215 protein-coding genes, 5 tRNA genes, 1 pseudogene and 1 riboswitch (2 of these 222 running past the window's edge) are annotated in these 224,993 nt (G+C 59.8%); of the genes and pseudogenes, 115 read left to right on the top strand and 106 right to left on the bottom strand.

Annotation, left to right across the window (positions count from 1 at the left end):
• Positions 1–812 carry the 3' portion of a CoA transferase gene (locus ACSBQQ_RS03050; RefSeq protein ID WP_060427866.1) on the top strand. It extends 574 nt beyond the left edge of the window, so the window shows 812 of its 1,386 coding nt (coding positions 575–1,386); the start codon falls outside the window, past its left edge; its stop codon occupies positions 810–812.
• Here the strand turns inward: ACSBQQ_RS03050 and ACSBQQ_RS03045 are convergent.
• Positions 809–1,684 carry a LysR substrate-binding domain-containing protein gene (locus ACSBQQ_RS03045; RefSeq protein ID WP_060425917.1) on the bottom strand — a complete coding sequence of 292 codons (876 nt, stop codon included), beginning with the start codon at positions 1,682–1,684 and terminating at the stop codon, positions 809–811. The two genes, ACSBQQ_RS03050 and ACSBQQ_RS03045, sit on opposite strands and share 4 nt — an antisense overlap.
• Positions 1,685–1,785: 101 nt before the next feature.
• Here ACSBQQ_RS03045 and ACSBQQ_RS03040 point away from each other — a divergent pair, with 101 nt between their 5' ends.
• Positions 1,786–3,201: a pyridoxal phosphate-dependent decarboxylase family protein gene (locus ACSBQQ_RS03040; protein WP_060427864.1), complete on the top strand. Its 1,416-nt coding sequence runs from the start codon at positions 1,786–1,788 to the stop codon at positions 3,199–3,201.
• A gap of 13 nt (positions 3,202–3,214) precedes the next feature.
• Here the strand turns inward: ACSBQQ_RS03040 and ACSBQQ_RS03035 are convergent, their stop codons facing one another.
• The gene (locus tag ACSBQQ_RS03035; protein WP_077791457.1) at positions 3,215–3,856 is read right to left on the bottom strand and encodes a GNAT family N-acetyltransferase; all 642 of its coding nucleotides are present in this window, start codon (positions 3,854–3,856) and stop codon (positions 3,215–3,217) included.
• A gap of 796 nt (positions 3,857–4,652) precedes the next feature.
• Here ACSBQQ_RS03035 and rcsA point away from each other — a divergent pair.
• The gene (gene rcsA / locus ACSBQQ_RS03030) at positions 4,653–5,282 is read left to right on the top strand and encodes a transcriptional regulator RcsA (RefSeq protein WP_033635078.1); all 630 of its coding nucleotides are present in this window, start codon (positions 4,653–4,655) and stop codon (positions 5,280–5,282) included.
• A gap of 218 nt (positions 5,283–5,500) precedes the next feature.
• Here the strand turns inward: rcsA and dsrB are convergent, their stop codons facing one another.
• The 3 genes from dsrB to ACSBQQ_RS03015 all read right to left on the bottom strand — a co-directional run bounded on the left by dsrB (position 5,501) and on the right by ACSBQQ_RS03015 (position 7,455).
• Complete coding sequence (dsrB, locus tag ACSBQQ_RS03025; RefSeq protein WP_033635079.1) at positions 5,501–5,701, bottom strand: protein DsrB; 201 nt, start codon at positions 5,699–5,701, stop codon at positions 5,501–5,503.
• A 364-nt stretch (positions 5,702–6,065) separates the two neighbouring features.
• Positions 6,066–7,079, bottom strand: coding sequence for a phage integrase (locus ACSBQQ_RS03020; protein WP_176589014.1), 1,014 nt, complete (start codon positions 7,077–7,079; stop codon positions 6,066–6,068).
• Between the two features lie 76 nt (positions 7,080–7,155).
• Positions 7,156–7,455: a helix-turn-helix domain-containing protein gene (locus ACSBQQ_RS03015; RefSeq protein WP_176589015.1), complete on the bottom strand. Its 300-nt coding sequence runs from the start codon at positions 7,453–7,455 to the stop codon at positions 7,156–7,158.
• A gap of 97 nt (positions 7,456–7,552) precedes the next feature.
• Between ACSBQQ_RS03015 and ACSBQQ_RS03010 the strand changes: the two genes are divergently transcribed.
• The 13 genes from ACSBQQ_RS03010 (at position 7,553) to ACSBQQ_RS02950 (ending at position 16,191) form a co-directional block, all read left to right on the top strand.
• Complete coding sequence (locus ACSBQQ_RS03010) at positions 7,553–7,903, top strand: hypothetical protein (RefSeq protein ID WP_176589016.1); 351 nt, start codon at positions 7,553–7,555, stop codon at positions 7,901–7,903.
• On the top strand, positions 7,900–8,148 hold the full coding sequence (locus tag ACSBQQ_RS03005; RefSeq protein ID WP_060387945.1) for a hypothetical protein: 249 nt from the start codon (positions 7,900–7,902) through the stop codon (positions 8,146–8,148). The genes ACSBQQ_RS03010 and ACSBQQ_RS03005 overlap by 4 nt, the downstream gene beginning before the upstream one ends.
• A 3-nt stretch (positions 8,149–8,151) precedes the next feature.
• Positions 8,152–8,370 (top strand): phage filamentation protein Fil family protein, encoded by a 219-nt coding sequence (locus ACSBQQ_RS03000; RefSeq protein ID WP_072270979.1) that lies wholly within the window; start codon positions 8,152–8,154, stop codon positions 8,368–8,370.
• 84 nt (positions 8,371–8,454) lie between these two features.
• Positions 8,455–8,913, top strand: coding sequence for a tellurite resistance TerB family protein (locus ACSBQQ_RS02995; protein ID WP_230202718.1), 459 nt, complete (start codon positions 8,455–8,457; stop codon positions 8,911–8,913).
• The gene (locus ACSBQQ_RS02990; protein ID WP_435012550.1) at positions 8,913–9,086 is read left to right on the top strand and encodes a DUF3927 family protein; all 174 of its coding nucleotides are present in this window, start codon (positions 8,913–8,915) and stop codon (positions 9,084–9,086) included. The genes ACSBQQ_RS02995 and ACSBQQ_RS02990 overlap by 1 nt, the downstream gene beginning before the upstream one ends.
• 111 nt (positions 9,087–9,197) lie before the next feature.
• Positions 9,198–9,500: a hypothetical protein gene (locus tag ACSBQQ_RS02985; protein WP_234722210.1), complete on the top strand. Its 303-nt coding sequence runs from the start codon at positions 9,198–9,200 to the stop codon at positions 9,498–9,500.
• Between the two features lie 90 nt (positions 9,501–9,590).
• Positions 9,591–9,827: a hypothetical protein gene (locus ACSBQQ_RS02980; RefSeq protein ID WP_435012548.1), complete on the top strand. Its 237-nt coding sequence runs from the start codon at positions 9,591–9,593 to the stop codon at positions 9,825–9,827.
• Positions 9,828–9,988: 161 nt separating this feature from the next.
• The gene (locus ACSBQQ_RS02975; RefSeq protein ID WP_435012546.1) at positions 9,989–10,831 is read left to right on the top strand and encodes a 3'-5' exonuclease; all 843 of its coding nucleotides are present in this window, start codon (positions 9,989–9,991) and stop codon (positions 10,829–10,831) included.
• Entirely contained in the window at positions 10,828–11,649 is an 822-nt protein-coding gene (locus tag ACSBQQ_RS02970; RefSeq protein ID WP_435012544.1) for a Dam family site-specific DNA-(adenine-N6)-methyltransferase, read from the top strand. The genes ACSBQQ_RS02975 and ACSBQQ_RS02970 overlap by 4 nt, the downstream gene beginning before the upstream one ends.
• On the top strand, positions 11,646–11,975 hold the full coding sequence (locus ACSBQQ_RS02965) for a hypothetical protein (RefSeq protein WP_435012542.1): 330 nt from the start codon (positions 11,646–11,648) through the stop codon (positions 11,973–11,975). The genes ACSBQQ_RS02970 and ACSBQQ_RS02965 overlap by 4 nt, the downstream gene beginning before the upstream one ends.
• Complete coding sequence (locus ACSBQQ_RS02960; protein ID WP_435012540.1) at positions 11,972–14,338, top strand: replication endonuclease; 2,367 nt, start codon at positions 11,972–11,974, stop codon at positions 14,336–14,338. Before ACSBQQ_RS02965 ends, ACSBQQ_RS02960 begins: the two co-directional genes overlap by 4 nt.
• Positions 14,339–14,544: 206 nt before the next feature.
• Entirely contained in the window at positions 14,545–15,543 is a 999-nt protein-coding gene (locus ACSBQQ_RS02955; RefSeq protein ID WP_435012538.1) for an ImmA/IrrE family metallo-endopeptidase, read from the top strand.
• Positions 15,544–15,546: 3 nt separating this feature from the next.
• Positions 15,547–16,191, top strand: coding sequence for a hypothetical protein (locus ACSBQQ_RS02950; protein WP_435012537.1), 645 nt, complete (start codon positions 15,547–15,549; stop codon positions 16,189–16,191).
• 116 nt (positions 16,192–16,307) lie between these two features.
• Here ACSBQQ_RS02950 and ACSBQQ_RS02945 read toward each other — a convergent pair whose 3' ends face one another.
• The 5 genes from ACSBQQ_RS02945 to ACSBQQ_RS02925 are packed head-to-tail and all read right to left on the bottom strand — an operon-like array spanning position 16,308 to position 22,447.
• Positions 16,308–16,577: an ogr/Delta-like zinc finger family protein gene (locus ACSBQQ_RS02945; protein ID WP_060387955.1), complete on the bottom strand. Its 270-nt coding sequence runs from the start codon at positions 16,575–16,577 to the stop codon at positions 16,308–16,310.
• A gap of 59 nt (positions 16,578–16,636) precedes the next feature.
• Positions 16,637–17,524 carry a hypothetical protein gene (locus tag ACSBQQ_RS02940; protein WP_435012536.1) on the bottom strand — a complete coding sequence of 296 codons (888 nt, stop codon included), beginning with the start codon at positions 17,522–17,524 and terminating at the stop codon, positions 16,637–16,639.
• A complete protein-coding gene (locus ACSBQQ_RS02935) occupies positions 17,524–19,599 on the bottom strand; it encodes a hypothetical protein (protein WP_247222580.1) in 2,076 nt (691 codons plus the stop codon). Before ACSBQQ_RS02935 ends, ACSBQQ_RS02940 begins: the two co-directional genes overlap by 1 nt.
• Before the next feature lie 2 nt (positions 19,600–19,601).
• Positions 19,602–20,651 carry a phage portal protein gene (locus tag ACSBQQ_RS02930; RefSeq protein ID WP_072271432.1) on the bottom strand — a complete coding sequence of 350 codons (1,050 nt, stop codon included), beginning with the start codon at positions 20,649–20,651 and terminating at the stop codon, positions 19,602–19,604.
• Positions 20,648–22,447: a terminase large subunit domain-containing protein gene (locus tag ACSBQQ_RS02925; protein WP_140926856.1), complete on the bottom strand. Its 1,800-nt coding sequence runs from the start codon at positions 22,445–22,447 to the stop codon at positions 20,648–20,650. Before ACSBQQ_RS02925 ends, ACSBQQ_RS02930 begins: the two co-directional genes overlap by 4 nt.
• Positions 22,448–22,618: 171 nt before the next feature.
• On the opposite strand from ACSBQQ_RS02925, the gene ACSBQQ_RS02920 reads away from it, so the two are divergent.
• The 21 genes from ACSBQQ_RS02920 (at position 22,619) to ACSBQQ_RS02820 (ending at position 39,064) form a co-directional block, all read left to right on the top strand.
• A complete protein-coding gene (locus ACSBQQ_RS02920; protein ID WP_353434157.1) occupies positions 22,619–23,506 on the top strand; it encodes a GPO family capsid scaffolding protein in 888 nt (295 codons plus the stop codon).
• Positions 23,507–23,564: 58 nt separating this feature from the next.
• Positions 23,565–24,617, top strand: coding sequence for a phage major capsid protein, P2 family (locus tag ACSBQQ_RS02915; protein WP_147881856.1), 1,053 nt, complete (start codon positions 23,565–23,567; stop codon positions 24,615–24,617).
• A 2-nt stretch (positions 24,618–24,619) separates the two neighbouring features.
• Entirely contained in the window at positions 24,620–25,423 is an 804-nt protein-coding gene (gene gpM / locus ACSBQQ_RS02910; RefSeq protein ID WP_147881855.1) for a phage terminase small subunit, read from the top strand.
• On the top strand, positions 25,420–25,911 hold the full coding sequence (locus ACSBQQ_RS02905) for a head completion/stabilization protein (protein ID WP_060422312.1): 492 nt from the start codon (positions 25,420–25,422) through the stop codon (positions 25,909–25,911). The genes gpM and ACSBQQ_RS02905 overlap by 4 nt, the downstream gene beginning before the upstream one ends.
• Positions 25,908–26,405 (top strand): phage tail protein, encoded by a 498-nt coding sequence (locus ACSBQQ_RS02900; protein WP_141998403.1) that lies wholly within the window; start codon positions 25,908–25,910, stop codon positions 26,403–26,405. The genes ACSBQQ_RS02905 and ACSBQQ_RS02900 overlap by 4 nt, the downstream gene beginning before the upstream one ends.
• On the top strand, positions 26,389–27,102 hold the full coding sequence (locus ACSBQQ_RS02895) for a phage virion morphogenesis protein (protein WP_060422317.1): 714 nt from the start codon (positions 26,389–26,391) through the stop codon (positions 27,100–27,102). Before ACSBQQ_RS02900 ends, ACSBQQ_RS02895 begins: the two co-directional genes overlap by 17 nt.
• Complete coding sequence (locus ACSBQQ_RS02890; protein WP_435012534.1) at positions 27,099–28,220, top strand: DUF2586 domain-containing protein; 1,122 nt, start codon at positions 27,099–27,101, stop codon at positions 28,218–28,220. Before ACSBQQ_RS02895 ends, ACSBQQ_RS02890 begins: the two co-directional genes overlap by 4 nt.
• 6 nt (positions 28,221–28,226) lie before the next feature.
• Positions 28,227–28,682 (top strand): phage protein, encoded by a 456-nt coding sequence (locus ACSBQQ_RS02885; RefSeq protein WP_060387965.1) that lies wholly within the window; start codon positions 28,227–28,229, stop codon positions 28,680–28,682.
• A 9-nt stretch (positions 28,683–28,691) separates the two neighbouring features.
• The gene (locus ACSBQQ_RS02880) at positions 28,692–28,991 is read left to right on the top strand and encodes a phage holin family protein (protein ID WP_060387966.1); all 300 of its coding nucleotides are present in this window, start codon (positions 28,692–28,694) and stop codon (positions 28,989–28,991) included.
• A complete protein-coding gene (locus tag ACSBQQ_RS02875) occupies positions 28,978–29,319 on the top strand; it encodes a M15 family metallopeptidase (protein WP_060422324.1) in 342 nt (113 codons plus the stop codon). The genes ACSBQQ_RS02880 and ACSBQQ_RS02875 overlap by 14 nt, the downstream gene beginning before the upstream one ends.
• A complete protein-coding gene (locus tag ACSBQQ_RS02870) occupies positions 29,319–29,708 on the top strand; it encodes a hypothetical protein (protein WP_147881852.1) in 390 nt (129 codons plus the stop codon). Before ACSBQQ_RS02875 ends, ACSBQQ_RS02870 begins: the two co-directional genes overlap by 1 nt.
• A 116-nt stretch (positions 29,709–29,824) precedes the next feature.
• The gene (locus ACSBQQ_RS02865; RefSeq protein ID WP_060422330.1) at positions 29,825–30,091 is read left to right on the top strand and encodes a putative phage tail assembly chaperone; all 267 of its coding nucleotides are present in this window, start codon (positions 29,825–29,827) and stop codon (positions 30,089–30,091) included.
• A 17-nt stretch (positions 30,092–30,108) separates the two neighbouring features.
• A complete protein-coding gene (locus ACSBQQ_RS02860; protein ID WP_372913229.1) occupies positions 30,109–30,279 on the top strand; it encodes a DUF6890 family protein in 171 nt (56 codons plus the stop codon).
• The gene (locus ACSBQQ_RS02855) at positions 30,279–32,192 is read left to right on the top strand and encodes a phage tail tape measure protein (protein ID WP_435012532.1); all 1,914 of its coding nucleotides are present in this window, start codon (positions 30,279–30,281) and stop codon (positions 32,190–32,192) included. The genes ACSBQQ_RS02860 and ACSBQQ_RS02855 overlap by 1 nt, the downstream gene beginning before the upstream one ends.
• Entirely contained in the window at positions 32,185–32,523 is a 339-nt protein-coding gene (locus tag ACSBQQ_RS02850; RefSeq protein WP_060387971.1) for a DUF2590 family protein, read from the top strand. Before ACSBQQ_RS02855 ends, ACSBQQ_RS02850 begins: the two co-directional genes overlap by 8 nt.
• Positions 32,513–33,697, top strand: a complete 1,185-nt coding sequence (locus ACSBQQ_RS02845; RefSeq protein WP_060433220.1) for a baseplate J/gp47 family protein — start codon at positions 32,513–32,515, stop codon at positions 33,695–33,697. The genes ACSBQQ_RS02850 and ACSBQQ_RS02845 overlap by 11 nt, the downstream gene beginning before the upstream one ends.
• Positions 33,690–34,292 carry a hypothetical protein gene (locus ACSBQQ_RS02840; protein WP_060433223.1) on the top strand — a complete coding sequence of 201 codons (603 nt, stop codon included), beginning with the start codon at positions 33,690–33,692 and terminating at the stop codon, positions 34,290–34,292. The genes ACSBQQ_RS02845 and ACSBQQ_RS02840 overlap by 8 nt, the downstream gene beginning before the upstream one ends.
• 90 nt (positions 34,293–34,382) lie before the next feature.
• Positions 34,383–35,930, top strand: a complete 1,548-nt coding sequence (locus ACSBQQ_RS02835; protein ID WP_060433224.1) for a phage tail-collar fiber domain-containing protein — start codon at positions 34,383–34,385, stop codon at positions 35,928–35,930.
• A gap of 217 nt (positions 35,931–36,147) precedes the next feature.
• Positions 36,148–36,849 (top strand): hypothetical protein, encoded by a 702-nt coding sequence (locus ACSBQQ_RS02830; protein ID WP_435012529.1) that lies wholly within the window; start codon positions 36,148–36,150, stop codon positions 36,847–36,849.
• Complete coding sequence (locus ACSBQQ_RS02825; RefSeq protein WP_060433233.1) at positions 36,846–37,400, top strand: hypothetical protein; 555 nt, start codon at positions 36,846–36,848, stop codon at positions 37,398–37,400. Before ACSBQQ_RS02830 ends, ACSBQQ_RS02825 begins: the two co-directional genes overlap by 4 nt.
• Entirely contained in the window at positions 37,397–39,064 is a 1,668-nt protein-coding gene (locus ACSBQQ_RS02820; protein WP_435012527.1) for a hypothetical protein, read from the top strand. The genes ACSBQQ_RS02825 and ACSBQQ_RS02820 overlap by 4 nt, the downstream gene beginning before the upstream one ends.
• 557 nt (positions 39,065–39,621) lie before the next feature.
• Here the strand turns inward: ACSBQQ_RS02820 and ACSBQQ_RS02815 are convergent.
• Together ACSBQQ_RS02815 and cspE are read right to left on the bottom strand one after the other, a co-directional pair.
• A complete protein-coding gene (locus ACSBQQ_RS02815; RefSeq protein WP_176589041.1) occupies positions 39,622–40,137 on the bottom strand; it encodes a hypothetical protein in 516 nt (171 codons plus the stop codon).
• Positions 40,138–40,431: 294 nt separating this feature from the next.
• Positions 40,432–40,644: a transcription antiterminator/RNA stability regulator CspE gene (cspE, locus tag ACSBQQ_RS02810; RefSeq protein WP_004935122.1), complete on the bottom strand. Its 213-nt coding sequence runs from the start codon at positions 40,642–40,644 to the stop codon at positions 40,432–40,434.
• A 376-nt stretch (positions 40,645–41,020) separates the two neighbouring features.
• Between cspE and ACSBQQ_RS02805 the strand changes: the two genes are divergently transcribed.
• The 3 genes from ACSBQQ_RS02805 to ACSBQQ_RS02795 all read left to right on the top strand — a co-directional run bounded on the left by ACSBQQ_RS02805 (position 41,021) and on the right by ACSBQQ_RS02795 (position 43,275).
• On the top strand, positions 41,021–41,395 hold the full coding sequence (locus tag ACSBQQ_RS02805) for a hypothetical protein (RefSeq protein ID WP_039565400.1): 375 nt from the start codon (positions 41,021–41,023) through the stop codon (positions 41,393–41,395).
• A 509-nt stretch (positions 41,396–41,904) separates the two neighbouring features.
• Positions 41,905–42,114 (top strand): hypothetical protein, encoded by a 210-nt coding sequence (locus ACSBQQ_RS02800; protein ID WP_033647847.1) that lies wholly within the window; start codon positions 41,905–41,907, stop codon positions 42,112–42,114.
• A 153-nt stretch (positions 42,115–42,267) separates the two neighbouring features.
• Positions 42,268–43,275 carry an NAD(P)H-quinone oxidoreductase gene (locus ACSBQQ_RS02795; RefSeq protein ID WP_033647848.1) on the top strand — a complete coding sequence of 336 codons (1,008 nt, stop codon included), beginning with the start codon at positions 42,268–42,270 and terminating at the stop codon, positions 43,273–43,275.
• Positions 43,276–43,319: 44 nt separating this feature from the next.
• Here the strand turns inward: ACSBQQ_RS02795 and ACSBQQ_RS02790 are convergent, their stop codons facing one another.
• The gene (locus ACSBQQ_RS02790) at positions 43,320–44,372 is read right to left on the bottom strand and encodes an SDR family oxidoreductase (RefSeq protein ID WP_060427861.1); all 1,053 of its coding nucleotides are present in this window, start codon (positions 44,370–44,372) and stop codon (positions 43,320–43,322) included.
• 110 nt (positions 44,373–44,482) lie between these two features.
• Here ACSBQQ_RS02790 and ACSBQQ_RS02785 point away from each other — a divergent pair, with 110 nt between their 5' ends.
• Positions 44,483–45,415, top strand: a complete 933-nt coding sequence (locus ACSBQQ_RS02785; RefSeq protein ID WP_039565394.1) for a LysR family transcriptional regulator — start codon at positions 44,483–44,485, stop codon at positions 45,413–45,415.
• Positions 45,416–45,418: 3 nt separating this feature from the next.
• Here ACSBQQ_RS02785 and ACSBQQ_RS02780 read toward each other — a convergent pair whose 3' ends face one another.
• From ACSBQQ_RS02780 to ACSBQQ_RS02770, 3 genes are all read right to left on the bottom strand, one after another.
• Entirely contained in the window at positions 45,419–45,808 is a 390-nt protein-coding gene (locus ACSBQQ_RS02780; RefSeq protein WP_033635085.1) for a YidB family protein, read from the bottom strand.
• Positions 45,809–45,903: 95 nt separating this feature from the next.
• Positions 45,904–46,152: a GlsB/YeaQ/YmgE family stress response membrane protein gene (locus tag ACSBQQ_RS02775; protein WP_033635086.1), complete on the bottom strand. Its 249-nt coding sequence runs from the start codon at positions 46,150–46,152 to the stop codon at positions 45,904–45,906.
• Positions 46,153–46,166: 14 nt separating this feature from the next.
• Positions 46,167–46,364, bottom strand: a complete 198-nt coding sequence (locus tag ACSBQQ_RS02770) for a DUF883 family protein (RefSeq protein ID WP_033635087.1) — start codon at positions 46,362–46,364, stop codon at positions 46,167–46,169.
• 626 nt (positions 46,365–46,990) lie between these two features.
• Between ACSBQQ_RS02770 and ACSBQQ_RS02765 the strand changes: the two genes are divergently transcribed.
• Positions 46,991–47,911 carry a Kdo(2)-lipid IV(A) acyltransferase gene (locus ACSBQQ_RS02765; RefSeq protein ID WP_033647852.1) on the top strand — a complete coding sequence of 307 codons (921 nt, stop codon included), beginning with the start codon at positions 46,991–46,993 and terminating at the stop codon, positions 47,909–47,911.
• A gap of 178 nt (positions 47,912–48,089) precedes the next feature.
• A complete protein-coding gene (gene yjdN, locus ACSBQQ_RS02760; protein WP_033635089.1) occupies positions 48,090–48,509 on the top strand; it encodes a VOC family metalloprotein YjdN in 420 nt (139 codons plus the stop codon).
• A 15-nt stretch (positions 48,510–48,524) separates the two neighbouring features.
• On the opposite strand, the gene ACSBQQ_RS02755 is transcribed toward yjdN, so the two are convergent.
• Positions 48,525–48,719 carry a hypothetical protein gene (locus ACSBQQ_RS02755; RefSeq protein ID WP_033635090.1) on the bottom strand — a complete coding sequence of 65 codons (195 nt, stop codon included), beginning with the start codon at positions 48,717–48,719 and terminating at the stop codon, positions 48,525–48,527.
• Positions 48,720–48,879: 160 nt separating this feature from the next.
• Between ACSBQQ_RS02755 and ACSBQQ_RS02750 the strand changes: the two genes are divergently transcribed.
• Together ACSBQQ_RS02750 and ACSBQQ_RS02745 are read left to right on the top strand one after the other, a co-directional pair.
• The gene (locus tag ACSBQQ_RS02750; RefSeq protein WP_060427859.1) at positions 48,880–50,433 is read left to right on the top strand and encodes a sensor domain-containing diguanylate cyclase; all 1,554 of its coding nucleotides are present in this window, start codon (positions 48,880–48,882) and stop codon (positions 50,431–50,433) included.
• A 478-nt stretch (positions 50,434–50,911) separates the two neighbouring features.
• Positions 50,912–51,805, top strand: a complete 894-nt coding sequence (locus tag ACSBQQ_RS02745; protein WP_060427857.1) for a Kdo hydroxylase family protein — start codon at positions 50,912–50,914, stop codon at positions 51,803–51,805.
• 43 nt (positions 51,806–51,848) lie between these two features.
• Here the strand turns inward: ACSBQQ_RS02745 and paaZ are convergent, their stop codons facing one another.
• Positions 51,849–53,915 carry a phenylacetic acid degradation bifunctional protein PaaZ gene (paaZ, locus tag ACSBQQ_RS02740; protein WP_033653579.1) on the bottom strand — a complete coding sequence of 689 codons (2,067 nt, stop codon included), beginning with the start codon at positions 53,913–53,915 and terminating at the stop codon, positions 51,849–51,851.
• A gap of 317 nt (positions 53,916–54,232) precedes the next feature.
• Between paaZ and paaA the strand changes: the two genes are divergently transcribed.
• From paaA to paaY, 13 genes are all read left to right on the top strand, one after another.
• On the top strand, positions 54,233–55,171 hold the full coding sequence (gene paaA, locus ACSBQQ_RS02735; RefSeq protein ID WP_048321752.1) for a 1,2-phenylacetyl-CoA epoxidase subunit PaaA: 939 nt from the start codon (positions 54,233–54,235) through the stop codon (positions 55,169–55,171).
• A gap of 21 nt (positions 55,172–55,192) precedes the next feature.
• Positions 55,193–55,480, top strand: coding sequence for a 1,2-phenylacetyl-CoA epoxidase subunit PaaB (paaB, locus tag ACSBQQ_RS02730; protein ID WP_004935173.1), 288 nt, complete (start codon positions 55,193–55,195; stop codon positions 55,478–55,480).
• 8 nt (positions 55,481–55,488) lie between these two features.
• A complete protein-coding gene (gene paaC, locus ACSBQQ_RS02725) occupies positions 55,489–56,247 on the top strand; it encodes a 1,2-phenylacetyl-CoA epoxidase subunit PaaC (RefSeq protein WP_033647857.1) in 759 nt (252 codons plus the stop codon).
• A 9-nt stretch (positions 56,248–56,256) separates the two neighbouring features.
• Entirely contained in the window at positions 56,257–56,754 is a 498-nt protein-coding gene (paaD, locus tag ACSBQQ_RS02720) for a 1,2-phenylacetyl-CoA epoxidase subunit PaaD (protein ID WP_033653577.1), read from the top strand.
• A gap of 13 nt (positions 56,755–56,767) precedes the next feature.
• Positions 56,768–57,826 (top strand): 1,2-phenylacetyl-CoA epoxidase subunit PaaE, encoded by a 1,059-nt coding sequence (gene paaE / locus ACSBQQ_RS02715; RefSeq protein ID WP_060427855.1) that lies wholly within the window; start codon positions 56,768–56,770, stop codon positions 57,824–57,826.
• 8 nt (positions 57,827–57,834) lie between these two features.
• The gene (gene paaF / locus ACSBQQ_RS02710) at positions 57,835–58,608 is read left to right on the top strand and encodes a 2,3-dehydroadipyl-CoA hydratase PaaF (protein WP_033647860.1); all 774 of its coding nucleotides are present in this window, start codon (positions 57,835–57,837) and stop codon (positions 58,606–58,608) included.
• Positions 58,609–58,611: 3 nt separating this feature from the next.
• Positions 58,612–59,403 (top strand): 2-(1,2-epoxy-1,2-dihydrophenyl)acetyl-CoA isomerase PaaG, encoded by a 792-nt coding sequence (paaG, locus tag ACSBQQ_RS02705; protein ID WP_033635102.1) that lies wholly within the window; start codon positions 58,612–58,614, stop codon positions 59,401–59,403.
• A 2-nt stretch (positions 59,404–59,405) separates the two neighbouring features.
• A complete protein-coding gene (locus ACSBQQ_RS02700) occupies positions 59,406–60,935 on the top strand; it encodes a 3-hydroxyacyl-CoA dehydrogenase (RefSeq protein ID WP_060427853.1) in 1,530 nt (509 codons plus the stop codon).
• Positions 60,932–61,372 (top strand): hydroxyphenylacetyl-CoA thioesterase PaaI, encoded by a 441-nt coding sequence (gene paaI / locus ACSBQQ_RS02695; RefSeq protein ID WP_033635105.1) that lies wholly within the window; start codon positions 60,932–60,934, stop codon positions 61,370–61,372. The genes ACSBQQ_RS02700 and paaI overlap by 4 nt, the downstream gene beginning before the upstream one ends.
• The gene (gene pcaF / locus ACSBQQ_RS02690) at positions 61,369–62,574 is read left to right on the top strand and encodes a 3-oxoadipyl-CoA thiolase (protein ID WP_060427851.1); all 1,206 of its coding nucleotides are present in this window, start codon (positions 61,369–61,371) and stop codon (positions 62,572–62,574) included. Before paaI ends, pcaF (ACSBQQ_RS02690) begins: the two co-directional genes overlap by 4 nt.
• 15 nt (positions 62,575–62,589) lie before the next feature.
• Positions 62,590–63,897 (top strand): phenylacetate--CoA ligase PaaK, encoded by a 1,308-nt coding sequence (gene paaK, locus ACSBQQ_RS02685; protein WP_033635108.1) that lies wholly within the window; start codon positions 62,590–62,592, stop codon positions 63,895–63,897.
• A 78-nt stretch (positions 63,898–63,975) separates the two neighbouring features.
• A complete protein-coding gene (paaX, locus tag ACSBQQ_RS02680; protein ID WP_033647864.1) occupies positions 63,976–64,914 on the top strand; it encodes a phenylacetic acid degradation operon negative regulatory protein PaaX in 939 nt (312 codons plus the stop codon).
• 12 nt (positions 64,915–64,926) lie between these two features.
• Positions 64,927–65,523, top strand: coding sequence for a phenylacetic acid degradation protein PaaY (gene paaY, locus ACSBQQ_RS02675; protein ID WP_033635110.1), 597 nt, complete (start codon positions 64,927–64,929; stop codon positions 65,521–65,523).
• A gap of 38 nt (positions 65,524–65,561) precedes the next feature.
• Here paaY and ACSBQQ_RS02670 read toward each other — a convergent pair whose 3' ends face one another.
• The 5 genes from ACSBQQ_RS02670 to ACSBQQ_RS02650 all read right to left on the bottom strand — a co-directional run bounded on the left by ACSBQQ_RS02670 (position 65,562) and on the right by ACSBQQ_RS02650 (position 70,455).
• Positions 65,562–66,959 (bottom strand): amino acid permease, encoded by a 1,398-nt coding sequence (locus ACSBQQ_RS02670; protein ID WP_060427849.1) that lies wholly within the window; start codon positions 66,957–66,959, stop codon positions 65,562–65,564.
• Between the two features lie 20 nt (positions 66,960–66,979).
• Positions 66,980–68,167 (bottom strand): aromatic amino acid transaminase, encoded by a 1,188-nt coding sequence (locus ACSBQQ_RS02665; protein ID WP_060419011.1) that lies wholly within the window; start codon positions 68,165–68,167, stop codon positions 66,980–66,982.
• A 58-nt stretch (positions 68,168–68,225) separates the two neighbouring features.
• A complete protein-coding gene (locus ACSBQQ_RS02660) occupies positions 68,226–68,597 on the bottom strand; it encodes a RidA family protein (RefSeq protein WP_060419013.1) in 372 nt (123 codons plus the stop codon).
• Between the two features lies 1 nt (position 68,598).
• Positions 68,599–69,396, bottom strand: coding sequence for an alpha/beta hydrolase (locus tag ACSBQQ_RS02655; protein WP_060427847.1), 798 nt, complete (start codon positions 69,394–69,396; stop codon positions 68,599–68,601).
• A gap of 147 nt (positions 69,397–69,543) precedes the next feature.
• Positions 69,544–70,455 carry a LysR family transcriptional regulator gene (locus tag ACSBQQ_RS02650; RefSeq protein ID WP_033647869.1) on the bottom strand — a complete coding sequence of 304 codons (912 nt, stop codon included), beginning with the start codon at positions 70,453–70,455 and terminating at the stop codon, positions 69,544–69,546.
• A gap of 99 nt (positions 70,456–70,554) precedes the next feature.
• On the opposite strand from ACSBQQ_RS02650, the gene ACSBQQ_RS02645 reads away from it, so the two are divergent.
• Together ACSBQQ_RS02645 and ACSBQQ_RS02640 are read left to right on the top strand one after the other, a co-directional pair.
• Positions 70,555–71,172 (top strand): glutathione S-transferase family protein, encoded by a 618-nt coding sequence (locus ACSBQQ_RS02645; RefSeq protein ID WP_033647870.1) that lies wholly within the window; start codon positions 70,555–70,557, stop codon positions 71,170–71,172.
• Between the two features lie 4 nt (positions 71,173–71,176).
• On the top strand, positions 71,177–72,091 hold the full coding sequence (locus ACSBQQ_RS02640) for a pyridoxamine 5'-phosphate oxidase family protein (RefSeq protein WP_060427845.1): 915 nt from the start codon (positions 71,177–71,179) through the stop codon (positions 72,089–72,091).
• Between the two features lie 38 nt (positions 72,092–72,129).
• Here the strand turns inward: ACSBQQ_RS02640 and ACSBQQ_RS02635 are convergent, their stop codons facing one another.
• Positions 72,130–72,345, bottom strand: coding sequence for a glycogen synthase (locus tag ACSBQQ_RS02635; RefSeq protein WP_033647872.1), 216 nt, complete (start codon positions 72,343–72,345; stop codon positions 72,130–72,132).
• A gap of 211 nt (positions 72,346–72,556) precedes the next feature.
• Between ACSBQQ_RS02635 and gabD the strand changes: the two genes are divergently transcribed.
• Together gabD and ACSBQQ_RS02625 are read left to right on the top strand one after the other, a co-directional pair.
• Positions 72,557–74,032, top strand: a complete 1,476-nt coding sequence (gabD, locus tag ACSBQQ_RS02630) for an NADP-dependent succinate-semialdehyde dehydrogenase (RefSeq protein WP_060427843.1) — start codon at positions 72,557–72,559, stop codon at positions 74,030–74,032.
• Positions 74,033–74,149: 117 nt separating this feature from the next.
• Positions 74,150–74,521: a glyoxalase superfamily protein gene (locus tag ACSBQQ_RS02625; RefSeq protein WP_060425962.1), complete on the top strand. Its 372-nt coding sequence runs from the start codon at positions 74,150–74,152 to the stop codon at positions 74,519–74,521.
• 6 nt (positions 74,522–74,527) lie between these two features.
• Here ACSBQQ_RS02625 and ACSBQQ_RS02620 read toward each other — a convergent pair whose 3' ends face one another.
• Positions 74,528–74,923: a (R)-mandelonitrile lyase gene (locus ACSBQQ_RS02620; RefSeq protein ID WP_060427841.1), complete on the bottom strand. Its 396-nt coding sequence runs from the start codon at positions 74,921–74,923 to the stop codon at positions 74,528–74,530.
• 171 nt (positions 74,924–75,094) lie between these two features.
• Here ACSBQQ_RS02620 and ACSBQQ_RS02615 point away from each other — a divergent pair, with 171 nt between their 5' ends.
• Entirely contained in the window at positions 75,095–75,988 is an 894-nt protein-coding gene (locus tag ACSBQQ_RS02615; protein WP_039565350.1) for a LysR family transcriptional regulator, read from the top strand.
• Here ACSBQQ_RS02615 and ACSBQQ_RS02610 read toward each other — a convergent pair.
• A complete protein-coding gene (locus tag ACSBQQ_RS02610) occupies positions 75,985–76,974 on the bottom strand; it encodes an aldo/keto reductase (protein WP_060427839.1) in 990 nt (329 codons plus the stop codon). The two genes, ACSBQQ_RS02615 and ACSBQQ_RS02610, sit on opposite strands and share 4 nt — an antisense overlap.
• A 130-nt stretch (positions 76,975–77,104) precedes the next feature.
• Complete coding sequence (locus ACSBQQ_RS02605; RefSeq protein WP_060427837.1) at positions 77,105–87,121, bottom strand: non-ribosomal peptide synthetase; 10,017 nt, start codon at positions 87,119–87,121, stop codon at positions 77,105–77,107.
• Between the two features lie 528 nt (positions 87,122–87,649).
• Here ACSBQQ_RS02605 and pqqU point away from each other — a divergent pair.
• The 4 genes from pqqU to ACSBQQ_RS02585 all read left to right on the top strand — a co-directional run bounded on the left by pqqU (position 87,650) and on the right by ACSBQQ_RS02585 (position 92,888).
• On the top strand, positions 87,650–89,779 hold the full coding sequence (pqqU, locus tag ACSBQQ_RS02600; RefSeq protein WP_060427835.1) for a TonB-dependent receptor PqqU: 2,130 nt from the start codon (positions 87,650–87,652) through the stop codon (positions 89,777–89,779).
• Positions 89,780–89,926: 147 nt separating this feature from the next.
• Entirely contained in the window at positions 89,927–92,299 is a 2,373-nt protein-coding gene (locus tag ACSBQQ_RS02595; protein WP_060419027.1) for a glucose/quinate/shikimate family membrane-bound PQQ-dependent dehydrogenase, read from the top strand.
• 227 nt (positions 92,300–92,526) lie between these two features.
• Positions 92,527–92,712 carry a hypothetical protein gene (locus ACSBQQ_RS02590; RefSeq protein WP_072265076.1) on the top strand — a complete coding sequence of 62 codons (186 nt, stop codon included), beginning with the start codon at positions 92,527–92,529 and terminating at the stop codon, positions 92,710–92,712.
• Positions 92,709–92,888 (top strand): hypothetical protein, encoded by a 180-nt coding sequence (locus ACSBQQ_RS02585; RefSeq protein WP_033635123.1) that lies wholly within the window; start codon positions 92,709–92,711, stop codon positions 92,886–92,888. The genes ACSBQQ_RS02590 and ACSBQQ_RS02585 overlap by 4 nt, the downstream gene beginning before the upstream one ends.
• On the opposite strand, the gene ACSBQQ_RS02580 is transcribed toward ACSBQQ_RS02585, so the two are convergent.
• From ACSBQQ_RS02580 to ACSBQQ_RS02535, 10 genes are all read right to left on the bottom strand, one after another.
• Positions 92,853–93,554 (bottom strand): helix-turn-helix transcriptional regulator, encoded by a 702-nt coding sequence (locus ACSBQQ_RS02580; RefSeq protein ID WP_080431110.1) that lies wholly within the window; start codon positions 93,552–93,554, stop codon positions 92,853–92,855. The genes ACSBQQ_RS02585 and ACSBQQ_RS02580 overlap by 36 nt on opposite strands.
• Before the next feature lie 109 nt (positions 93,555–93,663).
• Positions 93,664–94,485 carry an MrpH family fimbial adhesin gene (locus ACSBQQ_RS02575; protein ID WP_223181969.1) on the bottom strand — a complete coding sequence of 274 codons (822 nt, stop codon included), beginning with the start codon at positions 94,483–94,485 and terminating at the stop codon, positions 93,664–93,666.
• A gap of 73 nt (positions 94,486–94,558) precedes the next feature.
• On the bottom strand, positions 94,559–95,101 hold the full coding sequence (locus tag ACSBQQ_RS02570; protein WP_369819406.1) for a fimbrial protein: 543 nt from the start codon (positions 95,099–95,101) through the stop codon (positions 94,559–94,561).
• 14 nt (positions 95,102–95,115) lie between these two features.
• Entirely contained in the window at positions 95,116–95,607 is a 492-nt protein-coding gene (locus ACSBQQ_RS02565) for a fimbrial protein (protein WP_050438937.1), read from the bottom strand.
• Positions 95,608–95,622: 15 nt separating this feature from the next.
• Complete coding sequence (locus ACSBQQ_RS02560; RefSeq protein ID WP_223479916.1) at positions 95,623–96,108, bottom strand: fimbrial protein; 486 nt, start codon at positions 96,106–96,108, stop codon at positions 95,623–95,625.
• Between the two features lie 18 nt (positions 96,109–96,126).
• Positions 96,127–96,756 (bottom strand): fimbrial protein, encoded by a 630-nt coding sequence (locus ACSBQQ_RS02555; RefSeq protein ID WP_203582615.1) that lies wholly within the window; start codon positions 96,754–96,756, stop codon positions 96,127–96,129.
• Positions 96,757–96,804: 48 nt separating this feature from the next.
• The gene (locus ACSBQQ_RS02550; protein WP_033635126.1) at positions 96,805–97,563 is read right to left on the bottom strand and encodes a fimbria/pilus periplasmic chaperone; all 759 of its coding nucleotides are present in this window, start codon (positions 97,561–97,563) and stop codon (positions 96,805–96,807) included.
• Between the two features lie 33 nt (positions 97,564–97,596).
• Positions 97,597–100,122, bottom strand: coding sequence for an outer membrane usher protein (locus tag ACSBQQ_RS02545; protein ID WP_033647883.1), 2,526 nt, complete (start codon positions 100,120–100,122; stop codon positions 97,597–97,599).
• A gap of 61 nt (positions 100,123–100,183) precedes the next feature.
• Positions 100,184–100,729, bottom strand: coding sequence for a fimbrial protein (locus ACSBQQ_RS02540; RefSeq protein ID WP_033647884.1), 546 nt, complete (start codon positions 100,727–100,729; stop codon positions 100,184–100,186).
• Positions 100,730–100,820: 91 nt separating this feature from the next.
• Positions 100,821–101,345, bottom strand: a complete 525-nt coding sequence (locus ACSBQQ_RS02535; RefSeq protein WP_033635129.1) for a fimbrial protein — start codon at positions 101,343–101,345, stop codon at positions 100,821–100,823.
• Positions 101,346–102,120: 775 nt separating this feature from the next.
• Here ACSBQQ_RS02535 and ACSBQQ_RS02530 point away from each other — a divergent pair.
• Positions 102,121–102,393 carry a hypothetical protein gene (locus tag ACSBQQ_RS02530; RefSeq protein ID WP_039565339.1) on the top strand — a complete coding sequence of 91 codons (273 nt, stop codon included), beginning with the start codon at positions 102,121–102,123 and terminating at the stop codon, positions 102,391–102,393.
• Between the two features lie 62 nt (positions 102,394–102,455).
• Here ACSBQQ_RS02530 and ACSBQQ_RS02525 read toward each other — a convergent pair whose 3' ends face one another.
• The 3 genes from ACSBQQ_RS02525 to ACSBQQ_RS02515 all read right to left on the bottom strand — a co-directional run bounded on the left by ACSBQQ_RS02525 (position 102,456) and on the right by ACSBQQ_RS02515 (position 104,679).
• Positions 102,456–103,889 carry an EmmdR/YeeO family multidrug/toxin efflux MATE transporter gene (locus ACSBQQ_RS02525; protein WP_033647886.1) on the bottom strand — a complete coding sequence of 478 codons (1,434 nt, stop codon included), beginning with the start codon at positions 103,887–103,889 and terminating at the stop codon, positions 102,456–102,458.
• Positions 103,890–104,003: 114 nt separating this feature from the next.
• Positions 104,004–104,402, bottom strand: a complete 399-nt coding sequence (gspS, locus tag ACSBQQ_RS02520; protein ID WP_060427833.1) for a type II secretion system pilot lipoprotein GspS — start codon at positions 104,400–104,402, stop codon at positions 104,004–104,006.
• Positions 104,403–104,478: 76 nt separating this feature from the next.
• Entirely contained in the window at positions 104,479–104,679 is a 201-nt protein-coding gene (locus ACSBQQ_RS02515) for a hypothetical protein (RefSeq protein WP_015378375.1), read from the bottom strand.
• A gap of 217 nt (positions 104,680–104,896) precedes the next feature.
• Here ACSBQQ_RS02515 and ACSBQQ_RS02510 point away from each other — a divergent pair, with 217 nt between their 5' ends.
• Positions 104,897–105,331, top strand: a complete 435-nt coding sequence (locus tag ACSBQQ_RS02510) for a DoxX family protein (protein WP_033635133.1) — start codon at positions 104,897–104,899, stop codon at positions 105,329–105,331.
• A gap of 47 nt (positions 105,332–105,378) precedes the next feature.
• On the opposite strand, the gene ACSBQQ_RS02505 is transcribed toward ACSBQQ_RS02510, so the two are convergent.
• From ACSBQQ_RS02505 to ACSBQQ_RS02495, 3 genes are all read right to left on the bottom strand, one after another.
• Positions 105,379–106,341: a hypothetical protein gene (locus ACSBQQ_RS02505; RefSeq protein ID WP_060427831.1), complete on the bottom strand. Its 963-nt coding sequence runs from the start codon at positions 106,339–106,341 to the stop codon at positions 105,379–105,381.
• Between the two features lie 264 nt (positions 106,342–106,605).
• A complete protein-coding gene (locus tag ACSBQQ_RS02500; protein WP_060427829.1) occupies positions 106,606–107,238 on the bottom strand; it encodes a helix-turn-helix domain-containing protein in 633 nt (210 codons plus the stop codon).
• A gap of 135 nt (positions 107,239–107,373) precedes the next feature.
• Entirely contained in the window at positions 107,374–108,180 is an 807-nt protein-coding gene (locus ACSBQQ_RS02495) for an IclR family transcriptional regulator domain-containing protein (RefSeq protein ID WP_033635136.1), read from the bottom strand.
• Between the two features lie 190 nt (positions 108,181–108,370).
• Between ACSBQQ_RS02495 and ACSBQQ_RS02490 the strand changes: the two genes are divergently transcribed.
• Genes ACSBQQ_RS02490 through pcaDC form a run of 5 tightly spaced genes read left to right on the top strand, consistent with a single transcriptional unit; the run spans position 108,371 to position 113,435 of the window.
• Entirely contained in the window at positions 108,371–109,060 is a 690-nt protein-coding gene (locus tag ACSBQQ_RS02490) for a 3-oxoacid CoA-transferase subunit A (protein WP_039565323.1), read from the top strand.
• A 10-nt stretch (positions 109,061–109,070) separates the two neighbouring features.
• Positions 109,071–109,724, top strand: a complete 654-nt coding sequence (locus ACSBQQ_RS02485; RefSeq protein ID WP_033647889.1) for a 3-oxoacid CoA-transferase subunit B — start codon at positions 109,071–109,073, stop codon at positions 109,722–109,724.
• Between the two features lie 10 nt (positions 109,725–109,734).
• Positions 109,735–110,937, top strand: coding sequence for a 3-oxoadipyl-CoA thiolase (gene pcaF, locus ACSBQQ_RS02480; protein WP_060387995.1), 1,203 nt, complete (start codon positions 109,735–109,737; stop codon positions 110,935–110,937).
• Between the two features lie 3 nt (positions 110,938–110,940).
• Positions 110,941–112,284 carry a 3-carboxy-cis,cis-muconate cycloisomerase gene (gene pcaB / locus ACSBQQ_RS02475; RefSeq protein WP_060387996.1) on the top strand — a complete coding sequence of 448 codons (1,344 nt, stop codon included), beginning with the start codon at positions 110,941–110,943 and terminating at the stop codon, positions 112,282–112,284.
• A complete protein-coding gene (pcaDC, locus tag ACSBQQ_RS02470; RefSeq protein ID WP_049211390.1) occupies positions 112,281–113,435 on the top strand; it encodes a bifunctional 3-oxoadipate enol-lactonase/4-carboxymuconolactone decarboxylase PcaDC in 1,155 nt (384 codons plus the stop codon). The genes pcaB and pcaDC overlap by 4 nt, the downstream gene beginning before the upstream one ends.
• A gap of 9 nt (positions 113,436–113,444) precedes the next feature.
• Here pcaDC and ACSBQQ_RS02465 read toward each other — a convergent pair whose 3' ends face one another.
• Genes ACSBQQ_RS02465 through pcaH form a run of 3 tightly spaced genes read right to left on the bottom strand, consistent with a single transcriptional unit; the run spans position 113,445 to position 115,793 of the window.
• Positions 113,445–114,377, bottom strand: coding sequence for a LysR substrate-binding domain-containing protein (locus ACSBQQ_RS02465; protein ID WP_060387997.1), 933 nt, complete (start codon positions 114,375–114,377; stop codon positions 113,445–113,447).
• Positions 114,378–114,435: 58 nt separating this feature from the next.
• Positions 114,436–115,056, bottom strand: coding sequence for a protocatechuate 3,4-dioxygenase subunit alpha (gene pcaG / locus ACSBQQ_RS02460; RefSeq protein ID WP_033635143.1), 621 nt, complete (start codon positions 115,054–115,056; stop codon positions 114,436–114,438).
• Positions 115,056–115,793, bottom strand: a complete 738-nt coding sequence (gene pcaH, locus ACSBQQ_RS02455) for a protocatechuate 3,4-dioxygenase subunit beta (protein ID WP_033647894.1) — start codon at positions 115,791–115,793, stop codon at positions 115,056–115,058. Before pcaH ends, pcaG begins: the two co-directional genes overlap by 1 nt.
• Before the next feature lie 229 nt (positions 115,794–116,022).
• On the opposite strand from pcaH, the gene ACSBQQ_RS02450 reads away from it, so the two are divergent.
• The 3 genes from ACSBQQ_RS02450 (at position 116,023) to ACSBQQ_RS02440 (ending at position 122,101) form a co-directional block, all read left to right on the top strand.
• Positions 116,023–117,918: a bifunctional sugar phosphate isomerase/epimerase/4-hydroxyphenylpyruvate dioxygenase family protein gene (locus ACSBQQ_RS02450; protein ID WP_033635145.1), complete on the top strand. Its 1,896-nt coding sequence runs from the start codon at positions 116,023–116,025 to the stop codon at positions 117,916–117,918.
• A gap of 255 nt (positions 117,919–118,173) precedes the next feature.
• Positions 118,174–119,550, top strand: a complete 1,377-nt coding sequence (locus ACSBQQ_RS02445; protein ID WP_060387998.1) for an MFS transporter — start codon at positions 118,174–118,176, stop codon at positions 119,548–119,550.
• A 181-nt stretch (positions 119,551–119,731) separates the two neighbouring features.
• Positions 119,732–122,101 (top strand): glucose/quinate/shikimate family membrane-bound PQQ-dependent dehydrogenase, encoded by a 2,370-nt coding sequence (locus tag ACSBQQ_RS02440; protein ID WP_060387999.1) that lies wholly within the window; start codon positions 119,732–119,734, stop codon positions 122,099–122,101.
• A gap of 235 nt (positions 122,102–122,336) precedes the next feature.
• Here the strand turns inward: ACSBQQ_RS02440 and ACSBQQ_RS02435 are convergent.
• A tRNA-Ser gene (locus ACSBQQ_RS02435) sits at positions 122,337–122,426 on the bottom strand.
• Positions 122,427–122,518: 92 nt separating this feature from the next.
• Between ACSBQQ_RS02435 and mtfA the strand changes: the two genes are divergently transcribed.
• Positions 122,519–123,319 carry a DgsA anti-repressor MtfA gene (gene mtfA / locus ACSBQQ_RS02430; protein WP_033635147.1) on the top strand — a complete coding sequence of 267 codons (801 nt, stop codon included), beginning with the start codon at positions 122,519–122,521 and terminating at the stop codon, positions 123,317–123,319.
• Positions 123,320–123,418: 99 nt separating this feature from the next.
• Positions 123,419–123,494: transfer RNA gene (locus tag ACSBQQ_RS02425), tRNA-Asn, on the top strand.
• Between the two features lie 54 nt (positions 123,495–123,548).
• On the opposite strand, the gene gap is transcribed toward ACSBQQ_RS02425, so the two are convergent.
• From gap to ACSBQQ_RS02405, 4 genes are all read right to left on the bottom strand, one after another.
• The gene (gene gap, locus ACSBQQ_RS02420; protein WP_060427827.1) at positions 123,549–124,559 is read right to left on the bottom strand and encodes a type I glyceraldehyde-3-phosphate dehydrogenase; all 1,011 of its coding nucleotides are present in this window, start codon (positions 124,557–124,559) and stop codon (positions 123,549–123,551) included.
• Between the two features lie 65 nt (positions 124,560–124,624).
• The gene (locus tag ACSBQQ_RS02415; protein WP_060427825.1) at positions 124,625–125,611 is read right to left on the bottom strand and encodes a GlxA family transcriptional regulator; all 987 of its coding nucleotides are present in this window, start codon (positions 125,609–125,611) and stop codon (positions 124,625–124,627) included.
• A 126-nt stretch (positions 125,612–125,737) separates the two neighbouring features.
• Complete coding sequence (locus tag ACSBQQ_RS02410) at positions 125,738–126,472, bottom strand: SDR family NAD(P)-dependent oxidoreductase (RefSeq protein ID WP_033647899.1); 735 nt, start codon at positions 126,470–126,472, stop codon at positions 125,738–125,740.
• Positions 126,473–126,485: 13 nt separating this feature from the next.
• Entirely contained in the window at positions 126,486–127,508 is a 1,023-nt protein-coding gene (locus tag ACSBQQ_RS02405) for an LLM class flavin-dependent oxidoreductase (RefSeq protein ID WP_033635151.1), read from the bottom strand.
• A 149-nt stretch (positions 127,509–127,657) separates the two neighbouring features.
• Positions 127,658–127,760, top strand: a riboswitch (TPP riboswitch).
• A 62-nt stretch (positions 127,761–127,822) separates the two neighbouring features.
• On the opposite strand from ACSBQQ_RS02405, the gene ACSBQQ_RS02400 reads away from it, so the two are divergent.
• Genes ACSBQQ_RS02400 through ACSBQQ_RS02385 form a run of 4 tightly spaced genes read left to right on the top strand, consistent with a single transcriptional unit; the run spans position 127,823 to position 130,978 of the window.
• Positions 127,823–128,506, top strand: a complete 684-nt coding sequence (locus ACSBQQ_RS02400) for a TenA family protein (RefSeq protein WP_033647901.1) — start codon at positions 127,823–127,825, stop codon at positions 128,504–128,506.
• Positions 128,503–129,243 carry an ABC transporter ATP-binding protein gene (locus tag ACSBQQ_RS02395; protein WP_060427823.1) on the top strand — a complete coding sequence of 247 codons (741 nt, stop codon included), beginning with the start codon at positions 128,503–128,505 and terminating at the stop codon, positions 129,241–129,243. The genes ACSBQQ_RS02400 and ACSBQQ_RS02395 overlap by 4 nt, the downstream gene beginning before the upstream one ends.
• Positions 129,240–130,007 (top strand): ABC transporter permease, encoded by a 768-nt coding sequence (locus ACSBQQ_RS02390; protein WP_060427821.1) that lies wholly within the window; start codon positions 129,240–129,242, stop codon positions 130,005–130,007. The genes ACSBQQ_RS02395 and ACSBQQ_RS02390 overlap by 4 nt, the downstream gene beginning before the upstream one ends.
• 35 nt (positions 130,008–130,042) lie before the next feature.
• Positions 130,043–130,978: an ABC transporter substrate-binding protein gene (locus ACSBQQ_RS02385; RefSeq protein WP_060427819.1), complete on the top strand. Its 936-nt coding sequence runs from the start codon at positions 130,043–130,045 to the stop codon at positions 130,976–130,978.
• Here ACSBQQ_RS02385 and ACSBQQ_RS02380 read toward each other — a convergent pair whose 3' ends face one another.
• On the bottom strand, positions 130,979–131,719 hold the full coding sequence (locus ACSBQQ_RS02380) for a transporter substrate-binding domain-containing protein (RefSeq protein WP_060427817.1): 741 nt from the start codon (positions 131,717–131,719) through the stop codon (positions 130,979–130,981).
• 286 nt (positions 131,720–132,005) lie between these two features.
• Here ACSBQQ_RS02380 and opgB point away from each other — a divergent pair, with 286 nt between their 5' ends.
• Complete coding sequence (gene opgB / locus ACSBQQ_RS02375; RefSeq protein WP_060427815.1) at positions 132,006–134,309, top strand: phosphatidylglycerol--membrane-oligosaccharide glycerophosphotransferase; 2,304 nt, start codon at positions 132,006–132,008, stop codon at positions 134,307–134,309.
• A 138-nt stretch (positions 134,310–134,447) separates the two neighbouring features.
• The gene (locus tag ACSBQQ_RS02370; protein WP_060427814.1) at positions 134,448–135,911 is read left to right on the top strand and encodes an AMP nucleosidase; all 1,464 of its coding nucleotides are present in this window, start codon (positions 134,448–134,450) and stop codon (positions 135,909–135,911) included.
• A gap of 36 nt (positions 135,912–135,947) precedes the next feature.
• On the opposite strand, the gene nac is transcribed toward ACSBQQ_RS02370, so the two are convergent.
• Positions 135,948–136,871, bottom strand: coding sequence for a nitrogen assimilation transcriptional regulator NAC (nac, locus tag ACSBQQ_RS02365; RefSeq protein ID WP_033635160.1), 924 nt, complete (start codon positions 136,869–136,871; stop codon positions 135,948–135,950).
• Positions 136,872–137,209: 338 nt separating this feature from the next.
• Here nac and ACSBQQ_RS02360 point away from each other — a divergent pair.
• Positions 137,210–137,285, top strand: a tRNA-Asn gene (locus tag ACSBQQ_RS02360).
• A 56-nt stretch (positions 137,286–137,341) separates the two neighbouring features.
• On the opposite strand, the gene ACSBQQ_RS02355 is transcribed toward ACSBQQ_RS02360, so the two are convergent.
• Together ACSBQQ_RS02355 and ACSBQQ_RS02350 are read right to left on the bottom strand one after the other, a co-directional pair.
• The gene (locus ACSBQQ_RS02355) at positions 137,342–137,782 is read right to left on the bottom strand and encodes a DMT family transporter (protein ID WP_060427811.1); all 441 of its coding nucleotides are present in this window, start codon (positions 137,780–137,782) and stop codon (positions 137,342–137,344) included.
• A 17-nt stretch (positions 137,783–137,799) separates the two neighbouring features.
• A complete protein-coding gene (locus tag ACSBQQ_RS02350) occupies positions 137,800–138,318 on the bottom strand; it encodes a GNAT family N-acetyltransferase (protein WP_060427809.1) in 519 nt (172 codons plus the stop codon).
• Between the two features lie 38 nt (positions 138,319–138,356).
• Between ACSBQQ_RS02350 and ACSBQQ_RS02345 the strand changes: the two genes are divergently transcribed.
• On the top strand, positions 138,357–138,926 hold the full coding sequence (locus ACSBQQ_RS02345; RefSeq protein ID WP_060427807.1) for a helix-turn-helix domain-containing protein: 570 nt from the start codon (positions 138,357–138,359) through the stop codon (positions 138,924–138,926).
• 13 nt (positions 138,927–138,939) lie between these two features.
• Here ACSBQQ_RS02345 and ACSBQQ_RS02340 read toward each other — a convergent pair whose 3' ends face one another.
• The 3 genes from ACSBQQ_RS02340 to ACSBQQ_RS02330 all read right to left on the bottom strand — a co-directional run bounded on the left by ACSBQQ_RS02340 (position 138,940) and on the right by ACSBQQ_RS02330 (position 140,917).
• Positions 138,940–139,233, bottom strand: coding sequence for a DUF2623 family protein (locus ACSBQQ_RS02340; protein ID WP_033654910.1), 294 nt, complete (start codon positions 139,231–139,233; stop codon positions 138,940–138,942).
• Positions 139,234–139,363: 130 nt separating this feature from the next.
• Positions 139,364–139,951, bottom strand: coding sequence for a nitroreductase family protein (locus ACSBQQ_RS02335; RefSeq protein ID WP_033635168.1), 588 nt, complete (start codon positions 139,949–139,951; stop codon positions 139,364–139,366).
• Between the two features lie 69 nt (positions 139,952–140,020).
• Positions 140,021–140,917: a LysR substrate-binding domain-containing protein gene (locus ACSBQQ_RS02330; protein WP_060427806.1), complete on the bottom strand. Its 897-nt coding sequence runs from the start codon at positions 140,915–140,917 to the stop codon at positions 140,021–140,023.
• Between the two features lie 115 nt (positions 140,918–141,032).
• Between ACSBQQ_RS02330 and ACSBQQ_RS02325 the strand changes: the two genes are divergently transcribed.
• Both ACSBQQ_RS02325 and ACSBQQ_RS02320 read left to right on the top strand, forming a co-directional pair.
• A complete protein-coding gene (locus tag ACSBQQ_RS02325) occupies positions 141,033–141,668 on the top strand; it encodes a flavodoxin family protein (RefSeq protein ID WP_060427804.1) in 636 nt (211 codons plus the stop codon).
• A 143-nt stretch (positions 141,669–141,811) separates the two neighbouring features.
• Complete coding sequence (locus ACSBQQ_RS02320; RefSeq protein ID WP_060427802.1) at positions 141,812–142,921, top strand: glycosyltransferase family 9 protein; 1,110 nt, start codon at positions 141,812–141,814, stop codon at positions 142,919–142,921.
• On the opposite strand, the gene ACSBQQ_RS02315 is transcribed toward ACSBQQ_RS02320, so the two are convergent.
• A complete protein-coding gene (locus ACSBQQ_RS02315; RefSeq protein WP_060425952.1) occupies positions 142,851–144,068 on the bottom strand; it encodes an O-antigen ligase family protein in 1,218 nt (405 codons plus the stop codon). The genes ACSBQQ_RS02320 and ACSBQQ_RS02315 overlap by 71 nt on opposite strands.
• On the bottom strand, positions 144,046–144,954 hold the full coding sequence (locus ACSBQQ_RS02310; RefSeq protein WP_033647918.1) for a sugar glycosyltransferase: 909 nt from the start codon (positions 144,952–144,954) through the stop codon (positions 144,046–144,048). The genes ACSBQQ_RS02315 and ACSBQQ_RS02310 overlap by 23 nt, the downstream gene beginning before the upstream one ends.
• Before the next feature lie 304 nt (positions 144,955–145,258).
• Here ACSBQQ_RS02310 and ACSBQQ_RS02305 point away from each other — a divergent pair, with 304 nt between their 5' ends.
• Complete coding sequence (locus ACSBQQ_RS02305) at positions 145,259–145,501, top strand: hypothetical protein (RefSeq protein WP_033635174.1); 243 nt, start codon at positions 145,259–145,261, stop codon at positions 145,499–145,501.
• Positions 145,502–145,511: 10 nt separating this feature from the next.
• On the opposite strand, the gene ACSBQQ_RS02300 is transcribed toward ACSBQQ_RS02305, so the two are convergent.
• The gene (locus ACSBQQ_RS02300; RefSeq protein ID WP_043147651.1) at positions 145,512–146,141 is read right to left on the bottom strand and encodes a serine-tRNA(Ala) deacylase AlaX; all 630 of its coding nucleotides are present in this window, start codon (positions 146,139–146,141) and stop codon (positions 145,512–145,514) included.
• A gap of 85 nt (positions 146,142–146,226) precedes the next feature.
• Here ACSBQQ_RS02300 and ACSBQQ_RS02295 point away from each other — a divergent pair, with 85 nt between their 5' ends.
• Positions 146,227–147,162 carry a LysR family transcriptional regulator gene (locus ACSBQQ_RS02295; protein ID WP_033635176.1) on the top strand — a complete coding sequence of 312 codons (936 nt, stop codon included), beginning with the start codon at positions 146,227–146,229 and terminating at the stop codon, positions 147,160–147,162.
• Here the strand turns inward: ACSBQQ_RS02295 and alkB are convergent.
• The gene (gene alkB, locus ACSBQQ_RS02290; protein WP_033635177.1) at positions 147,145–147,792 is read right to left on the bottom strand and encodes a DNA oxidative demethylase AlkB; all 648 of its coding nucleotides are present in this window, start codon (positions 147,790–147,792) and stop codon (positions 147,145–147,147) included. The genes ACSBQQ_RS02295 and alkB overlap by 18 nt on opposite strands.
• A gap of 139 nt (positions 147,793–147,931) precedes the next feature.
• Between alkB and rarD the strand changes: the two genes are divergently transcribed.
• Positions 147,932–148,810, top strand: a complete 879-nt coding sequence (gene rarD, locus ACSBQQ_RS02285; RefSeq protein ID WP_435012494.1) for an EamA family transporter RarD — start codon at positions 147,932–147,934, stop codon at positions 148,808–148,810.
• Position 148,811: 1 nt separating this feature from the next.
• On the opposite strand, the gene dhbA is transcribed toward rarD, so the two are convergent.
• The 11 genes from dhbA to citC form a co-directional block, all read right to left on the bottom strand.
• The gene (gene dhbA, locus ACSBQQ_RS02280) at positions 148,812–149,570 is read right to left on the bottom strand and encodes a 2,3-dihydro-2,3-dihydroxybenzoate dehydrogenase (protein ID WP_060436545.1); all 759 of its coding nucleotides are present in this window, start codon (positions 149,568–149,570) and stop codon (positions 148,812–148,814) included.
• A gap of 100 nt (positions 149,571–149,670) precedes the next feature.
• Positions 149,671–150,861, bottom strand: a complete 1,191-nt coding sequence (locus ACSBQQ_RS02275) for an isochorismate synthase (RefSeq protein WP_043147656.1) — start codon at positions 150,859–150,861, stop codon at positions 149,671–149,673.
• Between the two features lie 189 nt (positions 150,862–151,050).
• Positions 151,051–151,743 (bottom strand): 4'-phosphopantetheinyl transferase family protein, encoded by a 693-nt coding sequence (locus tag ACSBQQ_RS02270; protein ID WP_080430333.1) that lies wholly within the window; start codon positions 151,741–151,743, stop codon positions 151,051–151,053.
• A 161-nt stretch (positions 151,744–151,904) separates the two neighbouring features.
• Entirely contained in the window at positions 151,905–153,134 is a 1,230-nt protein-coding gene (gene agp, locus ACSBQQ_RS02265; protein ID WP_043147658.1) for a bifunctional glucose-1-phosphatase/inositol phosphatase, read from the bottom strand.
• 146 nt (positions 153,135–153,280) lie between these two features.
• Positions 153,281–154,744, bottom strand: coding sequence for an anion permease (locus ACSBQQ_RS02260; RefSeq protein WP_004940821.1), 1,464 nt, complete (start codon positions 154,742–154,744; stop codon positions 153,281–153,283).
• A 25-nt stretch (positions 154,745–154,769) separates the two neighbouring features.
• Complete coding sequence (gene citG / locus ACSBQQ_RS02255; RefSeq protein ID WP_060427798.1) at positions 154,770–155,654, bottom strand: triphosphoribosyl-dephospho-CoA synthase CitG; 885 nt, start codon at positions 155,652–155,654, stop codon at positions 154,770–154,772.
• The gene (gene citX / locus ACSBQQ_RS02250) at positions 155,635–156,183 is read right to left on the bottom strand and encodes a citrate lyase holo-[acyl-carrier protein] synthase (RefSeq protein ID WP_033654921.1); all 549 of its coding nucleotides are present in this window, start codon (positions 156,181–156,183) and stop codon (positions 155,635–155,637) included. The genes citG and citX overlap by 20 nt, the downstream gene beginning before the upstream one ends.
• 3 nt (positions 156,184–156,186) lie before the next feature.
• A complete protein-coding gene (gene citF / locus ACSBQQ_RS02245; protein ID WP_028130661.1) occupies positions 156,187–157,692 on the bottom strand; it encodes a citrate lyase subunit alpha in 1,506 nt (501 codons plus the stop codon).
• Positions 157,692–158,612, bottom strand: coding sequence for a citrate (pro-3S)-lyase subunit beta (gene citE / locus ACSBQQ_RS02240; protein ID WP_016927085.1), 921 nt, complete (start codon positions 158,610–158,612; stop codon positions 157,692–157,694). The genes citF and citE overlap by 1 nt, the downstream gene beginning before the upstream one ends.
• Entirely contained in the window at positions 158,596–158,904 is a 309-nt protein-coding gene (gene citD / locus ACSBQQ_RS02235; protein WP_019452464.1) for a citrate lyase acyl carrier protein, read from the bottom strand. Before citD ends, citE begins: the two co-directional genes overlap by 17 nt.
• On the bottom strand, positions 158,904–159,974 hold the full coding sequence (gene citC, locus ACSBQQ_RS02230) for a [citrate (pro-3S)-lyase] ligase (protein WP_004940809.1): 1,071 nt from the start codon (positions 159,972–159,974) through the stop codon (positions 158,904–158,906). The genes citD and citC overlap by 1 nt, the downstream gene beginning before the upstream one ends.
• A 313-nt stretch (positions 159,975–160,287) precedes the next feature.
• On the opposite strand from citC, the gene dpiA reads away from it, so the two are divergent.
• The 3 genes from dpiA to ACSBQQ_RS02215 all read left to right on the top strand — a co-directional run bounded on the left by dpiA (position 160,288) and on the right by ACSBQQ_RS02215 (position 164,356).
• Positions 160,288–160,974, top strand: a complete 687-nt coding sequence (gene dpiA / locus ACSBQQ_RS02225) for a two-component response regulator DpiA (protein ID WP_021505854.1) — start codon at positions 160,288–160,290, stop codon at positions 160,972–160,974.
• A 102-nt stretch (positions 160,975–161,076) separates the two neighbouring features.
• The gene (locus ACSBQQ_RS02220) at positions 161,077–164,166 is read left to right on the top strand and encodes a beta-galactosidase (RefSeq protein WP_060427796.1); all 3,090 of its coding nucleotides are present in this window, start codon (positions 161,077–161,079) and stop codon (positions 164,164–164,166) included.
• Positions 164,167–164,280: 114 nt separating this feature from the next.
• Positions 164,281–164,356, top strand: a tRNA-Asn gene (locus tag ACSBQQ_RS02215).
• Positions 164,357–164,452: 96 nt separating this feature from the next.
• Here the strand turns inward: ACSBQQ_RS02215 and ACSBQQ_RS02210 are convergent.
• Entirely contained in the window at positions 164,453–165,286 is an 834-nt protein-coding gene (locus tag ACSBQQ_RS02210) for an oxidoreductase (protein ID WP_060428221.1), read from the bottom strand.
• Positions 165,287–165,391: 105 nt separating this feature from the next.
• On the opposite strand from ACSBQQ_RS02210, the gene ACSBQQ_RS02205 reads away from it, so the two are divergent.
• Positions 165,392–166,312, top strand: coding sequence for an AraC family transcriptional regulator (locus ACSBQQ_RS02205; protein ID WP_060427794.1), 921 nt, complete (start codon positions 165,392–165,394; stop codon positions 166,310–166,312).
• A 247-nt stretch (positions 166,313–166,559) separates the two neighbouring features.
• Here the strand turns inward: ACSBQQ_RS02205 and ACSBQQ_RS02200 are convergent, their stop codons facing one another.
• Positions 166,560–167,078: a hypothetical protein gene (locus ACSBQQ_RS02200; RefSeq protein WP_230201439.1), complete on the bottom strand. Its 519-nt coding sequence runs from the start codon at positions 167,076–167,078 to the stop codon at positions 166,560–166,562.
• A gap of 349 nt (positions 167,079–167,427) precedes the next feature.
• Between ACSBQQ_RS02200 and ACSBQQ_RS02195 the strand changes: the two genes are divergently transcribed.
• The gene (locus ACSBQQ_RS02195; RefSeq protein WP_140367558.1) at positions 167,428–168,522 is read left to right on the top strand and encodes a hypothetical protein; all 1,095 of its coding nucleotides are present in this window, start codon (positions 167,428–167,430) and stop codon (positions 168,520–168,522) included.
• A 99-nt stretch (positions 168,523–168,621) separates the two neighbouring features.
• Here the strand turns inward: ACSBQQ_RS02195 and ACSBQQ_RS02190 are convergent.
• The 5 genes and pseudogenes from ACSBQQ_RS02190 to ACSBQQ_RS02170 form a co-directional block, all read right to left on the bottom strand.
• Positions 168,622–169,222 (bottom strand): annotated as a pseudogene (locus tag ACSBQQ_RS02190) (tyrosine-type recombinase/integrase).
• Between the two features lie 239 nt (positions 169,223–169,461).
• Entirely contained in the window at positions 169,462–172,653 is a 3,192-nt protein-coding gene (locus ACSBQQ_RS02185) for a hypothetical protein (RefSeq protein ID WP_060427788.1), read from the bottom strand.
• A gap of 11 nt (positions 172,654–172,664) precedes the next feature.
• Entirely contained in the window at positions 172,665–174,080 is a 1,416-nt protein-coding gene (locus ACSBQQ_RS02180) for a hypothetical protein (protein ID WP_060427786.1), read from the bottom strand.
• A 9-nt stretch (positions 174,081–174,089) separates the two neighbouring features.
• Positions 174,090–175,031: a helix-turn-helix transcriptional regulator gene (locus tag ACSBQQ_RS02175; protein ID WP_060427785.1), complete on the bottom strand. Its 942-nt coding sequence runs from the start codon at positions 175,029–175,031 to the stop codon at positions 174,090–174,092.
• Positions 175,032–175,583: 552 nt separating this feature from the next.
• Positions 175,584–176,156: a hypothetical protein gene (locus tag ACSBQQ_RS02170; protein ID WP_060427783.1), complete on the bottom strand. Its 573-nt coding sequence runs from the start codon at positions 176,154–176,156 to the stop codon at positions 175,584–175,586.
• 129 nt (positions 176,157–176,285) lie between these two features.
• On the opposite strand from ACSBQQ_RS02170, the gene ACSBQQ_RS02165 reads away from it, so the two are divergent.
• A complete protein-coding gene (locus ACSBQQ_RS02165; protein ID WP_060427781.1) occupies positions 176,286–177,176 on the top strand; it encodes a LysR substrate-binding domain-containing protein in 891 nt (296 codons plus the stop codon).
• Here ACSBQQ_RS02165 and ACSBQQ_RS02160 read toward each other — a convergent pair.
• The 7 genes from ACSBQQ_RS02160 to ACSBQQ_RS02130 form a co-directional block, all read right to left on the bottom strand.
• A complete protein-coding gene (locus ACSBQQ_RS02160) occupies positions 177,173–177,901 on the bottom strand; it encodes a PA1136 family autoinducer-binding transcriptional regulator (RefSeq protein WP_060427779.1) in 729 nt (242 codons plus the stop codon). The genes ACSBQQ_RS02165 and ACSBQQ_RS02160 overlap by 4 nt on opposite strands.
• A complete protein-coding gene (gene hchA, locus ACSBQQ_RS02155; protein WP_049211345.1) occupies positions 177,898–178,773 on the bottom strand; it encodes a glyoxalase III HchA in 876 nt (291 codons plus the stop codon). The genes ACSBQQ_RS02160 and hchA overlap by 4 nt, the downstream gene beginning before the upstream one ends.
• A 101-nt stretch (positions 178,774–178,874) precedes the next feature.
• A complete protein-coding gene (locus ACSBQQ_RS02150) occupies positions 178,875–179,642 on the bottom strand; it encodes an ABC transporter ATP-binding protein (RefSeq protein WP_049211347.1) in 768 nt (255 codons plus the stop codon).
• Complete coding sequence (locus ACSBQQ_RS02145) at positions 179,629–180,618, bottom strand: FecCD family ABC transporter permease (protein WP_230200365.1); 990 nt, start codon at positions 180,616–180,618, stop codon at positions 179,629–179,631. Before ACSBQQ_RS02145 ends, ACSBQQ_RS02150 begins: the two co-directional genes overlap by 14 nt.
• A gap of 63 nt (positions 180,619–180,681) precedes the next feature.
• Positions 180,682–181,758: an ABC transporter substrate-binding protein gene (locus ACSBQQ_RS02140; RefSeq protein WP_209007986.1), complete on the bottom strand. Its 1,077-nt coding sequence runs from the start codon at positions 181,756–181,758 to the stop codon at positions 180,682–180,684.
• A 46-nt stretch (positions 181,759–181,804) separates the two neighbouring features.
• Complete coding sequence (locus ACSBQQ_RS02135) at positions 181,805–182,203, bottom strand: hypothetical protein (protein ID WP_223181972.1); 399 nt, start codon at positions 182,201–182,203, stop codon at positions 181,805–181,807.
• Positions 182,204–182,219: 16 nt separating this feature from the next.
• A complete protein-coding gene (locus ACSBQQ_RS02130; RefSeq protein ID WP_060427775.1) occupies positions 182,220–183,590 on the bottom strand; it encodes an MFS transporter in 1,371 nt (456 codons plus the stop codon).
• Positions 183,591–183,924: 334 nt separating this feature from the next.
• Here ACSBQQ_RS02130 and amiA point away from each other — a divergent pair, with 334 nt between their 5' ends.
• Complete coding sequence (amiA, locus tag ACSBQQ_RS02125) at positions 183,925–184,767, top strand: N-acetylmuramoyl-L-alanine amidase AmiA (RefSeq protein WP_060428219.1); 843 nt, start codon at positions 183,925–183,927, stop codon at positions 184,765–184,767.
• A gap of 54 nt (positions 184,768–184,821) precedes the next feature.
• Complete coding sequence (locus ACSBQQ_RS02120; RefSeq protein ID WP_060427773.1) at positions 184,822–185,874, top strand: porin; 1,053 nt, start codon at positions 184,822–184,824, stop codon at positions 185,872–185,874.
• A gap of 67 nt (positions 185,875–185,941) precedes the next feature.
• Here the strand turns inward: ACSBQQ_RS02120 and ACSBQQ_RS02115 are convergent, their stop codons facing one another.
• Positions 185,942–186,772 carry an alpha/beta fold hydrolase gene (locus ACSBQQ_RS02115; protein WP_060427770.1) on the bottom strand — a complete coding sequence of 277 codons (831 nt, stop codon included), beginning with the start codon at positions 186,770–186,772 and terminating at the stop codon, positions 185,942–185,944.
• 220 nt (positions 186,773–186,992) lie between these two features.
• Between ACSBQQ_RS02115 and ACSBQQ_RS02110 the strand changes: the two genes are divergently transcribed.
• The 8 genes from ACSBQQ_RS02110 (at position 186,993) to ACSBQQ_RS02075 (ending at position 199,676) form a co-directional block, all read left to right on the top strand.
• Positions 186,993–188,396, top strand: coding sequence for a coniferyl aldehyde dehydrogenase (locus tag ACSBQQ_RS02110; protein ID WP_060427769.1), 1,404 nt, complete (start codon positions 186,993–186,995; stop codon positions 188,394–188,396).
• A 259-nt stretch (positions 188,397–188,655) separates the two neighbouring features.
• Complete coding sequence (katG, locus tag ACSBQQ_RS02105; RefSeq protein WP_060427767.1) at positions 188,656–190,851, top strand: catalase/peroxidase HPI; 2,196 nt, start codon at positions 188,656–188,658, stop codon at positions 190,849–190,851.
• Between the two features lie 528 nt (positions 190,852–191,379).
• On the top strand, positions 191,380–192,279 hold the full coding sequence (locus ACSBQQ_RS02100; protein WP_060427765.1) for a hypothetical protein: 900 nt from the start codon (positions 191,380–191,382) through the stop codon (positions 192,277–192,279).
• A gap of 41 nt (positions 192,280–192,320) precedes the next feature.
• Positions 192,321–193,610, top strand: coding sequence for an alginate export family protein (locus ACSBQQ_RS02095; RefSeq protein WP_060427763.1), 1,290 nt, complete (start codon positions 192,321–192,323; stop codon positions 193,608–193,610).
• Between the two features lie 501 nt (positions 193,611–194,111).
• Positions 194,112–195,494: a serralysin family metalloprotease gene (locus ACSBQQ_RS02090; RefSeq protein ID WP_060427761.1), complete on the top strand. Its 1,383-nt coding sequence runs from the start codon at positions 194,112–194,114 to the stop codon at positions 195,492–195,494.
• A gap of 424 nt (positions 195,495–195,918) precedes the next feature.
• A complete protein-coding gene (locus tag ACSBQQ_RS02085; RefSeq protein WP_060420337.1) occupies positions 195,919–197,058 on the top strand; it encodes a tail fiber domain-containing protein in 1,140 nt (379 codons plus the stop codon).
• A 243-nt stretch (positions 197,059–197,301) separates the two neighbouring features.
• Positions 197,302–199,407, top strand: coding sequence for an S-type pyocin domain-containing protein (locus tag ACSBQQ_RS02080; protein ID WP_230200366.1), 2,106 nt, complete (start codon positions 197,302–197,304; stop codon positions 199,405–199,407).
• Complete coding sequence (locus ACSBQQ_RS02075) at positions 199,404–199,676, top strand: hypothetical protein (protein ID WP_047730281.1); 273 nt, start codon at positions 199,404–199,406, stop codon at positions 199,674–199,676. The genes ACSBQQ_RS02080 and ACSBQQ_RS02075 overlap by 4 nt, the downstream gene beginning before the upstream one ends.
• A 167-nt stretch (positions 199,677–199,843) precedes the next feature.
• Here the strand turns inward: ACSBQQ_RS02075 and ACSBQQ_RS02070 are convergent, their stop codons facing one another.
• From ACSBQQ_RS02070 to ACSBQQ_RS02045, 6 genes are all read right to left on the bottom strand, one after another.
• Positions 199,844–200,896, bottom strand: coding sequence for an NAD(P)H-dependent flavin oxidoreductase (locus ACSBQQ_RS02070; RefSeq protein ID WP_049233593.1), 1,053 nt, complete (start codon positions 200,894–200,896; stop codon positions 199,844–199,846).
• Between the two features lie 96 nt (positions 200,897–200,992).
• Positions 200,993–202,603 carry an MFS transporter gene (locus tag ACSBQQ_RS02065; RefSeq protein WP_049211372.1) on the bottom strand — a complete coding sequence of 537 codons (1,611 nt, stop codon included), beginning with the start codon at positions 202,601–202,603 and terminating at the stop codon, positions 200,993–200,995.
• The gene (locus ACSBQQ_RS02060; RefSeq protein ID WP_049211374.1) at positions 202,596–203,021 is read right to left on the bottom strand and encodes a DoxX family protein; all 426 of its coding nucleotides are present in this window, start codon (positions 203,019–203,021) and stop codon (positions 202,596–202,598) included. The genes ACSBQQ_RS02065 and ACSBQQ_RS02060 overlap by 8 nt, the downstream gene beginning before the upstream one ends.
• A 9-nt stretch (positions 203,022–203,030) precedes the next feature.
• Positions 203,031–203,861 (bottom strand): alpha/beta fold hydrolase, encoded by an 831-nt coding sequence (locus ACSBQQ_RS02055; protein WP_033654943.1) that lies wholly within the window; start codon positions 203,859–203,861, stop codon positions 203,031–203,033.
• 142 nt (positions 203,862–204,003) lie between these two features.
• Complete coding sequence (locus ACSBQQ_RS02050) at positions 204,004–205,401, bottom strand: MFS transporter (RefSeq protein WP_080281287.1); 1,398 nt, start codon at positions 205,399–205,401, stop codon at positions 204,004–204,006.
• 171 nt (positions 205,402–205,572) lie between these two features.
• Positions 205,573–206,763, bottom strand: coding sequence for a sugar transporter (locus ACSBQQ_RS02045; protein WP_033635206.1), 1,191 nt, complete (start codon positions 206,761–206,763; stop codon positions 205,573–205,575).
• 268 nt (positions 206,764–207,031) lie between these two features.
• Between ACSBQQ_RS02045 and ACSBQQ_RS02040 the strand changes: the two genes are divergently transcribed.
• A complete protein-coding gene (locus ACSBQQ_RS02040; protein ID WP_049211376.1) occupies positions 207,032–207,718 on the top strand; it encodes an aspartyl/asparaginyl beta-hydroxylase domain-containing protein in 687 nt (228 codons plus the stop codon).
• Between the two features lie 17 nt (positions 207,719–207,735).
• Here ACSBQQ_RS02040 and ACSBQQ_RS02035 read toward each other — a convergent pair whose 3' ends face one another.
• A complete protein-coding gene (locus tag ACSBQQ_RS02035) occupies positions 207,736–208,683 on the bottom strand; it encodes an aromatic alcohol reductase (protein WP_060427759.1) in 948 nt (315 codons plus the stop codon).
• Between the two features lie 86 nt (positions 208,684–208,769).
• On the opposite strand from ACSBQQ_RS02035, the gene ACSBQQ_RS02030 reads away from it, so the two are divergent.
• Positions 208,770–209,192, top strand: a complete 423-nt coding sequence (locus tag ACSBQQ_RS02030; protein ID WP_048321785.1) for a winged helix-turn-helix transcriptional regulator — start codon at positions 208,770–208,772, stop codon at positions 209,190–209,192.
• Between the two features lie 30 nt (positions 209,193–209,222).
• Here the strand turns inward: ACSBQQ_RS02030 and ACSBQQ_RS02025 are convergent, their stop codons facing one another.
• The 5 genes from ACSBQQ_RS02025 to ACSBQQ_RS02005 all read right to left on the bottom strand — a co-directional run bounded on the left by ACSBQQ_RS02025 (position 209,223) and on the right by ACSBQQ_RS02005 (position 214,263).
• Positions 209,223–209,939: an ABC transporter ATP-binding protein gene (locus ACSBQQ_RS02025; RefSeq protein ID WP_033647952.1), complete on the bottom strand. Its 717-nt coding sequence runs from the start codon at positions 209,937–209,939 to the stop codon at positions 209,223–209,225.
• Positions 209,936–210,811, bottom strand: coding sequence for an ABC transporter ATP-binding protein (locus ACSBQQ_RS02020; RefSeq protein WP_033635209.1), 876 nt, complete (start codon positions 210,809–210,811; stop codon positions 209,936–209,938). Before ACSBQQ_RS02020 ends, ACSBQQ_RS02025 begins: the two co-directional genes overlap by 4 nt.
• Complete coding sequence (gene livM, locus ACSBQQ_RS02015; RefSeq protein ID WP_033647953.1) at positions 210,808–212,094, bottom strand: high-affinity branched-chain amino acid ABC transporter permease LivM; 1,287 nt, start codon at positions 212,092–212,094, stop codon at positions 210,808–210,810. Before livM ends, ACSBQQ_RS02020 begins: the two co-directional genes overlap by 4 nt.
• A 10-nt stretch (positions 212,095–212,104) precedes the next feature.
• A complete protein-coding gene (locus ACSBQQ_RS02010) occupies positions 212,105–213,019 on the bottom strand; it encodes an ABC transporter permease subunit (protein WP_004928592.1) in 915 nt (304 codons plus the stop codon).
• Between the two features lie 125 nt (positions 213,020–213,144).
• Positions 213,145–214,263, bottom strand: a complete 1,119-nt coding sequence (locus ACSBQQ_RS02005) for a branched-chain amino acid ABC transporter substrate-binding protein (RefSeq protein WP_033647954.1) — start codon at positions 214,261–214,263, stop codon at positions 213,145–213,147.
• A 454-nt stretch (positions 214,264–214,717) separates the two neighbouring features.
• On the opposite strand from ACSBQQ_RS02005, the gene ACSBQQ_RS02000 reads away from it, so the two are divergent.
• Positions 214,718–214,793: transfer RNA gene (locus ACSBQQ_RS02000), tRNA-Asn, on the top strand.
• 73 nt (positions 214,794–214,866) lie between these two features.
• Here the strand turns inward: ACSBQQ_RS02000 and ACSBQQ_RS01995 are convergent.
• The 3 genes from ACSBQQ_RS01995 to ACSBQQ_RS01985 form a co-directional block, all read right to left on the bottom strand.
• Positions 214,867–216,075: an aldose 1-epimerase family protein gene (locus ACSBQQ_RS01995; protein WP_043147690.1), complete on the bottom strand. Its 1,209-nt coding sequence runs from the start codon at positions 216,073–216,075 to the stop codon at positions 214,867–214,869.
• A gap of 399 nt (positions 216,076–216,474) precedes the next feature.
• The gene (locus ACSBQQ_RS01990) at positions 216,475–216,777 is read right to left on the bottom strand and encodes an XRE family transcriptional regulator (protein WP_033635213.1); all 303 of its coding nucleotides are present in this window, start codon (positions 216,775–216,777) and stop codon (positions 216,475–216,477) included.
• Between the two features lie 4 nt (positions 216,778–216,781).
• Positions 216,782–217,135: a type II toxin-antitoxin system RelE/ParE family toxin gene (locus ACSBQQ_RS01985; protein WP_043147691.1), complete on the bottom strand. Its 354-nt coding sequence runs from the start codon at positions 217,133–217,135 to the stop codon at positions 216,782–216,784.
• Positions 217,136–217,574: 439 nt separating this feature from the next.
• Here ACSBQQ_RS01985 and ACSBQQ_RS01980 point away from each other — a divergent pair, with 439 nt between their 5' ends.
• A complete protein-coding gene (locus tag ACSBQQ_RS01980) occupies positions 217,575–218,870 on the top strand; it encodes an MFS transporter (protein ID WP_043147692.1) in 1,296 nt (431 codons plus the stop codon).
• A 27-nt stretch (positions 218,871–218,897) separates the two neighbouring features.
• A complete protein-coding gene (locus ACSBQQ_RS01975) occupies positions 218,898–219,704 on the top strand; it encodes a substrate-binding domain-containing protein (protein WP_043147694.1) in 807 nt (268 codons plus the stop codon).
• On the opposite strand, the gene ACSBQQ_RS01970 is transcribed toward ACSBQQ_RS01975, so the two are convergent.
• The 3 genes from ACSBQQ_RS01970 to ACSBQQ_RS01960 all read right to left on the bottom strand — a co-directional run bounded on the left by ACSBQQ_RS01970 (position 219,679) and on the right by ACSBQQ_RS01960 (position 222,380).
• A complete protein-coding gene (locus ACSBQQ_RS01970) occupies positions 219,679–220,578 on the bottom strand; it encodes a LysR family transcriptional regulator (RefSeq protein ID WP_033647959.1) in 900 nt (299 codons plus the stop codon). The two genes, ACSBQQ_RS01975 and ACSBQQ_RS01970, sit on opposite strands and share 26 nt — an antisense overlap.
• 92 nt (positions 220,579–220,670) lie before the next feature.
• On the bottom strand, positions 220,671–221,036 hold the full coding sequence (locus ACSBQQ_RS01965; RefSeq protein ID WP_033635218.1) for a diacylglycerol kinase: 366 nt from the start codon (positions 221,034–221,036) through the stop codon (positions 220,671–220,673).
• A 219-nt stretch (positions 221,037–221,255) separates the two neighbouring features.
• A complete protein-coding gene (locus ACSBQQ_RS01960) occupies positions 221,256–222,380 on the bottom strand; it encodes a hypothetical protein (protein WP_033635219.1) in 1,125 nt (374 codons plus the stop codon).
• A gap of 737 nt (positions 222,381–223,117) precedes the next feature.
• On the opposite strand from ACSBQQ_RS01960, the gene ACSBQQ_RS01955 reads away from it, so the two are divergent.
• Together ACSBQQ_RS01955 and ACSBQQ_RS01950 are read left to right on the top strand one after the other, a co-directional pair.
• Positions 223,118–224,857: a fatty acyl-AMP ligase gene (locus ACSBQQ_RS01955; RefSeq protein WP_033655213.1), complete on the top strand. Its 1,740-nt coding sequence runs from the start codon at positions 223,118–223,120 to the stop codon at positions 224,855–224,857.
• On the top strand, positions 224,854–224,993 hold the start of the coding sequence (locus ACSBQQ_RS01950) for an NAD-dependent epimerase/dehydratase family protein (protein WP_033635221.1). It continues 775 nt past the right edge of the window; the window shows 140 of its 915 coding nt (coding positions 1–140); the start codon lies at positions 224,854–224,856; the stop codon falls past the right edge of the window. The genes ACSBQQ_RS01955 and ACSBQQ_RS01950 overlap by 4 nt, the downstream gene beginning before the upstream one ends.

Genomic DNA, 224,993 nt, shown 5'->3' with positions numbered 1-224,993 from the left:
TGCCGGGCTGGACGTTGCCCGTCGCCCGGCCGCTGCACGGCGTGCGAGTGCTGGATCTGACGCGTATTCTCGCCGGGCCGATCGCCACCCGTTTTCTCGCCGGTTTGGGCGCCGACGTGCTGCGCATCGATCCCTACGGTTGGGATGAGCCCGGCGTCGAGCACGAGGTAATGCTGGGCAAACGCAGCGCGCGCCTCAACCTGACCAATGCGCACGATCGCCACACGTTTGAACATCTGCTGAGGAACGCAGACGTGATCGTGCACGGCTACCGTGCCGGTGCGCTGGAGAAGTTGGGCTATGGCGCGGAGGAAAGGCGCGCGCTGGCGCCGGGTCTGATAGACGTCTGCCTGAATGCCTACGGCTGGAGCGGACCGTGGCGCACCCGGCGCGGTTTCGACAGCCTGGTGCAGATGAGCTGCGGGCTGGCGGAGGCGGGCATGGTTTGGCGCAGCGCCAGTTTGCCGGTACCGCTGCCGGTACAGGCGCTGGACCACGCCACCGGCTATTTGATGGCGGCGGCGGTGCTGACCGGTATGGGGCAACGCCTGAGCCGCGGCACCGGCTACCACGCGCGGCTGTCGCTGGCGCGCACGGCGCAACTGCTGCTGGCGCATCCCTGTTCGGCAGATTATCGGCCGGAGCCGCTGACGCCGGCCGGAACCGCCGACGAGAACCCGGAAACGGAACTGACTTACTGGGGCGCCGCGCAACGCCTGCGCGCCCCGTTAAGCCTGCAGGGTACGGCGCTGCAATGGGCGTTGCCGGCGACCACGCTCGGCACCTCACAGCCGGAGTGGCTGCGCCGTTAAACCGCCGCCAACTGTTGCTGCAGCCACTGCAGCAAGCGTGTGACCGCCGGCGTCAGCCCGGCGGTCTGCGGCCACACCAGATAAACGTCGTCCTCGCTCAGGCGACAGGGCGCAGCCAGCGCCACCAGCCGCCCCTCGTCGATCGCATCCTGCACCAGCAGCTTTTTCGCCAGCGCGATGCCGAACCCCTGCTCCGCGGCGCGAATCAACAACCCGGCATCGTTGAACACCGCCTGTTGCCGCCCGCACCGCGAGCGCCCTTGCGCATTGAACCAGTCGCGCCACGGGCTGACGTCGTGCTCCAGCAAGGGGATGTCGCCGCCGTTCTCGAATGCCGTTCCCCACTGCCGCGCCATATCCGGCGAGGCGACCGGCAGCACGTCGCCCGACGCGATGCGCTGCGCCTGCAGCCCCGCCCACTGGCCGCTGCCGATGCGGATCGCCGCATCGAACCCGCGCTGCGACAGATCCTGCAACGCCAGCGAGGCATCGATATCCAGCGCAATATCGGCGCAGGCTGCATGAAATGCCGGCAACCGCGGCAACAGCCAGTAATGGGCAAAAGACGGCAGCACGCTGATGCGCAGCGTCTGGCTCGCCGCCGAGCGCCGGGCGCGGGCGACGCCCTGCTGCAGCGCCTGCAGCGCCGGCTCTACCGCCGCCAGCAACTCTTTCCCGGCGGCATTCAGGCGCACACCGCGCCCGCGCCGTTCAAACAGCGGGTAGCCCACCGCCTGCTCCAGCAGCTGAATTTGCTGACTGACCGCGCCATGCGTCAAATGCACCTGCTGCGCCGTGGCGCGCAAATTCTCCAACCTGGCGGCGATAGCAAAGGTCGGCAAGACATGCAGCGGGAGACGTTCATTCATCATTGGTTAACCAGACTAGCCAAAAAGGCTATTTTTCATCGATTTTGGCCCGCAGGCAAATGTTCTATGTTTACCCCATCATCCCTGACGCTTTCGGAGCCGCCATGCACCCACGTTTACAACAGGATCTTGCACAGTTTCCGCAGATCCTCGACCACACCCGCCAGTTGGCGGAAGATTTTCTGGCCGGGCTGCAGCAACGCTCGGTCTGCCCACCGCTCGCGCAACAGCAGCTGCAACCCGGTGACGATCGGCTAGCGGAAAACGGCGAAGGCGCCCTGGCGGCGCTGGATGACTTTTGGCAACGTTATCAGGCGGGCATTTCCGCCAGCGCCGGCCCGCGTTATTTTGGCTTCGTCACCGGCGGGGGCACGCCGGCGGCGGTCGCGGCAGACTGGCTGGTTAGCGTGACAGACCAAAATAGCCAACTCAGCCATGATACGATCGCCGCGGCGATCGAGCTGGCCGCGGTGACGCAGTTGAAATCCCTGCTGGGCCTGCCGGAAGCGTTCAGCGGCAGCCTGGTCAGCGGCGCCACCATGGCCAATTTCGCCGGGCTGGCCATTGGCCGGCAGTGGCTGGGGCAACAGCACGGCGTGAATATCGCCCAACAGGGCCTGGCGGCGCTCGGCCCCGTCCAGGTGCTGGCGGCCAACCCGCATTCCAGCAGCGTGAAGGCGCTCAGCATGCTCGGCATCGGCCGCGACGCGCTGACGACCGTCGCCAGCCTGCCGGACTCAGAAGCCATGGATATGGCGGCGCTGGAGCGACAGCTCGCCGCCGGCGCAGGCCGTCCCACGCTGGTGCTGGCCAGCGCCGGCACGGTCAACACCGTCGCTTTCGACGATCTGCCGCGTCTGCTGGCGCTGCGGGAGCGCTACCCGTTCTGGCTGCATGTCGATGCGGCATTCGGCGGCGTGGCGGCCTGCTCGCCGCTATACGCCCCAAGGCTCGAGGGCTGGCAGCATGCCGATTCCATCACCGTCGATGCGCACAAATGGCTGAACGTGCCTTATGACAGCGCGATCCAATTTACCCGCCACCTGGATCTGCAGATGCAGGTATTTCAGAACCATTCGGCTTACCTGGAAGCGCCGACGCCGCGGCCGGACAACTATCTGCATCTGACGCCGGAAAATTCGCGCCGCTTCCGCGCCCTGCCGCTTTGGCTGACGCTGAAAGCCTATGGCCGCAGCGGCATACGGGATATCGTCGAGCGCAATGTCCGATTGGCGCAGGCGCTGGGCGCGGCGTTAGCGGCCGACGACGGCTTCCATCTGCTGGCGCCGGTGAATTTGAACGTGGTGTGCTTCGCGCTCAGTCACCCGCAGGGCGACAGCGAAGCGGCGCGCGATCGCTTTCTCGATCGCCTTAACCGGCACGGCGTGGTGCGTTGCACCCCAACGAGCTATCACCATCAGCCGGGGATCCGCGCCGCGCTGGTCAACTGGATGACAGAGGAACAGGACATCAGACTGGCGCTGGACTCGCTGCGCCATTGCCTGGCGGAAGCGGCCTAATGCACGCGGCGCATTACTCGCGTCGGAAGGCCTGCAATTGCCGTGCTTGCCGCCCGTCATCGCCGATGTTATCCGGCGATAGCCAGGCGGCAAACGCCGCGCGCCGCGCCGGCCATTCCCCGTCGACGATCGACAGCCAGTCGGTGTCGCGCGTGCGTCCTTTGACGACGACGGCCTGGCGGAACGTGCCTTCATAGCGGAACCCCAGGCGCTCGGCGGCCTGACGTGAAGGCAGATTGAGGCTATCGCATTTCCATTCGCAACGCCGGTAACCAAGATCGTCGAACAGGTGCCGCAGCATCAGGAAGATCGCCTCGCTGCCCAGCGCACTGCGCTTCATCAGCGGCGACCAGTTGATGGTGCCCAGTTCGGCCACGCCGTTGGCGGGATCGATGCGCAAAAAAGCGCAGGTTCCTACCGCGCGCCCGTTCGCCCGATCGATCACCACCATCGTGTTTCTGTCTGCGCTGGACGCCTGCGCCTGGAGATAACGCTGGAAATCTGCGCGCGACTGCGGGCGTTCCCAAAACAGATAGGTCCAGTCGCGATCGTCCTCGGCGGTTTGATAAGCCTGATAAAGCGCATCCCCCCAGCGCTCGAGGTTAAGCGGTTCCAGGCGGCAAAACCGCCCTTGCAGTGGCGTGTGGCCGGGCATGCCTGCCGGCTGCCAATGAGGGAGGGCTTCACCTATCGGCTGCCCATACTGATTCCGTCTCACCGCGGCATCCTGTTTTTTGAAAGGTGGAGAGGCAAGTTAAAACCAACGCGGGCCAGAGACAACTCCGACCTGCCATTCCTCCCCGGGGATCGGGCAGCAGGATGATAGTTTAGAAAAATCACTCAATCACCGTTAAACATTCACGAAAACTATTTCATGTGAAATAAATATCCAGATAACTCATTGTAAAACGGTGATTTATAGCAACAATTAAGCTACACATTCCAGCCAGAATGTTAACTTCTGTTTGTTGTTATGATAAAAAAAGGCGTGCTTATCATTTGCGCGAAAAGCAAAAAACACCACAAGATAATGATTTTTATATGTAAAAATCCAAAGCACTCAGTGCGAGCGTTTTTTCACCGCTCAAGAAACACGCTAAAAGACCTCAAAAAAACGACACATGAATTTTTTTTAAGACTTTTCCTAGCAAACTAAAATTTTGTTTCGTGACATGATGAACAGATTCACGGCAAGCAATGCAGACAGGCTCGGGCGCCAAGCGCAAATCAGGCTCAACATGCCGAAGCTGGACGAACAGCAGATCGCCCTGACTTAAGCCAAACTTATAGATTCATGCAATTAATAAGTTTAGTATGAAAATATCATTGAGTGACGTCGTGTTTATTGATAGAACACTCGCTACACTGAATTATTGCTCCATTTTGCCTTTCGGCTTTTTAGGCTTTTTCTCATATTACCGCAGTAAAACGGATTTAAGTGGGGGTGCGATATGCCAACGATCATCATGGATTCATGTAGCTATACCAGATTGGGATTAACCGACTATCTGACTTCGCATGGCGTGAAGAAACGCCATATTAATGCCATCGAGGACATTGACAGCCTGCACGAAAAATGCAGCAAGTTGAATCCCAGCCTGGTGTTTATTAACGAGGACTGCTTCATCCACGAAGCGAACGCCACCGAGCGAATAAAACGGGTGATTTCACTGCACCCGGATACGTTATTCTTCATCTTCATGGCCATTACCAACGTACATTTCGACGATTATTTATATGTTCGCAAGAACGTCATCATATCGTCAAAATCCATCAAACCAGAGACTATGAATCAGCTACTTAGTCACTATCTCGAGAGAACGTCCCTACGGGCGGAGAAATCCTCTCTGGATCAAACGCCGGTAACGCTGAGCCAGACCGAATCGAACATGTTACGCATGTGGATGTCCGGTCAAGGCACCATCCAGATATCAGACCAGATGCAAATAAAGGCCAAAACGGTCTCTTCCCACAAAGGAAACATCAAGCGGAAAATAAAGACGCACAACAAGCAGATCATTTACCACGTTGTTCGTTTGACCGATACCTTGACCAGTGGAATATTTGTCAATAGCCGTTAAACCACAGAGAACGCCCCCACTCTGTTTTGCCAGCCGTTAAATACCTGGTGATAATGTCATCTGGATATCAGATGCTGGCGCCCTTAAAAGAATACCTGCTGCGTTATCCCCCGCTAGCGCAACGGGTATTTTTTTGTCATCGATAAAAAGAATCTTACCGCTATGAAATAATCTCAAAACGGACAATTTCATTAGCAAATTAATGAGATTAGCCGACGTTACTGCCCATGCTCGCGACAGGGCTCCACAAACGTGCCGTCACGACTGTCGATTTCATTAAAAAACCATACGCCCGCCGGGTAGTCGTCAAGAGAAACCAGATACATGGTGCCTTCGTTGAACACCTCTACGGCCAAAATGATGCCTTCACGCCGCGGGCCGCCGTCTGTTTTTACCGTCACTCGATCGTTAACCTGCATACCATTCCCCATTATTTGCGATTGCCGTCAGTGTATTACAAAACCGAGGGCGATGGACACCGCCCTAACCCTGCCGGCCTCTGCTATCAGCGTAGCAGCCGCCTGGATTTTCACTTTCTTAACGGTTTGGCCGCAGAATCTTAAGCCGGTCTCGCGTAGCCTGTCTTCAGGCGTTTCCCCCCCAGAGAAGCGCTCGCAAATGAAGAAGTAACAAGGAACTTTTGCCCGCAGACTTGCGGGCTTTTTTTTGATCTCCTTGTGGGCACAAGGCATCGAAAGCAAATATCATCACTTTAAAATCAATCAATTACATCAAAACAACAAATCAGCGAAACGAATCAAAGCGAATCGAGCGCAATCAGGGTCAACCTAATTTTGGCAAAATGTGGACACCACCATCTTGGTGATATTCCAGCGGGTTGAATCGCACGGCATCGAGTAGGTAGTCAGGTGCAAAGTGCGCATAGGTCATAGTTTGTTCAATCGTGGCATGTCCTAAAATCTTCTGTAAGGCCAGAATATTGCCGCCGTTCATCATAAAGTGGGAACCAAATGTGTGCCTAAAAACGTGCGTCGCCTGCCCGTTTGGCAAGTCGGGGATCAACTTTTTCAGTAACTGCCGCACCCGCGTGTAGCTCAACTTAGGAAACACTCGGCGCCCAATGATGGAACCTTTGATGTCTTTGAACAACTCCGGGGAGATAGGGACTGTTCTGTCCTTCCCGTTTTTTGTGTCCACGTATGTAACACGATTTTTTATGATGTGTTCATCAAGCAGGCTTTCGACCTCGCCGAAGCGTGCACCGGTTGCAAGAGCAAGCCGAACAGCGCGGAGATCATTCGGGTGCGTTTCATCCAAAAGTTGAGCGATCTGGGCGTTGGTCAAGAACGCCATTTGAGAGCGTTTTGTTTTCGCGCGCTTCAGCCCTTTCATAGGGTTGTCCCCCTGAAACTTGCCAGCTGCTGCCAACGCAGTAAACACACCACTCACGCGGATTTGCATGTTGTTAATGGTTCGTGGGCTAATCCCTTCCGTGAGCCTGGCCGCCCGATAATCAGAGAAAAGTTCATGCGTAATCTGATCAGCTCGCGGGTGTTTCATATACGCATCGAAAGCAATCAATGCCAGGTAGGTACAGCGGCCAGCCTTCAGGGTTTGTCCGTAGTGCGCCCACCAGAGATCAATCAGCTCTGAAAATGGCCGCCGATCTTTGGGTTTATCCATCCAACCCTTGTTGTGCTGGGTTGCGATAACCCACCGTTCAAACTGCTGCGCTTCGTTTTTGGTCGGGAACTTTTTACGAACGCGAGGGCCGTCACGTCCCTGCGGTCGAACGTCAACCATCCACTCACCGGTATCAGTAGGCTTTATGCTCATAGTTCCCCCTCAAGCCAAAAACACTTTTCGGCGCAAATGCCACCCTTTCCCCAACTTATCCAAATTTTATAGACGGTTAGCCAACCTTCCGGCCGCTTTGGTGGTTGGATGTGCTGTTTTGCCCATCAGGGGAGAGAGCCGGAGAGATCTGCCCCACTTCGGGCATCGTCTTACCAGTCATAAGCCACATAGTGTATTTCTCAAATTGTGGATGCTTGATGATTTTATCTAGCACCCCGAGCCCCACTTCACGCTGACCTGTCTCATAGTTGCGAATCGCGCCCAGGCTAACCCCTGTTAGCTGCGCTAACTCCGGCTGCGTTAATTTCTCCGCATTACGAACGGCTTTAAGTTTTTCGCCATACCCGCTTGACATCATCCTCTCCTGAAGATTATTCTCACCTTCACATCCTCAATTGAGGATGATTAAAGTGAATCGAAATATATTTAGGTTGATCTGCCGAGGATAACGCATGAAAGGCCAAGCTCAAAGAAAGGTAAATGAAGTTAATCAAGCGAGATCACAGCTTTATGGCGGACGTTTGGCTGGACGCTCCACAGCTGAAAATCGTGCCACCGAAATGGCTCTGGAATACATCACCAAAAACGGCATCAAGCCACGCATGACCCTGAAGGAGTTTGCTGAGTTCTTCAAAATGCCACTGGAGCAGGTGCAAAGTGATGCCCGCCGTAATTACCTGCCATTAATGCCGCGCACTACCCCAGGCCGCCGCGAACTGCTGCAGGTGAACATGGTTGCTTACTACGCGCATAGTTTGGCGGCCAGCGGTAATTACATTGCAAATGCAACGGCATTCCAATGAACGCCCCATTCTACGCCGCTGCTAACCGCGTGCTCCGCATGTATGAGCTACGCCAACAGCAGATAACTCGCAGGGCGCCACACTCACAGACTGAAATCGAGTGGGCCGCCGATCTGCTGTTGGGCCTGGCTGGGGCGGCTGCATTTTCTGCCAGCAAGGAAGCCGTTTCGCTACGCGATGCCGCCGAATACTGGAAGCGCTACGGCAAACAACCCGACTTTTTCCCCGAAACAATCGAGGCTTAACCCATGACGATCACAGCACAGTGCCCATCACTGGCCGCCATGCTGACACAAGGCCAGCAAATTACCCACCGCCGCCACACTCGCGGCTGGCTTGAACTGCCAGACGGTCGCCACTTCCAACCTAAGGCCACCGATGTGCAGTTCATACCCGGCATGCGTAAGCCGTTTATGTCGCGCCCCCGTCCGCGCTGGTTCGCCCGCCTGATGGGGATCTTCGCCTGAGGGTGAAAGCCCTCTCTAAACCCATAGTTTATAGAGGGTTTTTAACGGGTGACCGTGTGCGGCAGAGGCAGGCGGTTGCTAATCATGGCAACAACTGAGGGTAACAATATGGGATTTCTGGGATTTGGTAAGAAAGTCGCCGCGGCGAAAGTTGAGCTGAAGAAGGTGGAGAACCGCGATCTGATGGAAGCCATCGTCGGCGGCTGTCTGCTGGTTGCTGCAGCTGACGGCACGATCGAGAAAGAAGAAACCGCCAAGCTGGATCAGCTGCTGCGTTCTAACCCGCGCCTGGGTCACTACGGCAACGAGATCACCGCGCTGATCACCCGCTTTACTGAACAGCTGGAAGCCGGTTTCCGCGTTGGCCGCATGAACATTCTGCGCGAAATCGAAGACATCAAAAACACCCCGACCGAAGCCGAAGAGGTCTTCGTCAACATGCTGACGATTGCCGAGGCCGACGGCGAGATCGAACCGGAAGAACAGAAAGTTCTTGAAGACGTTGGCCGCCGTCTGGGCCTGCGCGTGGAAGATTACCTGTAATGCGCGCGCTGCTCGGCAACCTGCGCCTGATTGGTGTGCTGATCCTGGCATTCACGGTTGTGGCCGTGGACTTCACCAGTTATGTGCTTTCGGTCGTTGGCGATCTGTTCTTTGTCGGCGCGCTGGTTGCACTGGCATGGCCAGCGCTGAACAACAAGGCAGCATCCGAATAAACCGCCTTTGCGCCGGGATAGGCTCCGGCACCCAACACAAAGCGCACGTTTCGGGGCGTCACCATGTGCGCTTTTTGATGGGTCAGAGTATGCGAGGTGACTATGGGCGGCATGACAACAGAGCAAGTGCAATCAGTTGGCAAGTTCCTGACAACCGCTAAGCAGCTTCTTGCCTCAGCAAAATGCGTCAACCCGACAGCCGTTTTTTATGACGGGTTGATGGATAGCCAGAAAAAAGCCGTATGCACCCTGGGCAATATTGATAGCCGGGTGAAGCTTTCCGCCAAACATATATCAATGAGGTTTGAGGAAATGAGCAAAGAAGAACGGCGCGCGGTTTACCGCGGCATTAAAGAATTGCAACGCCTGGGGCGACGAGTGCCGACGCTTTCAAATATCGGTGACTGCGACTAACCACACCTGAACAGTAATTAATCCAACTGAACAAAATGCGGGCGCATTTATATGTGCCGGGGTTTCTTCATCCTGAAAAAAGGTAATGCCATGACAGACAAAACCGTAAATCAACCGACTTTTATCGGCCTCGATCTGGCCGCGGGAATTATCGGCAATGAACGCCGCTCTGAGCGTCTCGCCTTGCTGAAACAGCTGGATCGCCGTCTCGACGAGCTGGAGCTGCACGGCGACCAGCGCGAGCAAATCCTGATCCGCCTGCGCCATTGGGTTGCATCCCGTAAGGCGCCGACAGACACCACAGCACAAGACGTCACGCCATGCTGATCCCTTTAGCTATCGCCGCCACTGCATTCACCGGAATTGTGTGGGTTTGCCTGCTGGCCTGGATTACTTACCGCTGGTGCAAATTCTGCCGCGCCTTTAATCGCGTGGCATCCGTTCCACATGAATTGCGTAATTACGATTAATTGAATCGGAGAAATACCATGACACCACAACAGCAAGCACAGCAATGTTTGAATAGAAATTGTCTGGTTTTGGATACAGAAACCACGGGCCTTGATGATAAAGCAGAGATCATCGAGATAGCCGTAATTGACGCCACCGGCAAAGTGCTGCTGAACACGCTGGTAAAGCCATCAAAACCTATTCCGGCAGAAGCTACCGCAATCCATGGAATCACTGATGAAATGGTAAAGGATGCCCCAACATGGCCGGAGGTCAGCCCTCAGCTGTGCAGCTTAATCAGTGGAAAAACTATTGCGATTTACAATGCTGAATATGATATCCGTCTGCTTGAGCAAACGGATCGCATCTGGAAAGTAACGCCGAAAATTAGCGTAATGCCACAGATCGTATGTGCCATGCATGAGTACGCCGAGTTTTACGGCCAGAAAAGCGAGCGCGGCGGGTACAAATGGCAGAAGTTAACATCCGCCGCAGAACAGCAAGGCGTCATTATTGAAGGAACGCCGCATCGCGCCCTTTCAGACTGCCTGACCACTCTCGGCGTGATTAAGGCAATGGCGGCCGGAAGTGATCGCCTCGCATCGCACGGAATTACGGCACAGAAAGCTGTCGATATCCTTAACAGGTTATTGCAGGTAGACCACGCCGCGATTGCAGCACTGGTCAATAACCGTGTCTTTTGCTCTGATAAATTGGCTAAAGAAACATCGGTTGGCTTTTATGATGGCTACTACCTCATAGGCATGGTGGGCATCATCAATGCTTTGGTTGCGCCCGACACCATCGGGGCAATTTATGCCGACATGGTGCTGATCGGATTCGAGATTGTCGATTCCAGCGTCGAAGGCGGTGACCTATGAACCGCCCAGCCCTGAAATGGCTCGGCAGCAAAGCCCGCATTATCGACACACTGCGCCAGCACCTGCCGGAAGGTAGGCGCTTGGTTGAGCCGTTCGTCGGCTCCGGCGCTGTTTTCCTCAATACCGACTATGAAAGTTATCTGCTGTGCGATATCAACAGCGATCTGATCAACTTCCACAACGTCGCCAAAAACCATCCTGAGGTGCTGATCCGCGAAGCGCGCCATCTGTTCAACGCACACCCGGATCAGGAGGGCTATTACGGCGTGCGCGCTGACTTCAATCTGCGCTGTGACAGCAATTTCATCTACCGTGCGGCGCAGTTCCTTTACCTGAACCGCCACACTTTCAACGGCGTTTGCCGCTACAACCTGAGCGGCGAGTTTAATTCGCCGTTCGGTCATCGAAAAGCGCCCTACTTCCCAGAAGACGAGATCAGAGCCTTCGCAGAAAAGGCGCAGGCCAAGAAAGCCATTTTCCTGTGCTGCAGCTTCCCCGAGGCAATCAGGATGGCCAACGCCGGCGACGTGATTTATTGCGATCCGCCGTACATCCCAGCCAGCGCCACCGCCAGCTTTACCAGCTATCACACTGACGGCTTTACCAACGAGCAGCAGCGCAAGCTGGCGCGCATGCTCCGTATCGCCGCCAAACTGGGCCGCCACGTCGTGGCCTCGAACAGCGAGACGGACGCAGCAAAAGCACTGTACGCCGATTTCGCTATCACCTCGATCACTGCCCGCCGCTCTGTCAGCGCCAAAGCTGCCAGCCGCGCAGACGTTGGCGAGATAATCGCAACTATGAAGGCATCCGCATGAGCACCAAAACCACACAACCGAAGCCAACCCTGGCAATACCGAAAACCGTGCCGAAATCTGTCTTTGACGTGATTTACACAGAGTGCGAAGGATTTGTTGAATGCGGCGCTGATCCTCAAACAATATGGGATGCCTGTCGCGCTGCAATACTCGCTCAAACTGGAGGTGGCGATTACCAGTTTGTGCCAGTAGAGCCAACCGAAGACATGATCGCCGCCGCCATGAACTGCGACGATGTCACGTTCAACGCCGACGAAAGTTTCTGCGTGAACTTCGGCAACATCTATGCCGCGATGCTGGCAGCAGCGCCAGGTAAAAGGGAATGACAAGCAACGCACGCGGACGGCACCAACCTTCCTCGCCGCTACCCTATCCGGGCAGCGGCACGATTGCTTTTGAATACGCGTATTCCTGGAACGCCAAGCGCGACGCCATTGTCACCGAGCGCGCCGACGAACCGGCATCGATACAGTTATTCGGTGCAACCAATCACGCCGGCGAACCGGTGCGCGTTCCCCTGTTCGATATTGCCGGTCAGTCCCGCGTTGCCGACCCCGCGCCGCGTCGCCTACGCCGGCGACTGGCTGCTCTTCCCCAGTATGTCCGACGCTATTACACCCAGCGCCTGAACAGCCTCGAGCAGGGCAAGGGAATGAAGGCCGCTAACGGCTGGCTGGTCAATACATTTGAGCGCCACGTCCTGCCGCGCATCGATGCAGTTAATGAACAGTACCAGATCGGCCAGGTGCCGCCGGCGCTAATACCTTTCCGCGATGACTTTTTCCGTATCCCTTACAGTGGGAAAAAAGACCTTAAGCGCCTGGCGCATAGGCTGGCCGACTGCATGACAGGTGAGTTTGTCCGCCTTTGCGATTACTGGGCCGCCGCCGCTAACGATCTGGCCTTCGCCGTGATCTATGCCTATGGCCGCATCGGCTACTTAACTCAGCATCTGAATATGTTCGCTCCGGGCTGGCAGCAATATTGCAGCGGGCAGTTGAGCGCGGAAGATGCAACGCGCGCCGTCGCGCGCCTCGAATCACCGGCATGGTGGTTGCGCCGTTTGCGCCGCCTCCATGACCAGTGGCGCGAGCACCTCATGATCGCCGCGGGCTACGTCAGCGATAAGGCGACACCCTACTGCAGCGATCCGTGCCTGAAAGAATGGCATGCCCAGAAGAAAGCCAACCGCGAGTTTTTGAAGTCGCGGGAACTCGAAGACGTGGACACCGGCGAGCGTGTTTCGCTCATCGACAAGGTAGACGGCAGCGTCGCCAATCCGGCGGTTAAGCGCGCGGAGTTAATGAACCGTATGCGCGGCTTTGAAGATTTGGCGAAGGCCCGCGATCTGGCTGGCGAGTTTTACACCCTGACAGCACCGTCGAAGTATCACGCGATGCAAAGCAAGACCGGGCGCCGCAATAACAAATACCGCGGCGCCAGCCCGCGCGAAACCCAGCGCTATCTTTGCAAGGTCTGGTCAAAGGTACGGGCATCGTGGAAGCGTGCCGGCATTCGCGTGTTCGGCTTCCGCGTCACCGAGCCGCACCACGATGAAACCCCGCACTGGCATTTGTTGCTGTTCATCAAGCCTGAGCACATCGAGCAGGCACGCGACATCTTCCGGCGCTATGCGCTGCAGGTTGATGGCGATGAGCCAGGCGCCGCCGAATACCGTTTCAGCGTTAAGCCAATCGATGAGCAATTCGGCTCCGCCACGGGCTACATCGCGAAATACATCTCGAAAAATATTGACGGGTACGCCATGGACGGTGAACTGGATCACGACACCGGCGAACCGCTGAAAGATATCGCCAAGCGCGTGAACGCCTGGGCTTCGCGCTGGCGCATCCGTCAGTTTCAGCAGATTGGCGGTGCCCCGGTCACGGTATACCGCGAGTTGCGCCGCATGCCCGGGCGCGATCTGTTCCTTTATCCGCAAATTTCCCCTGCGCACATTGCTGCGGATGGCAATGACTGGGTGGGATATACCGAAGCCCAGGGCGGCCCTTTGGTCGAGCGCCACAATCTTCGCGTGCGCCTTGCTTATGAAACCACCGAGAACGGCAACGATTACGGCGACGACATCAGCAAAATCATCGGTGTTTATTCTCCGCTATCGGGCATTCAGGCGACGGTTTATACACGCCTAATCACTTACAAGATTGTGCCAGCTGGCGCCGATCCGGTTTTGGTCGTTGACCTTCAGGCGGCAGCGCCGCCCCTCGGAGTTCTGTCAATAACTGTACGCGGAACGCAGCAGGAGGAAGACAGACAGGGCAGTAATTCCGGCCTTTTGCCCCCTGATATAGATGCAAATGGCTGTGCCAGCTGGCCGCCTGGGGGCGATTTTGAGGGGATGACGCGCCGGGAACGGCGGGCCTTCAACGAATACCTGATAGCAGAAGCGAAAAAAACGCGAAGCAAGCAGCCCGCGCAGCACCAACGTGTCGAAAAATCGGCGCAGCATCTCGAGCGGCTAACCGATTTCGCGGCTTCGATCGGCCTGGAACTGACCGAGCTGGAAGCGAAAAAGCTGGCCGGCGGTGATGAGTTGTCACTGAACGGCAAGCGCTGGCGGGCTGGCGACGATGGAACCATCCGCAAGGCGCCGGCCAGCTACGCGGAAAAACGCAGCGCCATCATGAGCCGAGTGTTTGAGCTGAAAAAGCATCGAGCACAGTCATAACTAGGATTTGCTAACAACAAGATGAGGCCGCATTTTCACGGAACTAAGCTTATATAACCTGTTCTAACGTGGAGTAGCACACCAAGAAAACGACCGAAAACATTATGAATTCTGCCGTTTTCTGCTTATAGTGTGCGCGATTTTATGTCATAACTATAAAAACAAGGTTTCTGCTACTTACAGCGTGGAATGCTTCGGAGGCTCTCATGACTATTCAAAAGCCAATGAGTCGGATATATGAAAAGATAAGCAATGCGGGTTTTAACCGGGCTTATATAAACTCACTGTTACCAGAATGGTGGGATGACAGTTTGGCTGAAACTCCAGCTGGCAAGCAGTACGCAAGCTTGCATCTTGCTCGTATCTTTAGTCTGGCCCCAGAAAGCCTCAAAGATGATTCAGGATCTGTTAGTTTCTGCTTTGATGGGCACCACCGCTTCAAGCATCGCGTAGATCTAGCTGAAGATGACCTGACGATTGCAACTGCAATCGCCTATTCAGCAGCCAGAATTGCATCAAGCAATTTCGGCATAGATTACGATCCAGATGTTGATTTGGACTGGACCTCTGTAAGAAAAAAATTGCTTAAAACTTCCCCATACGTGACGCTACCGTCCCTGGTTAGGTTTTGTCATATGTCAGGGATTCCCGTCGTTTACATCAAGAATTTTCCGCAGAAGGCCTGCAAAATGGCAGGTATGGCGCTGATGTGCTCAGGGCGACCAGTCATTATCCTAACTCAAGCTAAAAAATACGGATTCATGCTTTTTGACCTCGCTCACGAACTAGGTCACATAGCCAAAGGCCATTTGAAAGCCAGCGCCGATGGCGTGTTTGTTGATAGGAAAATTGATTCTGGAGCTACTGCCGATCAGGAAGGCGAAGCAAATAGCTATGCCTTCGGTCTTCTGGCAGGAAAAGAAGCGTTAAGGATTGTGCCCAAAGGAAGGTATTTAAACGCTGAAGGTCTTGCTAGGGCTGCGAAATCATATGGTGAAGAACATTCCATAGATCCAACGCATGTCGTTTTGAACTATGGATTTGGCTTAAAGCATTGGGGGGTCGCAACCAACGCCCTTAAGCACCTTTGCAAAGGTAATCCTGCGGATCAGGAAATTGTTCAGAGCCTACTTATGGAAGATTTAGATATTGATTCCATTAGCGATGATGACTTGGAGTTACTGACTGCACTCTGCGGGGCTTAAGTAGTGATCGTTTTATCAGACAATGATGTCATATTGAAACTTGCGCAGTGTGATTTACTTAGGTATTTACCAGAAATACTTAGTGAAAATGAACATAATATTTATGTTAGTCCCTCTGCACGATTTAAATTGCTATCACCTAAAAAACCTGAGAAAGCATTACGGTTATGCGGTAATGAAACGGTGTATCAAAAAGTATCAGATTTTCTTGATCGAGTTCAGGAAATACCTGAGGTAACAAATGAACAGTTGTTTCAGGAACTTGGAAAGGTTCCGAACATCGATATCGGTGAGCAGTTACTCTTGGCTTCCTGTATGGAAAATCCGGGTTCTCTATTCATGACTGGAGATAAGAGGTGTTTACAGGCAGTCATGGAAAACCAAAATATCATTGCTGCAGTGCATTCACGCCTGATTAATAGTGTTGTAACTTTCGAAAGCGCCTTGCTTTTATCGGTAAGAATGTTGGGGTTCGATGCAGTTTATAAACAGCTTCAAGATAATCCCAAACCCGATTCAATGTTAAAATTAGCAATGCGCTCAACTCACCATGATGATGTTTGTGGATGCCTTCTTTCATTCACAAGGCATGTTTATGACTATCTAGCCTTTAAAGAAAGGCTCCCAGTTCGAGCGGCATACAGATGAACTTTTCCGAAGGCATTGCTTATATCCCCGCCTTTGCCGCTGTGCGAACCACCATACTGGCCGCGCTGCTGGCTACCCATGAGAAATGAAAAACCCGCCGATTGGCGGGTTTCTTTTTATCCTGGCTGGCCCTGCAGCAAGTCGAGGGCGATCTGTTTATCTTCCGGTCGCAGCAAACTGAGCAGCGATTTGACCAGGCCGCGCCCGCTTCGCGCGCTGGGGCTGAGGGTGTGAGAAAACGTCATATTCATCACGAAAGTGTGACCGCATTCCACATCGGTGCACTGACAGTAAAGATCGGCAAACTGGGCCGTTTTCCGGTTGGTTTTGCTGATGATCGCCGGCGCGTTGCACTCGGTGCAGATGACTTTCAGATTGCGTGACATAGAACCCCCGAAACAGCTGTTTGTTATATTTTAGCCGTTTCAGGGGGTGGCGTCAGTAGTTAAAGCCGCGAGATAAGGCTGGCGTCGGCCTTGGTTGCGGTGTGCAGGAAAACAACCTCGCGCAAGGTGCCATAGCATGCGCCGACCTCACCTCCGGCAAAACCACCGCCGACATAAATCGGGGCCGATTGCGCAGATAAATCGGCCAGTTTACCGGTGGTCGAAACCGCCGAATTCACCAGCTTGCCGCTCTCATAACCATCAACCTTGCCGTGAACGACATCGAACAAGCCGGCGGACGGGATATAGTCATCATAAGGCATGCGCGCTGCCCCCACCGGGCCACCTGTCGGATTGCCGTTTTTCCAATCGCTGTCGCGCGTACCATAGCGCCAGGCCTCGGTAATGGCTTGCTGATTCTGGATCATGGTTCGCGCGTAAGCCAACGGCAGGTTATTCAGGCTTTGTCCAACGGTCAGCCCCAGGACATCGGCGCGATTCTTGTCAGACAATTTAGCTCCGATGAGATAGGCGTCACCTCGCTGGACGGTCACGTTTTCTGAAACCAGATAGCCACCGCCTGAAGAGGTGATTTGCACCACTGCCGCCGGCGCCGCCCCGCTGTCATCATAAAGAACCGCGGCGCCGGACTTCTGCATCTGCGCGGTAAAATCGCTACCGCGCAGCGCAAAGAGTTTTTCAATCTGGTTGCTCGCATTTTTCTTCACGCCAAACGCCGGATTTATCCAGGTTACGATCCGGTCGAGCAATCCGTTATCAACAATAAATCTGAAGCGAGCCAGGCAACCGGCTTCGTCCGGAATGATGCCGCCGCCGGCAGTCACCCTTGCCTTATGTGCCGAGAACAAACTTTCCGGCGTCCAGATAGTGAAAGGAACCGGATCGCGGTAACCATAATAATTTTTACCTGAGTTGATGCCGTGCATTATAAATCCTCCAAGGGGATGCGCTGTAAAATCCCCCAGTTGTAGAGCGGATAGAAATTTACCCCGTCCGGCTTATACCAGCGAGATGTCAGCGTTGAAGAGTCTCGATAAGGCACCATCGGATAAATATGACCGTTTGGCGCCGGAGTGGTGTTGGTGAAACCAATGAGCAAGGCGTCATCTGTGGACGGAACGGCATCCAACTCGATTGAAACCGTGTTGCCCTCCTGCGTGACCTGCAAAATGTTGGCGCTGGCCAGCTGCAGGGAAAAGCTGTCATTCGGGCAATCGCCGAACGTGGCGACATCGCGCACCAACCCGCCCCGCGGCGTGTGCCACTGGGTGATCAATGTCGTGCCTTGCAGTGAGATGGATTTGACGTGTGTCGGCAACCAGGGCGAGGTCTGCGCGGGGTCGTAATGCCAAAATAACGCCTGTTCCATGTATTCGCCCTGGATCACTTTGCCCCAGTTATTTATGTGCGATAACGAGCCGTCAGAAAGCTGCCAGTTAAGCGGCCATTCCGACGCATTCATCAAGGCGGTTTCAGGGTTAGCCTTGACGTAATCCCACTGGTCTGTGGCAGAGATCGAGAAGTTAAATAAAATCTCAGGATCGGTTACGTTGCCTTCTTCGTCGACTTCGCCGCGCTCTGTGCTGATCCTGCTGCCGCATTGGTCGATAACAAACAGCGGCCCGGTGGTTTGATGGGTGATCGCCGTGTAATCAGCGGTCACATTCGCAAAGTGCTGCGTCATGCGGCTGGCATAGGCGCCGGGTGCGGTATTGGTGCCGTTCCCGTTGTCCGTTTGTCCATGCGCGAATAAAACGAAATCGACACTGCAAGGCTTGCCGATACCCGCGGCGATGTCAGCCCCGCGTTGCACCAGGCGCAGGCCGTTGGTGTAAGGGACTGTACCTTTCCAGATTTGAGCGAAGGATTTACCGCCGCTGGCGCTGTTTGCGGAATAGAAAATTGACGGCGCCAGCCCTGCCGCGTCGCAGTCATAAATCAGGCGATTGGTCAGTGGGATCACCTGCCCCTGCCGATAGTTCGGGTTGACCATGTCGGCCAACTTATCCAGATTATCGTCGCTGATAATGGTGTCAGCATCCCCGGAAAATTCCGGCTTGCCGCCGTTAACGGTAATGGCTCGACCACGCAACGCCGGATCGCGATTCACCTTGTTATAGCTGCCAGGATTGGGAATGTTGCCGGCATCGGATGCAATCATCAGCGATTGGCCCATAAACGCAATAATGCGAAATGCGGAGGCCTCGATCGGCATCTCCCGGCCGCCACGATGGAAAACCACACCGGTGCCGCTTGTAGCCTCACCGCCAGGAAGGTAACGCAACAATGCACCGGTATCAGTGATTTTCTCTGTGCCAAGTACGGGGCGATCTTCCCAGATTTTACGATCTCCCCACATCAACACATAGGTGCCGGCATCGGGTTTCACGCTCGGCCCGCTGCCACCACTCAGCGCCAATAACAGATCCTGAATCGGGCCAGTGATGCCCGGAACGTGGAAGCCGCCGTTATCGTCAGCGCCAAACAATCCCTTACGGTTTTTACTGAGCGCCAGCCATTGCCAGCCTGAGATCCCTTTGCTGACACTCGACGATAGCAGGCCGTCAAGCCTATTCTGGATAGCCTCATCAATGCCGCACAGCCATAGGCCGCCATTGTCATCAGTGAGCCGCAATGCCTTTTTGTCTGCAGACAGAAAAACCTCATGATAATCGGGATACTGATTGCCCTCACTGCTCGGCATTGTGGCCGTTAAATATTCTTGTAGCGGGCGCGGCAGTCCGGCAAACCAGGCGCCGAAGTCAGCGTCCAGCACAAAACCGTTTTCCCCATCCATAGAACGCGCAGCAAAATGCCCGTCAGAATAAAATGTTTCTTGTGTCGCGATATGCAGCATGCGCTTTAAATCCAGTACGGATATGCTTTGCGACTCGAAAGCCTCACCGCGCTGGACAGTTAACAGAATCAGGTCGTTATCCTGAAGCGCGCCAGCCATGCCCAAGTCGGAAACGCGCGTTGTTTGCGTCAACTCGTCAGCCATTATTATTCCCCTGCAGGTGTTGAAAAATCGAAGTTGAGGCGAAGATGCGCCGGAACTTCAGGATCGGCGGCGACGCGTTCAGCAAACATTTTCTGAACGGGAATGGATTCATCCTGCCGATAGGTTTCGCGCGCCTTGATCGGGTCACCAAGGCCGGCGGTATTTTGTGGAATAATGCCGGCCAGCCCGGCCGGGAATCGATGCGCGGTAAGCACGTCCTGGGCGCTGATGTTTTTGACGTTTGAGAATTCGTCTTTGGCGCTGATATCGCCCACCGGGATAAACTTCACCCCTTCTTTATCGCCGCCGGGGATGTTGATAAACATATTGCGGAAGTTGCCCAGCCCCTTGGTGCCTTCAATTTTCTTTTTGATCTCGGCTTCCACTTCTTCCGAAAGGTTCGGATCGGTGGTGTAGAGAATGCCGCCCATGTGCGCGCCGTTGTTGTAATAGCGGCGCCTGAAGATGGTTGCCTCACTGTTCAGCAGCGCGCTATTGATGCCGCCGATATAGTCGGGCAGTCCGTAAATTTGCTGTTGCGGATCGTATTGCCGGAAAAAGATGATGTCGTCGGGGGCGTAAACCAGCGGCTCACCCTTTTGCAAGATGACGAATTCACCGCTGCGGCGGATGCGCATATACATCGACGGAAGCGGCTGCAAGCGCACCACCTGGCCCCAGCCGTTGCGCACCTTCAGTAACGGCAGGTCGCCGAACAGCAGATAATCGAACGCCATTGCGCCGATCTGTTCGCGCGTCAGTCCGCCGCCGGTATAGCTCGACGCAATCATATTTTTGCGCGCATAAAGGATGCCGTCGTGCTGCGCGTTAGCGTTCGGCAGGCGCGCCAGCGCCAGGCGGCTGATCGGTGGCGTCCAGTGGTCGTAATCGTTGTCATACCAGACATCCTGGTAATCCGTGCCGCTGGTCAGCACCAGTTCGGGCGGCCCGATGAATATCGTGCTGCGATCGCCGGGAATGGGTAACCCTGCCGAGAAGGCTTTCGCCGGCTGGGCCGGTTTCTGGGCTGGTTTTTTGTTCTTTCTGCTCATGCGGCCGCCTGTGAAAATGCCCAGGTAGATTTACGCCGGGTGTCAAAGTTGAGGGGTTCGTTAATCGCTGCGTGGGATATGGCGAAGAAAACATCGGCGTGGCCGGTTTCGGCACTGCGCTCTGCCACAAACGTGATCGCGTTGCCGCTGCCGGTCACGGTCTTGCGAATAGCCAGGAAACTGCCGGCGATACCACGCTTTTCGGCATCCCATTCGATGCGGTCGCCTTCCACCAGGTCGACCATTTTCAGCACCAGGCGGGTTTTCGTTTCGAGGCTGTAATGAATGTCGCGCACTTCACGCGGGGCGAAGGACTGCACGCGCTCATAGACGCCGCGCCCGATGCCGGTCACATCGATCCCGATGTAGGTCATCCGGTAACGCTGCATGATTTTTTTGATCTGCTCGGCCTGGTACTTGAAGCTGTAACCCTGCCAGTGGTGGGTTTCCAGCACGCGAAAGCGCTCGCCGTCATACAGCGGCGGCGCGATAACCACAAAGGTGGACGTGTCGCCGCTGCGCGCCGGGTCAAAGCCGCCCCACACTTCACGCTCGCCAAAGGGGCGTTTCGCTTTGGGATCGAAGTCCTGCCAGGTTGCCGGGTCAACCTCGCAGCGCGATAGCTGGTCGAACTTGAAGACGCTATCGCCGCTGTCCACAAAAATGCACATGTACAGCAGGTTGAAGGCATCGACGCTGTGCTCGCCGCGCACCCGATCGACGGTGACGTATTTATCCAGACCGCCCGCGCAGGCATCGACCAGCGTCACGACGTAGCGCCATTGACCATCAGGGCACAGGCGCCCGCCGTCGCGCAGTTCGTCGAAGTCGGGGAACTTCAGCGCCTGGCGTTTTTTGTCGCTGCCTTTCCACTCGTCGCCCGTCCAGAACGGGTAACCGTCATGGGTTTTCGCACTCGGCGTTGAGAAGAACGTCCGGCGCCATTTGTCGTGCGTGGCTATCGCGCTGGTGACATCCTTGAACACCTGGAATTTCGGCACCCAAAAATATTCATCGCAATAAAAATGCCCCGTCTCGCCCTGCGCGGTGTTCTTGTTGGTCGACAGGAAAATCAGGTTGGCGCCGTTGCTGAGCGTGATCGGGTTGCCGGTCAGCGTGACGCCGAACATTTCACGGGCAAACTTGACGATGTAGCGCCGGAAGATTTCAGCCTGGCGCCGCGATGCAGAAACAAAAATCTGGTTATCGCCGGTCAGCGCAGCGTCTTCCAGGGCTTCCCATGAAAAATACCAGGTCGCGCCGATCTGGCGGGATTTGAGCAAATTGCGAATTGAGTGATCTTTGTTGGCCCGCAGCGTTTTTTGGTAGGTAAACAGACCCGTCTCGGCGAACTCGTCGAAACGCTCTTTCGTCATCGTGCTGACGTCATTCTTTTGCCGCCGGCCCTTGCGCTGCGCTGGCGCGTCTTCGCCTGCCGCCATAAACCCGACTGCCCCGCCGTCACCTGGCGCCGCAGCTGCTTGCGCGGCCGCCAATTTTTCCGCGTGCTTGTTTCGCTGGGCAATTAACTTGACGTGATGCTCTATCAGCCGGTCAAGTTCCTGCATCTCCAGATCGTTTTTTTTATCGCGGTGCGTCAGTGTCCTGATCCGGCGCTGAATGCAATCCTCGACGGTTTCCTCAACTAATAATTGGTTCCAGCCGTATCTCTCCGCCCAATGATAAACAATGCGGGCAGATGTTAATTTCAATTCGGCGGCGATCTCTTTCGGCGTCCAGCTTTTTAAATAAAGCGAACGCGCCACCTTTTTAATCGAGTCGGGGTATATAGCCATAGTTGCATTATGCCGGGCAAATTATGGCGCAGTGATAATTAATAATCGGCTGAATTCGGCTAACGGGTATATCCGAAATTATCAGAATAAAACCATTCGCAGCATGAAAAAATATTCGCAATACTCAAAATCACTTTATTAGAGCGCAAATATTTAACCGGAATTTACTCCATGAGCGGCAAATCATCGCAATTAATGACTGACTGGATTTGCATTGCAACCGAAGGCGAAACCGTCGACGGTCGCGAGATCCCAGCGTCATGGCTAATCGAAATGGCCGAAACCTACGATACGGCATTGTATACCGCATTGATCTGGCCTGAGCATGAACGCTACTGGGGGAATTCCGGCGAAGTGCTGGAACTGAAAGCGGAAGCCAACGACGCCGGGCTGACAAAACTGTATGCCCGACTGTGTCCTACCGATGACCTGATTTACTCGAACCGCCGCAATCAATTGCTGTTTGCGTCAATCGAGCCGGTCGAGAACTTCCGCGGTTCAGGCAAAACCTACCTGAAAGGGCTGGGCGTGACGAACACCCCGGCCAGTATTGGCACTGACCGTATGCGGTTCGCTGCTGAACAAAACAACGCAATCTACGGTGCTCCGGTGCCGTTTGTAATCGATATGGTCACAAAACGGCCGGGAGATAAAGATATGTCTGACGAAAAGAAACCGCTTTGGCAAAGTATTTTTGGTGCAAAACCACAAGAGCCGGCAACCCCTCCGCCTGCTGCGCAGCAAGACAATAAAGAATTCACCGAAGCGATGAAAGGCATGGCACAAGCCGTGGTGGATCTGGAACAAAAATATAATGCTCTGAGCGGTGACAAAGAAAAGATCGCCCAATTGGAAAAGACCGTCGGCGATATCAAAGAGCAGATCACCGAAATCACTCAGCTGTTTAATACCGAAAAGGCCAAGGAACAGGTTAAGGAATTGTTTACCGCCCTGCCTGATCTGCTGCCGAAATTTAAAAAGCTGGATGAAACGTTCAGCAAAGTGCCAGACCCTAACCCAGGCGAGAAAGAGAAAACCACCGCCTCAATGATTTGCTAATCGCTTATCGCATCAACTCATAAAGCTGCCGACGGCGGCGGGAAGAAGGAAATAGATTATGTCGCAACAAGTCTCCGTGTTGAGCGATAGCGCCCGCAAGGCGATGGACGCTTATTTCAGCACGCTGTTTAAAAACCTTGGTCAGCCGGAAAACTCCGACCGCACCAAGTATTACGCGGTTACGCCGCCGATGGAAACCGCCATCCGCAAAACGCTTCAGGAGTCGCTCGACTTCCTGCAGTTCATCACCATGAAGGACGTGGATCAGATGAGCGGCCAAGTGGTTGATGTGGGCGCGTCGCGTCTGCATACCGGCCGCTCCGCAACCGGTCGATTCCATCGCAACATTGGCGTAAGCGGCAACGTTTACACTCTGGCGAAAACCGACTCTGCGGTCGATCTGGACTGGGAAACCCTGTCGAACTGGGCGAACAGCGGCGACGTCAACGAGTTCATGACGCTGGTGAACGCGTTCACCATGCAGGCGTTTGCCCTCGACATCCTGCGTATTGGCTTCAACGGCACCAGCGTAGCCGCGACCACCGATCCGGATGCTAACCCGCTGGGCCAGGACGTTAACAAAGGCTGGCACCAGCTTGCCAAAGAGTTCAACGGCGGTTCTCAGATCATCACTGACCCGGTCACCATCGGGCCGAGCGGAGATTACAAATCACTGGACGCCGCCGCGGCCGACATCATCAACACCAAGATCCCGCAGGAATTCCGCAATGACCCACGCCTTACGATCATGGTTGGTGCTGACCTGGTGGCTGCTGAGCAATTCCGCCTGTATGGCAAGGCCGACAAGCCGACCGAGAAAATCGCCGCGCAGCTGCTGGCCGATTCTGTCGCCGGTCGCCGCTCTGCCATCCCGCCGTTTATGCCTGGCAAGCGCTTAGCGGTCACCATTCCGGCCAACCTGCAGGTGCTGACCCAACGCAACACCCGTCAGCGCAAGGTTGAGTTTGTGGAAGACCGCGCGCAGTACGAAAACAAATACCTGCGCAACGAAGGTTACGCGCTGGGCTATCGCGAGTTGTACGGCGCGATCGATGAGTCAGCCGTCACCATCGTGGGCGAAGAAGCCGTCACGCCGCCGGCTGGGGGCTAACGATGAGCATGTCGCCCGGTCTGCGGCATAACGCCCGGATTGCCGCACAGCAAACGCTAAGCCAGGGGCAGGCGCTGAGCGCCAATCCTGACAGCTTGCACATCCAGTTGCGCGAGCTGCAGCTTGATGTCGAGCGCCTGCGCCAGCTGCCGACAATCCGCGACCGGGTAGACATGAAGCGCCGCAAGCTGCTGCCTAAATGGGCGCCGACCGTCGAGCGCTATCTGAGCAGCGGCGAGCATTACACCAACATGGTGTTTTCGTACTGCGTGATCTGGCTGTTCGACATCGGCGAGTTTGATCAGGCGCTGGACTGGGCCGACATCGCCATCGAGCAGCACCAGCCCACGCCGGACAACGTCAAACGCACATTTTCGGCCTTTGTCGCCGACACCGTGCTGGCCTGGGCAGAAAGTGAAGCCGAAGCCGGTCACAGCGTTGAGCCGTATTTCTCGCGCACCTTTGTGAATGTGCGCGAGAAATGGCGACTGCATGAAGAAATTAACGCGAAGTGGTTCAAGTTCGCCGCCCTGCTGCTGCTGCGTGACAGCAACGGCCGGCCGCTGCCGTCAGCGGTCGAGGACGTCAACATCCTGCAGGCCGCCGAAGAACTGCTGGCGCAAGCGCATGCCTATCACGCCCCCGTGGGGGTGAAGACGTTGCGTGAAAAAATTGAGATGCGCATTCGTGCGCTGAACAAACGACTGCCGCACGGCGGAGCGGACGCAGCGGAGGGTGACGCCGATTTGGCTAATCACGCCGTGGATGCTGGTCAGTCCGCTTCTTTAACAGGGGGTGCGCTGTGAGTTCTCTCAGCTTCAGCGGCAAGAGCCTGGACTATCAGGACGAAACCATCGCACAGGAGCCGGGCAGTTTCTGGCCGGATCTGAACCTGGGCGAGTTCCAGCTGCAACGGAAAGTGCCGCCGCAGCTGCAGGGGGATACCGCTATTCAAGCGCTGCTCACTGCGATCGGTGACATCAACCGCCGCCTGAGCAATTTCGAGGCGACAAAGCGGGCCGAAGGGTTCGCCGCCGCGAAGGATCTCCCTGGCGCCCGCGCCGGCAGTGAGAACCAGACGACAGCGCAATATAAAAAAGCGGTCTATGCGCTGGCAAAGGCCGATCTGATCGGCGAAGTGACCAGCGTCAGCCGCGTAAGCAAAGCCACCGCGCCGGAAGGAACCGGAAGCGATGCCGCCGAATCCTTTACCCGTAGCGGGTTGCTGGCCGAGGCCAGCCAGGCGGTGCGCGCGATCCTGGGGCTGGGGCGCGCGACGGTTTCCTTGTCATGAGCCAGTTATCAGAGTTGACGGCGTTCATGGCCGCGCACCTGCCGCCACGGGTGCAGACCTTCGCCAGCTGGATGGACAACCAGAAGCTGACACCGGCGCTGAAAAACCTCGGTAAAGGCCAGCGGCGGATCGGGATAACCACCTATGACGGCGTGCTGGAGTGGGACAAGTATCCGTACCGCGAGTTGGATCCGGCCGTGCTGTTCGCCCTGGTGCTGTCCTGGTTGATGGAAGGCGCCAACGAGGCCCGCGGCGATCTGAACCTGAGCGACCCGGATGTCGACATCGAACTGTACGACGAAGAGTCGGCCCTGGTCACGATCACCATCCCATTGGTCGATGAGATTGTCCTGTTGCCCAACAAGGACGGCGAGATCCCCCTGGGCGGGCAAGCGTGGGGCGTGGTCGATGCGGTTTACGACCACGCGCAAGAGGCGGTGATTTTCGGAGCGGACGCCACCGGCGCGCCGGTGAAAGATGGCGACGATCGTTGATGGCGAGCTGAATAGAAACCAGCTGCGCGCGCTAAAGCAGGCGCTGAAAGACAACGAGATGCCCAGAGCAAAGCGCCAGCGTCTGCTATGGCGCATCGCCAAACGCGGGATCATCACGGCATCAAAACGCAATGCCCGCAAACAACAGGCGCCTGATGGCACGCCCTGGGCGCCGCGCAAACGCGGGCGGCGCAAGATGTTGCGCCAGCTGCCGAAGCTGCTGAAGGTGCGGGAAATGCCGGAGATCGAAGCGGTGCGCATCTACCTGCAGGGCGGCAATTATCGCAGTGGTTCGAAGCGTATGCCGGCAGGGACGATCGGCGCCATTCACCACGAAGGCGCGCAGATAACCGCCAGGGCGAGCAGCTACCAGGGCCAGCCGAGCCAGGAAGGCAAACCGGCAACCCGGCGGCAGGCCAAGCGCCTGCGCGACCTGGGTTACAAGGTGTGGTGGAACGGGAAGTACGTCAAGCCGGCAGTGAGTTACATCACCGCAGAGCTGTCGATGAAAAAAGCCGGCTTTCTGATTAAGAAACTGGCGCGCAAACCGAGCAAGCAAACGTGGACGATTGACCTACCCGCCCGCGCCTTCCTCGGCGTAAGTGACGATGAATTTAACGTGATCCTGGCCCGCCAGCTGCAAGGCATCGGGTTCGGCTGGGAAGTCAAAGCACAGGATATCAAGGGGAAACTATGACCTGGCCGAGTGTAGATATTAACCAGCTGAACCAGTACCAGGGCACGCCGACCGAAATCGAGCGGGTTGTCCTGTTCGTCGGCATCGGCGCCACCAATGCCGGCACGCTGCAACCGCTGAACAGCAACACCAATCTGGACACCGTGCTGGGCCCTGCCGACAGCGTGCTGAAAAGCAACATCGCGGCCGCCCGCCGGAACGCCGGCAATAACTGGTTTGCCTATGTCGCCATCCTGGCCGCAGATGCCAAAACCGCCGACTGGGTGGCCGCCGTCAAAAGCGCCCAGCAAACCGCCTCAGTGGAGGGGTTTGTCCTGTGCATGGACATTGCCGACAAGGCGGATATCAACGCGGCGATCACCCTGCGCGCCGATCTCATTGCGCAAAACAGCCGCTGGCTGTGGGCGATTTTGTCCGTGGGCGGCCCCGGCGAGGCCGAGACGTGGGCGCAATACGGCACCCGCCTGGCGGCCCTGCAAAAAGACATCGCCGGCCCCAGCGTGCAACTTGTGCCGCGCCTGTGGGGGAATGAGCCGGGCGTCCTGGCCGGCCGCCTGTGCAACCGTTCGGTAACCATCGCCGACAGCCCAGCCCGCGTTCGCACGGGCGCGCTTATCGATCTGGGGCGCGACGAGTTGCCAACAGACAGCGCCGACGTACCGCTGGATCTGTCTGTGCTGCAGGCGCTGAACGCCAACCGCTACAGCGTGCCAATGTGGTATGTCGACTACGCGGGCCTGTACTGGTCGGACGGCCGCACGCTGGAAGTTGACGGCGGCGATTACTCAGTGATCGAGTACCTGCGCACGGTAGATAAAGCGGCGCGACGGGTTCGCCTGCTGGCCATCCCGAAAATCGCCGATCGGTCGCTTAACTCGTCGGACAGCAGCATCGCCGCACATGAAACCTATTTCAGCAAGCCGATGCGAGAAATGGCGATTTCATCCCAGATTAACGGGGTGACGTTCCCCGGCGAGGTGAAACCGCCAAAAGACGGCGACGTAACGATCACCTGGCTGAACAGCACCAAGGTGCAAATTTTCATGACCGCGCGGCCGTATGCCAGCCCGAAAGAAATTTCGATCGGCATCCTGCTCGACACCAGCCTGACGGAGTAACGACCCATGAGTAAACGTATTTCAGGCATGAGCTTTGATTTCGATATGGAAGGCGCCGCCATCCATGCCGAAAGCATCTCGCTGAATATCACCGACAACACCGCCGTAACCAAAACCCGCGGCGTGCCGGACGGTTACACCGACGGCGATGTCGAGGCGGACGGCGAGATCGAGCTGGACAGCAAAAACCTGATCGTTGCCCAGAACGCCGCACGCAGTGCCGGCAGCTGGCGCGGCATTCCGCCGAAAGATTTCCTGTTCTACGCCAAGGCCGGCGACGAGGAAATGAAGGTCGAGGCGTTCGGCTGCAAGATCATGATCTCCGATCTGCTGAACATCGACCCGACCAGCGCGGACAAAAGTAAGCACAAAATCAAGTACATCGTCACGTCGCCGAACTTTGTGCACATCAACGGCATTCCGTATCTGTCCGCGGACGATACGCGCGATCTGTTGGGCTAAGGGGACGGCATGCAAGACCACGAAAAGAAAATCCTGACCCTGGCAGCCATCGGCGCCGTTATCGCACTGGGTCAGGTGTTGAACAGCAAAGACCCGATCACCCCGCGGCTGATGATTGGCCGCATCATCCTGGGATCTGCTGTCTCGATGGTGGCCGGCGTCGCGTTGGTGCAGTTCCCTGACCTGTCCCCGGTGGCTATCAATGGCATCGGGTGCGCCCTGGGGATTGCCGGTTATCAATTCGTTGAGCGCTGGCTACGCCGCCGCGGCAACAAGTGGGTACAAGGGGAAAACAATGACGTTAAGTGAAAAGCAGCAGCTGTTTACCAAGCTGATCGCCCAGCTGATTTTATGGGCCGATGAGAAAGGCTATCGCCTGACGTTCGGTGAAGCGTACCGCACGCCAGAACAAGCCGCACTCAACGCCAAAAAAGGCAGCGGTATCCGCAACAGCCTGCACACCAAGCGCCTGGCCGTCGACCTGAATCTGTTCATCAACGGCCAGTACCAGACCAACAGCGCGGCATACCTGCCCCTGGGGGAATACTGGGAGAGCATCGGCGGCAGCTGGGGCGGGCGTTTCCGCGACCGGCCGGACGGCAATCACTTCAGTCTTGAGCATGAAGGCGTGCGCTGATGAGCCAGGCGAAACCGTTCATTCTGCTGGCGCTGCTGGCCGTCATATTTTGGGCGGGCTGGTTCACTGCCGGGCTGTACAGCGACAGCCAGCAGCTGATCATTGAGCGGGCCGCCACCGCCGGCGCCGAGAAATCGCGCCGGTATACCGAGCAGATGGCGGGCGAGTCGGCCAGGCTGCTGGAAAGCAAATTAGCGGAGCTAAGCGCAAATGAAACGCACACCGAACGGGTCATTCGCACCGAAGTGGTTAAGCCGGTTTTCAGCAACGTGTGCGCTACTGCTGAGTATGTCCGGCTGTTCAATGCCGCCACCGACCGCGCCGAGCGTACCCTATCAGGCCAATTTGTTGGCCCGCTGCCCGGAAACGCTGCCGAGGCTAAGCGGTAACACCGGCGAAGCGTTCGCCGCGGCGCTGGAAGAGTACCGCAAGATTTACCCACCGTGCGCGGCCAGACATAACCAGCTGGCCGCTGAAATAGAGCAGAGAGAAAAAGGATCACCCCATGAGCGATAAAGTAAAAATCGAGATTAAGGTCAACGGTCTGGATCTGGTATTCGAGCCGAATGTCATCGCCTTCAACAAATTTATTAACGAGATGTCGACCGACAACAAAGTCGCGCCGGCGTCCAACTTCCTGCGCCGCATCGTTCACCCTGACAGCAAAGACGCGCTGGACAAGATCCTCGCCCTGCCAGGCGGCGCGGTAAAACTGGCCGGCAAGGTCAACGAGATTTACTCGCCAGAGCTGGAATTTGAAGTAAAAAACTAGCGCGCCGCGCGCAGGCGATCGACGACAACCAGCTGGAACAGCTGCTAACCCTGCGCCGGCGATACCTGCCGGGCGAGCCTGACGATGACGAATCGCTCGCCCGCGCACTGTGGCTAGACAATCGATATTGGCAAAACATGGCGATCGCGGTGAATAACGGCATCGCCAAGGCGTTCAAGGGTGCGTGATGAAACAGCTGGAAGTGATGCTATCGCTGGTCGACAAGTTCTCGCGCCCTCTCAAGATGGCCGGCGGCGAGTTGACAAATTTCGCCGGCAAATCACGCGCAGCCTTCGGGCAGATGGTCGCCGGCGGCGCTACCTTGTGGGGCGTCGCGCAATCGATCATGGGCATTCTCGGCCCTGCTGACGAACTGCAGCGCGCGCTCGCCGAGGTGAAATCCATCGGCGTGGCCGACACCGCACTGAAGAACCTCAGTAACACCGCGATCCTGTTCAGTATGAAATACGGCGAATCCGCTGCCGGGTTCGTGGCGTCGGCCGCCTCTATCGCGGGCGCTATCGATGGCCTGGCAGATAAAGAGTTGCGCACCTTCACCACCGCGGGATCGATCCTGGCAAAAGGCACCCGTGCCGACGCTGACACCATCACCAACTATATCGGCACCATGTACGGCGTTTTCCAGAAAACGGCCGACGCAATGGGCCGTTCCAGCTGGGTGGAGGTGATGACCGGGCAGACGGCCGAAGCAGTGAAGATTTTTAAATCGGACGGTAAACAAATGTCCGATGCGTTCACCTCGATCGGTGCTAACGCCACCGCCGCCGGGATCGGCATGGCGGAACAATTCGCCGTACTCGGCCAGCTACAGGCCACCATGAGCGGCAGCGAAGCCGGGACAAAATACAAAGCCTTCCTGCAGGGCGTCGGCAATGCCCAAAAGGTGTTGGGGCTTAACTTCGTCAAGCAAGATGGTTCGATGAAAGGCATCGCCGACATCATGGGACTGATCCAGCAAAAATACGGCGATATCAAGAAAGTTGCCGACTCGGACATGATTAAAAAGGCATTTGGCTCCGATGAGGCGGTTTCCCTGATTAAGCTGCTGGCGCAGAACGTCGACGGCCTGAAAAACAACATCGACCAAATCGGCAAAATCAAGGGCATGGACAACGCCAAAAAGATGGCTGCTGACATGACCAACCAGTTTGACCGGCTGCTGCAGGTCTGGAAAGGCATGCGCATCGCCGTGGGCGGCGCGCTGCTGCCTGTCATCAATCCGCTGCTCGAACGTATGTCGGACATGGGAACCCAAGTCGCCGATTGGCTGCTGAAATTTAAGAATATCGCGCGCTGGATAGGCTACGTCTCTATCGCGCTCACGTCGCTGGTTGCCGTCTTTGCCCTGGCAAACATCGCCGTCGCCGCCGGAAAATTCCTGTGGTTGGGCTTCATGATCATTCTCAAGCTGCTGCGCCCGGTGCTGTTGATGCTGCGCCTGGCCTTCTTCCTGACCGGCCTCGCCGCCAACTTCATGGGCCTGCCGATCACGCTGGTGATCGGACTGATTGCGCTGCTGGTCGCGGCTGTCTGGGCCGTCGTCGCCTATTGGGATGAACTGAAAGCCGCCATCATGGACACCGCCGCATTTCAGTGGTTGATGGGGATCGTGATGGTGGTCGGCGCCATTTTCCGCGTCACCTGGGCGATGATTAAGGCGGGCTGGCAGGACGTGGTCAACTTCTTCACGGGCCTGTCGCCCGTGCAGGCGTTCACCGATTTTAAAAACACCATCACCGACGTATTCAAGGGGCTATGGGACTACCTGAAAAACAGCTTCGCGCAGACCTACAACTGGATCGTGGAAAAACTGAACATGATCCCCGGCGTCGACATCGAGATGAAAAGCGTGGCGCCAGAAGCAACCCCAGCCGGAAGCCAACCCGGCAGCGCTCCGCTGCTGACCGGCGCGAATACCGTTTCAACCGGGCGCGGCGGCATCATGGGCCAGGTGAGCCAGTCAACCAACAACAACAGCAGCGCCAGAACCCAGACGATCGGCACCGTGCAATATAACGTGATGCAACCGTTAACCCCGCAGCAGCTGCAAGAAAACATGGAGCTATACGGGCATGGCTGACGAAAAACTGTATATCGACCTGCTGATCACCGACCGCGATTTTACGCTGAATGCCGGCTTTGAGCCGGTGCTGTGCGACAACCTGGTCAGTATCGGCCAGGACATCAAACACGCGATCATGGAAAGCGGCCTCGCCACGTTGCTGGTCGCCGAGCGCAGCCCGACGCTGCGCGCTGACATCCTCTTGCAAATTACGTTGCTGGTCGAGGATGACGTGAGGCTGGTTCCCAGTACCATCTTTGTGGCTGAGGAAACCCGCGGCCGCCTGCTGATCACCGCCGACACCTATGATTTTGGCCCGCTCAACACCGGGGTGACCTATGACCAATAAACCAACCGTTGATTTTGAGGCCGCACTGCGCGCCGGTGGCATGCCGACCACGGAAGCCGAAGTCAAAGCCGAGTTTCAGAAGGTGGTCGACGCCGAGGGCTTGATCACCAACACCTCGAAAATGTCGCCTTTCTGGCGCCTGATAACGGCTATCGTGACCAAGCCTGTGATCTGGCTGAAAGACATCCTCGTTAACGTCGTGATGGCGAATATGTATCTCGCCACCGCTTCAGGGGCTTATCTGGACTTGTTCGCCTGGGCGGTCAACCTGTCGCGTAAAGACCCAACCTTCACCCAGGGCGCGATCACTTTCTTCAAGGCTGACCCGACGCTGCTGATCACCATCCCCGCCGGCACCGTGATCCAAACGGAGCGCATCGACGATAAGGTTTATCGCGTGATGACCGTTGCGGAGGTGGTGATCCCCGCGGGAACGGCCAGCCAGGCAATTGCAGTAAAAGCCGAACAAAGCGGCACCGCCTACAATCTCGCGCCGGGCTACTTCCGCATACTGCCGACGGACATTCCCGGCATTGCGCGCGTTGAGAACCTCGACGACTGGCTGACGCAGCCCGGCGCCGATCGCGAGTCAGACGACGAGCTGCGCGACCGCTGCCGAAATCAATACAACCTCGTCGGCTCATACCATATCGACGCGGTCTATCGCAGCATGATCGCCAGCGTCGCCGGGTTGAGCACCGATCGCGTGTACTTCGAGCACGACGCCCCGCGCGGGCCGGGCACCGCTAACGCCTATTTGCTGCTTGATACCGGCATTCCGGCGGACTCGTTCATCGCTGCCGTTAACGATCACATCATGGTGCAGGGCTACCACGGGCACGGCGATGACATGCGCTGTTTTGCCATGCCGGAGACGCAGCACGATTTAACGATCACCGCGTACATGTTCGCCACGCTGAACCTGAGCGATGAAGAACAGGCGGACTTGAAACAGGACATTGAAAACTTTGTCCGCTGTGCCTTCCGCGATAACGCCACCTACACGGTAACCAAAACCTGGCCGCACAGCCGCTTTAGCTTCTCGCGCCTGGCTGAAGAGTTGCACCTGCAGTTTTCGGCGCTGGAATCGGTCACCTTCTCACTGGATGACATCATCAGCGGATTATCGATCCCGCGCCTGGCCTCGTTAAATGTGGTGCTGACCAATGGATAAACCGCTGATCACCCTGCCCAGTTGGATGAACAAAGGCGAGCCGAAGAAACTGGCGGCCGCCTGCGTCAACTTCTGGGAGAAGGTCAAAGGCTGGATCTCGTTTCCACTGGCCCAGGGCGACCCGGAAACCTGCACGGTTCAGATCCTGAACCTGCTGGCGTACCAGCGCGATATCGATCGCTTTGAGGGTGAGCCGCTTTGGTTGTACCGCCTGCGAGTCAAACACGCGTTTGTTAACGCGCAGGACAGCGGCAGCTTTATCGGCTTCAAACGCATTTTTGAACGCCTGAAAATCGGCGATATGCAGCAGCTTGAGCGCCAGCCGGGCGTCGATTGGGACGTCATCATTATTCGCGTCAACGACAACCAGCTGGCCGCTAACGCCACGTTGATGAATGAGATCATCAGGAAATACGGCCGCACCTGCCGCCGGTATCGGTTCGAGGTGCTTAACGTCGCACCGCTGGGCATGCGTGCCGGTTGGTTCGATAACGATCACCAGCTGATCGCCGCGCGGCCAGGCAAAGACGCCGCAATTATCACCGAAAGCCGGCTGTATATCATGACCGAAGCCGGCGAGATTTTGACAGTTTAACCAGGCGGCACAGTTGGATTTGTCTGTTATGGCCAACGTATCGAGCACAGACAATCACAGCGATGCTGCAGCACACTGAAAGGGGCCGAGATGTCAGCCATTATCACCAGAAAATACGAGCAGTGGGCGGCAAGCCAGGCGGCCAATAATCTGCCGGCACGCCCGGATACGTTCGTTTTTGCCTATATCCCAGGGCAAGACCCTGAAGCCGAGATCAGCCGCGACGAGCCATTACCGGCGCCGACCAACATCGTGAACACCGCACCGGTCATGCAATACGGCATGCTCAACACTGACGCGGTGGTTTTCTCTGTGGTGCTGGACACCTCCGTCGGCGATTTTGATTACAACTGGATCGGGCTGGTTGACCAGGCCAGCAACACGCTATGCATGATTGTGCACACCCGCACCCAGCGAAAAATCGCAACCAGCGGCCAGGAACAGGGAAACACCCTAACCCGCACGCTGGCGATGGAATTCAACGGCGCCGCCGGCACCACGCAGATCAGCGTGACCCCACAGACGTGGCAAATCGATTTTTCAGCGCGGATATTCGGCCAGGATGAACAACTCCGCCTGGCTAATTGGGACGTCTACGGCGAAGGCGCCTTCTTCGGCGATGCCTTCCTTGTCGTTCGCAGTGGCGACACGTTCGCCGCGACAGCGGGAAGCGGCTACGTTGGCGGTATTCGGGCTGAGCTTGAGACTGACACCCCCATCGACGTTACCAAATGGACAACCACGGTCTGGGCCGATGTAAGTTGGCAAGGTGCCACAACCAGCCGCTGGTCGGCGCATATCGCGCTGACCGCCGCCGACACCCTGGCCGACTACAACGACGCCCAGGGATTCAGGCATTACGTCACGGCGATCGCGCGTATCGGTGCTGACGGCACGGTTACTGACCTGCGAAAAAAAGGCTCTCAGGGCGAGCAGGAAGCCAGCAGGCTGTTTCTGCGTAAAGACGCCAATTTGTCAGATATGACCAACCCCGCCGCCGGGCGCGATAATCTGGGACTGGGGGAACTGGCAACAAAAGACGTGCTTTACGCGCACGACGTCGGCGCCTACACCCAGGGCGAAGCCGATCAGAAGTTTTTCCCGCGGGCAGGCGGAACAATCAACGGCCCGATCAATGTCCTGGGTGACGTTGGCACACAAGGTGGCGTAGTTGTTTTCCGTAACCAGGACGGCATTCAGACCGGTTTGCTCGCTGCATATGATGACGGCTCTTTGTCAGTCATACGCAGTGATACAGGGCGTGGATTCGGCATTGACGCTACCGGAAATTTTTACACGACGGACAACATACCGATTTATGAGTATGGCGCCCGCGTATATAGCCCACACAACACCCCCACCGAAGGGGCTATGGGGCAAATCTGGTGGTGGCGAGACAAGGTAACAGGTCTGATCAGGCAAGGTGGCTACATTGAAGATTCGAAAAGCGAAAAGTTCTTAACAATCAACTTTGCGATCAATTTTCCGAATGCTGCAACGGGGTTTTCTTTTACACCTTCCGCAGTACCGGACACCAGTAACATGAATATTTCTGTTGCCTCATTTACAAACAGCAATATGACAATTTACCACGGCATACAGGAATATAAATTCTTCTGGGAGGCTGTTGGATACTGATGAAAAACTACGTTTACAGCGCAAAGAATAATGCGTTCTATCCGCTAGCAATGAAGGCGATATATCAAACTGCAGGCAGTTGGCCACGCGATGGTAAACCGATCGACGATAGCGTTTATCTAGAGTTCGCCGCATGTGCGCCACCCGTTGGCATGGCTCGCATTGCAGGCAAAAGCGGGTTGCCAACGTGGGCGCCAACTCCGACGGAAGATTAAAAATGTGGAAATATGTGCAGTTAGGTTTTCCAGATGATTTCGCACCGATCAGTTGTTCCTTACTGACCGTCAACCCGTGGACGTATGGCGCCGGCCAGGTGACACCATCCGGTAATTACCTCAGCCCGGAGAACGCCGTCAAGTTTTTGGCCGGTAAGTTAAAAGCCGCCGGCGGCACGCCTGGCGCCGTTGGCTTCCTGATCACTGCGACACAAAGCGACCGTTTTCTGGATGACCTGGCCGGGTTTGCGGCCTTGCTGCCGATACCTGATTTGCAAAAGACTGCCCGTAAAGCCGTGGCGCAGGCTGAGCTTGCGGTCAGTAAAATGCAGCTGCCGGGGCTGCAGGGCATTGGCTTGCCTGACGCCGCGCCGCTTTCGCTGAGCACGACCCGCACCGCGCAGAATGCCCAGCGCATCCAGGCCGCCGCCGAATCTGCCGCCGCCGGCCTGTCATTTGACGATATCAACAGCGCGCTGCAAAGCCTTGAAGACGCCGCCAGTCAGGCACAGCAGGCAGCAGAACAAGCGCTAACTGAACTGAAAGGACGCCGGGTTAACGCCTGGATGTTCACCGATGAGGGGCATCCGTCCAACATCGCTAACAACATGCTGAACGGTATCCCTGAACCTGACGCGATTTTCACCCTCGGCGCGCTGTTTGTGGGTAATGTCGGCGAGTTATTACGGATGGTAAAACCATGACGATCATCATGCTGGCGCTCGATGGCGAGGGAATCCCGCTCAAGGACATCAAGGTTTCCCCGAAAATGACCATCGAAACCAAGGACAAATCGGGGCAATCATCCAGCACCACGCAATCAGAAAACGGCATCAAGGCCAAAGAGCTGAGCGTGTCCGGCCTGGTCGACTTCAAGGATAAAGCCCTGCTGTCGCGCATTTTCGCGCTGGCTGAAGCCAAGGACAGCGGCGGCGCCGGGCGACGCTATCGCATCGCCAGCCCGGTGGCGCAGGCGATCAACATGAAACAAGGCATGTTTACCGGCACGATTGAAGCCACCGAGCAGACCGACAAATTAGCCTGGCAGGTCAGCTTTACGCTGACAGAACAACTCAGCACCGCCGAGAAGGCCAAAGGTCGCAAGGCTGCTAACGCCCCAGCCAGCACCACGAAAACGCAAACGGCCGCCGGCACCGCCGCCGCACCGTCAGACGACACGGACGAGCAGGAAAAGGAACTGACCGGATTTGAAAAAATCTTGAAACGTGTTGATGACCAGTTGGGGGCGCTATGAAACCCGTCGTTACGCTAAAAATCGGCGCCGTCGATGCCACCGTGTCGGCCTACGAGGTGGTCACCGACCTGAACGATACCGGCCGCGGTTTTGTCACGGCAAAAATCGAGGGCGACGCCACCGGCGCGATCGTCCGTCTCGATCTGGGGTACAACGATAATTCGTATCGCTGGTTTACCGGGTATGTTGAGCGCGATCAGGTATCCGATAACGGATTCCGCCGGCTGTTCGTGCGGGAAATGACGGGGATATTTGAAAAGCGTTGGCCTCTTTCAATGCAGCACCCAACGCTACGTCAGGTCACGCAGGCGCTAAATCAGGCGAGCGGGATAGAATTTGTCTTACCGGTCGCGGATTATGTCGACACACCGATCCCGCATTTTGTCCATAGCGGCACCGGGTGGCAGTTGCTGAACACCCTGGGCCGCGCCTTTGGGATCGATGATTACATTTGGCAGCAGTTGCCAGACGGTTCGGTCTGGCTGGGCCGCTGGCAAGATTCGCGCTTTGCCGGTTTGCCAGTCGACATCCCGGCCGAGTTTGCATCGAGCACCGGCGCGGGTAACTCGTTGACCGTGCCGCTTATCCCTTCTGTTCGCCCCGGCGTCCTGGTCAACGGCCAGCGTATCACCCGCGTCGCGATCAAAGACGGCGACATGACGCTAACCTGGACACCGCTTGACGCCAGCGGCCAGCCTAAAATCAAGCCAGCATTCCAGCGCCAGCTTGAACAGTTGAACCCTGAGATCGCCGCCGGGCTGCACTTGCCGAAGCTGGCGCGCGTGGAAAACTACAGCGAGTCGGCCGCGCTGGGCGACATTGCCGACCCATTCCGGCCAAAGTATGCCGTCGGGGTGCAGCTGCTTGACGAGAACGGCCAGGACAGCAAAGGCACCCCAACCTATCCTGCAGTACAGCTACCGGTGACGATGGGCGGCGACGAAAGCGGCTTCATGCAATACCCACCGCCTGGCACGCTGGTAGAGCTGGCATTCCAGGACGGCAGGCAAGACAAGCCCTTCATTCGCCAGGTGTTGCCCAGCAATGCCAGCCTGCCCGCCATCGCGCCGGGCGAGCAGCTGCAGCAGCAGCGCGCCGAGGTATTCCAGCGCGTAACAGCGCCAGGTGACTGGCATCGCGAAACTGACCAGGCAATCAGGGAAGTCTCAGCGTCACGCACCGTAGAGGCCGACAAAGAAACGCGTAAGGTTATCGATCGCGAGATCACCGTCCAGGCCGACGACAGCAAGACCGTGCTAGGCACGGCGAGAACCACCGCCGGCGCCGTGACGCATATCGCCCGCGGCGACTACACCGTCGGCACCAGCGCGAACCTGAAGACAGCAGCCAAGGCCGCCGACGAGAAGATAGCCCAAAGTAAAAGCGTTGATATCGGTGGCGCGCTGACCGAACGCATCGCCGGTTTGCGTCAGAGCATTTCCACCGCGCTGCAGCTGCAGGCCGGCAAAACCACGATCGGCGACGGCACCACAAACCTGTTGACGTTGTTAATGGAAACCCTCGACCTGATTGACACCCTGGCACAGCGCACCGCAGAGCACACCCACAGCAACACCGGCACCCCAACCAACGCCAGCGAGATAGCGCAAGCATCCTCGACCGCCACCGCCCTGAAAGGGAAATACGGTCACCTCATCGGCTAACCCAGCCACCGCCAAAACCAGACCCGCATTTAAACGCAGCCAGCGCCCCACCACGGGGCGCTGATGCTTTTGAGCGTCCGCACCGGATGAATCTGAGAACGCAGCACGACGCCACGCAGAGCGCACGGAAACCCACGGCACGGAGCCGCAGCGCCACGGAAACGGCGCTACACCGCACCCGCCTGCCCGTTTCGTGTTGAGAAATTTTTGCAAAGGATCTTTTCCGCAATTGCCATTGCCAGCCCGCGCCACGCCTGGGGCTTTGCGCGCAGATCGCCGTTGCACGCATTGCAATGATTTTCAACGATTTGCAAAAGCAGAGGCGCGAGAAGCCAACCGGAGAAAAGTTAACTCAATGAATAAAAAGGATCTGTTTTGCTTTCCGTGAGGATCTAAGCGGCAAAGCACAAAAGAGGCGCAAGGTAGATAAACACGGTAAAGCCATACACGGCGCGGCTTTGCGGGTGATGTTGGCAGAGGTTGAAGTTTTGCAAAGTTGCAGAAAAAGGATCTTGCCGGAGCTTTGGAAAATGCCCGCTGGACAGCGGGCGAAGAAATCAAAGTTTGCCAGTATCGATTTTAAAATCGACAACCTCTTTTGCCTTCCAGTCGAAGGTACAAAAATAAGTCATCGTCGATTTAGCGTTGAAACCATTGGTAAATTTAACTTTATCGCCTATGTAAGTGATCTGGTTCTTCGACGCATCATTCCGCATATGTGAAAACATTGGCGTCATGATCCCATCCGTCCATTCGAAATCATATTTCGATGATTTTTCCACCAACTCACGACAAGGGATCGCGGCGTCTACCATGTATTTGTCAAATAAGCATTGAGCGTCGGCCGCTGTACACTCTTTCACTTCGGCCGTTTTTTCTGGCTTTGTTTTGTCCTTATCGTCACCACGGCCGAAGATGAAATAGAGAACGCCGACTAAAATCACCAACCCCAAGCACCCCTGCCTGGTTTCTTTACCGAGGTTTCTCGCGGGTTCCTTTACGCCACAATGAGGGCAAACCTTCGCTTTGTCTGATACCTCTTTTTTACACTCTTTGCATGTAGTCATTGCCATGTGAAAAAAACTCCATTTATCCCAAGGGTATTATTATCGCGGACAAATATTAGCGGGACTCATGCACGGGAAGGAAGCGCAAAGGCGCTATATTTTTTTCTGGTTGTTTTAGGTGTGGTCAATATGTGGGATTGAATAATAAAAAACACAATTAATTCAATTACTAATACAACTAAAAAATGTTTAACAAGGAACTTTTGCCCGCAGACTTGCGGGCTTTTTTTCGCACCGCCGAATTTCAGACACAAAAAAACCCGCCGCAGCGGGTTTTTTTCAATCAGCGCCAGGCGCCAATTAGATAGCGGTAACGTTAGCCGCAGATGGACCTTTCGCACCGTTCTCGATAGAGAACTGTACGTTCTGGCCTTCAGCCAGGGTCTTGAAGCCTTGATCCTGGATAGCAGAGAAGTGTACGAATACGTCTTTGCTGCCGTCTGCTGGGGTGATGAAACCAAAACCTTTAGCTTCGTTGAACCACTTCACTTGACCTTTGATCATGTTAGACATGTCTAATTCCTTCAATAATAAATGTAAGCCGCCATGGGCGAGGTAGCCGGTCATCAGTTACTTATGGAGGCACTGGAAAGGAAATTCGTCAGAGAAGGGCTATCCGGGATAACGCTTTAAATTTGAACTACTTTACTCAAAATGTCGTGCATAAATAGGTCTGTACCACAGGCCGACATCATTAACTCATGAGCGAGCGGCAATAGCAACCTTTTTCGCCGCGATGGGGCGCTAATCTCGGCTAAACGCACAGGATTTGACCCCGTCTGCCGATGGAATCGCCGCCTGGCTCGCCCGTAACGCCCAAGGCAAATGATAGTAATTCTCGTTCTGCTGTTTTATAGTTGCCTGACGAAATCATTCAGGGAGAGTCACCATGCCGAGATGGCTTACATTGCCGGCCGCCAGTGCCATTCTGCTGGCCTTTGCCGCTTGCAGCGCCCCGTTGGGCGCGCTGGAGCTGAATTATCATCCGCCTGAACCCAGCATCACCCCCGCCCCCAAAACTGCGCCGGAGCCGGGGCCGGCCCCCAAAGCGGAAAAACCGCCGATTGCCTGGGCAGAGGCGAGAGATAAAAGCGGTTTTCGCGTCGATATCGAGTGCGATCATCCAGGCTGCAGCAAACCACGCGCCAAACCTTATCCCGCGTATGAAGGCCCGGTGAAGAAAACCGATCGCCGCCGCCAGTCCGATCCTTATTCCACCAATCAGGATCCCGATTACAACATTCAGTTGGGCTATGAGTGGTAGCGGCGCTTTCGGAGTAATACCTATATCAGCCGCCTTTGCCGCTGCATAGAATAGCGTCAGTTCACCACTCCTCCTGGTGTTGAACACAACAAGCTGTGTTGCAAATCTTTATGCGCCTCCCTATAGGCGCTTTTTTTTGCCTCGCCCTCACAGCGTCTTCCCGATTACAGATTGCTCTCATTGCCCCGCAGAGTGATCAATGTCACAAATACGCCTCCTTGCCATTCTTATTCGGAGGTAACGTTCATGGCCACAGGATCCCTTGCCCTCCTGGCCGTCTTGGCCGGCATTGCGGGCTTCGCCCTCTATAAACATTTAAAATCTCAGAAAAAAAGCACACTCATCCGCCCGTACGATCGGTAACCGACAACGCGCTTTCACCGCGAAGGCCCGGCACAACGCACGCCGCGCCTTCGCGGGCTGTCATGCTTTCATCACAAAATTGTCACACTATGGCCATATGATAATTCGCGTTTATCCGCTCTGGCTTAACACCAAGGATTTCGCCCATGACCATAATTAAAGCTGCAAACCATCAGGAAGCAGAAAAACTCATCCGCGCCGGCACCGCCAAGAAAATCGAACTGGCCTACGATATCGGCAGCGACGACTTCTTCCAGCTTGCCAGCCTGTGGTGCGATAAAGGCGCCAAGATCTCCAAAGGAAAAGACCACTTCATCGTCTCGTTGAAAGGGTTCCGCATCCCTCCTAACGATTGATGCCCTGCCGCCCATCGCGGCGGCTTCGCCCCTTCCTCGCAAAACCGCTCTATTCGACCACGCGCGCCTCATTCGATTTCGCTAAGCTAACAGCAGACTTTATTGCGGACGTTTCGCCCGATAGCCACATCCGCCACGATGAGGAGAGTGACCATGTCAACAAATGCAGCGCTGCCCGGCACGATGAAAGCGATTGAAATCAGCCAGCCGGGCGCCCCCGAGGTTCTGGTCGTCGCTGAACGCCCGGTGCCGGTTCCGCAAGCGGGCCAACTTCTGGTGAAAATCGCCGCCGCCGGCGTTAACCGCCCCGACGTGCTGCAGCGCCAGGGGAACTATGCGCCGCCGCCCGGCGCCTCGGATATCCCCGGCCTGGAAATTGCCGGCGAAGTGGTGGCCACTGGGGAAGGCGTGACCCGCTTCGCGCCCGGCGATCGGGTTTGCGCCCTCATCGCCGGCGGCGGCTATGCCGAATACTGCACCGTGCATGAAAGCAATGCGCTGCCCGTTCCGGCGGGCCTGAGCTTGACCGAGGCCGCCGCGCTGCCGGAAACCTTCTTTACCGTCTGGGTCAACGTGTTCCAGCGCGGCCACCTCAAAGCCGGCGAGACCGTGTTGATCCATGGCGGCACCTCCGGCATCGGCACTGTCGCCACCATGCTGGCGAAGGCCTTCTGCGCTCAGGTGATCACCACCGTCGGCTCCGAAGAGAAACGTCAGGCCAGCCTGGCGCTGGGCGCCGACGTGGCGATTAATTACCGCAGCGAAGACTTTGTCGCACGCACCAAAGACGCCACCAACGGTAAAGGCGCCGACGTGATCGTCGACCTGATCGCCGGCGATTATGTAGCCAAAAACTATCAGGCCGCGGCGATGGAAGGCCGCATCGTGCAAATCGGCACGCAAAACGGCGTGGTGAAAGAGCTCAATCTGATGCCGCTGCTGTTGAAACGCCTGACCCATACCGGTTCGACGCTGCGTTCGCGCAGCGTGGCGGACAAAGCGCAGATCGCCGCCGAGCTGCGCGAGAAGGTGTGGCCGCTGCTGGAGCGCGGCGTGCTGAAGCCGCAAATTTTTAAAACCTTCCCGCTTGAGCAGGCCGCCGCCGCGCATGCGCTGATGGAGTCCAGCGAGCACATCGGCAAGATCATGCTGACGTTCTGACCTCATTCCCCGCGGCCGGTGCTGCGGGGAAACCGATGCCACGCTCAGGGGATGATGCCGCGACGGCGGAACTCATCGAACAGCGAGAAAAACATGGCTTCTGTTTCGACAAACTGATGGAAACCGAAGCGCCGCGCCTTGCTGCCGTCCGCGAACATGTCATAGTCCCAGGAAAAGACGAAATCGGCGAAGCGCCAGCCGGCCACCGCGCGATAGTCCGGTTCAGCCAATTGGTGCCGCTGCACCAGCTCGCGCCACAGCGGCGCTTTGTCCGCCATCATGCTCTCCAGCGGCATCGGCAGCGGCGGCGCACATTCCAGCCCAAAGTAAGCGGCGATTTTCGGCCACATCTCGCTCCAGCGAAACAGATCGCCGTTGTTGATATTAAACGCCTGATTGGCCGCCGCCGGCTCGGTCGCCGCCCACAGCGTGGCGCGCGCCAACAGCCCGGCGTCGGTCATTTCCAGCAGGCTGTGGTAAGCGCCCGGTTTACCGGGGAAGCGCAGCGGCAACCCGAGCGCTTTGCTGATCGACGCGTAAACCGCGATGCTTAACGCCAGATTCATCGGATTGCCGAGGGAGAAGCCCCCCACCACGCTCGGGCGAATGGCGCTCCAGCGCCAGCGCTTGCCGGCCTGCCGCTGCGCCAGATACTGTTGCTGCGCCACGTTAAACTCCGGCGGCATATGCCCGGCGTCGCTTTCGCGCGCCGGCGTTTTAAACGGCCCCAAATGCGCGCCATACACCTTATAGCCCTGCATCAGACTGATGTGCTCCAACGCCGGTGCGGCCGGCTCCAGCCCCTCGACAACGTGTTGCAACATCTGCAGGTTCGGCGCCACCAGTCCCGCCCAGTCCGGCGCATCCTGATAGGCGGCATAGAAAACGTGACTCATCGCGCTCAGCGGCCGCAGCGCGTCGCGCGTCGCCGCCGCATCCAGCAGATCAACCTGCAGGTGGCGCACCCCCGGCGCCGGTTGCCCACCCCGGCGCGAGACGCCCACCACTTGCCCGCCCTGGCCGGTCAGCTCCTCAATCAATCGGCGCCCAATCACGCCATTGGCGCCGATCACCAATGCCTGTCGCTTTGCATTCATCTTGCCACTCCTCAGGTTGTCGATGCCCTGAGTGTTATTGATTAGCGATGCTTGCGGTAGAGCAGTATTAGCACTAACACTTATAAGAAAAATCTATAGGGAAGATCGACATGGATAAACTGAGCGCAATGAAAACCTTTATGCGGGTGGCGGAACTGGGCAGCCTGTCGGCCGCCGCTCGCGATCTGCGTTTGACGCAGCCGGCGGTCAGTCAGCAAATCGCTGCCCTGGAGCAGCGACTGGGAGCCCAGCTGCTGTTTCGCAGCACCCGGGCGGTCACCCTGACCGATGCCGGCAGCGGTTATTATCAGCGCCTCAAACCGATTCTGGCGGCGGTCGACGAAGCGGAAGAGGCGTTGCACGGCCAGCGCCACCAGTTGCAGGGCAATCTGCGCATTCACGCCCCGACCGGGTTCGGGCAGTTGCACGTCACACCGCTGGCCATCGCTTTCCAGCAGCGCCATCCGAACCTCGCCATCGAGCTGCTGCTGGACGATCGCCTCGCCGACGTGATCGGCGAAGGCATCGACGTGGCGTTGCGTTTCGGTGAACTGCATGCGCCCGGCATGGTGGCGAAACGTTTGGGCGAGCTGCAGCGCCTGCTGGTGGCGTCACCGGCCTATCTGGCCAGGCATGGCACGCCGCGTTCCCCGGCGGAGTTGGCGAAACATGCACACATTCGTTACAGCGGCCTGAACGACGGCGATACGCTCACCCTGTTCGGCCCGCACGGCCCCGAGACGGTTGCTCTGCGGCCCACGTTCCGCGCCAACAATACGCTATCCCTGCTGGCCGCCATTGAGGCTGGGGCCGGCATCGGCGGCGCTCAACGGCCTTTAATCGCCGAACAGCTGGCGACGGGGGCATTGGTGCCCGTTTTGCCGGAATACCGCTACCCGCCCATGGCGCTGCACGCGGTCTATCCCGCCTTGCGTTTTATTCCGGAGAAAGTGCGCGCCTGGGTGGTGCATCTGCAGCAGGCGTTGACGACGATCGAGGGGATCAGCGGAGTGAATGCCCCCGGCCAGACACCGGGAGCCTAATCATTATTTGAACAGTTTACCGACCATGTCGCCCAGCTCGTTGCTGTCTTGCTGCACTTCACCGTTTGGCGAGGCGGCATCGGTGACCGTTGGCAAGAACTGTGCAATGGTGCTGGACGCCTGAGCCGGATCGATACCCAGCTTTTCAGCCAGTTGGTTGATGGCGTCGCTACCCAACGCCTGCTGTACGTGATCGCCGGTAATCGGCTGATTTTCGCCATTGCCGAGCCAGGAACCGACGATATCGCCGAACTGCCCCTGACGGAATTTGTCCAAAATGGCCTGCAGGCCGCCTTGTTGCTCGACCCACTGCATAATGGCGATGTAGTCGATGCCTTTGCCGTTGGCGCCGCCGCCCAGAATGTTACCCAATACGCTATCGAACAGACCCATGATATTCCCCTTTCAGCGAGTGCGGACTGCGCCGCGCCGCCGGATTGATTTCACGAAAAAGGGCCGCCGCGGCGACCCTGTTGAGCAATGGCTGCTTAGCCTTTGATCTTCCTGTAGACAAAAAGCACCACCAGGGCGCCGATTACTGCCACCACAAAGCTGCCCAGGTTAAAACCGTCAACGCGGCCCATACCGAAGAAGGTGCTGATATAGCCGCCGACTACGGCGCCCACGACCCCCAATATAACGGTCACAATAAAGCCGCCGCCGTCTTTGCCCGGCATAATCCACTTGGCCAGGATACCGGCGATTAAACCAAAAATGATCCAGGAAATGATGCCCATCTTTACTCTCCCTATTACCTTTTGCCTAACAGAAATCCTATTACCAGGCCCACGACGGCGCCGGCGCCTATCCCCGCCCAAGGGTTATCCTTGATGCAGGCACATGATTGCTCGAGCGCTGCCTTTACGCCGCTGCGCACTTCGCAGGCGGTGGTTTTCACGTAGTCGCTCGGTTGCTCAACACCGTTTAGATCGTCATTTTCATATGACATGTCAAATCCTTACAGACCAACCCTCTGAGAATCTCGTCACATGTTTCGCGCCAGGCGCCGTCCGCTCCGCGATCTTGCTCTGGGCAACCTGCCCGCTGCCGCTCAATGCAGAGGCGTACGGCGACAAACGCATAACTTCACACTATGACTATAGTAAAAAATCAGCGGTTTACCCATTTCCGTCCGTCTGAATTTCACCGTACAAAAAACGATCTGATTTCATCCTGCTGTCATCTCGCGAGGCTAAACTTTAAACAAATCCTCCTGGAGGAAACGCCGATGTTCAATGCCCCTTTTGTCCTGATTCTCGCGCTACTGTACGCACTGGCCGCCGTTTGGGACGGTTCCGCTGCGTTATTGTTTCATTAAGGTTACATAGCAGTTGTCACTTTTGCGATGCGCTTAATTGTGTCTTTATTTTTCAATTTCGCCAGTCGTTTGAAATAGCGTAAAATATCTGCCATTCCCTCGGTAAAAATCCTATCTCTCCCCGTTTTTCGCCTGCGCTTAACTAAAGCGTAAAAAAGCATTAATGGAAAATCCTATTTAGCTCAGAATGTTCTACCATTCGCCCTATGAAAATTTGGGTTAAGGTCCCATTGGAAAAACAAGGAATCACAGGAAAAATGCTTTCTAACCAACGCTTTGAGCGCGAATTCTTGCGCCCTCGTTATTGGTTGCTGTGGATAGGGCTGGGAATACTCTATCTCTTGGTATTACTGCCCTACCCGCTCATTTATCGACTCGGACACGGCCTTGGCAGAATAGCCATGCGCCTGATGAAACGCCGGGTAAAAATAGCGCGCCGCAATTTAGAGCTCTGCTTCCCCGCAATGCCCGCCGCCGAGCGCGAGGCGCTGATCGTCAAAAATTTTGAGTCCGTCGGTATGGGCCTGTTCGAAGTCGGCATGGCCTGGTTCTGGCCCGACTGGCGCATCGCCCGCTGGTTCCAGGTGAGCGGCATGGAAAACATGCGGCTGGCGCGTCAGGGCGGCAAAGGCGTTCTGCTGATCGGTCTGCATTTTCTGACGCTGGAACTGGGCGCGCGCATTTTCGGCATGCAAAACCCCGGCATCGGCGTGCATCGCCCGCACAACAACAGGCTGATGGAGTGGGTACAAACCCGCGGCCGGCTGCGCTCGAATAAATTCATGCTCGATCGTAAAGATATCAAAGGCATGATCCGCAACCTGAAACAGGGCGAAATCCTGTGGTACGCGCCGGATCACGATTATGGGCCGCAAAGCAGCGTGTTCGCGCCGCTCTTCGCCGTGGAAAACGCCGCCACGACCACCGGAACCTTTATCCTGGCGCGCATGGGACGGCCGTCGATCGTGCCTTTCGTGCCGCGCCGCCTGCCAGATGCTCAGGGCTATGAGTTGATCGTGCAGCCGCCGTTGACGGACTTCCCGCTGGATGATGAAACGCGCGCGGCGGCCAAGATGAACCGCGTGGTGGAAGAACAGGTGCTGCTGGCCCCCGATCAGTACATGTGGCTGCACCGCCGCTTTAAAACCCGCCCAGCCGGCGAGCCGTCGCTGTATTGACCGCCCTTGCGCCTTCGCCCGTCATGCCGGCGGCGAAGGCGCACTCACCTCGCACAAGCATTCTGCGCCAGGGGAACTACACTAATAAGTCACCGACGGCAATTATTGCCGCCAGCAACCATTTCTTCCTGCCCGAGGGCCGGTCGTTGCCTGTCGAGCCACAACCGAGGTCAATGTCATGCTGGTACAACCCTATCTGTTTTTCAGCGGTAACTGTGAGCAAGCGATTAACTTCTACGAACAGCAGTTGAATGCCAAAATTGAAATGGTCATGCGCTATAAAGACATGCCCGAAGAAGCCCGGCAAGACGGGCCGCAGGACGTCAATCCGGAGGCGATCATGCATGCGCGCCTGCTGATCGGCGACGGCGTACTGATGGCCTCCGACGGCTGCCCGCAAGATGACGGCGGCGGCGCTTCTCATAAAGGCTTCTCGCTGTCGCTGAACCCCAGCGATGCGGAGCAAGGACGCAAACTGTTCGACAATCTGGCGCAGGGCGGCCAGGTGACGATGCCTTACCAAGCCACCTTCTGGGCCAAAGGCTTTGGCATGCTGACCGACAAATTCGGCGTCAACTGGATGATCAACGTCGAATAACCCGTCATGGCGCCGCTAGCCATAGCGGTGCCAGTCATACGCCGCCTTGGCGAACAGCACGAACAGCAGCGCCAACAGCGCCAATCCCAACCGCCAATAGGGCGACCGGCGCCGCCGCCAGGCGAAGTACATCATCACCGCCAGCGTCCCCAGCGTAAGGGGGTAATACACCGCCAGCGTCAGTAAAGTGATTATGATGTAATCCGACATGGCTCTTTCACTCCGCAGTGTTCACCCCGCCGCTGATACGGGGTGCAAACGCCCTTTCTCGCTATCGCCACGTTAGGGGCTAGAGGTCTGGCGCATTTATGCATAAAATATAAGATTGCTCTTAACTCAAATTGAATAGTAATCAAACAACAAGGGTGACATGACTCAGCAGCAACCCATACAGGATGCCGTGCCGGCGCGCAGCGTTAAAAGCTCCCCATTATTATTTCAGGCCGGCGTGTTTGTCATCATCGTTGCCGCCACGCTGATCCTCTTTAACAGCTGGCAAATCTGGAACGCGCATCAGCGCGATCTGCGCAGCGCCGAGCATGAATCCGCCAACCTCGCCCGCTCGCTGGCGCAGCATGCCGACGATACTTTCATGCAGGTGGACGGCAACCTGCTCGATCTGAACGAACGTCTCCAGACCGACGGGCTGGGCCCAGCGCAGCTGACGCGGCTGCAGCGCGTCATGCAGACGCAGGTCGGCAACCTGCCGCAGCTGCACGGGCTGTTTCTCTACGATGCGCGCGGCCGCTGGCTGGCGACCTCCTCGGGCAAATTCATCAAGAACGCCAACAACGCCGATCGCGATTACTTCAAATACCATCAAAACCGCGACGGCGGCGGCCTGTACATCGGCAAGGTGATCCGCAGCCGCACCACCGGCGATCTGATCATTCCCGTTTCGCGGCGTTTCAACAACCCGGACGGCAGCTTTGGCGGCGTGGTGCTGGCGACGCTGTACGTCGATTATTTCCGCCAGTTTTACGACAGCTTCGCCCTCAATACCGACGCCTCACTGAACCTGCTGCTGGCGGACGGCACTATCCTTTACCGCCGCCCTTACTCGGCGGCGTCGATCGGTAAAAACATCGCCAAGGGCGTGCTGTTCAGCGAAATTTTGCCGCATTCGGAATTCGGCAACGCCACCATCACCTCGCTGTACGACAAAGTGGAGCGCATCTACGGCTATTCGCGGGTCAACCGCTTTCCGCTGGTGATCGCCGCCGGGTTGTCGAAACGCGACGCGCTGGCGGACTGGCGCACCGACGCCGGTCTGTTCGCCGCCGGTGGCCTCTCGCTGCTGATGATCCTGTTGGCGATGGGCATGGTGCTACTGCGGCAAATCAAGCACAGCATGCAAACCGAAGCCGAGCTGATGCGCACCCGCGATCAGTTGACCAGCATCAACCAGATGCTCGAAGAGCTGGCGCTGCTGGACGGCCTGACCGGGCTGGCCAACCGCCGCCAGTTTGATATCGCGCTGAAGAACGAGCTGGCGCGGGCTTCGCGCAACTACCGCAGCGTGGCGCTGCTGATGCTGGATATCGACTATTTCAAACAGTACAACGACAGCTACGGCCACGTCGCCGGTGACCAGTGCCTGCAGCAGATCGGCCAAACGCTCAAAGGGTTGGCCTGCCGCAGCAACGACGTCCTGGCGCGTTACGGCGGCGAAGAGATGGGGATTATCCTGCCGGATACCGACGTGCAAGGCGCACTGATTTTCGCCGAGCGCGTTATCAACGCGGTGCGCGATCTGAAAATTCCGCATCAGGGCAACCCGCACGGCATCGTTACCATCAGCATCGGCATCTGCGCCAAAGTGCCGCATATGTATAACGATACGCCGATCAGCTTTATCAATGAGGCGGACAGTGCGTTGTATCAGGCCAAGAAAAAAGGCAAAAACTGCATTTACGGCGCTTAACCAATAATCGGGTCACCAAGATTTGGCGGCCCGATTTATTCGCCAGAAAAATGAAGTAGTTCCCTCGCGAAACATTATTTCACCGGTTGACCCTGCACGCTGAATAAAATAACGGAAATAATAAGCAGTATATTCATTTTCATTACAATTCAATAAGATAAAACACGCCATCCAGCAGGCAATTTGTGCCTTTTTTGATTATTCGTGCCTATACCTCGCCTCGTTTATACCCCGTTTACTTTTCATTGGCATTGCCGGTGATACCCTTATCAGGATTATTCTATCTATCAGGAAGCCATCGCACGCTTCGGCGCATTGCGCCCTGCTGATACAGCCATAATAGAACCCACAAATTTCACGTTGCCATTGGGCGGCCTGCTGACGCCGCTCCAGCCAGCCACTGCGCAAGCCAGTGCAGCCAATCACGCGGCAACCTGAGAGGCAGGAATAAAGCGATATAGATTTGCAAGGAGATCTCATGCCTACTGGCGATATTATGCACGAACAGGCCGTCCTGACGCTGTCGTTGCGACAATGGGCGGCAGCGGAAGCATCCAGCGCGGTCAGCGAACTGGAACAGGGCAAGGTGCTGTTTCTGCCCGAACTGGCCTTCACCCTGTCTGAACAGGAAATGCCGCTGCTGGATCCGACATTGGTCGACCCGAAGCGCAAAAACATCAGCTACCAACCGCTGTCCGGCAAGCTGAGCGGCGTCGCCGTCACGGAACGCCGGCAGCAGGTTCAGCAATTGCTGGAACGCTATTACCAATCCTGCCGCCAGCTGATCGCCGGGCTGTTGCCCGAATATCAGGAGGCGCTGCACCACCCGACCGGCAGCCTGCGTTTACATCCGGTTTCCGCTTGGCGGGCGGCCAGTTCCTGGCGCAAAGACGACAGCCGGCTGCACGTTGACGCCTTCCCGTCGCGCCCGAACTACGGCGAACGCATTCTGCGCATTTTCACCAACATCAACCCGCACGGCGAGCATCGCCAATGGCGGGTCGGCGAGCCGTTCCCTGAGCTGGCGGCACGCTTTATGCCGCGTCTCGCTCGCTACTCCGCCTTCGGCAGTTGGCTGCAGCACCAGGTGCGCATCACCAAAACCCGCCGCAGCCATTATGACCACCTGATGCTGCAGTTGCATGACGCCATGAAGGCCGACGGCGATTATCAGCAACGGGGGCCGCAGCTGGCGCTGACGTTCCCGCCGGGCAGCAGCTGGATTTGCTTCTCTGATCAAACGCCGCATGCCGCGATGGGCGGCCAGTTTATGCTGGAACAGACCTTCCTGCTGCCGGTGAATAAGATGCAGGATCCGCAGCGTTCACCGCTGAAAGTGCTTGAACAGCTGCGCGGTCAGCCGCTGATCTGAATGATTTGCCGCCGCCGGGGGTGCCGGCGGCGGCAAACGCGCATCACGCTTCGAAGTCCCCCTGTTGGCGCGCCACCAGCGTCAGAATGCTGTACAGCGCCACCGGCTGCTGTTGCTGATTCAATACCTGCACATCCCACACCACCACGCCGTGCGGGCGATCTTCGGCGGTTTTCTGCGGCTTGCGGATTTTCTTTTTGCAGGTCAACCGCACCTGAATGGTATCGCCGATCTTCACCGGCTCGATAAAGCGCAGATTTTCCATGCCGTAGTTGGCGATCACCGGCCCGACGGCGGCGTCGACAAACAGCCCGGCCGCGGCGGATACCACAAAGTAACCGTGCGCCACCCGCTCGCCGAACAGCGAGTCGGCGGCGCCGATCTTGTCCATGTGCGCGTAGAAATGGTCGCCGCTCAGGCAGGCGAAGTTGACGATATCCGCTTCGGTCACGGTGCGGCGCGCGGTCAACAGGCTGTCGCCCAGCTGCAGCTGCTCGAAGTATTTCCGGAACGGATGCACCGGATGCTCGGCGACCGGCGCGCCGCGCACCCATTCGCCGCCGATGGCCGCCAGCATCGCCGGGCTGCCCTGGATCGCCGTGCGCTGCATATAGTGTTTCACCGCGCGCAGCCCGCCCAGCTCTTCACCGCCGCCGGCGCGCCCCGGGCCGCCGTGTACCAGCATCGGCAGCGGCGAACCGTGGCCGGTGGACTCCGCCGCCGCCCGCTCATCCAAAATCAACATGCGGCCGTGGGCGCAGGCCGCCGCGCGAATGAAGCGCGTGGCCAATGCCGGATCGGCGGTCACCAGCGAGCCCGCCAGGCTGCCCTGCCCCAGCAACGCCAACGCGATCGCCTGTTCGGTATCCGCATACGGCATCAGCGTCGCCACCGGGCCGAAGGCCTCGGTGCCGTGCACCGCCTGATGGGTGAACGGATCGGCGCAATACAGCAGGGTCGGCGGATAAAACGCCCCGCCGCGCGCGCCGTCGCCCAGCACCTCCAGCTTATCCAGCGCCGCGCCACAGAGCGGTTCGCAGCCGTTGCGCAGCAGGAACTCCACCTTGCTTTGCACATCATCACGCTGCTCGTGGCTAACCAACGCCCCCATGCGCACCTGCTCCAGCTGCGGGTCTCCCACCGTCACCCCCGCCAGGCGCTGCAGCAAGGCCTGACGCACCGCCACCACCTGCGCCGCCGGCACGATGATGCGGCGGATCGCGGTGCATTTCTGCCCCGCCTTGGCGGTCATTTCACGGCACACTTCTTTGATGAACAGCGCAAACTCGGGCATTTCCGGCGTCACGTCTTCCGCCAGCACGCAGCAGTTGAGCGAATCCGCCTCCATGGTGAACGCGATCGATTTTTCCAACAGGCGCGGGTGTGCCCGCAGCCGCTGCCCGGTCTGCGCCGAACCGGTGAAAGTCACCGCATCCTGGTAATCCAGGTGCGCAAACATGTCGCCGACGCCGCCGCAAACCAGCTGCAGCGCCCCTTCCGGCACCAGGCCGCTATCGACGATCAGCCTGACCATCGCCTGCGTCAGCTGCGCGGTGGCGGTGGCCGGCTTGATGATGGCCGGCATGCCCGCCAGCCAGGTCGGCGCCAGTTTCTCCAGCATGCCCCAGCACGGGAAGTTGAAGGCGTTGATGTGCAGCGCCACGCCGGGGCGTGAAGTGAGCACGTGGCGGGCGGCGAACTGCGCCTGTTTCGACAATGGGATCAGCTCGTCTTCCGGCCACAGGGTATCGTCCGGCAGATCGCGGCCGGCCATGCCGGCATAGGCGAACAGCGTGGCGATGCCGCCCTCGATATCGACCCAGCCGTCGCTGCGCGTCGCCCCGGTTTGATAGGAAATCTGATACAGCGCCTCTTTATGCGCCAGCAGGTGTTTGGCTACCGCTTTCAGCATCTGGGCGCGCTGCTGGAACGTCATGTGCGCCAGCGCCGGGCCGCCGCGGCTGCGGGCATAGTCCAGGCTCGCCGCCAACGGCAGGCCGTCAGAGCAGACCTGGTACAGCGCTTCGCCGGTCACCGCGTGGCGGATTTCGCGCGCCTCTCCCTGCCCGTACACCCAGGCGCCAGAAAGATAACTGTGTAACTGCTGCATGTGCCCTCCGAAATTCATAAATTCTCACCATACAGCTTAATTACGTATCATATAAATGCCAGTCGAGGCCAAATCAAATTTTAACAAAAAGAGAACAAAAGGCGTTTTCAGACCGCTTAACCTGCCATAAACAAGTAATTAATCACTTTATTAATCAAACAAAATCAAATAAATAACAAAACCAATTGTGAGTGGCCTCGCAAAACCACATGAATTACGTTTGATTTTTTTGTTATCAGTTTGTAGCCTTATGGTTAGTTAAAGTGATTCACATTTTTATGTTTAATGTGAAAAACACGAATCATCAAGAGGCAAGCATGACAACTGACGCACAGTATCAGCAGCATTTCGACGACAAGATCGCGGCGGATATCGCCATTGAGGCCAAAGACTGGATGCCGGACGCCTACCGTCAGAACCTGATTCGGCAGATTGGCCAACACGCCCACTCGGAAGTCATCGGCATGCTGCCGGAAGCCAACTGGCTGACGCGCGCCCCCACGCTGCGCCGCAAAGCGGTGCTGCTGGCCAAAGTGCAAGATGAGGCCGGCCACGGTCTGTACCTCTACAGCGCCGCCGAAACCCTCGGCTGTTCGCGCCAGGACATCTACCAAAAGATGCTCGACGGCAAGATGAAGTACTCCTCTATCTTCAATTACCCCACGCTCAACTGGGCGGATATCGGCGTGATCGGCTGGCTGGTCGACGGCGCCGCCATCGTCAACCAGGTGGCGCTGTGCCGCGCGTCCTACGGCCCCTATGCGCGGGCGATGGTGAAGATCTGCAAAGAGGAAAGCTTCCATCAGCGCCAGGGCTACGAGGCGGTAATGGCGATGGCCAACGGCAGCGACACGCAGCGCGCCATGCTGCAGGACGCCATCGATCGCTTCTGGTGGCCGGTGCTGATGATGTTCGGCCCGAGCGACGCCGACTCCCCCCACAGCGCCCAGAGCATGGCGTGGAAGATCAAACGCCACAGCAACGATGAGCTGCGGCAGAAATTCGTCGACAACACCGTACCGCAGCTTGAAGCGCTGGACATGACGGCGCCGGATCCGGAGCTGCGCTGGGACGCCGCCGCGGGCCACTATCGTTTCGGCGAAATCGACTGGAGCGAGCTGCATGAGGTGATCAAAGGGCGCGGCCAATGCAACCACGAACGCCTGCAGGCCAAACGCCGCGCCTGGGAAGACGGTGCCTGGGTGCGCGACGGCGCCATGGCCCACGCCGCGAAAAACGCCGCCTCCGCCGCATAGCCAACATAAGGAACCGAGATCATGAGCCACGTTGAATGGCCGCTGTATGAAGTGTTTATCCGCAGCAAACAAGGGCTGGCGCATCGCCACGTCGGCAGCCTGCACGCCGCCGACGACCAAATGGCGCTGGAAAACGCCCGCGACGCCTATACGCGCCGCAACGAAGGCTGCTCGATCTGGGTGGTGCAATCGCGCCATCTGATCGCCTCGCAGCCGGAAGATCGCGGCGCGTTCTTCGATCCGTCCGAAGACAAGATCTACCGTCATCCGACGTTTTACACCATTCCCGACGGCATCAAGAACATGTAGAGGCGACCATGACGGTTAACGATCCGCGCATCAGCTATTTGCTCCGCCAGGGCGACACGCCACTGATCCTCGCCCAGCGCCTGTGCGCCTGGTGCGGCCACGCGCCCGAGCTGGAAATCGATCTGGCGTTGGCCAACATCGGGCTCGATCTACTCGGCCAGGCGCGCAACTTTCTGAGCTACGCCGCGGAACTGGCCGGCCCGCCCTGCAGCGAAGACAGCCTGGCCTTCGGGCGCGACGAGCGCCAGTTTCATAACCTGTTGTTGGCGGAGCAGCCGAACGGCGGTTTCAACGACACGCTGGTGCGTCAGTTCCTGCTCGATGCCTACCACGTACAGCTGCACCAGGCGCTGAGCCGCAGCCGCGATGCGCAGATCGCCGCCATCGCCGCCAAGTCGTTGAAGGAGGCCGATTATCACCTGCGCTTCAGCCACGGCTGGATGATCCGCCTGGGCGACGGCAACGACGTCAGCCACCGCAAGATCCAGCAATCGCTGGATAACCTGTGGCGCTTCACCGCCGAGCTGTTCCACGCCGACGCGCTGGAGCTGGAACTGGCGGAACAAGGCATCGCCGTCGATCCCCGCGAACTGCAGGCCCCCTGGCAGGCGCAGGTGGAAGAAACGCTGCGCCAGGCGACGCTGGCGCTGCCTGCCGAGCAGGCGTTCCGACACGGCGGCAAGCAAGGCCGGCACAGCGAACACCTCGGCCCGCTGCTGGCGGAAATGCAGTTCCTGCAGCGCGCTTACCCAAACGGGCAATGGTAGGAGGCCACGATGAACGTCACCCGTTTGCAACCCGCCGAAATCCCGCAGATTTGGCACTGCCTGCAGCAGATCAGCGATCCCGAACTGCCGGTGCTGTCGATCACCGATTTGGGCATGGTGCGCGACGTGGCGCGCGACGGCGCTGGCTGGCGCGTGACCTTCACTCCAACCTATTCCGGCTGCCCGGCCACCGAATTTCTGCTCAACGCCATCGAGCAGCGGCTGGCGGCCGCCGGCTTCAGCCCGGTGCAGGTGGACATTCGCCTCAGCCCGGCCTGGACCACCGACTGGATGAACGCCGACGCCCGCGAACGGCTGCGGCAATACGGCGTAGCGCCACCGCAGGGGCACACCTGCGATCGGCCGCACGCCCACGGCCCGGTAGCCTGCCCGCGCTGCGGCAGCACCCACAGCGAGAAGATCAGCGAGTTCGGCTCCACCGCCTGTAAAGCGCTGTACCGCTGCTGCGACTGCCGGGAACCGTTCGATTATTTCAAATGCATATAGGAGCGCTGACACCATGACGGTCTTTCATCGCCTGAACGTCGCCGCCATCGAGCGCGAAACGCCGGACGCCGTAGCCATCACCCTGCGGGTGCCCGAAGAGCTGCAAAACCAATACCGCTATACCCCCGGCCAGCACCTGACGCTCAAGGCGTTGGTCAACGGCGAAGAGTTGCGGCGTTGCTATTCCATCTGCAGTTCACCGCAGGAAGGCCTGCTGAAGATCGGCGTGAAGGCGATTGATCAGGGGCGCTTCTCCGGCTTCGTCAACCGCATGCTGAAAGTCGGCGACGCGCTGGAGGTGATGGTGCCGCAGGGGCGCTTCGGCTACCAGCCGCAGGCAGAGCGCCACGGCAACTACCTGGCGATCGCCGCCGGCTCCGGCATCACGCCGATGCTGTCGATCATCAAGGCGACGCTGCTGCTCGAACCGGGCAGCAGCTTCACCCTGATCTACGGCAACCGCAACAGCCGTTCGATGATGTTCAAAGAGGCGCTGTCGGACCTGAAAAACCGCTACCCGCAGCGTTTTCAGCCGCTGTACCTGTTCAGCCAGGAAAGTCTCGACAGCCCGCTGCTCAGCGGCCGTATCGACCGCGAACGCCTGACGGCGATCGGCGGCGCGCTGCTGGATTTCCGCGACTATGACCACGCCTTTATCTGCGGGCCGGAATCGATGATGGACGACGCGCAAACCGTGCTGGAACAGGCCGGCGTACCGGCCAATCACATCCACAGCGAGCGCTTCAACACCAGCGGCTTGGCCGCCCGCCCGCGCCACAGCGGCGATCGCAACGCCACCCGGGTGGCGATCCTGCTCGACGGCCGCCGGTTGGATATCGAGATCGGCGAACAGGACGACAGCATTCTCGACGCCGCGCTGCGCCAGGGCGCCGACCTGCCCTACGCCTGCAAAGGCGGCGTCTGCGCCACCTGCAAATGCCGTCTGAAGGCCGGCCAGGTGGAGATGGGCGTCAACTATAGCCTGGAGCCGGATCAGCTGGCTGCGGGCTACGTATTGAGCTGCCAGTCGTGGCCGAAAGGCGACGGCGTGGTATTGGACTTCGACGTCTAGGAGCCGCGATGGACACCCCCTTTATTTTGCATCAGCAGCAGCACCGCGTGGTCACTCTGACGCTGCATCGCCCGGAGGCGCGCAACGCCCTGAGCACGCCGTGCCTGGAACAGCTGGTTGCACGGCTGGAGCAGGCCGACGCCGACAGCGGCGTGGGCGCCGTGGTGATCGCCGGTGCGGCGCGCTTCTTCGCCGCCGGCGCCGATCTGCGCGAACTGCAACAGCAGGATCTGCCGGCCGCGCTGGCGGATCGCCGTCCACAGCTGTGGCAGCGTCTGGCGCAGTTCAGCAAGCCGCTGCTGGCGGCGGTGAACGGTTATGCCCTGGGCGCCGGCTGTGAGCTGGCGCTGGCCTGCGACATCGTCATCGGCGGCGAAAGCGCCCGCTTCGGCCTGCCGGAGATCACCCTCGGCCTGATGCCGGGCGCCGGGGGCACCCAGCGCCTGATCCGCTGCGTCGGCAAGTCGCGCGCCAGCCAGATGGTGCTGACCGGCGAGCCCATCGACGCCCGCACCGCGCTGCAGGCCGGTCTTATCAGCGAAGTGTGCGTCGATGCCCTGACGCTGGAACGCACGCAGCAGATTGCCGAACGCATCAGCCGTCAGGCGCCGCTGGCGCTGCGCGCCGCCAAACAGGCGCTGAAACAGGCCGAGGAAACCGGCCTCAGCCAGGGGCTGGCGATGGAGCGTCAGCAGTTCGTCACCCTGGCCGCCACCGACGATCGCCGCGAAGGCATCGCCGCCTTTTTCGAAAAACGTACGCCAAACTATCAGGGGCGCTGATTTATGGATAACGCATTGATTCTCAGCCATCTCGACGCCGGCGTGTTGACGCTGACCCTCAACCGGCCGGATCGGCTCAACAGCTTTAACGACGAGATGCATCGCCAGCTGAGCGAAGCGCTGACGCAAGCCGAGCGCGACGACAGCGTGCGCTGCCTGCTGATCGCCGGCGCCGGGCGCGGTTTCTGCGCCGGGCAGGATCTCAACGATCGCAACGTCAGCGCCGATCAACAGGCGCCGGATCTCGGCCTGTCGGTCGAACGTTTCTACAACCCCCTGATCCGTCGCCTGACCGCCCTGCCGAAGCCGGTGGTGTGCGCGGTCAACGGCGTGGCGGCCGGCGCCGGCGCCGCGCTGGCCCTGGCGTGCGATATCGTCATCGCCGCCGACAATGCCAGCTTCATTCAGTCGTTCTGCCGTCTGGGGCTGGTGCCTGACTCCGGCGGCAGCTGGTTCCTGCCGCGGCTGGCCGGCCACGCCCGCGCGATGGGCATGGCCATGCTGGGTGACAAAATCAGCGCCCAACAGGCGCTGGCGTGGGGCATGATCTGGCAGGTGGTGCCGGCGGATGAATTGGCCGACCGCACGCAAACGCTGGCGCGCCATCTGGCCACCCAGCCGACCTACGGCCTGGGGCTGATCAAGAAAGCCCTCTACAGCTCGGCCACCAACAGCCTCGATCAGCAGCTCGATCTGGAGCGCGATCTGCAACGCCTGGGCGGCCGCAGCGACGACTATCGCGAAGGCGTCAGCGCGTTCTTTGCCAAACGCACGCCCAACTTCAGCGGGAAATAGCCATGAACGCGCCCCTTCTTAACGGCCAGGTGGCGGTGATCGGCGCCGGCACCATGGGCATCGGCATCGCCCAGGTGGCCGCCGCCGCCGGCCACCCGGTGCGGCTGTTCGATATCGCGCCCGCCGCCGCCCAGCGCGCGATCGACGATCTCGCTCGCCGCCTGCGCCAGCGGGTAGACGGCGGCAAGGCCGACGCTGCGCCCACCGAAGCGCTGCTGGCGCGCCTCGAACGCGCCGACTCGCTCGAGCAGCTGGCCGACTGCACGCTGGTGATTGAAGCGGTGGCGGAAAATTTGGCGATTAAGCAGAGCCTGTTCCGCGATCTGGAGGCGATCTGCTCGCCCACGGCGCTGTTCGCCAGCAATACCTCTTCGCTGTCAATCACCGCCATCGCCGGGGCACTGCAACACCCGCAGCGCATGGCCGGGCTGCACTTCTTCAACCCAGCGCCGCTGATGAAACTGGTGGAGATCGTCAGCGGTCTGGAGACCGGTACCGATACCCTCGCCGCGCTGCAGGCCCTGGCGCAGCGCTGGGGTAAGCAAAGCGTCGTGTGCCGCTCGACGCCCGGATTTATCGTCAACCGCGTGGCGCGGCCGTTCTATGCCGAAACCCTGCGCGCGCTGGAGGAACGGGTGGCCGACGCCGCCACGCTGGACGCGGTATTGCGCGACGCCGGCGGTTTCGCCATGGGCCCGCTGCAGTTGACCGATCTGATCGGCCAGGACGTCAATTACGCCGTGACCGAATCGGTGTATCAGGCCTTCTATCAGGATCCGCGCTTCACGCCCTCACTGGTGCAACAGGAGCTGGTGGCGGCCGGGCGCCTCGGCCGCAAGTCCGGCCGCGGTTTCTACCGCTACGACGCACCGCGATCCGCCGCCGCGATCGCCTTTGCGCCTCCGGCGCAGGCCGCATTGCCGCAACGCGTTACGCTGCACGGCGACTGGTCTTCGCTGGCCGATTTGGCGCAGCTGTTAAGCGAAAATGCGGGGGCGATCAAACAACCCGGCCAGACCAGCCCACACGTCACGATCGACGACGTTACACTGATGTTAACCAATGGTAAAACCGCCGGCCAACTGGCCGACGAACGGGGAACGCCCGTGGTGCTGTTCGATCTCTGTGCCGACTATGCGCACGCCTCCGCCATAGCCATCAGCTGCGCGGCGCAAAACGATGCGCAACACAATGCCAACGCGATTCGCCTGCTGCAGTCCCTCGGCAAGCAGGTCATTCCGTTGCCGGATTACCCTGGCCTGCTGACGATGCGCACCCTGGCCATGCTGGCCAACGAAGCGCTCGACGTGGTGAACAAAGGCGTCGCCAGCGCCGAAGATACCGATCTGGCGATGCTGCGCGGCGTCAACTATCCGCGCGGCCCGCTGGCCTGGGGCGCCGCGCTCGGCTGGCGCCACATTCTGGCGACGCTGGAAAACCTGCAACGCTATTACGGCGAAGCGCGCTATCGCCCAATGCCGCTGCTGCGCCGCTACGCTTCCCCCGCCTCTTTCCCAGGAGCCGAACGATGAACGCCAATACGCCGCGCGCGCTGGCTCAGCGCTGCGCCGAACAGATGTTCCAGCAAGATACCTGCGCTCAGGCGATGGGAATGCACATCGACGCCGTCGACGCCGGATACGCTCAGGTCAGCATGACCGTCGGCCCGCAGATGCTCAACGGCCACCAGACCTGCCACGGTGGCCAGCTGTTCAGCCTGGCGGACACCGCCTTCGCCTACGCCTGCAACAGCCAGGGGTTGGCGGCGGTGGCCTCCGGCTGCAGCATCGACTTCGTCCGCCCGGCGCTGGCCGGCGACCGCCTCACCGCCAGCGCGGCGGTGCGCCATCAGGGCAAAGCCACCGGGCTGTATGACGTCGAGATCGTTAACCAACGGGGCAAAACCGTCGCCTGGTTCCGCGGCCGCGCGCACCGCCTCGGCCACAGCATTTTAGGAGATCAGGCATGAATCAGGCATTTATCTGCGACGGCGTGCGCACCCCGATCGGTCGCTATGGCGGCGCGCTGGCCCAGGTGCGCGCCGACGACCTGGCCGCCCTGCCGCTGCGCGTGCTGTTGGAACGCCATCCGCAGGTAGATTGGGCGCAGTTGGACGACGTGATCCTCGGCTGCGCCAACCAGGCCGGGGAAGACAACCGCAACCTGGCGCGCATGGCGCTGCTGCTGGCCGGATTGCCGGTCGGCGTTTCCGGCACCACGGTGAACCGCCTGTGCGGTTCAGGCCTGGATGCGCTGGCGATGGCGGCGCGCAGCATCAAGGCCGGCGACGCCGGGCTGCTGCTGGCGGGCGGCGCGGAATCGATGACCCGTGCGCCGCTGGTGATGGGCAAGGCCGACAGCGCCTTCAGCCGCCAGGCGCAGCTGTACGACACCACCCTCGGCTGGCGCTTCGTCAATCCGCGGATGCAGGCCGAGTTTGGCACCGATTCGATGCCGGAGACCGCCGAAAACGTCGCGGCGCAGTTCAACATCAGCCGCGCCGATCAGGACGCCTTTGCGCTGCGCAGCCAGCGGCGCGCCGCCCGGGCGCAGGCGCTGGGCCACCTGGCGCAGGAGATAGCCCCCGTCAACCTCAGCGGCAAAAAAGGCGCGGTGACGCTGTTTAGCCAGGATGAACACCCGCGCCCCGACACCACCCTCGAGCAGCTGCAGGCGCTGAAAACCCCGTTCCGTCAGCCCGGCAGCGTCACCGCCGGCAACGCCTCGGGCCTGAACGACGGTGCGGCGGCGCTGATCGTCGCCTCCGAAGCGATGGCGGCGCGCCAGGGGCTGACGCCGCGCGCGCGCATCGTTGCCACCGCCACCTGCGGCGTGGAGCCGCGGCTGATGGGCATCGGCCCGCTGCCCGCCACCCGCAAGGTGCTGGAAATCGCCGGGCTGAGCCTGGCGCAGATGGACGTTATCGAACTGAACGAAGCGTTCGCCGCCCAGGCGCTGGCGGTGATGCGCCAGCTTGGCCTGCCGGACGATGCCCCGCAGGTCAACCCCAACGGCGGCGCGATCGCTCTGGGACATCCGCTGGGCATGAGCGGCGCGCGCTTGGCGCTGTCCGCCCTGTTTGAACTGGAACGGCGAGCCGGCCGCTACGCGCTTTGCACCATGTGCATCGGCGTCGGCCAGGGCATCGCCATGATCATTGAGCGTGTCTGACCCCTGAGGCTAACCATGACAATAAATCCACAGCCCCTCGAAACGATCGAATTCGCCTCGCGCGATGAGATTGAAGCGTTGCAGTTGGCGCGTCTGAAGTGGACGCTGCACCACGCCTACGACAATGTGCCGATGTACAAGCGCAAATTCGACCAGGCCGGCGTGCACCCCGACGATCTTAAGCAGCTGAGCGATCTGGCGCGCTTCCCCTACACCACCAAGCAGGATCTGCGCGACAACTACCCGTTCGACACCTTCGCGGTGCCGATGGAACAGGTGGTGCGCATCCACGCCTCCTCGGGCACCACCGGCCGGCCGACGGTGGTGGGTTACACCCAGCGCGACATCGATAACTGGGCCGATATCGTCGCCCGCTGCCTGCGCGCCGGCGGCGCCACCGCCAAAGACAAGGTGCACGTCGCCTACGGTTACGGCCTGTTCACCGGCGGCCTGGGCGCGCACTACGGCGCGGAGCGGCTCGGCGCGACGGTGATCCCGATGTCCGGCGGCCAGACGGAACGCCAGGCGCAGCTGATCCTCGATTTCAAACCCGACATCATCATGGTGACGCCGTCCTATTGCCTGACGCTGATCGACGAGCTGGAACGCAAGATGGGCGGCGACGCGCGCGGCTGCTCGCTGCGGCTCGGCGTGTTCGGCGCCGAACCCTGGACCGAAGCCCTGCGCCACGAAATCGAAACCCGCATGGGCATCAAGGCGCTGGATATTTACGGCCTGTCGGAAGTGATGGGGCCGGGCGTGGCGATGGAGTGCCTGGAAAGCGGCGGCGGCCCGACCATTTGGGAAGACCACTTCCTGCCGGAGATCATCTGCCCGGAAACCGGCGTCGCCCTGCCGGACGGCGAGCACGGCGAACTGGTGTTCACCACCCTGACCAAAGAGGCGCTGCCGGTGATCCGCTACCGCACCCGCGATCTCACCCGGCTGCTGCCGGGCGACGCGCGCCAGATGCGCCGCATGGGCAAGATCACCGGCCGCTCCGACGACATGCTGATCATCCGCGGCGTCAACGTCTTCCCGTCGCAGGTGGAAGAGCAGATCATGCAGTTCGAGCAGCTGTCGCCGCACTACCAGCTGCAGGTCAGCCGCAGCGGGCACCTGGACACGCTGGCGGTGCGCGTCGAACTGAAAGAATCGGCGCTCAGCCTCAGCCACCAGCAGCGTTGCGACATCTGCCACCAGTTGCGCCACCACATCAAATCGATCGTGGGCGTCAGCACCGACGTCAGCATCGCCAACTGCGGCGATATTCCGCGCTCGGAAGGCAAAGCGCAGCGCGTGGTCGATTTGCGGCCACGCTGAGGCGCACGGCGTCACGGATGACGCCGCCTTAAATTATGGTAATGTTATGGCTCATCGAAGGCTAACCCATGGAAAAATATGGAACATAAACTGGATGAGTTCATTCGCCATGCCGTCGACGCGCAGCCGATCAGCGGCACCTCGCTGATCATTTCGCTGTACGGCGACGCGCTCAGCCACCGCGGCGGCGAAGTGTGGCTCGGCAGCCTGAGCGCGCTGCTGGAGGCCTTCGGCTTCGGCGATCGCTTCGTGCGCACCTCGGTGTTCCGCCTGCAAAAAGAAGGGTGGCTGGCGGTGGAGAAAATAGGCCGCCGCAGCTTCTACCGCGTGACCGAGCAAGGGATGCGCCAGTTCCGCCACGCCGAATCGAAAATCTATTTGCGCGAGCAGCCTGCCTGGGACGGCAAGTGGGAGCTTTTGCTGCTGGAAAGCGCCGAAAAAAACGCGCGTGCGCGGCTGAAAAAAGAGCTGGGCTGGCTCGGGTTCGGGCAAATCGCCAGCAACCTGATGGCCGCTCCCACCCATGCGCAAACCGACGTGACGGCGCTGCTCGGCGAGCTGAACGCCAGCGAGCAGGTGATTTACTTCCGCGCCGATTATCCCTACAACCGCTCCGAGCAAACCCTGCAGAAATTGGTGGCCGACTGCTGGTCGCTAAGCGAGGTGGCGGCCGGCTATCACGAGTTTATCGTCTCCTTCCGGCCGCTGATGGCGCTGCTGCGCGAAGTCGATCCGGCGGCGCTGACGCCGCTGCGCTGTTTCCAGATTAAGCTATTATTGATTCACTTCTTCCGTCGCGTGGTGTTGAAAGATCCGCTGCTGCCGGACGCGCTGCTGCCCGCGCAGTGGGAGGGCCAGATCGCCCGCAACCTGTGCATCAATCTTTATCAGCAGGTCGACCGCGCCGCGACGGAGTACGTCAGCGCGCTGGCGGAAACCACCATCGGCGCCCTGCCCGCGCCGGCCGCCGGCTACTATCGGCGCTTCGGCGGCCTGCCGCGCGACCCTACATATTAAGGAACTCACGCTATGCCTGTATATCAGATTGACGGCCTGACGCCGGTCGTTGACCCCAGCAGTTACGTGCACCCGACGGCGGTGCTGATCGGCGACGTGATCGTCGGCAAACACGTGTACATCGGCCCGAACGCCAGCCTGCGCGGCGATTTTGGCCGCCTGGTGATCTGCGACGGCGCCAACATTCAGGACAACTGCGTGATGCACGGCTTCCCGCAGCAGGACACGGTGGTGGAAGAAGACGGCCATATCGGCCACGGCGCCATCCTGCACGGCTGCCGCATTCGCCGCAATGCGATGGTGGGCATGAACGCGGTGGTGATGGACGGCGCGGAGATCGGCGAGAACACCATCGTTGGCGCGATGGCGTTCGTCAAAGCCGCGGCGACTCTCGAAGCCAACAAGCTGGTGGTCGGCAGCCCGGCGCGCGTGCTGCGCGATCTGACCGAGCAAGAACTGGCCTGGAAGATCGCCGGCACCCGCGAATATCAGGATCTGGTTCAGCGCTGCAAATCCTCGCTGCGCGAAGTGGCGCCGCTGACCGAAATCGAACCGGGCCGCCAGCGCCTGAGCTTCGGCGACCACCTGATCCCGAAAAGCCAGCTGTAATCCCCGGGGCTGAGGCGCGCCTCAGCCCCTCTCCCGCATTACTCCACCTCCGGCGCCTTGAACGGCGACGACGCCGCTGCGCGGCGGCTTTGGAAGCGGTAGGCCGCCACCAGCAGCAAGGTGAACGGAATACCGAACCACAGCGTCATGCGGAAGAATTCGGTAAACGCGGTCGAGATCATCAGCGCCGCCATCAGCCCGGCGCCCAGCAAGGTGGTATAGGGGAACCCCCACATGCGGAATTTCAGGTGGGTCTGCCGATGCCGGCGGCGGAAGAACAGATGGGTGACGAAAATCATCAGCCAGGTAAAGCAGGCGCCATACACCGAAATGGACATCATGGCGGCGAACGAGGTTTCCGGCGCCACCAGGCTCAGCACGATAGACACCACGATGCCGATGCACGACATCGCCAGCGCATTGACCGGAATGCCGCGCCGGCTGACGCGCCCCAATGCCGCCGGCGCCTGCCCGGCGCGCGACAGCGAGAACATCATGCGGGTGGTGATATACAGCTGGCTGTTCATCGCCGACAGCGCCGCCACCAGCACGATAAAGTTGAAAATACCGGCGGCGGCGGGCAGATGGATGACGTTCATCGCCATCAGGAACGGGCTTTCACCGGTGCCGGACTGGCGCCAGGGCACGATGGCCAGCATCAGAGCGATCGACAGCATGTAGAAGATGAACAGCCGCACGAGGGTGCCCTTGAACGCCGCCTTCACCGCAATCACCGGATTTTTCGCCTCGCCGGCGGCCACCGCGATCATTTCAATGCTCAGGTAGCTGAAGATAGACACGATCGTTGCGAACCACATGCCCTTGACGCCAAACGGCATGAAGCCGCCGGCGGTCAGATTGCGCAGGCCGTAAGCCGGGTTGCCCGAGAACGCCAGCATGCCGATGCCGATCAGAATGAACGCCACGATCGCCGTCACTTTGACGGTGGACAGCGCGTATTCCACCTGGCCGAACGACTTCACGCCGATCACATTGACGACGATCACCGCCGCCGAGAACAGCAGCACCCACGGCCAGGTCGGCGTCGCCGGGAACCAGAACTGCATGTACATGCCGATGGCGGTAACTTCGGTGCCCACCGCCAGCACCACGCAAGACCAGTAGGAATAACGCACCAGAAAACCGAACAGCGGGCCGAGATAGAATTCGGCGTAGTCGCCGAACGAGCCGGGCGTCGGGTGTTCGGAGGTCATTTCCGCCAGGCTGCCCATCAACAGCAGCGCAATAACGCCGCCGATCAGGTAGCTCAGCAATACCGCCGGCCCCGCCATCTGAATGGCGTAGGCACTGCCGAGAAACAGCCCGGTGCCGATGGCGCCGCCGATCGCCAGCATCGACATCTGCCCGGCGGTAAGATGCTTGTTCAACCCGCCCTGACGGCGGGCGATATGCTCAAAATCATTCATCTGTGGCATGGCTGGGTTCCCGGGCGACGTTAGACGGTACGGGTGACGTCGAGAATGGCGGCGGTCACGTAGTCAATATTGCCGGGGTTGAGCCCCGGCAGGCACATGCGGCCGGGCGAAACCAGATAGATGGCGTAGCGCTGCCGCAGGGTCTGCAGCTGAGCTTCGTTCAGGCCGGTATAGCTGAACATGCCGCGCTGATCGCGTATACGCTGGTGATCCAGCGAAGAGCCGCCCCGCGCCAGGCCGGCGGCCAGCTGCTCACGCATCTGCTTGATGCGCACGCGCATTTCCGCCAGCTCATTGCGCCAAAGCTCACCGAGTTCGGCGTCGCCGAGCAGGGTCTCCACGATCTGGCTACCGTGCGTCGGCGGGCAGGAGTAGCTGCGGCGGATCAGCGTTTTTAACGCACCTTTGACGTTGGCGGCGTTTTCCGCATCGGCGCAGCGCACCGACAGCGCGCCCAGCCGCTGGCCGTACAGCGCCACGTTTTTGGAAAACGAGTTGCAGACCAAAAACGGCAGATCGGTTTTCAGCGCTTCGCGCAACGCAAAGCAATCCTCCTCCAGCCCGTCGCCGAAGCCCTGATAGGCGATATCGAACAGCGGCAGCAGCTTACGCCGCTGCAGCACGGCGAGCGTGGCGCGCCACTGCTCCGCCGTCAGATCGGTGCCGGTCGGGTTATGGCAGCAAGGATGTAACAGGACTACGCTGCCGGGCGGCAGGCTGTCCAGCGCGTCGAGCATGGCGGCGAAACGCAGGCCTCCCGCCGCTTCGTCAAAGTAGGGATAGGTATTCACCTGCAGCCCGGCTCCTTCAAATATCGCCCAGTGATTGGCCCAGGTGGGAGCGGATACCCAAATGTCACCGCGCGCCAGAAAGTGGCGCAAAAAATCCGCCGCCAACTTTAGCGCACCGGAGCCGCCGACGGTCTGCACCGTGGCGATCTCGGCCGCCTGTTGCTCGCCGAACAGCAGCGCCTGCACCTGGCGAGCGAACTGCGGCGAACCTTCGATCGGCGGATAGCCGTGCGGGCGACGCAGCGCCAGCAACCGCTGCTCGGCGGCCTCCACCGCCTGCATCAGCGGAATATTCCCCTGCCGGTCGTAATAGAGCCCAATGCCTAAATTCACTTTTTTCGGATTGGGGTCCTGCAAATAGGCTTCCATCAGCGACATAATAGGATCGGCTGCAGAAGGTGCAATCTGTTTAAACATGACGCATCCTTAACTCGTTATTGAATTAATATGAAGACGGACTTAATGAGAAATTAAATCAGGCGATGGCGCTGACGGTAATTTCTATTTTCATTCCCGGCACCACCAATTTATCGACAATAACCGTGGAGCGATTGGGATAAGGATAATTAAAGTATTTCCGGTAAATATCATCGAGCAATTTAACGTCGTTAACGTCGGTGAGATAAACCATTACCTGCAGCACCTTATCGCTGTGGCTGCCTGCCGCCTTCAGCGTCTGGGCCAGATTGTCGAAGGTTAACGCAATCTGTTGCTCAGGCGCGCCGGTTTCGATGCTGCCGTCCGCCCGCACCGGGCCGTGGGCGGTAAACAGCATGCCGCCGCCCCGGGTAGCCCAGGAAAAAGGCTGGCCGATCTCCGGCAGCCCGGTCGCTACGATCTCGCGCATGTCAGTGGTTCCCGTAGTGGTCAAGTTGGCGAAGCAGCGCGCCGTCGGCGGCGAACAACGCATCCAGAATGGTGAAATGATTGGCGCCGGGCACCGCGACCAGATCGGCCGGCAGCCCGCCTTGGCGCAGCGCCGCGTGATAGTGCTGCGACTGGCCGATCAGTTCCGGCAGCTCATCAGCGCCGTAATACAACGTGAGCGGCTTACTGCGCGCCGGCAGCCGGCGCGCCGGGCTGAGCGTTTCAATCTGCCGCGCGGTCAGCTGCAGCGCCCGGTTGACATAGCTCTCTTGCAGCGGCGCCAGTTCGAACAGGCCGCTGACGGGAAAGACCGCATCCACCAACGCATGCCGCTGCCAAAACGCCGCCAGATGCCCGCCGGCGGAATGGCCGCACAAATGCACCGGATGGGCATAGTGCGGCGGCAGACGGCGCTGAATGGCATCAAGCGCCGCCCCCACCTGGCGGCAAATAGCGTCAAGATTAACCGCCGGCGCCAGCGCATATTCCACCAGCACCACGTCAAAGCCCAACGCCAACGGCCCGGCGGCGATAAAGGCGAAATCTGCCTTATCGCAGCATTGCCAATAGCCGCCGTGAATAAAAATTAACGTGCCCTGGTGCTGCTTTGCAGAATAAAGCCAATCAAACGTCTCGCGTTCGCTTTCGCCATACGCAATATTCTTTTCATGCTTCGCCTGATGATAAATAGCCGCGCTGCGAGTTTGAAATGAAGTCAAAATAGCGTCTTCATTATCCACCCTGGCGCCGTTGTCATAGCTCCCCGCAAGTTGTTTCATATATTAAACTTCGTTTATTATTTAAAATATGAATTAACTATTAGCACCGGCAACATTATTGTCAAGATGGGCGCATCAGCAATGCGCGCCCGGTAAAATAAAATGAGACAGGCGGCGAAAAAGTTTAACCCATGAAACTTTTCGCGCTTATTTTCCCCGCCCGTCCGGCTGAATTTGCGGCAATGCGCTGAGCCGTTCAAACGCATAATCCCAAAAGGCGCGCACCTTGAGCGGCATGCGCTGCGCCTGCTGCGCCACCAGCTGTACCGGCATCGGCAACGGTTCATGGTCCGCCAGCAGCCGCACCAGCGTGCCGGCGGCCAGATCGTCCGCCACCTGATACGAGAGCAGCCGGGCGATGCCCTTGCCGGCGCGCACCGCCAGCAGCTGCGCCTCCACATCGTTGAGCAACAGCCGGGGAGCCAAGCGCACGCGCTCGCCGTTTTCCTGCGGGCCGAAGCGCCATTCGCGCAGCGACGGCCGCTGGGTGCCAACGATGGTGGCGTGCTCCGCCAGCTGCGCCGGTGAGCGCGGCTCGCCGCAGCGCGCCAGGTAAGCCGGGCTGGCGACCGTCACCCGGCTGACCTGCCCCAGCCGCCGCGCCACGCGCGAAGAGTCCTGCAGATGACCGATGCGCACCGCGATATCCAATCCTTCGTCGATCAGATCGAGATTGCGATCGTTCAACACCATTTCGATCTGCATCTGCGGATAGTCATCGAGAAACGCCATCACCACTGGCGCCACGTAGCGGCGGCCGAACTGCACCGGCGAGGTGACGCGCAGCAAGCCGCTCAGCTGCGCTTCGGCGGTATCCTGCACCACCGCCTGATAATCCTGCAGCAGCTGTTGCGCGCGCTCCAGCAACCGCACGCCCGCTTCGGTAGGCGCCAGCCGCCGGGTGGTGCGCTCCACCAGCCGGGTGCCGAAACGCTGTTCCAGCGCGGCGATCGCCCGGGTGATCGCCGGCGCCGAGCGCCGCAGTTTGCGCCCGGCCGCCGCCAGGCTGCCCTGCTGCACCACCGCCACGAAGATGGCCAACTCGTCTAACCGATCCATAGACTCTTCCGAAAAATGAAATTATCAATTTCCACATTGCCGGATTCCGCTCATTCGCCGCAAGAGTATGCTGAAAAAAAAACAGTGAGGAGAAACGCCATGTCCACCATCACCCTCTACGGCACCCCGCTTTCCGGCCACGTTCACCGCGTGGCGTTGCTGCTGCGCATGCTGGCGCTGCCCTATGAATGGGTAGAAGCCTCGGCGGAGGTACGCCAGAGCGCGGCCTTTCGCCGGCTCAACCCGTTCGGCCAGATCCCGGTCTTGCAGGACGGCGATCTGACGCTGGCCGACAGCAACGCCATTCTGGTCTATCTGGTGAAGCGCTATGCACCGAACAGCCACTGGCTGCCGGAACAGCCGGCGGCGGCGGCGCGAGTGCAGGCCTGGCTTTCCAAAGCCGCCGGTGAAGTGCGCTACGGCCCGGCCTCCTGCCGATTGATCGCCCAGTTCGCCGTGCCGGAGGATTATCAGGCAGCGCGGGCAATCAGCGATCGTTTTCTGCCGCAGATGGAGCAGCACCTGAGCGAGCGCGGCTATCTGGCCGGCGAACAGGCGACCATCGCCGATCTGGCCTGCTACAGCTATGTGGCGGTCGCGGCCGAAGGCGGCATTTCGCTGGCGCCTTACCCCGCCATACGCCGCTGGGTGGCGAGCATCGCGGCGCTTCCCGGCTTCTTCGCCATGCCGGCCCTGCCGGAACCGGCGGCGAGCTGACGCCATGATCCCGCAACGGTTCCACCCCGATGAGCTGCGCGCGCAAACGCTGGCCGGTTTCGATCGCGTGGGCGGCGGCATCTACCCCGCGATGCCGGATCAGCACCGCGCGTTTTTCGCCGCGTTGCCCTACCTGTTCGTCGCCACGCTGGACGAACAGGGCTGGCCCATCGCCACCCTGTTCAGCGGCCCGTCCGGGTTTTTACGCACGCCGGACGACACGCACCTGCGCATCAGCGCGCCGCGCCGCAGCGACGATCCCGCCCAGGCGCTGTTGCTGCCCGGCAAACCGGTCGGCGCGCTCGGGCTCGACTTCAGCAACCGGCGACGCAACCGCGCCAACGGCACCGTCGGCCGCACCGACAAAAACCGGGTGGAGATCGTCGTTCACCAAAGCTTCGGCAACTGCCCGAAGTACATTCAGCGCCGCGAACTCTACCCGGTGGAGAGCCGGCCACAGCCGGTTGAGCATTTAGCTTCGCTCGATGCGGCGGCGCAGGCGCTGATCCGCACCGCGGACACCAGCTTCGTCGCCAGCGGCGCGCACCTGGAACTGGCGCAGGGCGGCGTCGATATTTCCCATCGCGGCGGCCGCCCCGGCTTTATCCATCTGGCAGGCGACACGCTGTGGATACCGGACTTTCGCGGCAACCGTTATATGAATACGTTGGGCAACCTGCTGGCCGAACCGCGGGCGGCGCTGCTGTTCATCGATTTTGAGCGCGGCGACGTGCTGCATCTGCAGGGAAAAACGCAGATCCTCTGGCAGGCGGAAGGACATCCCGGCGTTGAAGGGGCGGAACGCTATTGGCGGTTTGACGTTCACCGCGCCTGGCGTTTTGCCGCGGCGCTGCCGTGGCGGGGACGCGATCTGGAATATTCGCCGGCGACGCTGGCGACCGGGGTGTGGCGCCGCTGAAATGAAAAGCCCCGCTGCGGCGGGGCTGAATCGGAAGATTACAGGCTGTGTTCGGCCGCCGATGCGGCCTGATAAAGCTGACGAAAATAACGCAACCGCGCAAAGAACAGGCGGCTTTGCTGTTCCGACATATTGCCGGCCACCTGCCCGGCGTCAATCTGCCGCCCTTGCCATTCCATCAGGGCGATGCTCGACGCCAAAAAATCCATTTCGCTGCCGTAGGCCGCGAGATGTCTGTCCACTGATTTCATCATTCGCACACTCCTTTTAATCACATCGAAAAGGGTCATATGCCTGCTCTTTCAGTATCGGCCCGGCGGCGGATATTTTTTGTACAGAAGATGCGCATAAAGAAAACGCTCATCTTGTCGCCGTGGCGGCAAACGGCGGCGGCAAAGTTTGCTAGGGTAAAGGGTAGCCGTATGGGATAGACCATTCTGTTGAACTCAGCAAAGGAAGAGAACAATGAGCACCAGCATCAGCGCTACCCTCAAGGATCCCACGCTGTTCCGCGAGGCCAATTACATCGACGGGCAATGGTTGCCGGCCCAAGCAGGCCATTCGATCGCTATTCATAACCCCGCCAACGGCGAGCTGGTCGGCCACGTGCCGGCCTTCGGCGCCGAAGAAACCGCGCGCGCCATCGCCGCCGCCAAAAAAGCACTGCCCGCCTGGCGTGCGCTGACCGCCAAAGAGCGCGCCGGCAAGCTGCGGCGGCTGTTTGAACTGATGATGGAAAATCAGGACGATCTGGCTCGCATCATGACGGCGGAACAGGGCAAACCGCTGGCCGAAAGCCGCGGTGAAATCGCCTACGCCGCCTCCTTTATCGAATGGTTCGCCGAGGAAGGCAAGCGGGTCTACGGTGACACCATTCCGCAGCCGCAGGCCGGTCGCCGCATTATCGTGCAGAAAGAGCCGATCGGCGTGTTCGCCGCCATCACCCCGTGGAACTTTCCGGCGGCGATGATCACCCGCAAAGCCGGCCCCGGCTGGGCCGCCGGCTGTACCGGGGTGATCCGCCCCGCCAGCCAGACGCCGTTCTCGGCGCTGGCGATCGCCGTGCTGGCGGAGCGCGCCGGGCTGCCCGCCGGGGTGTGCAACGTGATCACCGGCCCCAGCAAGGGCATCGGCGGCGAACTCACCGCCAACCCGGATGTGCGTAAACTCTCCTTCACCGGCAGCACCGAAGTCGGCGCGCAGCTGCTGGCCCAGTGCGCGCCCACCATCAAGAAAACCAGCATGGAGCTGGGCGGCAACGCGCCGTTTATCGTGTTCGACGACGCCGATCTGGACGCCGCCGTGGCCGGCGCGGTCGCCTCGAAATACCGCAACGCCGGCCAGACCTGCGTCTGCACCAACCGTTTTCTGGTGCAGGACGGCGTATACGACGCCTTCGCCGCCAAACTGAAAGCCGCCGTCGCCAAGCTGAAAGTCGGCAACGGGCTGGATGAGGGCGTCACCATCGGCCCGCTGATTAACCCGGACGCAGTGGAGAAAGTGCGCGAGCATATCGCCGACGCCGTCGAACACGGCGCATCGGTGCTGCTGGGCGGCAAGCCTGACGCGCTGGGCGGCAATTTCTTCACCCCGACCATCCTGACCGACGTGCCGCGCACGGCGAAAATCTTCCGCGAGGAGACGTTCGGCCCGGTGGCGCCCCTGATCCGCTTCAGCCACGAGGCCGACGCCGTCGAACTGGCCAACGACACGCCGTTCGGCCTGGCCGCTTACTTCTACAGCCGCGACATCGGCCGAGTGATGCGCGTGGCCGAAGCGCTGGAGTACGGCATCGTCGGCATCAACGAAGGGCTGATCTCCACCGAGGTGGCGCCGTTCGGCGGCATGAAGCACTCAGGTTTGGGGCGCGAAGGCTCAAAATACGGCATCGAAGACTATCTCGAAATCAAATACCTGTGCCTTGGCGGTTTGGGCGCCTGATACGATGGGCTCCCGCGCCTGCGGGGGCTCTGTCTGGCGGTTTTGGAGAGTCTTTGCTACCTTTAGGCCTCTTTTCAGCGGTTAAAAGGCACTGCCTCCGTAACAGTGAGATCAACGATGACCACCTTCTCCCCCGCCATTCCGATCCTGCGCATTTTTGCGGTCGACAAGGCCAAAGAGTTTTATCTGGACTTTCTCGGTTTCACGCTGGCGTGGGAGCATCGTTTCAGAGAGGATCTGCCGCTGTACATGCAGGTGACCCGCGCCGGATTGACGCTGCACCTGAGCGAACACCATGGCGACAGCACGCCCGGCGCCGCCCTTTTCATCCCGGTGCACGATATCGACGCGCTGCACCGGGAGCTCACGGCCAAAAACTACCGCTATGCCCGGCCGGGAGTGGAGGTTGTCGACTGGGGCAAGGAGCTGAATCTCACCGATCCGTTCGGCAACCGCCTGCGGTTTTGCGAGCAGAGCCACGAGGCCTGAGCGGCCTTATTGGCGGTACTCCGCCTCGCTGACCGGCTCCAGCCAGGTCACCGGGCTGCCGTCCACCGCTTCGGCGATGGCGATATGGCTCATGGCGGTGTCCGGCGTCGCACCGTGCCAGTGTTTGACGCCTGCCGGGATCCAGACGATATCGCCGGGGTGCATGTCCTGCGTGGTCTCGCCCCACATTTGGATCCACCCGCGCCCCTGGGTGACGATCAGCGTCTGGCCGAGCGGATGCGTATGCCAGGCCGTGCGGGCGCCGGGTTCGAAGGTGACGGTCGCGCCGCCCACCCTGGCCGGCGCGTCACCGGCGAACGGCGCGTCAATGCGTACCTGCCCGGTAAAATAATCCGCCGAACCGCGCTGTGATGGGATCGAACCGCTGCGTTGTATTTTCATCTGTCGTGTCCTCCGCGCCGGCTCTCACCGCCGGCGCTGATCGTCATGAGTGAGTGATGCCAAGATAGCGCCATGCTTTTCCGGCGACTAGCGGGTAAAATGCGCAAGGAGCTATGAGCTAAATTCATAAATCTGCGCGACAGTGCGCTCACCTTCCTCTTCGGTGCCGATATGTTGAAAGAAAACTTTAACGATCTGATCGCTTTCCTGATGGTGGCCAGGGAGCGCAGCTTCACCAAAGCGGCGGCGCAGCTTGGGGTTTCCCAATCGGCGCTCAGCCACGCTATTCGCGGGCTGGAAGAACGCCTGGCGCTGCGCTTGCTCACCCGCACCACCCGCAGCGTCGCCCCCACCGAGGCCGGTGAACGGCTGCTCAACAGCATCGGCCCGCGCTTTGCGGAGATTGAAAGCGAGCTGAACGCGCTGGGTGAAATGCGCGATCGGCCCGCCGGCAACATCCGCATCACCGCCGGCGAACACGCGGTGGATGCGGTGCTGTGGCCGGTGTTGCGCACTTTTCTCGTCGATTACCCGGATATCAACGTGGAAATCACCGTCGACAACAGCCTGACCGACATCGTCGCCGGGCGATTCGACGCCGGCATTCGGCTGGGGGAACAGGTGGCGAAGGATATGGTGGCGGTGCGCATAGGGCCGGACATGCGCATGGTGCCCGTCGCCTCCCCCGCCTATTTCGCCCGTTACGGCCGCCCCGCCACGCCGCAAGCGCTGCAAAACCATCGCTGCATCAACATGCGCCTGCCCACCCTCGGCGGGCTGTACGCCTGGGAATTTGCCCGCGATGGCCGGGAGATCAAAGTGCGGGTGGAGGGGCAACTGACCTTCAACAGCCTGCGCCAGCGGATCGACGCCGCGCAGCTCGGCCTCGGCATCGCCTTTGTGCCGGAAGATACCGTCGCCGAGCCGCTGGCCGACGGCCGGCTGCAGATGGCGCTGGACGACTGGTGCCCGCCGTTTCCCGGCTATTACCTCTATTATCCGAGCCGCAGGCAGCACACCACCGCCTTTGCGCTGCTGATTGAGGCGCTGCGGCGCGGGGCTTAACGCCCGACGTTTTTCTGCAGATGCGCCGGGTAGCGATCGCCGATCACGTCGATAGCGGAAAGCGCGCGCTCAATCTCGCCCAGCTCGTCCGCCGCCAACGCGACCGCCGCCGCCGCGAGGTTTTCTTGCAGACGATGGCGCTTGGTGGTTCCCGGGATCGGCACGATCCACGGCTGCTGCGCCAGCAGCCAGGCCAGAGCGATCTGCGCCGGCGTCGCGCCCTTGCGCTGCGCTATCTGCCCCAGCACATCCACCAGCGCCTGGTTGGCTCGGCGCGCCTCGGCGCTGAAACGTGGCACCTGGTTGCGAAAATCGCCGCTGTCGAAGGTGGTGTCCTCGGTGATGGCGCCGGTGAGAAAGCCCTTGCCGAGCGGGCTGAACGGCACCAGACCGATGCCCAGTTCCGCCAGCGTCGGCAAGATTTCACGCTCCGGCTCACGCCACCACAGCGAATATTCGCTTTGCAGCGCCGTGACCGGCTGCACTGCGTGGGCACGCCGAATGGTTTGCGCTCCGGCTTCCGACAGGCCGAAGTACTTCACTTTCCCTTCGCGAATCAGTTGCTGCACCGTCCCGGCCACCTCCTCGATAGGCACCTCGGGATCGACGCGATGTTGATACAGCAGATCGATGGCCTCTACCCGCAGGCGCTTCAGCGAACCGTCCACCGCCCGGCGAATATGCTCCGGACGGCTGTTCAACACCTGTTGCCCCGCCGGCTGCGACAGATCGAAACCAAACTTGGTGGCGATAACAACCCGATCGCGCACCGGCGCCAGCGCTTCGCCCAACAATTCCTCGTTCGTGAAAGGACCATAAATCTCGGCGGTATCGAAGAACGTCACGCCTTCGTCGACCGCGGCACGGATCAGCTCGATCGCCTGTCGTTTGTCGGTGGCCGGGCCATAGCCAAAACTCAGCCCCATGCAGCCCAACCCCAACGCCGAGACTTCCAGCCCTTCGCGCCCCAATTTGCGTGTTTGCATCTTCACTCTCCCGCTGATTGATACCGGCGCCGCCTGACGCGGCGCCGCTCCGGTGTGATGACTGTAAAACACGGTTGGCACCATGACTATGGGGCGAAATACGCTTGGGCTTATGAGCCAGGCTCATGAATCAAACGTCATCGTTGAGCGCTTGGCCGATCGCCTCCTCACACAGCAGGATGTTATGGTGATGACAAGCCAGCGGGATGACCCTCAGCCGCTCACAGACCGCGCCTAGCCCATTATCCGCCACCGCCAGCAGCGGCGCCGTGACCGCCTCCGGCAACTGCGGGTTCCTCTCCGTCGCCTTAAACAGCGTCACCTTGGTGGTCTGCAGCCTGCGGCTCAGACTCCCCTCAGACAGCCGCCGTTCCGCCTGCCCCGCGGCCATGGCGCGTGTAGCCGCCTCGCCTTCGATGCCCAGCACCGGCAGCAGCTGATCCAAGGGCAACTCCGCCGTAGCCTGCCGGTAGAAGCTGTCCAGCAGATACAGTTGCACGTTACGGCAGCCACGCGCCTCCAGGCGGGCGGCAATCTCCAACGCGATAATGCCCCCCAGCGACCAACCGAGAATGCGCACCGGCCCGGCGCCTTGCAGCAGACCGGCGGCGATCATCTCGTTCAGATACCGTTCGGCCAGATCGCCGAGCGAGTCGATGGCGGGTTGATGGTAAAGGTTATGGTTATCGACGCCATAGCAGTTGAATCGCCCCTGCAGCGGCTGGGCGAAAGCGTGGAATGCCTCCGCCCCTACCAGCGCCGGATGGATCATCCATACGACGGGCGCGCCCTCTGCCCAGCGGTTAAGCGGCAAGACCAGGCGGCGTTCGTTGGCGGCCAACAGGTTTTTCAGCGTGCGACTTTGCAACAGCTGCACCACCGGCACCGGCGCGGCCATCAATTCGCCCATGCCGACACACAGGGAAATGGCCTTGATCGAGGTGCCGCCCAGCAGGAAGAAATCGTCCGTCATGCCGACCTGTCCGCACTGCAGCGCCGCCTGCCACAGTGCACACAGCTGCTGTTCCAGCTCGTTCGCGGGAGCGACATAAACCTGCGGTTCGCTCGCCGCAGGCGCAGGCAACGCCTTGCGATCCAGCTTGCCGCTGGAGTTGTGCGGCAACGCTTCCAGCCGCATCAGCGCCGCAGGCAGCATGTACAACGGCAATTGCCCGCTCATAAAGGCCAACAGCGCCGATTCATCCAGCGGCGCCTCGCTGACGTAATACAGCGCCAGGCGCTGCCGATGCGCCTCCGACAGCACGACGGCGCAACAGGATTTGATCGCGCCGAACGCCAGCGCACATTGCTCGACCTCGCCCAGTTCAACGCGGTAGCCGTTGATTTTCACCTGAAAATCCATACGGCCGAGGAATTCCAGGTTGCCGTCCGGCAAATAGCGGCCGGCGTCGCCAGTGCGATAAAGCCGCTCCCCCAGCTCCGGATGGTAGATGAATTTCTCTTCGGTCAGCGACGGATTGCGGTAATAACCGCGCGCCACGCCGATCCCACCGATGTATTGCTCCCCCGGCAAGCAGGGCGGCAGCACGCGCAGATGACGATCCAGCACGTAAAAACGCTGATGGGCCATCGCCTGACCGTAAGGCACGCTGGGCGCCAGGATCGGCGTCTCCGGGATGTCGTACAGGATCGACCAAATGGAGCTCTCGGTCGCGCCCCCGGCGCTGACGACTCGGCACCCCGGCCGCCATTGACGAATGCGCGCCGGCAGTTGGCGGGAGATCACCTCGCCCACCAGCACCACGTTGCGCAGCTGCGGCCACTGCGCCTGCGACGCGGCGGATTCCAACTGCTCTACCAACAGCGTCATCACCGAAGGCGCAGAGTTCCAGAAGGTCACGCCCTGAGTCATCAACAGCCGATGCCAGGCCTCAGGCTGATAGCGTTCGGTTTCGGACGGCATCACGATAGCGCCGCCCACCGACAGCAGGCCGAAAATATCGAACACCGAAATGTCGAAACTCAGCGCGCTGAGCGCCAACCCGCGATCGTCCGCGCCGAGTTCCAGCTGGCGCAAGGTATCGATGATGCTGTTCACCGCGCCGCGATGTTCTATCGCCACCCCTTTCGGCGCGCCGGTAGAGCCGGAGGTGAAAATGACATAGGCCAGCGCGGAAGGCGCCGGCAAGACAGGCTCTCCCGGCGCCGCCGGCGGTAACGCCGTGACGGCCCCCTGCGGATCGATGGTCAACAGCCTGGCCTCGCCGCTGGTCGCCCACTCCCGGCTGCTGAGGATAATTCGGGTCTGCGACTGCGCGACGATATCCAGGCGGCGGCGTTCCGGCCAGGCGCCGTCCAGCGGCAAATAAGCCTTGCCGGCCATCAGAATCGCCAGCACCGCAATGATTTGCGCCCGCCCTTTGTCCACCATCACCGCGATGGTATCGGCGCGCATGTCCGCGTGCTGACGCAGCTGCAGCGACAGCGTCAGCGCGCGCCGATACAGCTCACCGTAGCTCAGTTCGCCCCATTCATCGACGATCGCCAGCCGTTGCGGATGGCGCTCGGTCTGACGGATGAAATCATGATGGATGGCACGCTCAAAATCGTAGGCCGACGGACAGGATTGATGGAAGGCGCGTTGCCGCGCCATTTCACTCTCCGAGACCAGCGCCAACTGGCTGACGCGCTGCTCCCCGTGATTGACGATCTGCGTGAGGATGGTCAGATAATACTCGCCCAACAGCGCCAGCGTGGCCGGTGAGAACAATGCGGTGGCATAGTTGAAGATCGCCCTGCCGCCCTGCGGCGCCGGCTGTATGCTCAGCGTCAAATCGAATTTGGCCGCCTGGTAGTGCGCCAGCAGATCCTGCGGCGCCAGCCAGGCCGGCGCATCCCCCACTTCCTCCAGCGCGAACAGCGCCTGGAACAGCGGATGGCGCGACAGATCGCGCGGCACCTGCAGCAGCTCGATCAGCTGATCCAACGGCAAATTCTGATGCCGTTGCGCCTGCAGCACGCCGTCAAAGACCCGGTTTACATAGTCGTTCAGCGACGCCGCATCGTCGATCTGCGAACGCAGCGGCAGCGTGTTGACGAAGAACCCGATCGCCGAGCGGGTCTCCGCCACCGGCCGGTTGGCGACCGGCGTGCCGACCAGAATATCTTGCTGGCCGCTGAAGTAACCGAGCAGCAGGTTAAAGGCCGCGAGATACAGCGCAAACGGCGTGACGCCTTGGCGCCGGGCGAACTGCGTCGCCTGCATCGTCAGGGCCTCCGGCAGCGCGATGACGTGGTTGGCGCCGCGATGATCGAAGCGGGCCGGCCGCACGAAATCGAGCGGCATTTCCAGCGTCTGCCATCCATCCAGCGCTTGTCGCCAATATGCCTTCGCCTCATCCGCCTGAGCGGATTCCAGCCAGCGCCGCTGCCAGACGGCATAGTCGCCATAGTGCAACGGCAACGCCGCCAGCCCGGCCTCTTGCCCTTGCCGCTGCGCCTGATACAGCACGTCCAGCTCCTGCAACAGCACCGGCTGCGACCAGCCGTCAAACGCCAGGTGATGCACCAGAATCAGGCTGTAAGTCACCCACCCGCCATCCGGCTGCGCCACCCGGTAAACGGCTGCCCTGATCGGCAATTCCGCCCCCAGCGCGAACGGCCGGTCGATATCCTGCCGCAGCCTGTCCGGCCAGTGCGCCGCCGCCAGCGTCACGCGCTCCAGCGAAAGCGTCAGTTCACAGGCGCGGGCGACGGCGCTTTGGGATGGCATCTGGACAATCAGGCTGTGCAAGACCTGATGCCGGGCGACCACCGCCTGCAAACTGCGCTCGTAAGCCGCCAGGCACACCTCGTCGCCGAGACGGAACAGCATCGGCACGTGGTAGAGATTGCCGCCGCCGTTCAAATTCTCGATAAACCACAGCTGCAGCTGTGAAGAAGAGAGCGGATACTCGCGCTGCCGCAGCGGCGGGATCGACACCGGCGCGGCGCCCTGCTCCTGTTGCGGCAACGCGCGGCACAGCGAGCGGATCGTCGGGAAGCGCCCCAGCTCGCTCAGCGTGACCTCGCGCGCCAGCCGCCGGCCGATCTGATAGCAGGCCTGGATAGCCAGAAGAGAGTTGCCCCCCAGCGAGAAGAAATTGTCCTCCACGCCGATATCCTGCCGCTGCAGCAGATCGCGCCACACCGCCAGACAAGCGTTCTCCCATTCGCTCTGCGCCGCGACAAACTCACGCGCCGCCCTTTCCGGCTGCGGCAACGCCTGTCGCGCTATCTTGCCGTTTTCGGTCAGCGGCAGCTGCGCCAACTGCATCAGCGCCTGCGGCACCATGTAAGGAGGCAGTTGGCGGCTCAAATGCTGAGCTAGCGCCTGAGGGGCGATCGCCTCATCGGCAACGTAATACGCGGCCAGGCAGGGCTGCGGTTGCGTGACGAGCACGCAGCAACAGGCGGTCACGCCCGGATAGGCGAGCGCGGCATGTTCTATCTCCCCCAGTTCGATGCGATAGCCGTTCAGTTTGATCTGCTGATCTAGGCGCCCCATAAACTCCACGTTGCCATCCTCCAGCCATCGGCCCGCATCACCGGTGCGATACACCCGCTCCTGCAGCTCGTCATGCCAGAAGAAACTCTCGGCGGTGCGTTGCGGATCGCCGTAATACCCGCGCGCCAGGCCTTCCCCCGCCAGATAGATTTCGCCTCGGACACCCGGCGCGGCGGGCCGCCGCCCGGCATCCAGGATATAGCAACGCTGGTGCGGCAACGGTTTGCCGTAAGGAATGCTGACCGACCGAATTTTCTGACCGCGCGGCACTTCGTACAGCATGGTGAAGATCGCCGCCTCCGTAGCGCCGCCGGCGCTGCAAAAACGGCCGTGCGGCGCCCAGGCCAGGCAGCGTTCCGGCAGCGAGGTGGCGATCCAGTCGCCCCCCACCATCACCGCCCGCAGCGCCGGTGCCGGCCCAGCCGTCAACCCCGCCCCGTTCACATAATCCAGCAACAGCTCCATCAGCGCCGGTGCGCTCAGCCATTGCGTCACCCGATGGGTCATCATCAGCTGATACCAGGCCTGCGGATTGGTCCGATCCCGCTCGGCTGGCATCACGACCGCGCCGCCGGCGCTCAACGGGCTGAAAATGTCGAAGATCGCCAGATCGAAGCTCAACGCGCTGAGGGCCAGGCTGCGATCCCGCTCGTTGAGGCCGAAATACCGCCGCACGCCTTCCAGCATATTCACCGCGCTGCGATGTTCGATCGCCACGCCTTTCGGGGTACCGGTCGATCCCGAGGTGAAAATGATATAGGCCAGGCTGTCGGGCCCGGCATCCAGCGCCGGCAGGCGCTGTTCCGGCAGCGGCAGCTGCGCCGCCAGCCCTGCGGCATTCAGTTCGATCAGATTGATCTCGGCGCAGGCCCAGGGCGCATCGCTGAGCAGCGTATTGATGCCGGCCTGCGCCATCACGTTCAGCCGCCGCTGCGGCGGCCATGCCGCCTCCATCGGCAAAAACGCCTTGCCGCACATCAGCGCCGCCAGCAGGGCTACCGGCTGCCGGCGCCCCTTGTCGGCGATGACGGCGATGGCGTCACCGGTCATCCGCCCTTGCACGCGCAGCTGAGTGGCAAGCGTCAGCGCCGCCGCGTGCAGCTCACCGTAAGTCATTTCGCCCTGCTCGTCGACAACCGCCACGGCCTGCGGATTGCGCCGCGCATGCTGCACGAAGTCCTGTTGCAGGCTGCGTTCAAACGCATAGCCGAAGGCGGGCGACGCCGGCAGCGCCTGGCTCTGCGGTTGCAGACGGATATTTTCCAGCGGCCAGTCGTCGTGGTGCGCCATCTGCTGCAACACGGCGAGATAGTAGCCGGCCAACCGATCCATCGACGCTTTGCTGAACAGCGCCGAAGCGAAGTTGAAGCGCGCGCGCATCTGCTCCCCCTGCGGCGTTAGCGTGAGCGTGAGATCAAACTTGGCGGTGCGTTCATAAGCGCTCAGGTCGACCACCGACAGCCAGTCCGGGCGCGCCAGTGCGCCTCCTTCGCTCTCCAACGCGAACATGACCTGGAACAGCGGATGGCGCGAAAAATCGCGCGGCAGCGCCAGGTCGTCCACCAGCGCTTCCAGCGACAGCGTCTGATGCTGCTGCGCCTGCAGCGTCGTGGCCGCGACCTGCCGCACAAACTCGACGACGCGATGGCGCGGGTCGATCTGCCGGCGCAAAGGCAGCGTATTGACGAAGAACCCGATCAGATTCTCCAGTTCAGGGCGGCTGCGGTTGGCCAACGGCGTGCCGACCATGACATCGTTCTGGCCGCTGTAGCGGGACAACAGCAACATGAACCCCGCCAGCATCACCGCATGCAGCGTCACCCCCTCTCTGCGCGCCAGCGCATCCAGCGCCTTCACCAGCGCCGCCGGCAACGGCACTTCGCTGTTGTCTCCGCGCTCGTCGAAGACCGCCGGCCGCAAAAAGTCCAACGGCAGCGAGAGTTGCTGGCAGCCCGCCAGCGCTTGCCGCCAAAAGGCCAATTCTTCCGCCCGGCGCTGCACATTTTCCGGCGCTTGTTGCCAGCACGCATAGTCGAGGTATTGCAACGCAGGCTCTGTCGCCTCACGCCACGTTCCCCGATAGCGCGCGTCCAGCTCCTGCAGCAGCACCTCAAGCGACCAGCCGTCAAAGACGATGTGATGGAACACCAACAGGCAAACGGTCGTTTCCCGCTCCGCCGCATCGCGGTAACGGTAGCGCGTGGCGCGCAGCGGCAGCTCGCTCGTCAAATCCATCGGCTGGCTGCAGGCTTGCGTCAGCGCGGCGTCAAATTCATCGGCGCTCAGCGTTAGCACAGGCACCGGCAACGCGGTGTCGCTGACCCACTGGCTGGCTTCGCCCCGATCATTCTGGCGAATTAGGCTGCGCAAGATCTGGTGGCGCTCGACGATCGCCTGCAGGCACTCCGCAAAACGTTCGTCATCGATATCCGGCGACAGCCGTAGCAGCACCGGCGACAGATAATGCGTGGCGTTCACCGACAGTTGCTGAACAAACCACAGCCGCGACTGCTGAAGCGACAGCGGCGCCTCCCGCAGCCCGCCGGAGAGGATCGGCAGCTCGTCCGGCGGCGCCTGACGCTGGGCAGCGATGTGCTCGCTCAGCGCGGCCACCGTCGGGTGCTGATTCAACGTTAGCACCGAGATCTTCGCCCCCGGCAGTTTATTCACTTCGTGGCACAGCCGGATCGCCATCATGGAGTTGCCGCCGAGGCGGAAGAAGTTGTCATCCACGCCGACATCGCCCCCCAGCAGCCGATTGAACAGTGCCGACAGGCGAATCTCCAGCGGCGAACACGGCCGGCGAAACGCCGTTTGCGGCTCGATCGGCAAAGGTTCCGGCAATGCCCGGTAATCGACCTTGCGGCTCACCGTCAGCGGCAGCGCCGCCAGCGCCCGCATCGCCGAGGGCAACATGTAGTGCGGCAGCTGCGCCGCCAGCCGTTGCAAGATGTCGCCGGCCTCCGGCTCCGCGCCAGGTTGCGGCACATACCAGGCCGCCAGCTGATCCGCCGTGCCGGGACGCAGGCTCACCACCGCCTCGGCCACCTCAGGCAGCGCGCGCAGCTGCATTTCTATCTCGCCCAATTCGATGCGATAGCCGTTGATCTTGATTTGCTGATCGTGCCGTCCGAGGTACTCCAGACTGCCGTCGGCCAAGCGCCGCACTCTGTCGCCGGTGCGGTACAGGCGCCGGTACGGCTCACGCAGTTCAAAAGGATTGGCGGTGAACGCGGCCTCCGTCAACGTCGGCAGGTTCAGGTATCCGCGCGCCAGACCGACGCCGGCCAGGCACAGCTCGCCTTCCGCCCCCAGCGGCAGCAAGTTATCGTGCTCGTCAACCACATAGCAACGCATGTTGGCGATGGCGTGGCCGATATTGCGTGCGCCGTTGCGGCGATAAATATTCAGGCTGGCGCTGACCGAAGCTTCGGTCGGGCCATACATGTTGGCGACCTGCATGCCGCGGGCCAGGTAATGGTCGAGCGCTTCCTGCGCGCTCGCCTCGCCGCCGGTCGCGAGATAGCGCACCGAAGCCGGCAATTCAGGGAAGGCGCCAAGCAGCGCCGGCGGCAGGAAGCAGGCCTCGATGCACCAGGCCGCCATCTGTTCGCACAACAACGCCGGATCTCGTCGCTGCGCTTCGCTCGCGATGAACAGCCGGTGGCCGTTGCCCAGGGCCATGAACACCTCAAAGACGTGCGCATCAAAGGCCAGCGACGCGAACTGCAGGCAGTTGAGCGCATCCGGCTCATTGCGCAACAAACGCTGCGTATGGCCAAGCACCATGTTGGCCGCACCCCGGTGTTCGCACAGCGTGCCCTTTGGCCGCCCGCTGGTGCCGGAGGTGTAAATCACGTAGGCCAACTGCCGGGCGTCCACACGCGGCAAGCTCGCGGCGTCCGCGTCGGCGAGCGGTTCATCCGCCGACAGGCAAAGATCGCCCGGCGCCAATCGCTGCGCCGCGGCCTGCAACGCGCTTTCGGTCAGGACGATCGGGCTGTTCACCTCTTGCAGGATATAATCCAGCCGCTGCGCCGGCGCGGCGGGATCCAGCGGCACATAGGCACCGCCCGCCTTCATGATGGCCAGCATCGCCACCACCGCCTCCGCGCTGCGCTGCAGATACAGCGGGATCAGCGTCTCCGGCGGCATGGCCACGCCGCGCAGCCGTTGATACTCCGCCCGCAGCCGCAGCGCCAGACGATCGCTGCGCTGCGCCAGCTGGCGGTAGCTGAGCGATCCTTTGGCGTCGGTCACGGCGATGCGTTCCGGGTGACGGCGCGCCTGGCGGGCCAGGCCGTCGAGCAGCGTCGCTTCCGCGTCGGCCGTTGCAGGCCCGCTCTCCCAGGCGTCGCGGCAGCGCAAAACCTGTTGCGCCGTCAGCTGCGGCCAAGCGGCAATCGGCGCATCCGGTTCGGTTAATGCGCGCTGCAATAGCCAGAGATACTGCTCCGCCATCTCCGCCATCTGGGTCGCGTCGAACAGATCGGGGCGGTAGCGCAGGCGAAACTCAAAGGCCTGCTCGGTGGGCTGATACTCCAGCAGCAGTTCCGAACCGGCCAGATCGACATTGAACCGGTGATTGACGCCAATGCGACACCCCTCGAGCGCCAGCGGCGCATCTTTCAGGTAAGCCTGGGTAAAGTTGACGTTCAGCTGACGCACCGGACTGAGGCTCAGCATGTCATAAACCGGTAATTGGCTGTGCCGCAGCTTGCCAGCCACCTTGAGCGCTTTGCTGTAGGCCAGCGTCGCTCGGTACAGCTGATTGAACGTGGCTCCCGGGGCGAGGGTCAAGGGAAACACCGCAGTGTTGACCTGTGCGCCGAAGAACAGCGCCTCGCCGCCCTCCGGCGCGATGGGATAACCGATATGCACCGTTTCCTGCGCAGATTGTCGGGCGATCAGCAGCGCCCACAGCGTTTTGAAGATCAGGAAAGGATTGGCATACCTGACGCCGGATTTCAGCGCTTGCCACTCAGCGAACGGCAACGCAAAGCGCACTTCGCCGGCGCCGGGCGCTTCGGCCGCTGCGCCGGGGAGATAAGGCAACGCCACGCGCGGGGCGCATTCGGCCAGCATGTCGCCCCAGAATGACGCGGAACCGAACTCGTGTTTCAACGCCGCGATATCCGCCTCATAGCGCCGGTACAATGTGCTGATGTCCGTTTCATCCGCCTGCGGCGGCGTCACCGCCGTGCCGCGATTGTAATAGGCGGAAACGGCGCTGTAGAACTCCTGTCCGGACAGGCCGTCGATCAGGATGTGATGAACGACAATGATCAGGTTATAGCGCTGCGGAGCCAGCTCAATCAGGTAGAAGCGGCACAGCGGCCCTTCCCGGAGATCGAACGGCGTGTTGATTAACTTACCGACATCGCAATCGGCATCGAGCGTTTCCAGCGCAATTTTTTTCGCCGACCTTACCCAGCGTAATTGCGAGGCGCTGTCATCCAGAACGTGGTGAAACAGAATATAGTCACGGCAAACCCCGTCGATCGCCGCGCGCAGTCGGCCGACGTCCAATTCTCCCTCAATCGTCTGATCCAGCACCAGGTTGTACTCGCAGGAGTGTGGATTGAGCATGTACTCATTCCAAAATGTGTGGGTATAGGGTGAAGCGATGAGCGCGTCCATAAATCAATTCCCTTTTAATATATTCCGTAAATATATAAATAGATATTTATGCATGACATAAATACCGTAAGCGTTATACGATTGAGCTGTTAACTGAAAACCTAAAAAACATAAGAGGGAATATTATTTTATTTTTATAAAAAATAAAGCCACAAAAATACAAATAAATAAATATGATAAAAATCAATCAGATGAAATAGATTTTTATTTTCCACTAATGAATTAACCACATTGCATTCATTAATAAAATAAATGAGATAAACAAATTAAAAAAACGAATAAGATTATGTTTAAGATAAGCCAGGGTGATTTAAAAACGCCCAGCACATCGCTATTGAATAGAGAATTTTCTTAATTGAAAACACGCCTCTTTCGGCTGCGCTATTCCAAAGCATACGATATCGGAATATCCTATACTCTTTGCAGGATGCAGTTTCCTTCCCCTTGAATGCCGGTACAGGGAGTCAAAAATGGCTATTTTCGCCCCCTTGCGGGCAACTCTTTCAGCATTATTGGCAGAATTATCTGATGAATAAAAAACGTCCCGCCTTGACCCCGGCAACCCTGTTATTGCTACAGCCGATCTATATCGGCTCGGCCCTGGCGGCGGAGCAAAAAGACAGCGACACCCTGGTGGTGATGGCGCAACCCACCGGATTGACGGAGCTGGGGTCGCCGGTCTCCGTCAGCGTGATCGACGGCGAAGACCTGCGCAACGCCGCGCCGCAGATTAACCTGTCGGAAAACCTCGGCAGCGTGCCGGGCCTGCAGATCCAAAACCGGCAAAATTATGCGCAGGATCTGCAGCTGTCGATACGCGGGTTCGGTAGCCGCTCGATGTTCGGCGTGCGCGGGGTGCGCATGTACGTCGACGGCATTCCCGCCACCATGCCCGACGGCCAAGGGCAAACCTCCAATATCGACATCAATTCCGTCGAACGCATCGAGGTGCTGCGCGGCCCCTATTCCGCGCTGTACGGCAACGCCTCGGGCGGGGTCATCAATGTTGACACCATTACCGGCACCCAGCCGCCGACGCTGGAGGCCGGCGGCTATTTCGGCAGTGACAACACCTGGCGCTACGGGGTGAAAGCGACCGGCGCCACCGGCGACGGCACCCAGGCCGGCGACGTCAACTACGCCATCTCCGGCACCCGCTTTACTACCCAGGGCTACCGCGATCACAGCGCCGCGCGGAAAAACCTCGGCAACGGCAAGCTCGGCGTGCGGCTGGACGACGTCAGCACCCTGACGCTGATGTTCAACAGCGTCTCAATCGATGCCGGCGATCCGGGCGGCCTGACCGAGGCGGAATGGAAGGAAAACCCGCGCCAGGCGCCGCGCGCGGATCAATACAACACCCGCAAATCGCTCGACCAGACCCAGGCCGGCTTGCGCTATCAGCGCCAGATGAGTGAACGCGACGAACTGACCCTGACCGCCTACCACGGCGAGCGCCACACCACGCAGTACCAATCGATCCCGATGGGGCCGCAGCTCAACCCCACCCACGCCGGCGGGGTGATCGTGCTGGAAAGAAAATATCAGGGCATTGACACTCGCTGGAAGCATGAGGATACTCTCGCATCGTTACCGGTAACACTGATCGGCGGTCTGGATTATGAAACCATGACCGAACGCCGGCAGGGGTTCGAAAACTTTATTCTGCGAGACGGCACAGTGGACTACGGCGAGAAAGGCGACCAGCGGCGCAACGAGAAGAACCGCATCTGGAACCTGGATCCTTACCTGCAAACCTCCTGGCAACTGACGCCGCACTGGACGCTGGATGCCGGCCTGCGCTACAGCACGGTCAGCTTCGACTCGACCGACTATTACATCACGCCGCTCAACGGCGACGACAGCGGCAGCAAGCGTTACCACCAGTGGCTGCCGATGGGCTCGCTCAACTACAAGATCAATCCGGCGTGGAACCTTTATCTCTCCGCCGGCCGCGGCTTTGAAACCCCCACCATCAACGAGCTCTCATACCGCCCCGACGGCCAGGCGGGCCTCAACATCGGCCTGCAGCCGTCTACCAGCGACACCGTCGAGCTGGGCAGCAAGCTGCGCCTCGGCAACGGCCTGGTGAGCGCCGCCCTGTTCCAGACCGAGACCGACAACGAACTGGTGGTGGCGGAAAGCAGCGGCGGGCGCACCAGCTATGCCAACGCCGGCAAAACCCGGCGGCGCGGCCTCGAACTGGCGCTGGATCAGGAGTTTGCGCTGGACTGGCGCCTGAATATGGCCTGGACGCTGCTGGACGCCACCTACCGCAGCGATATGTGCGGTAAATCCGGCTGTACCCCCGCCGGCAATCGCCTGCCGGGCATCGCACGCAATATGGGCTACGCCTCGCTGGCCTGGGCGCCGCCGGAAGGCTGGCACGCCGGCGCGGAGCTGCGCTACATGAGCGACATTCAGGCTAACGACGCCAACAGCGCGCAGGCGCCCTCTTACACCGTGGCCGGCGTAAACGCCGGTTATCGCTTTACCTGGAACCGCTGGGCGCTGGACGTCTTCAGCCGGGTAGACAATGTGTTCGATCGCCGTTACGTCGGTTCGGTGATCGTCAACGAAGGCAACGGCCGCTATTTCGAGCCGGCGCCGGGTCGCAACTGGGGTGGCGGCGCCACCTTGTCTTACCGCTTTGAATAAGGCAAAGCACCTTAAGGTTAAAAAACGGGATGGGTTTTACGTCACCCTAGCGGCTTCCCGCTGAAATATTAGGGATAAACCGCGTGTTTTTTCCGATTTGGCTTAATCTCTAAATCGGGGACTTTCATTTTTGGTAAGGGTATTGCTATGCAAAATAAAGCGTCACTATCGCCGCTTATCGTCATAACGGCGCTATTTGCCGCGCTGAGCGGGCTTTATCTGCTCGGCGGCGGCATTTGGCTGGCCAAGTTGGGCGGTTCGCTGTATTACATCATCGCCGGGCTGGTGCTGCTGGCGACCTCCTGGCTGCTGTTCCGCCGCCGCGCCACCGCGCTGCTGCTGTACGCGGTATTCCTGCTGGGCACCACTATTTGGGCCCTGTGGGAAGTCGGCCCGGACTTCTGGGCGCTGACGCCGCGCCTGGACGTCACCTTCTTCTTCGGCCTGTGGCTGGTGCTGCCGTTTATCTACCGTAAGCTGGTCGCCAACGGCAAGTTCGCCTACGGTGCGCTGAGCGTGGCGCTGGCAATCACCGTCATCGCGCTGGCCTATGCCGTATTCAACGATCCGCAAGAGATCAACGGCACTCTCGACGCCGCGCAGGTGCAGCCGAAAGACGCCAACGGCGCCGACTGGCCGGCCTATGGCCGCACCCAGGAAGGCACCCGTTACTCGCCGCTGAGCCAGATCAACGACAAAAACGTTGGCCAGCTGCAAGAGATTTGGCGTTTCCAGACCGGCGATCTGAAGACCGCCAACGATCCGGGTGAGATCACCAACGAAGTCACGCCGATCAAGATCCGCGATACCCTTTACATGTGTACGCCGCACCAGAAGCTGTTCGCGCTGGATGCCGCCACCGGTAAAGAAAAGTGGAAATTTGATCCGCAGCTGAAGTACAACCCGACCTTCCAGCACATCACCTGCCGCGGCGTGTCTTACCACGAAACCGCTGCAGCCGCGGGCGCCGCCGGCGATGCCGCACCGGCGATGTGCGCGCGCCGCATCATTCTGCCGGTCAACGACGGCCGCCTGTTCGCGCTGGACGCCGACACCGGCAAACCGTGCCCGGACTTCGCCAACAACGGCGAGTTGAACCTGCAGAGCAACATGCCGTATGCGACGCCGGGCCACTACGAGCCGACTTCGCCGCCGGTGATCACCGATAAAGTGATCGTCATCGCCGGCGCCGTGACCGACAACTACTCCAACCGCGAGCCTTCCGGCGTCATTCGCGGCTTCGACGTCAACAGCGGCAAGCTGCTGTGGGCCTTCGATCCGGGCGCGAAAGATCCGAACGCCATCCCGGCGGACGAGCATCACTTCGTGCCGAACTCGCCGAACTCCTGGGCGCCGGCCGCCTATGACGCCAAGCTGGATATCGTCTATCTGCCGATGGGCGTTTCCACGCCGGACATCTGGGGCGGCGATCGCACCCCGGAAATGGAGCGCTACGCCAGCGGCCTGCTGGCGCTGAACGCCTCCACCGGCAAGCTGGCCTGGTTCTATCAGACGGTACACCACGACCTGTGGGATATGGACGTGCCGGCGCAGCCGACCCTGGCGGACATTACCGACAAGAGCGGTAAAAAAGTGCCGGTCATCTACGTGCCGACCAAAACCGGCAACATCTTCGTGCTGAACCGCACCAACGGCGAGTTGGTGGTGCCGGCGCCGGAGAAACCGGTACCGCAGGGCCCGGCCAAAGGCGACCGCCTGTCGCCGACCCAGCCGTTCTCCGAGCTGACCTTCCGTCCTGAGAAGAAACTGACCGGTGCGGACATGTGGGGCGCGACCATCTATGACCAGCTGGTCTGCCGCGTGATGTTCCACAGCCTGCGTTACGAAGGCACCTTCACCCCGCCGTCCGAGCAGGGCACGCTGGTGTTCCCGGGTAACCTCGGCATGTTCGAGTGGGGCGGCCTGGCCGTCGATACCGATCGCGAAATCGCCATCGCCAACCCGATCGCGCTGCCGTTCGTGTCCAAGCTGATCCCACGCGGCCCAGGCAACCCGATTGAGCCGCCGGAAGGCGACAAGGGCGGCAGCGGCACCGAGTCCGGCGTGCAGCCGCAGTATGGCGTACCGTTCGGCGTGACCCTGAACCCGTTCCTGTCACCGTTTGGTCTGCCGTGCAAACAGCCGGCCTGGGGTTACATTTCCGCCGTGGATCTGAAAACCAACGACATCGTGTGGAAAAAACGCATCGGCACCGTGCGCGACAGCTCACCGCTGCCGCTGCCGTTCAAAATGGGCATGCCGATGCTGGGCGGCCCGGTGACCACCGCCGGTAACGTGTTCTTCATCGGCGCCACCGCAGACAACTACCTGCGCGCCTTCAGCGTGACCAACGGTGAAAAACTGTGGGAAGCACGCTTGCCGGCCGGCGGCCAGGCGACGCCGATGACCTATGAGGTCAACGGCAAGCAGTACGTGCTGATCTTCGCCGGCGGCCACGGTTCCTTCGGCACCAAGCTGGGTGACTATCTGGTCGCTTACGCCCTGCCCGACCAGAAGTAACCGCTGCAGTTAATACCGCGCAAAGCACGCCGCAAGGCGTGCTTTTTCTTTTCCCGCCCCGCCGACTGCCCCTCGTAATACCCTTAATTTTTTCACTCTCATTATTGATAATGGTTATCATTCGCAATATTATGAGTGCGTGGCCCCGGCAGCGGCCCGAAATCCTTCTCTAGCTTAATGGGCAATACAACGATCGGCCGCCTGCGGGCGGCTTTATTCGGAGGCGCATGGTCGACCATACTCGGAAGCATCGAAAGAAAATTCTGCAAGCGGCGGTGAAGACGCGGCGCGCCGCTCTGCCGCTCGCGGCGAACTCCCCCGCCACTGCGCATTTTATTGGTTTGCCCCATCAGACGGAGGCCGTGCTGGTGCACCTGATCGGCCATGATGACGCACAAGAGGAGCATGAATGAACCTGCAGCCCTTTACCGCCATGCTGATGTTCGCCTACGTGCTGTTGATGGTGCCGCTGCTCTACATCATCGACAGCCGGCTGAGCGCCAGCAAACTGGTGCGCAAAGCCACACAAAACGTCATCATCATCGTGTTGACGCTACTGTTCTTCAGCGCGATGACGCTGCTGTATTGACGCCGCAGCGGTTCCGGCGCCAAGCCGCGCACCTGAACCGCCCCCCTCTCCTCGCGACCGCTCTACGGTTTTCAGGCCCCCTTGCCGCAGCCAGTGGTATAAATCGACGTTGCGTTTGAACCCCAGTTTTCTCATCGCTGCCTGTTTGTGGTTACTGACGGTCTTCACGCTCAACGCCAAATAACGCGCTATCGCCGTCGGCGGCATTTCCCAGGCCAGATAGCGCATCACATCCTGTTCGCGGCGGGTAATGCGCTGCCGCTCGCACCAATAACAGCGGCGCGCTTCGCTATCAGACGTCTGCAACGCCAGCGCCTGTTCCACCCGGCTCAGCACGAGGCCGATCGTATCGTTGCGAAAGATCACACCCGATTCGCTGATGCAGCGCGGCTTGTCGCGCCAACGGGTGTCATCCGGCGCACGCAGAGAAAAATTAATCTGTTTACCGCCCTCTGCGGCACACAGGCAGAATCGCGCCTGCCAATCCCTTTCCACGGACTGGAACACCATATCCGCCTGCGCCGCCGCGGCGGGATCCAGCAATCGAACCGGAATCGCCCTGCGGGCAAAATAAGACAGCAGCACCCGCTGCAGCCCTTCAATAAAAAAGCGGTCGTTATCGATGAACGCCAGGGACAGACTATTTCCCATCGGTACCTTCTCCATGAAATCTCCCTTTTCGCACCCAGATGCACGTCATCCTTTCCGCTTATCAGCGCTAACAAGACCGATGACGGCCTTGCGGTGATACGCGGCCTTAAGCGCGACCAAGCGGCTACGGCAGCGCCAGAATGGCGACCGACTGCCCAGAGTAATCACCGGCTTTGACCGTTCCGGTCACGCCGAGCGTTGAAGTGACCGGCAACGTGATGCCGCTCGTGTCGGCAGTGAACGGATACCCCTGATTGCCCAACACGCCATTGATGCGCAGCGTGCTGTAGACGCCCGAGTTGTTGCCCAGATCCAAACGGCCGCTGCTGCCGGTGCGGATATACATGACGATATTCATCTTCTGCGAACACACCACCCGCAGACTGCCGCGCGCGGTATTACCCGCCAGTTCAGTGTCCTGCAGCACGCCATGGTTCAAATCGAGCTGCTGCTCATCAATGCCGCACACCCCGACCGGCGGCGGCGCGATGCCGCAGACGCTGCTGGGCATCAGGCGCGCATTGCTCCCCGTTACCGCGGAACCGGAGCGCGTGTTGTAAAACAACCCGACGCACTCCTGAGTGATCGACTCCCCCACGTGCGAAGTGCTCCCCTGTATCGGCAACGGATAGATGCTTTGATAAAAACGGCTGAGTTCGCCCATCGTCGCCAATTGAGTAATTTGCGGATAACGCGTCGAGCCGACAACGTAGGCAGACGGTGACACCGAAGATGTGCCCCCGGTGTTGGTGCTGGTATGCCGGTGGTTAATGCCGATAGCGCAATTTGCCTGCTGATAGCAGGGATTGGGCGACAGGTCGTCCATATCCCAGCTTTCAAGCACGAACTTATAGCTAGCGTTGGAGGGAGAGCCGGTGCTTTGGGTGACGTACGAATAGATTTGTGCCGAGCACAGCCCCGGCGCCAGGCCAAGCAGTAGAGACATCCATCTGAAGTGAGCACGCTGCATCGCGTCAGGTCCTTATTCTGTTTTACCGAATACCGGGCCGGCCCGGCGTTTATTGATAGTCCAGGTTGAAAGTCGCAATGGCGTTGAACGCGCCGCGACCGATGGTCTTCTTCGCCAGCGCCTCCGGTTCGCCCCGCACATAAGCCTGCACGGCGATCACCGTACTGCCGTTCTGCAACGGGTATTTGCCGCCGGCGCTGTTGAGCGGCAATGGCCGCCCTTGCGCGGTTTCCATGCCGATGGCGATCCCGCTGGCCTCGCTGCTCGCCGCCAGCGCCAACAACCCCGGCAACTGCGGGTTTTCCTCGCCCTTGAAGGTGATCGACACCGTTTTTCCCAGACTCAGATCGCATTCGGACAGCCGCAGCTCGAACGGTTGGCTCAACGTGCGCTGATTCAGGTACAGGTATTTGTCGACCACAGTGCCGAAATCCAGTTGGATATCTTCGTCGCCCGGCTGAATGACACAGGGCTCCGCCACCAGCGCGCCGTGCATATACAGATTGTCCGCCGCTCGCACCATGCCGCTCACGCCCAGTGAAAACAGCAACAGCCCCGCCGTCGCCCAGCGGCGTCTTGGCGTCATTTTCATACGTGTTCCCTCCTTCACTGGTAGTCAGCCTGCAGGGTCGCCGTGGCGTCGAACGCCCCTTCCGTCAAGGTTTCCCCCGCCTTGCCGACCGGCACCGCTTCCAGCACCGGCGGCTTGAGCGGATCGATGGGCAGCGAACTGCCCACTTTGAATGGCGCGGCATTTTGGTAAATGCGAATGCCCAGATAACGGTGGTTGGTTTGCACCGCCGCCTCATCGAAAGAGGTCGCCGTGCCGTTCAGGCGCAACATCATGTCCCACTTGCCGATCCCCGGCTCGCAGGTAATGCGATAGCCGATGGTTTGCCGGTAATTCACGCCGTCGACCTTATTGATACCGACGCGATCGCCGAAATCCACATCGATCACGCCATCATCGTTGATGGTGCAGGGCGGCGGCTCGATCAGCGTGCCGCGGAACTGCATATCGACCGTTTTTTCCGCCCAGGCGAAGTGGCACACCACGCCGGCGCACAGCAGCACGCTCGCCGTTAAACGCTGTTTCATGCTCTAGCTCCTGCGTTACTGATAGTCCACTTTCATCGTCGCGCCGGCGGTGAATTCGCCCGCCGTCAGTTTGGCAGTGGCCGATTTCACCGGCACCGCCTCAAGCGTCGGCGTGACGGGATAGGTAAAACTCAACCACTGATTGATCGGCCAGCGGCCGCCCCCGTGAAGCAGCGCGATGCCCAGTCCGTCCTGGCTGGTGCGCAACAATTGACCGTCGAAACCGGCCGCCGCCCCCTGAACCTGCAGTTTGAGAGCGTTGCTGCTCTGCCCGTTGCACGTCAGCGTATAGTTCACCGGCCGCCGATAGTTGCTGCCGTCGATCCGGGTGGTCATCACTTCATCGCCGAAATTCACCTCGATAGGCTGCCCACCGTTGATAACGCAGGGAGGGGAAAGCACGGTGACCCGCACGTTCACCAGGGTGTTCGCCTCAGCCGACAGTTGAACCAGCGCCAACAGCCCCGCCAGCCAGAGCGCCGTTCGGCTTCGTTTCATCATCTGCGCCATCTCGCCGCCTCAGTCATAACTCAGCCTAAAATCCACCGCCGCCCGATAAGCGCCGGCCATCAACGGCGCCGCGGTTCGCTCCGGCGCGACGGTGTAGCTCAAGGTATTCTGCCCAGGCGTCAGCATCAGCGGCTCACCGCGGCTGCCCAGGCGAACATCGTGGCCGCGGCCGTCCAGCAGGCGCAGCCCCAGACCAGACACGCCCTGCGCTTTCACCAACTGTGGGTTGTCCATATCCGCCGGCGCGCCGAAGCTGACCGTCACCGCCGGTTGGTTCGGCGCCCAGGTCAGTGCGCCGGTGCGCGCATCGCGCTGGCTGGTCGAGGCGCGCAGACAATCTTGCAGACGCAGCTCGAACGCCACCGGCAGCCCGCGATCGCCGGCCTGCCGCAAGCGTGCGGTGCCGGTTTCCCCCAGCCAAATATCCTGCCGCGCGCTGGTCATCTCCAACCGACAGGCACTCTCCGTCAGCGCGCCGCGCACCTGCAACACGCCGTTGGCGCCTTCCACCTGCCAGTTGTCGGCCGCGACGGCTTTCGGCAATAGCAGCGGCAACATCAGCGCCAGGCCGCCCATCGCGGCGTAATAGCGCCATTCGCAGCGCTGCGGCAGGCTGTCCTTTTTCAGTTTTCGTTTCATCCTTTGCACCTGAGTCACTCTCCCGTCGATAACGGCCTGAACAGAGGGTTATGAAGCCGGTTTCTTTTCCGGCACCACTTTGCAACTGCCGCCGCTGCAGCTGAAACTGAGCTGCGGCCGGCCGCCGTAGTCGTTGATATAGGTCAGCACCGGGCTGCCGCCCAGGGCCGCCGCGCTCACGGTCAGCCGCGCATTGCTCTTGGGCGCGATCATGAAGGGCTCGAAACCCTGCGCGCCTTCGCCGTGCTTTTTGCTCCCGGCATCGACAATGGTGATGTAATAAGGGGTCGGGTTATTGACCTGATAGCCGTCTCCCTGCCGCGTCAGTGTCAGTTGCTCTTGCCACGGCGTCGCCATGTCGGCGCGGCTCGGCACGATCGCCGTCGGCCGGTAAAACAGCTTGATGCGCGTTTGCAGCGCGATCTGCAGCGTGTTCGGTTTGTCGCTCTTCGGCGGGATCTCGCGCAAATTGAAGTAGTACAGGCTCTCGCGATCCTGCGGCAGCTGTTTGGCCGCCGGCAGCGCCTGAATCTTTATCTGGCTCGGTTTGCCCGGCTCGATGCGCTGCACCGGCGGCAGCACCACCAGCGGGCTCTGAATCTTGTTGCCCTGTTCGTCCTCCAGCCAACCCTGCGCCAGATACGGCAGCTGTTTGTTCTGGTTGCTGAGGTTCAGGCTGACCGAGCTCTGGCCGCCGTCAAAGATCACCCGGGTGCGATCGAGCGCGATCGCCGCCGATGCCTGCTGCGACATCGCTGTGCTCAACAGGGCGATCGCCGCCGCGGTCTTCAGGGAAATGTTCTGCATGTTGTCGATTACTCCAGATTCAGAATGATGAATTTATTCAGCCGGGGCGAGCGGCCGGCAAGGCAGCAACAATGTGCGCATCAGCATGTCGGCCGGCAGCGAAGACGGCAGCTGTATTTGGCACTGTGCGGCACCATTCCAGTGGACCGTCATGGTTTCACCGGCGTTGATGCCGCTCAGGTAGACGCTGCCGCCGTCGTTGACGATGCCGGTTTCCTGTTTGCGGGCGTTCAACACCGTAGCGCCGAACGGCGGCGTACTGCCGTCCGCCAGTTTGACGATCGCCATTGCCTTCTCACCGGCGATCACATCGAACTTGCGGTAGCCAATCGCCCCTTCCGTCAGGGTGGCCTGCACCACCGATCGGGTGGCCTCGGCGTTGTCTCCCAGCTTGTTCAGATCGATGCTGGCCTTGTTGCGGTAATAGCTGTTGACGTCCGCCACCACCGCCTTGCCGAAGCGGTTGGTGCTCACGGTGCTGCCGTAGCCGCGCACCGGTACCCCGGCTACGCCGTTGGTGTCCAGCAACAGGCGCGTACCGCCCATAACGGTAGAGCGATGCAGCGCGCCGCCTTCCTGCGTGACGGTCATCCCTCCCTGCGCGGACAGGCCAACGGCGCTGTAGCGCCCGGCCTGATAGCTGGCGTTGGCGCTCAGACGCGCCACGTCGCCCTCGTGGTTGTAGTAGCCGTTCAAATTGGCGCCGCTACGCGCGCTGCCGGCGCTCACCTGATAGTTGTTGTGTTCGTCGACGCGGTTGTAGTACCCCACGCGATGAGTGTTGTCGTTGCGATTCACCGTGGTGTTGTAGCTGAGAGTGGCACCATTGCCCCACGGCATTGACAGCGACAGATACATGCCGTCGTCGTTGGTCTCGTTGTAACGGTTGCGATAAGCCGACAACGACAGGCTCAGGTTTTTGAAGTCGCCGATGTCGAAATAGCGCGACGCCGTCAGGCTGTAACGGTCATTGGCCGGGCGATCCCAATAAGTCTGATGGTTGTAGTTGAGGTAGGTGCTCAACCCCCAGTCGCGGAACTGCTTGTTAAAGGTGATGGTGTACATCTCCTTGTTGTTGCCGACCCGATTACCGTAATAACGCGCGTCGAGGTATTCGCTCATGCTCATGTAGTCTTCTTGCGAGAAACGGTAGCCGGCGAAGGTGACCTGGCTGTCCAACTCATCGAAGGTTTTCGAATAGCTCACCCGGTAAGAACCGCCGCTCAGCGTTTTTTCCTGCTGCGGCAGGCGCGCCCGCGATTGGGTGGCGTCGAACGACAGCGCGCCGAACATCATCAGATCGCGCCCCACGCCCAGCGAAAGGGCGTTATAATCGCCGCCCGCCAACGCGCCGCCATACAACGACCAGCCGTTGCTGATGCCCCATGAGAATTCGCCGGTGCCAAACAGCGGCCCGCGAGCGTGGTGTTGCCAGTCGGACGGCTTGCCCGCCGCCAGTTTGAAACGCCACGAGCCCGGGCGGGTCAGATACGGAATGCTGGCGGTGTTCATCTTGAACGCCTGTACGCTGCCGTCCTGTTCTTCCACCCGCACATCCAACTCGCCGGAGATGGCGTCATTGATGTCCTGAATACGGAACGGCCCCGCCGCCACCTGGGTTTCATAAATGACCCGCCCCTGCTGACTGATGGTCACCTTGGCGTTGGTTTTGGCCACGCCGACCACCTCTGGCGCATAGCCGCGCAGGTTGGGCGGCAGCATATTGTCGTCGGAGACCAGACTCGCGCCTGAAAAACGGAAGCTCTCGAAAATGCCCGAATCCAAATAGTCTTCACCCAGCGTCAGGCGCGAACGCAGCGCGGGGATGGCGCGGTAGGCGTAATAGCGGCTCCACTCCAACTTCTTATCGGTAGGCTGCCCGACACCGGTTTGATGGTTAAGCTGCCCCTGCCAGTCGGCGCGCAGACGCCAGGCGCCGAGATTGGCGCCGGCGGTACCGTTGCCGCTGACGCTATACTCGCGAGTGCCCTCCTTTTGCTGATGCCGGCTTTGAGCATTGAGGTTATAGTCGAACAACAATCCCGGAATGCCCTCATCCCAGCGCGACGGCGGATCCCAGTCTTCCGAGCTGTACTCCATATAAGCCTGCGGCACGCTCAGATAGAGCGCAGCCGTCGCAAGATCGCCGCGCGACGCCATGCCCTTCAGGCTGGATTCGTCCAGACACTCACCCTGATGCCACCAGCTGAGCGATCGCATCATCTCTTGCTTCAGCCCCAATTGTTCGACCAACGCTTTGGTGATGCAGGCCCGGCTGCCGTCCGGATCGCTGTCCGGCGGATAAAACGATATTTTTTGCTCCGGCAGTTCGTTTTTATTGATATGAACCACCATGCTGTAACTCCCCGGCATAATGTAGCCGCTGCGGGAAAATTGGCTTAGGTCGATATTTTTCCGATCGTTAACATCCAGAATGTCGGTATTAAATTGAATACCGTCTTCAGCGTAAACACGCGTTGATGAACTTCCCAGTGCCAGCGTGATACATAACCCCAAAACCTGAAATCGAAATAGCTTCCCAGCAGGTGATAACATCATATCCCTAACCTTTATCGTATATTTCCGTCGTTGCGGCCCACCGTAAGCCGTAATAAAAACTTCAGTAATAATCCAGCTTGAAGCGCACCGCAGAAAAATAGCTTCCGGCATGCAGCGGTTGCTTATTGGCAACCAGCTTGATGGAATAGTTGAGCGACATGCTTCCTGGTGAAATATCGCCACGCGGCAAAGGCACACCGGGCGCCGCGATATTCCCTTGGCCATCGGATATTTGCAGCGCCACACCCTTCGCGTCTCCGCGCACGCCGAATAACTCGCCATCGGCATCGCCGTCAAAAACAACCTGGAATTGCTTCCAGTTCGGCAAATTGGGCTTTGGCCGTTCAAACGTGCAGTTGATTAATTCGATGGTGAATGGGCGCGTATTGCCCTGTCCATCGCGCGCAATATTTCCCAGCGGCAACACATCCATATCGATAGTCTGATCGCGACTGCCGGCGGCAATGGCGCAAGCGGTATCGATAATGGCTCCTTGCATATTCACTCGCCCCCATCCCTGAACCTTGGGAGCAGCCTGAGTGGCCGGAATAACTAGCATGGTCATCAATATGCAAGGAGACACTAAATGGTAAATAAACCGGTTCATTGAATACCCCTGACAAATACCCTTCATCCTGGGAAAATGCATGCGGGATATCCCGCATGCATAAAAGACGTCACGCTAATGGCGATGAGACTTATTGGTAAGCCAGTTTGAAATCGGCTACGGCGGTGAAATCACCTGGAACCACGGTGGCGGAAGCGCCGTCACCCTGCAGGTAAGCGGCGAAGCGCAGCGTGTTGTTGCCGTCGTTCAACGTCTGAGGAGCCGTTGCGGTGCCCAGTTTGATCGGATTGCTCGCCATGTCGGTAATGGCGATGCTGGCGCCGCTGGCGGTACCGATGATGCCCAGCAGATCAGGATTCGCGGCAGAAGCCTTGCCGTCAAAAGTGGTGGTGACGGTTTTCAGCGTGGAGGTGTCGCACTGTTCCAGTTTAATATCGAACTGACGCGGCGCTGATTTGCCGCCATTTTTCAGCGCGACATTGGAAATCTGCCCCATTTCCACAGTTTGATCGACCGATTCAGGCGCAATGGAGCAAGGAGCATCAATAATAGAACCGGTAAAAGTCACTTTGCCATGACCCTGATCGGCGGCATTCGCCAGAGAAGACACGCCAAACGCCAGAACAGTTGCCAGCATGATTTTGTTCAGTTTCATAATTCACTTATTCCTTTAATATTGTGTAAAAAGCGCAGGATTGCTCCCGTTCCTTTAACAGCCATTTATACATTCCAGAATGAATAACGGTATTACTCTTCGCCAAAAAGAAAGACGTCGCAATTGTGAAATCGCGACTATCAATTCATTACCACCCAATTAGGGTTATAAACGAATAGCTAAACAGGCAAAAGAAAAACACGCTTAAATAAAGATCGTCTAAAGACTTACCCTTCAGAGACATTTAAAATAAGTTCCGTCTTACCCGCTCATTTTGGCCTGGTTATTCTTACAAAAACACTCACACCTTGGAAAGCCATTTTAATCAAAACCAATAAATACAAAATATAAGCCCAAAAACCACGAGGCGAATATATTTTTGCGAGACAACAGATCGTAAAAGCAATAACACCAGTCAATTGTATCGAAAAACATATTTTCCACGACATTAACGATCGCCATTTTGCTATTTGCGTTATAATGCGCCGACAAAGAGAAGGAAGACTTAACGATCCGAACAGGTGAAAACCAGGCTCGGAAGTACACCATGGAGCAAAACAATGAAATACAGCCAATTCACACAGCCGGCCGGGCCCCCGGCAACGGCATTCTCCATCCTGCCCCTTGCGCGCCGCCGGGTTATAGCGGCGAAAATATCAGGTTCAGACGGCCGTCCGGGAATAGCTCAGGAGCGTCTTGTCGGCAACCGGCACTATTCTCTGACCCATCTTTTACCGCTATATCAAAACTCACCTGAAGTTTAAGGGAGGCTTACATGGCAAAACGCATCTCAAAACAACAAGAATTGCAGAACCTGCAGCAACATTTACTCACGACGCTACACAACCTGTGCCCTTCAGCCATGGAAACGCCGCCGCCGCCGCCCGGCGAATGGCCCACCACACGCCAATTGGCCGAGTCCAACGACTTGACGATTTATCAGGCGCGCAATTTGCTGCTGAGCCTGGCGGGCAAGGGAAAAGTGCTGGTCACCCAAGGCCCTGTCAATAACTCACTGCGCTGGTATCCTTCGACTCACCACTCCTGACGACGCCATTTTCTTGCCGGCGGCCGTTCAATCGGCGCCGGCAGTTTCCCGATAATACACGGTCAACCTTTCCTCTCTCGCCTCATCCGCGGATATTTCCACAGCCAGCGCCCGCTGACCATGCGCCAATAGAACAAGGCGCCGCGCACCGCCCAATCAAGGAACATCCCCAACCAGACGCCCACCACGCCCATGCCCAGTTCAATGCCCAGCGCGTAGCCCGCCACCACGCGGCAACCCCACATGCCCAGCATCGTCACCCACATGGCAAAGCGGGCATCGCGCGCGCCTTTCAGCCCGGCAGGCAACACCCAGGAAGCGGCCCAGATCGGCATAAAGGCGGCGTTGAGCCAAATCAGGGTTTTCACCACCGATTTCACGTCATCCTGCGAGGTATAAAACGCGGCGAATACCCCGGCCAGCGGCGCCGTGCCCCAGGCGATGGCGGTTAGCCCAAGGGTAGACAGCCAGAAAATATGGCGCAGCTGCCGCTCCGACTGGCCGATCTCGCCTTTGCCGAGCCGCCGGCCGACGATGATGGTCGAGGCCGATCCCAACGCGTTGCCCGGCAAGTTGATCAACGAAGCGATGGAGAAGGCGATGAAGTTACCGGCGATCACGTTGGTGCCCATGCCGGCGACGAACATCTGCGTCAACAGCTTGCCGCCGTTGAACAACACCGATTCAACGCTGGCGGGAATGCCGATCCCCAGCACTTCCCACAGGATGCTCATCTTCAGCGGCGTGAAATAGCTTTTCAGCGTGATGTGCAGCGCCGGGTTAAAACCGATCGCCAGCACATAGAGAATGGCGATGGCGCCGATATAGCGGGAAATCGTCAGCCCCAGCCCCGCGCCGACGAAGCCCAGCCCGTGCCAACCCAGCATGCCGTAAATCAGAATGCTGCTGATGATGATATTGAGGATATTCATGCCGCCATTGATCAGCAGCGGGATCTTGGTGTTGCCCGCGCCGCGCAGGGCGCCGCTGCCGATCAGCGCAATCGCCGCCGCCGGGTAGCTCCACACCGTGGTCTGCAGGTAAGAGAGCGCCAGCGCTTTCACTTCCGGCGAGGCCGCGCCGGCGATCACATCGATGATCGGTTCGCCCGCCAGATGAATGCCCGCCGCCAACAGCAGCGCCACGCCGGTCATCAAGACCAGCGACTGACGCGCCGCCGCCCGCGCCCGCCTGCGATCCCGCTTGCCGAGGCTGAAGGCCACCACCACGGTGGTGCCGAGATCCACCGCGGCAAAAAAGGCGATGATCACCATGTTGAAGCTGTCCGCCAGCCCCACTCCGGCCATCGCCTCTTTGCCGAGCCAGCTCACCAGAAAGGTGCTCAGCACCCCCATCAGCAGCACGCAGGCGTTCTCCAGGAAGATCGGCACCGCCAGCGGCGTGATCTCGCGCCAGAACAGCACGCGGTAGCTTTTCCGTTTGGCGTACCAGGGCGTATTTTCCACGCGCTGACGCAGGGCGGCATACAGGTTCAAGGTGGGCTCGGTGGATAAAAGTGAAACATCATTTCAAATGATGATCGATAAATCGTTATCCTGCAAAGAATTTTTGGGCACCCGTGACGAGCGCCCGACAGGCTTGCCGCAACGCTACTCCATGTAGTCTTCCTGATCGGCCTGCGCCGCCGCGATAAAGCTCGCGGTGCTGCGGCTGAGCGTGGCGCATTTATCCGTCAGCAGCTGATTATCCTGTTGCAGAGCCAGATAGCGCGCCTGGGTGAGCGCCGGCAGCTGCCGATACCCTGCCGCATGCGTGTCCCAGCCGCGGTGCTGCGCCGTACGCATCGCGGTGCGCTGCAATTTCACATCGTCCGGCACTTCGCTGCGCCCGCACGCCACGCGCAGGAAATGCCCGCCGGCCAGCATCAGAGCGATGTGATCCAACTGCGCCTGCAGCGGCGGCGCCGGTTTATGCGCCGTCTGCTGACAACCCGCAAGCAGCAGCAACGCCACCGCGCCGCAAAGAGAAGTGCGAAACAGAGTAGACATGGGCGCTCCCGGAAACCTGTGGGTGATGCAATGATCTTAGGTGAGCGGATGCCGGGCGGCAAGGCAGGCTACACGCTTAGCGCCGGCCGCTGCTGACCTTGGTGGCGCGGGCGGGGTTGCCGGCGACGAACTCCAGCGTGGGGGAATAGTAAAACGGCAGCCAGGCGTTATAGCCGCTCTCCCACTCCCATTTGACCGGGCAGGGCCACAGCATGTCTTCATGCAGGATGTAATAGATCCACCGCCCGGGCGGACGGCGCGGTTTGCGCGTTTTCATAGCGGGTTCGACGGCCTGATGGAATGCGATAGGGTGAACTGCTGCATTTTACCGCGATTTGGGTCGCGGGGACAGCCTGCGTTGCCGTGCGCAATGCCCGCCGAACCTCGCCCGCTGATTCGGCGTAAAGCCCGCCGTTTTACTGATCCAGAACATCTTTCGCATTCACCTTGCTGATATATTGATTGAAAATCATTCCTATTCAGGAGGAAAGGTCATGGTTAAGTCACTGAATGCGGCATTCACGCGCCTTTTTGATCGTCCGGACGCCGGCAAGTTGGCGCTCAGACTGACCTTCGGCGGGCTGATGCTGTTTCACGGCGTGGCGAAAATTCAGCATGGCGTCGGCTGGATCGCCGATGCGTTACAACAACAGGGGCTGCCTGCCTTCATCGCCTATGGCGTGTATGTTGGGGAGATCCTGGCGCCGATACTGATCGTTTTGGGGCTGTTCACCCGCCCCGCCGCGCTGGTTTACGCCCTCACGCTGGTGGTGGCGTTTCTGATGGTGGGCACCGGCAAGGTGTTTACCGTCACCGACGTCGGCGCCTGGGGAATTGAAAACGAACTGGTGTTCTTTATGGGTGGGGTCGTCATCCTGCTGCTGGGCAGCGGGAAATACGCGATCGCGCGCAATGAAGCCTATCGGTAAGCGGCACTATAGAGGAGGTTCCTGATTCGAACCTCCTTTTTGCATGCCTAAGGTTTGGCAAGCAGCGTGTTCGCCATGAAAGACAGTAAGGCGGTCGATTGAGGGTAGGCTGCACGGTTCTCGGTAACCTCGCGATCAAACCGCCAGTTCATGATGTAAACCACAGGCGCATTGGGATATTGGTTAATAAAATCCCAATACAGTTGAATTTGCGCATGCAGTTGCTGGTCGTTCATTCCTAACGATGCCGTGGAAGGCGGTACCAACACCCACTTTTGTCCGGCTGCGCTTATCGGCGCCAGGCGGTTGTAGGTACTCCACATATCCGCCACCGACCAGTTGTAGTTATCCACCCCAACCCAATCGGGCGTGCTTTTTACGTTGGCCGGACACGCGGTCGCAGGCGCGCCCTGCTGTATTTCACGGATCCATTCGGCGTTGTTGGCATGCCGGTAGGACAAGATGGTGTAGATGGGGATCGCGACGCCATACTGCTGCATGGCCTGCCGCAGGGTGCAAACATAGCTTGAATATTGGTAAGCGTCGTATTTCCCCGCGGTCTGTAACGCGGGAACGTCGAATGGCTCATCGATAAAATAAATGGCGCCGGGCTTATGTTTGGCTTCGACGATCTTTTTCACCGCCGTCCAAATGGCGTTCCAGGAACCCGCGGCCTGACAACTGCCGTTCGAGTCTGCGCCAGGGCAGATATCGATAAACGGCGATCCCGAGACCGCACCCGAACCAGCCTGAATGTTCACGGCGCAGGTGCCACCGGCGCAAACGGGCAGATTGAGGCTTGCCAACGTGTGCACCACGTTCAGATTGGTCATACTGAAGCCGGTGCCGGTAATCGCCTTAAGCGCCTCTGTGGCGCTGAAAGACGGCGTGGCAGTTTCATAAAAGTCCAGCCAGTCATAGCCGTAATACTTGATATTGGCGTTGGGGCCCGCCGCCAGAGCGTTGGCGCCGATCAGGCACCAGCACAGCAGTGCAAAACGTTTCAGCATACTCTTCTCCTTCAAACCCTCGTCGATGTTAGCCAAAGGTGGGCGGCAAACGGCGCCGACCACCGGAAACACCATCGTGACACCGGCTATCGACGATGGCCCGCCGTCTGTGTTGTGCCGCTGCAGAACGAACGCTGAGTCAGGTCGTCGCGTCGGTTTTCTTACCGAACGGCGAGGAGATGCGGGTAAAAAAGGATCGTAGAAGAGCCAGGCGGAGACCGGCGGGAATCAAGCCTCATAATATAAACCGCCGGCTATCGGCCATTAACTCTCGGCCAGGCGGTACACCGGGACCTTGCGCGTCGTGCCGGTCAGGGTGTCGAAGATCTCGGTTTCCGCCGTCACTATCGCCATGCCGGTTTTTCTTAGCCTGCGCACCTCGGCGGCAATGCGCTGGATGCCGAACCAGAACAATCCATCCAGCGCCGTTACCGGCAGCCCCTGCTCCAGCGCCAGCTTGAGCCGCTCACGCGGCGCTTTGAGCGCCTTGGCGATTTCCCGGTAAGGCAGCGCGTCCACGCCCGACGCCGAGGTTCGATGAATACGGGTCGACAGGCTGTACTGAAAGGCCTCCGGCACGTCGCTCAAATCGCTTTTCAGGCTGTAGACACAGCCGAAACGCTTGCCGTTGAACACCACATTTTTTTGACTTATCGACAACTCATCGCGCAGGCCGGCGATCAGCTGCGGCGCCCGCACCAGCAATAAGCGAAACGGCAATTCGAAACTGGTCACATAGTCCACGTTGAGCAGCGCAATGCGCAGACGCTCTTCCGCCCCGGCCTGCGTCTCGCGGCACTCGTTCAGCACCTCACGCCACTGGTGCGCAAGCCGCGGGGCCTCATCCAGCGGCGCGAAATGGTATTTCTCGATGTGATAGTCGATTTTCTCGTTCATGTCCGTTGGCCCCCGCGTCAGTCATCTTTGCCAACAGCAAATTACCTTACCCACGGGCAACAGTACAACACCGCATGACTCACCTGGCGCGGTAAAAAACCGGCGTTAACTCCGGCAGGTACCCAAAGTTCAAGATTAATCGTGCAACAGCAGCGATATCTCTTCGGCGGCCGAGCGCAATAAAGGCAAGTGGTGCTGATACAAACGCTCTGCGGAAACCTGGCTGGCATGCACACCGACGTTCAACGCCGCGGCGATACGGCCGTCCGGCGTGGTGAGCGGCACCGCCAGTGAACGCAGGCCAATCTCCAGTTCCTGATCGTTGATGGCATATCCCTGCTGACGCACGCGCGCCAGCTCTTCCCGCAATGCGCTAACGCTCACCAGGGTATGGCTGGTGTAACGCAGTTGCGTCAGCCGCGCCAAATAGTCATTCAACGGCTCATTGGCGAGCCCGCTCAGCAGAACCCGCCCCATCGACGTCGTGCTGGCAGGTAAGCGACTGCCGACGTGCAAATCGATGGTCATGATCCGCGAAGTCGATGCGCGGGCGATATAAAGAATGTCATCACCGTCCAATATGGCCATGGAACAGGACTCATTGAGCGTCTGGCTGAGTTGCCTCAACACCGGTTGCGCGGCGTTGGCCAACGGCGAAGCCGCCAGCCAGTTATGGCCCAGCGACAAGACGCGCGGGCGCAGCTCATAATTCTTGCCGTCTTCCGCGTACACAAAGCCCAGCTTACTCAGGGTATAAAGGCAGCGGCGCACCGCCGCGCGCGGAATGCCGGTACGCTGGCTAATCTGCGATACCGACATCAGCCGCCGCTGCGGCGTAAAAGCCTGCAGGACTTCCAATCCTCGCGCCAAAGAGGCCATAAAGTCGGGATCCCCCTTCCAGGGATCGGTGCTGCTGCGCGTAATTTCCTGTCCTTTTTCCATTCTCGTTACCCCGCTGTCTGCCTGAAATTTCGGTGTGCCGACGATCACAGCCTGCGAACCTTTGTTAAACAATAGCCGATAATCGCACACTTTTTCGATAATCGGTATTGTTTGCCTGAAAGGGACGATCTACTTTTCCCATTGACGATAGACACTCCCCCCGGCGGGCATCGAACAAAAGGAACAACAGATGATCGATAAAAGTGTGGCCACCCTGGAAGATGCCGTGTCCATCATTCCGGACGGCGCGAGCATCATGATTGGCGGCTTTGGCCCCGCGGGACAGCCGCTGGAACTGATCGATGCGCTGATTGGACGCGGTGCCCGCGAGCTGACGGTAATCAGCAATAACGCCGGCAACGGCGACAGCGGCCTCGCGGCGCTGCTCAAGACCGGCTGTGTGCGAAAGATGATTTGCTCCTTCCCGCGCCAGGCCGATTCGTGGGTCTTTGACGATCTTTATCGCCGCGGCGCGATCGAACTGGAACTGGTGCCGCAGGGCAACCTCGCGGCCCGCATGCAGGCCGCCGGCAGCGGGTTGGGCGGCATTTTCACCCCAACCGCCTTTGGCACGCCGCTGGCGCAAGGCAAAGAAACGCGTGAAATCGACGGGCGTCATTACGTGTTTGAAACGCCCTTAAAGGCGGATTTCGCCTTGATAAAGGCCCATCGGGGTGACCGCTGGGGCAATCTGGTTTACCGCAAAGCGGCGCGTAATTTTGGCCCGGTGATGGCGATGGCCGCCGCCACGACGATAGCGCAGGTCGCTGAATTGGTGCCGTTGGGCGCACTGGATCCGGAAAACGTGATAACGCCGGGCATCTTCGTCCAGCGCCTGGTGGCGGTGGCGCGCCCCGCGACCTTTTCCCTCTCTGCCTGAGGAGTAGAACATGCAAAAATTAACCCGCGACCAATTAGCCCAACGGGTGGCGCGCGATATTCCGGAAGGCGCCTACGTCAACCTCGGAATCGGGCTGCCGACCCGCATCGCTAACTACCTGCCCGCCGACAAAGAAGTGATTCTGCACAGCGAAAACGGCCTGCTCGGCATGGGGCCGTCACCCGCGCCGGGCGAAGAAGATCCGGAACTCATCAACGCCGGCAAAGAGCTGGTGACCTTGCTGCCCGGCGGCAGTTATTTCCATCACGCCGACTCTTTTACCATGATGCGCGGCGGCCATCTCGATATCTGCGTGATGGGGGCGTATCAGGTTTCGGCTGCCGGCGATCTGGCCAACTGGAGCACCGGCGCCGAAGACGCGATCCCGGCGGTGGGCGGCGCCATGGATCTGGCCATCGGCGCGCGCAAAGTCTATGTGATGATGGACTACCTGACCAAGACCGGCGAATGCAAGCTGGTGGAACAGTGCAGCTACCCGTTGACCGGGTTGGCCTGCGTCAGCCGCATCTATTCGGATATGGCAATCATTGATATCACCCCGGACGGCCCGCAGGTGCTGGAGCTGTGTCCGGGGCTCACCTTTGACGCGCTGCAAGCGTTAACCCCGATACGTTTACTGCAATCTGACCTGATCCCCGCTTGAGGAAATCGCCATGCAACAGGCTTTAATCTGCGATGCCGTTCGTACGCCCTTTGGCCGTTACGGCGGCGCATTATCCGCGCTGCGCGCCGACGATTTGGCCGCTCTGCCCCTGAAGGCGCTGCTTGCCAGACTGCCACAGCTGGATCCCCAGGCCATTGATGACGTTATTCTGGGGTGCGCCAACCAGGCCGGTGAAGACAACCGCAACGTGGCGCGAATGGCGCTGCTGCTGGCCGGATTGCCGCACTCCGTGCCGGGCACCACCCTCAATCGCCTGTGCGGTTCGGGATTGGACGCGGTAGGGATGGCGTCGCGCGCCATTAAATGCGGCGAAGCGGAGGTCATCATCGCGGGCGGCGTGGAAAGCATGTCGCGCGCGCCCTTTGTCACCGGCAAAGCGGACAGCGCCTTCAGCCGATCGCTGAAAATGGAAGATACGACGATGGGATGGCGCTTTATCAACCCGCAAATGCGCGCTCAGTTCGGTGTCGAAACCATGCCTGAAACCGCCGAAAATGTGGCTCGTGAATTCGCCGTCAGCCGCGCCGATCAAGACGCCTTTGCATTGCGCAGCCAACAACGCACCGCCCGCGCTCAGGAGCTGGGCCTGTTTGATGAGGAACTGATCGCCGTCAGCATTCCGCAACGCAAAGGCGAACCGCTCAGCATGGTTCGCGACGAACATCCCCGCAGCACCTCTTTGGCCGCGCTGTCCGCACTGAAGGGCGTCGTACACGCCGAGGGGAGCGTCACCGCCGGCAACGCCTCGGGCATCAACGACGGGGCCAGCGCCCTGCTCATTGCCAGCGAACGCGCGGCGGTGCAGTATGGACTCGCCCCGCTGGCGCGGGTGGTCGCCATGTCCGCCTGCGGCGTAGAGCCGCGCATCATGGGTTACGGGCCGGTTCCCGCGGTCCGCAAGGTACTGGCGCAAACCGGTTTGAGCCTGGCGCAAATGGACGTCATCGAGTTGAATGAAGCCTTTGCCGCCCAGGCGCTGGCCGTGACGCGCGCCCTGGGGTTACCGGATGATGCGGAACAGGTCAACCCTAACGGCGGCGCCATCGCGCTGGGCCATCCTCTGGGCGCATCCGGCGGCAGGCTGGCCATGACCGCCGCTTATCAGCTGCGTCGCACCGGCGGGCGCTTTGCCCTGTGCACCATGTGCGTAGGTGTTGGGCAGGGCGTCGCCTTGATTCTGGAACGGATATAACCAATGTCACTCTATAGCGCAATGTTTATGACGTCGCCATTAACGCCCTGCTTCAGCGATACGGCCCTGCTACAGGGCATGCTCGATTTCGAAGCCGGCCTGGCGCAAGCCCTGGCATCTGCAGGGATTATCGATGACGAGTCGGCTCGAATCATACGCAGCCACTGCCGGGCGGAAAAACTCGACGCCGCCGCACTGGCGCAGTCCGCCGGATTGGCGGGCAACTTAGCGATTCCGCTCGTCAAACAGTTGACGGCGCTGGTGGCTCAACGCTCGCCGGATGCGGCACGTTTCGTTCACTGGGGGGCAACCAGTCAGGATGCGATTGACAGCGGGCTGGTGCTGCAACTGCGCAGCGCGCTCAGCCAAACCGACACGCTGCTCAATCAGCTGATTGCGGCGCTGACGGCGCAATGTCGGCGCCATAGCGCAACGTTAATGGTCGGCCGCACCTGGCTGCAACACGCGTTACCCACGACGCTGGGGCTGAAGTTGGCCGGCACGCTGGACGCCTTGCTGCGCTTTCGGGTTCGTCTGGCTGAAATGCGGCCACGCGTGCTGGCGCTGCAATTCGGCGGTGCCGCCGGCACGCTCGCCTCGTTCGGCGAGCAGGGAGAACGCGTCGAGCAGGCGCTGGCGGAAGCGCTGGCGCTGCCGCGCAGCGCCACGCCGTGGCATACCCAACGCGACCGGTTGCTGGAACTGGCCGGCTGGTATGCCGGACTCACGGGCACGCTCGGCAAGCTGGCGCGTGACATGTCGCTGTTGATGCAAACCGAGGTCGCTGAAATCAGCGAACCTTCAGCCCCGGGTCGCGGCGGCTCCTCCACCATGCCGCATAAGCGCAATCCGGTACTCTGCGCCGCCATCCTCAGCGCGGCTAACCGCTTGCCTGCGCTGATGGCGGGATTGTATGCCGGCCAGGTGCAAGAGCACGAACGCGCGCTGGGAGGCTGGCAGGCCGAGTGGCAAAGCCTGCCGCAGCTCCTGGTGCTGAGCGGAGCGGCAATGGCGCAAAGCCTTGACCTCGTTAACGGCCTGGAGGTGCATGAAGCGGCGATGCGGCGCAATCTGGCGCTGACGCAGGGGCAGATCATGGCTGAATCGGTTTCCCTGGCCTTAGCCCCGCTTCTCGGCAGCCAGCAGGCGCACCAGCATATCGCGCAATGTTGCCGCCAGGCTCAGGCAACGCAGCAATCCCTGTTAACCCTGCTGTGCGCCGATGCGGAAGTCTCTTCCCGACTCAGCCGGGAAGCTCTGGAGACGTTGCTCGATCCGGCCAATGCCACAGGCAGCGCACAGCGTTTCATTCAACAAGTTCTGGCATCGGCCGAAAAGGAGCAATGATGTTGAATTATGTCCTGGAAGGGCCCGAAAACGCCCCGGTCGTTCTGTTCAGCAACTCGCTGGGGACGTCATTGGCAATGTGGCAACCGCAGCGCGACGCGCTCATCTCCCACTATCGCATTCTGCGCTACGACGTTGCCGGCCACGGCGCATCGCCGCCCGGTGAACAACCCGGATCGCTGGCGCTACTGGGCAGACAGGTGCTGTCATTGTTGGACGCTCTGGCGATTGAGCACGTCCATTTTTGCGGTATCTCCATGGGGGGGTTAACGGGATTGTGGCTGGCGCGTTTTCATCCCGAGCGCTTGCTGACGTTGACCATCGCCAATAGCGCAGCAAAAATTGGAACGGCGGCGAATTGGCGACAACGCGCCGCGCAAGTGCGTCAGTCGGGGATGGCCGCCGTCAGCGATGGCGCAGCATCACGCTGGTTTACGCCGGCATTTTGCCAATCTGCCCCCGCCAGGGTGCAAGCATTATTGCAACAGCTGACCGCCTGCGATCCCAACAGCTATGCCGCTTGCTGCGAAGCATTGGCGAACGCCGATTTACGCGCCGAGCTGGAAGGGATCCTCGTGCCGACGCTGATTATCGCCGGACATGACGACGCGGTAACCACCGTCGATGATGCCAAAGCGTTAGTGGCGGGCATTCCCGGCGCTCAATGCGTCATCTTGCCCGCCTCTCACCTTTCCAGCGTCGAGGCCTGGCGGGCATTCAATCGCACTTTCCGGGCCTTTTTGGATGAACAGCTCACGCAGCGGCAACGTTATCAGCAAGGCCTGACGGTGCGCAGAGCGGTGTTGGGCGATGAGCATGTCGATAATACCCTCGCGGCGCTGTCGCCGCTCAACGAGGAGTTTCAGCATTTCATCACTCGCTACGCCTGGGGGGAAATATGGACGCGTCCGGGCCTGTCGCGCCATACCCGCAGCCTGATCACCATCGCGATGCTGATCGCCTTGAATCGCGAAGCTGAGCTGAAAATGCATATCCGGGCCGCCTTCAATAACGGCGTCACGCGTGAAGAGATCAAAGAAGTTCTGATGCATGCGGCGCTTTACTGCGGCCTACCCGCCTCGAACGCCGCTTTTCATCTGGCGCAGTCCGTCTTTGCCGAACACGACGCCGGGCGGCGATCGGACGACTAGAAGACGCGGTTATACCGGCACATCCAGCACCCTTTGGCGCAGCGCAGCAATCAGGCGCTGCTGCTCAGGGGACGAGAGTGCCTCTTGCCGGGTAATGATGCCCAGTGGCTCGGCCATGCCCTGGGTAGGCAACGGCAGCGCACGCAGGTGATTGCTGAACAAGTCGTCACGCACCGCGCCGTAAGGCACCAGCCAAACATAGCCATACTGTAGCGTCAGGCAGCGCGCCAGCGTGACCGACAAGGTCTCGACGCACCCTTCCGGCACCGCCAGCCCATGGCTGACAATGAGCGCCTCCGCATTCTGACGCGGCACGGTACCTCGCGGGGAGAGCACCAATGGCCAGCTCAACGCCTCCGCCAGCGAGACATCCGAATGCAACAGCGGATGATGAGGAGCAACCACCAGCCGCAGCGTTTCATGATACAGCAGCTCGAAATTGAGCCCCTCCATGCGAGAGGGGTCTGACATACGCCCTATCCCTAAGGTTAATTGCCCGGATCTCACCGCCATCATCAGCGCATCGTTGGCCAGCGTCGAAACCTGCATGCGCCAGCCGGGGGATTGCTGCTGCAACCCCACCACGACCGGCGCGACCAAACTCACCAGCGTGGTGGGCAGCGCGCCGATATGCAGCGGCGCCGGCAGCGCCTCGCTGTCCGATGCGACCGTACGCCCCAACACATTCAGCGCATCCAAAACGCGCCCCGCATCCTGCAGGAAACGCGCCCCGGCGGCGGTCAGCTCTGCCCCCTGCCGGCTGCGCGAAAACAGGCGCTCGCCGGCCAGGCTTTCCAGTTCATTGAGCGTTTTGGAGAGGGCGGGCTGTGTGATGCCCAATTGCTGTGCGGCGCGCACCAGCGTCCCCTGCTGCGCGGTAGCGACAAAGGCGTGCAGATGACGCAGGCGGATGCGTTGGCTAAAGCGAGAAGTCATGTTCATGATTTATAGTATTAACTTGCCGCCGACGCGGCAAGCTCATTCACAGGGCGAACGGAGGTCAAATATCAAAAAAAACGGTCTCGTTCTCGCCCTGTAACCAGATATCGAAATGGTATACCGTCTGATCACCGCGCTGCCGCCTTTGCGCCAATAACGTGCCGCGCCGTTTCTCCCATTCAATGAGGTTCAACACCGGATCTTCAGCGTTCGCCGCCTGCTCGTCGGCGAAGTAAAGACGCGTGTTCAACCCGATGTTGATGCCGCGGGCCACGATCCATAGATTGAGGTGAGGCGCCATCAGCCGGCCGTCGCGCCCCATCACTCTGCCCGGTTTGATCGTCTCAAATTGCCACAGGCCGCTGGTGAAATCCGAACAGGTTCGCCCCCAGCCGCGAAAAGCGGGGTCGTCGGGTTTATCTCGTTGGCCGTCGGCGGGATGCTGATATCGCCCGGCGGCGTTGGCCTGCCAGACTTCAACCAGCGCGTCTCGCACCGGCGTGCCGGTACCGTCATAAACATGCCCTTCCACCACGATGCGTTCCCCGCGCGTTTCCGGTTGCGTCAACACATGGGTGAAATTACGCTCAAAAATGTCAAAACCGGCGGCATGCGGCGCCAAACCGATGTGCACATAAGGGCCGGCGGTTTGCGAGGCCGTTTCAGACAAATACTTTTTCATCACGCGGCTCCCTGTGTACGGTTCTCAAACCACGTGGCCCGATGGCCGCGCAGCACCAGATCGAAGCGGTAGGCCAGGCTGTCCAGCGGCACGGCGGCGTGCATATCCAGCTCGGCAATCAGCGTGCGCATCGCATCGTCGCTGCCTACCGACTGCAAGATGGGGCAACGAACGAGCAACGGATCGCCTTCGAAATACATCTGCGTGATCAACCGCTGCGCGAACGCCTCGCCGGAGAGTGAGAAGTGAATATGCGCCGGACGCCAGTCGCTGACCTGATTGCGCCAGGGGTACGGGCCCGGCTTGATGGTGCGAAAACAGTAATACCCGTTGTCGTCGGTCAGCATCCTGCCGCAGCCGCCAAAATTGGGATCGATAGGCGCCAGATACTGATCCTTCTTGTGACGATAGCGCCCTCCCGCATTAGCCTGCCATACCTCGACCAAGGCGTTGCGCACCGGCGCCCCGAAGGCATCGCGCACATATCCATGCACGATGATCCGCTCGCCGATCGGTAAGCCGTCTTTGGCGTAGTTCAGAATCAGATCGTGATCAATCGGGCCGATATCCGTTGGCGTGAACACGGGTGCGGTCAGTTCAGACAACGAGTTTTGCAATGAAATTAATGCATTGCGCGGCGATCGCAGCACGCTGGTTTTATACAGCGGCGCCAGCGCAGGCGGGTGATGGCTGTAATCGCGATGCACCAGTTCTCGCGCCATCCAATCACTTTTCATCCCGGTATCCTTATTATTTGAGGGTACATGTCGACAGAGTGTAGGAAGCGCAATATGTAAAAGTAAAGTGAGAAAACCGATCGCTTTATATAACCAAAAGTCATGGAATGTTCTGAATTGACGAAACATTTCATTTGGTCCATAACAGGTTTCAATTCCCGTCGGTGGTCCGCCTCGCTACTGAATGGTCGCTTTCAGGTCATCCATGACCGCTTAACTGGAGGCAATGATGAAACGTTCTATCGCGACGGTCTCGGTATCGGGCTCGCTGCCGGAAAAACTGCGGGCTATCGCCGCCGCAGGCTTTGATGGCGTCGAAATTTTCGATAACGATCTGGTCTATTACCCCGGTTCACCGGCGCAAATTCGTGATCTGTGCGCCGAACTGGGCCTGGAAATTTTGCTGTTCCAGCCGTTTCGGGACTTCGAAGGCGGCCCGCGCGAAAGCCTGGCGCAGAACCTTTCACGCGCAGCCCGCAAGTTCGACGTCATGCAGCAATTGGGCTGCTCGCGCATGCTGCTCTGCAGTAATGTCTCGCCCGACAGCAGCGAAGACATGGCCACGCAAGTGAGCGATTTGCGCGCGTTGGCGGAGTTGGCCGCCGAGTATGATATTACTGTCGGTTATGAAGCGCTGGCATGGGGACGTCACGTGAACCTGTGGCGCGACGCCTGGGCGCGGGTTAAGGCCGTAGACCATCCGGCGCTGGGGATCATTCTCGATAGTTTTCATATCCTGTCGCGCGGCGATAATCTTGACGGCCTTGATGAAGTCCCCCCCGAAAAAATTGTGTTTGTACAACTGGCGGACGCCCCGCTGCTGAAGATGGACGTGCTCGCCTGGAGCCGCCATTTCCGCTGTTTCCCCGGCCAAGGGGAGCTGAACCTGGCTCAGTTCATGACTCAACTTTCCGCGCATGGCTATCGCGGCGCCTGGTCGCTGGAGATATTTAACGATGGTTTCCGCGCCTCGCCGGTGCTTCCCACGGCTCAGGACGGTTTCCGATCGTTGTTGTGGCTGGAGGAACAAACCTATGACTGGTTGGCCAAACAGCCTCTGCTGCCCAACGCCATGGCCTCGCTCATAGAACACTCATTATTTCATTCAGAAGCGCATCCCCCCTTGCTGGCGCTGGAGTTTATCGAATTTGCCGTCTCGCACAGCGATGGGCTGGCGATGGGCCAATGGCTGACGCAGTTGGGATTGGTTCACGCCGGCGAACACCGCTCCAAAAGCGTCGCCCTCTATCGCAACGGCAAAGTGAATGTCATTCTGAATGCCCAGCCGGAAAGTCAGGCCAGCGGCTATTATCACTTGCACGGCATTTCTCTTTGCGCCGTGGCGTGGCGGGTTCGCGGCGTAGCGCGTTTACTGCAACGGGCGCAAGACTACGGTTACGCCCTCTGGCAAGGAGAAACCGGCCCCAACGAGCGGCAAATTCCCGCCCTGTGCGCACCGGACGGCAGCCTGATTTATCTGGTCGAGGCGGACGAAGATCCCAAGAACGATATTTATCACACCGATTTTCATCTGACTCATCGCAGCGCGCCGCCGCCTGCACTGCAGAGCATCGATCACCTCGCGATAGCGCTGACGGACGAATCTTGCGGCAACTGGATCATGTTCCTGCGCAGCGTGCCGGGTTTTGTGCAGGACAACGAGTGGGAACTGCCCGATCCGTTGGGTTTGGTGCGCAGCCGCGTGTTGCGCAGCCCCAACGACGCCATCCGGCTGCCGCTGAATATGTCGGTGAGCCGGGAAACCCAAATCGCCCAGGCATTAACCACCTATCAGGGCGCGGGATTACAGCATGTCGCCTTTGGCTGTAATGATTTGTTCAGCGTCGTGAAAGCGGCTCAGCAGCGTGGATTAAAAACGCTGCGCATCCCCGATAACTACTATCAAGACCTCAGAGCGCGTTTCGATCTTGATCCCGTTTTCCTTTCGCAGCTGCAAGCGTTCAATGTGCTCTACGATCGAGACGAGCAAGGTGGAGAATTACTGCACGTCTATACCGTCGCCTACGAGAAAGGGCGCTTCTTCTTCGAGTTATTGGAACGTCGGGGCGGCTACCGCGGCTTCGGGGCCGCCAACGCCCCGGTTCGGCTCACCGCCATGCGTTAACCATGCGGGCCATCAAGGCCCGCTCATTCTTTCATCTTACTGAAAAGATTAATGATCACGCTCACACTCTCAACCGCTTCCGGCTCAGCCATTCCCACGGCAATCCCTTTTCATAACATAAGGTTAACATTCCACCCTCACTTCCCTCTCACCTCATCGTCCGATAAACGCACATTATTTCGATAATCGACATTTATTGCCCCACCAACGGCTGCTTATAGTGATGACACTCAACTACTGCACCGGGAGCCCCCCATGTCGGGAAACAACGCAATCAATGTTCGGGCGCTGATCGACAGCCGCCCCTTAGGGAAATGGCAAAAGATGGTCGTGCTGCTCGGCTTTTGCATCATTGCTCTGGATGGATTCGATATCGTTATCATGGGATTTATTGCGCCAGAGCTTAAGGCCGATTGGCAAATCACTAATCGCGAGCTGGGGCTGGTGATCAGCGCGGCGCTGATTGGCCTGTCGCTGGGCGCGATGCTTTCCGGGCCATTGTCAGACAGGTTCGGCCGCAAAGTGGTCATCATCAACAGCGTATTCTTTTTTGGCGTTTGGACGCTGGTGACGGCGTTTTCTCAAAATATGGAGCAGATGATGTTATTTCGCCTGCTCACCGGCTTGGGGCTGGGCGCCGCCATGCCGAATGTCGGCACCCTGGTGGCGGAATTCGCGCCTGCCCGGCGCCGCGCTTTCTTGATTACCGTGGTCTTCTGCGGCTTCACCTTTGGCGCCGCCTTGGGCGGATTCGCCGCCTCCTGGCTGATGCCACGCTTCGGCTGGCATTCCGTGCTGCTGCTCGGCGGGATCTTGCCCCTGCTGTTCGCGCCCGTGCTGATGGCGGCGTTACCCGAATCGGTGTGTTTCCTGGTGGAGAAACGGGCGAAAAACGACGGAATTCAGCGGATTTTGGCGAAACTGGCGCCCGACCTCGATCTTCGGCACAGCACCATCATATTGCCCCCGCCAAACCAGACCTGCGCGCACCCCATCAAATTAGTGGTGAGCTCGCAGTACCGTTTCGGCAGTTTAATGCTGTGGGGATCGTATTTTTCCGCGCTGTTTCTGTTCTATACGTTGGGCAGCTGGCTGCCGTTGCTGATTAAAGACGGCGGCTTCAACGTCACGCAAGCGGCGATCATCACCGCCCTGTTTCAGGCGGGCGGCACGCTGGGCTCACTGTTTTCCGGCTGGCTGATGGACAGGTCCGAACCGCATCGCGCTTTGGCGTCCATTTATGGGATGGGGGCGCTGTTCACCCTGCTTATGGGGCCGGCGATGGGCTACCCCGTCCTGATGGGAGGCTGCGCGATGGCGATCGGATTCTGCATCGGAGGAGCCAACACCGGCATGAACGCCCTGTCGGCCAGTTTTTATCCCACCGAAGCCCGGGCTACCGGCTCCAGCTGGATGCACGGCATCGGTCGTTTGGGCGCCATATTGAGCGCGCTTGCCGGCGCTGAAATGCTGGCGCTCGGTTGGAGCTTAAGCACCATTTTCACCGTGCTGGCGCTGCCGGCGCTATTGACGGTGGCGATGATCGTCGCCAAAGGGCGCCATCAAGTTCGCCAAGCGGCAGGGCATGGGTATACGGCTTACCTTGACGCACGTTCAAATGACATGCGCTGAACGCGCGGAGTAGCCCCCGTTTGAACAGCGACGACAGGATAGCGGGAATGACATTCCCCCCCTTCCTTTCTTCGGTACAGACGCCTTCCGGCTGCAAACACGCGGCGCCTGAGCCGGAAGGCGCACCGCCACCTCATTCCCCTTTTTAACCGCCTCAGAGAAAAATCGCTAAGGAGCTCATATGCAAAAAGCACACAGGACGCGGGACGGGAAGAAGTACCTCCTGTGGTTTCTTGCCGGATTGATGTTCATTATCGGCCTGGCAATCTGCCTTCTCGGCGCCAGGTTGGCCTTCGTCGGCGGAACGTTTTATTTCGTGGCGATGGGTCTGGCGATGATTATCGCCGCCGTACTGATTGCCCGGCGCCGTCGCAGCGGCATTATCCTGTACGCGATCGCCTTCGTCGCCTCCCTGTTTTGGGCCGTCGCCGATGCCAGCTGGCATTACTGGCCGCTGTTCTCGCGCCTTTTCACCCTCGGCGTTTTAGCGTTTCTTTGCGCTATCGCCTGGCCATTGATGCCCGGTCATTCGGCCAAAAAAGGCCCGGCTTTCGGCTTAGCGGCGATCCTGGCCATCGGGCTGGGGGTCAGCTTCGGGTGGATGTTCAGATCCCAACCGCTGGTCAGCGCGACGAAAACCATCCCCGTATTTCCAGTAGCCGCCGGCGAGCAACAAAAGAATTGGGAGCACTGGGGAAATACCCCGCACGGCGATCGCTTCGCCGCACTTGATCAAATAAACAAGCAGAACGTTTCCCGCTTGCAGGTGGCCTGGACTGCCCATACCGGCGATCTTCCCGTGAGCAAAGGTTCGGGCGCGGAAGATCAGAATACGCCTTTGCAGGTCGGCGACACGCTTTATGTCTGCACCCCGTACAGTAAAGTACTGGCTTTAGATGTGGATAGCGGGAAAGAAAAATGGCGTTTCGATCCGCAGGCCGCCTCGCCGAACTGGCAGCGCTGCCGGGGCCTGGGTTACTACGAGGATCACGCCGCTCCTGCAGCAACAGGCTCGAGTCGCCCACCCGCGATCTGTTCGCGTCGTTTGTTCCTGCCCACGATTGACGCCAGACTCATCGCCCTTGATGCCGACACGGGGAAATTGTGCGACGCCTTTGGCGATCGCGGTACCGTCGATCTCGGCAGCGGCATGGGCGAAATCAAACCGGGCTATTATCAACAAACCTCCACGCCGCTGGTGGCCGGAGAAATCGTCGTCGTGGGGGGACGCGTAGCGGACAACTTTTCCACCGATGAGCCTCCCGGCGTTGTTCGAGCTTATGATGTTCACTCCGGCAACCTCGTGTGGGCCTGGGATCCGGGCAACCCTGAACTGAGCGGCCTGCCGCCGGAGGGGCAAACCTATACTCGCGGCACGCCGAATGTCTGGTCAGCCATGTCCTATGACAAGCGGTTGAACCTCATCTATTTACCCACAGGCAACGCGACGCCAGACTTTTTCGGCGGCACTCGCAGCGCGCTGGACGATAAATACAGCTCCGCCGTCGTCGCCATAGACGCCGCTACCGGCAAAGTTCGCTGGCACTATCAGACGACCCACCACGATTTGTGGGACTTCGATCTGCCCTCACAGCCACTGTTGTTCGATTTGCCCGACGGCAAAGGCGGCATTACGCCGGTTCTGGTGCAAACCAGCAAGCAAGGCATGATTTTCATGCTCAACCGCGTGACCGGCGAGCCCGTCGCGCAAGTTGAAGAACGCCCGGTGCCAACGGGAGCTATCAAGGGTGAACGCTATTCCCCCACCCAGCCGTACTCAGTGGGGATGCCGATGATTGGCAATGAACAACTGAAAGAGTCGGATATGTGGGGCGCAACGCCGATTGACCTGCTGTTATGCCGCATTCAGTTTAAAGAAATGCGCTATCAAGGCATTTTCACCCCGCCGGGTGAAGACCGCGCCCTGCAATACCCAGGCTCCCTGGGAGGAATGAACTGGGGCAGCGTCGCCGTGGATCCCCACAATAATCTGATGTTCGTTAACGACATGCGTCTGGGATTGGCGCATTATCTGGTGCCGAGGGATAAGGTGCCAACCAACGCCAGCGGTATTGAAATGGGGATAGTCCCGATGGAGGGCACCCCGTTCGGGGCCCTGCGAGAACGGTTCCTCTCCCCGCTGGGGATCCCCTGCCAGAAACCGCCGTTCGGCACGATGTCCGCCGTGGACCTGACTACCGGCAAATTGGTGTGGCAGGTCCCTGTCGGGACAGTCGAGGATACCGGGCCGCTCGGCATCAGCATGCATATGCCGATCCCTATCGGCATGCCAACGCTGGGCGCGCCGCTGTCGACGCAGTCGGGTCTTCTGTTTTTCGCCGGCACGCAAGACTTCTATTTACGCGCCTTTGACACCGCCAACGGTAAAGAGATTTGGAAATCGCGCTTGCCGGTCGGGAGCCAATCCGGCCCGATGACTTACCTTTCGCCGAAAACCGGCAAACAGTACATTGTCATCAATGCGGGGGGCGCACGCCAATCACCGATGCGCGGCGACTACATTATCGCCTATGCGCTACCGGACAAGTAATCCCGCACGAGAAATATCAAGGCGCATCGGGTTTACAGAGTGAGTCAATCCCATCGGCAACGGGCGGCGTCAAACCCGCCCTATCGTTCACAACATGACAAACGGTAAGACGAAAAGACGGTTTGATAACGCCGGCAAAGGGTCGGGACAGGGAAATAAGAACGACAGCCGATAAGAACGGTGGTTTTACTGTGATGGGGATCGTTGAAAGATTTATTCGTAAGTGATTGAATAGTGGCGGAGAGAGGGGGATTTGAACCCCCGGTAGAGTTGCCCCTACTCCAGTTTTCGAGACTGGTCCGTTCAGCCGCTCCGGCATCTCTCCTGACAACGCTTGCTATCATGCCCGCTTTTGCGGCATTTTTACAGCATTAGCATACCGCTGAACGTTCAAGTGATGAGTTTACGAGCAACCTGATGATTAAATGGCCGTGGAAAGCGACTCAACCCTCTCAATCCCAGGCAGACATCGAGGCCCAGTGGCAGGACGCGCTGGCGATCCCGCTGCTCTCGCCGCTGAATGAGCAGGAGCGGCAGCGGCTGGTGGCCGTCGCCGGGCAAATCTTGCAGCAAAAGCGCATCGTGCCGCTGCAGGGGCTGCAGCTCACCTCACAAATGCAGGCGCGCATCGCCCTGCTGTTCGCCCTGCCGGTGCTGGAGCTCGGCGCGGAGTGCCTCGACGGCTTCAACGAAATCCTGCTCTACCCCACCCCGTTCGTGGTGGAAGACGAATGGCAGGACGAAATCGGCCTGGTGCACTCGGGGCCGGTGGTGCAGTCCGGCCAGAGCTGGGAACAGGGGCCGATCGTGCTCAATTGGCAAGACGTGCAGGACTCTTTCGATCTCTCCGGTTTCAATCTGGTGATCCACGAAGCGGTGCACAAGCTGGATATGCGCAACGGCGGCGTCGCCACCGGCGTGCCGCCGATCCCGCTGCGCGAAGTGGCCGCCTGGGAGCACGATCTGCACGCCGCAATGGAAAGCCTGCAGGACGAGATCGACATGGTCGGCGAAGAGGCCGCCAGCATGGACGCCTACGCCGCCACCGATGCAGCCGAGTGCTTCGCCGTGCTGTCGGAGTATTTTTTCAGCGCCCCCGAGCTGCTGGCAGAACGCTTTCCGGCGCTGTATCAGCACTTTTGCCGCTTCTACCGCCAGGATCCGCTGGCGCGCCTGCTGCGCGGCCAGGCGGAAAACGACGCGCAATGGGCTGACTGACGGGCATATTGCTCAGATACCGAGCAGTCGCACCACTCAAGGCAATTTAGCGTTGACACACCCGGGGCCGCTGGATATGATGCGCCCCGTTCACACGATTCCTCTGTAGTTCAGTCGGTAGAACGGCGGACTGTTAATCCGTATGTCACTGGTTCGAGTCCAGTCAGAGGAGCCATATTTAAAGAAGCCCGCTTAAGGAAACTTAAGCGGGCTTTTTGCTGTTGGGCGTTTACAGCCCGCGTTTTTCCATCAGCAGCGCCAGATCGACCAAGCGGTTGGAGAAGCCCCACTCGTTGTCATACCAGGCGAGCACCTTCACCAGGTTGCCGCCGATGACCAGCGTAGACAAACCATCGATAATAGATGAGCGCGCGTCGCCCCGATAGTCGCTCGACACCAGCGGTTCATCGCTGTAGCCCAAAATTCCTTTCAGCGGGCCGGACGCCGCCGCCGCGCGGAAAGCGGCGTTGATTTCCTCCACCGTCGCCGGGCGTTTCAGCGTCACCGTCAGATCGACGATCGAAACGACCGGCACCGGCACCCGCAGCGAGTAACCGGTCAGGCGGCCGTCGAGATCCGGGATCACCTTGCCGAGTGCCTTGGCCGCGCCGCTGGAGTAAGGCACGATCGACTCTGCCGCCGCCCGCGCGCCGCGCAGATCTTTTTCCGGCTGATCGTGCAGCGCCTGGCTGTTGGTATAGGCGTGGGTGGTGTTCATCAGTCCGTATTCGATGCCGAACGCCTGATGCAGCACCTGCGCGGCGGGTGCCAGCCCGTTGGTGGTGCAGCTGCCGTTGCTGACCACTTTATGCAGCGCCGGATCGTAGAGCTGGTCGTTAACCCCCATGACGATGGTGATGTCGTCGTTCTTGGCCGGCGCCGAGATAATCACCCGCTTGGCGCCGCCGTGCGTGATGTGCACTTCCGCCTTGGCTTTATCGGTAAAGAAGCCCGTTGCTTCGATCACCACGTCCACGCCCACGCTGCTCCAGGGGATCTCGGCGGGATCGCGCTGCGAAAATACCTGAATCGGCCGGCCGTCCAGCAGCAGCTGGTTGTCACCGGCTTCCACCCTGGCCGCCAGCGTGCCGGAAAGCGTGTCGTATTTCAGCAGGTGCGCCAGCGTCTTGCTGTCCGTCAGATCGTTGATCGCCACCACGTCAAAATCGCTGCGCCCCAGCGCCGCGCGCAGCACGTTGCGCCCGATCCTGCCGAAGCCGTTAATGCCTACTTTCACCATGATGATCTCCTCGTTTTGGGCTTTGCCTCAAATCTAGCCCTGCCACGAGGCGGCGTAAATGACGTTTACCGATCAATTTGCGCCAAATTGCGCGCGTGGAAGCGTTCGCGGTATTCGCTCGGGGTCAGCTGCAGTTTGCGCTCAAACACCCGCCGCAGGTTAAGGCCGTTGCCGAAGCCGGTGGCCAGCGCGATCTGTTCGATGCCCTCCGCACTCTGCTCAAGGCGCTGCCTGGCGGTATGCAACCGCCCTTCTTCGACGAATTTGGCGGGAGAAATGCCCGTCTCGCGGGTGAACACCCGGGTAAAGTTGCGCGGGCTCATCGCCACGCGTTCGGCCAACCGATCGACGCTGAGATCGTCGGCGAGGTTTTCCAGGATCCAGGACTGCAGGTCGCGGATCGGGCCCGGCGATTTGGCCTGGTTGAGCGGGTAGCGGCTGAACTGCGCCTGCCCGCCGGGGCGGCGCAGAAACATCACCAGATCCTGCGCCACTTCACGCGCCTGCACGAAGCCGTAGTCGTCCTCCACCAGCGCCAACGTCAGGTCGAAGCCGGAGCTGACGCCGCCGGAGGTCCAGATCGGCCCGTCCTGCACGTAGATCGGGCCGTTCTCGACCTGCACCCGCGGAAAGCGCGCCTGCAGCGTTTCCGCCAGCCGCCAGTGGGTAGTCGCCCGCCGCCCGTCCAGCAACCCGGCCTCGGCCAGCAGCAGAGCCCCGCCGCAAACGGAAGCGATACGGCGCGCCTGCGGGGCCGCGCGGCGCAGCCAATCCGCCACCAGGGCCCCCTCTTCTTCCGTCGCCCCCTTGCCGGCAACAATGACGGTATCGCGCGGCAGGGCCGGATCGAGATCCGCCAGGCGGTGGTCGGCCAACAGGCTCAGCCCGGACAGGCCGTGTACCACCCGATGGGATTGCGTGGTGGCGACCGCGATCTGATACAGCGGCGCCTCGGCAGGACTCAGACGGTTAGCCTGCATCAGGATATCGGCGATGCCCGCCGCTTCGAACAGCATGCCCCCTTCAGGGACGATAATCAGGAATGTATGCATGGCGATAATAGGAAGAACAAGCAAAACAGGTCAGACAGCCACTGTATAAGAAAAGCCTCGCCGGTTCACCCTGCGGGCATAAAAAAGCCCGTCGGCAAGCGCCGACGGGCCAACAAAGCACTGTCCTCAAGCCTGCGGCAGGCTCACCCCGCCGGCGCGCGCCAATTGCGCCAGCAGCGCCGTTTGAAACGCCTCGTCGTATACCGCCGCGTGAGGTTCGAAGCGCTGTTGATGGTGCCAATAGCCGCCGGACGCCAGAGCCTGCGGCTCATCGCTGCTCACCAGCCACGCCTGCGTCACATGCCCCAGCGCCAGATCGTCTGGCGCATCCGCGCCGCCCATTTTGGTCGGCACCCAGCCGGGATCGACCGCGCTGCTGATCACGTCAGGCCACAGGCGCGCCACGGCGGCGGCCAGCGCGGTGACGAACAGTTTGCTGTCCGAATAGGAGCCGGCTGCGCCGCCGAGCCAGTCCACGCCGCTCAGTTCCGCCACGCCGTCAAAGTGCATGCTGCTGCTCAGATAGACGATACGCTTGGGGCGTTCGATCAGGGCCGTCAGCAGGTAGGGCGCAACGACGTTCACCGGCATCACCTGCGGCCCGGTAAACATACCGGCGTTGTGGATCACCGCGTCCGGGCGGCCGAGGCGGTTGACCTGCTCGGCAAGCTGCCGGATCTGCTGCACATCGGACAGATCGCCGATCGTCGCCTGTGCGCCGCGATCCAGCAGATCGCGCACCGCGTCCAAACGGCCGGGCTCACGCGCATGCAGAATTACCTGATGCCCTTCGTCCAACAGCGTTTGCGCGGCGGCGCGGCCCAGCCCGTCTACCGAACCGGTAATGAAAATGCGTGACATGCCACTCCTCCGTTTAGCGCCAGCCGAGCGCCGGCGCGACATGGGTTAAAATCGATTCGATGACGTGGGCGTTGTAATCCACGCCCAGCTGGTTAGGCACGGTCAGCAGCAGCGTATCCGCTTCGGCGATGGCCTCGTCCTGCGCCAGCTGCTTGATCAGCTCGTCCGGCTCGGCGGCATAGCTGCGGCCGAAGATCGCCCGGGTCTGCGCGTCGATATACCCCAGTTGATCGCCCTCCTTGCCGCCGCCGCCGAAGTAGTTGCGATCCCGCTGATCCACCAGCGCGAAGATGCTGCGGCTGACGGAAACCCGCGGCTCGCGCGCATGGCCCGCCTCTTGCCAGGCGGCGCGGTAGGCGCGGATCTGCTTGGCCTGCTGGATATGGAAGGGTTCGCCGGTTTCGTCGTTCTTGAGCGTCGAGCTTTGCAGGTTCATGCCCAGCTTCGCCGCCCAGACGGCGGTGGCGTTCGAACCGGCGCCCCACCAGATGCGGTCGCGCAGCCCGGCGGAAAACGGCTCCGGCCGCAGCAGCCCGGGCGGATTCGGGAACATCGGCTGTGGATTGGGCTCGGCGAACCCTTCACCGCGCAGCGCTTCCAGGAACACTTCGGTGTGGCGGCGAGCCATGTCCGCGTCGCTCTCGCCGTCGGCCGGGGCATAGCCGAAATAGCGCCAGCCGTCGATCACCTGCTCCGGCGAGCCGCGGCTGATGCCGAGCTGCAGCCGCCCGCCGGCGATCAGATCCGCCGCGCCGGCGTCTTCCACCATGTACAGCGGATTTTCATAACGCATGTCGATCACGCCGGTGCCGATCTCGATGCGTTGGGTTTTGGCGCCGATGGCGGCCAGCAGCGGGAACGGCGACCCCAGCTGGCGTGCGAAGTGGTGTACGCGAAAATAGGCGCCGTCCGCCCCCAGATCTTCGGCGGCGACCGCCAGATCGATGGACTGCAGCAGCGCATCCGCCGCGGAACGGGTGCCGGACTGGGCGGAAGGCGACCAGTGGCCAAACGAGAGAAAACCAATCTTTTTCATCGGGAATCGTCCTCAAAGGCAAATCATCGGCCTACAGTGACAAAAACCGCGCGCCCTGCGCCAGCAAAATCGCCCCCGATCGCACTAAACGAACCGATTGCCGCCGCGCCGCCCGGCGATTGTAATCAAAAAACAAATGTCGTATAACAAGCAGCTCCGAGGGGTGTCCTGTTACGGGCTGAGATGGCGCAAGCCGAACCCTTTGAACCTGATCTGGGTCATGCCAGCGAAGGGACGGTTAGGCAACAACGCTCTCACCCGTTGCCTGTTCATACCCCAGCGTGCCCGGATCTCCACTGACTCAAGGAGGTCCCATGTCCATCACCACCCTGTTCGAAAGCGGTCTTTACGGCCGGCTGCGCCAACATGCCGGCAGCCACTGGCAAGACTACGTCGATCACCCGTTTCTGCAGCAGCTGGCCGCCGGCACCTTGCCCGAACGCGCGTTTCGCCGCTACCTGACCCAGGACTATCTGTTCCTGCTGCACTTCGCCCGCGCCTACGCGCTGCTGGTCAGCAAGCTGCGCACCCTGCCGGAGATGCGCGCCGCCACCGCGTCGCTCAACGGCATCGTCGCCGAACTGCCGCTGCACGTGGCCTACTGCGCCGAATGGGGGCTGAGCGAAGCGCAGATCGCCGCCCAGCCGGAAGCGGCGGAAACCATGAACTATACCCGCTACGTACTGGATATCGGCCATGCCGGCGACGCCCTCGACCTGCTGGCCGGCCTGCTGCCCTGCGTGGCCGGCTATGCCGAAATCGGCCTGCGGCTGCTGCACGATCCCGCCACCCAAATGGAGGGCAATCCTTACGCCTCCTGGATCCGCAACTACGGCGACGAGGGCTATCTGGCCGGCGTGCGCGCCGCCATCGAGCTGCTGGAAACCGTCGGCCACCAGCGCGGCGCACCAGGCCGCTTCACCGAGCTGGCGCAGATTTTCACCACCGCCACCCAGCTGGAATCGGCATTTTGGCAAATGGGGCTGAACGCCTCATGACCTCCCCGCGTCTCCCGCCCGGCATCCAGGTGCGGGATCTCACTCTGCGCTTCGGTCAACAGACGATCTTTGAGCGGCTGAGTTTCGACATCGCCGGCGGCAGCTTCGTTGCCCTGCTCGGCGCCAGCGGCGCCGGCAAAACCAGCCTGCTGAAGATCATCGCCGGCCTGGCGCAGGCCACCTCGGGCACGGTGACCGGCAGCGACGGCCTGCCGATCGCCGGGCGCATCGCCTACATGGGGCAAAAAGACCTGCTCTACCCGTGGCTGACCGTCGAAGAGAACGTCGCCCTCGGCGCGCGGCTGCGCGGCGAAACGCCGGATCGGGCGTGGGCGGCGCACCTGCTGGAGCGCGTGGGCCTGGCCGCTCATGGCCGCAGCCTGCCCGCCGCGCTGTCCGGCGGCATGCGCCAGCGCGCCGCCATCGCCCGCACGCTCTATGAACGCCAGCCGATCGTGCTGATGGATGAACCCTTTTCGGCGCTGGACGCCATCACCCGCGCCGAGATCCAGAGCCTGGCCGCCGAACTGCTGGCGCAAAACACCGTGCTGCTGATCACCCACGACCCGATGGAAGCCTGCCGCCTGAGCCACCGGCTGCTGGTGCTGTCGCCCTGGCCGCTGGGCCTCGATGATAGCCACCGCATCAGCGGGCAACCGCCGCGTGCGCCGGATGACGCCGACCTGCTGAGAAGCCAGGCCGAGCTGCTGCAACAGCTGGTGAGGGCCGCGCAATGAATATCGCCAAAGAGCGCGGCCTCACCCGCCTGCAGCGCGGGCTGACGGTGTTCGTCGGCCTGCTGCTGCTGTGGTGGCTGGCGGCGCAAAGCGGCATTCCGGCCTTTCTGCTGCCCACGCCGGGCGCGGTGGCGCAGGCGCTGTGGGACGGGCGCGGCTATCTCGCCTGGCACACGCTGGTCACCGCTTCGGAGATCGTCAGCGGGCTGGCGCTGGGCGTGCTGCTCGGCGCGGCGCTGGCGCTGTGCATGATCTTCTCGCCGCGCCTGCAGCGCTGGCTGATGCCGCTGGTGCTCACCAGCCAGGCGATACCGGTGTTCGCCCTGGCGCCACTGCTGGTGCTGTGGTTCGGCTTCGGCATGAGCGCCAAGGTGGCGATGGCGGTGCTGGTGATCTTCTTCCCGGTGGTGTCGGCCTTTTTCGACGGGCTGCGCCGGGTCAACAACGACTATCTCGATCTGGCGCGCACGATGCGCGCTTCGCGCTGGGCGCAGCTGCGGCACGTGCGGCTGATGGCGGCGCTGCCGGCCTTCGGCTCCGGCCTGCGCATGGCCGCCGCCGTCGCGCCGATCGGCGCCATCATCGGCGAATGGGTCGGCTCGGCCGAAGGGCTGGGCTACGTGATGCTGAACGCCAACGCGCGCATGCAGACCGACGTCTGCTTCGCCGCGCTGTTTATTTTGGTGCTGATGACCGTGCTGCTGTGGGCCGCGGTGGATGCGCTGCTGCGGCGCCTGATCGCCTGGGCGCCGGAAAACGACTGATGATTGCAACCATAACCAGGGATAAAGGAACGACCATGATCAAACAAACCCTCTGCGGGCTGCTGCTCGGCGCCGCCATCACCGGCCAGGCCGGCGCGGCCGAAAAGCTGACGCTGGTGCTCGACTGGTACATCAACCCCGATCACGCGCCGATTATGGTGGCCGAGCAGATCGGCGCCTTCAAGGCCGAAGGGCTGGACGTCAAGATCGTGCCGCCGTCCGATCCGGCGCTGCCGCCGCGGCTGGTGGCCGCCAAACAGGCCGACCTCGCCATCACCTACCAACCTCAGCTGCATTTCTTCGCCGATCAGGGCCTGCCGCTGATGCGCGTCGGCACGCTGATCAACACGCCGCTGAATACGGTGATCGCGCTGGATAAAAGCATCACGTCGCCGGCGGATCTCAAGGGCAAGACGGTGGGTTACTCGGTCAGCGGCATCGAACAGGCGACGCTGGCCACCATGGTCGAACACGAACACCTCAAGCCGCAGGACATCAAGCTCATCAACGTCAACTTCCAGCTGACCAGCGCCCTGCTGGCGGGCCAGGTCGATGCGGTGATCGGCGGCTACCGCAACATCGAAGCGCTGGAGCTGAAGCTGCAGGGCAAGACGCCGGTGGTGTTCAACGTCGAAGATTACGGCGTGCCGGCCTACGACGAGCTGATCATCGTCGCCCACCGCGATGCGGTGAACGAGCCGAAAATCCGCAAGTTCCTCGCCGCGCTGAAGCAAGGCAGCGACTACCTGCACGCGCACCCGCAGGACACCTGGCTGGCGTTCGCCAAGGCGCACCCGGAGCTGAATACCGAGCTGAACAAACAGGCGTGGCAAGCCAGCCTGCCGCTGTTCGCGCGCGATCCGGCCAAGCTGGATCGCGCCCGCTACCAGGCTTACGAACAGTTCCTGTTCGACAACAAGCTGATCAAGAAAATCACCCCGGTGGAACAGTACGCGGTGGAGTTGAACTGATCACGCCGAGGCGGCCGGCGGCGCCACCGTCACCTCACCCTGGCCGCTGCGCTGCAAGGCCGCCTTCACCAGCCCGTTGGCCTTGCAGCGCTCGATAAAATCGTTCACGTAGGCGGCGCCCTGCGTTTTTTGCCGCGGCACCGCCAGCGCCTGGCGGATAGCGGTGAAATGCCCGTCCAGCACTCGGTAGCCAGGATGGGCGGCCGCAGCGGCCAGCAGCGGTTGGCGCACGCCGGCCGCCGCCTCCAGCCCCCGGTCGAAAAACAGCGCGATCGCCTCGGCGGAGGTTGCCGCCCGCACCAGCTGCGCCTGCTGCAGCGTGCGCGATAAAAACAGATCGTACGCCGCCCCCTGGCCGACCGCGATGCGCACCTCCGGCCTGTCGAGCTGCGCCACCTCAAAGTAAGGCGCGTCGTTCGCCACCAGATAGGTTCCCTCGATGATCACGTAGGGCTCGCTGAAGGCGATCTGCGCCGCGCGCACCGGCTCGATGGCCATAAACGCCAGGTTCCAGGCGCCGCTGTCCAGGTCGGCGAACACCTTGCCCGCCGCGTCATAGGTGACCAGTTCGAGCGCCACGCCCAGTTCCTGGGCCAGCGCGGCGGCCAGCTCCACCGAAGCGCCTTGCGGTTTGCCACCGGCCCCGGCCTGTGCCAGCACCGGATTGCCGTAGTTGATCGCCGCGCGCAACACGCCTTGCGGGGCCAGATCGTCGAGTACCGCGGCGGGAATCGTCTGCATACTTCCTCCTGAATGGCTGATGGGCGCACCGTCGTGGCGCTCATTAAGCGTAGAGCGAAACCTCCGACCAGCAAGCTTTCGCCGCCGAGGCCGCCGTCGGCGTGATTAACGTCACACTATTGTCATAAAAATGTACAATAGCCGCCGCTCGTCGGCCGTAGCGGGAGATCGCGCGTTGTTCCGCCGCCGGCAATAGGCTATACCCTTCACTTTTCGCGCCGCGGCACGCTCGGCGGCGCAGACCAGGGCAGCAACGGTTTTATTTCAATCAGACAGGGTTTGGCGGATGGTTTTAGCAGTCGTTTCGTTTGTTCTCTTTTTGGCGTCGATTTTGATTTATCGCACCCGGGCCGCCGCCAACCGCTGGTGGTTCGCCATTCTGCTGACGCTGCTCGGCAGCTATCTGGTGCTGAACGTCATCCTGATCGCCAGCAACTACTTCACCGGCGACGGCATCACCGACGCGGTGATCTACACCGTCACCAGCAGCCTCAAAGGCGCGGGCATCAGCAAATACGTGCTGCCGTTCATCGGCCTGCTGGCGGCGTTGGGGCTTATCTTCGCGGTGCTGGCTCGCAGCCTGCTGCGCCGCAAGGCCAAAGGCAGCAGCGTGGCCTACAGCATCGTCGCCGTGCTGCTGGCGCTGTTTTCGGTCGACACCACCCCGGCGTTTCAGGACATCTCGCTGCTGGTCAAGAGCCAGATCGTCGGCGATACCGCCGATTTCACCACCTACTACAAGGCGCCGAAAAAGACCGTGCAGGGCAAGCGGCCGAACCTGGTGTACATCTATGCCGAGAGCCTGGAGCGCACCTACTTCGACGCCGAGCTGTTCCCCGGCCTGGCCGACGAGCTGAACGCCCTGCGCACGGACAGCATCGATTTCAGCAACACCCAGCAGCTGCCGGGCACCGGCTATACCATCGCCGGCATGGTCGCCTCGCAGTGCGGCATTCCGCTGTTCGCGCCCTTCGACGGCAACGCCTCCAGCGCGGTCTCCACCTTCTACCCGGAGAACGTCTGCCTGGGCGACGTGCTGAAGGCCGCCGGCTACAGCAACTATTTCTATCAGGGCGCCGAGCTGGCGTTTGCCGGTAAAGACACCTTCCTGAAATCCCACGGCTTCGACCACGTTTATGGCTTCAAAGAGCTGCGCGAACAGGTCGCCGATCCGAGCTACAAAAACGACTGGGGCTGGTACGACGACAGCGTGCTGGACGTGGTGTACGGCAAATTCGTCGAGCTGTCCAAACAGCGCCAACCCTTCTCGCTATTTACCCTGACCGTCGATACCCATCACCCGGACGGCTTTATCTCCGCCGGCTGCAGCAAGAAAAGTTACGCCTGGCAGAACAAGGAAAACCGCTCGCTGAGCGCGGTGGCCTGCAGCCAGCAACACATCGCCGCGCTGATCGACAAGATCAAACGCTCGCCCTATTTCAGCAACACCGTGATCGTGGTGTCCTCCGATCATCTGGCGATGAACAACACCGCCTACGATATCCTGACCAAACAGAAGCGCCGCAACCTGTTCTTCATCATCGACGGCACCCGGCCGCTGGCGGAACAGCGCAACGAGAAGCGCAGCACGCTGGACAACGGCGCCACGGTGCTGGACGTGATGGGCGGCGACAACTACATCGGCCTCGGCCGCAGCAGCCTGTCGGCGCCGTCGCTGTCTACGGTGTTCCTGAATATCGAAGAGAAAATCAACGGCTGGAAACCGGCGGTGATCAATCAGTGGGGCCTGCCAAACCGCATCAGCGACTACAGCGTGGATACGCGCCAGCGCAGCTTCAGCTTCTCCGGCGTCACCTACAAGGTGCCGTTCATTCTGCGGGTGGGCGATAACCGCATCGAACCGATGTTCAACGTCTACCTTTCCACCCCGCTGCGCAAGCAGCTGGCCGGGCTGGGCGCGGGGGAGAAATTCGTCTGGGTCGATAAATGCTACGAGATCGGCCGGGTCTGGGCGCCGAAACTGGCGTTGAGCACCGACATCTGCGTGGCCTCCGGCACCCTGGCCTCGCCGCCGCAGATCGTGCAGGCCAGCGGCGATCGCTTCCGCGGCAAGGTGAGCTTTACCGCCCCGGCGGCGGACAGCGTCGCCGATTACCAAAACGCCGTCGCTCGCCTGCAGGTGGACGACGCGGCGATGAAGTACCGGGCGGACAGCATCGAGTTCATGCTGCCCGGCCTGCCGGAGCAGGTGAAAGCCATCACCGGCGTTTCCGGCGTCGAGGAGTGGGGCCGCTGGTCCGACGCCAACCTGGCGCCGGCGGTCGACATCGATTACGTCGATCCGCTGCCGAAGCGCTTCGATCTGGTGCTGCGCGCCCGCGCCTACGGCAATAACGTCGGCGAACCGATTTCGGTGCGCGTCGGCGACGAAGAGCGTTTCGTGTCGCTCGGCGAACAGGACAGCACCGTCACCCTGCGCTTCGACAACCCGCGCGGCGCGCAGAAGATCAGCATTACCCCGCCGGCGCCGACCGAGCCGAAAGAGAGCGCCAGCGGCGGCTTTACGCCGAAAAAGCTGGGCATCGGCCTGGTGTCGCTGAAAGTCGAGGCGGCCTCCCCCTCCTCCTGATCCCCACGCCTTCACGGGCGCGGTATTTTCTTTGCCGCGCCCGTCATTTCGACCAAGCTTTTACGCCTTTCTTCGGCTAACCTGTGACGGTAAAACGCCGCAACCCCGCTACAGAGCCGGGACATCCAAGGAGAAAGTATGAGCTATGCCCCACCTCGCAGCGGCCTCAGCGCCGATCAGGCACTCGATCAACTGGAAGCCCTATATGACGCCGCGGTAGACGCGCTGCGTCAGGCGGTCAGCGACTTTATCAGCCACGGCACCCTGCCGGATGCGCAGGCGCGCGCCGCCGGGCTGTTCGTGTATCCCGAGCTGCGCGTCAGCTGGGACGGGCAGCAATCCGGCCCGAACAAAACCCGCGCCTTCGGCCGCTTTACCCATCCCGGCAGCTACAGCACCACCGTGACCCGGCCGCAGCTGTTCCGCCATTATCTGGCCGAACAGCTGGCGATGCTGGAGCACGATTATGCCGCCCATATCGAAGTGGCGCCGTCGCAGCAGGAGATCCCGTTCCCTTACGTGATCGACGGCTCCAGCCTGGCGCTCGATCGCTCGATGAGCGCCGGCATCGCGCAGCATTTCCCCACCACCGAGCTGGCGCAGATCGGTGACGAGACCGCCGACGGCCTGTACCACGCCACCGACAGCCATTTCCCGCTGTCGCATTTCGATGCGCTGCGCGCGGATTTCTCGCTGGCGCGGCTGCGGCACTACACCGGCACGCCGGTGGAACACTTCCAGCCGTTCGTGCTGTTCACCAACTACACCCGCTATGTGGATGAGTTCGTGCGCTGGGCCTGCGCCCAGATCGCCGATCCGGCCAGCCCCTACATCGCCCTCTCCAGCGCCGGCGGCACCTACATCACGCCGGAAACCCGTGCCCCAGAGCAGGCAGTGTCCGATCTGGCGTGGAAAAACCACCAGATGCCGGCCTATCACCTGATCTCGCGCACCGGCCAGGGCATTACGCTGATCAACATCGGCGTCGGCCCGTCCAACGCCAAGACCATCTGCGATCACCTGGCGGTGTTGCGCCCGAGCGCCTGGCTGATGATCGGCCACTGCGGCGGCCTGCGCGAAAGCCAGAAGATCGGCGATTACGTGCTGGCCCACGCCTATCTGCGCGACGATCACGTGCTGGATGTGGTGCTGCCGCCGGATATTCCGATCCCGAGCATCGCCGAGGTGCAGCGCGCCCTGTACGACGCCACCAAGATGGTCAGCGGCATGCCCGGCGAAGAGGTCAAACAGCGTTTGCGCACCGGCACCGTGGTCACCACCGACGATCGCAACTGGGAGCTGCGCTATTCCGCTTCGGCACGGCGCTTCAACCTCAGCCGCGCGGTGGCGGTCGACATGGAGAGCGCCACCATCGCCGCCCAGGGTTACCGCTTCCGGGTGCCGTACGGCACGCTGCTGTGCGTCTCCGACAAACCGCTGCACGGCGAAATAAAACTGCCGGGCCAGGCCAACCGCTTCTACGAAGGGGCGATCTCCGAGCACCTGCAGATCGGCATCTGCGCCATCGATCTGTTGCGCGCCGAGGGCGATCGCCTGCATTCGCGCAAGCTGCGCACCTTCAACGAGCCGCCGTTCCGGTAACGGTTCTCAGGCCCGCTGCGGCGGGCCATTTTTTCCTTAACGCACCAACGCCAGCGCGCGCTTCTCCTGGCTGCGGCCGCCGGCGATCGACAGCAGCAGGTCTTTGACCAGCAGCGCCGGGGCGGACAGCGCCTGTTGGCCCGACATGCACAGCGACAGCGGCACCGACATCGTCGGCGCATTGATGCGCGCCATCCAGGCTTTGGCCGGGCCGATCATCGCGCGCGCCACCGATTCCGGCAGCACGGTCGCCCCCAGCCCGCCGGCGATCGCGGCGCTCAGCGCGCCCGAGGATTCGATCTCCCCCACCACGTTGACAGCCAGCTTGCGCAGCGCCATCGCCTCTTCCAGCTGATTGCGCACCGCATCGCCCTCGCGCGGCAGGAACAGGTTTAGCCGCGCCACGTCCAGCAGCTCGACGCTGTTGCCGGGATGCGGCACCGCGCGCGTCGCCACCAGATAAAGATCTTCTCGCATCAGTGCGATGGCGTGCAGCCCGGCGGGCATTTTGGCGCCGTAGACCATCGCCATGTCCAGCGTCTGGTTAGCCACCTGCCCGGCCAGCGCCGCGCCGCCGTTTTCATGCAGGCTGAGCAGGATACCCGGCTGCTGATCGCGCAGGCTCTGCAGCAGCGGCAACGCCAGCTGCGCCGCGGTGCTGCCCGACGCCAGCCCGAGAGACACCTGGCCGCTCATCGCCTGCCCGGCGCTGTTGACCGCGCTCTGCGCCTGCTCGCACTGGCGCAGAATGGTTTGCGCGTGGGCATACAGAATGTTGCCGGCCTCGGTCGGCTGCACGCCGCGCTTGGTGCGGATCAGCAGCTGTTGCTTCAGCTCCCCCTCCAGCGTCGCCAGCTGCTGGCTGAGCGCCGGCTGGGCGATGTGCAACACCTCCGCCGCCTGGGTCAGGCTGCCGATATCGACGATTTTCACGAAGTACTTCAGACGTCTGAAATTCATAGTGCCTCCAGCGAGCCGCTAAATTGAGAATGCCGAAATCCGGTTAGGCAACCACAGCAAGATCCAGGCCAGAGTCGGTAAACGGCCACGGAAGCGGGATATACGGCGGTCAACGGCCGTTCGCCGGGCGACGCGCGCCACCGCGCAGGGCAGCCGTTGCACCATCGGCAGGCAAATGCGCCAAACAACGGGCAATCCGGCGGCGCTGCGCGCGGGATAAGCGATAAAAGCGAGAAAAAGCAGCAGGTTGGGCAATCTTGCAGCAAACGAGCGCGTCGGGCGTTTTCACGCTTTACAAGCCGCAACCGCCCCGCTATTATTCGCCCCGTTCACACGATTCCTCTGTAGTTCAGTCGGTAGAACGGCGGACTGTTAATCCGTATGTCACTGGTTCGAGTCCAGTCAGAGGAGCCATATTTAGAGAAGCCCGCTCAGGGAAACCCGAGCGGGCTTTTTGCTTTCTGCCGCCGTCAAAAGATGCGTTTCGCCACCAGATAGGCGCCCGCCACCAGCAACAGGGCGCCGACCAGCGCCGGCAGATTGTCGCGCAGCGCCGCCGGGCCGGCGCGGTAGACGTCCACCAGCAGCCCCATGCACAGCTGGCTGGCGACCAGGATCGAGATGGTGGCCGCCGCGCCCAGTTTTTGGTAACCCAGGATGCCGGCGAACACGAACAGCGATCCCAACAGCCCCGGCAGCAGCATCCACCACCTGGCGGCGCCGGTCACTTCCGCCAGCGCGCCGAGGCCGTTTTTGGCCAGCAACAACCCCACCAGCAGCAGCAAACCGACGCTGGAGTTGATCACCAGCGTGATAAGGATGGTCGAGACGCTTTCGGTAATGCGCACCATCAGCAGATTCTGCACCACCAGCCCCATTCCCGCCGCGATCAGCAGCAACAGCATATTCATCGCCCTGTCTCCCCGGTTCAGCACGCCGGCGGCGCCGTTCGCTCGTCGAGCGTCAGCTGCAGGAAAGTCAGATCCAGCCATTGGCCAAATTTGGCGCCCACCTGTTCCATGCGCCCCACCTCGCGGAACCCCAGCGCCAGATGCAGTTGAATGGAGGCCTGATTGCCGGATTCGATACCGGCCACCATCACGTGCTTGCCGATCTCCCGCGCCCGTGCGATCAGGGCGATCAACAGCGCTTTGCCAATCCCTTCACCGCGATGCGCCTGATGGACATACACCGAGTGTTCTACGGTATGGCGATAGCCGTCCCAGGCGCGCCAGTCGCCGAACGACGCGTAGCCGATCGCCTCGTCCGCGCCGTTCACCGCCACCAGCACCGGGTAGCCCGCCGCCTGCCGTTCGCCGATCCAGGCCGCGCGGTTGGCCGCATCCACGGTTTGTTCATTCCAGATGGCGGTGCTGTTCAACACCGCGTCGTTATAGATGGCGGCAATCGCCGCGCTATCGTTGAGCGTCGCATTTCGTATAATCATGGTTTACCCCGGCCAATTGTCCACTATAATACTACGATATGAATATTAAATTAGACAATCTAAATCAGCTGATCGGCGCACGCATTCGCCTTGAGCGCGAGGCGCGCCACTGGTCGCTGTCCGATCTGGCCGAGCAGGCAGGCGTCTCACGGGCGATGGTTCATAAGATCGAGCGCGGCGAGAGCAGCCCGACGGCGATGCTGCTGGCCAGGCTGGCGGGGGCGTTCGGCCTCAGCATGTCCAAGCTCATCGCCCGGGCGGAAACGCAGGAAGGCCGGCTGCTGCGCCGGGAAGATCAGCCGGTCTGGGTCGATCCGGAGAGCGGCTACGTGCGGCGCCACGTGTCGCCGCGCACCGATCTGCCGCTCGATCTGGTGCGTATCGAACTGCCGGCCGGCGCGACGATCCCGATGCCGGCTTCGGTGTATGCCTTTAAGCGCCAGCTGATCTGGGTTTTATCCGGCGAGTTGGTCTTTGTGGAAGGTGACGCGCGCCATGACATGGCCGAGGGAGACTGCCTGGAGCTCGGCCCACCGGCGGACTGCCGCTTTGAAAACCAGAGCGATCAACCGTGCGTGTATATGGTGGCGGTGCTGAGCCCCGCCTGATGCCCCGCCCGCGCTAGCCCTGCGTCGGCCGGTTATAGCCGGCGCGGAAAAACTTCTCCGCCAGCCGGCTGTCGCCGCCGGAAAAAAACTCGCTCATCGGCTCGCTGCCGAGGCCATAGGCGCGGCTCAGCTGCCCGGCCTCGAACGCCGCCCGGTTTTCGTCGCCGCAGCGCTGCGCCAAATGGTGCGCATAGCCGAGCACAAAGCCGCGCTTGTAGTCGGAGCAAAAGCGCGACAGCTCCGTCTCCGGCTTCAGACTCTCCGCCTTTAACCCCGCCAACAGCCCTTTGCCAAAATGGTCTCCCACGGTTTCCTCCTCATTACGCTATCGCTATATAATAAAATATACAGCGAATGAGCGAGCGAGAACATACTCCCTAAGTTTTACTCGCCGCATAAAAAAGGCCCGCCAAGCGGGCCTCGGCAAGAACGGGCGATCACAGCGTGAAATTCAGCCCTTCGCTGACGGTTTTGCCCAGCGGCAGGCGGCCCGACGGCGCCTCTTTTTCCTGCAGGAAATCCGGCAGGCGGGCTTTGTCACCCGGTTTGCCGATCGCCACCATGGCGTGCACCGCATAGTCGTCCGGCAGCTGCAGCGCCGCTTTGATCTTGTCGTGGTGAATGCCGCTCATGCAGTGGGTCAGCCAGCCTTTCAGGTGCGCCTGATGCGCCAGGCTGGCCCAGGCCGCGCCGGTATCGAACGCGTGGGTCGGGTTGTCCACCAGCCGTTCGCCGTTCAGGCTGGTGGTTTTGGAGACGATCACCACCAGCGCCGAGGCATGCTGCGCCCAGCCGCGGTTGAAGTCGATCAGGAATTCCAGGTAGTTCTCCCAGCTGTCGGAACCGTGCTTGCTATAGGCAAAGCGCCACGGCTGAATGTTGTAGGCCGAAGGCGACCAGCGCGCCGCTTCAAAAAAGCTCAGCAGCGTTTGATCGTCGATGGCGTCGTTGGCCATCGCGCGCGGCGACCAGCGTTCGATAAATTGCGCATCAATCGGATAATCGGAAGTTCTTGGCTGGCTCATGATAGGTTCTCGCAGTGAAGTAAAAACAAAAGTTCGCTGATATTCCCACAGCTTAGGGCGATAAAACTTTTATTTCGTGCCATTGCCCTGCGGCAGCTCCTGCTGCAGCCAGGCGAGAAACGCCCTGACCGGCGGATGCCGTTCGCGCCCCGGCGCGCACAGCACGCTGTACGCGGCGCCCGGTACGCGCACCTCCGGCCGGTACGCCACCAGCAGACCGTTGTCCACCATATCGGACACCATCACCGAGCTCGCGAGCACTATCCCCTGCCCGGCCACCGCCGCCTGCAGGGCGTAATGCTCCTCGTGATAGCTGCGCATCGCCGCATGGCGCTGCCACCAGTCCACGCCGGCGGCCCGGCACCAGTCGCGCCAGCCGCTGTCGTACAGCGCCGAATCCCCCCATTTGACGGTGATCAGCACCGGGTTTTCCGGTTCGGCGGCGGCCAGCCCCGGCGCCGCGTAGACGCCAAAGCTTTCCTCCAGCCGCGCCGTCTGATGCAGCGCGGGATACTGCGCGCGGCTGTAGCGCACCGCCACGTCCACGCTGGCGTCCTGCTGCAGATCGATCACCTCGGCGCAGGCCTCCAGGCGCACCAGATAGTGCGGGTAGGCCTGGTAGAAACGCCCCAGGCGTGGCACCAGCCACAGCGCCGCGAAAGAGTGCGTGACCGAGACGCACAGCGATCCTGTGCTGGGCTGCGGCCGCAGGCCTTCGAGCGTAGCGGCGACGTCCAGCAGCGCGCCGTGCACCCCGGCAAACAGCGTTTCGCCTTTCGGCGTCAGCCGCACGCCGCGCGGCACCCGCTCGAACAGCGCAAACCCCAACTGTTGCTCCAGCGCTTTGATCTGGTGCGAAATCGCCGTCGGCGTCACCGCCAGCTCGGCCGCCGCCAGCTTGAAGCTGCGCAGGCGAGCGGCAGATTCAAAGGTGCGTAATGCGTTGACGGGCAGCGTGGCGAACATGGCGAAACCTCTAGAGATGAGTTGAGCTCATCCTGGCAGAAAAGCCGTCATTTGTCGCCTGCCACTACTTGTTTCTAGAGTAGAGCTGAATTCACTTCATACCGAGGAACATGACATGAGTACAACTCATCAATCCAAACGTTTGGTGGTGCTGGTCGGCAGCCCGCGCCGCGACGGCAACAGCGCCACGCTGGCGCAGGCGATCATGGCGGGCGCCGCCGAAGCCGGCACGTCCGCCAGCCTGCATTTTCTCGATGATTACCTGAGCAGTTTTCTGAGCGATGAGCGCCATACGCCGCCGCCGGCCGATCGCTACGCCGAACTGTTTCTGGAGCACTTCCTGCCGTCCGACGGCGCGGTATTCTGCACGCCGATTTACTGGTACGGCATGTCGGCGCAAACCAAGGCCTTTTTCGATCGCTCGTTCAGCTTCTATTCCAACGCCTACCCTCAGGCGGAACAGGTGCACCAACGCATGAGCGGCAAACGCATCGGGCTGGCGGTAGCGTCGGAAGAGACCTACCCCGGCGCGGCGTTGGGCATCGTACATCAGATCCAGGAGTTCAGCCGCTACACCCATTCCGCATTCGTTGGGCTGGTGCACGGCGCCGGCAATCAGCGCGGCGAGATCGCCCGCGATCCACGCAATCCGCTGCAGGCCGCCCGCGAGCTGGGGCGCGAGTTTTTCACTCGCCCCTATTCGGATTATCAGATGGACAGCCCGCGCAGCACGCAGGTGTGGGAGGAGTAAGCGCGGCGCCCGGAGGCAATTGCAAGCATAACGTTAGCATCTGTCGCAATCTGTTGCGGGCCATTGGCCCGCCGTTGCCGCGCTTGTATGATACGACGCGGCGCCAGACGGTGGCCGCCGATCTCAAGCGGAAGCGAACTGCAATGTCTAAACAGTGGAAAATAGCGGCGGCCAACGCCGGTTTACGTCTCTATACCCGCATCGCGGGCAATTTCCGGCCCGCAGCGAGCTTCGATCCGCAGCAATCCTTTGAACGCATCGTGATTTTCTCCACCAGCGCCCTCGGCGATCTGATGTTCAATACGCCCGCCATCCGCGCACTGTGCGAACGCTATCCCGGCGCGCAAATCACGCTGGTCTCCAGCCATAAAAACCGGCAGCTGGTCGAAGGCAGCCCCTGCTTTCATGACGTGATTTACTGGGACCACAAGGCCAAAGACATGTTGGGCGTTATCCGGCGCCTGCGAAGAAACCGGCCTCAGCTGGCGGTCATCCTGCACTCGAAGGCGCCTTACGATGTGCTGGTCGCCATCGCCGCCGGTTGCCAATACCTGTTCAAAGACGTTTACGGCAACAAACCGAGCGGCATGGAGCGCTGGCTGACCGGCGTCAGCCACAGCACCGGCGGCCATTTGATTCAGCGCAAGCTGGATATGATGGGGCAATTGGGCTGCCGCACCGATAACCCGGCGATGTTCATTCCCGTCGCTTTCCCTGCGCGCGCCAAACCGGCGGGCAAGATCCTGATCGGCTTTCAGATGGGCGCTTCCGAAACGCTGCGCCGCTGGCCGGTCGACCACTTTGTTCAGTTGGCGCAACGGCTGCTGGCGCACTCTCCCGACTGTCAGATCGAGTTGATTGGCAGCAAGGCGGAGCACAGCCTCGAGCGGGAGTTTATGGCGGGTTTGAGCGAGGCGCAGCAACAGCGGGTAGTAAGCCATATCGGCGCGACCACGCTACCGCAACTGCTGGCGACGATCGCCAATCTGCAGGTACTGGTGACCGGCGATACCGGCCCGCTCCACCTCGCCGTGGCGTTGAAAACCGCCACCGTCAGCCTGTTCGTCACCGCTAACCCGCGGCATACCGGCCCCTATCAGGACAGCGAACGGCATCAGGTGATGCACGTGCCGGTTGACAGCGCCGCGCTGAGTGCCGCTGAGCGACGCCAACCGCTCAGCATCATCGCGGCGGAACAGGTGCTGGAGAAGACGCTGGCGGCGCTGCCGTCCGCACAGTCCCGATCCGTTTAGGCTGCGACAGCAGCAACGCCAGCGGCAGCCAAAACAGGTACCAAAACTCCGCCGGATTGGCGATCACAAACATGCCCTGCGAACTGTAGAACACCAGCATAAACAGAAACAGGCCCGCCTCCCAGCGCCGCCCTGCGCGCCAGTGTGCGATGGCGAGCCGCGCGCCGTATCCCAGCAGCGCCAGCAGCAACAGGAAACCCACGCAGCCGCCCTTCAGCAACGCGCCGAGGTACAGGCTGTGCGTGGTGTGGTTCAACTCGCCGGTGTAATTGAGAAAGTTAAGCTGCTTGTCAAAGCCGTAGCCGAAGAACGGCGCCTGTTCTATCAGCGCCAGGCTGTGGCGCCAGATGCTGATGCGAACAAAGCTCTGTTGATACAGCTCGCCAAAGCGCGTCAGCAACATTTCGCCGATCGCACTGTAAACGACGGCGAGAACCACAGCCAGCGCGCCGGGCAACAGAAACCACAGCCACCGTCCCGGCCGGTGTCGATAAGGCATCGCCACCACCACCGCGAGCGCCAGCGCGATCAGCGGGCCGCGGCTTTGCGTCAGCACCATGAACGCCAGCAGCGGCGGGATAAAGCACAGCGCCGCTTTTTGCCCGGTATCGCGGAAAATCATCAGGCTCAACAAAATGGCGATGGCGGCGTAACCGGCCAGATCGATCACGTTGCTCGGCCCCGGATTGCGGGCGGTGGTTTCCCGCAGATGATAAATCGACGGGGCGTCGACCAGCGTCAGATACAAGCACAGCGCCGTCATGCCGGCCAGCATCGCCCACTGCAGTTGATGACGCCGCTCACCGTCGAGCAGCGTCACCAGCCAGGCGAGATAGAGCAGGATATAAGCGCTGTGGGTCAGGGCCGACGGCATGTCGCCCGGCGTCTCGCCCCACAACGCGCTGAGGGAATAATAAAGCAAAAATATCAGCGCCAGCCCGCCGCCCCTGCGCGCCTGACGATTGTCCCACAGCTGCCGCCGCAGCGGCGGCCAGGTGAACACGGCGGCCAGCCACAGCAGCGCCGCCAGATGAAACAGGTTATTGACGCGGGTCTGCCCGCAAAAGATCGCGCTGAAAAACGCGAAGGCTAAAAACAGCGCGCTACCAAAGCGATAACACCGCTCAGGCTTGCTGAAAGTAAACATTGCCGTCCACCTTCTCGAAGATATCGCTGCCGATAGCGCTGTGCAGGGAGAGGTTTTTAATCGCGATCTGCTGCTTTTTCATGATCGCGCCGGCGTGTCGAAAAGCGGGGATCACCAGCGACGCCACCTTGTCCGCCAGGAACGTCGGCAAGCGATCCTGCTCGGTTTCGTAAAAGCGCGGCTGGTGGAAGTTGTTCATGTCCAGTCCGGCGATAAACAGCTGCTTGAAGCCGAGATAGGCGATGATTTGCAGCGCCCAATAGGCCACGGTGCCGGCATCGAAAATGCCACAGCGGATATCCTGGCTGAAGCCGAGCGTGCGGTTCGCGATGCAAAACTCCACCCCGTTTTCCCGGCAGTAGTGATCCCACAGCGCGTCGCTGTCGATCCGGGGACGGTAAATCTTGCAGGCCGCGTCTTCGACAATCGCCAATCGGCAGCCGATCGCCGCCTGTCCAAAACGATCGAGAATGCGCGCCACGCCGTGCACGGTGGTGAACAGCGTCAGCGCCGGCCGTTGAATGACATCGCGCACGATCTCCGGGCGGTTATCGATAAACCCCATGTCCACGATGACGTAGAAGTGAAAATCCACCTGCCGATGCAGGCAATAGGCGCCGTTGACCCCGATCGCGGGCATGGCGGGAATATTTTCGAAACGCAGCGCCTTCACCGACGGGCCGGTAGCCGTCAACAACGCCGGCCCCCGGCAACTGTTGCGCAGTTCGCTCAGCGGGACGATCGGCACCGGCCGGTGCTTGTACCATAAGGCGGCGATTTCACCGCCCTCGCCGCGCGCAATCTTCACGTAGGGCCAGAGGTTTTCGTTATGCCGATAAGGGCGCGCGTGGGAATAGCGGTAGATCTGCTTAAAAAAAGAGCCCATGGTGGCGATGTCCTGTCCAGAGTGCGTGACGATACCTACAGAGGCATCTTTCTGTATGCTCAGAATTTAAAAACGTGTCAGCACTGGCCAGGCCGCACAGCGAGTATCTAAATATTCGTTTAGTGAGGCAATTTTTGTAATTTGAATTATTAGTCAGCGTAGCGGCAAGAAATGTGTCGAAGTGTTATTTGAATGAGGAACTGTTGCCGTGCGTAAAAATACCGTGAATGGCGGCAGCGCCGCCGCTTGGCATTGATGGGGTTTTGTTATAACGTATCACAACTTCAGCCAAAGGAAGACGACGATGAAAATCCAGCTGTCGCTGCTGTTTCTCTGCCTGCTGGCCGGCAAGGCCGCGGCGTTTCAGTCGAAAGTGCCCGAACCGCGCCCGGAACAGGCGCGCGCGGCGGAACAAAACATCGAAAATCTGTTTTACGGCTTTCACGCCATGGACGCCCAGCCGGTGAACATCGGCAGCTGCGCGGCGGTGCCGGTGGCGGGATGCCAATGCGCGTTCTGCACCCAGCTGCGGCAGGCCGGGCGCTGAAGCCCCTTATTCAACCCAGCTCATACTGCACGATCAGCTGCCCCTTCTTCATCTTTACGCCGGTGATCGCGATCGCGCCCACCTCGCCCAGCGCGGCGACATGGGTGCCGCCGCAGCCGTAGGCGGGCAGTTCGCCGAAACCGACCTGGCGCATCCCATCCACCGCCTGTTGCCGGCGTGGCAGATCGGCGGCTATCAAGCGCGCCAGCTCCACCTGCAAAAAGTCCGCTTCTATCGTCTGCGCATCCGGCCCTGGCGCGAACGTGATGCGCCCCTCCCCCGGCCAATGATGCGCCTTGACCGGCCGCCACCCGCGGGTTTCGCCCAGCCAGCCGATCAGATGCCCGCCGGAGTGCCAGCGGGCGTGCAGGCGGCGCAGCGCCTCATCGATTTGCAGCGTAACCGGCCCGATCGGCAGCGGCGCGGCGGTAAAGTGCACCACGCTATCCCCCTGCTGCTGCACCCGCAGCACGGCGACGCCGCCTAACGTCCCCACGTCGGACGGCTGGCCGCCGCCCTGCGGGTGGAACAGCGTGGCGTCCAGCTCTACGGCGTAGGCGCCCGCCTCGGCCGGCGTACAGCTCAACACCTGCGCCTGGCCCTGTACATCGTCGCTGTAGTAATAACGTCGTTCGGTCATCATTTTTCTCCTCGGTTCGAAGAGCCATTATATTCATGTCATAATCGATGGATAATCCGCCGCCATCACAATGGACCTTTGCGTCATGAGCACAAATCTTTCTTACGCGCTGTTGCCTGAAATGGCCGTTTTCGTTCAGGTGGTAGAGAGCGGCAGCTTTTCCGCCGCCGCCCGCAAGCTGGATACTTCGCCTTCCGCCGTCAGCCGCAGCGTGGCAAGGCTCGAACAGGCGCTGGCGCTGCAGCTGCTGCACCGCACCACCCGCAAACTGCGGCTGAGCGAAAGCGGTGAAGAGGCGTATGCGCACTGCCGCACCCTGTTGGCGGCCGCCGACGCGGTTATGGCGATCGGCGGGCGCGGCGCCGCGGAGCCCGAAGGATTGGTCAGCGTCAGCGTGCCCAAGGCGGTGGGGCGCTTCGTGCTGCATCCGCACATGCCGGAGTTCCTGCGCCGCTACCCGAAGGTGGACGTGCGGCTGCGGCTGGAAGATCGCTACATGGATCTGATCGACGATCGGGTCGATCTGGCGCTGCGCATTACCGATCGCCCATCGCCCGGGTTGATCGGCCGCCAGTTGATGAGAATAGACCATCTGCTGTGCGCCACGCCGCACTACCTGGCGCAGCACGGCACGCCGCAGCACCCGCACGATCTGGCGGCACACAGCTGCATCTATCTGGGCGAAACGCCGAGCGACGCGCAATGGAAGTTCCGCCGCAGCGGCAAAACGGTGACGGTCAACGTGCGCGGCCGCTACGCCGCCAACCACACCGGCGTGCGGCTGGACGCGGTGAAACGGCATATCGGCATCGGCAGCCTGCCGTATTTTACCGCCCGCCAGGCGCTCGACGACGGCGAGATCGTGCAGGTATTGCCAGAGTGGGATTTCCTCAGCAGCTATCACGGCGGCCTGTGGTTGCTTTACGCGCCTAACCAGTATCTACCGCCCAAACTGCGGGTGTTTATCGACTATCTCGTCGCCTGCCTGGCGCAGGAGCCGCAGCTAAAGCGCCTTGCGTAGCGTGATGTTGATGCGGTGCGGCCCCACCAGCGAGTGGTAGCCTTCCTTGACCGGCAGGATGCCGTGAAAACAGAGCCGCGATGGGCCGCCCCACACCACCACGTCACCGTGCGCCAGCGGGATGCGCCGCGCCCGGTCGCTGCGTTGCAGGCCGCCGAACTGAAATACCGCCGGCAGCCCGAGCGACACCGAAACGATGGGTGCGCCGAAGTCGTGCTCGTCTTTATCCTGATGCAGCGACAGCTTGCTGCCCGGATCGTAGCGGTTCATCAGACAGGAATCCGGCACGAAGGGGCCGAAGCCCGCCTGCTGCGCGGCTTCGTCCGCCAGCGCCATCAGGATCGGCGGAATGGCCGGCCAGCGTTTGCCGCTGCGCGCGTCGCGTTCCGAATAGCGGTAACCGCGGCTGTCGCTGGTCCAGCCGTTGCCGCACCAGCTCATCGCCACCGACATCACGTGCCCGCCGGGCGTGGTCAAATGCCGCCACGGCACCTGGGCGACGACGCCCTGCACCGCCGCCAGCAATTCAGGCCCGTGATCGCGCACGAAGCCGTGCATCACCACCGCGCCGGGGGCGATCTCTTCGCGCCACGGCGGCGGCAGCGCGTCTTCAAAAAGATCGATTGTCATCGCCAAAACCTGTATGAATACACAGTAATCATTGTAACCCGCCGCCGCCGATTGTCCAGCGCCCGGCAACGCCATTGTCGTTGGCGGCAAATTTCTCTACAGTAGCCGCCATAAAATCAATCACTCACCAGGAATGCGTGTGATTAAGGGCATCACTCTCTCGGTCGTCGCCTCCATCTTGTTCGGCGCGATGTATTACTTCACCTCTACCCTCACCCCGCTGAACGGCGAGCAGGTCTACGGCTGGCGCACGCTGCTAACGCTGCCGTTCCTGACGCTGTTCATGGCGCTGTCCGGCGATTGGCGCAAAGTGGGCGACACGCTGGGCTGGATCGGCCAACGGCCGCAGCGTCTGCTGGGCCTGCTGCTCACCTCGGCGCTGCTGGGGGTACAGCTGTGGTTATTCCTGTGGGCGCCGCTGCACGGCAAGGCGCTCGACGTATCGCTCGGCTATTTTCTGCTGCCGCTGACCATGGTGCTGGCGGGCCGTTTGATCTACCGCGATCGGCTGTCGCTGCTGCAAAAGCTGGCGGTGGCGTGCGCCATGGTGGGGGTGGGCAATGAGCTGTATCAGGCGGGCGGCGTCTCGTGGCCAACGCTGGTGGTGGCGCTGGGCTATCCGCTCTACTTTATTTTGCGGCGGCGTTTAGGCACCGACAATCTCGGCGGGCTGTGGTGCGAGCTGGCGCTGATGCTGCCGGCGGCGGCCTGGTTCGCCTTCGGCGACGGCGGCGCGGCGGCGTTGCCGACCAATGCCGAGCTGTATTGGCGCATTCCGCTGCTCGGCGTCATCAGCGCCGTGGCGCTGGTGTGTTACATCCTCGCCAGCCGTCTGCTGCCTTTCAGCCTGTTCGGCCTGCTGAGCTATGTGGAACCGGTGCTGCTGGTGATCGTCGCGCTGCTGCTCGGCGAGAGCATCGGCCAAAGCGAATGGCCAACCTATCTGGCGATCTGGCTGGCGGTGCTGCTGCTGGCGGCGGAAGGTGCGCAGCACCTGCTGCGCCGCCAGCGGGTCTGACTCAGGCGGCCAGCGTGGCGCCGCCGTCGATCACGATGTCCTGCATGGTGATGTGGCTGGCCAAATCGGAGGCCAGGAACAACACCGCGTTGGCGATCTCATCCGGGCGGGCGATTTTGCCCAGCGGGATCCCCAGCTTGAACATCTCGGGGAAGCCGGCGATGGTGCGTTGCTGCGCGTCGTCGGTCTGCCACATGCCGCGCTGCATCGGCGTGTCGGTCGAGCCCGGCGACACCAGATTGCAGCGCACGCCGAACGGCGCCATCTCCAACCCCACACAGTGGTTCAGGCTGGTCAGCGCCGCCTTGGAGGCGCAGTAGGCCGCCATCTGCGCGCGCGGCACGTGCGCGGCGTTGGAGCCGATGCTGACGATCGCCCCGCTGCGCTGCGCCTTGAAGTGCGGCAGCACGGCGCGGAACAGGTAAAACGCTCCCGAGGCGTTGACGTTGATGCACTGATGCCAGTCATCCACGCTCAGATCTTCGGTATTGCCCATGCGCAGAATGCCGGCGGCGTTGACCAACACGTCCAGTTTGGGGTTCTCCGCCAGCTGTTGGCGGCACACCGCCTCCACCTGCTCCGGCCGGCTGATGTCCAGCGTCACGCAAGGGTAAGGCAGATCCGGGTTGGCGAACTCGCGGTCAAATCCCACCACCTCGGCGCCCTGCGTCAAAAAATGCCGGGCGATCTGCTCGCCGATGCCGCGCGCCGCGCCGGTCACCCACACGCGTTTGCCGGTGAAATCCATTTGAATGCTCATGCGCACACCGCCATCCGGGCACGCTGCCGGGTCATGTTGTTGTTCATCGTTGTCTCCTGCGAAAGCGTATGACGCGGCGCGCACTGCGCCGCAAAGAGGCCTACAGCGCGCCGCTGTTCAGGCCGAAAGCGTTGAGCATGGTGCCCAGTTTGGCGGCGGTTTCCATCCACTCGGACTGCGGTGTCGAAGCGGCGACGATGCCCGCGCCGGCGAACAGCCTCACCCGGTTGCCGCGCAGCAGGCCGCTGCGGATGACGATCGCCCACTCGCCGTCGCCGTTGGCGTCACACCAGCCGACGATGCCGCTGAACAGGCCGCGATCGTGCGGTTCCAGATCGGCGATCAGTTGGCGGGCGCTCTCGGTCGGGAAGCCGCAAAGCGCCGGCGTCGGATGCAGCAGGCAGGCCAGCTGCATCACGTTGAGATTCGGGTTCAGCAGCTCGCCGCGAATGCGGGTGGACAGGTGCCACATGGTGCCGGTGCTGAGCAGCGACGGGCCGCTGGGCACGCTCAGGCTGGCGCACAATGGCGCCAGGTGGCGGCGAATGTCGTCGATCACCAGCTTGTGTTCGTATTTGTCTTTGGTCGAGCGCATCAGGCGCTCGCTGCCGAGGCGATCCTGCTGCGGATCGTCCTGACGGCGCGCCGAGCCCGCCAGCGGATTGGTGTGGATCTCGCCGCCCTGCTTGCGGATCAGCAGTTCCGGGCTGGCGCCGATCAGCACGCCGCCATCGGCCAGCGGCAAGGAAAAGTGGTAACCGGTCGGGTTCTGCACCATCAGGTTATTGAGGATCTGGTGGCCCGCCACCGGCTGCTCCAGCTCGATGTCGAGGATGCGCGACAGCACCGCCTTGTCCAGCTTGCCCTGTTTAAAGCGGCTGACCGCTTCCGCCACCGCGTGCTTGAAGCGCGGCTCGTCCGGAATGCTGGTGCAGGCGGCCAGGCGATGCGGCTGTTGCAGCATCGGGCGCGCGGCGCGGGTAAAGCTGTCGTTGGCGACAAACTGGCAGTTTTCAGGCACGTACAGGCTGGAAGGCCGGCGCGTATCGAACGGAATGGCGCCCACCACCACCGGCGTCTCCTGGCCGGCGGCTTTGGCGCGCGCCAACGCCTGGCGGATATGCTGCGCCAGCGCGCTGCCTTCCTGCTCACCGCCGAACGCCGGCGTCTCGATACGCTCGAACACGCCATCGGCGGAGAGGGAACGGAATTCGGACCGGTACAAAAAGGTCGATTGTTCGGCGTACACAAACCCGGGGAAGGTTTGGTTTTCTGTCGTCAGTGTCGCCACAAGACCACTCCTTTGTTGCGCCTTACCAATGATAATGTTTATGCGAATAATTATCATTAGCTATAAAAGGAGGATAAATTACACCGGATCCCCACCGTGGGTCAATCTCCGATGAATGAATCTTTCCGCCCGCTGCGGCAAATCCGCGTTACGGCAAAGTAAGAAATAACACACTGTTATTATTGTGTTTTAGCAGAAAATAAAAGTCGTGACATCGTCACCTTCACGCCAAAAACGCCCGTTAAACCGGCGGCCGGCGGGGCAATTTGGCGTCAGCGTCTTAAGCAGCGCTAATACAAACGTCTGCCGCTGCATATCCACGGCGACCATGCGCGCATCGAGAAAATCGAAGTAACAGCGCACCTGCGGATAAAGCGCCTTGAACAGGCTTTCTTTGGCGGAAAACGTCAGCGTCAGCAGTTCATTGAACGGCAACGCCTCGCGCAGTAACGCCTCGCGCTCCGCCGGGGAAACGATCGCCCCCCACAGCTCCTCCGCCCGCACGTCGGAGAGCAGCGTCTCCACATCCAGCCCCACGCCGCCCAGCCCGCTCTCGCGGTGCACGGCGCACAGCGCGGTATCCGAATTATGGCTCAGCGCCCCGGCGATGCCCGGTGGCCACTGCGGCGCGCGATCTTCGCCGCGCGCCAGGGTGAAGTCGGCAAAACCGAGCGGCGCCAACAGTTGCCGCGCCAGAACACGCCCGGCCAGATACTCCGCGCGGCGCTTCGGCACCGCACGTGCCAGATGATCCGGCAGCGCAAAGCCCGCCTCGGGAAAACGCTCGTCACGATACTCCGCCAGCGCAAAATGGCAGCGCGCCACCTGGCCCGGATAGCCGTCCGGCGTGAAAAATTCGATATTGCGGATAAAAGTGGGCAACGGCGGTATCCATGATAAACAGGCAGGCTGATGATGTTAGCCCCCGAAACGGCCTGCAACAATGACCCTGGGCAAAATAAATGGCGTTAAGGCCTGCGTGGCGGCGCGTTAGCCGGGATGGGGAGAGGCCTCTCCCCCGCGCGCGGGAGAGAGGCTGGGCATTACAAGATGCCTTTCATGGTCTTTTCGAAATCGCTCCAGGCGCAGAAGCCGTCTTTGTCGATCGGGCAGCCTTTCAGCGCCAGCGTTACCCGCTGCGGCGGGGTTTGCAGCGTCAGCGGCGTCGCCTTGCGCAGCTGTTCGGTGGACTGATAGACGTACTCGATCTTCAGCAGTTCACGGTCGTTCTGCGCGTCGCGCCAGCGCTGGAACACCAGTTTGCCGCCGATCGGCGTTTTCTCGTATTGCTGCGGCAGCTGATACGGCTGGAACTGCATGGCCGACAGCAGCGAGGCAATATTGGAGTCGTGGCCGACCAGCACCGTCAGCTTCGGCGCGTCCGGTTTGCGCTCGCCGAGCAGCGCGTTGTTGATGTAGGTCAGCAGCGGCTTGGCGACGTTCTGCGCCACCACCGGCGAGGTGAACAGCGAGTCCTGATAGCCGTCTTTCAGCTGCGCCAGCTGCTGCCACTGGTGCGGGGTGGCGATTTTGCCCCAGGCCACCTCTTTCATCGGGAAACCTTCGTAATACTGCAGCATAAAGGCGTCCACCAGCGAGTTGCCCACCCGCAGCGGGCCGGAGACGCCCGGCTCTTTGCCCGGCACCGCGCTCATCACGCTGGCTTCTTTGGTCAGGTCACAGTGTTTGTCGGTCTTGCAGGCGGCGGAATCCTTGTAGTCGATGATCTTCGCCAGCTGTTGGTAAGAGGCGTCCAGCTTCAGCGAGCCCAGCGCGGCGTTCATCGCCGCCAGCGCCTGCTGGTTGAAGGCCTCGCTGGTGTCGGTGATGATCGGGTTGAAGGTCGGATCCATCTCGCCCATCTTGTCCTGATGGTGCACGCTGACGTCGCAGCCGGGGAACGCGCCGTTGCTGAAGAACTGCGCGGTGGCGACCGTGCGCTGCAGGCTGTTGGCGTAGACGTACACGCTGCCGGCGGTCGGGCAACCCTCTTTCGGCAACAGGCCGGTCTGCTTCAGCCAGGCGTTGAAGTAGTGCCCCATATACACTTCCAGCACCCCGCCCTTGGTGGTCAGCTGGCCGCCCGGCGTTTCCCAGGCCGGCCAGGCCTTCGGCGTAGACTGCGCCAGCACGCTGCCGTTGTTGGCCAGCGGCGCGCGCAGGTTATGGCGGCTCATGACCAGCACCTGTTCCAGCTGATAACCGCCGGCTTCCGCCAGCGCGTTCCCGGTGAATAACAAAGGCAGGCACAGCAATAAGGTTTTTTTTCTCATCCGCAGAGGCTCCCGGAAAATGATTATTTTTAAGGTGTTAGCGTTTGCCTGAGTATGATGGCGGGGTTAGTGTGACAAGTGTGTGACAGGGTTCACGGGAAAGGATCGTAACCGCGGCCACCGGACGGTGGCCGCGTGGCTTCAACTCAGTACCACAGGCTCATGATCGGCCAGCCGATCAGCAGCAGCGCGGCGATGTACACCACGCCGAGAATGCCGCCCAGGCGCCAGTAGTCTTTCGACTTCACGTAGCCACAGCCGTAGATGATCACCCCCGGGCCGGTGGCGTACGGCGTCAGCACGCCCATGATACCGATCGACAGCACCAGCAACATCGACAGCTGCTCCATCGGCACGCCCGGCAGCCCTTTGCCGACCGCCAGGATCACCGGCAGCATGGTGGCGGTGTGCGCCGAGAGGCTGGCGAACAGGTAGTGGGCGAAGTAGAACACCAGCACCAGCGCCACCACCGTCATGTTCGGCGAGAAGCCGTCCAGGTGGGTGCTCATGGTCTGGGCGAACCAGTCGATAAAGCCGGAACGCGTCAGGCCGTTGGCCATCACCACCAGCGTCGCCAGGTTAACCAGCGTGTTCCAGGCGCTGGAATATTTGGTGATCTCTTTCCACGACACCACGTGCAGCGCCAGCATCAGCGACACCGCCAGCAGACACACCGCGGTGGCGTCCAGCATTTTGCCGCCGAACACCCACAGGCACAGGCTAAGCAGCACCAGGCCGATCAGGGTGTATTCCTTGCGCGTCAGCTTGCCCATTTCCCCCAGCGCGGTATCCGCCCAGGCGGCCACTTCGCTGCTGTGGGTCACGCCCGGTTTGTACAGGTAGTAGGAGATCAGCGGCGCGATGATCAGCAGCAGCAGGCCGACCGGCAGGAACGCCAGGAACCACTGCATCCAGCTGATGTGCACCCCGGCGATCTTGCCGACGAACTCGATGCCCAGCACGTTCGGCGCGGCGCCGGTGACGAACATCGAGGAGCTGATGCTGGTACCGACCACCATCATCCACATCAGGTAACCGCCGATACGGCGCGAGGAGGGATCGTTGGGGAAGGAGTCGAACAGCGGCGGCAGGTTTTTCACCACCGGGAATACCGTGCCGCCGGTGCGCGCGGTGTTGGACGGTGTGAACGGCGCCAGCAGGATATCGATGATCACCACCGCATAGCCCAGCGTCAGCGTGCGCTTGCCCATGAACTTCACCAGGAACAGCGCGATGCGCCGCCCCAGCCCGGTGGCCTCGTAGCCCAGCGCGAAGATAAAGGCGCCGAACACCAGCCAGACGGTGGTGCTGGAGAAACCCGCCAGCCCCCATTTCAGCGCCTCTTTACCGGCTTTGAAGCCCGGCTCCGCCAGCTCCTGCGCGCCAAACAGCACCCAGTTGGCGCTGAGCACACTGACGGTCACCGCGATAAAGCTGATGGCGGTGGCCGGGATCGGCTCCAGAATCATGCCGACGATCATCGCCACGAAGATGGCGAAGTAGTGCCAGGCCTGCGGCGGCATGCCGTCGGGAACCGGTATCAATAACAGGATCGCGAGCACCGCCAGCGGCGCTATCGCTTTCCAGATCTTTTCCTGGGTTTGGGACATAGGGACTCTCCTGAAGGCTTGGTTATTATTCTTGGGCACCCAGCTGCGCCAGCAGCCAGGTCACTATCAACAGGTCGGCGCTGCCGCCGGGGCTGAGGTTGCGGGCGATGCAGTCGGCATCGAAGCGCCGCAGGCGCGCCAGACCCGCCTCCCCCGCCGAGCCGCCCTGCGCCAGCAGCAATGCCGCCCGGCGCCGCAGCCAGCGCAGCCCGTGCAGGCCGCCGCGCGAGGCGACGTTGGTGTCGTCGTTGTGGGCCATCAGCCACAGCAGGCTGTCCAGCAGCGCCCGCTGTTCGTCGCCATCGGCGGCCAGCCGTTGCCAATACAGCGGCAGCGCGCCGTCAATGACCAGCCGGAAACCGGCCTCCGCCTCGCCGCGTGCGCCGCTCAACCCGTGCGCGGCGAACAGCCGCTGGCCGGCGGTCTGCCCTGCGTTGTTGCACCGCAGCTCGCGATCCACCAGCCCCCGGCACATCGCCGCCACCTCGGCGCACAGCGCTTCGGCGCCGATGGCGCGGCCCTGCTGCTGCAGGCGGCCGAAGGCGGTGCACAGCAACCCGAGCGAGAACACGCTGCCCTTGTGGGTGTTAATGCCGCCGGTGGCGCGGAACATCTGGTTTTCGCAGGCCAGGCCGAGCGGCCGCAGCCGCGCCAGCTGCTGCTCTGCCGGCAAAGCGACGTCCTCGCGCCCGCGTTCGATAAAGCGCGGCAGCCACACGCCGATGGCGCGGGCGCTGCGATAGAAGTGCCCGAGATCCATGTCGCGGTGGGCGCCAGTGTTATGGCGATCCACCAGCCCCGGCTTGGGCGTGAGATTGACTTCCACCAGCAGCGCGCGGAAAGCGGCGCGGGCGAAATCGCAGGCCGGTTCGGCACGGTGGGCGGGCAGGTTAATCGGCAGAGATCGCATCGTTGAACATCCTTTCCATTTCATGCAGCAGCTGCTCGCTGCTGTGCCGCCGCTGGCGGGCGCAGATCTTGGCCGGTTGGCCGCACAGCAGGCAGCGCCGTTCCGGCAGGCCGATGTCGCGGCGCGACAAAATGCGCCCCTGCGTATCCAGCACGTCGATATCCCACAGCCGGCCGATCGGGCGGCTCACCTCCAGCTGCATGGCGCAGTCCTTCACCCGCTGGGCATCGGCGCGCAGCGCGACAAACCCTTCGCAGCCGGTGGAGAGCGCCAGCGCCTCGGCCTGCGGGCTGGGCCAACCCTGTTCGGCGCACAGTCGCAGCAGCGCCGCCCACCCCAGATTGAAGATGCCGCGCGTCAGCGCGCTGTCCTTCACCGGGCCGGGCACCACCAGCGTCAGCACCAGCAGCGTGCACTCGTGCTGCGCCAGCCACGCCTGCTGGCGCGCCTGACGGCATTCGCGGCTGGTGAGCAGCTCCGGCAGGCTGACCGCGCGTTCGGCAGCCAGTTGGGGATCGACGGCGGCCATCGCTTACTCCGCCACCTGATGCACCACGTCGATCACCGAGCCGTCGCGGTAGCGCACCACCGCCACCACCTTGTCGGTAAAGGCGATCGGCTGCGGTTCGCCGGTCAGCTGCAGCGCACGGGCGCGCAGCCAGTCGATGCTCACCACCTCGAGGCCGGCCTCCCGCAGACGCTGCGCCAGCTCCGGCCGCGCCGGATTGACGGCGATGCCGTGGTCGGTCACCAGAATGTCGATGCTGGAGCCCGGCGTGACGCAGGTAGTCACCTGCTCCACCAGCGTCGGGATGCGCCCGCGCACCAACGGCGCAACGATGATCGCCAGCCGCGCGGCGGCGGCGGTGTCGCAGTGGCCGCCGGACGCGCCGCGCAGCACGCCGTCGGAGCCGGTCAGCACGTTAACGTTGAAGCCGGTGTCGATTTCCAGCGCGCTCAGCACCACCACGTCGAGCCGATCGACCGACGCGCCCTTGGAGCTGAAGTTGGCGTACTGGTTGGCGCTGATTTCGATATGGCGCGGGTTGCGCGCCAGCGAGGTCGCCGCCGCCCGATCGAAGCTCTGCACGTCCAGCAGTTTGCCGATCAGCCCTTTCTCGTGCAGATCCACCATGGTCGAGGTGATGCCGCCGAGGGCGAACGCGGCGCGAATGCCGCGGGCGCGCATCTTGTCCTCCAGGAACCGGGTCACCGCCAGCGAGGCGCCGCCGGTGCCGGTTTGCAGCGAAAAGCCTTCGGTGAAGTAGCCGGAACCGGCGATCACCTCGGCGGCGCGGCGGGCGATCAGCAGCTCGCGCGGGTTCGAGGTCATGCGCGTGGCGTCGGCGCCGATCTTGTCGGCGTCGCCCACCCGCTCCAGCTGCACGATCAGATCCACCCGATCCTGCGCCAGGCTGGCGGGATGATGCGGATACGGCACCAGCTGCTCGGTCAGCAGCACCACGGTGCCCGCCGCCTCGGCGTCCACCCGCGCATAGCCGAGCGAGCCGCAGCAGGCTTCACCGCTGTAACCGTTGGCGTTGCCGAACTCATCGCAGGCCGGCACGCCAAGGAAGGCCACGTCTATCTTCAGCTCGCCGGATTCGATCAGGTTGACCCGGCCGCCGTGCGAGTGAATTTGCACCGGCTCCGCCAGCAGGCCGCGCGAAACCGCGTCCGCCAGCGGGCCGCGCAGCCCGGAGGTGTAAATGCGGCTCACCACGCCGTGGCGGATATGCTCAACCAGCGGCGCATGGCAGTCGGTCAGCGAGCTGGACGCCAGCGTCAGGTTGCGGAACCCCATCGCCGCCAGCGTCTCCATCACCTGATTGAGCGCCAGATCGCCGCCGCGAAACGCATGGTGGAAGGAGATGGTCATGCCGTCCTGCAGCCCGCTGCGGCGCACCGCTTCCTGCAAGGAGTCGCACAGCTTGAGATCGCGCGGTTTGCGCGCCTGCAGGTTGGCTTTGGAGACGTCCTGATAGCCCGGCAGATCCGCCGGGTTGGCGAAGGTCATCAATCGTTGTTGGCGGTTCATCATGCTTCCTCCCCGTGCTGCGCCGGTTCTTCCCGTAAGCCGGACAGCGCGGCGCGCTCCAGCACCAGCCGGGCGCGTTCAATCACCGGGCTGTCGACCATTTTTCCGTTGAGCGACACCACGCCGCGCCCTTCCCGCTCCGCCGCTTCGGCGGCGTCCACCACCCGCTGCGCGTGCGCCACCTCTTTGGCGGTCGGCGCGTACAGGTTGTGCAGCAGCTCAATCTGGCGCGGGTTGATCAGCGATTTGCCGTCGAAGCCGAGCTGTTTGATCAGCGCCGCTTCCTGCAGGAAGCCGGCCTCGTTATTGGCGTCGGAATAGACGGTGTCGAACGCCTGAATGCCGGCGGCGCGCGCCGCCTGCAGCAGCGAACAACGAGCGAACAGCAGCTCGATGCCCTCCGGCGAGCGTTCGGTGCGCAGGTTGCGCACGTAGTCCTCCGCCCCCAGCGCGATGCCGATAAGCCGCGGCGAAGCGTGCGCGATCGCTACCGCGTTGGTGATGCCCTGCGCCGATTCGATCGCCGCCAGCAGCCCGGTGCTGCCGACCGGCCGGCCGCAGGCCGCTTCGATGGCGGCGATCTCGCGTTCCATGTCGACAACGTCCTGCGCGCTGTCGGTCTTCGGCAGGCGCACGATGTCCGCGCCACCGCGCACCACCGCCTGCAAGTCCGCCAGGCCGTAGGCTGAGTCGAGCGCATTGACGCGCACGATGGTTTCCACCTCCTGGTACAGCGGGTGCTGCAGCGCGTGGTACACCAGCCGGCGCGCCGCGTCTTTTTCACGCAGGATCACCGAGTCTTCCAGATCGAACATCAGCGCATCGGCCTGGTAGATAAAGGCGTTGCTGACCATCGCCGCGTTGGCGCCGGGGACGAACAGCATGCTGCGGCGCAGCCGGGTTTTATTCAGCGTTTTCATCTTTCGCCTCCCACGGCAGTTGGCCACCCTCGCAGGCGCGCATCAGCGCGGTTTCCAGCCGGGCGCGCAGCACGCAGTCCAGCGCGCCTTTGTCATCGACGATCACCTGCACCGGCTCCACCTCATAACGCTGCAGCACCTCCAGCAGGGTGTGGCGGATCGCCGCGCCGAACTGTTTTTCCACGCTGCTGGCGATCAACAGATCGTGCTGCGGCCCCTCGGCGGGCGCGATGCGCACCATGACATCGCTGGATTCCAGCGTGCCGGCCATTGCTTCTCGGATAATTTTCATCATTCACCTGATTGTGCGGACTCAAAAGGATGCGGGGCCGCCTTGGCCCGGCGCTGCGTTTGCAGATCCTGCAGGTAGTACAGGGTGTCCGGCGGCACCAGCGGCGCGGCGGCGTGGAAGTCCCCCGCCGCCAGCAGCTTGCGCACCCAGGAGGCGGAGATCGCCGTGCCCTGATATTGCAAACGCTCGATTTCCACCAGCGCGATCGGCGGGCTGGGCAGCGCCGGCGTTTCCAGCCAGTAGCGCATGTCGCGGTTGTATTTCGCGGTCACCGCGCAGAACGGCTCGTTGCCGACAAAGCGGTGGGTAATGCCCAGCGCGGGCGCCAGATACTGGCGGAAGATCTTCAGATCGATTTCGGTGTAACAGTCGTCGGCCACGCCCTGATCCTTGATGAAGTAACAGGGGAAGGTGGCGCGCGAGATCACGTACTGCGAGCCTTCGTGTACCGTGAGGTTGGGGATATCGGCGGTGCCGGCCAGCACCAGCCGGCGGCGGTCTTCATAGCTGAAGCGCGAGGTGTTTTCCTTCACTAAAAACAGGTGCAGCCAGTCGCAGCGTTTGGCCGCCTGACGCACCAGATACTGATGCCCGCGGGTGAAGGGATTGGCGTTCATCACGATGCTGCCGATGGTGTCGCCCGGCCGGCGCTGGCTCGCCAGCTGGGCGGCGTAGCGCTTCAGGCGGCACGGGCTGTTTTCCATCAGCACCACGATGCCCGGCACGGTGGCGATCGGGTAGAAACCGCACTGGCGGAACAGCGGCTCGTTCTGCACCTTGGTGTAGATAAACAGCTGAGTGTGGTGGCGCTCGTAGGCCAGGTTCACCAGCTCGGTCGCCAGCGCCAGCGCCAACCCTTCGCCGCGCATCAGCGGGCTGATGGCGACGCATTTGATAATATTGTCGGCGATGCCGCCGCAGGCGACCAATTTGTCGTGCTGGGTAACGGTAATAAATATTTCAACCGTGGTGTCGATATTCAGATCGTTACTGCGCAAGAAGGCGCTTATTTCCGAAATCGCTTTATGATCCGATCGCTTTACCCGATTAAATACGGCATCGCCTAACATAACACGCTCTCTGGGTTAACTGGCAAACAACAAATTAAATACAAAAAGGCATTTTAATTAACATCAACAAGGGTAATTAAAACCTTAAAAACCATGAAGATAAACGCCGTCTCGCGTTCGATAAATCAATGGTAAACAGAAAAAAAACGCCGATTATTGACCTATTTCACAAACCGATTCCGGTTAATAAGTTATTTAATGTTCTTTATTTGCTTAATTAATCTTATGGTGTTTATTATTGAGATAATCTTTATTTAGCGCCGCAATTTACTTACATTCATTTAGCATCTTGATTGCAATAGTAGGTTTCATTATGGAATGGCTGAACATCCTGATCGTTGAAGACGAAACGCCGCTGGCGGAAATGCACGCGGAGTTTATCCGCCAGAACGGCGGCTGCCGCCAGATTTGGCTGGCCGGCACCCTGGCGCAGGCGCGCGCCATGACCGAACGCTTCAAGCCGGACCTGATCCTGCTGGACAACTTTCTGCCCGACGGCCAGGGCATCACCCTGCTGCGCGAACTGACGTTGAGCGGGTATCGCGGCGGCATCGTGTTCATCACTGCCGCCAGCGACATGGCCACCGTGGCCGAGGCGTTGCGTTACGGCGTGTTCGACTACCTGATCAAACCGCTGGCCTATGACCGGCTGAGCCAGACCCTGCAGCGCTTCAGCCAGCGCCGCGAAGCGCTGAAGGACAAAGCGCGCCTCAACCAGCGCCGCATCGACGAGATGTTCAACACCTACGCCCGCGGCGAACAGCAGGCGGCGCTGCCCGCCGGCATCGACGAGCTGACGCTGGGCAAGGTCCGCGCGCTGTTTGCCGAACCCGCCGCGCGCCACACCGCTGAAAGCGTTGCGCAAAAAATGGGGCTCAGCCGCACCACCGCGCGCCGTTATCTGGAGTTTTGCACCGCCGCGCAGCAGCTGCGCGCCGAGATCATTTACGGCAAGGTCGGCCGCCCGCAGCGGATCTACCGCGCCGGCGAACCGCATTAACGGTTATTTGATCGCCCTTGCAAGGTTGCGTGTAACCGCTTTACTTTTTATGCGCCGGTCAGCATCTTGGTGAACATCACCTAGCCGACTGGACGATCGCCGATGCCCGCTGCGCCCCTTGTTTCCCTGACCGAGATCCTCGCCCGCCGTGACTGGCAAAACCCGGCCTGCACCCACTCCCGCCGGCTGGACGCCCACCCGCCGTTCGCCAGCTGGCGCACGGTGGAAGACGCGCGCGACGATGCCCCCAGCGCCAGCCGCAGGTCGCTGAACGGCGAGTGGCGCTTCAGCTATTTCCCGCGCCCAGAGGCGGCGCCGGAAGGCTGGCTGCAGCAGGACCTGCCGGACGCCGCCCCGCTGGCGGTGCCGGGCAACTGGCAGCTCGCCGGCTACGATGCGCCGATCTATACCAACGTGCGCTACCCGTTCCCGGTCGATCCGCCGCGCGTGCCGGAAGACAACCCAACCGGCTGCTACTCGCGCACCTTCAGCGTCGATCCGGCCTGGCTGGCCGCCGGCCAGACGCGCGTCATCTTCGACGGCGTCAACTCGGCGTTCTATTTGTGGTGCAACGGCCACTGGGTCGGCTATTCGCAGGACAGCCGCCTGCCGGCGGAGTTCGATCTCAGCCCGTGGCTACAGGCGGGAGAAAACCGGCTGGCGGTGATGGTGCTGCGCTGGTGCGACGGCAGCTATCTCGAAGATCAGGACATGTGGCGCATGAGCGGCATCTTCCGCGACGTCAGCCTGCTGCACAAACCCGCCGCGCACCTGAGCGATGTGCGCATCACCACGCCGCTGCATGACCGCTTTACCCGCGGCGAACTGGTGGTGACGGCACGCGCCAGCCGGCCCGGCCCGCTGCAGGTGCAGGTTCAGCTGTGGCGCGATGGCGCGCGGGTGGCCGAACGCACCCAGCCGCTCGGCAGCGAGATCGTGGACGAGCGCGGCGCCTATGACGATCGCGTCACGCTGCGCCTGCCGGTAGAACGCCCGGCGCTGTGGAGCGCCGAAACGCCCGCGCTGTATCGCGCCACCGTCGCCCTGCTCTCACCCGAGGGGGAGGTCATCGAGGTGGAGGCCTATGACGTCGGCTTCCGCCAGGTAGAAATCAGCGGCGGGTTGCTGAAGCTCAACGGGCAGCCGCTGCTGATCCGCGGCGTTAACCGCCACGAGCATCATCCGCGCCACGGCCAGGTGATGGACGAGGCGACGATGCGCCACGACATCCTGCTGATGAAGCAGCACAACTTCAACGCGGTGCGCTGCTCGCACTATCCCAACCACCCGCTGTGGTATCGGCTGTGCGACCGCTACGGGCTGTACGTGGTAGACGAAGCCAATATAGAGACCCACGGCATGCAGCCGATGAACCGCCTGGCTGACGATCCGCTGTGGCTGCCGGCGATGAGCGAGCGCGTCACCCGCATGGTGCAGCGCGACCGCAACCACCCCTGCATCATTATCTGGTCGCTGGGCAACGAGTCCGGCCACGGCGTGAACCACGACGCGTTGTACCGCTGGGTGAAAAGCCAGGATCCGACCCGCCCGGTGCAATATGAAGGCGGCGGCGCCGACACCGCCGCTACCGACATCATCTGCCCGATGTATGCGCGGGTGGATCAGGATCAGCCGTTCCCGGCGGTGCCCAAATGGGCGCTCGGCAAGTGGATCGGCCTGCCGGAGGAACAGCGGCCGCTGATCCTGTGCGAATACGCCCATGCGATGGGCAACAGCTTCGGCGGCTTTGAGCGTTACTGGCGCGCGTTCCACCACTATCCGCGCCTGCAGGGCGGCTTTGTCTGGGACTGGGTCGATCAGGCGCTGATCAGGCGCGACGCCCAGGGCGAAGAGTACTGGGCCTACGGCGGCGACTTCGGCGATACCCCCAACGATCGCCAGTTCTGCCTGAACGGGCTGGTGTTCGCGGATCGCACCCCGCACCCGGCGCTGTTCGAAGCGCAGCGGGCGCAGCAGCTGTTCCGCTTCGCCTTCGACGCCGCCTCGCTGACGCTGACCGTCACCAGCGATTACCTGTTCCGCCACACCGACAACGAGCAGCTGAACTGGCGGCTGGAGCTGGACGGCGTGGAGCGCGCCAGCGGCAGCTTCAATCTGGCGCTGGCGCCGCAGGGCAGCGCTCGCTTCACCCTGCTCGACCGCCTGCCGATGCTGCATCAGCCCGGCGAACTGTGGCTGAACGTGGAGGTGGTGCAGCCGCAGGCCACCGACTGGTCCGAAGCGCACCACCGCTGCGCCTGGGATCAGTGGCGGGTGCCGCGCGCGCTGCATCCCGCCCCGCAGCCGGCGCAGGGCGTGCCGCCCACGCTGATTGAGGACGATCAGGGGCTGACCCTCACCCACGGCGACCAGCGCTGGCGCTTCGAGCGCAGCAGCGGCCACCTGACGCAGTGGTGGCAGAATGAGCAGCCGCAGCTGCTGACGCCGCTGCGCGACGGTTTTGCGCGCGCGCCGATCGATAACGACATCGGCGTCAGCGAGGCGGACCATATCGATCCCAACGCCTGGGTCGAACGCTGGAAGCTGTCGGGCCTGTACCGGCTGGAGGAACGCTGCACGCGGCTGCAGGCCGATGCGCTGCAAAACGGCGTGCAGGTGGTGAGCGAACACCAGTTCGGCGTGGACGGGCAGATTTTGCTGATTAGCCGCAAGCAGTGGCTATTCGACGCGCTGGGCGCGGTGTGCGTGAGCGTGGAAGTCGAGGTGGCCGATACTCTGCCGCCGCCGGCGCGCATCGGCCTGCACTGCCAACTGGCAACGGTGCAACCGCAGGCGGAATGGCTGGGCCTGGGCCCGCACGAGAACTACCCGGATCGCCGCCTCGCCGCGCAGCACGGGCGCTGGCGCCTGCCGCTGGCAGATCTGCACACGCCCTATATTTTCCCCGGCGAGAACGGCCTGCGCTGCGACACCCGCAGCCTGCGCTACGGCGGCTGGCGCATCGACGGCCGCTTCCACTTCTCGCTCAGCCGCTTCGGCCTGCAACAGCTGATGGCCTGCAGCCACCAGCATTTGCTGCAACCGGAAGCAGGCACCTGGCTGCATCTGGACGGCTTCCACATGGGGGTGGGCGGCGACGATTCCTGGAGCCCGAGCGTGCATCGGGATTACCTGCTCACCGCCGGCATTTACCGTTATCAGCTGCGCCTGCAGCGGGCGCCAGAGAGCTAAATCTGCCAAAAAACTCAACGGGTTGCGCATTCTGTAAGCAAACAGTCACAGAATGTGTAATCCGCCTTTGACATGCCGACGGCACCTCGCTATTATTCGCCCCGTTCACACGATTCCTCTGTAGTTCAGTCGGTAGAACGGCGGACTGTTAATCCGTATGTCACTGGTTCGAGTCCAGTCAGAGGAGCCATATTTAGAGAAGCCCGCTCAGGGAAACCTGAGCGGGCTTTTTGCTGTTGGGCGGTCATCGTCGATGATCCCCTGCACTCTCCCTACCCGAAACCGTTCAGCCATCCGTTGAACGGGTAAGTTGCTCCCATTGTTCAATTTCCTTACCTAACGCCTCGAGCTTTTGCCGCACCAAACTTAATGCGTCACTGCCTAACAACAGATGCGTGGGTGGGGTCTGGCTCTCGATCAATACCAGCATGGCGTGAGCCGCCTTCACGGGATCGCCGAGTTGCTTACCGCTTTTTTCCTGACGCGCCTGACGAACAGGTTCAAATAACGCGTCATAGTCCGGGAGACAGCGAGGGCTGCGTACCATTGAACGCCCGGCCCAGTCCGTTCGAAACGAGCCCGGCGCCACGGCGGTCACGTGTAGGTTGAACGGGGCAAGCTCTTTACTTAAGGTTTCTGATATCCCTTCCAGTGCAAATTTGCTGCCGCAGTAATAGCTGATACCGGGCAAGGTAATGAAACTGCCCATTGAGGTAATATTGATAATGTGGCCGCGACGGCGCTGGCGCATGCCCGGTAGCACGGCTTTGATCATTGCCACCGCGCCAAACACATTGACGTCAAACTGGCGGCGCAGCTCTGCAAGCGGGGATTCTTCCAGAATGCCTTCATGGCCGTAACCGGCATTGTTCACCAGCACATCTATCGGGCCGACGGCGGACTCTATCTCTCCAACCACCTCATCAATACGTTCATCGTCCGTGACATCAAGCAGATAGCCAAAAGCGTGCTGCGTATCGAGCGCGGCGAAAGCCTGCAGTGCTTCGCTGTTGCGCACCGTTCCTACAACCCGATGCCCTACGGCGAGGGCTTCCCGCGCCAGCGCCTGGCCAAAGCCACTGCTGACGCCGGTGATTAAAATCGTTTTTGCAGATGCCATAAAAAGAACTCCCATGAACCATGAAGATTGCATGGTATTCTCTGCTCTGCCGCATTTTTAGGCCGTATTTTCTCTTTTTCTTGCCTGATTTTATGAGGTGGTGGGATGTCCGACATGATCACCCTGATGAATAGACTTGCGGTGCAAGAGGGATACAACCTCACTGCCCTGCCTGATGTGCGAATTTTGCGCTCCGATCGCCCGCTTGCCAGAACGCCGGTGCTTTACGATCCGGGGATCGTGATCGTCTGCCAGGGCAGCAAACGCGGCTATTTCGGTCAACAGACCTATTTATATGATGAGCAGCACTACCTGGCGGTTTCGGTGCCGGTGCCGTTTGTGATGGAAACCGACGCGTCAGCAGCACATCCGCTGCTGGCGATTTATATGCATCTGGATTTTCAGCTTGTCGCGGAACTGATGCTGCAGATTGAACAGCATGGCGCCCCGCATCCTCCCGTCGCGCCGCAAAGCATGATGTCGAGCCCCATGGACGGCGCGGTAAAAATGGCCGTACTTCGCTTACTTGAAGTCCTGGCTAACCCGCTTGAGGCGGCAATCCTCGGCCCGGCGCGGGTGCGTGAACTCTACTTCCGCGTGCTGACAGGCGCACAGGGCAACGCAATGCGTGCCGCGCTGGCCTTGCAGGGCCAGTTTGGCAAAATCGGTAAAGCGTTGCAGCACATCCATGCCGCTTACGCGGAGCCGTTAACGCTGACGCAGCTGGCGATGAGGGCCGGCATGAGCGTGCCGACCTTTCATAGCCATTTCAAGGCGATAACGCAGATGCCGCCGATGCAGTATGTGAAATCGGTACGCCTGCACCAGGCACGGATGCTGATGGTGCGCCAACAAATCACCGCCGCCGCCGCGAGTTACGCCGTTGGCTATGAAAGCCCCTCGCAATTTAACCGCGAATTCAAGCGTCTGTTTGGCCTGCCACCGGCAGAGGAGATAAAACGCATGCAGCGTCACTTCGCCATTCCGCCCGCGCAGCCTGCCTCGGTATTTGTTTCGTCGCACTGAGGCTTATTTGGTATGGCGAAACTTTAGTTCGTTATGCGCGAAAAGCGGAATTTTGTCTATGTATGAAGAGAGAAGGAGATAGCAGAGGAAATAAGCCCAGAGCGTGGCGGCGAACTAAATCATAGAGTGGTCATGAATACGAAAATTCGCCTGAAGAAGTGGGGCTACTTGAACTAATTGTCGGATATGGTTAAGTGATATCCCGGCTATCAACCGGGAGTTGATTTATGCTTTCGCACCTACATTATCAACGTTCGTAAATTGTCCCGTTCGGGCGCATGTACATACCATCACTCAGATAAACGTCTTCGCCATCCTCAACACATAGGTCAGAATAAATATCGACCATGCCAGTATTCGTCGAAATCCCATGAGCATCGAAGAGCTCAAAGAAGCGAGTGACCCATTCCTCGTTGACCTCATCTTGTATAGTTTTGCCGTGATCTATAGTAATGGAAAACATGGAGATGCAATTATTCTGAAAGCGGTCTACTTTATGCTCAGGTTGAAGATGATTTTCTTGGGCTAACGTCTCGGCGACCGAAAAAAGGAGCTTCTGGTTTACTGGCAGCTTGTACCCGATAGTCAAACCATCCCCTATGCGAATTCTCTCTTCGGGCCTCGTTGGTGTTTGCACTTCAAAAGAACTACCATCATCATTTTGAGCTAAAAAGCGGACGAAAACCGTGTCTCCACGGACTAACATCCAATCCTTTCCATGTTTTGGTTTCATTGCTTTAACTATCTGCGGTTGTAATGCTGACATGCTCATGGTGTTAGATACCGAAAAGAAAAATATGGAAGAGATTATACCGACTAGAATGTTTTTTTATAGCTCCGCTACTCTTGGCGAGCATCACAGAAAATGACGCTTCAAGCCAACGTCCGCTTTAGCACTAAGCGGACAAGCTACCTGAGCTGAAGGTCCGCTGCGAGCGAGGAGAGGAGAGGAGAGGACATTAGTATGCCATAGTTGAAATTGATTTTTTAACAAAAATCATTATCATAGTCCAGCCATATACTCAGTTTTTGCAATATTATAGAGAATATTTTGTGCAGGGTTTGGGCTGGGCCAAAGCTTGATGCGGATAAAAAATGTATTATCAGGAAAAATCATGACTGAAGAAGAACGCCTTGTAAATTTATATAAACTTGTAACAAACTACAATTTGAGTGAGCACCAAAAATCATTACCATCATCTGAAGATAACTCTCTACAATGGTTTAAAAGTTTTAAGTTTCTTCATCCGGCATCTTGGGCTGCATCTCCCCAAAAAATCCCATATATTGCTGCCACCACACTTATAGATTCGTACTCATGCTTACCTCGCCGACCTGATATGGCATTTTCATATCTTTGGACAGCCATCAACAACAGCTACAACGATTTATTACTCAAACAAAACACTAGTGGTGATAGGCTGACAGATACCAAGGGGATTGATAATTCATTAGCACTTATCTCCAGTTTTCTTAACTCAAAAGTTGATAATAAAGCAATACTTCCAGAAGAACATGAGAGCAAAACAATTAATGAAATTATGGTGGAATTCGTAAAACGTTTGCCAGATAAGAACTTAAACTTCTTAGGGTCTTATATTTTAAAAGGCATGGCTATATCAATAAAAAACAGCGAGGATACTCTACCCAGCATTAGAAAAATACATATATCATCTTCTTATCAAACTTTCGAAAAAAGATTTAAAACGATCCACAACCATCTATATTGGAATTATGGAAAGAAATACTCAAGCATTTGTACCATTTCTGAATCAACAGATAAAACTAGTGTAGACTTTGGTATTAAAGATGAGGAAAAATCACGAATGATAACTCGTGCAGTGAGAAAAGAACTTCAGCGAATTTTAGTAAATAATCCAGAACTCGATCAGTTCGATGTCGCCGGAAACAGCACTCCGAAGAAAGCGGCGTTTACGAATGATATTGATAAATTAGAGTTTTTAATATTCGGTTTGTTGTACGCATCTAGGAATAATAATATTCATGGTAATGTCGCATCACGCTTAAACAGTATCTTTGCAAATTCAAAAACCATTACCGCTGCAACGTGGAACTTTTTATTTGGATACTTCTATCTTTCGCTACTTTTGCTAGCCCTAAAGCACATTGAACTTGATGACTTAGACATCCATTTATACAACGTTAAACTACTTAAAGTCACCAACAAAGATTCTCCAGTAGTGAGTTAAACATAACAATATAATTAAATTGCTTCTTTCTCAATAATTTCGTGCGGACTTAAAGACGTCCGCTCCTAGCACAGGGCTGCTGTTGCAGTCCTGACAACCTTAGACTTCTATTGATTCAGAGATATCTAACGCATCATCCACTTCAATGCCCAGATAACGGACTGTGCTTTCCAGTTTCTTATGGCCCAACAACAGTTGGATCACCCTGAGATTCTTGGTCTTCTTGTATATCAGGTAAGGTTTTGTTCTTCTCATGGAATGTGTGCTGTAAAGTGAATCTTCGAGGCCAAGCTTTGCTATCCACCCATGAAAAATTCGGTTGTATTGCCGAGTTGATATGTGTTGGCACGTACCGACCCGAGACTGGAATAAGTAGTCTTTACTGTGCAGATTGCCCAGTTTTATGAGTGCTGCAACGGCCTCTCTAGTCCCTTTGGTTATCTTAAATTGGACTGGGATCCCGGTTTTCTGTTGTAACACCGTTGCCCTGCTCGAAACAGTACTTCCATATGCAACATCTGATACCTTGAGTTTTACCAGATCACATCCCCGAAGTTTACTGTCTAAAGCCATGTTGAACAGGGCTAGACCTCGGGTTTTGCCTTCTAGTTCAAGTCTGATTCGAATCCCCCAAATATGAGATATCTGAAGCGTTTTTTTTTCCGATGATACGTTCTTTGTTCCACGGTGACATTTTCATACTCAAACCTCCTGCAATGTGGGAGATTTAAGTATGATTGTCACTGATGAACGAGGTATAGTCATTCGCCCCCTGAGAATTACACTTTGACGAGTTCAGGGTATGCACTTACTGGTTACGAATATTGTGCCAGAATCATGTGATTTAATTATTTCCGCTTTGCTTCCGAGCCAGTAGGTGCTCAACGTTCGCTAACGAATACTCTGGGCATGCAGAAAAACTGCTATACCATCGTCTCCCTAAGACAGCCAGATATAGGTCCCGAAACGCAAGAATGTTTCGTGAGAGTTAGGCGAATAGACGCTAAGCAATCCTTGTTCGTTAGCCGCAAGATATTGCCAGTCCCCCTCATCCATCATGAGTTCTTTGAAATCAACACCATCATGGCTTAGATAAATCATCTGCCGGTTATAGCTGGACGGGAACAGGCTGATTTCTGACAAGTGGAAGCAGTCGGCGACGTGTAGCTCGCTGTCGTGTCGTTTCCATTCATAGCCTTTATCTGAAGTCAGCAGATAACGGGAATAAAAGCACATTAGCGAATCATTCATCCGGGTTACCACAATATCGTTATAGAACTCCTTCTCACCATTCCAGGTGCAATTTCGCCAGCTTTTACCCGGTACATGATATTCAATAATAGATTCTGTGTCAGGGCGCTTCTTCACCGATAAATAATGCCAGTCATATTTGCTAAATGACAGTAAACAATTGATACCCGGCAGTGAAAAAAGACGTTGTATTTCAATCCCTTCGCTAAAACTCGGCGTATCTTCGTAACGACGCCATTTCGCATTGAGACTGTTGGTACAAAAAACAACCGGCTTATCGTAAGTCGATGTTTTCGTCGAATCGAAGAAAAAACCTTCTTCTTTATATTGATACTCTTTACGCTCCGTAAACCGCCATAACCAAAGGTCATTAAAATGAAAAAGATCTTCAGTCACTCTAAAATCCCAGGTATTCGGCACATCCGGAAACTGGCTTTGCTGCCAGGTCAGGGCATCAGTGGAATAATAGAATCCAGAATCGGAGTTGGAGAAAATCACCCAGATACCTTCCACAATGATGATTTTATTTATATAACGTATTTTCTCTACTGGATCCGGGTTAACCGTCTGCCAGCTCAGTCGATCCTCACTACGATAAAAACATTCATCATTATCAACGATTAGCCAAATTTGACCATCCGTCTTGATATGACGAATATTCTCTGGGTCGCAGGGAGGATTTTCGATATCCTGCCACTCGATCCGAAAGCAGTGTTCTTTGCCACCTTTCATCACCGTAACAGATTGCTTATCGAGTTTTTCCTGTTCTTTCTGCCGTAGCCACTCGATATGTTTCTGTTCTTTGATGCGAATGACTGAGCGATCAAACTCACCGCCGGCAAACAATTCAAGCTGTTCGGCAGCATCGGAACATGCGTTTGAAAAGGCCGTGAGTGAATCGTCAATTTGCGCCTGATATTTACTGATTTGATCATACCAGTCTTCATTTTCTGCAGAGTTATCAATCTCATAATCGGAATAACTGATTTGATTGTCATATTCAAACGTCGGCCCCCCCCAGCGAGAGGTGATACCATTGGCCTTATTCAAGGCTGAGGAATTTGACGAAAGGAACTCACGGGCCTTTTTACGTAAATCATTTACGTCAGAGAGACACGATTTTCTTCCCAGTGCAAAGGCAGAACCACCGACAGCGCCCCCCATTTTTCCCAAGAAGCTATCATCATCAAACGACCCAAGGAAGAAGCTGTAATCACCGAATTTCATCGTCACTTTCAGCATGTCATAGCTCAGCATAGTGCACGCAAGACTGGCGGTACTAAGCTGCTTTATCTCCTCCGAGAATTGATTTTTAAATCGCAACTCGCGATAGCGGAAAATATTAATCCATCCCTGCGTCAGTGAAGTCAGTTTCGCTGCGCTGGTGAGCAGTTTCGCTTCGTTATTTTCCTGAAGCAGCACCTGCATGTGAGGAAAAACGTCTTTAAACTGCGCCGGTTTCAGCGTGCTGAGTACGCGCATCACCTGTGGATTTTCAATCTTTTTGCCACAAAGCATCAGTAAGAAGAATACGTCAAAAAGCCAGGTGTAGCGCGCATTATCATCGGCTAGCAGTTCCAACATCGCCTGCTGATATTCCTGATATTTATAAGGACTATCGGCCAGACTCGTGATATCGCCCACTACGGCAGAACAACCAGCATATTCCCCAAGAAGCGCCAGAAACTCATGCCCCTGCCTAGTCAGCGAGGCAGTATTTTCAATACTCAGTGCGAGTAAAAGCAGATACAGAGATTTTTTCTCTTCGCTGTCTGTAGTGTCCAGAAAGCTGTGCTGATGAATATCCGGCAAAGCTGAAACCAGCGTCAACGTCTCTGCTGATTCATCCTGCGTATCCTCAAGTGCAGTGGCATTTAATCCATTAATATCCCGATAGATATCAATAGTTACCAGACTACCGCCAATCACTTCGCTAATCAGATCGCGGATGCTATAGATGGTTGATAATCCTGAGAATGCTTCACCAAACAGTCTGGATATCAGCTTCTCACGTGCTTCATCGCTGTTACACAACGCGTCATCATCAATTAGGGAAACGATCTTTTCATATTGTTCAGAAAGAAAATAGAGAGCGTTGAAGCCGATACCAGATATATTGATTTGAATAAAATGTGAGTCAATTTCATGTTCATCCACCGAAAGCTCGATGAGCGAACGGTATCGATCGATACTGATAATATCTATCTGGTCGATAAGCTCAATAATGAAATCAAGCAGGCGCACTTCTTCATCGCAGTTAACGCCTAATTTCTCGAGCGTCACGATCAGATAATTGATATCTGCCGTCACCAGTTCAGCATCCTGATGTCTGCGCATAAAATCATAGGCCAGGCTTAACACCAGAATATTATCTGGGTAGGATTTATAGCGACGTTTATTCGCTTCGATATCTAACGACCAGTTATTAAATCGGGTATTGTTTTCCACATGAACGAGTCGGCGGTTGATTTTATCAATTGCCTGCTCGAGAAAATCTCGCGTTTCAATTATATATTCATTCATGGTTCCCAAATTATTGCGAATGATGGCAATGCTCTGGGAATTGATCAGGTTTTGCTGCTGGAGTTGCATCAGATAATGCCAGGCTAACTTTTGCATCTGGATAGTATCTGATTGATTTAGCAGATCATTCTCATTATTTTTTCCGCTTAAAGCCCCCCGGAACCGTTTGAAAAAACCACTACTCGCCTGGTCTTGTAACCGATTCTGGCTACTGGAAATCAACTTTGAGGCATCCAATGCCAACTGTTGTGTAAGCGCCGCGTTCGCTTTGTGCTGCCTGACCAAATCATTGACAACTTTCTGTTCAGCCACTTCCAAAGGTTGATGGAAAATCTGTTGTTGCTGCTCGGCAGTCATTTCTCAGTTCCTTACAGATTATTAATTATATTTTTTAAGCGAAGACTTTGCGCTTCCATGGTTTTTATCTGGCTGGAAAAATTTTTTTCAGATAAATAAAGGCCCTTATGGAAGTCGGCGTAATAGATTTGTGATTGATGCAGATAGCTCAGCGCATCACGCATTACTAGTCCATTACTCACTACCAGTTCTGTATTGACGAGGGTAAGTTCGAAGTTTTTCTCGATGTGATTATCCAAAGCGATATTCATACCAAGGGTCGTGATCAAGCCGCCAATGAGGCTTCCTACCAGCATGCCAACCGGCCCGCCAGGCGCTCCCACTACCGCACCAATAGATGCACCAGCCACACCAGCCCCTGTCTGGAAGAGACCTTTACCTGTACGAGACTCTAGTTCCTGTACTGTAATTTTCCCGGCAGCAAACAGCACCACATTTTGTACAACATCCACAGCACAAACCGCGGCCCCCGCGATACCACCATTGGCGAGACTACGTTTAAAAACAGTACCTGCAAACAAACCGGGCAAGGAGCGTGCGGCGATGCTGACGCTCGCAGTGGCAACCCCGGCTTTCAGTGCGCTATCCCCGGCAGCAATGACGGTGTTTTGCAGGATCTGGACGGTGGCTTGTTCAACCGTGATTTCACCATTTTTAACCTGTCGCACATATTGGAATGTATTAATGCTACCCGCAATGACAGTGGTGATCACAGCCGCAGAACCCGCAGCGCGCACACTTTGTTGGATGGTCGCTTTGTTAAGATATCCGGCCTGCATTTTATCATGCAGATCTTTACCCGATTGTGTCCCCGCCCCGACGGTTTCCGCCTCACGTTTGCTAAGCGGCGCCGATTTAACCCCTTCAGCCTTAATGGAGGCGGCAGTTTTATCACGCACTTTTTCTGCCGAATCCGATACAACCGGGCGCTTTTGTTGGTTTTTAAGTATGGTACGTTGGGCTGAATCCTTGATCCCATCAATTTGATCGGCCGGGCCGATAAATACATCGCTGTGCTGATATTGATGAACACCATCTTTGGTGGAACGGAAGGCTTTTTGTGTCTCTTCGGCATTGCGGAAATATTTAAGCTGCGCCCCTACTAATTGCTCATCGCTCTTCATAACTAAAATGTCATGAACCTGATGATTTTTCCCCAACGGGGTATTCTTAAACTGATCCGTAAAAGCGCGTACATCTTTATCTTTTAGAATGGCATCAAGGTTGAAGGATTCTGCATGCCAGGTTTCCGCAGCAAAACCGCCTTTTATCGCATTGTTTTGCGCTGTGGAAGAGATGGTTGACATAATATTGTTAGCCTGGTTTATTTCACCAACCATTCGTCCAATTTTTTCGGCAGCCTGCATTGGCCAGATTGGACAGAGGCTAATCGACTGCGTTACAGCTTTTTTGCGATCGTGCATCATGGTGCATCCTTAGACGTTATCCTGGAAAACATTATCGGTTACAAGGTCATTTTCTTGAGTAAGTTGGGCAATATACTGAGAAAGCTGTCCGACAAACGCATTAGCTTCAGTCACGGGCGATAGAATTCGTACGTTAGGCAACCAGAATCGTAGCGTAGAAAAGAGTTGTTCCCGATGTGCAATTAGCGTTGTGACAATTAATCTGCCATCCTGTGATTTGCTGATAATTTTTTGCTGTGGCAATATATTTCGTCGCTCAAAGTAGCAAGCAATATCGGGAAAGACTTCAACCATAACTTCCATTTTATTTATGCTAAACCAGGCGTCGTCCTCGCTATCAAGATAGTCATGAATATCGCTGTCTGGAGTGAACGTTGTTTTTTTGATATCCAGCCATTCAATCGCACTCACTCGAAAGGCTTTAACCATTAATTCAGCATCCGTTGCTGCCAGATACCATACTCCTTTTAAATTCATTAAACGGTACGGATAGAGAGTTCTGGATTTTCCTTTATAGTGAATAACGCAAACCAAATTTTCTTTTATGGCTTTGTCCAGGCTGGAAAAAGTGCTTTTTTGAAACTCAGAGCTCAATGCTTCTGGAGGAATTGGCAATATTTTAATGCGGTTATATTCAATTGCCGTGAGTATATTTCGTAACGAACCCTCCCCTGACAGCGGCAGTAATTCCCTCAGGCCCGTTTTTTCACTCAGACTATCTAACGTAGGAAGTTTGTCTTCTGCCTCATTTTGCATGCTGATACGATAGATCCCATCTTTAGAGCACGTGACAAACTCGCCCAGGCGATTTAGATCACGATAAATGGTTCTCTCCGTAACTTTAAAGCGACCAGCCAACTCACGACGCGAAACCGCACCTTCCTTAAACAGCTGCAATAAAATCAGCGCAATACGATTTGCCAAACGCTCATGCCGTGAAAAATTATCCATAATCAAATCTCGGTCAGAATTTGGACTTCATAGTACTCCAACAAACTGACAGGATGTGTCAGTCACCTCATAACTAACGACTATAAATCAAAATTATTTGTTAATCACGGAGTAGAAGGTTTAAAACTGAATCGCTCGGTCAGGTTGTTGAATGAGGAACGGCAGATTTGGCACAAGGCTGCTGCTGTAGTCATGTGATGGACGTCCTTCTCTCAACGCAAGTCCTGGCATACTTATGCCGAGTGTTCTTTTTTCCGAGGAACTACACCATGAACTCGATAAAAGTCATTAGTATCGACACCACATACTCCATTAATAGACTAGGTTAACAGCATCATTAGGGTAGTGGGTATTTTATGTGCAACCAGCTCCACTAGCAACGCGTGAGGACTAACCCTTTGGTCAACCATGATCCTGTTTATAGTGCAGGCATCGAGGTGTGAAATGTCCGCTATGGCACAAAGCAGACCGTCAGATTGCCGACTCCAACAATCCCCAAAATCAAAAAGCCCGCCCCGTCCCCCAAGCAGGCCCTTGTCCCTCCGCAATGTCTCAGCCTCTATCCCGCTCCGCAACCCACGCCATCAACGCCCCCAACAACGCCAGATCGACCAGCAACGCCAGCGCGAAACAGCTCCCTCTGGCGCCCGGTGCAGCGTAGGTTTGAATCAGCAAAGCGGCAACCCCCACGGCCACGATGGTCACCACCGTCGTCAGCCGGCACGCCACGGCGAACGCCGTTTTCTCCCCCACCGCCGTGCGGTAGGCTACGCCCTGCCCCAGGCCGCCGAGGGCGATGCCCGCCAGCAGAACCGGCCAGTCGTGGCCACCGAACAGCATCAGCAGCGTCAATAGCCATCCCGCCGCCGCCAGCAAAAAGCCGTAGCGGAGCATAGCCAGCGCAGGCCGGTTCCGCAGCGGCTGCCAGCGGGCCAGCGCGGCGCCGCCGAGAAACGCCAGCGCCAATGCCGTCAGCAGCATCAGCGTTGCGCCGATGCCCAGCAGGCTTTCGGTCTTCAGCAGCAAGGCGCCCGCGGCCACCGGCACGCTGAGCGCCAAGGCGCTCGCCGCCGTTCCCGTGTGTTCCATGGCGCCTAAGGCGCCGTTGTTGATATAGAGGCTCATCGTTCACTCCCGACATGATGGAAATGATGAAATAAATTCACTTCCCTGTTCACATGTCAGTAGCCTATCTCTTGTATAATCGGTCAGACAAACTCATAGTTTTCAGCCTTAGATGAGAATAACTCAGCCATGAGAAAAACCCGTTTGCCGCCGCTGGGCGCGCTGCGCGCCTTCCACGCCGTGGCCGGCTGCCGCAGCTTCAAACTGGCCGCCGAGGCGCTGGGCGTCAGCGCGACGGCGGTCAGCCATCAGATCAAGCTGCTGGAATCGGTGTTGGAGTGCCGGGTGTGCGAGCGCAGCGCGCAGGGCGTCAGCCTGACCGAGACCGGCGAGATCCTGTATGCCGGCACCCAGCGCGCCTTTGCCGCGCTGGAGCAGTCCGTTGCCCAAATCACCCGCGCCCAGCAGCCGCCGGCGCTGACCGTCACCACCACCTCCAATTTTCTCACCCACTGGCTGGTGCCGCGCCTGGCGGATTTCAAGGCGGAGTTTCCCGCCATCGATCTTCGCCTGCACACCAGCGTCGAGCGGGTGGATCTCAACCAGCGCACCGTGGACGTCGCCATTCGCTACCGTGAAACGCCGGAAAGCGATCTGCACTGCACCCTGCTGCATGAGGACCGCTTTATCGTGGTGGCCAGCCCGGCGCTGGCGCTGGAGCGCAGCGAGGATTTGCAGCGGGTAACGCTGTTTCACGTGGCGCATCGGCAGGTGCCCGCCGACTCGCCGACCTGGGAAAACTGGCGGCGGCGCTACGGGCCGGAAGGGTTGAACGTGGAAGCCGGGCTGACCTTCAGCGATGAGACGCATGCGCTGCAGGCGGCGGTGGCCGGCCAGGGAGTGGTGATCGCCAGCCGGCTGCTGGCGCGCGATTTATTGCAGCGCGGCGTGCTGGCCGCGCCGTTCGAGACGGCGTTACCCGGCGCCAACTATTATCTGGTGGCCACCGAAGAAACCGCGCAGCGCCCCGATATCATTGCGCTGCGTGAGTGGCTGCTGCGGCAAATGGCGACGGGCTAACGGCTCTCGGGGGCGATTTCCCCCAGGCGGATCGCCACGCTGATCGCCTGCGCGGTGGTGGCGGCGCCAAGGCGCTGGCGAATGCGCCGCAGGTGGTTTTCCACCGTGCGTTCAGACAGGCCGAGCATCGCGGCGATATCCGCCTGCCGCCGGCCGATGGCGGTCCAGCTCAGCACCTCGCGCTCGCGCGCCGACAGCCGGCTCTCTCCCTCGCCGGCCGCCGGTGCGAACAGCCGCCGCGCCGCCTGAAAGGCCGCCGTGCCCACCAGCGACAGCGCCAGCCGCGCCGGCGGCGAGGCGTCGATGCGATCGCCCCCCAGGCTGACGGCACCCTCCAAACCGGCCGGGCCGAACACCGGGATCTGCACGCCGTGCAGGCCGGCGCCGCGCGGCGTGCGTACAATCCGGTAGCGCTCGCCCTGCTGCGCCCGGTTCTTGGTCCAGAAAAACGGCTCGCTGACCCGCAGCATATGCCGGGTCACCGGGCAGTGCCGCACGTAGGTCAGCGCATCGACGGCCTCGCCGTCGCCGAACCAGTCGCCCTCGACCCAATAGATATGCTCGATCCCCGCCTCCGCCGCGGCGGAAGCGGAAAACAGCACAAAGCGATCGAAGCCGAACGGCGCGGCGAAGGCGCGAACCCGCCCCTGAATGGCGGACAAGGTTCGCTCGTGGTCCATCGCCAGCGCCGTCTGGAAAGCGCGCTGCGCGATCTCGTCGCTCATCGCACGGCGACGTCGGCCAGCAGCGTCTCCGCCGCCAGCTTGCCGAGGTTGTTGGAAGCCAGCGGGCTGTCGCCGGTCAGCAGGCGCCGATCTTTATGCACCTTGCCGGTAATGTCGGCGTTAACGATCTTAACGCCCCGCTCGCGCAGGCGTTCGCCCACCAGCCAGGGCATCGGGCCGGGGATGTAGCCAATGTCGATGTTGGCGCCGGTATCGAGCGAGTCCGGGAACACGCACATTTCATAACCGCGATAGAGGAAATCCTCTTTGCTCTCGTCGATGCCCGCCGCCAGCAAACCGGCCGGCCCGTGGCACAGCGAAATCACGTAGCGATCGTTGTCGTGCGCCCAGTGCAGGGTCTTTTTCACCTCTTCGCTGAACGGGATATCATTCAGCACGCCGTGGCCGCCGGGGATGAAAACGCCGAGGTAGTTGCCGCCATCCAGATCCTTCACCACCTCCGTCAGCTTTTTCGGCTGCTTGAGCTGGCTGCGGTACTTCTCGTAGGTGGCCTTGACCGCGTCGTCTTCCTGCGGGAACGCCCACATCTCCAGCTTCACCGGATCGCCGGACGGCGTGGCGATGTCGATCTCGAAACCGGCCAGATCCAGGTGATGCATCGGCAACAGCATCTCGACCGGGTGATTGCCGGTGGAGAAGAACTTGCCGTTTTGCATCAGCAGGTAGCGCTCCTGCGAGGCGATCATCAGCACCTTCCACTTGCCGCCGCGATAGGCGTTCGGGTAGCTGGCGCCCGCGAAGTCGGTTTTGGACGAGGTGTACTGGCTGAGGGAGTAAGGTGATGGGAAGAACGCGTTGTCTTCCGCCACATCCGGGGTGGGATTACGATCGTTGGACACTGAATCAGTCATGATTATCTCCATATTCACCGTTGCGTTGCCCTTTCAGCTTAAATAACCGCCGGCGGGGCCGCAATGAGGGATATCCCTCAAGCAATCCTTGCAGCCGAAACTCAGGCGAGATTGCGTAGAGCGATAATAAAGGTTTCTTCGCTGGCGCCCTGGTGTTCATAGCGGCATTTTCTGACCGGCACCCGGAAATAGCGCTCCAGGATATCTTCCCGCAGCACAGCGCTTTTAACGCCAAACAGCGACTGCCGTTTTGCCATCAGTAAACACTTGTCGGAGATGCGTTCGGCGTAATTGAGGAAATGCGTATTCAGCACGATCGTCATCTGCCGCTCTTTGGCGAGGCGCCACAGCATCTCGATCATTTTGGCCTGATTGTAAAAATCCAGATTCGATTCCGGTTCGTCGAGGATCATGACGTCGGGATCTGCCACCAGCGCCTTGGCGAAATAACACATCTGCAGTTCACCGCCGCTGATCTGGTTGATATTTTTCTGCGCCAGCGGCGCGATCTCCAGCGCGTGCAACACCGCCTGCGCCCTGGTGAAATCTTGCCGACGCGGCCCGGCGAACCATCCCGCATGGCGGGCGCAGCCGAAAGTGACAAAATCGAGTACGCCATAGGAAAAATGTGGTGTTTTCGCCTGCGGCACGTAGGCCAGGCGCGCCTCTCGATTATCGACGCGGCCGATCTCGCACCTGCCGGCGCTGGGCCGACACAGGCCCGCAATATTTCTCAGCAGCGTCGTTTTGCCGGCGCCGTTCGGGCCCAGCACGCTGAGGATCTCGCCGCGCTTAAGCTCGAAGCTGACGTTGTCGAAAATGGGCTCCCGCCCCTTGAAACCAAAGGCTAGCCGGCTAGCGGTGATCATATCGATTCCCCAGAATAAAAAGCGTGGCGAAAAGCGGCGCGCCGATCAGCGCGGTCAGGATGCCGATTGGAATTTCTGCGTAGGTGGCGCCTCTGGCGATATTGTCTATCACCAGCAAAAACAACGCGCCGCTCAGCGCCGAGACCGGGATCAGTCGGCCGTGGTTATATCCCAGCACGCTTCGCACCAAATGGGGGATAACCAAGCCAACCCACCCCACCACGCCGGCCAAACTCACCGAGGCGGAAACCAGCAGAGAGGCGGCGATCAGCAATAGGATCTTCAGCCGGGGCGGATTCAGGCCGGCAATGCGCGCCTCGTCGTCCCCCAGCGAGAGAATGTTCATGTTCCACCTGAGCCGGTAGATAGTCAGGTAACACGCCGCAAACAGCGGGATCAGCCAATAGACCTGCGCTTTCGCCACCGAAGCGAAGCTGCCCATCAGCCAGAAGACAATGGCAGGCAAGGTATCCTGCGGATCGGCGACATATTTGATGGCCGAGACAAACGCGATAAACACCGATGCAGTAATCATGCCGGACAGGATCGTCGTCAGCGCATCCTGCCGGCGTTTCAGGCGGCAGATGCCAAGCACCAGCAACAAACTCACCACGCCGAAAAGAAACGACAGCAGGGAACTCAGGGCAAAAGGCAAACTCAATAAAATGCCCAGCGCAGCGCCAAAGGCGGAGGCGGAAGACGTGCCCAGCACGTCCGGGCTGGCTAACGCGTTTTTCAGCACCGCCTGAAAGGTCGCGCCGGCGACTGCCAACCCGCCGCCCACCAGCATCACCGCCACCACCCGCGGCGCACGCAGGTTAAAAATCACCGAATAGTGGGCCTGGTTTTCCCCCGGCATGTTCCCCTGCCATAAAATCAGCAGCACGTCATGGGCCGACAAGGCGTAACGGCCGGCAAACAGTGATGCGACGGCAACCACACACAAGGCTAAAAACAGCCCTACCATGATCGCCATATATTTTCCTCTGCCCGGCATCCCCAAGCTCCTCCAACCCACTAACGCAATTCAACCGTGGTGCTAGCGCTGTGCCAGCACCTCATCCAACAAACGGTCCGGGATCGCATAGGAGAACATCGTCTGATAATAGCGGCGCGTCTCCTCCCGCAGCGTCTTGTCGCTAATGTCTTCAGGGGCATAGCGGTTGATCATAAACAGCGGCAGCAGTGACGTTTCCGCCGACAGGCCCCCCCAGTTATGAATGCCCATCGGCGTCGAGAAAACCTTGCCGTTTTTTACCGCCCTGAGCGTCTCCCAGGCCTGGCCGGGGATCCCCCCGTGCAGCAGCGCTTTAGCGCTGCCGAAAACCACGAAAATCACATCCGGGTCCCAGGCCATGATCTGCTCCATCGAAACGTTGATGTACCTGCCGGCATCCCCTTTCACCGGCAAATCCCCGGCGACGTTGTCCATGCCGGCCATTTTCAGGTAGGTGTCGCCGTAGGTATGCGGGCCGCTCACCTTCAGCTGCCTGCCGTCGCTTTCTTCGAGATACAACGCCCTGACGTGCTGCGCGCGGATGGCTGCGGCATAGGGGCGGATCTGCTTCAGGGTCTTTTCCCAGGCATCTTTGAATTTGTGCGTGCGCGGCAGGCCGAGCGTGTCGGCGAAGGTATTTTCCCAATACATCTGGGTGACCATCGGTTGGTACTTTGTCTTCCCGCCGGCATCCAGATCGACGGTCATCACGCCCGCCCTTTCCAGCCGATCGTCCTGGCTTTTGCCGTAGTAATAAATAATGTCGGGCCGTAGATTCATTAACGACTCCATGTTGACCCGGTAGTCCTTATTGATGAAGGCGGAGGTGATCCTGCCGATGTCAGGCTTCATGTCCTTCAACACATGCATATCGGCATGCATGAACGCCCAGGGCCCCACGCCGACGACGTGCCGGTAGGCCGCCTCGTTCGCCAGGATCACGCCGAAGGGGCAGTTGCCGGTGATGACGATCCGCTGATAGTGGCCAGGCAACTTTTGCACCGCTGCGCTCTGCGGCCGTTCGGCCGCCGCCGGCTGACTGCCGCTGGCGCAAGGCGCCGTCGGCAAGGCGAATATTGCCAGCAGCGCGGTGGCGATAAATTTCACTGTGACGCACATGGTGCCTCCTGTGCGCACGCTCGGCGGCGTGCGGCGATGGGCTGCGTTAGGCCGACGCGGCGATGCCGGCGGCCATGATGGTTATCCCGGCCACAAAGACGATTGCCGTGGTGGCGACCGCGCCGCCGCCGACCAACGCGGCGGTTTTTCCTGTGGAAAGGTCTTTTCGTTGCAGGAAAGAGAGCTGCGACAGGGGAATGATTTTTCCGCTGTCGGCGACCAGGTCTTTCGGTTCAACCTTCGCTACCGTCAACTCGCCGCCGCTGCCGTCCTTCAGACCATATTTCAACCGGTCGCCGACATAGACCGGCGGCTGCAGCAGGTAATATTGGCTATTGAGCCCCGTCTCTTTTTGTTGCAACGCCACGTCGTGGTAGGTCGTGCAGCCGGCAAGGGAAAACGCCGCCATGCCGATAACCAACGGTACTAATGGGATAAATCGCATGGGAAACCTCGTGCTTCTATTTACTGGTTTTTAACGTAACGGCGGACTTGAAGCGCATATAGCTCACGACCAGAGAAAGGAACGAGAATGCCGCCCCCGCCATTAAACTGATGTTCGTCGCTTGCGCACCCCGCATGTTGAAGAAAATCGCCACCAACGCCGAACCGACGATTTGCCCAATCAGCCGGGAACTGCCCAACAGGCCGCTGGCGATGCTGCTGTTTTCATGGGAGACCGACGTCATGATCAACAGGTTGTTCGGTGATTGAAACAGGCCGAAACCGATGCCGCACAGCGCCACGCGCCATACGATCGCCCCATTCGACGGATCGCTCGGCAGATTGGCCATCAGCAGCATGCCTGCCAGCAGACAGGCAAGGCCCGAGAGGGCAACAAGATTGGGATCGTACTTCTTGGCCAAATCGCCGGAAATTAGCGAAGACGCCATGGTGGCCAGCGGCCAGGCGGTCAGCAACAGACCGATTTCCACCACGTTTCTTTGCAGAACGTTGTGAAAATAAAAAGGCAGCGAAACATAGGCCAAAAGCTGGGTGCTGTAGGACAGCATCGACATCAGCAAAGACAATGACAGCGTCGGGTTATGCAGCATCGCGATCGGGATCAGCGCGGCGTCGGCCTTTCTTTTTTGATTGATGTACAGCAACCCGGCCAGCCCGGCGAATACCGCAAAGCTCAGCGCCGCCGCCGGCAGATGGTGAGTGGTCATGCTCATGGTGCTGAGCGAGAAAGCGATAAACAGCACAAACACCAACAGGGCGCCCCCGCTGTCGAACCCAACGCTGCGCCGCTCGCGGGAACCCAGGAATATCACGCTCAGCAGCAGCGACAGGCAGGCGATGGGAACATTAATGGTAAACAGCCAGTTCCAGCTCGTTTGAGAAAGTATCGCCGAGGCGATGGATGGCCCGGCGGCGGCGGAAACCGACACCACCATCACGTTTATGCCCAGGCCGCGCCCAAGCAGCCTTGCCGGGTATATCTCCTTGATCAGCGCCGCATTGACGCTGAGCACCGCCGCCGCACCGAAGCCCTGTATCACCCGGAATGCCGTCAGCATCTCCAGCGTCGTGGACAGCGCGCAGCCCAAGGATGAAAAAGCGAACAGCACCACCCCGGCTATAAAGATCTTTTTATTGCCTACCGCGCGGCCCAGCGCCGCGAAGGGCATCAAAGAGGCAACGACGGCAAACTGGTAGGCATTAATAATCATGATGGAGGCCGATTCGGAGACGCCGAAATCTTTGGCGATCACCGGCAGTGCCACGTTGGCGATGGTACTGTCGAGCATGGCGATAACCGTGCTTAACGAGACCGCGAGAACGGCGAATATATTTAATGTCTCTTTTTCCTGGTGTTTAAAAGTCATGTTAACGCTCCAAAAACGTGAGTGGCTTCATGCCGGCGGCAAAGACCCCGTTTTTTATCCGTTTTAGTAATTACGTTATAACATATCAATTAAAGAGGAGAATAAATCTCATTTGAAATATTAGATTAAATAGTGTGTCAAAATAAGAATTAACAAATGCAAAACAAATGAATAGCAATACGAACATTCAATAAACAAAATAAATGCAGTATAAAAAGCCAGTGAATTTAAGGAATGACATTAAAAGTAACAGCCGCTAACAGACAACCCCGCCGACGCACGGAATTGTTATGTTATAACAAAAACACCCTTTCCTTTTATGCTGGTTACCCTTATGGCTAAGACGGACCTTTTGAACACCCGGTTATCTCGCCGCAGAATGATGTTGGCAGGGTTGGCGGCCCTGGCGCTGAACGGCGCCGTTTCCCCGCTGGCTCACGCCCACGGCCTGCCACGCCCCAAAAAGCAGAACGGCCCTCACGGGGCGCGAAAAAGATTCCTGGTGATGTTGGATCCCGGTCATGGCGGCATCGACTCTGGTGCCATTGGCCACACCGGTTCGCTGGAAAAACATGTCGTTCTGGAGATCGCCAGAAATGTGCGTGCACAGCTCGATCGACACGGCATCGATGCCCGCCTGACGCGCGACAGCGACGTTTTTATTCCGCTTTACGATCGGGTGGAGATCGCGCACCGGCATGGCGCGGATCTTTTCATGTCCATCCACGCCGACGGCTTTACCTGCCCCAGCGCCTGCGGCGCGTCGGTCTTTGCGCTTTCCAATAGAGGCGCCAGCAGCGCGATGGCGAAATACTTATCGAACAGTGAAAACGCGGCGGACGATCTCGCCGGCCCTAACGTCATCAAGAAAGACCGCTATTTGCAGAAGATACTGTTTGATTTGGAGCAGACGGAAACGATCAAAGAAAGCCTGGCGCTGGGCTCGCACCTGATTCAACATATTGCGCCCATCCATCATCTGCATGCCAAAAATACCGAACAGGCGGCCTTCGTGGTCTTAAAGTCCCCGTATATTCCTTCCGTCTTGGTGGAAACCTCTTTCATCACCAACCCTGAGGAAGAAAGGCTGCTCGGCACCCCCGCCTTCAGAAATAAAATTGCCACGGCGATCGCTCAGGGGATCGTCAGCTACTTTAAACGCGAAACGCACGCTTAAGCTTCGCCGGGGCGGCAAGCTCACGGGCTTGCCGCGCACAGGGACGGTGCCATCATGATAAAACGCAATCCTCGTAATTTTTCGGCGGGCATGCTTTTCCCCCTGCTGGCCTTGTTGCCGTGCGGCGCCTCCGCCGTGTCGTTGACGGGATCGCAGCAAAACAGCCTGAATTTCTACGGCACGATTATCGCCAGACGCTACAGCGGCCAAAACGAACGCGACGACGGCGACCGCAGCTACCTCTATTTCGGCCTGATAGGCAAAAAAAAGATCGCGCCGCGCTGGCAGGCCTACGCCCACTGGGAATATACCGTCAGCTTCGCCGACGCGACGCGCAACAGCACCCGGCTCGCCTATATCGGCGTGCAAAACGCCGCCCTGGGCAGCCTCGATATCGGCCGCAACTGGGGCGTGCTTTATGATGTGACCGCCCTGACCGATCGCTCTCCGCTGTTTAGAGAGATGGCCTACAACTATATCGACAACTTTATGCGCGGCCGGGCGCATAACCTGCTCACCTACCGCCAAACTTTCAGCCTGTTTCAGCGGCGCGCCGCCCTCGCGCTGCAATACCAGTTCAAAGACGGCGACGAACGGCAAGCGCCGGGCAAACAAAACGGCAACGGATTCGGTGCCTCGTTCCGTTATGCGCTGACGCCGACGCTCAGCCTCATCGCCGCCGCCTCGGCGTCTCAAACCACGCAGCGGCAACAACGCGCCGCCGGCTATCGCCGGCGCATCGATACGCTGGCCGAAGGGGTTCTCTATGCGTCGAAAAAAATCTATCTTGCGGCCGTGTTCACCCAAAGCGACAACGCCATCAGCCCGCAACAAACCGCTAACCGCGGTTCGGCGTCAAGTTATGAAGCGCTCGCCAAATATCGGCTGACGGACCACATCCAACCCAACATCGGCTATACCCGTTTGATACAGACCCGGGCAGGCCGGAACATGGACTTATTGAACTATGAGGAGCTGGGGGTCACCTGGTTGCTCAACAGCAATATGCAGGTGTTTATTAACTATGAATTCAATAACCTTTCGCAGCACACGCCCGGCGTCGATGCGTCGGACAAGCTCGATATGGGCATCAGCTATCATTGGTGATCCGCTCTCCCGCAGCCAATAAAAAGCCCCGCCCGGTGAAGGGCGAGGCTCGCGACGCGTTGAGTCTTTAGCTGTTCACGAACGCCAGCAGATCGGCGTTGACCTGATCGGCATGGGTGGTCGGGATGCCGTGCGGCGCGCCCTTATAGGTATTGAGCGTGCCGTTCTGCACCAGCTTGGCCGACAGCACGCCGGAGTCCTGATAAGGCACCACTTGATCGTCGTCGCCGTGGATCACCAGCATCGGAATGGCAATCTTCTTGAGATCTTCGGTGAAATCGGTCTGCGAGAAGGCGACGATGCCGTCGTAGTGTGCCTTGGCGCCACCCATCATGCCCTGGCGCCACCAGTTCCAGATAATCGCCTCCGACGGTTTGGCGCCCGGGCGGTTATAACCGTAGAACGGGCCGGCGGGCACGTCGTAATAGAACTGCGCCCGGTTGGCGGCCAGCTGCGCCTGGAAATCATCGAACACCGCTTTGGGGGTGCCCTGCGGATTGGCGTCGGTTTTTACCATCAGCGGCGGCACCGCACTGATCAACACCGCTTTGGACACCTTGTCCTCGCCGTGGCGCACGATATAGCGCACCACCTCACCGCCGCCCGTCGAGTGGCCCACGTGCATCGCACCCTGTACGCCGAGGTGTTTTACCACCGCGGCGACGTCATCGGCGTAGTGGTCCATGTCGTGCCCTTCCCACACCTGGCTGGAGCGGCCGTGGCCGCGGCGATCGTGCGCGACGACCCGGAACCCTTTGTTCACGAAGAACAGCATCTGGGCATCCCAGTCATCGCTGGACAGCGGCCAGCCGTGGTGAAAATAGATAACCTTGCCGTTTTTGGGGCCCCAATCCTTGTAGAAAATCTCGACGCCATCGCTGGTCGTTACGTAACCCATGTCGTTTCTCCCATTTACACTTTGGTTAAAAAAGAAGGTTTATACTGCGCGCGGCGCCGGGATCTCTGGCTCCCTCATCCCGGTTGGCCGACGATCTTGCGTTGATCGTTTAACGAGTATAGGTTTAAAGTTCACTTTAAGGTCAAACACGATTCGGCAAACCGCATTCCCGCTTTCACTCGGCATCAGGAGAATTCAAGTGCAGGGAGATGACATCCTCATGACGATGGAGCAACGGCTTGCCGCCCAACGTCATGCCTTCCTGCGCGACAGCGCACCGACGATCGCTCAGCGCAAGGCCGCCCTGCGCCGCCTGCGGAGCGCCATTTTGGCCCAGCGCGGCGCGCTGACGGCGGCCGTCAGCGCAGACTTCGGCCACCGTTCGCCTTACGAAACCGACATCCTGGAGATTCTGGTCACCGTTCAGGCGATCGATTACCTGCTGCGCAATCTGAAACGCTTTATGCAGCCGGAGCGCCGCCACGTCGCCCTGCCGTACCAGGCCGGGCGCGCCTACGTGCAGTATCAACCCAAGGGCGTGATTGGCGTCATGGCGCCGTGGAACTATCCCTTCTCGTTGACCTTCATCCCGCTGGCCACCGCCCTGGCCGCCGGCAACCGCGTGATGTTGAAACCTTCGGAGCTCACGCCGCACACCAGCCAGCTTATCGAAACGATGCTGGCGGCGCTGTTTCCCGCCGATGAGGTCGCCGTGGTGACCGGCGGGCCGGACGTCGGGGCCGGGTTCAGTGAGCTGGCGTTCGATCACCTGGTGTTCACCGGCAGCACGGCGATCGGCCGTAAGGTCATGCAGGCGGCCGGTAAAAATCTGGTGCCCTTGACGCTCGAGCTGGGTGGCAAAAGCCCCGCAGTGGTGGCGCCCGGCGCGGTTAACGCCAGAACCGTTAACAGCCTGGCGTTCGGCAAGCTGTCGAACGCGGGCCAAACCTGCATCGCACCCGATTACCTGCTGATCCATCAGGACGATGTGGAAAACTTCATCGCGCTCTACGACGCGGCGGTCAAAGCGTTTTACCCCGACGGGCCGACGAGCCATGACTACGGCGCCATCATCAACGACAGGCACTACCACCGTTTGCAGGATCTGCTCACCGACGCCCAGGCGCGGGGCGCGCGGATCGTTCCGGTGGGCCACCGCCCGGACTCGGCGGTGGAACGGCCGAAAACCCTCGCCCCCACGCTGATCGTCGGCGCCCCCGACGACAGCCGGATCATGCAAGAGGAGATCTTCGGGCCGCTGCTGCCGGTGCGCACCTACACCGCCTTTGATGAAACGATCGACGTTATCAACGCCGGGCCGCGCCCGCTGGCGCTGTACTACTTTGGCCCAGGCGGCACGCTGCAGGACAGGCTGCTGGCACGCACCACCTCCGGCAACGTCAGCGTCAACGCCACCCTGCTGCACTTTGCCCAGGACGATCTGCCGTTCGGCGGCATCGGCCCCAGCGGCATGGGGGCCTGTCACGGCATCGAAGGATTCCGGGCGCTGAGCCATGCCAAGGGCGTCTTTATCCAAAGCCGCTGGCGCTTCACCGATCTGCTGCGCGCGCCGTTCGGCAGGCTGGCAGACGCGGTGCTCAAGGTGATGCTGCGGCGCCGATAGAGCGCCGCGCTGACTATCAATAACACAGCCATGAATCGCCGCAAGCTATCACAGTATTCAATCATTCCTATTTTATCTCTCCGCCGCCGCTGACTAAGCTTAGCCATGAGTCGCCCTTTGCCCGTTAGCGGCCGGGGCGATGTGATTCCATTGAGTTCAGTTATTTAGCGCAACACCCGACGCAGGCCTTACCCGCATGCCTTGTTAACCGCTCCACGCCCGGCGGCTGGAGCACCCTTACGGAAGCAGAGAGCGCATTATGACAACTGAAAGCAAATGCCCGTTTTCGGGCGGCAAGCAGCCCGCACCGCAGAACGGCCCCACCAATCAGGATTGGTGGCCCAATCAGCTCAGCCTGAAACCGCTGCATCAGCACTCCCCCCTGTCCGATCCGATGGATAAAGACTTCAACTACGCCGACGCCTTCAACAGTCTCGATCTGGCGGCGGTCAAACAGGATCTGCACGCCCTGATGACCGACTCGCAGGAATGGTGGCCGGCGGACTTCGGCCACTACGGCGGCCTGTTCATCCGCATGGCCTGGCACAGCGCCGGCACCTACCGCATCGGTGACGGCCGCGGCGGCGCGGGCGAAGGCCAGCAGCGCTTCGCCCCGCTCAACAGCTGGCCGGACAACGTCAGCCTCGACAAGGCGCGCCGCCTGCTGTGGCCGATCAAACAGAAATACGGCCGCAACATCTCCTGGGCCGACCTGATTATCCTGACCGGCAACGTGGCGCTGGAATCGATGGGCTTCAAAACCTTCGGCTACGCAGGCGGCCGTGCCGACACCTGGGAGCCGGACGACGTCTACTGGGGCTCGGAGAAGATCTGGCTGGAGCTGAGCGGCGGGCCAAACAGCCGCTACTCGGGCGACCGCGACCTGGAGAACCCGCTGGCGGCGGTGCAGATGGGCCTGATCTACGTCAACCCGGAAGGCCCGGACGGCAACCCCGATCCGGTGGCCGCCGCGCGCGACATCCGTGAAACCTTCGCCCGCATGGCGATGAACGACGAAGAAACCGTGGCGCTGATCGCCGGCGGCCACACCTTCGGCAAGACCCACGGCGCCGGCCCGGCGTCTCACGTCGGCGCCGATCCGGAAGCGGCCGGGCTGGAGTCGCAGGGCCTCGGCTGGCACAGCACCTTCGGCACCGGCGTCGGCAAAGACGCCATCACCAGCGGCCTGGAAGTCACCTGGACCACCACCCCAACCCAGTGGAACCACGATTTCTTCCGCCACCTGTTCGAATACGAATGGGAACTGAGCCAAAGCCCGGCCGGCGCGCACCAGTGGGTGGCGAAAGACATCGGTGAAACCATTCCCGACGCCTTCGATCCGAACAAGAAACGCCGCCCGACCATGCTGACCACCGACCTTTCGCTGCGCTTCGATCCGGCCTACGAGAAGATTTCGCGCCGCTTCTATGAGCATCCGGAAGAGTTGGCCGACGCCTTCGCCCGCGCCTGGTTCAAGCTGACCCACCGCGATATGGGGCCGCGCCCTCGCTACCTCGGCCCGGAAGTGCCGCAGGAAGAGCTGATTTGGCAGGATCCGATCCCGGCGGTCGATCATCCGCTGATCGACGAGCAGGACATCGCCGCGCTGAAAAACGCCGTGCTGGCTTCCGGTCTGCCGGTATCGGCACTGGTCTCCACCGCCTGGGCTTCCGCTTCGAGCTTCCGCGGTTCCGACAAACGCGGCGGCGCCAACGGTGCGCGCATTCGCCTGGCGCCGCAAAAAGACTGGGCGGTCAACCAACCTGCGCAGCTCGCCGCGACGCTGGCCAAGCTGGAGAGTATCCAACGCGCCTTCAATGATGCGCAGGCCGGCGGCAAGCGCGTCTCGCTGGCGGATCTGATCGTACTGGCCGGCGCCGCAGGCGTGGAACAGGCGGCGAAGAACGCCGGTTTGGCCCTGACGGTGCCGTTCGCGCCGGGCCGCATGGACGCTTCGCAGGAGCAGACCGACGTGGACTCCTTCGAGGCGATGGAGCCGCTCGCCGACGGATTCCGCAACTTCCTGAAGGGCAAATACCGCGTGCCGGCCGAGACGCTGCTGGTCGACAAGGCGCAGCTGCTGACCCTGACCGCGCCGGAAATGACGGTGCTGGTCGGCGGGCTGCGGGTACTCGGTGCCAACGTCGGCGGCACGCCGCACGGCGTATTCACCCAGCGGCCGCAGGCGCTGACCAACGACTTCTTCGTCAACCTGCTCGACATGGGCACCACCTGGCACCCGGTGAGTGAGGACGGCCTGTTCGAAGGGCGCGATCGCCGCAGCGGCGCGGTCAAATGGACCGGCACCCGCGTCGATCTGGTGTTCGGTTCACACGCGCAGCTGCGCGCGCTGGCCGAAGTCTACGGCAGCGCCGACGCGCAGGAGAAGTTCGCCCACGACTTCGTCGCCGCCTGGAACAAAGTGATGAACCTCGATCGTTTCGATCTGGCGTAAACTCCCCGCAACGGCCTGCTTCGGCAGGCCGTTTTTCCTCCCGAGATCAACACCGCCTCCGCTCAACGCCGGCCTTAGCACGCGCCGTTATATTTTATTTCCCGCTTATTCGCATTTACTCAACAAGTCATATAAAAATTTGATGGGCGGCAATTCTTTTAATGCTGTATTTATATTTAGACGGCAATGAAGACCGTAAACTCAGCTGGCTAATGCGATATATCCCATCCAGGAGAACACCGTTATGGATTATCCTCGATTCGCCTCAGCGCGCGGCGAGGCGGGCCTTATGACCCTCGCCGTTCCTTAGCAACAGCGGGCTTAGCCGGCAAAGGCACCTCATCGTTTTTATGCCAATAAAAAGAGAGGTTCTGCACCTTCGCGATATTCGCTTAGGCGCCAGAATTTCGCCCTTATTTAATGTTTCACGACGCGCATTGCGTTTTTAGCTTTTATTTTTTAACCGACGGGAAAGGTCATAGGGAATCACACTTTACTCAGGAAAATAACCGCTACCTGGAGGTCATCATGCAACATATTATCGGTATTTCTTCTCGTCGGCTGAGGATATCGGCCCTTGCGCTGCTGCTCCCGGCAATGTCCTGGGCGGCCGATACGGCGTCTCTCGCCGTAGGGCCGCAATATGACACCACCCATGTTTACGTCGAACGCGGCAAGATGGATGCCTTTGTCGACAGCATTCTGAAAACATTCGGCGGTACCAGCACCGAACGCGTGCTGGTCAACGTCACGCCCACGCCGAGCGAAACTTACTCCCAGCTGATACTGACGCCGGCCGGCAGCTTCTCGGTGTTCGATTTCAAAACGCCGATCCCGCACCCGTTCGGCACCGAGCGCAACGGTTTTCTGGTCAGGGATATGGACGCCGCCATCCGCCAAGCCAGGGCCGCCGGCGCCGATGTGCAGGTTGCGTCTTTCGACGATCCGATCGGCCGCGACGCGGTGATCCAGTGGCCCGGCGGCGTTAACATGCAGCTCTATTGGCACACCAAGGCGCCTAATTACAAGCCTCTGCTGAGCGTGCCGGAAAACCGCCTGTATCTCTCCGCCTACCGCGTCGACGATTTCCTGAAAAGCTACCAGGCGTTCTCGCACGGCAAGGTCGTGAGCGACGAACTGGTCAGCGACACGGCGATCGGCCGCAGCGACAACGGCAAGATCCGCCAGATCGAATTGGACTCCCGCTTCGGCAAAACGCGCATTTTCGTCACCGACGGGCATCTGCCTTATCCGTTCGGCCATGAGCGCACCGGCTATGGCGTCGACGATCTGCCGGCCACGCTGGCCAAAGCGACGGCCAGCGGCGCGCAGGTGCTGTGGCGTTCGACGGCGGCGGAGCGCCGCGCCTCGGCGCTGGTGCGTTTCCCCGGCGGCTACATCGCCGAAATTCACCAGGCAGCTAAATAAACCCAAGGCGCGCTGCGGCGCGCTTTTTTCTTCGGATATCTATGATGAAACGCACGCTCCCCGCACTGTTGCTGTTCTCCACGCTCCCTGCCCTGGCGGCGGAGCCCGCCGCGTCCCCCTGGAAAAACATCCCGTTGGGCGATGCGGCCACCCTGTCTTTCGACGGTTCACTGCGCGAGCGCTATGAATGGACGGATCAACGGGATCTGAGCGGCGGACGCGACGATACCTTCATGCAGCGCCTGCTGATTGGCGCACGCCTCGACTATGGCGACAACTTTGGCGCCTATGTTCAGTTGGGATCGTCACTGGCCACGCCGCGCGATCGCGGGCGCAAGCCGACCGACGAAGATCATGCCTATCTCGGTCAGGGCTATGTGGACTTAAAACTGCCCACCGCCTACGGCCTCGGCACCCTGCGGGTCGGCCGCCAGGAGATTGCGCTGGGTTCGCTACACCTGATGGGCACCCGCGACGGCCCCAACGTGCGCCGTTCTTTCGACGCCGTCCGCGCCAGCTGGGCCAAGGATAAAAACCGCCTCGACGCCTTTATCGGCCATCCCGTCACCCTTAAAACCGGCAGTTTCGACGACGATACCGACAACAGCCAAAAGGTGTGGGGGCTGTACGGCACCACGCCGCTGGCCGCGCTGGCTTCCGCGCTCGATCTCTACACCTTCGGCTTTGAGGATAACGATGCCCACTACGCGCAGCTCAGCGGGCAAGAGCGGCGCTATACCGTCGGCGCACGCATTTTCGGCGCGGCGCAGGGATTCGACTGGGACAATGAGGCCGCCTGGCAGTTCGGCAGCGCAGAACAGCGTGACATCCGCGCCTGGTCGGCGTCGGCGCACGCCGGGTATACGGTGAGCGACTGGCGCTGGCAACCGCGCTTCGGCGGCAAGATTGGCATCGCCAGCGGCGATAAAAACGGTCACGATGGGCAGCTCAATACTTTTAACGCCATGTACCCCAAGCTGCCCTACCTGACCGAGAACGGGCTGGTGGCGCCGGCTAACCTGATCGCCATCCACCCTTCGGTCACGATTACGCCGTGGCAAACCCTGTCCATCGATTTCAGCTGGGACGCGCTATGGCGGCAACGCCGCGAGGATGCCTTCTACCTCGGGCCGATGCGCCCGGTGAAAGGCAGCGAGCAAGGCTCGCGCTTTATCGGCAACCAGTATCAGGTCGAAACCACCTGGACGCCGCGCAGCGATCTCCAGTTCAAGGTAGCCTATGTCTACTTCGACGTCGGCCACAGCCTGCAGCAGCATGCCGGGCTGAAAAACATGAACTTCGTGCTGGCGCAGGGCACCTACTGCTTTTAAGTATCAGGCAAGTTAATCGGTGTACGCGAGTGTCCTTAATAATCCCGTACTCAATTAATGACGATCGCCAGCGTGTAGCCGCCTATATGCATTGCAGCGATGGCGGCTACTCGCCGCTATTCACAGATGAAAATTAATGAAAAGCAAAAAGATAAATCAGTTACGTAAACTCCACGAGCCAATTACAGAGTAATATTAAATAAAGATTTAATTCCACCTGGTTATTTAAGTGCGCCTTTTACACATATCTTATGTAAAAGATTCATATAAGAATAACTCATTAATAAAATAATTATGCCTATACTGCTTTCAGCCAACCATTGCGCGCCATTAATTCCTCACCGTGATTAATGATAAGGACATATCCCGCTTGAATGCAATATTCAAGCCAGATCAAGGAGGCAAACTAATGATAACCCACTAATTACCCCTATTTTCAAACCTGTGTACGAGCATATAGAGCGTTAGGTGCAATATTGTCAACGTCCAAAGGAGTTTGATATGTCATTAGCTACCGATAAAATCTCAGATTATTTAACCGATTATGAAAGAGTCGATCGCGAGGGAAGCAGCAAACCGTCATACGCCACAGAGGAGGTTTCAGATCTGTTGCTGAGGAGCCATTATTCCGCCAATGGCAAAGGCGTGACCGACCATGCGGCAGCATTAACCTACTCTTTCCCCGTGTATACCGACAGCGATAAGCCAGGATCCGCACAGCTTACCGCCGCCCAACAGGCCCAAACCAAGCTTTCATTGCAGTCCTGGTCGGACGTGGCCAATATCACCTTCACCGAGGTCAAAGGCACCGATGCCAAAAGCGCTGATATAAAGTTTGGTTTTTATAAGGCGGCCAGCGGGGGCAATTACACCTCCTATGAAAGTACGCAAAACGACCTTAAAAGCACCATCTGGATCAGCGGCAACAAAGGCTACGACGCTTCGAATCCGCAGACCAATAACTATGCCAGGGATACGCTCACCCATGAAATAGGGCATGCGCTCGGGCTCTCCCATCCCGGAAACTATGATGCCTCCAACGCGACTTACCCCACCTACACCAACTCGGCGAAGTATTATGAAGACGATCATCAATATTCTTTAATGAGCTATTTTAGCGAGCAATACACCAGCGCTGACTATAAAGGCGTTTGGCCATCGGGGCCGCAGCTGGATGATATTACCGCCATACAGAAACTGTACGGCGCGAATACCACCACGCGCACCGGCGATACCACCTATGGTTTCAACTCGAATACGGACAGAGACTTTTTGAGCGTTAAGACGTCCACGGACAAAATCGTGGCGGCTATCTGGGATGCCGGCGGCAATGACACGCTGGATTTTTCAGGCTACAACCAAGATCAACGAATCAACATTAACGAAGGCTCATTCTCAGATGTGGGCGGCTTGAAGGCGAATATCGCCATCGCCTACGGCGCGCAGATTGAAAATATCATCGGCGGCAGCGGCGCCGACATTTTAGTGGGCAACGCACTGAACAATACGCTAAAAGGCGGTGCAGGCAACGACATCATTTACGGTGCCGGCGGCGCCGATCAGCTCTGGGGCAATGCAGGCGCGGACACCTTTGTCTTCCGCGCAGTCGGCGACAGCCAAGCCGCCGCACCGGACTGGATCCGTGATTTCCAGACGGCGGTGGATAAAATCGATCTCTCGTGGATCAACCAGACGGCTAAGGCAGAAGGGAGCGAGTTGCACTTCGTGAATAGTTTAAGCGGCTCGTTGTATGAAGCGGCGCTGAATTATGACGCGCAGCAGAATGTCACCGATCTGGCCATCAATCTCTCCGGCAATCAATTGCCTGATTTCCTGGTTAAAATCGTTGGGCAGGTCGACGCCTCCGCCGATATTCTCGTCTAGCCAAGACAAACCCGCAGTCCGGCGCGAACGCCGGACTGTTCATCTCTTTTCAGGCCTGCCGCTGGCGTTTTATGCGCGGTTCCCACATCCATCGCCAAAGCAGTAAATGGGTGTGGGGAGCAACGGAACAACAAACACACTTAAGCAGTCAATTTAAATGACCATTGGTCTATAAATTAATAAGTTATCACGTCATCGCCAGAAATCATCCGTTCTACTTTCTTGTCTCATCCACCACACAACAAACGATTGTCATTATCATTTGATATTTATTCTTGATGCTCACAAACTACTGTTCATACATACAGATTTCGTACTTTTTTAACCATCTTCGCCTTAAATGCGCAGCGTCGTTAACTGTCTTTAAGGCGTTACCATGCGCCATTTCCATGGCAGGAACTTATTAATAAACTGAGGAATTATCATGGCTGAACAAAAGAAAAATGCCCAGGTACAGAGTGGCGTCAACGACGACATCACCGAACTTAAATCACTCACCACCCTTCGCAAACGGGTCATCAGCGACGATGAAATCGTCTCAAAATCTGCCAACGGCTTTCGACTGGCTAACGGCAACACCGGCGTGATGTTGCGTAACGATGGCAAAGATTTTTATGCCCTGACCACACCAAACGGGCAGGCCCAGGACGGGCAGTGGAACACGCTGCGCCCCTTCTCGTTCAATCTGGTTTCCGGTCGGGTGGCTCTGCGCAACGGCGTAGATATCTCCGGCGGGGCGATGGTGTCGCATAATGCCGGCATCTCCACCGCGACCACCGGTCCAGCCCCACTTATTAATGGGCAGGTCTATGATGCGGCTGCCGTACATACCGACTTCACCAGCGGTAACGTCACTACGGCCATGTTGATGGGGTCACGCGTGGTCGCCGGCAAAGAGGATTATGGCCTGCTCTCTTACCGCGACTGGCAGGGAAACTGGAATGAACTCCGGGTCAAACCCAATGCCGAGCTGTCTGTTGGGCAACTGACCAAACGCAACGCTCACGGATGGTTCACTGCAAGCCCGCCTGAGAATGTCGATAAATCGCAGGAATCCCTCACCAACGGGCTTTATTTACCTAATCCAGGTAACAAACACGTAAAAATTTATCATCACGACCATGTGAAGTACAACGAGCTGGTCATTAACGTGAGTGACGGTAATAAAAATAGCTGGTTCGTTTTCAAAGAAGACGGCTATGCCGTCACCGGCGGCGGGTGGAACATCAGCTCTGACGTCCGTATGAAAACGGAAATAACCCCAATCGACGGCGCCCTGGACAAGCTGGCCAACATCGGCGGCTACACCTACCTCAAACAGGGCGTGCCGGAAGCCGGCGTGATTGCACAGGAAGTGGAAGAAATTCTCCCCCAATCCGTTGCCCAGACCGAGCTGAAACTCAATGACGGCAGCGTACTGAAAGATGCCCGCAGCATCAATATCAACGGCGTAGTGGCGTTGCTGGTTGAGGCGCTTAAGGAAGAACGCTCACTGCGCGAAGCAGAACGAGAGGCTTTTGAAAGACGACTGGCAGCCTTGGAAAAAGGCATTGAGCGCGCCTGATTAACAATATTGGGGGGGTTAGCACTGAATGCCTCTCAGCGCCTTTACAGGTGAGTACCACGCGTACAACACGATGACGGAAAGGAACTCAATTATGAATGGATTTAATTACGGTGATGGTAAAGGAAGGGAGCGTCAAGGCGGTGTAAATGCAAAAGCTGCTTCCCGGTTCGATAATGTCTGCGTTATTCGCAGCTCGGCATCGCGTTGATTACATCGTTCTATTTGAAGAGGGATCGGATTATGACACGATATGAAGATACAACGCAGTATGAACGCGATGTAATGACTTCAATGGGATACAACTGGAATGGACATGGGTGGCAACGAGGGTTTGACTTATCAGATAGCAATATGGTTGTAGAAGCATGGGTTGGCGAGGGTTTACCTGATAGACAGAAGGAATTGAGTAATATTACCCATATCTGGGATCAAAAAATTTCCGATATTAATAAACCGATAAGTGCTTTTGATCCTGAAGATGATGATATCACGCCATTCAGTAATGAAGCAAAAGAGAGTTACCGTGAGGATTCAGATGCAGCCATTCAGTTTGCAGCTAATAAAGCAAATGAAATTGACAACCAAATTAAAGAAATTCAAAAGGATATTGACGCATTAAGCAAGAAAGCTGAAAGTAGTCAACTGACTGAGTTCGAGAAAGCAAACCTAAAAGTAATTATTAGCAAGTTAAAGGTAAGTAAAGAGCGCCTTACCATACTTCGAAATGAAGCTAATAAACGAAAAGTACATCAGGAATATTTAAAGCTGAATAATGAAGACTGGTTCTTCTCTAGAGAAAAGCCCACCTCCTGGGTTAGGGAGCAGCAATCATTAAACAGAAAGGAAATGGGTAAAAAACTGGAAGAAGAGAAGAGAATACAATCAGAAATTGACACAGCCAAACAAAATATTGAACATTTAGAAAGTGAACAGCGTGAGAAGGAAGAGGAGGTCTGCAAAGCTGAGGAAGCCCGTAAGGCAGAGGAAGCCCGTAAGGCAGAGGAAGCCCGTCGAGCCGAAGAGGCCCGCAAAGCTGAAGAAGCCCGCAAAGCCGAAGAGGCCCGCAAAGCTGAGGCTGTACGGAAAGCGCTGTTCGCCAAAGCCGGCGTACTGGACGCCCCGGTCTATACACCCGGCATGATAAAAGCGGCCAATGCCGCGATGGCCACGGCCGGGGTCATGGTGCTCAACCGCGCGGGCGGTATGGTACAATTATCGACATGGATCAACAGCGTGATGACCAGCGCCAGTGAGCTGGCCGGCTGGGTATCCGGTGGAGTGTGGCGCGGCGCCGTCGAAGTTTCCCGGGTTGCCACGCTCAGTGCGGTAGCTCCGGCAGTCGGCGCCTTCGTTGTCGGATTCTGGCCGGGGAAAGCCGGTGAAAGTCAGAGCGATATTGATAAATTGCTGGGTCGTGATTTGACACAGATGTTTACCGTTCCGGCCAGCCTGGTTGCCGCAGGGAAAACACCGATTCAGCCGGAAATGACCACGGTCGATTTGCCGGTGCGCGGGTTTATTCGCCGGGGGAATAACGGTCAGCAAGAGGTAATACTGGTCAAAACAGGAACGGGCGGCGTCTCCGCTACCGTGCCGGTGTATCGGCCGGTTCGCGATGAAAAAACCGGTCTGGACCGGATCACCTTGCCGGCGGTGGCCGGTGCGCCGGGGCGAACCATTTTGATAAACCCGGGCGCTGCCCCGTCGGGGCCGTGGCATACCGGCAATCCTGCGCCTGCAGCGCCGGTAACGCCGGTGCATACCGGTACGGAGATAAAGCAGGCCGACAGTATCGTCACGACGACGTTCCCTGCAGATGACATGCCACTGCAGGATTTTATCTACTGGCAGCCTGATGCAACGGGGACCGGCGTTGAGCCTGTCTATGTCATGCTAAGTCGGCCTTATGGCGAAACCAACGCTAAAGGGCAATACAGTGGTCGCGACTACAACACGGACAAGGCCGGTGGCCCGATTCAGAATCTGGACTGGAAAACCGCCACCATTGACCGTGCCGGCGTGGACAAGGTGAAGCTGCATACCCAGCGGTTTGCTGAATCTGATGCCAACAAGGTAATGATCAACCGCCTGGATAAAATCCTGAGGGGCGAAATGCAGCCCACCGATACCGACAAGCGTTTTTACACCCATGAAATCAGGGAGTTGGAACGATATAGGAATCTTGGGATTAAGGATGGCATAATCCCCGATAACCAAGGTGAGGTATGGAATAATACGCATACTGCCACCCTAGAAGACTATAAAATAAATGAACGAAATGAACCTTTGTATACTCCTGAAGCAATTAATGCAGCAGAAGAGCAAGCTAAGAGGGAAGAACTATGATTGATTTTAAGTCTATGATTGAAAAAGAAAGTGTATACGATGTAGTGTCTTTCTTCGCTGGTTCGACAAAAGGGATCGGTTATCCGCAGTTGGATAATTTCTTTGTTCGTTACCGATTTGATGTTGTTGGAAATGGAGAACTATTGAAAGTTTTTGAAGAGATGCGCAGTAATGGGATTGTCGAATGGGGAGAAAAAATGCTTGTTAAAAAAGGTCCAAACTGGAAAGAACCCGCATTCGTAACCGAGAAAAAATACGGTATTGAGTAATTACCAGTGCCTTCCATAAGTGCGTTTTAAGCAGCGTCCAACAAACGAGAGTTTGTTGGACGTTTTCGTTGATGGCTAATTCCACGCCAGATTGGTTTTCAGTCCAGCCCTGGGGCAGAAAACAACGGTTTTGGCTCCGTTGCTCCCCCCAAATCGCGCAGACGAGCTCACACCGCTTCCAGCTCCGCCGCCAGGGTGGCGACCAGCTCCGCCGCCGGCATCGGCCGCGCCAGGCCCACGCCCTGCCCGGCCCACAGCGACATAAACTCTCCGCGCCCGGCCTTGGCCGCCGCCTGGCGGATATCGCCGGTGAGCGCGTTCTGCACCGGATAAGGCAGGATCTGCGCCTCTTCCGCGCGCATCTGCCGCATGAAATCATTGACGATACCGCGCGCCGGGCGGCCGCTGAAGGCGCGCGTCAGGCGCGTGCTGTCATCGCCGGCGTTGCTCAGCGCCGCCCGCCAGGCTTCGGCGATGCCCGACTCCGGGCTGCACAGGAACGCGGTGCCCAGCTGCGCCGCCTGCGCGCCCAGCAATTGCGCAGCCGCGATGCCGCGCCCGTTCATGATACCGCCCGCGGCGATCACCGGGATCTTCACCGCCGCCACCACCTGCGGCAGCAGGGCCATCAGGCCGACGCAGGATTGCTCGATGTCGCCGAGGAAGGTCGGGCGGTGGCCGCCCGCCTCCGCGCCCGAGACGCAAACGAAGTCGGCGCCCGCCTCTTCCCAGGCGCGGGCTTCCGCCACCGTGGTGGCGGTGCCGATCACCCGCGACCCGGCTTTCTTGAACTGCGTGACCGTGGCGCGCGGCAGCACGCCGAAGGTGAAGCTGGCCACCGGCGGCGCCGCCTCCAGCAAGGCCGCGATCTGGTCACGGTTGTTTTCGGCGAATTGGGTGGGGATCGGCGGCTCGCTCAGCCCCAGCGCTTCGCGGAACGGCCGCAGCAGGTGCTGGGCGCGCTTAAGCTCGGCAAGATCCGGGTGCTGCTCATCGAGCAGAAACAGATTGATGTTGAACGGCGCGGCGGTCTGCGCGCGGATCTGCTGCACGCGTTCGAGGATCACCGCCGGTGAAAACAGCGCCGCCGCGCACGAGCCCAGCGCCCCGGCGTTGCTCACCGCCACCGCCAACGCCGGCGGCGACGCGCCGTTCATCGGCCCCTGAACGATCGGATAGCGCAGCCCAAGCTCGCGGGCAAAAGCAGAAGGTGCCGTCATCAATGTGTCTCCCTGTGCTGACTACATTCGTCTTACGGCGGCCGCGCCGCCGAACCGACCAAAAGCATAGCACCTTCTCACCGCCTGGCCGCGCAGTTAATGCTTCACCTGATGCCGGTCGAGCGACAGGAAGTGATGCACCACCGGTTTCTCCGGCCCGATGTGGAAGCGCAGCGCCTCCTGCTGCAGATCGGCGTCGGCGTGCGACACCCGCTGGTGCTGCCGCAGGTGCTCTGCCCAGGACTCCACCAAGAACCACTCCATGATGCATTCCGGATCGCCGGTGTGCTCGGTAATGCCCCAGGCGTAAGCGCCGTCGCGGCGACGCGCCCGCTCCAGCATCAGCAGCGTGCGCAAGAACTGCGGCCGATCCTGCTCGCGGATGCGGTACTCCACCTGAATCATCACCGGGCCGCGATCGTTCTCAACCGGCGTGTTGACCAACGGCTCCGGCCAATGGTTCGACGGCTGCAGATCGGCTTCGCCGGTCGGCAGACGCAGGCGGTGGAACAGCAGCCCCGCCGCCAACAGGCCGACGCCGCCGACCAGCAGCGTGGCGGCCACGCCCAGCTCCTGCGCCACCAGCCCCCACAACAGGCTGCCTGCCGCCATCGCGCCGTTGAACACCATCAGGTAGATGGCCAGGCCGCGGCCGCGCACCCAGTTGGGCAGAACGCCCTGCGCCGCGCCGTTGAGCGTGGTCAGCGCAATAATCCAGCCGGCGCCCAGCACCAACAGCAGCACCACCGCCAGCCACTGCGGCGGCGCCAGTGACAGGGCCGCCATCACCACGGCGGTCAGCACCGCCGCCAGCAACACCAGCCCGTCGGCATTCAGCCGCTGGCGCAGGCGCGGCAGCGCGATCGCCCCGAGGATCGCCCCGGCGCCTACCGCCCCCAGCAGAACGCCGTAAAAACCGGCGCTGCCGCCCAGCATGCGGCGCGCCACCAGCGGCAGCAGCGCCCAGACCGAGCTGGAGAAGGCGAAGAACACCGCCGCCCGCAGCAGCACCACGTGCAGCTCACGGCTGGAACGGGCATAGCGCAGCCCGGCGCGGAAAGCGCCGAAGAAATGTTCCGACAGGCCGCTGTCCTCGGCCTTCGGCCGCTTCCACCACAGCAGCGCCGCGATCACCAGCACATAGCTCATCACGTCCGCGCCGTAGGCCGCGCCAGCGCCGAAGCTGGCCAGCAGCAGGCCGCCGGCCGCCGGGCCGATGGAGCGGGCGATGTTGATGCCCAGCGAATTCAGCGCCACGGCGTTTTTCAGCTCGGTGCGCGGCACCAGCTCCGGCACGATCGCCTGCCAGGTCGGCCCCATCAGTGCCGCGCCGATGCCGCCGACGAAGGTCAGCGCCAGCAGGTATTCCACCGTCAGCGCGCCGGTCTGCGACAGCAGCAACAGGCTGCCGCTGACGCAGGCCAGCAGAATTTGCACGAAGATCAGAAAGCGCCGCCGATCGAGGATGTCCGACAGTACCCCGGCCGGGATCGCCAGCAGGAACACCGGCAGCGTGGCGGCGGTCTGCATCAGCGCCACCGCCGAAGGGTTGCTCGACAGATCGGTAATCAGCCACGAGCTGGCGACGTCGCGCATAAAGCTGCCGACGTTGCCTAGCACCGTGGCGCCCCACAGCACCGCAAATAAGGGGATTTTCAGCGGCGCGAAGCCGCCCGCCGCCGCCTTGTTGTCCGTCTGTTCAGCCATCCGTTCGCTCCTTCAAATCGTTAAATGCCACCAGCAACAGCGCGCCGGCCAGCCCGAGGTGTTCAAAAAATCCGTTCATCATCTGGCCGCGTTCCGCCCCGTCGAACTGCCAGAACGGATTGGCCATCAGCGTCGCCATCAGGGTAAAACCGGCCAGCGCCAACGCGCCGAGCCAGCGGTAAAAGCCGCTCAGGATCAGCACCGACGCCGCCAGTTCCAGCAGCGTCACCAGCACGGCGAACAGCGCCGCCGGCTGCAGACCGAAATGGGTCATCTCGGCGATGGCGCCTTCGACGTTCAGCGCCTTGACCAATCCGCCCTGAATGTAGGCGGCGCAAATGGCGAGCAGCAGCAGCCAGCGCACCGCGGGCGCATGCAGCCGCTGCGCGCAGCGGGCGGCGATAGCAGTCAGGTTCATCGCGCCCCCTTAGAACGGCGAATTCTGGATAAAGGCCAGCAGATCGGCGTTGAAGCGATCGGGATCGACCTGCGCCAAGCCGTGAGCGCCGCCGGCGTAAACGTTCAGCTCCGCCTGTTGCATAAGCTTAGCGGCTTTCAGCGCCGAGGCGCCGATCGGCACGATCCGATCGGCGTCGCCATGTACCAGCAGCGTCGGCCTGTCGATCGCCAGCAGATCGGCGGTGAAGTCCACTTCGGAGAACGCGCTCACGCCGTCGTACTGCCCTTTCATGCCGCCCTGCATGCCCATCAGCCAGAAGTGGTCGATCAGCCCCGCATTGCTCTCCACCTCGTCGCAGTGGAGACCGTAGAACGGCACCGCCAGATCTTTGAAGAACTGCGAGCGGTTGCCCGCCACGCCGCTGCGAATGCCGTCGAAGGCCGCCATCGGTGCGCCTTCCGGGTTGACCGGCGTTTGCAGCATCAGCGGCGGCACGGCGCCCACCAGCACCACCTTCGCCACCCGATCGCTGCCGTGGCGGCCGATGTAGCGCGCCACTTCGCCGCCGCCGATGGCGTGGCCGACCAGGATCAGATCGCGCAGATCCAGCGTTTCGATCAGCAGAGCCAGATCGTCGGCGTATTGGTTGATGTCGTTGCCGTGCCAGGTCTGATCCGAACGGCCGTGGCCGCGGCGATCGTGGGCGATCACCCGGAATCCGCTCTGGCCGAAAAACAGCAGCTGGTTGTCCCAGGCATCGGCGGACAGCGGCCAACCGTGGGAGAACAGGATCGGCTGGCCGCGGCCCCAATCCTTATAGAAAATGCGCGCGCCATCGGGCGCGGTGAGGATGCTCATGACGTGTTCCCCGCTCGGTATTGAATTGGATTTTGTACCGGGTAACAGTACGGCAGGCGCAAAGGCAGTGATAACGGAATAATTTTCGCATGATCGCGAGTTTTTTTGCTGAAGAGGCCGGCGTCGCCGCCGGCGCAAAACGTCAGATGTTTTCCAGATCGATGCCGCGCGTTTTCGGGCCGAACAGCCCGATCACCAGCATCACGATCAGCATGCTGGCGACGATAAACGCGATCACCCCCAGCGAGCCGCCGTACTGCAGGATAATGCCGATGATGATGCTGCTGAACACCGTCGACAGCCGGCTGAAGGAGTAGCAGAAACCGACGGCGCGGGCGCGGATGTGGGTCGGGAAGATCTCGGATTGATACGAGTGGTAGCTGTAGGTCAGCCAGGCGTTGGACCAGGTGATGAAGAAACCGCACAGGATCAGCCACAGCGGGTTGTTCTGCAGCGCGAACAGCGAGCCGAAGACCACCGTCACCAGGCAAGACAACACGATCTGCCACTTATTCTCCATCTTGTCAGCGTAGAAGCTGCACAGCAGCGAGCCCAGCGGGTAGGCCAGCGTGATGAAGAAAGCGTACAGCAGGCTGTGGGTGACCGATGCGCCCTTGCCCGACAGCAGCGCCGGCAACCAGTTGCCGAAGCCGAAGAAGCCGATGGCCTGAAAGAAGTTCATCACCACCAGCATCAGCGTGCGATCGCGATACTGCGGCGCCCAGATGTCGCGAAAGCGGCCGCGCAGCGGTGCCCCCTCGGCATCGTCCACCGGGCGCGACGGAAAGTCCGTAGCCGTCACGCCGCAGCGCCGTTCCATATCCCGCATCACCTGCCGGGCCTGCGCATAGCGCCGCTGCTGCACCAGCCAGCGCGGCGACTCCGGCAGCCCTTTGCGCACCAGCCAGATCACCAGTGAGGCCAGCGCGCCGGCGATCACTACGTAGCGCCAGCCGCTCAGGCCCCAAATCGTCTGCGGCACCAGCCACCAGGACATCAGCGCCACCGCCGGCACCGACAGGAACTGCACGAAGAACGCGAAGGCGAAAGCCCGAGTGCGCAGATGCGCGGGCACCCATTCCGTCAGGTAGGTATCGATGGTCACCAGCTCGATGCCGAGCCCGACGCCCACCAGAAAGCGCAGAAAGATCACCCACTCCGCCTGCTGTTGAAACGCCAGCAGCAGCGAGAAGGCGCCATACCAGATCAGGGCGAACATAAAGGTGGCGCGGCGGCCGAAGCGATCGGCGTACGGGCTCAGCAGGCTGGCGCCGACGAACAGGCCAAGAAAGGTGGCGGAGGCGAAGGCCGCCTGGTCCGATACGCCGAAGACGCCCTGCGCGCCGGTGTGGAAAATGCCGTCGGCGATAAGGCCGGTGCTGATATAACCGGTCTGGAAAAGATCGTAGAGTTCGAAAAAGCCGCCCAGCGACAGCAGAATAATAAAGCGCCACAGGCCGGCCGACGCGGGCAAGGCGTCGATTCTGGCCGCCAAATCCCGCGCATGGATCGGCGACGCCGCTACAGAGTCACTCACCATTAACCTCGCATTAACATTTTTGATGACTTTCTATGCTAGCGAAGCGGCGTCGGAGTTAAATTTTTAATTAGCAGACTATGAAAAAAAGTTAAGCATAAAACGCTGCAGCAGCCTGTTTTATAGCAGGAAAATGCAACGCGGGATGCCGCAGCGGCATCCCGAATCGGTGGCTTAACGGCTGGGGTGCTGCTGCAGCCGTTCGCTGCGGTAGAAGCTCAGCAGGCACCAGCCGAGGGCGATCAGTGCCAGCGGCGCGGCGACGAAGCCGATGTTGCCCATGCCCAGATGCAGGCTTACCTGGTTGCCCAGCAGCGCGCCGCTGCCGATGCCGAAGTTGTACAGGCCGGAGAAGATCGCCATCGCCACGTCGGTGGCGTCCGGCGCCAGGCTCAGCACTTTGGCCTGCATCGACAGGCCGATGGCCATGATCGCCATGCCCCAGAAGATGCACAGCACCGTCAGGTGGCTTTCACTGCCGGCGGCCGGCAACAGCAGCAGCAGGCTCAAGGCCAGCAGCGTGATGGCGCCGATAAAGAAGCCGGAAGGAAAACGCTCGCTGTAGCGGCTGAACAGCAGGCTGCCGACGATGCCGGCGGCGCCGAACAGCAGCAGCATCAGCGTGGTGAAGTTCTCCGACAGCCCGGCCACGGTCTGGATAAACGGCTCGATGTAGCTGTAGGCGGTGAAGTGCGCCGTCACCACGATGACGGTCAGCATGTACAGCGCCAGCAGCGCCGGGCGTTTGAACAGCAGCGGCACGCTGGCCAGCGAACCGGAGTGCTCGCTTTTCAGCACCGGCAGCAGGCGCCACAGCAGCACCAGCGCCAGGGTGGCGCACACCGCGATGCCGATAAAGGTCATGCGCCAGCCGAGCAGCTGCCCCACCACCCGCCCGAGCGGCAGCCCGAGCACCATCGCCAGCGCGGTGCCGCCCGCCAGCAGGCTCAACGCCTGGGCTTTCTTGCCCGGCGGCGCCACGCGGATCGCCAGCGAAGCGGTGATCGACCAGAACACCGAGTGCGCCAGCGCCACGCCGGCGCGCGAGATGACCAGCGTGGTGAAGTTCCAGGCCACGGCGGTCAGCACGTGGCTGGCGATAAACAGCATGAACACGCCGATCAGCAGCTTGCGGCGCTCGATTTTGCTGGTCAGCAGCATGCACGCTAACGAGGCGGCGGCGACGATCCAGGCGTAGATGGTGATGATCAGGCCGACCTGTTCGGTTTGCATCGAGAAGCTGGCGGCAATGTCGCTCAACAGCCCGACCGGAATAAATTCGGTGGTGTTGAAGATAAAGGCCGAGACGGCGAGGATAACCACGCGCAACCAGGCGGTTGAGCGCGAAACGGGAGCGTGTTCCATGGTAAACAAAATCCGGACAGGTGCGGGCAAGTAGCGATATTTTAACCAACCGGCCCGCTAAATGCGATACGCGTCACACTTTAATTGTGTGGTTTTTTTCGCCGCATTTCGACACATTCGCAGACACACGGTTGCACAAATGCTGTGCTAATCTCTTGAAGCGTACCAATTTTTCCTGCCGCTCTTCCCCTCCGGCCGCCGCAGACGACGCGCCGCGCCGAAGAACCGCGCGCAGTGTCCATTTGGCGTTTTCTGAGGCGAGGTCATTATGTCCGCAATTTATGATTGGTCCGTGCTCGCATTGCGCAATGTTTACGATCGCCGCATTCAGGGCAAGCCGGTGCTCGACAGCGCCGCGCTGTTCCCCGACGCCGACCGTTTCACCGCCCAATGGCGGCAGATCCGCGAAGAGGCGCTGACCGTCGCCCACGATCTGCACAATATTCCCCGTTTTCACGAGATCATGATCCAACAGGAGTCGATCTCCGCTAACGACGCGCGCGACTGGCGCATGTTCATCATGAAGGCCTACGGCCAGCCGATCGCCCGCAACCTGGCGCGCTGCCCGACGCTGGCGGCGCTGATCTCCTCGTCGCCGGACGTGCTGTCCGCCTCGCTCTCTTTCCTGGCGCCCGGCAAGCAGGTGCCGCCCCACCGCGGACCGTTTCGCGGCATTCTGCGCGGCTATCTGGTGCTGGACATGCCCAAACGCGCCGACGGCGCGCCGGCGGCGGTGCTGAAAGTGGACGGCCGCGAATACCGGCTGCACGAGGGGGAGTTCATGCTGTGGGACGACACCTTCGAACACGAAGTGTGGAACGACAGCCCGCAGGTGCGCACCGTGCTGCTGCTGGACATCCGCCGCCGCGACATGCCCGGCGGGCTGCGGCTGCTCTCCAGCGCCATCATCGCCCTGGTGCGGCTGAACGTGCGCTGGATGCAGAAACAGTTCTGACTGCGGCGCTCAGGCGCTTAACCGTCCTGAGAGGTCGGGCATTGCTGCGCCAGCCACTGCTCGGTGGTGGTGGTGGCTATGCCCTGGCGCGCATTGAAGGTTTTCGCCTTATCCCAGGCCACGCCGTCGGGCCGGGCGAAAGCCAGCCGGTATTTGGCGCCGACGTCACGCGGATGGTTCCGCACCTCCTCCTGCAGCCGCTCTTTGTCCAACAGGACTCTGTTGACCTCTACGCCCCAGTGCGCCTGCATGACATCGGCAAGCTCGCGGTAGGTCAGCGTGTCCCCGGCGATATAGACCACCTGGTTGCGAAACGCGGGCCGATGGAAAAAAATCGCGGCCGTCAGCCGGCCAATGTCCTCGGGGGTGGTCAGCGTCACCGCGTAGCCCCAGTCGCCCAGCGCGCGCACCGTTTTGGTTGCCGCATCCACCACGCCAAAACCCGAGTCAAACAGGTAGCTGGTGAAAATACCCGTGGAAACAATCACCCACTCCGTCGCCTTCTGCGCACGCAGCAGATGGCGCACTTCGAGCTGTTCATCCCACACCTGTTGCCCGCTGCCTGTGCCGACAACATCGTAGTCCACGCCGAACTGCCACGGGAAGTAACGCACCACGCCCGCCTGCAAAACGGCCCAGGTGATCTTTATCTGCGTGCCCGCCCCGCCGACAAAGCCGCTGCAGTTGATCACCGCGTCAAAGCAACGCAGCAGCGCGCTCAGCTCATCCACGCTGTTTTGCTGCAGATCGCCTTCCACTACAGCGATACCGAGCCGCGCCAGCGCATCCCGCCGCGCCCGATGCGGGCCGGTGACGGCGCGAGCGGCCTCCGGCCGGAGGAGCACGCTGATTTTTAAAGCGTGGTGTAACCGGGCCTGCCGGCTCATCGCGCGCAATACCGGCAGCCCCAGTTCACCGGCGCCGAGTATGAGCACGGTATTGATGGATGGATTTGTGGATTTCATTCTTGCCTCCTGTCTTGACACTGCGTCATCCTGACAGCTGACAAAAACGGGTTCAATTAGGTACACGCGTGATACTGGAGATGAATATGACGAGCGATCGGGAAGCGCTGTTGCAATTTTCGCAGGCGTTCTGTGAAGAATTGAGCGACGACGATGAAGGGTTGAAGCGTGAGGTCCTCGCGCATGCGGGCAACCGTTGGTCGCTGGGGGTATTGCATATCCTGGGCACCCACGGGCCGCTGCGCCACGGCGAAATAGGCCGCCAATTAGCGGGCGTGACGCAGAGAATGCTGACGCGGACGCTGCGCCATCTCGAGCGGGACGGGTTGATATCGCGCTGCGATTATCAGGAAAAGCTGCCCCGCGTGGTTTACACCATCACCGACGCGGGGGAAGAGATGCTGCTCAACATGCTGCCGCTCTGGTCGTGGATTATCGCCTCCGCCGATGCCTTCAGGGCGGCCCGCTCGCACTACGATGATCAAGAACGTCACGCCACCGAGAGATGATTGCGGGCCTCCCTGCCCAAAGGGCGGCGCTCAGCCGCCGCCCAGATAGGCCTTTCTCACCTCCGGATCGTTCAACAGCTCCTGGCCGCTGCCGGTGAGGCGGATCTGGCCGTTGACCATCACATAGCCGCGATCGGACAGCTTCAGCGCGTGGTTGGCGTTCTGCTCCACCAGAAACAGCGTCATGCCGCTGCGGGTCAGCTCGCGCAGCACGCCGAAGATCTGCCGCACCACGATCGGCGCCAGCCCCAGGCTCGGCTCGTCCAACAGCAGCAGCTTCGGCCGGCTCATCAGCGCGCGGGCGATCGCCAGCATCTGCTGCTCGCCGCCGGACAGGGTCATCGCTCGCTGGTTGCGCCGTTCCTTGAGGCGCGGAAACAGCTCGAACATGCGCTGCAGATCCTCCGCCAGATAGCGGTTGCCGACGGTGATGGTGCCCATCAGCAGGTTCTCCTCCACGCTCATGTCCGGAAAGATGCGCCGCCCTTCCGGCGCTTGCGCGATGCCGCCGGCCGCCACGTAGTGCGTGGAGCGGCGGCTGATGTCCTCGCCGCCAAACAGGATCTGCCCACCGGCGATGCGCGGCTGGCCGAAGATAGACATCAACAGCGTGGATTTGCCCGCGCCGTTGGCGCCGATCAGCGCCACCGTCTCCCCGGCGTTGACCTGCAGCGACACCTTGCGCAGCGCCTGGATCGGCCCGTAAAACACGTCCACTTCGCGAAATTCCAGCATCGCTTCGCTCATCCCGCCAGCTCCTCTTCGTCCGCGCCCAGGTAGGCGGCGATCACCGCCTCGTTGTGCTGGATCTCCTGCGGCGTGCCGCGGGCGATCACGTCGCCGTGATCGAGCACGATCACCCGATCGGAGATCTCCATCACCATGCCCATGTCATGCTCGATCAGCAGCACCGTGATGCCGTGATGCTGGCGCAGGAAACGGATGATGCGGCTCAGCGTGGCCGTTTCCACCGGGTTCAGCCCGGCGGCCGGTTCGTCGAGACAGATCATCTCCGGCGCAGTGCACATGGCGCGCGCGATCTCCAGCCGCCGCTGCTGGCCGTAGGACATCTCCCCAGCCAGCCGGTTGGCGCAGTCCACCAGATCCACCACCTCCAGCCAGTAGAAGGCGTGATCCAGCGCGGCGCTCTCCGCCCGGCGGTAGCCCGGCGTATTCAGCACCCCGGCGATCAGGTTGCGGTTGCTCTGCATGTGCTGCGCCACCAGCAGGTTCTCCACCACCGACATTTCGCGGAACAGGCGGATATTCTGGAAAGTGCGCGCCAGCCCGGCGCGGTTGACCAGGTGGGTGCCGCCGAACATCTTGTAATAGAGACGCGAGCCAAGCCGCTTCGGGCGTATCCAGTCGCCGGCGCGGAACTTCTGCCCCAGCACCTGGATCACGTCGGTCGGCCGCTTGTGGGTATTGAGCAGGATCGCGCCGCCGCTGGCGCGGTAAAAGCCGGTCAGGCAGTTGAATACCGTGGTCTTGCCGGCGCCGTTGGGGCCAATCAGGGCGGTGATGGAGCCGCGCTCCACCTCCAGATTGACGTCGTTCAGCGCCTTGATGCCGCCAAAGCGCATCATCAGGTGCTCCACCCGCAAAATGGCGTCGCTCATGGCGCCACCCCCTTGCGCTCGGCGAAGCTGGCGCGGCTGATGCGCACCAGCCCGCGCGGCCGCCAGATCATCATCGCCACCATCAGCACGCCGAACAGCAGCACCCGGTATTCGGCGAAGCTGCGCAGCAGCTCCGGCGCCACCGTCAGCACGAAGGCCGCCAGCACCACGCCGAGGGTGGAGCCCATGCCGCCCAGCACCACGATCGCCAGGATCAGCGCCGACTCGAAGAAGGTGAACGAGGTCGGGTTGACGAAGCCCTGATAGGTGGCGAAAAACACCCCCGCCAGCCCGGCGGTGGAGGCGCCCAGCATAAAGGCCGACAGCTTCACCAGCACGTGATTGAGCCCGAGAGAGCGGCAGGCGATCTCATCCTCGCGCAGCGCCTCCCAGGCGCGGCCGATCGGCATGCGCGTCAGCCGGTGCTTGATGTACAGCACCAGCAGCACCACCAAAAACAGCACCGCGTAGATGAAAATGAACTTGAGGTTGGGGTTGTAATCGATGCCGAGAAACTCGTGGATCGGCACCCCGCCGTCTTTGGCGCGCCGGCCGAACTCCAGGCCGAACACCGTCGGCGCCGGCACCGAGACGCCGTTCGGCCCGCCGGTGAGCGACATCCAGTTGTTCAGCACCAGCCGGATGATCTCCCCAAACCCCAGCGTGACGATCGCCAGGTAGTCGCCGTGCATGCGCAGCACCGGAAAGCCCAGCAGCGCGCCGGCCAGCGCCGCCATCAGCGCCCCCAGCGGCAGCATCGCCCAGAAGCCCAGCCCGAGGTACTGATAGCCCAGCGCCAGCCCGTAGGCGCCGATGGCGTAAAACGCCACGTATCCCAGATCGAGCAGCCCCGCCAGCCCGACCACGATATTCAGCCCCAGGCCGAGCAGCACGTAGATCAGGCCGAGGATCGCCACCGTCAGCAGGTATTTGGTGGCGACGAACGGGAACAGCAGCGCGATCGCCGCCATCAGCGGCAGGAGCCAGCGCAGGTTGGATTTATAGCCCAGCGGCCGCACGTAAACGCCGTCGTTGCCGCCGTCGAAGCGCGCCAGCACCCTGCGCCCCGGCGCGGTTTGCAGGAACAGGCTCAGCAGCAGCCGCCCGGCCATCACCGCGACGATAATCCACACCAGCCGGTGCGGTTCGAAGTTAAAGCTGTAGCCGTTCAGCACGATGCCGACGATCGGCCCGAACACGATCAGGGCGATCAGCCCGGCCAAGACGGCGTCCAGCAGGCTGCGTTTAACGTCCAGCCCGCCGTGGATCACGGATTGCGACATGGCGTTCTCCTTAAACCTTGGCGATCAGCGGCCGGCCAAGCAGGCCCTGCGGACGGAAGATCAGGATCGCCACCAGCAACCCGAAGGAGAACACGTCCTTGTAATCCGAGTTCACCATGCCGGCGAACTGCGCCTCCGCCACCCCGAGCAGCAATCCGCCCAGCATGGCACCCGGTAGCGAGCCGATGCCGCCCAGCACCGCGGCGGTGAAGGCCTTGATGCCGATGATAAAGCCGACGTAAAAATCGAAGGTGCCGTAGTTCATGGTGATCAGCACCCCGGCCAGCCCGGCCATGGCGGCGCCGATCACAAACACCAGCGAGATCACCCGATCGGTATTGATGCCGAGAATCGAAGCCATTTTGCGATCCTGCTGGGTGGCGCGGCAGATGCGCCCCAGACGGGTGCGCTGAATGATGTAAGTGAGGATCGCCATGCCGAGCAGCGACGCCACCAGAATAAACACTTTGGTGTAGGTGATTTGCACCACGCCGCCGTCGAACTCCAGGCGGAACACGCCGCTCAGCAGCGTTGGGATGCCCTGCTGGCGCGGCCCTTGGCTTATCTGCGCGTAGTTTTGCAGGATTAACGACATGCCGATGGCGGAGATCAGCGGCGCCAGGCGGGTGGAGTTGCGCAGCGGCTTGTAGGCGATGCGCTCGATCACCCAGCCGTACACCCCGGTGATGACGATGGTGAACACCAGCGTGCCGAGGATCAGCAGCGGGAACGAGTGCAGCCCGAAGAACGACAGCAACGCCAAACCGATGGCGCACAGGTAGGCGGAGATCATGTACACCTCGCCGTGGGCGAAGTTGATCATGCCGATGATGCCGTAAACCATGGTGTAGCCGATGGCGATCAGGCCATACACCGCACCGAGGGTCAGGCCGTTGATCAGCTGTTGCAGAAAGAATACATCCATAATGAGCAGTCTCGCCTGGTAAGGCCGCCAACGCAGTCCGACGCGGCCCAAAGGTCATCGCGGAACGGGCTCGCCAGAGCGGCGAGCCCGTCGGTCATAGGGTTACAACTTCAAGGTTCGGCCGTTTACAGCTGGTGATATTTGCCCTTGTCATCCCATTGGTAGACCACGTAGTCCGAGACCTTCAGGTCGCCCTTCTGGTCCCAGGCCTTCTTGCCCATCACGGTATCCACATCGTGCGACTTCAGCCATTCGGCGGCCTTGGCGCTGTCTTTGCCGCCGGTGGCGTTGAAGGCGGCGGCGATCGCCTGGATCGAGGCGTAGGAGTAGAGGGTGTACCCTTCCGGCTCAAAGCCGCTGGCGCGGAACTTGGCGATCACCGCTTTGCCTTCCGGGATCTGACGCGGATCGTTGCCGAAGGTCATCAGCACGCCGTTGGTGTACTGCGGCCCGCCGGCGGCGGTCACCAGTTCTTCGGTCACCACGCAGTCGCCGGAGAAGAACTTGGCGGTCACGCCCTGCTCGCGCATCTGGCGCACCAGCGGCCCAGCTTCCGGATGGCAGCCGCCGAAGTAGACCACGTCCGGCTTGACCGAGGCGATCTTGGTCACCAGCGCGTTGAAGTCTTTCTCGCCGCGCGACAGCCCCTCATACAGCACTTCCTTAACCCCGCGCTTGTTCATCGCCGCCTTCGCCGCGTCCGCCAGCCCCTGGCCATAGGTGTCTTTATCGTGGATCACCGCGATGCGCTTGGCCTTCAGGGTGTCCAGCATGTAGTTGGTGGCGATCACGCCCTGCTGATCGTCGCGCCCGCACATGCGGAACATGGTCTTCATGCCGCGCTCGGTGATCTGCGGGTTGGTAGAGCCGGGGGTGATGGCGATGATGCCGGCCTCGTCATACACCTCGGAGGCGGGCATGGTGGAAGAGGAGCAGAAGTGGCCGACCACCGCCGAGACCTTTTCCTGATCCACCAGCCGGTTGGCGACCGCGACCGCCTGTTTCGGTTCGCAGGCGTCATCCCCCTGCACCAGCTTGATTTTTTCCCCTTTGATGCCGCCGGCGGCGTTGATGTCCGCCGCCGCCTGCGAAGCCCCGCGCCAATACTGATCGCCATAGGTGGCGTTCGGCCCAGAGAACGGCCCGGCGACGCCGATGACGATATCGGCCTGCGCGGAAAACGCCGTACCTAAACAACCGATGAGCAAAGCAGCGAGCGGACTTTTTATCAATTTCGATGACATTGTTATCTTCCTCAGCACTGTTGTAGCGAAACGCCCGGGGGCGCGGATCAGTCACTTTATGTGTAGACGGGGAAAATAATTTTCTTGAGAGCGCAGTCGCATTCCCCAAAAATGGGTAAGCAAAAATCCAGCCATTGTGACGACGAATACATATTATTTGCTTATTCATCCTACATATCAGTTGCGGCGCGGCGTTTGACGGGGTTAACGGGGGATAAGCCGTACGGCTAAGAGGGAAGGTGCAGGATAGCGAGAGTGACCCTGCACCATCGCCGTGCAACGGCTTGTGCAAACGACGTCAAAACGATTTGGGATGCAAAAATCAGCGCATAGCGATGGAAAATGCCGAAAAACAGCGCAAGATGCTCATTCCCTCAGCAAACGCGCTTTTTTTGCAGTTTAGCGCTTTGACAAACCCCAGGCGCCCCGCTATTATTCGCCCCGTTCCAACAATTCCTCTGTAGTTCAGTCGGTAGAACGGCGGACTGTTAATCCGTATGTCACTGGTTCGAGTCCAGTCAGAGGAGCCATATTTAGAAAAGCCCGCTCAGGGAGACCCGAGCGGGCTTTTTGCTTTAACGCTAAATGCGTCGACAGGCAACGTTACTCTTTGGCTATCGGCGCGGCATTTTCATCAATTTTTACCTTACCCTGAATATCAGCAATCTTCCTCTCCAGATCCGCCACCTGCGCTTTGCTGTGCAGCAAGGTATAGGTCAGATCAAACTGCGCACTGGCGCCAGGCTGCAATTGCTTAACGCGTTTTTGTTCGCGCTCGATGGTGACCGGGTAGGCATAGCTGGTGCCCGGCTCAATCCCCGTCACATATCCCTGTTTTAACGTATCGGTATTCTTCCACAGCGTCAGGACGGGCAATTGGCGGGTATCGAACTGAATCGCCACCCCTTTGTCGCCCGCGTGATTGACCAGCGCCGCCAGTGTCTGATGATTCGGATCCGATAATGGCTTGATGTTAAAGACCATTTCATCGAACCCTTTGGTGGGGCCGGCATAGGTTCCCCAGGTCTTCAACCCGGCTTTGGCATAGTCGTTAAACGGGCTGATGCTGGCCATCGGCGCCAGGAAGCGGGCGCCATTTTCCAGAATCGGCGCGCCGAAATTGCTGTGGTAGATAATCTGGTAGTCGTGGGGATAATCCGCCCGGTTGGTTAACACATCATGCAGGCTGAAACTGTTGCTGCCGGGTACGTAGCGCAGTTCGGTCAGGGTTTGCAGATCGGCTTTTTTGAATGTGCTCTCTTTGATCAGGCCGCGAATACGAATTTCATACGGCGCCGTATCCGCTACCTCAACCTCAACCAGTGAGGCCGGCGTATTGCCCGCTTTACCGTGCAAGGTGTAAATTTGCCCTCCTTCGGTCACCGGATGACCGGTCCACTCATAGCCGCAGCGCACCATCATCTCATTGAAACCTTCCAGCCAGCCGAGCCCATTGCGGCTTTCCAGGTTGATAAAGGCGGGGTTGACCACCTCTTTGACCGGAGAATCCCACCCCATTTTCGCGCCAAATCCTTCCGCCCGCAGGAGGTTCATGCCGCGCGTGGGACTCAGCGTAATGGTCAGGCCATCCTCGCTGCGGATAATCACGACTTTGCTGCCTTCCTGCTTGCCGCCGTGCAACACTTTCTGCTCAATGCTGAACGTTTTATCCTTAACCTTCAGCGCCTCACTCGAAATCTTCCAGTTTCCTTTCTCCAGGCCATCTTCAGCGCTGGTCAGCACCCAACTCTGCGCCGCCGCCTGCCCTGAAATCAGAGCCGAAAACACCGCCATAACCCACGTTTTCTTCATTTCCCTTCCCCTTTAGCTGAATCGATTTTTTATTCACGAGAAAAATCTACTGTTAAGCAGGTTAAAGAAATGTGATGAACTTCACCGGGTGAATATTTGAATAAATAGTGCGATAGAAATACGAATTTGTTCGCAGTTTTAATGAAACACGTTGAGTTATTGCACATTAAATGAGCGATTAGTCAACATAAGTCGTATCGTTTCAGCTTTGAGCAGGGGAGGATTTATCGCGAAGGTACGGCGGGTGGCTTGTTAACGCTATCTGGCTCAAACGGCAGCGCCCATACAGCCAGCACGCCTTGAGCCTCTTTGCTTTCACGGCTGCCTCCTGATATCGGAGGCGCCATATTGCGAACAGCCCGCTCAGGGAAACCCAAGCGGGATTTTTGCCGTTAGCGCTTACAGCACAAATTCGTAGTGAGAGCCGTCCGGCAGTTCAACATCCAGGCGCAGCTTGCCGCCGGCCGCCTCAACATAGCGTTTTAGCGAAGACAGTTTCAGATCGCGGCCCGGTTTTTCCATCACGGCAACGGTCGGTTGCCGGATACCCAGCGCCTGCGCCATTTCAACCTGCGTTTTCTGCACCTTCTCGCGCAGCTCGGCAAGGTGGATGTTCAGCATGATGTCAGCCGCCAGCGCTTGCGCTTTGGCCACGACCTCGGGCTTTTCATCCGCAATAAGCTGTTCCAGCGTTCTGCCCATCGCGTCACTCCTTCTCGTTTAATGTGTTCAGCCAGTTCGTGAATTCCCGATCGGCAGCCTGAATCATCTGATCGTAAAAACGTTTTTCATTACCGGCTTTATTGCCCGCGCAAAGTACAATGCCGATACGGTACGGATCGAAGGCGAAGAACGCCCGCAACGGTTCGCCACGGCTCTGAATGCGCAGCTCTTTCATATTGCTGTAACGCGAACCTTTAACCGTATCGGCATAGGGTCTGGGCAGCCCCGGCCCCTTTTCCCGCAGGATCATCAATGCGGCAAGCACGCCAGCCCGATCGGCATCGTGGAGTGAGCTAAACCAGTTATCAAACGCATCCGTTGTTTTAATTTCCCACACGGGACCTCCCTGCAAATATAGATCAACAACTATATAGATGTAAAGCTATAGCAGAGAGGCGTCAGAATGGCATGCAAAAGCATTCGTGGTTACTGCAAGGCTGAACGTACATCCGGACATTTTGCAAACGCAGTGCGAGACATTCACCTTTTTACGAGCGGTAACGGACAATCGGTCAGAGGCACGGGGCGTTTCCCCGCCGCCCCTTTATGAACCCTGTCACAAAATGCGCATAACGTTTTCGGCGCTCTGCGCCGCGGGCGGTGAGCGATAAGTTTGTTAACGCCACGTTACATCAGGTTAGGCAACATTGTTAACGGCGATTGATGCGCCAAACGCATTGCGCCATGCGTTTATTGCGCTTATTTAGTTTATTTTCCTGAGCGAGTCTTCAGCAACAGGCGCGGCGTCAGGCGCCCATAACAAACTGGAGATAAAGATGCATTCCTCTACCTCACCCATGACCACCCGGGCCAAAGCCGGCGCGATCCTGCGCGTCACCTCCGGCAACTTTCTGGAACAGTTCGACTTCTTTCTGTTCGGCTTTTACGCCACCTACATCGCACACACCTTTTTCCCGGCCAGCAGCGAGTTCGCCTCGCTGATGATGACCTTCGCGGTATTCGGCGCAGGTTTTCTGATGCGCCCCATTGGCGCCATCGTGCTGGGCGCTTACATCGATAAAGTCGGCCGCCGCAAAGGGCTGATCGTCACCCTGTCGATCATGGCCGCGGGCACCTTCCTGATCGTATTGATCCCCTCTTACCAGAGCATCGGGCTTTGGGCGCCGCTGCTGGTGCTGTGCGGGCGCCTGTTGCAAGGCTTCTCGGCGGGCGCGGAGCTGGGCGGCGTGTCCGTCTATCTGGCCGAAATCGCCACGCCGGGCCGTAAGGGCTTCTACACCAGCTGGCAGTCCGGCAGCCAGCAGGTGGCGATCATGGTGGCGGCGGCGATGGGCTTCGCGCTCAATGCGGCGCTGGAAGAAAGCGCCATTCGCGAATGGGGCTGGCGCCTGCCTTTCCTGTTCGGCTGCCTGATTGTTCCCTTCATCTTCTTGCTGCGCCGCAAGCTGGAAGAGACGCAGGAATTTACCGCCCGCCGCCACCACCTGGCGATGCGCGACGTGTTTAAAACCCTGCTGAAAAACTGGCCGGTGGTGATGGCCGGCATGCTGATGGTCGCCATGACCACCACCGCGTTTTACCTGATCACCGTGTATGCGCCGACCTTCGGCAAAAAGGTGCTGTTGCTCAGCGCCTCCGACAGCTTGCTGGTCACTTTACTGGTCGCGATTTCCAACTTCATCTGGCTGCCCATCGGCGGTGCGCTGTCGGATCGCTTCGGCCGCAAGCCGGTGCTGGTCGCCATGACGCTGCTGACGCTGGCCACCGCCTACCCGGCGCTGAGCCTGCTCGCCGCCGCCCCCAGCTTCAGCATGATGCTGGCCGTGCTGCTGTGGCTGTCCTTCATTTACGGCCTCTACAACGGCGCCATGATCCCGGCCTTGACCGAGATCATGCCAACGGAAGTGCGGGTGGCCGGGTTCTCGCTGGCCTACAGCCTGGCAACGGCGGTGTTCGGCGGCTTTACGCCGGTGATCTCCACCGCGTTGATCGAATACACCGGCGATAAGGCTTCACCGGGCTACTGGATGAGCTTCGCCGCGCTGTGCGCCTTGCTGGCGACGCTGTATCTGTATCGCCGCATCGCCATGCCGCTGCAAACCGCACGCTAACGCGCCATCGCCATAAGGAATCATGCCATGCAAAAACTCACTCGTTCGATCCTCGCCGCGCTGGTGTGCGCCTCCTTCAGCACCGCGGCGCTGGCCAAAGACGTGACCGTGATGATCTCCGGCGGCTTCAAGGCCGCGCTGGAGAAACTGGCCCCGGAATATGAAGCCCAAAGCGGCGACAAAATCATTCTGGTGTCCGGCCCTTCCATGGGGAAAACGCCGCAGGCGATCCCCGCGCGGCTGGCGCGCGGAGAGCAAGCCGATGTGGTGATCATGGTGGGCGACGCGCTGACCCAACTGGACAAAGGCGGCTGGATCCAGCCGGGTTCGCGCGTGGAGCTGGCCGATTCGCCGATCGGCATGGTGGTGAAACAGGGCGCGCCCAAGCCGGCGATAAAAACGGATGCCGAGCTGCGCAATGCCTTGCTGCAAGCCGACTCTTTCGCCTATTCCGACAGCGCCAGCGGCCGCTACGTCAGCGGCCAACTGTTCAAAAAGCTGGGCATCGAGGAACAGGTGAAAGGAAAAGCGCATAGGATTGAGCGCATTCCGGTGGCCTCTGAAGTGGCGCAGGGGAAATACGCGTTGGGCTTCCAGCAGGTCAGCGAATTGCTGCCCGTGGCGGGCGTCACCTTTATCGGCGAACTGCCGGAAAACGTGCAGTACATCACCCGCTTCGCCGGCGCGGTAACCGCCAAGGCGGAACATCGCCGCGAAGGCAAAGCGCTGCTGGAGTTCCTCGCCTCCTCTCAGGCACAGCCGACCATTCGCGCGACCGGCATGCGAAGCGTGCCGGCGCAGCAGCCGGTCAGGCAGAGTGATACCGTTCAGTAATCAGCTTTTCCAGCTCGGCGGCGACGAAAGACTGCATGCGGCCGCCGCGCCGGATCAGACCCACGGTGCGTTTCACCACCGGCTCGACCAGCGGCACCGACGTCAACACCGAATGCTCTGAAGCGGGCATCGACATGGCGGGCACGGCGGCAATGCCGATGCCCGCCTCAACCATGCCCAGCATGGTCGTCACATGGCGAGTTTCGCACACGCTGGGGCGCTCCGGCACGAGGTGTTCCAGGCGCTGATCGAGCAGATTGCGATTGCCGGAGGTTTTATCCAGCGACACGTAATCCTGCTGATAAAATTCCCGCCAGGTGAGGCTCTTTTTAGCGGCGAGCGGATGGTCGCGCCGGCAAGCGGCCACGTAAACGTCCCCCACCAACGGCACAAATTCAAGGTTAGGCTGCAGCCGCCCGGCAAAGCAGATGCCGAAGTCAGCCTGGCCGCCGGTGACCGCCTCAATCACATTGCCCGCGCTACCGTCGATCAGCTTGACGCGCACGCGCGGATAGCGAAGCCGGAAACGGCGTATCACGTCGGGCATGAAATAGTAGGCCGCCGACGGCACCGTGGCGACGGTGACCAGCCCGGTACGCTCCTGGCTGACCTTATCGATATCGGCCAACACCGCTTCGACATTCATCAGCAGCTGATCCGAACGCTCGGCAAACGCCTGCCCGTACAGCGTCAGCGTCACGCGCCGGGTGGTGCGATCGAACAGTTTGCTGCCCAGCGCGTTTTCCAGCTTCTCAATCCTGCGGCTCAAGGCCGACTGCGACAGGCAGATGGATTCTGCTGCCAGCCGAAAATTGCCGTACTCCACCAGCGCGCGGAAGGCATAAAGATCGTTGAGATCAAAATTCACGGGCATAGCGGCCGACTCTCCTTGCTGAACGCAAAACATCGATGATAACCGCTTATAGCGCCACGGCAACCGGCCTGGCAATTGAGCCACCCAAGCCCTTATCGCCCCAGCAGCACCATTCCCCAAATAATGATAGTCATCACCACCGCCACCAGCTGCGCAGCGCCGCCCAGATCTTTAGCGCGTTTGGATAACGGATGTAATTCCAGCGAAATGCGATCGACCACGGTTTCAATCGCCGTATTAAGCAGCTCAACCACCAATAGCAGAAAACTGCAGGCGATTAATAACAGCCGTTCTATATTTGTAATATCTAAACCAAATGTAACAACCAGTAAAATGGCGTTAATAACCAATAATTGGCGAAACGCATCTTCGGTAAGCACGGCGTCAATAAATCCGGCCCAGGAATTCCTTATGCTGTAGGTTAATCGGCTTATTCCTTTTTTCTTTTCCACAGGCATGCAATCAGCTCTCGTCAATACTGCCACAATCACTCGCGAATAAATCACGCGGCGTGAATTTATCTCGAGTTTATTAATTAAAGGCCTTAACCGTTCTCTTCCCGGAGGCGATGCATGCACTCACGCGCCGTCACCCTGCCCCTGAAACGGCACCGCCCGAAAATGCCCCGGCGCGGTTATTATTCTGAGAACGTGAAAAGGCGATGCGTTATCAGCCGGTTAAAGCGTTTTCTCGTATAAGCGGTAGCGCTTATAGGGAACCGCGCCGATGCGTTCTAAAATCGTCCGCATGCCGGTATTGGTTTCCAGGATCCACGACATTTCCAGCGCGTCGATATTGCGCTTGGCGAAAGGCTCGCGCAGCGCCTCAATCAGCAGCAGCGCAATAATCGGCCCGATGCGGCTGAATTGATATTCCTGGCGCACGCCCATCAACGGCACGCGCGCGGTGCGCACGCCGCTGACTTTCAGCCGCCACAAGAGCTTCGCCCAGCCGAACGGCAATAACCGCCCCTGCAGATCGGCAATCGCTTCGTTGATGTTCGGCAGACCGACGATAAAGGCGCAGGGGGCGCCATCCACCTCGGCGATATGGATCATATCGTCGGGCACCAGGAACTTCAGCTGATCCCCCATGGTGGCGAACTCGTGCTCGGTGAACGGGACAAACCCCCAGTTATGCTGCCATCCGGAGTTGAACACCTCGCGCAGCACCTGCATCTCCTCGCGAAAGCGCTTGCGGTTGAGGCGGCGAACGGTCACCTTTTTGCGCACCTGATCCATCATCCGGGTTAACGACGGCGAAAAATGCAGGTCGGTTCTTTTCATCCAATAGGCAAGCAAATCAATCCCTTCGCTGTAGCCCTGCTGCGCTATTTGCGCCGCATAGTAGGGCTTCGCGTGCGTCATCAGGGCGGAAGGCGGCGTATCGAATCCTTCGACCAACAGGCCGCTTTCCTGATTGATATTGAGGCTGAACGGCCCGGTGATTTTGCGCGCGCCTTTCGACCTCAGCCACTCCTCCGCCACCGTGAATAAAGTGCTGAAAACGGCGGGATCGTCAACGGCGTCAATCATGCCGAAGTGGCCGGTATCCTCGCCATGCAACTCCCGGTGCAGAGCATCGATTTGCGCCGTGATGCGCCCAACGACTTTGCCCTGTTTTTTGGCCACCCATGCCTGCCATTCAATATGGTCGGTGCCGGGATTCTTCTTTGACAGGTGCTCTTCGCGCTCTACATGCAGCGGCTCAATCCAGTTCGGATCATCGCGAAACAGTTGCGAGGGGAAAGCAATAAATTCTTTAAGTTCGCGTTTACTCAGAACTTTCTCAACACGGATCATAAATAGCCTTACGTTTTAATAAAATAATTAAATAAGCGCGCGACAACGCCTTTAGCATTTTTTATGCTGTTCTCATTTATTGGATTGTGTATTACCTCCGGTTCAATGATAAGAAAAACCGAATATTACCCCCTGTGAATCAGCGCATTATTGCGCCCGACATTCACCCTGTGATGTCCGTAATTGATAAAAAAGGAAACAGAAAGCGGCGCAGCCAGGCTACGCTAATGGTGCTATTTTATTATTTCGTGCTGTTACGGCAAAAGAAACTCGCCGCTTTTAGTGTACCGACTTTAATCAGGAGGTGTGCCGCCATCTTTACCACTTAATGCTCTTTTTAAGATTAGCCTTAAATGAATCGTTCACTTTTGGATTTCTTGCGGCATACTGTTTAGGAAGTGTTTAAGTTCCAAGATAGCCATGCATGAGGTCATAACCTATGAGCCGACAGATATTTCCTGCCCGAAAGAGACAGGCTAAAGAACGGCGCCGCCCGGATATTACAATAGTCTCACGTATATCGCCAGGATGCCGCTCAAGGCTGATAACACGGGCTACTCACGCTCTGCCCGGTTAATAACCGGCGTGCCCTCAAGCACGGCAATATACGCTGTTCGCGGAATGAAGATGGTTGAATAACAAACTTATTCAAAACCTATTCATAGTAAAACATCAATTACCTCGCCAAGAGCGATTTCTCTCTTTTGGTGATTTTTAATCTATGGCTAAGTTTGTCTATGTCTGAAACAAGTTCCGTTCATTCTCTTCCCATGCGCTATGCGGACTTCCCCACCTTAGTGGACGCGTTGGATTACGCGGCGCTGGGTAATACGGGAATGAATTTTTACGACCGTCGCAATCAACTCGTGACCGTTCTCGAATATCGCACGCTGCAGCAAAAAGCGATCTCGGGCGCGCGGCGTTTATTGTCCCTGAAACTCAAGAAAGGCGATCGCGTGGCGCTGATCGCCGAAACCAGCGCGGGATTCGTCGAAGCCTTTTTCGCTTGCCAATACGCCGGCCTGGTGGCGGTGCCGCTGGCGATCCCGATGGGCGTGGGCCAGCGCGACTCTTACACCGCCAAGCTGAAAGGGCTGATCGCCAGCTGCAACCCCGCGGCGATCGTCAGCAGCGAAGAGTGGACGCCGCTGATCGCGTCGGCCACGGAAAACACCTCGGCGCTGCACATCCTCAGCGACGCGGATTTTAACGCCTTGCCGGAGCCGGAGATCGCCTTGCCGGCGCCTTCGCCCGACGACATCGCCTATCTCCAATATACCTCGGGCAGCACCCGCTTTCCGCGCGGCGTGATCATTACCCAGCGGGCGGCGATGGCGAACCTGAACGCGATCAGCCGCGACGGGATCAAGCTGCGCGCGGGCGACCGCTGCGTTTCGTGGCTGCCCTTCTATCACGATATGGGCCTGGTCGGTTTCCTGCTGACGCCGGTGGCGACCCAGCTGTCCGTCGATTATCTGCGCACGCAAGATTTCGCCATGCGCCCGATGCAGTGGCTGAAACTGATCGCCAAAAATCGCGGCACGGTGTCCGTCGCCCCGCCGTTCGGCTACGATCTGTGCCTGCGCCGCAGCAACGCCAAAGAGCTGGCCGATCTGGATCTTTCCAGCTGGCGGGTCGCGGGCGTGGGCGCCGAGCCGATCCCGGCCGAGCTGCTTGGCCAGTTCGGCGAACACTTCAGCAGCATCAACTTCGACAGCAAAGCCTTCATGCCGTGCTACGGCCTGGCCGAGAACACCCTGGCGGTGAGCTTTTCCGACCCTTGCTCCGGCCCGCAAACCAACGCGGTCGACCGCGATATTTTGGAGTACGAGGGTAAAGCGGTCGCGCCCGGCAAGAAAACCCGCGCCGTCTCAACCTTCGTCAACTGCGGCCGAGCGCTGCCCGGCCACCGCATCGAGATCCGCAGCGAAACCGGGCAACCGCTGCCGGAACGCCAGGTCGGCCATATCACGATCTCCGGCCCCAGCCTGATGAACGGCTATTTCTGCGACGACGAGTCCCAGCAGCAAATTCAGGTGACCGGCTGGATGGATACCGGCGATCTGGGCTACCTGCTGGACGGCTATCTGTACGTCACCGGCCGCAAGAAGGATTTGATCATCATTCGCGGCCGCAATATCTGGCCGCAGGATATCGAGTACGTCGCGGAATCCGAACCGGAAATCCGTTCCGGCGATGCGATCGCCTTCGTAACCGAAGAGCACGACGAAGCGGCCAGGATCATTTTGCAAATCCAGTGCCGAGTCAGCTCGGAAGAACGCCGGGAACAAATCGTGCGTTCGCTGAGCGCGCGCATTCAAAGCGAGTTCGGCATCGCGGTGGACATCGAGCTGCTGCCGCCGCACAGCATTCCCCGCACGTCGTCGGGCAAACCCGCGCGTGCGGAGGCCAAAAAACGCTGGCTGAGCGCCTCGCTCTACCCGCACATGCCGCAGCTGGCCGGTTTCGCGCAATGAGCGGCACGGTGGCAGTGACGGGCGCGACCGGTTTTATCGGCCGGCACATCGTCCAGGAACTGCTGGCGCAAGGGTTTAACGTGCGCGCCCTGACGCGGCGCGCGGGAAAAGCCGCCGCCGACAACCTGCAGTGGAT

The organism is Serratia sp. G204Y, assembly GCF_051172435.1.
GTDB classification, from domain to species: domain Bacteria; phylum Pseudomonadota; class Gammaproteobacteria; order Enterobacterales; family Enterobacteriaceae; genus Serratia; species Serratia sarumanii.
Note: the sequence above shows the minus strand (reverse complement) of the source record. Positions and strands in the feature narration are given on the sequence as shown.

Excerpts from the sequence above, each read along its gene's own strand:
- ACSBQQ_RS02805 (WP_039565400.1), top strand. The coding sequence starts at position 41,021 with ATGCCGAGATGGCTTACATTGCCGGCCGCCAGTGCCATTCTGCTGGCC.
- ACSBQQ_RS02415 (WP_060427825.1), bottom strand. The coding sequence starts at position 125,611 with ATGCATACATTCCTGATTATCGTCCCTGAAGGGGGCATGCTGTTCGAA.
- ACSBQQ_RS01955 (WP_033655213.1), top strand. The coding sequence starts at position 223,118 with ATGTCTGAAACAAGTTCCGTTCATTCTCTTCCCATGCGCTATGCGGAC.
- ACSBQQ_RS02150 (WP_049211347.1), bottom strand. The coding sequence starts at position 179,642 with ATGATCACCGCTAGCCGGCTAGCCTTTGGTTTCAAGGGGCGGGAGCCC.
- ACSBQQ_RS02830 (WP_435012529.1), top strand. The coding sequence starts at position 36,148 with ATGTGGAAATATGTGCAGTTAGGTTTTCCAGATGATTTCGCACCGATC.
- ACSBQQ_RS02545 (WP_033647883.1), bottom strand. The coding sequence starts at position 100,122 with ATGATGTTATCACCTGCTGGGAAGCTATTTCGATTTCAGGTTTTGGGG.
- ACSBQQ_RS02185 (WP_060427788.1), bottom strand. The coding sequence starts at position 172,653 with ATGACTGCCGAGCAGCAACAACAGATTTTCCATCAACCTTTGGAAGTG.
- ACSBQQ_RS02855 (WP_435012532.1), top strand. The coding sequence starts at position 30,279 with ATGAAACAGCTGGAAGTGATGCTATCGCTGGTCGACAAGTTCTCGCGC.
- ACSBQQ_RS02325 (WP_060427804.1), top strand. The coding sequence starts at position 141,033 with ATGAGTACAACTCATCAATCCAAACGTTTGGTGGTGCTGGTCGGCAGC.
- ACSBQQ_RS02985 (WP_234722210.1), top strand. The coding sequence starts at position 9,198 with ATGACAACAGAGCAAGTGCAATCAGTTGGCAAGTTCCTGACAACCGCT.
- ACSBQQ_RS02170 (WP_060427783.1), bottom strand. The coding sequence starts at position 176,156 with ATGAGCCTCTATATCAACAACGGCGCCTTAGGCGCCATGGAACACACG.
- ACSBQQ_RS02345 (WP_060427807.1), top strand. The coding sequence starts at position 138,357 with ATGAATATTAAATTAGACAATCTAAATCAGCTGATCGGCGCACGCATT.
- ACSBQQ_RS02660 (WP_060419013.1), bottom strand. The coding sequence starts at position 68,597 with ATGCGCGAGATCGTAGCGACCGGGCTGCCGGAGATCGGCCAGCCTTTT.
- ACSBQQ_RS02570 (WP_369819406.1), bottom strand. The coding sequence starts at position 95,101 with ATGAAAATGACGCCAAGACGCCGCTGGGCGACGGCGGGGCTGTTGCTG.
- ACSBQQ_RS02780 (WP_033635085.1), bottom strand. The coding sequence starts at position 45,808 with ATGGGTCTGTTCGATAGCGTATTGGGTAACATTCTGGGCGGCGGCGCC.
- ACSBQQ_RS02775 (WP_033635086.1), bottom strand. The coding sequence starts at position 46,152 with ATGGGCATCATTTCCTGGATCATTTTTGGTTTAATCGCCGGTATCCTG.
- ACSBQQ_RS02835 (WP_060433224.1), top strand. The coding sequence starts at position 34,383 with ATGTCAGCCATTATCACCAGAAAATACGAGCAGTGGGCGGCAAGCCAG.
- ACSBQQ_RS02075 (WP_047730281.1), top strand. The coding sequence starts at position 199,404 with ATGATTGATTTTAAGTCTATGATTGAAAAAGAAAGTGTATACGATGTA.
- ACSBQQ_RS02970 (WP_435012544.1), top strand. The coding sequence starts at position 10,828 with ATGAACCGCCCAGCCCTGAAATGGCTCGGCAGCAAAGCCCGCATTATC.
- ACSBQQ_RS02515 (WP_015378375.1), bottom strand. The coding sequence starts at position 104,679 with ATGAAAACGCGCAAACCGCGCCGTCCGCCCGGGCGGTGGATCTATTAC.
- ACSBQQ_RS02085 (WP_060420337.1), top strand. The coding sequence starts at position 195,919 with ATGGCTGAACAAAAGAAAAATGCCCAGGTACAGAGTGGCGTCAACGAC.
- gap (WP_060427827.1), bottom strand. The coding sequence starts at position 124,559 with ATGGTGAAAGTAGGCATTAACGGCTTCGGCAGGATCGGGCGCAACGTG.
- paaE (WP_060427855.1), top strand. The coding sequence starts at position 56,768 with ATGACGGTCTTTCATCGCCTGAACGTCGCCGCCATCGAGCGCGAAACG.
- ACSBQQ_RS02260 (WP_004940821.1), bottom strand. The coding sequence starts at position 154,744 with ATGTCCCAAACCCAGGAAAAGATCTGGAAAGCGATAGCGCCGCTGGCG.
- ACSBQQ_RS02320 (WP_060427802.1), top strand. The coding sequence starts at position 141,812 with ATGTCTAAACAGTGGAAAATAGCGGCGGCCAACGCCGGTTTACGTCTC.
- ACSBQQ_RS01965 (WP_033635218.1), bottom strand. The coding sequence starts at position 221,036 with ATGCCTGTGGAAAAGAAAAAAGGAATAAGCCGATTAACCTACAGCATA.
- ACSBQQ_RS02115 (WP_060427770.1), bottom strand. The coding sequence starts at position 186,772 with ATGGGTTACGTAACGACCAGCGATGGCGTCGAGATTTTCTACAAGGAT.
- ACSBQQ_RS02355 (WP_060427811.1), bottom strand. The coding sequence starts at position 137,782 with ATGAATATGCTGTTGCTGCTGATCGCGGCGGGAATGGGGCTGGTGGTG.
- ACSBQQ_RS02120 (WP_060427773.1), top strand. The coding sequence starts at position 184,822 with ATGATAAAACGCAATCCTCGTAATTTTTCGGCGGGCATGCTTTTCCCC.
- ACSBQQ_RS02070 (WP_049233593.1), bottom strand. The coding sequence starts at position 200,896 with ATGACGGCACCTTCTGCTTTTGCCCGCGAGCTTGGGCTGCGCTATCCG.
- paaF (WP_033647860.1), top strand. The coding sequence starts at position 57,835 with ATGGACACCCCCTTTATTTTGCATCAGCAGCAGCACCGCGTGGTCACT.
- ACSBQQ_RS02865 (WP_060422330.1), top strand. The coding sequence starts at position 29,825 with ATGAGCGATAAAGTAAAAATCGAGATTAAGGTCAACGGTCTGGATCTG.
- ACSBQQ_RS02845 (WP_060433220.1), top strand. The coding sequence starts at position 32,513 with ATGACCAATAAACCAACCGTTGATTTTGAGGCCGCACTGCGCGCCGGT.
- ACSBQQ_RS02195 (WP_140367558.1), top strand. The coding sequence starts at position 167,428 with ATGACTGAAGAAGAACGCCTTGTAAATTTATATAAACTTGTAACAAAC.
- ACSBQQ_RS02050 (WP_080281287.1), bottom strand. The coding sequence starts at position 205,401 with ATGGTGAGTGACTCTGTAGCGGCGTCGCCGATCCATGCGCGGGATTTG.
- ACSBQQ_RS02540 (WP_033647884.1), bottom strand. The coding sequence starts at position 100,729 with ATGAACCGGTTTATTTACCATTTAGTGTCTCCTTGCATATTGATGACC.
- ACSBQQ_RS02785 (WP_039565394.1), top strand. The coding sequence starts at position 44,483 with ATGGATAAACTGAGCGCAATGAAAACCTTTATGCGGGTGGCGGAACTG.
- ACSBQQ_RS02930 (WP_072271432.1), bottom strand. The coding sequence starts at position 20,651 with ATGAGCAGAAAGAACAAAAAACCAGCCCAGAAACCGGCCCAGCCGGCG.
- ACSBQQ_RS03045 (WP_060425917.1), bottom strand. The coding sequence starts at position 1,684 with ATGATGAATGAACGTCTCCCGCTGCATGTCTTGCCGACCTTTGCTATC.
- ACSBQQ_RS02535 (WP_033635129.1), bottom strand. The coding sequence starts at position 101,345 with ATGAAACTGAACAAAATCATGCTGGCAACTGTTCTGGCGTTTGGCGTG.
- ACSBQQ_RS02060 (WP_049211374.1), bottom strand. The coding sequence starts at position 203,021 with ATGAACCTGACTGCTATCGCCGCCCGCTGCGCGCAGCGGCTGCATGCG.
- ACSBQQ_RS02605 (WP_060427837.1), bottom strand. The coding sequence starts at position 87,121 with ATGGACGCGCTCATCGCTTCACCCTATACCCACACATTTTGGAATGAG.
- ACSBQQ_RS01995 (WP_043147690.1), bottom strand. The coding sequence starts at position 216,075 with ATGAAGAAAACGTGGGTTATGGCGGTGTTTTCGGCTCTGATTTCAGGG.
- citE (WP_016927085.1), bottom strand. The coding sequence starts at position 158,612 with ATGAAAACGCTGAATAAAACCCGGCTGCGCCGCAGCATGCTGTTCGTC.
- ACSBQQ_RS02825 (WP_060433233.1), top strand. The coding sequence starts at position 36,846 with ATGACGATCATCATGCTGGCGCTCGATGGCGAGGGAATCCCGCTCAAG.
- paaA (WP_048321752.1), top strand. The coding sequence starts at position 54,233 with ATGACAACTGACGCACAGTATCAGCAGCATTTCGACGACAAGATCGCG.
- ACSBQQ_RS02935 (WP_247222580.1), bottom strand. The coding sequence starts at position 19,599 with ATGGCTGACGAGTTGACGCAAACAACGCGCGTTTCCGACTTGGGCATG.
- ACSBQQ_RS02800 (WP_033647847.1), top strand. The coding sequence starts at position 41,905 with ATGACCATAATTAAAGCTGCAAACCATCAGGAAGCAGAAAAACTCATC.
- ACSBQQ_RS02335 (WP_033635168.1), bottom strand. The coding sequence starts at position 139,951 with ATGAGCCAGCCAAGAACTTCCGATTATCCGATTGATGCGCAATTTATC.
- opgB (WP_060427815.1), top strand. The coding sequence starts at position 132,006 with ATGGTTTTAGCAGTCGTTTCGTTTGTTCTCTTTTTGGCGTCGATTTTG.
- citF (WP_028130661.1), bottom strand. The coding sequence starts at position 157,692 with ATGAACCGCCAACAACGATTGATGACCTTCGCCAACCCGGCGGATCTG.
- ACSBQQ_RS02135 (WP_223181972.1), bottom strand. The coding sequence starts at position 182,203 with ATGCGATTTATCCCATTAGTACCGTTGGTTATCGGCATGGCGGCGTTT.
- ACSBQQ_RS02850 (WP_060387971.1), top strand. The coding sequence starts at position 32,185 with ATGGCTGACGAAAAACTGTATATCGACCTGCTGATCACCGACCGCGAT.
- ACSBQQ_RS02295 (WP_033635176.1), top strand. The coding sequence starts at position 146,227 with ATGAGCACAAATCTTTCTTACGCGCTGTTGCCTGAAATGGCCGTTTTC.
- ACSBQQ_RS02620 (WP_060427841.1), bottom strand. The coding sequence starts at position 74,923 with ATGAAAATACAACGCAGCGGTTCGATCCCATCACAGCGCGGTTCGGCG.
- ACSBQQ_RS02895 (WP_060422317.1), top strand. The coding sequence starts at position 26,389 with ATGGCGACGATCGTTGATGGCGAGCTGAATAGAAACCAGCTGCGCGCG.
- ACSBQQ_RS01990 (WP_033635213.1), bottom strand. The coding sequence starts at position 216,777 with ATGGGCAGAACGCTGGAACAGCTTATTGCGGATGAAAAGCCCGAGGTC.
- ACSBQQ_RS02035 (WP_060427759.1), bottom strand. The coding sequence starts at position 208,683 with ATGAAATCCACAAATCCATCCATCAATACCGTGCTCATACTCGGCGCC.
- ACSBQQ_RS02305 (WP_033635174.1), top strand. The coding sequence starts at position 145,259 with ATGAAAATCCAGCTGTCGCTGCTGTTTCTCTGCCTGCTGGCCGGCAAG.
- ACSBQQ_RS02390 (WP_060427821.1), top strand. The coding sequence starts at position 129,240 with ATGAATATCGCCAAAGAGCGCGGCCTCACCCGCCTGCAGCGCGGGCTG.
- ACSBQQ_RS02650 (WP_033647869.1), bottom strand. The coding sequence starts at position 70,455 with ATGGATCGGTTAGACGAGTTGGCCATCTTCGTGGCGGTGGTGCAGCAG.
- ACSBQQ_RS02095 (WP_060427763.1), top strand. The coding sequence starts at position 192,321 with ATGATGAAACGCACGCTCCCCGCACTGTTGCTGTTCTCCACGCTCCCT.
- ACSBQQ_RS02005 (WP_033647954.1), bottom strand. The coding sequence starts at position 214,263 with ATGTCATCGAAATTGATAAAAAGTCCGCTCGCTGCTTTGCTCATCGGT.
- agp (WP_043147658.1), bottom strand. The coding sequence starts at position 153,134 with ATGAGAAAAAAAACCTTATTGCTGTGCCTGCCTTTGTTATTCACCGGG.
- ACSBQQ_RS03035 (WP_077791457.1), bottom strand. The coding sequence starts at position 3,856 with ATGCCCGGCCACACGCCACTGCAAGGGCGGTTTTGCCGCCTGGAACCG.
- ACSBQQ_RS02180 (WP_060427786.1), bottom strand. The coding sequence starts at position 174,080 with ATGATGCACGATCGCAAAAAAGCTGTAACGCAGTCGATTAGCCTCTGT.
- ACSBQQ_RS02410 (WP_033647899.1), bottom strand. The coding sequence starts at position 126,472 with ATGTCACGCATTTTCATTACCGGTTCGGTAGACGGGCTGGGCCGCGCC.
- ACSBQQ_RS02065 (WP_049211372.1), bottom strand. The coding sequence starts at position 202,603 with ATGGCTGAACAGACGGACAACAAGGCGGCGGCGGGCGGCTTCGCGCCG.
- ACSBQQ_RS02575 (WP_223181969.1), bottom strand. The coding sequence starts at position 94,485 with ATGTCTCTACTGCTTGGCCTGGCGCCGGGGCTGTGCTCGGCACAAATC.
- ACSBQQ_RS02945 (WP_060387955.1), bottom strand. The coding sequence starts at position 16,577 with ATGTCACGCAATCTGAAAGTCATCTGCACCGAGTGCAACGCGCCGGCG.
- paaZ (WP_033653579.1), bottom strand. The coding sequence starts at position 53,915 with ATGCAGCAGTTACACAGTTATCTTTCTGGCGCCTGGGTGTACGGGCAG.
- ACSBQQ_RS03020 (WP_176589014.1), bottom strand. The coding sequence starts at position 7,079 with ATGAGCATAAAGCCTACTGATACCGGTGAGTGGATGGTTGACGTTCGA.
- ACSBQQ_RS02465 (WP_060387997.1), bottom strand. The coding sequence starts at position 114,377 with ATGAACATGACTTCTCGCTTTAGCCAACGCATCCGCCTGCGTCATCTG.
- alkB (WP_033635177.1), bottom strand. The coding sequence starts at position 147,792 with ATGACAATCGATCTTTTTGAAGACGCGCTGCCGCCGCCGTGGCGCGAA.
- ACSBQQ_RS02200 (WP_230201439.1), bottom strand. The coding sequence starts at position 167,078 with ATGTCAGCATTACAACCGCAGATAGTTAAAGCAATGAAACCAAAACAT.
- gabD (WP_060427843.1), top strand. The coding sequence starts at position 72,557 with ATGAGCACCAGCATCAGCGCTACCCTCAAGGATCCCACGCTGTTCCGC.
- ACSBQQ_RS03010 (WP_176589016.1), top strand. The coding sequence starts at position 7,553 with ATGAAAGGCCAAGCTCAAAGAAAGGTAAATGAAGTTAATCAAGCGAGA.
- ACSBQQ_RS02160 (WP_060427779.1), bottom strand. The coding sequence starts at position 177,901 with ATGAGCGACGAGATCGCGCAGCGCGCTTTCCAGACGGCGCTGGCGATG.
- ACSBQQ_RS02485 (WP_033647889.1), top strand. The coding sequence starts at position 109,071 with ATGCAAAAATTAACCCGCGACCAATTAGCCCAACGGGTGGCGCGCGAT.
- paaB (WP_004935173.1), top strand. The coding sequence starts at position 55,193 with ATGAGCCACGTTGAATGGCCGCTGTATGAAGTGTTTATCCGCAGCAAA.
- ACSBQQ_RS02495 (WP_033635136.1), bottom strand. The coding sequence starts at position 108,180 with ATGGAAAAAGGACAGGAAATTACGCGCAGCAGCACCGATCCCTGGAAG.
- ACSBQQ_RS02900 (WP_141998403.1), top strand. The coding sequence starts at position 25,908 with ATGAGCCAGTTATCAGAGTTGACGGCGTTCATGGCCGCGCACCTGCCG.
- ACSBQQ_RS02145 (WP_230200365.1), bottom strand. The coding sequence starts at position 180,618 with ATGGCGATCATGGTAGGGCTGTTTTTAGCCTTGTGTGTGGTTGCCGTC.
- pcaF (WP_060427851.1), top strand. The coding sequence starts at position 61,369 with ATGAATCAGGCATTTATCTGCGACGGCGTGCGCACCCCGATCGGTCGC.
- yjdN (WP_033635089.1), top strand. The coding sequence starts at position 48,090 with ATGCTGGTACAACCCTATCTGTTTTTCAGCGGTAACTGTGAGCAAGCG.
- paaI (WP_033635105.1), top strand. The coding sequence starts at position 60,932 with ATGAACGCCAATACGCCGCGCGCGCTGGCTCAGCGCTGCGCCGAACAG.
- ACSBQQ_RS02530 (WP_039565339.1), top strand. The coding sequence starts at position 102,121 with ATGGCAAAACGCATCTCAAAACAACAAGAATTGCAGAACCTGCAGCAA.
- ACSBQQ_RS02550 (WP_033635126.1), bottom strand. The coding sequence starts at position 97,563 with ATGCAGAACATTTCCCTGAAGACCGCGGCGGCGATCGCCCTGTTGAGC.
- ACSBQQ_RS02025 (WP_033647952.1), bottom strand. The coding sequence starts at position 209,939 with ATGAGCGAAGCGATGCTGGAATTTCGCGAAGTGGACGTGTTTTACGGG.
- ACSBQQ_RS02090 (WP_060427761.1), top strand. The coding sequence starts at position 194,112 with ATGTCATTAGCTACCGATAAAATCTCAGATTATTTAACCGATTATGAA.
- citD (WP_019452464.1), bottom strand. The coding sequence starts at position 158,904 with ATGAAAATTATCCGAGAAGCAATGGCCGGCACGCTGGAATCCAGCGAT.
- ACSBQQ_RS02385 (WP_060427819.1), top strand. The coding sequence starts at position 130,043 with ATGATCAAACAAACCCTCTGCGGGCTGCTGCTCGGCGCCGCCATCACC.
- pqqU (WP_060427835.1), top strand. The coding sequence starts at position 87,650 with ATGAATAAAAAACGTCCCGCCTTGACCCCGGCAACCCTGTTATTGCTA.
- ACSBQQ_RS02045 (WP_033635206.1), bottom strand. The coding sequence starts at position 206,763 with ATGGAACACGCTCCCGTTTCGCGCTCAACCGCCTGGTTGCGCGTGGTT.
- ACSBQQ_RS02815 (WP_176589041.1), bottom strand. The coding sequence starts at position 40,137 with ATGGCAATGACTACATGCAAAGAGTGTAAAAAAGAGGTATCAGACAAA.
- paaX (WP_033647864.1), top strand. The coding sequence starts at position 63,976 with ATGGAACATAAACTGGATGAGTTCATTCGCCATGCCGTCGACGCGCAG.
- ACSBQQ_RS02505 (WP_060427831.1), bottom strand. The coding sequence starts at position 106,341 with ATGCTGAAACGTTTTGCACTGCTGTGCTGGTGCCTGATCGGCGCCAAC.
- ACSBQQ_RS01960 (WP_033635219.1), bottom strand. The coding sequence starts at position 222,380 with ATGATCCGTGTTGAGAAAGTTCTGAGTAAACGCGAACTTAAAGAATTT.
- ACSBQQ_RS02130 (WP_060427775.1), bottom strand. The coding sequence starts at position 183,590 with ATGACTTTTAAACACCAGGAAAAAGAGACATTAAATATATTCGCCGTT.
- ACSBQQ_RS02795 (WP_033647848.1), top strand. The coding sequence starts at position 42,268 with ATGTCAACAAATGCAGCGCTGCCCGGCACGATGAAAGCGATTGAAATC.
- ACSBQQ_RS02440 (WP_060387999.1), top strand. The coding sequence starts at position 119,732 with ATGCAAAAAGCACACAGGACGCGGGACGGGAAGAAGTACCTCCTGTGG.
- ACSBQQ_RS02700 (WP_060427853.1), top strand. The coding sequence starts at position 59,406 with ATGAACGCGCCCCTTCTTAACGGCCAGGTGGCGGTGATCGGCGCCGGC.
- ACSBQQ_RS02315 (WP_060425952.1), bottom strand. The coding sequence starts at position 144,068 with ATGTTTACTTTCAGCAAGCCTGAGCGGTGTTATCGCTTTGGTAGCGCG.
- paaC (WP_033647857.1), top strand. The coding sequence starts at position 55,489 with ATGACGGTTAACGATCCGCGCATCAGCTATTTGCTCCGCCAGGGCGAC.
- ACSBQQ_RS02300 (WP_043147651.1), bottom strand. The coding sequence starts at position 146,141 with ATGACCGAACGACGTTATTACTACAGCGACGATGTACAGGGCCAGGCG.
- pcaDC (WP_049211390.1), top strand. The coding sequence starts at position 112,281 with ATGATGTTGAATTATGTCCTGGAAGGGCCCGAAAACGCCCCGGTCGTT.
- ACSBQQ_RS02400 (WP_033647901.1), top strand. The coding sequence starts at position 127,823 with ATGTCCATCACCACCCTGTTCGAAAGCGGTCTTTACGGCCGGCTGCGC.
- ACSBQQ_RS02020 (WP_033635209.1), bottom strand. The coding sequence starts at position 210,811 with ATGAGCGACGCCATTTTGCGGGTGGAGCACCTGATGATGCGCTTTGGC.
- pcaH (WP_033647894.1), bottom strand. The coding sequence starts at position 115,793 with ATGAAAAGTGATTGGATGGCGCGAGAACTGGTGCATCGCGATTACAGC.
- dsrB (WP_033635079.1), bottom strand. The coding sequence starts at position 5,701 with ATGCAGGTTAACGATCGAGTGACGGTAAAAACAGACGGCGGCCCGCGG.
- ACSBQQ_RS03015 (WP_176589015.1), bottom strand. The coding sequence starts at position 7,455 with ATGTCAAGCGGGTATGGCGAAAAACTTAAAGCCGTTCGTAATGCGGAG.
- ACSBQQ_RS02750 (WP_060427859.1), top strand. The coding sequence starts at position 48,880 with ATGACTCAGCAGCAACCCATACAGGATGCCGTGCCGGCGCGCAGCGTT.
- ACSBQQ_RS02040 (WP_049211376.1), top strand. The coding sequence starts at position 207,032 with ATGTCCGCAATTTATGATTGGTCCGTGCTCGCATTGCGCAATGTTTAC.
- pcaB (WP_060387996.1), top strand. The coding sequence starts at position 110,941 with ATGTCACTCTATAGCGCAATGTTTATGACGTCGCCATTAACGCCCTGC.
- ACSBQQ_RS02670 (WP_060427849.1), bottom strand. The coding sequence starts at position 66,959 with ATGCCACAGATGAATGATTTTGAGCATATCGCCCGCCGTCAGGGCGGG.
- ACSBQQ_RS01975 (WP_043147694.1), top strand. The coding sequence starts at position 218,898 with ATGCAAAAACTCACTCGTTCGATCCTCGCCGCGCTGGTGTGCGCCTCC.
- ACSBQQ_RS02840 (WP_060433223.1), top strand. The coding sequence starts at position 33,690 with ATGGATAAACCGCTGATCACCCTGCCCAGTTGGATGAACAAAGGCGAG.
- ACSBQQ_RS02380 (WP_060427817.1), bottom strand. The coding sequence starts at position 131,719 with ATGCAGACGATTCCCGCCGCGGTACTCGACGATCTGGCCCCGCAAGGC.
- ACSBQQ_RS02920 (WP_353434157.1), top strand. The coding sequence starts at position 22,619 with ATGAGCGGCAAATCATCGCAATTAATGACTGACTGGATTTGCATTGCA.
- ACSBQQ_RS02560 (WP_223479916.1), bottom strand. The coding sequence starts at position 96,108 with ATGATGAAACGAAGCCGAACGGCGCTCTGGCTGGCGGGGCTGTTGGCG.
- ACSBQQ_RS01970 (WP_033647959.1), bottom strand. The coding sequence starts at position 220,578 with ATGCCCGTGAATTTTGATCTCAACGATCTTTATGCCTTCCGCGCGCTG.
- ACSBQQ_RS02555 (WP_203582615.1), bottom strand. The coding sequence starts at position 96,756 with ATGAAACGAAAACTGAAAAAGGACAGCCTGCCGCAGCGCTGCGAATGG.
- ACSBQQ_RS02615 (WP_039565350.1), top strand. The coding sequence starts at position 75,095 with ATGTTGAAAGAAAACTTTAACGATCTGATCGCTTTCCTGATGGTGGCC.
- rcsA (WP_033635078.1), top strand. The coding sequence starts at position 4,653 with ATGCCAACGATCATCATGGATTCATGTAGCTATACCAGATTGGGATTA.
- ACSBQQ_RS02030 (WP_048321785.1), top strand. The coding sequence starts at position 208,770 with ATGACGAGCGATCGGGAAGCGCTGTTGCAATTTTCGCAGGCGTTCTGT.
- ACSBQQ_RS03040 (WP_060427864.1), top strand. The coding sequence starts at position 1,786 with ATGCACCCACGTTTACAACAGGATCTTGCACAGTTTCCGCAGATCCTC.
- citG (WP_060427798.1), bottom strand. The coding sequence starts at position 155,654 with ATGCGATCTCTGCCGATTAACCTGCCCGCCCACCGTGCCGAACCGGCC.
- ACSBQQ_RS02885 (WP_060387965.1), top strand. The coding sequence starts at position 28,227 with ATGAGTAAACGTATTTCAGGCATGAGCTTTGATTTCGATATGGAAGGC.
- ACSBQQ_RS02510 (WP_033635133.1), top strand. The coding sequence starts at position 104,897 with ATGGTTAAGTCACTGAATGCGGCATTCACGCGCCTTTTTGATCGTCCG.
- ACSBQQ_RS02210 (WP_060428221.1), bottom strand. The coding sequence starts at position 165,286 with ATGGCATCTGCAAAAACGATTTTAATCACCGGCGTCAGCAGTGGCTTT.
- ACSBQQ_RS02450 (WP_033635145.1), top strand. The coding sequence starts at position 116,023 with ATGAAACGTTCTATCGCGACGGTCTCGGTATCGGGCTCGCTGCCGGAA.
- mtfA (WP_033635147.1), top strand. The coding sequence starts at position 122,519 with ATGATTAAATGGCCGTGGAAAGCGACTCAACCCTCTCAATCCCAGGCA.
- ACSBQQ_RS02610 (WP_060427839.1), bottom strand. The coding sequence starts at position 76,974 with ATGCAAACACGCAAATTGGGGCGCGAAGGGCTGGAAGTCTCGGCGTTG.
- ACSBQQ_RS03005 (WP_060387945.1), top strand. The coding sequence starts at position 7,900 with ATGAACGCCCCATTCTACGCCGCTGCTAACCGCGTGCTCCGCATGTAT.
- ACSBQQ_RS02755 (WP_033635090.1), bottom strand. The coding sequence starts at position 48,719 with ATGTCGGATTACATCATAATCACTTTACTGACGCTGGCGGTGTATTAC.
- ACSBQQ_RS02590 (WP_072265076.1), top strand. The coding sequence starts at position 92,527 with ATGGTCGACCATACTCGGAAGCATCGAAAGAAAATTCTGCAAGCGGCG.
- ACSBQQ_RS02490 (WP_039565323.1), top strand. The coding sequence starts at position 108,371 with ATGATCGATAAAAGTGTGGCCACCCTGGAAGATGCCGTGTCCATCATT.
- ACSBQQ_RS02645 (WP_033647870.1), top strand. The coding sequence starts at position 70,555 with ATGTCCACCATCACCCTCTACGGCACCCCGCTTTCCGGCCACGTTCAC.
- ACSBQQ_RS02220 (WP_060427796.1), top strand. The coding sequence starts at position 161,077 with ATGCCCGCTGCGCCCCTTGTTTCCCTGACCGAGATCCTCGCCCGCCGT.
- ACSBQQ_RS02010 (WP_004928592.1), bottom strand. The coding sequence starts at position 213,019 with ATGGATGTATTCTTTCTGCAACAGCTGATCAACGGCCTGACCCTCGGT.
- ACSBQQ_RS02055 (WP_033654943.1), bottom strand. The coding sequence starts at position 203,861 with ATGAGCATCCTCACCGCGCCCGATGGCGCGCGCATTTTCTATAAGGAT.
- ACSBQQ_RS02745 (WP_060427857.1), top strand. The coding sequence starts at position 50,912 with ATGCCTACTGGCGATATTATGCACGAACAGGCCGTCCTGACGCTGTCG.
- ACSBQQ_RS02080 (WP_230200366.1), top strand. The coding sequence starts at position 197,302 with ATGACACGATATGAAGATACAACGCAGTATGAACGCGATGTAATGACT.
- ACSBQQ_RS02915 (WP_147881856.1), top strand. The coding sequence starts at position 23,565 with ATGTCGCAACAAGTCTCCGTGTTGAGCGATAGCGCCCGCAAGGCGATG.
- ACSBQQ_RS02940 (WP_435012536.1), bottom strand. The coding sequence starts at position 17,524 with ATGCACGGCATCAACTCAGGTAAAAATTATTATGGTTACCGCGATCCG.
- ACSBQQ_RS02995 (WP_230202718.1), top strand. The coding sequence starts at position 8,455 with ATGGCAACAACTGAGGGTAACAATATGGGATTTCTGGGATTTGGTAAG.
- ACSBQQ_RS02350 (WP_060427809.1), bottom strand. The coding sequence starts at position 138,318 with ATGATTATACGAAATGCGACGCTCAACGATAGCGCGGCGATTGCCGCC.
- ACSBQQ_RS02975 (WP_435012546.1), top strand. The coding sequence starts at position 9,989 with ATGACACCACAACAGCAAGCACAGCAATGTTTGAATAGAAATTGTCTG.
- citX (WP_033654921.1), bottom strand. The coding sequence starts at position 156,183 with ATGGCCGCCGTCGATCCCCAACTGGCTGCCGAACGCGCGGTCAGCCTG.
- ACSBQQ_RS03000 (WP_072270979.1), top strand. The coding sequence starts at position 8,152 with ATGACGATCACAGCACAGTGCCCATCACTGGCCGCCATGCTGACACAA.
- paaG (WP_033635102.1), top strand. The coding sequence starts at position 58,612 with ATGGATAACGCATTGATTCTCAGCCATCTCGACGCCGGCGTGTTGACG.
- ACSBQQ_RS02500 (WP_060427829.1), bottom strand. The coding sequence starts at position 107,238 with ATGAACGAGAAAATCGACTATCACATCGAGAAATACCATTTCGCGCCG.
- ACSBQQ_RS02100 (WP_060427765.1), top strand. The coding sequence starts at position 191,380 with ATGCAACATATTATCGGTATTTCTTCTCGTCGGCTGAGGATATCGGCC.
- paaY (WP_033635110.1), top strand. The coding sequence starts at position 64,927 with ATGCCTGTATATCAGATTGACGGCCTGACGCCGGTCGTTGACCCCAGC.
- ACSBQQ_RS02165 (WP_060427781.1), top strand. The coding sequence starts at position 176,286 with ATGAGAAAAACCCGTTTGCCGCCGCTGGGCGCGCTGCGCGCCTTCCAC.
- ACSBQQ_RS02790 (WP_060427861.1), bottom strand. The coding sequence starts at position 44,372 with ATGAATGCAAAGCGACAGGCATTGGTGATCGGCGCCAATGGCGTGATT.
- ACSBQQ_RS02405 (WP_033635151.1), bottom strand. The coding sequence starts at position 127,508 with ATGAAAAAGATTGGTTTTCTCTCGTTTGGCCACTGGTCGCCTTCCGCC.
- ACSBQQ_RS02370 (WP_060427814.1), top strand. The coding sequence starts at position 134,448 with ATGAGCTATGCCCCACCTCGCAGCGGCCTCAGCGCCGATCAGGCACTC.
- nac (WP_033635160.1), bottom strand. The coding sequence starts at position 136,871 with ATGAATTTCAGACGTCTGAAGTACTTCGTGAAAATCGTCGATATCGGC.
- ACSBQQ_RS02330 (WP_060427806.1), bottom strand. The coding sequence starts at position 140,917 with ATGTTCGCCACGCTGCCCGTCAACGCATTACGCACCTTTGAATCTGCC.
- ACSBQQ_RS02955 (WP_435012538.1), top strand. The coding sequence starts at position 14,545 with ATGACTATTCAAAAGCCAATGAGTCGGATATATGAAAAGATAAGCAAT.
- ACSBQQ_RS02990 (WP_435012550.1), top strand. The coding sequence starts at position 8,913 with ATGCGCGCGCTGCTCGGCAACCTGCGCCTGATTGGTGTGCTGATCCTG.
- ACSBQQ_RS02820 (WP_435012527.1), top strand. The coding sequence starts at position 37,397 with ATGAAACCCGTCGTTACGCTAAAAATCGGCGCCGTCGATGCCACCGTG.
- gpM (WP_147881855.1), top strand. The coding sequence starts at position 24,620 with ATGAGCATGTCGCCCGGTCTGCGGCATAACGCCCGGATTGCCGCACAG.
- ACSBQQ_RS02565 (WP_050438937.1), bottom strand. The coding sequence starts at position 95,607 with ATGAAACAGCGTTTAACGGCGAGCGTGCTGCTGTGCGCCGGCGTGGTG.
- ACSBQQ_RS02655 (WP_060427847.1), bottom strand. The coding sequence starts at position 69,396 with ATGAAACAACTTGCGGGGAGCTATGACAACGGCGCCAGGGTGGATAAT.
- ACSBQQ_RS02445 (WP_060387998.1), top strand. The coding sequence starts at position 118,174 with ATGTCGGGAAACAACGCAATCAATGTTCGGGCGCTGATCGACAGCCGC.
- ACSBQQ_RS02635 (WP_033647872.1), bottom strand. The coding sequence starts at position 72,345 with ATGATGAAATCAGTGGACAGACATCTCGCGGCCTACGGCAGCGAAATG.
- ACSBQQ_RS02875 (WP_060422324.1), top strand. The coding sequence starts at position 28,978 with ATGACGTTAAGTGAAAAGCAGCAGCTGTTTACCAAGCTGATCGCCCAG.
- ACSBQQ_RS02310 (WP_033647918.1), bottom strand. The coding sequence starts at position 144,954 with ATGGGCTCTTTTTTTAAGCAGATCTACCGCTATTCCCACGCGCGCCCT.
- ACSBQQ_RS02925 (WP_140926856.1), bottom strand. The coding sequence starts at position 22,447 with ATGGCTATATACCCCGACTCGATTAAAAAGGTGGCGCGTTCGCTTTAT.
- ACSBQQ_RS01980 (WP_043147692.1), top strand. The coding sequence starts at position 217,575 with ATGCATTCCTCTACCTCACCCATGACCACCCGGGCCAAAGCCGGCGCG.
- gspS (WP_060427833.1), bottom strand. The coding sequence starts at position 104,402 with ATGTCTACTCTGTTTCGCACTTCTCTTTGCGGCGCGGTGGCGTTGCTG.
- hchA (WP_049211345.1), bottom strand. The coding sequence starts at position 178,773 with ATGACTGATTCAGTGTCCAACGATCGTAATCCCACCCCGGATGTGGCG.
- ACSBQQ_RS02585 (WP_033635123.1), top strand. The coding sequence starts at position 92,709 with ATGAACCTGCAGCCCTTTACCGCCATGCTGATGTTCGCCTACGTGCTG.
- ACSBQQ_RS02625 (WP_060425962.1), top strand. The coding sequence starts at position 74,150 with ATGACCACCTTCTCCCCCGCCATTCCGATCCTGCGCATTTTTGCGGTC.
- citC (WP_004940809.1), bottom strand. The coding sequence starts at position 159,974 with ATGTTAGGCGATGCCGTATTTAATCGGGTAAAGCGATCGGATCATAAA.
- ACSBQQ_RS02140 (WP_209007986.1), bottom strand. The coding sequence starts at position 181,758 with ATGTGCGTCACAGTGAAATTTATCGCCACCGCGCTGCTGGCAATATTC.
- ACSBQQ_RS02770 (WP_033635087.1), bottom strand. The coding sequence starts at position 46,364 with ATGTCATATGAAAATGACGATCTAAACGGTGTTGAGCAACCGAGCGAC.
- paaD (WP_033653577.1), top strand. The coding sequence starts at position 56,257 with ATGAACGTCACCCGTTTGCAACCCGCCGAAATCCCGCAGATTTGGCAC.
- ACSBQQ_RS02395 (WP_060427823.1), top strand. The coding sequence starts at position 128,503 with ATGACCTCCCCGCGTCTCCCGCCCGGCATCCAGGTGCGGGATCTCACT.
- ACSBQQ_RS02880 (WP_060387966.1), top strand. The coding sequence starts at position 28,692 with ATGCAAGACCACGAAAAGAAAATCCTGACCCTGGCAGCCATCGGCGCC.
- ACSBQQ_RS02960 (WP_435012540.1), top strand. The coding sequence starts at position 11,972 with ATGACAAGCAACGCACGCGGACGGCACCAACCTTCCTCGCCGCTACCC.
- ACSBQQ_RS02110 (WP_060427769.1), top strand. The coding sequence starts at position 186,993 with ATGACGATGGAGCAACGGCTTGCCGCCCAACGTCATGCCTTCCTGCGC.
- livM (WP_033647953.1), bottom strand. The coding sequence starts at position 212,094 with ATGTCGCAATCCGTGATCCACGGCGGGCTGGACGTTAAACGCAGCCTG.
- cspE (WP_004935122.1), bottom strand. The coding sequence starts at position 40,644 with ATGTCTAACATGATCAAAGGTCAAGTGAAGTGGTTCAACGAAGCTAAA.
- paaK (WP_033635108.1), top strand. The coding sequence starts at position 62,590 with ATGACAATAAATCCACAGCCCCTCGAAACGATCGAATTCGCCTCGCGC.
- ACSBQQ_RS02205 (WP_060427794.1), top strand. The coding sequence starts at position 165,392 with ATGTCCGACATGATCACCCTGATGAATAGACTTGCGGTGCAAGAGGGA.
- dpiA (WP_021505854.1), top strand. The coding sequence starts at position 160,288 with ATGGAATGGCTGAACATCCTGATCGTTGAAGACGAAACGCCGCTGGCG.
- ACSBQQ_RS02765 (WP_033647852.1), top strand. The coding sequence starts at position 46,991 with ATGCTTTCTAACCAACGCTTTGAGCGCGAATTCTTGCGCCCTCGTTAT.
- pcaG (WP_033635143.1), bottom strand. The coding sequence starts at position 115,056 with ATGAAAAAGTATTTGTCTGAAACGGCCTCGCAAACCGCCGGCCCTTAT.
- ACSBQQ_RS02595 (WP_060419027.1), top strand. The coding sequence starts at position 89,927 with ATGCAAAATAAAGCGTCACTATCGCCGCTTATCGTCATAACGGCGCTA.
- ACSBQQ_RS02870 (WP_147881852.1), top strand. The coding sequence starts at position 29,319 with ATGAGCCAGGCGAAACCGTTCATTCTGCTGGCGCTGCTGGCCGTCATA.
- ACSBQQ_RS02890 (WP_435012534.1), top strand. The coding sequence starts at position 27,099 with ATGACCTGGCCGAGTGTAGATATTAACCAGCTGAACCAGTACCAGGGC.
- ACSBQQ_RS02965 (WP_435012542.1), top strand. The coding sequence starts at position 11,646 with ATGAGCACCAAAACCACACAACCGAAGCCAACCCTGGCAATACCGAAA.
- ACSBQQ_RS02980 (WP_435012548.1), top strand. The coding sequence starts at position 9,591 with ATGACAGACAAAACCGTAAATCAACCGACTTTTATCGGCCTCGATCTG.
- ACSBQQ_RS02665 (WP_060419011.1), bottom strand. The coding sequence starts at position 68,167 with ATGTTTAAACAGATTGCACCTTCTGCAGCCGATCCTATTATGTCGCTG.
- dhbA (WP_060436545.1), bottom strand. The coding sequence starts at position 149,570 with ATGAGCATTCAAATGGATTTCACCGGCAAACGCGTGTGGGTGACCGGC.
- amiA (WP_060428219.1), top strand. The coding sequence starts at position 183,925 with ATGGCTAAGACGGACCTTTTGAACACCCGGTTATCTCGCCGCAGAATG.
- pcaF (WP_060387995.1), top strand. The coding sequence starts at position 109,735 with ATGCAACAGGCTTTAATCTGCGATGCCGTTCGTACGCCCTTTGGCCGT.
- ACSBQQ_RS02175 (WP_060427785.1), bottom strand. The coding sequence starts at position 175,031 with ATGGATAATTTTTCACGGCATGAGCGTTTGGCAAATCGTATTGCGCTG.
- ACSBQQ_RS02640 (WP_060427845.1), top strand. The coding sequence starts at position 71,177 with ATGATCCCGCAACGGTTCCACCCCGATGAGCTGCGCGCGCAAACGCTG.
- ACSBQQ_RS02580 (WP_080431110.1), bottom strand. The coding sequence starts at position 93,554 with ATGGAGAAGGTACCGATGGGAAATAGTCTGTCCCTGGCGTTCATCGAT.
- katG (WP_060427767.1), top strand. The coding sequence starts at position 188,656 with ATGACAACTGAAAGCAAATGCCCGTTTTCGGGCGGCAAGCAGCCCGCA.